A 225176-nucleotide genomic window follows, 5' to 3' on the forward strand; every position below is an offset into this window, starting at 1 on the left:
CGTGAAGGGAGCGAACGCCATCGACCCGTACGACGACCCGGACACGTTCGACGCGTAGACCAGGTGCTTGCCGTTGTACGTCACATTGGTGAAGTCCTTCAGCGCGGCCCACCCGTTCGCCGGCTGCGCCAGGGCGCCCGTGGACGACCACCGGTACGTCGACGGAAGGGCACACGAGCCGTCGGTCGGCGGGGTTCCGGTGAGGCCGGTCCACTTCTGGTTGCTGCCGCCGTTGCACGTACCGATCTGCACCGCCGTGCCGTTGGCCGTACCGGCGCCCGCGGCCTCCAGGCACAGCCCGGACTCGGTGCCGACGACCGTGCCGTCGGACTTCACCTGCCACTGCTGGTTCGCACCGCTGGAGCAGGTCCATATCTGCACCTTGGTACCGGAGGTGGTGGCGTGCCCCGGAACGTCCAAGCACTTGTTGCCGTACACGGTCAGCTGCTTGGCGTCCGTCAGCGTCCACTGCTGGTTCGTCCCGCCCCAGCAGTCGTAGAGCTGCAGGGCCGTGCCGTCGGTCTGGACACCACCCGCCACGTCGAGACACCGGTTGGAACCGACACCGCGCAGGGCGCCGCTGCTGGCCGCCTGCGCCGGGGTGGCGACGAGCAACGCCGCCAGCGCGGTCAGGGCCGCGAGCACCGCGGCGAGCGCCGCGGACGGATGCCTGCGGCTGAAACTTGCTGTGGGCATGGGGACTTCCTCAGCTCTGAGTAAGCGGTCGTCTTGGCGCGCGCATGACATTCGGCGTGTTCGAAATGTCGAACAACGGCCGCAATGTCGGCCATTTGAAGAATTAGGGAAGCGGTGAACGACGTCAATACTTCTCGCACGAGTCGCTGCCGTTTCCGAATGTTTCGCCGGACCGCCGCGTCCAAGGTCAGCCGCAGGGACGGGCGGGCCGAGTCCGATCCGCCCTGGGCCCGCTGCCTGGCCGGTGTTGTCGTCAGTTCGGGGCGGTCGGGCCGCGGTAAGGGAGGGTGTGGCTGTAGACGACGCTGGTGGTGGTACTGCCGAAGCCGGCGAGTTCGTCCATGAGGGTCTCCAGGTGTTCCATGGAGGTCGCGGCCACCTTCAGGGTGTAGCAGTCGTCGCCGGTGGTGCGCACGCACTCCAGGATCTCGCGGCGTTCGGCGAGGAGGCCGCGCAGCGGTTCGTGGCGGTTGCCCGGATATTTGAGGCGGACGACGGCGAGGACGGGGTAGCCGACCTTGGCCAGGTCGATCTCGGCGCGGTAGCCCGTGATGACGCCCGACGCCTCCAGATTGCGGACGCGTTCGGTGGTGGCCGACGGGCTGAGGTTCACTCGGCGGCCCAGCTCGCTGAAGGAGATGCGGGCCTCCCGTTGCAGCTGTTCGATGATCGCCCAGTCGACGTGATCAAGATTCCCGGCCATGCGGCGAAAGTACCAACAAAATCACGGAGAAGCAGCGGCTATGCAGGGAGCTTTCGGTTCCGTGCGCCGTGATCACCGGGATAGCGTCGAACCATGCAACTCGGCGTCAACGTACCGAACTTCGGCCCGGGAACCGACCCCGGCGTCCTGCGTGAATGGGCGGGGCTCGCGGAGGGCCTCGGCTTCGGCGCCCTCATGGTGTCGGACCATGTGGCGGTCACCCCGGACGTGGCCGAGCGGTACCCGGAGCCGTTCTACGAGCCGTTCACCACCCTGTCGTGGCTGGCCGGACTCACCACCACGGTGCGGCTGGGCACGACCGTGCTCGTCCTGCCGTACCGGCACCCCCGGTTGGTGGCCCGCACGGCCGCCAACCTCCACCGACTGAGCGGCGGCCGCTTCGTCCTCGGGGTGGGCGTCGGCTGGGCCCGGCAGGAATACGCCGCGCTGGGCGTGCCGTTCACCGCGCGCGGCCGGCTGACGGACGAAAGTCTCGGCGTCCTCCGGGAGGCCAGGGACGCGGGGCGCCCGGAGGGCGACGTTCCCGTCTGGGTCGGCGGCCACAGCGAGGCGGCCCTGCGGCGCGCCGTGCGGTTCGGTGACGCCTGGCACCCGCTGCGGCTCACCCTCCCCCACATGCGCGCGGTCCTGCGGCGGCACGCGCTGCCGGGATTCGCGCCCCGCATCGCCTTGCGCGTCACCAGCGCACCGGTCGATGCCTCCGACCGGCTCGCCGGCGTCGGCACCCTCGAGCAGATCCTCGACGACCTCGACCAGTTGCGTCTGCTGGGCGCGGACACCGTCGTACTCGACCCCTACCACGGAGACCCGGAAGAGACCCGCCGGCCCGACGCGGCATGGCGGGCCCTCACCCTCGTGGCCACCCACTGGAGCACTCGATCATGATCACCCCGGCCGACGAGGCCCTTCTGCGGCGTGCCATCGGCATCGCCGCCCGCGCGGTCACCCTGGGCGACGCGCCGTACGGTTCCCTTCTGGCCGGACCGGACGGCACCGTGCTCGCGGCAGCCCACAATACGGTCCGGCGGGACGACGACATCACCGCCCACCCGGAACTGAAGCTGGCCCGCTGGGCGGCCCGCGAACTCGACCCGGACATGGCTGCCCGTACCACCCTGTACACCAGCTGCCAGCCCTGCGGCATGTGCGAGGGCGGCATCCTCCGCTCCGGCATCGGCCGGGTCGTCTACGCGCTGTCGACCGAGCAACTCGTCGCGCTCAACCCGCCGTCGGGCGCCTGGCCGACGGTGCCGCACGACGGTCCGGCCCTTCACGACGAGGCACGCGACCCCGTGGCGGCCTATTACCGGCCCACCCGTTGATCACCAGGCGGGGCTGTGCTCAGGCGCCGGGGATCCCCCAGGCCGTGGCGAGCCGGGACGGGTGGATGGTGCGGCTGTTGCCGTAGAACCGGCAGAACTTCATGATCAGGGGATCCCAGCGGTCGGCGTCGATGTGGCGGCGGCTGCCCGGCACCAGCAGGCTTTCCTCTACGTGGACCCGTACCACGCGTGCCTCCACGGCCACGAGGCCGGAGCCCTCCTCGCCGAACGGATGGACGCGGTCGACGACGGCCTCGAGCTGGACCGGGCACTGTGCCACCCGGGGCGGGCGCACCTTCTCGGAAGCCGTCCCGGTCAGTCCCGCCGCCTTGAACTTGTCGCGCTCGTACCGGTAGCCCTTGCGCAGTTTGTGGCCGGGCACGACCCGCGAACCGGTGAGCAGTGCCAGGCGGTCGACCGCGCCGGCGAGTTCGGACGAAGCGAGGTTCAGGACGCATTCACGGGTGCTGATCAGGTTCTTCGTGGTCTGCGAGGTCTCGTCCAGGCCCAGCATGCAGGACTGGTCCACCCACCAGGCGGAGGACATGGGCGCCAGATTCACCGAGCCGTCCTCGTCACACGTGCTCAGCAGGACCACGGGGGTGCCGAAGTAGAGCACTCTCGGTTCGACGGTCAGATGCATGGGGTTCCTCGCGGGGACGGTGGGACGTGTCGGCCACGGTGCCGGACGGGGCGCTTCTCCCGCTGGCGGGAATCGGACCTCGCATCCGTCGGGGCGGTGGATCAGGGCCGTGGCCCGGCCGTGGGTGGTCCGGTGCGGGTCGGCGGGGCGGGGGCTTGCGTGGTCGGGGGCTTCGTCAGCCACAGGCCGGTCAGCAGGGCGCCGGCCAAGGTGACGGCGCCGGCCGCGGTGAAGGCGGTGTCGAGGCCGGCTTCGAAGGACGCGCCGGCGGACTGCCTGGTGCGGACGACGGCTCCGAGCACGGCCACGCCGAGCAGCGCGCCGATCTGCCGGGCGGTGCTGCTGACGCCCGAGGCGAGACCGCCCTCCTGCGGGCTGACCGCCTGGATGGCGGCGCCGGTCAAGGGGGACATGGTCAGGGCGAAGCCGACGCCGGTGATCCCCAGCCGCCACCACACGTTCCCGTAACCGGTGTCCGCGTGTACGAAGCCCAGCGCCAGCAGCCCCAGTCCGGCCAGTACGAGGCCGGCGGTGACCACGGCGCGGAAGCCGTGCCGCGCGGCGAGCCGGCCCGCGTACGGGCTGACGATCACCATGGCGAGGGTGGCCGGGAGGGTCTGCAGACCGGCGCGCAGGATCGAACTGCCCTGGACGGTCACGAAGAACTGGGAGAAGAAGAACGACGAGCCCATGAGCGCGAAGCCCACCACGGTCATGGCCGTGTTGGACACGGTGAACAGTCGCTGCCGGAACAGCCGCAGGGGCAGCATCGGCGCCGGGACCCGGGCCTCGACGGCGACGAAGGCGGTGAGGATCAGCGCCGCCGCGGCGAAGCCGCCCAGGATCGCCGGGGAGGTCCACCCCCGGGCCCCGCCCTCGATGAGCCCGTAGGCCAGCGCCCCCACTCCCAGCACCGACAGGACCGTCCCGGGCACGTCGATCGCCGGCGCGTCCGGATTGCGGGATTCATCCAGGACCCGGAGGCCGGCCAGCAGCAGGGCCGCGCCGATGGGCACGTTCACCAGGAAGATCGCGGGCCAGCCGAACGCCTCCACCAGAACGCCGCCGGCCAAGGGTCCCGCGGCGAGGCCGATCCCGCTGAGCCCGGCCCACAGCCCGATCGCCTTGACGCGCTCGCGCGGCACGGGGTGCGCGGCGGCGATCAGGGCCAGCGAGGCGGGGCTCAGCGCCGCCGCCCCGATGCCCTGCGCCACCCGTCCGGCGATCAGCCAGCCGAGCGAGGAGGCGACGGAGCACAGGACGGACGCGGCGGTGAACACCGCGACTCCGGACAGGAACATCCGCTTGCGGCCGAAGCGGTCGGCGAAGACGCCTCCGGACAGCAGCAGCATGGCGACCAGCAGCACGTAGGCGTCGACGATCCACTGGAGGCCGCTCAGCTGGACCTGTAGTCGCCGCTGCATGTCGGGCAGGGCGGCGCCGACGATCGTGCTGTCGAGCAGCACCATGAACTGCCCCAGGCACGCCACCGCCAATAACGCCCCTTGTTTCGACCGGGTGTTCGCGCCCCCGCGCGATGCCGCCGCGGTCGTGCTCTCGTTCGGGGTCACCGTCGTTCCCTCCCTCTGACGCGGACCGGAACAAGATAGTTCGACAATCCCGAACTGTCGAATAGTGCATCATGGGACCATGCGTTCATTGCCCCAGCCTCCGCGCGAGTCGCTGACGCTCACGCCCGTCCTGCACGCGCTCGGTGATCCGGTGCGTCTGGAGTTGGTGCGGCGGGCGCAGGGCCGCCCCGAATCGACCTGTGCCGCGCTCGCCGACGGGCTGGACGTTCCGGCGTCGACGCTGTCCAACCACTGGCGGATCCTGCGCGAGGCGGGGCTGATCAGCATGACCGTCGACGGCCGGCACCGGCGGATCCGCGTGCGCGCCGACGACCTCGGCGCGCGCTTCCCGGGCCTGCTCGACCCGATCCTCCGCCACGCCGCGCCCGCGCCCGCGCCGGCGGCCGACGGGTCCCGGTGACCAAGGGCCGGGCCGGATGGCGGCCGGCTCGTCATCCCTTGCCCGGTCCACCAGCCGCCGCCCGTCCGTCAGCCGCCGCCCGGTCCGTCAACCGCCGCCCGGGGCCGAAGACGTCACACGAGCCCTCAGGCGCGGGGAAGCGTCAGCACCGAGTCCGTGTGAAGGGTCAGGCGCACCGGTGTGAACTCGGTGGCGTCCACCGGTGACCGGCCGGTGCCGGGATTGCGGGCGTAACGCGGATGGGCGCCCGCGCTGATCTGCCAGCGGATGCGGTGTCCGGCGGGGAATCGGTGGGCGGTGGCGCTCATCGCCACGGTGATCCGCGAGGGCGCGTCCCCGGTCGTCCGCAGGCGGCCCAGTCCGTCACAGACGTTGACGGAGCGGCCCCGCTCGTCCACGTCGCACAGGCGGGTGAAGACGTCGGCGTGCCCGGTGTCCGTGGAGACGCTCAGCCGCGCGGAGACCGGGCCCAGGATGTCCACCGGCTCGGTCAGCGGCGGACCGGTGAACGTCAGGACGTCGCCCCGGGCCTCCAGACCGCTGTTGTCCCGGGGACCGGCGGTACGGGAGAGCAGCGGGCCGCCGAGGGACGGGGTGGGGTCGGCCGGGTCGTAGCGGAACGTCGTCAGCGGTGCCGAGCCGGTCGGGGCCTGCCGGACGAGCTGCCCGCCGGGGGCGGGGTACCACGGGGTGGCGGTCGCGGCCGGCGGCCAGTCGTCGAGGTCCCGCCAGGCGTTCTCACCGCCGACATGCGCGCGCACGGTGGTGGGACGCAGGCCGGACGGGTCGGCGCACAGGTGGGCGCGCAGCCACGCGAGACTCTCCGCGAACACCTCGGGCCAACCCTGCTGGAGGGCGGAGGTGTGGGTCCAGGGGCCGACGAGCAGAGCGGTCTCGCATCCGGCCCGGCGCAGCCGGGCGTACTGCTCGAAGGTCTGGTCGGCCAGCGCGTCGTGCCATCCGGTGATCAGGGCCGTGGGCACGCGGAGCCGCTCCGCCGACCGGGCCGTCGAGGCACCGTGCCAGTAGGGGTCATCGGCGTCCGGGTGTGTCATCACGTCGTCCAGCCAGGGGACTTCGCCGAGGGCGGACACGTACGCCCCGCGCAGGGGCCGCGCGGTGGTGACGGCGCGCAGGCGGCGTTGCAGGCGCAGGGTCGCCTTCAGGAACCGTGCCATGCCCTGGTGCTGGTAGGTCATGCCCGCGCCGACGGCGAGGGCGTTCTCCAGGCGCAGCGCGCCGTCCGCGTAGAACAGGCCGTAGGGGTCGTGCAGCCCCACCTGCACCACCATGGCCTTGAGTTCCGGTGGCGGGTCCAGGGCGAGGGCCCACTGGACGTAGCCGAGGTAACTGGGGCCCACGGTCCCGAGGGTGCCGTTGAACCAGGGGCGCTCGCGCAGCCAGGCCACGGTGGCCTGCCCGTCGGCGGCCTCGTTGCGCCACAGGTCGAACGTGCCGCCCGAGCCGCCGGTGCCGCGGCAGCTCTGCAGGACCACGTGAAAGCCCTGTTCGGCGAAGAGCAGGCCGTACATGGGAGACCACGGCAGACCCCGGCCGTACGGGGAGCGGACCAGGAGGGTGGGGAAGTCGCCCTCGGCTCGCGGGAAGTAGTGGTCGGTGATCAGCGGGCTGCCGTCGGCGGCGGGCACCACCAGCCCCGGCTCCCATCCGACCTGGTGCCGTTTCGCGGGCAGGCCGCGCCAGGTCGCCCTCATCATCCTTGCGGACAGCGGCGGTCGGCCGGCGGGTGGCGTCCAGACCGATCCGGCCACGGCGTCGGGCGTGGGTGATGACATCGTTCCCCTCCTCAATTCCGTACGATGTACGAGAATAGAGGATGCTTGGATGGTCCTCACCCGAGCCCGCCTCGACGACCAGCGGAAAGGAACGCGAGACCGTGCCCCATGCCGGTGGGTCCGGCGCCCCGGGCGTCGACCCCGAACAGCTCTGGCTGCGTCCCACCGAGCCCCGCAAGGGGCGCAGGCCCTCCTTCAGCCGTGCGGCGATCACCGCGGCGGCCGTCGCCCTCGCGGACGCCGAAGGGCTCGACGCGGTCACCATGCGGCGGGTGGCGGCCGAGATCGGGGCCGGCGTCATGTCGCTCTACACCTACGCCCCCGACAAGGAGACGCTGCTGGAGCTGATGGTCGACCACGTCAGCGGCGAACTGACGGTCACGGACCCGCCCACCGGCGACTGGCGCGCCGACCTGAAGGCCATCGCCCACCTCCAGCGCGCCCACATGCTGCGTCACCCCTGGCTGCCCGCCGCCCTGGTCACCCGGCGCGTGCCGGGCCCCAACACGCTGGCCTTCCTGGAACACGCGCTCGCCGTCCTGCGGCCCACCGGGCTGGACGGCGCGGCGAAGCTGGAGATCTTCGCCCAGCTCACCGCGTTCGTGGCCGGGCACGTCGGGCACGAGATCGCCCAGGCCGCGGTCTCACGCTCCCCGGACAGGGCCGCGGCCGAGGCCCGCTATCTCGCCGCCGTCGCCGCCGACGGCCGCCACCCGGAGCTCGCCGAGGCCCTCGCCGCCCCCGGGCTCCCCCTCACCCCCGAAGCCACCTTCAGCCGGTTCCTGGGCCGCCTGATCGACGGCCTCGACATCACTCAGTGACGGCGGGCCGGTCCGTCCTTGCCCCGCAGGCCCCGGCAAGGACGGACCGGCCCAGGAAACGAGGTCGGGTGCCGCCTACGAGGGACCGGCCCAGGGAACGAGGCCGGGTGCCGCCTACGAGGGACCGGCCCACGGCAATGAGGTCATGTACCGCTTCCGAGGGACCCGCGCGCCTCCGAGATCCCGCGCGACGGCCTCACCAGCTCCCCGGCCCGCCCTGCGGATCGTCCGTCAGGGCCAGGCGGGCGGTGATGCGCTTGCCGACCGGCTCCCGCGCGACCTCGAAGCCCTGGCAGAGGGCCATGACGATCTCCAGGCCGTGCTGACCCACCCGGCCCACGTCGGCGGCACGGGCCACCGGCAGCACGGGATCGGAGTCCCACACCTGGACCTCCACCAGGTCGCCCGCGATCCGCAGATCCATCACGATCGGGCCGGCGGCGTACTTCTGCGCGTTGGTGACCAGCTCGCTCACCACCAACTGCGTCACCTCCACAGCCCGCCGGGAGACCGCGACACCGTGCTCGGAGCGCACCCGGTCCAGGAACCCGGCAGCCGCGTGCCGGGCCCTCGCGATGGACGGCCCCTGCCCGTCCAGGGCCACCGCGACGCTCAGGACAGCGTCGTCCGAGTGGGCCGCCGTGCCGCCCTCACCCACCAAGGTCCGTACCATCCCCGTACCGCCTCCGCTACGTCAGTCTCCGGCCACGGATACCCCCGATCGGGCCGGACAAGCCAGGGCGACCGGATTGTCGGCCACGCCACACGGCGGCGCCCCGTACGACGGCTGGACGGCGCAGGACGTCACCGCCGGCTCACGTTGGGTTGCCGCGTACCGGGGCAGACGGGACAGGAAACCGTCGGCGGCTGGAGGAGAAACCATGACGGACGACTCATCCATGAGGGCTGTCGGGTGGGCGCGCTCGTTGCCGGTCAGCGCGGGAGTGAAGGAGGCCAGGGACTGGACGCGTGCCCATGTGTCCGCGCTCGGCTGGGAGCGGACGGCACCGGCGCTGGTCGACTCGGTCGTGCTGGCCGTCTCGGAGCTGGTCACCAACGCCCACGTCCACGCGCACAGCGCCGCTCAGCTCATCCTCACCTGGGACGAACGGTGTCTGCACGTGACGGTGCACGACGCCTCGCCGCGACTGCCCGAGCAACGCCACACGGATCACCAAGCCCTCGGGGGACGCGGGCTGTTCCTGGTCGACGCCCTCGCCGACGACTGGCAGGTCCGCCGCTGCCCCCGCGGCAAGGACGTCACCGCCTGCTTCCAGCCGCCCCTGTCGGCGGACGGCGCACACGGGGGGTGAGGAGTGGGTGAGTACGCACGCCGGCGGCGGAGGGCGCGCAAGAGGGGTGAGTACGCACGCCGGCGGCGGAACCGGCACCCAGGAGGGCGGGCGCGCACGGCACCGCCTGGGCGGCCCGAGCGTGGTGGGCCTCGATCACGGCGGACGGGGACTCACCGGCATGGCCGGCGACGCGGGCGGGCAGGGCCTCGTCCCCGTACAGGGCGGTGCGGTCCTCGCCGGTACGGGCCTCGGTGATGCCGTCGGCGCAGAGCCAGGAGCAGGTCGCCGGGAGCGAGCACGGTGGTGGCGGCGGTGAAGCGCGCGGAGGGCAGGATGCCGACGAGGAGACCACCGGGGGCCGGCAGGAAACCGGCGGTGCCGTCGGCCCGCACGGTGAAGACCGGGGGACGGCCGCCGGAGGCCAGGTGGACGGCGACCCGCCCGGTGGCGGGGCCGGGCTCCAGCGTGCCGAAGACGGCAGTGCGGTGACGCGGCCGGCCGCTGCCCGCGCAGCGGCCGTGGAGCACCTTGCCGAGAAGCCGAAGCGTTCGCCGGCGGCGACTTCTACGGCGCCTTCCGCATCGGCGGGTCGATGGCCTCGGACGCGGAGGGATGGGGGCAGTGCCCGGTCGCGTCCGGCGTGACCGGCGTCGAGCCGAGGATCGCCTGGTGCACTGGCCCTCGGCCAGGGCGGGGACCGTCAGCCGCCGCATGTTCTGATCGCGGCCGAACCCATGGGCCGGCACGACCGGCCGCCCTTGCGGACTCCGGCGACGGTCACGCTGTTCCCGCGCACGATGTCCAGGGCCGCCAGTCTGCCAGGACGCGTCCGGTGGTCCCCCTCCCCGGCCCCGGGCCGGCCTCGGGTCCGGGAACCTGACGACGCGCTACTGGCTCGCGCCGCCGGCGGCGGTCATGGAGGCGGGCCTGCTGCCGGGTTCCCCTATGCGGTCGGTCTCGTCCCGGACGAGCAGGGAGAGCAGTGCGGCCACGGTCAGGCCCGCCTCCGCGGGATGGCGCAGGACCTTGTCCGGTTCGACGCGGTAGGTGTTGGTACGTCCTTCGCGGGTGTGCGAGAGGTAACCGTCCTGCTCGAGGTCGGAGATGATCCGCTGGACGGCACGCTCGGTGAGCCGGCAGTGGGCGGCGATGTCGCGGATCCGGATGTTCGGGTTGTCGGCGATGGCCGCCAGTACTCGCGCGTGGTTGGTGATGAAGGTCCAACCGGTGTGAGATCCAGGCACTGCAACCATGCGCGGCATTCTACTGACCTGGTTTGCCTGACAGCGAATGCATGACATACTTTTCGCGCTATCGGAAGCGTGTTCCCGGTAGAGGGAGACGCGGGAGGAGCCGAGGGTGTTTGTGGAAGAAGCGGTCCCGGACCGCCCCGACAGCGTCGGCGGGACACCGACCCGGATTCCCGATCAGGCCGCAGTCGTGCAGTACGCATGCCGTGACGCCTGGGTCGTCAGCGCGTGCGGGTCCTACGACCTGCACACGATCCCGCCTCTGGCGAAGGCCCTGGACACCGCGGCCAAGACGCACCAAAAGGTCGTCCTGGACGCCTCCGGCATCACCTTCGGGGACTCGACGCTGCTGAACCTGCTGATCCTGACCCACCACGAGACCGACTTTCGTGTGGCGGCGCCGGCGCGGCAGATCCGCAGGCTCCTGGAAATCACGGGGGCCGACACGTTCCTGAAGGTGCGGGCGACCGTGGAAGAGGCCGCTGCCTGTTCCTGACCGGTCGGGACGGGCGTAGGCCGGCGTGGTCACGGTGGGCCTGGTTGGTTCCGGGGCCGTGGCCTCCAACACCGTGCCGACGTCCTCGACGAGTTCGGGACCGGGGTCCTGGCAGGGGTCGAGGAGGATGTTCCGGTCGTGGACGCGGCGACCGGAGGCGGTGTCCCGCTTGCCGTACGCCCAGACGCGCCGCAGACGTAGCGCTCGTCCTCACAGCAGACGACGTCCACCACCTGTTCGGGGCCGGGCAGGAAAGACTGGGCAGTGCCTCGGTGTCGGGCTGCTGGAACAGGTCCACGGCCGACAGGAAGGAGCGCGCGGCCCGGACGACCGCCTCGCCGTCCGGGCAGATGTGGACGTTGTCCGATCGGGAGGAGCTGATCGGTTTCACGACCACGGAGCCGACGTCCTCGCGTTCGGCCCAGGCACGCAGGTCCTCGGGAGACGTCCGGCGATGAGTGGCACATCGGCCGCCCGGACGACGACCGCACCCGCCCCCGGAACCCGGGCGGCGCGCGGCGACCGGGGGACGTCGCCACGTGCCGGGGCGGAGCGGGCCGTCACATCCGGCCGCCCGCGCGGCGTCCCCGGCCGGGCGACACGCGGCCCGCTCCGGCGGCGGGCAAGACCTCGGCCGTCCATACGAGGCTCGCTCGCCGGTCGCGCCCAGGGCCCAGGGCCCAGGGCCCAGCCGAGGTTGCCGTCCATTGCCACGTGCGACACCAATGGCGACATGGAGCTGCCGCACCGGCAGAGCGAAGGGGTGTCCGACCGGATCCCGGCCGGGCACCCCCAGGATGGCGCACGCTCGAGCCGTCAGAGGAAGTGCCCACTGGCCAGATAGGGCGCCGGCTCCGCCATGCCCCGGAGCGCGAGATATCCCTCCTGCCCGATGTCGAGCCGGGCGGCCAGCCCCACGTCCACCGCCCAGTGGTTGGCGGTGGTGATGCAGTTGACCAGCGTGTCCCCGCGGGAGGCGGCCAGGGCTTCCCAGAGCAGATCCTGGGCGGTCCGCGGCTCCGCCGCGGCCAGCAGGACACCCCTCCCCTGCTCCTCGTCGATGTACACGTAACCGGGCCGGCCGGGATCGTCCGACACGACGAGACGCAACCGTCGGAGCATGCAGGCGTGGTCCGGGCCGTGGCCCGCCCCGCGGAGCCGCTCGTCGAGCCGGTCCATCCACTCGAAGTCGTCGGCCCGGCCCTCCCGGAGCCCGCTCACCGCCGGCAGCGTCGAGCGGTCGACGGTGCCCACCATGCGCATCTGCGGGTGGAGCGTGAAGCCGGCCAGCCGGTAACGGCGCGTGGCCGCGGGATGCACCGTGGACGAGAACAGTCCCGGCCGCCCGTCGGCGTGCGCCAGCGCGGCGTCCATGAGCCGTCTGCCGACCCCCTGCCCCTGATACCGGGTCAGCACCCCGTAGGTCGCCAGATACCAGACGTCGCCCCGGTTCTGCGACATGGCGAACCCGATGACGTCCCCGTCCTCGCCGACCGCGACCCAGCATCCGGCCGGATCGACCTGGAGGTAATACCTCATCCGCTCGATCCACTGCTTCGAAGCGGTTTCCGAACGGGGCTGGATCTCCGGTTCGCACACTCTTCTGCTGCGCCGGTCGGCCTCGAAGAAGAGTGCGGCGGAGGCACGCTCCGCCGACGGAAGATCTTCCTCGCGCGCCGGCCTCACCTGCGCCGATTCCCTTTTCACAGCCTACCGACCACCTCGACGGCCTCCTGCCTCTCCATACGTACCGACTGGGCGCCGGCAGCCGCTGCCGGCCGTCCCCACGACCCGTCAGGACCGGCGCCGGGCGAGCGAAAAGGCACTGCCCCGAGCGCCGCGGTCAGGCCCGTAGCCCGTCCAGTGCCGTATCGATCGCCGCCAGGGCCGCCGTCCTGTCGAGCCCCGCCCGCGATACGAGCGAAAGGCCCTGGACGATGTAGAGCAAGAGCTGCGCCTGGGCCTCGGGCGAGGACGCGTCCGTGACCTCTCCGGCGGCCTGTGCGCGGCGGAGTGCGCCGGCGACGATGTCGGTGAACCGGCGGTACGAGCGGGTGACGACCTCCGTTGCGTCGCCGTCCTGGGGGACGAGTTCGGCGGTCGTGTTGCCGACGAGGCAGCCCTGCGGCACACCCATGTCGGAGATCAGTTCGTCCAGCCGCACGGGGTGGGTCAGGATTTCGCGCAGGGCGGGCAGGAGCGGGCTGGTGTCGAGAGCGGCGGTCAGGTGCCGCTCGTACACCTCCCAGTAGAGCCTGACGGCTTCGAGGTAGAAGCGGCGCTTGTCGCCGAACGTGCCGTAGAGGCTGCCGCGCTCCACGCCCAGCGCGTCGACCAGGTCCTGGATCGATGTCGCCCCGTATCCCCGGGACCAGAACAGTTCGAGTGCGCGCTCCAGCGTCCGTTCCTTGTCGAACTCGCGGGGGCGTCCGGTTCGTGCCATGCGGTCGATACTACGACTTCTTGACTGGCCGTTCAAGAAGTCGTAGCTTCCCCCTGCGGCACTTCTTGAACGGCCGCACAAAAGTCGGGCGGCGCAGCAGTCGGCCGACACAGAAGCCGGACGGCAGACAGGCCGGACGGGCACAGAAGCCGGCCGGCCACCGGTCGGCACGAAGGGTGGGGCCATGGAATTCGCGGGCAAGAGGGCACTCGTCACCGGATCCGGCGCGCTCGGCGGACTCGGGCACGCGACGGCGAAAGTGCTGGCCGAGGGCGGCGCCGACCTGATCCTGACCGGCACCGATCCGCGGCGCGGCGCCCAGGTCGTGGCAGACCTCGGCGCGGCCGCCGGTACGGTGCGTTTCGTCGCCGCCGATCTGTCCGACGCGGCGGACGCGCGGCACCTGGCCGAGGACGCCGGAGCCGTCGACATCCTGATCAACAACGCGAGCGCCATGACGTTCTCCCCGACCACCGGGCAGGACCTGGCGGGCTACGACGCCGCCTTCGCGGTCAATGTGCGTGCCCCGTTCCTGCTCACCGCCCTGCTCGCGGAGAAGATGGCCGCGCGCGGCGGCGGCAGCATCGTCAACGTCAGCTCCACCGCGGCCGGCCTCGGCATGCCGGGCATGGCCGTCTACGGCGCCACCAAAGCGGCGCTCGAATCACTGACCCGCACCTGGGCGGCGGAATTCGCCGAGTGGAACGTGCGCGTCAACGCCGTCGCCCCCGGCCCGATGCGCACCTCGAAGGTGGTCGCGGCGATGGGCCCGGACATGGGCGGCATGGGCCTGACCACCGCGCTCAAGCGCACCTCCGACCCGGCCGAGGTGGCCCACGTGATCGCCTTCCTCGCCGGTGACCGGGCCAGTTACATGACCGGCGCGATCGTGGCCGCCGACGGTGGCCGCACCGCGATCTGAGAAGGGGACGGAACCATGGATCGTCTGGCGGGAAAGCACGCACTGATCACAGGGGGAACGAGCGGCATCGGCCTGGCCACGGCCCGCGAATTCCTCGCCGAGGGAGCGACCGTCGCCATCACCGGCCGGTCGCGGGAAAGACTGGACGAGGCGGCACGGCACTTGGACGGCCCGCTGCTGACCATCGCGAGTGACGCCGGCGACGTACCCGGCCAGGCGGCGCTCGCGGCACGGCTCCAAGAGGAGTGGCCGAAGCTCGACATCCTGATGAGCAACGCCGCCGACATCACCCATCTCCCGATCGAGGCATGGACCGAGGAGGCGTTCGACAGACTCGTCACGACCAATCTCAAGTCGCCGTTCTTCCTGATCAGGGACCTGCTGCCGCTCTTCTCGCAGCAATCCTCGGTCATCCTCGTCGGCTCGGTCTCCGCGTACATCGGACACGAGAACGCGACGGTCTACGGCGCGGCCAAGGCGGGCCTGCTCTCCTACACCCGCGGCCTGACCTACGAACTGAGGGACCGGGGCATCCGCGTCAACGGACTGAGCCCGGGCCCGACGATCACCAACGCCTTCGCACCCCTGGGCCCCGAGCGCCGGGCCGCCCTCTACGAGGAACTCCGGCAGACCGTACCCCTCCACCGCCTGGGAACCGCCACCGAGTTGGCGAAGGCGGCGGTCTATCTCGCCTCCGACGAATCCGCCTACACCGCGGGGACCGTGCTGCGCGTCGACGGGGGCATCGGGCAGCTCGCGTACTAGCGGTCCTCCGGAGCCGGCCGGGCGTCCTCCCTGAGCGCGCCCGCGAGGCCGTTCCACCGCGCGCCGCGCGGCCACGACCCACTTTCTTGAACAAGCGATCCAGATAAGTTACGGTGGGATCATGGCAAGGACCCGGGAGTTCGACACCGAAGCGGCGGTGAGCCGCGCCATGGAACTGTTCTGGACGCGCGGCTACGAGGCGACCTCGGTACGCGATCTCACCCAGCACCTGGGCATCGGACAGGGATCCCTGTACGCGGCGTTCGGCGACAAGGACGGCCTGTACCGGGCCGCGCTGGAGCACTACCGCACCACCCTCGCGGCGGCCGCCCTGCGCAGCCTGGAGCAGGAGGCGGACGCCCGCGCGGCGATCCGTACGCTGCTGACGGAGCGGATCCGCATCGCCGTCGAGCACGGCGGCCAGGGCTGCCTGGCCGTCAACGCCGTCTGCGAGCGGCTGCCCCAGGACGCGGCGACCCGGCGCACCGTGCGCGACATGCAGGACGCGGCCCGGGAGGCGCTCACCGAGGTGCTGCGGGCCGCGATGGAGCGGGGCGAGATCGCTGCGCGGCACGACCCGCACACGGTCGCCGCGTTCCTGGTCACCTTCCTCAACGGGCTACTGGTCTCCTCGAAGATCACACCGGACGCGCCCGCCCTGGAACCCCTCGTGGAGCTGGCACTGACCACGCTCGACTGAGCGGCCGGCGCCCTCGGCGGGGTTTCCCATACCCCGAATCTGTAACACCCGATCAAGAAAATGGACACCCGTCCCGCCCTGCCGACGGCGCCGCACCTACCGCACCCACCGATCCATCCGAGACAGAAAGCAGCACGTCATGATGTACGACCACGCCGCAACACCCCTGCGCACCGGCCGTGCCGCCGTCAACGGAACGAGCCTGCACTACCGGACCGCCGGAACCGGCCCCGCCGTGGTACTGCTGCACGGCGTGCCCAAGACCGGCTACCACTGGCGCCACCTCGTCCCGAAGCTGACGCCCCACCACACCGTCGTCGTACCCGACCTGCGCGGTCTCGGCGACTCCGCCCGCCCCGCGGACGGCTACGACTCCGCGACGATGAGCGACGACATCGCCGAGCTGATGGCCCGCCTCGGACACGAGACCTACGCCGTGATCGGCGAGGACTGGGGTGCGGTGATCGGCTACCAGCTCGCCGCCCGGCACCGCGACCACACCACCGCCCTGGTCTTCGCCGAGGCCCTGCTCCCCGGCTTCGGCTTCGAGGACCACACCGCCCTCACCCCCGGGAACGTCTCCAGCGGCATGCACCTGTGGCACCTGGGCTTCTACTTCCAGCCCGACGTCCCCGAGATGCTGATCGCCGGACACGAACGTGAACTGATCACCTACATGATCAAGAACGAGCGCAGCCACCCCGACACCGCCACCCCCGACGCGATCGAGGAGTACGTGCGCTGCTACTCCATGCCCGGCGGCATCCGCGCGATGCTCGCCGTCTACCGGGCGATGCTCACCGACGCCGAACAGAACCGGCAGGCCGCACGGCGGAAGCTGGACATCCCGGTCCTGGCCCTCGGCGGCTCCGCCTTCATCGGCGAGCGCAACGAGTCCCAGGCACGGCACGTGGCCCACCACGTCACCGGACACGTCTTCGACGCGGGCCACGACCTCGCGGAGGAAGTACCCGACGAGATGGCCGACGTCATCCTGCCGTTCCTCACCGCGCACCGGTAGCCGACGTCTTTCATGGTGTGGCCAGGTGGAGCAGGACCGGTGTCCGGCCGGAGGTGAGATATCCCCGGCCGGGTGGTGCGGTGAAGTACTGGTCCGGCTCCAGCGTGATGCCGTGCGCCACGGCGGCGGGGCGTCCGGCCGGTGTGAGCAGGAGTCGGTGTCCCGTTGCCACGACGGTGTTGATCAGGCGGGCCAGAGGGCTGGGGAAACCGGTGAGGACCGGTGTCGCGTCGGCGCTGAGGACGAGCGCGTGGCGTCCGCGTGCTGAGGGCCGGGCGATGTCGTCGAGCAGGGTGGGCGCGTCGGTGAAGCCCTGCTGGGTGGGCAGCACCGCGACCTGGTCCGCGTCGTCGACGATCAAGGCGTAGGGGCCGTCACCGAACGCCTCGGCGGCCTCGCGGAGGTCGGTGTCCTTGTGCGAGATGCCCGTGAGGACACGCACTCCGGGGTCGTCGGGGAGCAGGGCGGGCAGCGGAGACCGGGGTGAGGCGAGGGCGAGGACGCCGATGCCCGCTCGGCGCAGGGAGTGGGCGAGCGCGGCGGTGGCGGTGGTGCGGCCGGAGCCGGGTGGGCCGGAGAACAGCAGCAGGTGGGCGCCTTCGATGAGGTCGATGCCGACCGTGCTGTGGCCGGTGCCTCCGATGCCGAGGGGGATCCAGGTCGGCGAGGGCGGGGACTCGGGCAGGCGCAGTTCGTCGAGCGTGATCCGGGCGGGCAAGGAGGGGAAGGGACGCGGCAGGCGGGCGGGGTCGATGCCGGTGAACCGGGACGGCAGGTCGGCGGGGAGGGGACCGGACCGGCAGATCTGCACGTGGTGCCCGGTGGCGGCGTCGATCGCCCGGCCTGGCAGGACGGGCGGGCTGGTCTTCCGGGAGGACAGGTGCGTCCGCCGGGTCTCCTCCTTGGGGAAGGGAAGCAGCAGGCGGCGGGTGTAGTAGGTGGGGAGTTTGTGGCTGAGCATGTCGTGGCCGCCGAGCGGGACGACGTGCACACCGAGGGGTGCTCCGGCGGCGACGATGCCGCGGAGCGTGGTCGGCAGTGAGGTCTCGGTGAAGGTGGGGTCGCCGTGGTCCTCGAAGTGCTCCCAGCCGTCGATGACGACCACGATGTACGGCTGTCGCTCCGTCTGCCGGCGGAGGCTGTCGGAGCGTCGTTGGACCTCCTCGTCGAGCCAGGTGATCAGGCGTCTGACGCGGTCGGGCTCGGCGGGCGAGAACACGCCGCCGCAGTGCGGCAGTCCGGCGTAGTCGGCCAGTCCCGCCGGGTGCCGCTCGATGATGTAGAGATGAGCCTGGTCGGGGCGGAACCGGGTGGCAAGGCCGGTGACGAGAGTGCGGGCGAAGGTGGTCCGGCCGGACTGGGGACCACCGGCGACCATGAGCCGGTCCGTGCCGGCCAGATCGAGGAACAACGCGGGCTGCGCCTGCTCCGCCGGCTCGTCCACCAGGCCGAACGGTACGGCTGTCGGGGGCGGCGGCGCGGACTGACGGCCGGCGAGTTCCTCCGTCGTGAGGTCCGCGGGCAGCGGGGGCAGCAGGGGACGGAACGGCGCGGCCAGTCCTTCCCGCCGGGCCGCCTCCTCGATGGCGGCGACGGCCAGCAGCTGGTCGGTGGGGGCATCGCCGTGGGTCAGGTGCTCGGCAGGCCGGGGCGCCCCGGCCTGGTGCCACCTCAGGGTGCGTACGGTGACGGGCCGGGCCGCCCCGGACGGCGGCGGGGAGCCCAGGTACCCGGACTGGAAGGCCTGCGGGACGCGTGTCTCGGCGGTCGTGCACAGGATCAGGCCGCGTCCGCGCAGCGAGCCGGGGATCGACGCGGCGTCGGGCACGCCGAGGACCTCGGTGCTGTCGGCGGGCTCGTTCTGCCGCAGGCTGATGCGCAGCGAGATGTTGTTCTTCAGCTCGGGCGACAGCTTGCCCTGCAGGGACTGGGTGGCCAGCACGAGGTGCATGCCGAGGGAACGTCCCTTGGCGGCGACGTTGACCAGTTCCTTCAGGAAGTCGGGTGAGGTCTCCAGGACGCGGGCGAACTCGTCGAAGACCATCACCAGGCGCGGCAGCGGCGGCAGGGAGGGGTTGGTGCGGCGCCTCCTCCAGTACGTGTCGATCTCCCCGTCGTACCGTGCCAGCAGGGACTCGCGGCGGCTGACCTCGGCGCGTACGGAGGCCAGGACGCGGGCCGCCGCGGCGGAGTCGAAGACGTCTGCCGGACTCTCGCCGGTGGACCGGATGAGGGAGACCACGTGGGGGCAGTGCTGGAAGGGCAGGAAGGCGCTGCCGCCCTTGAAGTCCACCAGGACGAGGTTGAGTTCGTCGGGCCGGTTGGCGAGCAGCAGCGAGGTGACGAGGGTCTGCAGCAGGATGCTCTTGCCCGCTCCGGTGGCCCCGCCGAGCATGGTGTGCGGGCCCTGATCGGCCAGGTCCACCGTCACCTGGCCGCCGGCGTCCGAGCCGAGGACCACCCGTGTGCGCGGTCCCTCCCCGCGCCCCCACAGGGTGAGGACGTCGTCGGCCGTCGGTGTCCCGATGCCCAGCAGATCGAGGAAGCGGACGTGGCCGGGCATCGCGTTGCCCGCCGAGCCGCTGCTCAGCCGGTCCCTCATCGGCGCGAGCGCCCGGGCGAGCGGCTCGGCGGCGGCCGCGTCGAGCGTGTGGGGCGTGGTGACCGTGACGGTGGCTTCCTCGGGCCTGCTGGTGAGCCGGAGCGTTCCCCCGGTCACCTCGCACAGTCCCCGGCACTCGTTCATCCCGTACTGGTCGACGCAGATCACGAAGACACCGACCGACGGACCGTCCCGCAGCACCTCGTCCATGCCGGGCAGTTCCCGCAGCGCCAGCGCGCCGTCCAGGACGACCACCACCTCGTCGTCGAACCGGGCTCGCGAGTCGCCGCGCTGTTCGCGACGGGCGACGACGAGCTGTCGCAGTTCCTTCACCCGGGCGGCGCGCGTCGTGTGCGTGTTGCCGATGGCGCACGCGATGTCCGCCGCCGGCCCGGCGTCCACGTGTGGCAGCCACCGTGTCCACGCCAGCCCGTCGTGCCCGTCCGCCGCGATCACCACGAGGCGCAGATCGTTCGGTCCGCGCAGGGTGGCCAGCTGCGTCACCAGCCAGCCCGCCACGGCCTCCACCTCCCGGCGGGCGCCGACCAGCCCGAGTACACCGGTGTCCCGCAGGTCCACCGTGATCGGCGCGTTGCGCAGCACCGGTTGGTCGAAGCCCTCCCACGGTTCCCCCCGCAGCTGGAGGTTGTCCGCCGCCCGGTCGGCCGTGCCCACGCGCAGCAGGAGTCCGTGCGGCGAGTCCGCCCGGCGCGACCACAGGCCCGGCCGGGCGCCCATGGCCATGTCCGCGATCTTGGCCGGCCCGGGCGAGAGGAGCACGCGGACGCGGCGCTCCTCCGCGACGTGCGCGTCGATCTTCTCCTGGGCGGCCTGTCTGGCCGCGGCGCGTTCGGCCTCGCGGCTCTTGCGCTGTTTCTCCTGGCTCCTGTCCATGATCCACGACCCGATGAGGCTCAGGAACGCGAAAAGGAAGAGGATCTGCCGGTGCGTCACCAGGCCGAGGACGAAGGTGCCGGCCGCCGCCACCATCGCCATGGTCGAGGCGGTCGAGTTCCCCGTCTCGGCCTGCCGCACCGGCAGCGTCACGTCCGTGCGGGGCAGCGCCGGTGCCGGGGTGAACGCCGGGTCGAAGTCCAGGCGGCCGTCCGCGCCGCGCGTGGTGCGCCGGGCTCCGGCCGCGAGAGGCGTCCAGCGCAGTTCGTCGGAGCCCACCTGAAGGGTCTGCTCCGGGGCGAGTACCGACCGGCCGTCGATCCTGCGGCCGTCGACGAACGTCCCGTTGGTCGAACCCTGGTCCACGACGACGACCGCACCGTCCGGTGAGACCTCCAGCCGGGCGTGTTCACGGCGCGAGACATCCGGATCCCGCAGGCACACGGCCGCCGCGGAGTTCCTCGCCAGCGTGTGGCTCCCCGGCCCCAGCGCCACGGTCACTCCGGTGTCCGGCCCGGCCGTCACCCGCAGCACACCGACGCCGTCGCCCGAGGCGGCGCGGAACGCCGGCCCCGGCGCGCCCACGCTGATCACCGCTCCCGGCATCAGCGGACTGTCGGCCAGGGTGGCTCCGGGACGCAGCCGGACCGACCCGACGAAGCACCGCCTGCCGCCGACGGCCACCGGTAACGCCGCGAGCAGCGAGGCCACACTGCTGTCCGGCCCGGCCACCACCTCCACGTCCTGCCGCGTGGCCGCGTCGGCGTCCTGAACGGTCAATCGGAGAATCATGCTTCCGCTCCAGCCGGGGGGCGTCGTGGGCGTGCGCGTTACATGAGTGGTGCGCGGTGCGGCCTCACGAGCCGATCCCCGTGCTCCACAGCCACAGCTGCGTGCCGCTCCCGTAGGCGAGTGTCGTACCGTCCGCACTCAATGCGACCGCGTTCGCCGTGTAGCCGATGTCGTAGTTCAGGGAGAGCTTCGCCGCCGTGTCTCCGGAATCGGTGCGCCACACGCGTACCGTGTGGTCGTCGCTGCAAGTGGCGAACAGACGGCGCCCGGCCCCTCCCCAAGCAGCGCCGGTGATCTGATCGGAGTGGCCGTACAAGGACCGCACGTACGCGCCAGAACCGTCCCGCACTGTCCCGCTTGATCCCGAGAAGCTGACCCAACGCCCGACGTCCTTGCCCGCCTTGCTCACGCTCCTGCCCGTACGCACGTCCCAGTGGTGCACGGTGAACGTGTCGTCCATGACACTGACGGTCCGGCCGTCGGAGCTGAAGACGGCCGCGGAGATATCGGACGGGTCCCCCTCGGCCGTCAGGGTGGCGGTTCTCCGGCCCGTACGGGCGTTCCAGAGCACGATGGACTGTTCGTCGGTCACACCGGCGAGGGTCTGGTTGTCGGGACTGAACGTCAGCCACACCGCGGAGACGTCCTCGCCCATGGTCAAGGTCCGCCGCGCCTGGTGCGTGGACATGTCCCACACCTTGACGGTGTCGTCGTCGGAGGCGCTGGCCAGCAGCGTGCCGGAGGGGTTGAACCGGAGCGCGTTGATGTCCTCTTCGTGGCCGCGGAGAGTGGCGACGGCCTTGTGGGTGGTCAGGTCCCAGAGAGTGATGGCGTCGTGGGAGGTACCGCTCGCCAGGGTCCGCCCGTCAGGGCTGAACTCGATCCCGCCGCCCCAGTCGTCCTCGGTGAGTCGGGTGACGTCGGGGTCGTGGTGGAAGACGTAGGTGCTCACGAGGATTCCCGCCATGAGGAGGACCAGCAGCGGCGGACCGATGCGTCGTGTGCCGTGGGACCGGCTGTCCTCGGGGGTCGGTTCCGCCGGGAATCTGACGGTCACCTCGCGCGGCGCGGCGGCGCGGAAGGCCGCTTCCACCTCCTCGGTCCGCGCAGGGATCACACCGAGCGTCTGGACGAAGGGGCTTCCCCCCTTCAAACGGGCGAAGCCGCGGAACGGCGGCTTGCTTCGGACGTCGGCCGGTGTATGTGCCGCCATGCGCAGGTGAACGGTCGTTCTCCGGCCCTTGCGGACGACAACGACTTCGTCGATGTGTGCCCACTCCACCCGGCATGCGTTCGTCGCTCCGGACGAGCCGCCCTTTCGGCGGCTGAGGATGACACTTCCCGGGCCGAGGGTTACCTGCTCCCACCGGGCGGAACCGATCACCGCGAACGACGCCAGCATGACGGCAAAGGGAGCGAGGGTGGAGATTGTCGTGACAGCAGAATTGAGTTGCCAGATGTCGGAGAGCCTGAAGGCCAGGAAGTAGGCCAGCACCAGCGCTCCGCCCGCGCACAGCGCGTTGACGATCAGGATGCGCGGCACCGGGGTGAGCGGGTAGCTCGTGGGCCCGGTGGCCGCGGGATCGTCATCCGGGTCGCCCGTACCCGCTCTGGATCTTCGCGGGGTCCCGGGGGCTCTCCCCAGAGTGGTGGGCCGGTCCTCCCATCCGGCCCTGGCGCCCGTGGTGGTCCGCGACGAGGTGTTCCGCCTCGGGGGTGCGGGTTCACGGGTGGCACCGGGGTCCGGTGTCACGGCCGGGTCCGGTGTCACGGCCGGGTCCGGTGCCGGTGCCTGTGCCGATGCCTGTGCTGGAGCCCGAGTCGTGGCCGGAGCCGGAGCGTTGGCCGGAGCCGGGGTCGTGGCCGGATCCGATGCAGGTGCCGGTGCCGGTGCCGGTGCCGGCATCGTCGTCGGGTTCGTGGCGGCCCGGAGGCCCGCGGCCGCCTGCTGACCGCTCATCCGCCGTTCCGGTTCCCGCTGGAGCAGTCCGTTGATCACGGGGGCGATCAGAGGCCGGTCGTCCAGCGAAGGCGGATCGTCGAACAGGATCGCGTGGATGGTCGCCGCGGTGGACTCCCTCTCGAACGGGCTCCGCCCCGTAACCGCATGACACAACGTCACTCCGAGCGCCCACAGGTCGCCCGCCGGGGACGGCGGCTCGCCCTCGAACAGCTCCGGTGCGATGTGCCCGGTGGAGCCGGCGACCCCATGCCTGGTCAGACGGGTGTCGTCGACCGCGTGGGCGATGCCGAAGTCGACCAGCTTCACCTCGTCACCCGGCAGCACCAGGATGTTGCTGGGCTTGACGTCCCGGTGCACCAGACCGATGGCGTGGGCCGCGTGCAGCGCCTCCAGCACCCGGGCACCTATGGCGGCGACCCGTTGTTCGGACAGGGCGCCGTGCTGACGGAGGATGTCCGCGAGGGACGGCGCCCGCACCCATTCCATGACGATGTAAACGGCGTCGTCCTCGGCCGTGGCCGGCACGACGTCGTGGATGGACACCACCCCGGGATGATTGATCCGCCCCGCGGTCCGGGCCTCGCGCAGCGCCCGCTCGCCGAAGACCGTACGCTCCCCCGCCGACAGGCCGTGCGGGGCGCGGAGTTCCTTGACCGCTACGCCACGGCCGATCAGTTCGTCGGTGGCCTGCCAGACGACGCCCATGCCGCCTCGGCCGAGGACGCGCGTGAGCCGGTAGCGCCCGGCGACCAGTCTGTGCCCCGTGGGTAAGGAGTCCGTCCCCGTCACGTCCCCGCTCCTGTTGCAATCGCCTGTCGAACGACGCCTCGTACCGCTAGTCTGACAAGAGATCGGTCAGCCGGCACAGGCATTCGCACAGAGGTCTCACGGGGGAGATCCGAGCCGATGACGGAAAAGTTTGCCTGCGACCCACAGGAAGCGGACGCGGTCGCACGTGCGTTGAGCCGGACGGGCTCGGACATCCAGTTGTCGCTGAACCAGTTCCTGAGCGGACTGAGGACCGAAGGGGTCGGACAGCCGGTCGCCGAGGCCCTCCTCGAGTTCCTCCACGCCGCGACCACCACCCGGACCCACCTGATCGAGTCGGTCGGTACGGCCGCCGGGCTGTTCGGGGGCCTGTCGGAGGGCACGCTCGACCTCGACCAGTTGCTGGCCGCCCGAGCCACGCAGACGTGAAGGGATCACCGATGACGGACGTGAGTGTCGGCTACGACGGCGTGCAGCAAGCGGCGACGCAACTGCTCAACGGCCACACGGACATGACCGAGAAGCTCCAGTCCCTCAAGAGCATGGTCGACCAGCTCGTGGGCGGGGAGTTCCGCACCCAACTGGCCTCACCCAAGTTCCAGGAGTCGTACCAGCAGTGGACGACCGGCGCCCAGAACATGATCCAGGGCCTGGAAGGCATGGCCGGCTTCCTGAACGACGTCGTCCGCGGACACCAGGAACTCGACCAGCGACTGGCCGGCGGCGCGGGTCACTGACCACAAGGGGGCCGGGACGACCATGGCGGACGCGGACTGGGGCGTCCTGGACCTGACCGACGACCCCGTCCCCGGCGATCCCGCGGAGGTCCAGACCCTGGCACGGCGATTACTGCGCGAGGCGGAGTACGCGCGACAGCAGGCCGACCGCCTCCAGAAGATCGCCGCTAACCACGCCGACCTGCGGATGGAAGGCGACTACGCGGAACGGTTCCGCACCGTCCTCACCCAACTCCCGGAACTCGCAACCGATTTAGGGCCGGCCCATGAGAGCTGCGGCAAGGCGCTCGCCACCTACGCCGACTCCCTGGAGCAGGCCAAGCTCGAGTCGCGGATCGCACTGAGCCGGGGCATCGAGGCAGATGCCCAGTACCGGGCCGCGTTACAGCGCTTCTGCTCGGTGGTGCCGGTCCCCTTCACCGGAAACGGCATCGGGCGCGGCCTGAACGGCCAGAGCGCCGCCTCGCTCAGCCAGTACCAGCCACTCGAGGTCCGTCAATGGGCCGTCGAGATCGGCGAGTACGCGGGACGGGCCGAGACCGAGCGCCAGAACGCGGCAGAGCTGGCCCGCCAAGCGGCCCGGACCGCAGCCGTGGCGCAGAAGCAGTGCGCGGCGGCCATACGCGCCGCCATCCCTTCCGAGCACTCGGGAACCGGCACCCGCTCGGCTCGAGGCGAAGAGGCCGGAGCCGAGACCGTTGGGCAAGCGCGTGACGCGGGGACCGGTGGCTCCGGTGGCAGCGGCAGCGGCAGCGGCAGCGGCAGCGGCAAGAACGGTCCGAAGGGATCGGCCGAGCTCGACACTCCGCGCGGCAATGAACCGTTGCCGGAGATGACGCCGGCCGAAAGGAAAGCCCACTGGAATCACCTGAAAGAGGTGGAACAGCGGAACCCCGAGGAATTCGACCGACTACAGCGCGATCCGGACAAGAACGGCGGAATTTCCGAGCCGTCGAAGGACGAAGCCCGCGTTGTGCTGGACCTGCGGGAGCAGGGGCGGCTGCCCGACGACATCCAGCGCCCCTCTTTGAGGGACAGTGGGGATTTCGCATCACCGCTCACCGGCCGGCACTACGACATCAAGGGTGTCCACTCCGACTGGCCACCGTTCAACAATGTACGGGACAAGTCCCAGCCCTTCCGCGGAGCATACGATCCGGCGAACAACGCACGGTGGGTCAGCAAGCTCGCCGAGCAGATCAGAACAAAGAATCGCACTGTTATCCTGGACGTCAGGAATGCCGACCAGGCAGCGATCGACGACCTCAAATCCATCGTCAAGAGGAACGGCTGGGAAGACCATGTCATCTGGTACCCGTAAGGCGTGGGCGCCGGCTCGAATGCCTGCGGATCGTACTGCCGCTCAGCGTCTGCGGGAGTGGGCCGACGCCCAAGAAGGCGGACTGGACGCCGTGGGTCTCGACCTCAGTGGGGCCGACCTCTCCCATGGCGATTTCTCCGAATCCTGGTTCACGGACGCGAAGCTGACCAAGGCGAAGCTGGTGGCCGCCGAACTGTACCGTTCGGACGCCCAGGGTGCCGATTTCTCCGAAGCCGACCTGACGGGAGCATCCCTGGTCCGCGTGACCCTCGACGACGCGATCCTGCGAAACGCGAGGCTCGACGGCGCGAATCTCGTCAAGGCGTCGCTCTATGACGTCGACGCGTTCGGCGCGAGTTGCAGAGGAACCCTGTTCCAGGGCTCTTCGCTCCTGGGCGTCGACCTCCGTTCCGCCGATCTGAGCGAAGCCGTCTTCGACGAGAACTCATTTCAGGTGAAGCTGGACGAGAACACGAAATTCGAGGGTGCTACGGGATCCGTGTTCGGACCTGTGGTGGTCGTGGGAGAAGACGCTTCCGCTTCCCGGCAGCTGGCAGGATCCGAGTTGCAGAAGTGGATCAAGGATCGTGGCGGGGAGATCCGGGTCGTGAGCGCCGTCAAAGAAAACCGACCTGACCGTCGTTCCCCTTGAATTCCGCCGCACCACGTTCAGCACCCGAACACCGTCCTAGTCCGACACCGTTCCCCCTGGATCGCCGTGCCACTCGGCGTCCAACGCCTCGGGAAGCGGATTGACGCTCTCGTCCATCTCCCAGCGCATCGTCCGAACTCTAGAACCCCATGGGATCCCGGTGGGGAGTCGCCGTCGGGTCGCTCGACCACACCAGGCGCAGCTCCACGGAGCTCGGCGGGGCCGCCTCCTCGATCAGACGCGCCGCCCAGGCGTTCCAGTACACGTACGTGCGGTTCTCGGGCAGCCGGAACGCAGGGACATCCACCGGCACCCGGTCCTCGTGGAATACCGCCTGCCGGATCTTCCCGGTCAGCTCGGGCGCGGAGGACCGGGCCTCGTCCAGGCAGTCGGCGACGGTCGTGGGGACATAGGCCGTGCACGTACCGGCGGGCAGCCCGGGAACGTTCACCGGAATGAAATGCCCGGTCCCGGCGAACCGGTCGCGCACGGCCTTCAAGAGAGTGGCGCCCAGGATCGGGGCCGCCGGGTTCGCGGTAGGGAACTCGGACAGCGTCCCCGAAGGATCCCCCTGCAAGGAACCCGGGAGCTCCGCGGGCAGCGGTGTGGCTTGCTCATCCAGTTCCCAGCGCATGATCTCGTCGCTCTCCAGCAGCGCGCCCCGGAAGTCGTCGTGAAAGCGCGGCACGAGGCGGTACACCTCGATGGGAGCGGTCATCGGGTCAGTCATGGTGCCGTCCAATACGCCGTCGAATCAGGAGCGCCATTGCGGAGCGAGCCCGATCGACAGGCCCACCGACCCGGCCATGACGGCCAGTTCGGCCTCGGCCTTGGTCTTCATCCAGAAAATGATCTCGGCGAGGGCGTCACACGCGTCCGCGAACAACCGGGCCCCCTCGAACTGATCGGCGAAGTCCCGCATGGCATCCGCCATCTCGCGGTAGTCGTCCTCGTCGACGTTCGGGAAGTTGATGCCTATGAAACCCAGGACCTCGTCCAGCCGGCCCAGGATCGTGTGACCCACCCTCGCCCAACCCCCACCAAGCACAGCGGTTCACTCAGCACGCCAATACGAACAATGACGCGAGTGTGTGAACGTCAGTTCCTGAACTGGTGAGGGTACCGCCCGGCGCCAACGAGGACCGTTGGTCAGGCTCTTCGAACGGTCCGCACCCGCGGCCGGGCCGGCAGCGGCCGGCCACGGGTGACTTCTCCGCCCACCGGAACGAGGGCATGCGAGCCGAACCCCGCCTCCGGGCTGTCGGCCCTTTCGCTCATGTCGTCGCGTCCACGGCCCGGTCGTCCAGCGGGTCGGGCAGGGGCAGCAGGATGCGGAAGGTGCAGCCCTGGCCGGGGGCGGTGTCGAGGGTGAGGCGGCCGGCGTGCGCGGTGACGAGGGCGTGGGCGATGGCGAGGCCGAGGCCGGAACCGCCGGTGGCACGGGTGCGGGAGTCGTCGGTGCGGTAGAAGCGGTCGAAGACGTGGGCACGTTCGGTGGCGGTGAGGCCGGGGCCCTGGTCGGCGACCTCCAGGACCGCGTGCCGGCCGACGGTGCCGACGCCGATACGGATGGGGGTGCCGGGAGGGGTGTGGGTGACGGCGTTGCCGATGAGGTTGGTGACGACCTGTCGGAGTCGGGCCTCGTCGGCGTGTGCCGGAGCGGTGGCGGGCTTTCCGCCGCCGGGTCCGGTCAGGGTCACCGGGCGCGTGGCGTCCAGGGCCTGGACGTCATGGAGGGCGTCGGCGGCGAGGGTGCGCAGGTCCATGGGGGCGAGGTCGAGGGCGAAAGCCGGCTCTCGGTTGGTACCCGGGCCCTCGGTGTCCTCGTCCAGGCGGGCGAGGAGGAACATCTCCTCGACGAGGCGGGTGAGGCGTGCGGATTCCTCGGCGATGCGGCTCATCGTCTGGTCGACGTCCTCGCGGGTGGGCATGGCGCCCATGCGGTACAGGTCGGTGTAACCCTTGATGCCGACGAGCGGTGTCCGCAGTTCGTGGCTGGCGTCGGCGAAGAAGCGCCGGGTTCTCGCCTCGGCCTCCGCGCGGGCCCGGAAGGCCGTGTCGATGCGGCCGAGCATCTGGTTGAGGCAGGCGGTCAGGCGTCCCACCTCGGTGTGCGGGGCGGCCAGTTCCGGAACGCGGTGGGAGTAGTCGCCGGCGGTGATCGCCGTCGCGGTCTCCTCGATCCGGGTCAGGGGGCGCAGTCCGGAGCGTACGGCGAACCAGCCGGCGACGCCCAGGACCGCGAGCAGCGCCGCGCCTGCCGTCAGGGAGAGGTTGCGGGTCTTGGTGACGGTCCGGTGCACCTCTTCGAGGGAGGTGGCCACGACGACGCTGCCGTGGAGCGCGGAGCCGTCCGGTGGGAAGACCTGCGCGGGCTGGGTCAGGGCGATGACCCGCCAGTCGTGCTCGCCGTCGCGCGCGGGGACGGTGAAGGGACGGCCCCGGTGGGCGAGGACGGTGGCACGGTCGAGGCGGGGCAGCTCGGGGCCGCCGCCCGGGGGTGCGGTGCTGGCGTCGAAGGTCCTGCGGGTGGCGCCGGTGTCGGCCACGTACGTGACGGTCGTGTCGCCGAGCACGCTGAGGGCGCGCACGCTCGGCGGGGTGCCGGCGCCGGACGGCGGTGCCAGCCGGGCGGCGATCTGTCCGGTCAGGACGAGCCGGTCGTCGACCCGGTCCTGGAGGTAGCCGCGCAGGGCCGTGGTGACGAGCAGTCCCGTGCCGAGGAGACCGACGGCGACCAGCGCGACGGACAGGCACAGCAGACGGGTGCGCAGCGACATCCGGCCGAGCCACGCCCCGGGCGGAGGGAAGCGGCTCACGGCCGGGGCTCGCGGATGACGTAGCCGACGCCGCGGACGGTGTGGATGAGTTTGGGCCCGTCGGTGTCGACCTTGCGGCGCAGGTAGCTGATGTAGGTGTCGACGATGCTGGGGTCGCCGCCGAAGTCGTACTCCCACACGCTGTCCAGGATCTGGCTCTTCGACATGGTGCGTCCGGCGTTGGCGACCAGGAAGTGCAGGAGGCGGAACTCGGTCGGGGACAGCCGTACGGTCCGCCCCGCCCGGGTGACGTGGTGGCTGTCGGGTTCGAGCTGCAGATCGCCGACGGTGAGGCGGGCCGGTGACTCGCCCCGGGTGCGGCGCAGTACGGCGTGGATGCGGGCGATCAGCTCCTCCAGGTCGAAGGGTTTGGTGACGTAGTCGTCGCCGCCGAGACGCAGTCCGTGCAGCCGGTCCTGCCGGTCCTCGCGTGCGGTGACGAAGAGGACCGGCACGTCGCCACCCCGGCCGGGCAGCGGCGAGCGGGGCTGGGCGCGCAGCCGGCGGATCACCTCGAAGCCGTCCATGTCCGGGAGCATGACGTCCAGGAGGACCAGGTCGGGGGCGTGCCGTGCGGCCAGGTCGAGGGCTTCCCGGCCGGTGGCGGCTGCGTCGACGTCGAACCCGGCGTAGCGCAGCGCGGTGCGCAGCAGCTCCCTGACGGTGGGTTCGTCGTCGACGACGAGCAGGTGGTCCGGGCGGCCCGTGGTGCGCGGGGGAGGTGTCAGTGCCGCCATGGTCGTGGTTCGCCGCCTTTCCCCGATGCCACGGGTGCCGCTTCGCGCGGATGTCGCTCAACGCTCTTCTCAGGAGATCACATGGCCTCAGGGGACCGGGTCCGACGTGAGGGCGCGGCGCGTGGACGCGGTACCGGACGCTCCCGCGGGCGTTCGCGGCGCCGTGCCCGTCGGCCCTGGAGGCGGCTCCCGCCGTACGCGGCGAGGGCGGCCGCGACGAACGCGGTGAGCGCGGACAGCCGGGGGCTCGTGTCGAGACCGGCGCGCAGGCCGCCCATCTCGCTTCCCATGAGGCTGACGCCGATGCGCAGTGAGCCGCGCGCGAGGTAGGGGAGCACGAACGTCGCGGCACCGACCGCGATGCCCATGCGCAGGGCGGTGTCGGCGTGGCGGCCCAGGAGGGCGTCGGCGTCCTCCCGCACGGTGCGGGCCGGGGTGCGGGCGGCGGCGACGTATCCGGCGAGCAGCAGCAGGAGCAGGGTGAGCAGCAGTCCGAGCACCCACAGCGGTACGTCGGCGCCCGCCCAGTGTCCGAGGTCCACCACACGGTCCCGGTCGGCCGCGCCGTCCTGCTCCCCCGCGCCGAGCATGCCGGCCATCCCTCCGCCCTCGGGCCGCAGCCGCCGCACCCCCGCCTCCCAAGAGGTGCCCGCCCCCGTGGTGAGCAGCGCGGCGATCAGGTTGGGACCGGCGAGCAGCAGTGCGCCCGCGGCCTCTGCCGCCCGCTCCCGGCCGGTCAGCGCCGCGGCCGCGGCGAGTACGGCGACGGCCAGGACGGCGCAGCACAGCACGGCCGCGGTCCCCGTCAGAGCGGACAGGACGGCGTGCCACTTCAGCCGCGGCCCGCCGAGGGCGACGGGGCGGGGCAGCGTCGTACGGCGGGCGGCAAGGCAGCCGACCGCGAGGACGGCGACCGCTCCCAGGCAGCCGAGGAACGCGGTGGTGACGACATCGGTCCGGAAGTCGACCGAGGACAGGCCCGAGGCGAGTCCACCGCCTGCCCCGGCGCCGAACCGGCCGGATCCGGCCCGTTCACCGATCCTGTCCTTGACGTTCTCCGGCAGCCGGGCCGTGCCCCGCGCCAGGACGGCGCACACCGGGAGGGCCACCGCCGTGATCGCCAGTGCGCCGCCGCACCGCGCCCACAGCATCGCGGGGGTGGGCCGTGCCCGGCGGCGCAGCGGCCGGAAGAACCCGGCCGCCAGGACGGCCGTGCCCAGGAAGGTCAGCGTCAGGGGAGTCAGCGCCACCTCGCCGGCCAGCCCGAGACTCAGGCCGCCGCCCCCGCCGAACAGTCCGCCGAGGCTTCCCTCGGCGGACTCGGCGGGCCCGGCGGCCGACTCCAGGGTGACGCCGCCGCCGACGGCGAGACTCACCAGCACCGGCACCAGCCGGGCAACCGGTGCCACGGCGCCGGCGCCGAGGAGGACGAGGGCCGCCCAGGCGGTGGCGCCCATGGTGAGGAGGGCGGCCACGGCGGCGAGGGCGCCTGCGAGAGCGTGACGCCACACGGGGAGGGAGGGGCGGGACGGCGGTGCGGACATGAGCGGACTCCTCGGAGCGGGACAAGGGACTCAGGTGCCGGAGACATGGCCCGCGGTCGCACCGACGGGGCCGGCGTCGCCCGCCCCGGCCGTGCCCTGGCGCGAGCTGTCCAGCCGCTCCCCCTCCACATCGAGGTCGGGTACGAGCCGGTCCAGCCAGCGAGGAAGGCTCCAGGCCCGCCGGGACGAGCGTCATACGGACGACGAACGCGTCGAAGAAGACGGCGACGGCGAGCCCGAACCCGATGGTCTTGAGGATCTGCTCCTCGGAGCCCAGGAAGGCGGCGAACACCGAGACCATGATCACCGCGGCGGCGGTCACCACCCGTGCGCTGTGCTCGAACCCGCTGACCACACACTCCTTCGGTGACTGCCCGTGCACGTACGCCTCGCGCATCCGGGTCACCAGGAAGACCTCGTAGTCCATGGCAAGGCCGAAGACGACACCCACCATGAAGATCGGCATGATCGACACCACGGGCCCCGGCTCCGTGACGCCGAAGACGGATCCCAGCCATCCCCACTGGAAGACCGCGACCACCGCGCCCAGCCCGGCCAGCACCGACAGCAGGAAGCCGAGTGCGGCCTTGAGCGGGACGAGCAGGGAGCGGAAGACGGCGATGAGCAGCACGAACGCCAGACCGACCACGAGGGCCAGGTACGGGATCAGCGCGTCCGACAGCTTCTGCGAGACGTCGACGTTCATCGCGGTCGTGCCGGTGACGAGCACCCTGGCGCCGGTGTCCCGGGCGAGCGCCGGTTCGCGCAGCGCGTGCACGAGGTCGGCGGTCCGCGTGCTGCTCGGGGACGCCGCCGGTACGACGCTCAGTACGGCGGTGCCACCGGAGGCGTTCAGCCGGGGCTGTCCCACGGCGGTGACGTCCTCGCGGCCGCCTGTCCGCCTGGCGACGCTCTTCGCGGCCTGTTCGGCGCTGCCGTCGCCGTCGGCCTGGACGACCACGGTGAGCGGGCCGTTGAAGCCCGGTCCGAAGCCCTCGGCGATCATGTCGTAGGCCCGGCGCTGGGTCGTCGAGACGGGCTTGCTGTCGTCGCCGGGCAGGCCCATCTCCAGGGACGCCGCCGGGAGCGCGACCACGCCGAGCAGCACGACGCCGCCGAGCAGCACGGCGACCGGGCGCCGGGTGACGAACCGGGCCCAGCGCACGCCTGTTCCCGGTCGCTGCCGGGCCTTCCGTCGTGGACGGGCTGGCCCGATCCGGCGTCCGCAGAGCCCGAGCAGGGCGGGTATCAGGGTGATGGCGATGAGCACCGAGATGACGACCGTGCCGGCCGCGGCGAGGCCCATCTGGGTCAGCAGCGGGATGCCGACCACGGACAGGCCGGCGAGGGCGATGACCACGGTGAGCCCGGCGAACACCACCGCCGAGCCCGCGGTGCCCACCGCGTGCCCGGCCGCCTCCTCACGGCCGCGTCCGCGCGCGAGTTCGGCCCGGTAGCGGGAGACCACGAACAGGGCGTAGTCGATGCCCACGGCCAGTCCGATCATCACGGCGAGGCTGGTCGTCGTGGAGCCGAGGCCCAGCGGTCCGGCCAGCACCCGGATGACCAGCGCGCCGAACCCGACGCCGAGTACGGCCGTCAGCAGCGGCAGTCCGGCCGCGAGCAGCGAGCCGAATGTGAGGACGAGCACCACGGCGGCCACCGCGAGCCCCACGGCCTCCGAGGAGTGACCCGCGGCCTTGACCTCGACGGCGTTGCCGCCCGCCTCCACGGACAGCTCCGGCGAGGCGGCCCGCTCCACGGTGTCCCGCAGCGCGGTGCGGGAGCCGTCTTCGAGCTTCGAGGCGGACACCTCGTAGGACACCTGGGCGTAGGCGGTGGAGCCGTCCTTGCTCACGGACCGGGCGGTGAAGGGGTCGGTGACGCGCGCGACCTGCGGATCGTCCCCGAGGGCGCGGACCGTCTCCCCGATGGCCCGGCGCGCCTGCGGGTCGGTGACCTTGCCGTCCTCGGCCCGGAACACGACCCGGGCGGTCGCTCCGTCCGCCTTCAGTTCGGGGAAGTCCCGCTCCAGCAGGTCGTACGCCTGCTGCGCCTCGGTGCCGGGCATGGAGAAGTCGTTCGGCGGCGCGGCGGGGGCGCGTCCGGCCAGCACCCCCGCCCCCACGAGCAGTACCACCCACAGCAATGCGACCGGCCACCGCCTCCGGAAGGAGAACCGGCCCAGCCTGCAGAGGTATGTCGCCACGGAAAGGGCTCCCAGTCGGATCGGGCTTGCAGAAGTTCCGCCGCTGACGCTGTCAGCCCTCTCTGACCGGCCCCGGAGAGATCCTGGGAGTTTCCTGGGAGTCCCGGCCGCCACCACAGGGCCATAACAGACATAACCACCATCAGTGCGGCCCGGTTCACAGGAAGCTCCCGGACGGGGTCAGCCCAGGCCGGCGAGGTACGCGCCGATCCTCAGGAACGCCCGGGCGAACGGGACGACCGGCACGGACGGCGAGATGACCTGGGAGCCGAAGTGGACGACGACGAGGTCAAGTCCGGGTGAGACGAACAGCCGCTGGCCGTGGATGCCGCTGGCCATGTAGGAGCCGTGCGGGTCGTTCGGGATCCACCACAGGTCGTGGTACGACAGCGTGGCCGGCTCGGTCGGCGGTGCGGCGGGGAAGCGGACGCGGCGGGGATAGCCGTCGGGAACGGCGGCGGTGATGGACGTGACCACCTCCTCCGGCACGACCTGGCGGCTGCCGACCGCCCCGCCGCAGCGCAGCATCTCCCCCAGGCGGGCCACGTCACGGGCCGTGGCGCTGAAGCCGCCGCAGGCCGCCTCGACACCTTCGCCGTCGAGGATGTAGTAGGCGTCCTCCTCCGCGCCGATCCGGGACCAGATCAGTTCGCCGAGCAGGGCGGAGGTGCTCAGGCCGGTGACGCGGCGCAGGACTTCGGCGAGTGCCTCGACGTTGCCGTTCTCGTAGCGGAACTCCGTTCCCGGTGCCCCGGTGGCGCGGGCGGTCAGGAGGTGCTCGCGGATGGTGCCGGGGCCGCTGTAGCCGAACGGGCGCAGCCGGGGCGCTATGACGGCATGGTAACGCTGCGCCTCGATGGCCTTGTCGTAGGGCCGGCCGGCATAGCTGACCTGGGTGCCCATGTGCAGCAGGTCCTCGACGCAGGCCTCGCCGAAGGCGGTGCCGGCGAGTTCGGGGACGTAGGCGTCCGTCCGGGCCGAGCGGTCCAGGAGCCCCTCGTGCGCCAGCATCGCCGCGAAGAGGCCGAGGTAGGACTTGGCCGCCGACGCGTTGAAGTGCGGGACGTGGGGCGCTCCGCCGTGCGGGTACGCCTCGTGGACGACCACGCCTCGGTGCAGGACGAGGAAGGCGTCGGTCTGCGCCGTCGCGAACAGGTCCGGCAGGGTGGCCGTCGTACCGCCGAGGCCCAGGTCGAGCGTGTCAAGGCCGGCGGGCTCGGCGGGGAGGGTCCGGGCGGGGCCGGGGCCGCGCCACACTCGGCGGCTCGGGGAGAGTTCGCGGCCGGCCGAGGTGAAACGGCGGATCCAGCCGGGGTCGGTGTAGCCGCGGTCCACAGCAGGTCACCCAGCCGGGCGTCCGTGTCGGTCATCTCAACTCCGTTGACGCAGAGGTCTTGAACGATGGCGCCGTTAACGTACAACCTGTTCGATAACTACGACAGCGCACGGTGCCCGCCTCCCCCGTCTTCGGGCGCCGTCCGAGCTGGAGATCCCCGCTCTCGCACCGGGGGTGCCACCTCCACTCCCTCCCGAGCCGCAGGAGCGCCCATGGCCGAACCGTCCTCGTCCGCACCATCCCGCCGGGACGCCGCGGCGGCCTCACCGCGCGCCGGGGAACCGGACCGGCGGCACGCATGGCTGATCGCCGCGATGATCGTGACGTTCATGCTGGTCAACTACGCCGACAAGTCCGTCCTGGGGCTGGCGGCCGTGCCGATCATGGACGAGCTCGGCATCAGCAACAGCACCTACGGCATGGTCTCCAGTTCGTTCTCGCTGCTGTTCAGCCTCTCCGGGCTGGCCGTCGGCTTCGTCTCCGCCCGGGTCTCCAGCCGTGTGCTGCTGTTCGGCATGGCCGCCGTGTGGGCGGTGGCCCAGTTGCCGGTGCTGTTCGTGGCGTCGGTGCCGGCACTGGTCGCCGGGCGCGTGCTGCTCGGCGCGGCCGAGGGACCGGCGGCTTCGATGTCGATGCACGCGCTGTACAAGTGGTTCCCGGCGGACCGGCGGGGGCTGCCCTCGGCCCTGCAGATCGGAGGCGCGGCGCTCGGCACGATGGTGGCCGCGCCGGCCGTGACCGGCCTGATCAGCGCCTTCGGCTGGCGGTCCGCATTCCTGGCCCTGGCCGTACTGAGCCTGGTGTGGGCGCTGGCCTGGTGGCGGGCGGGGCACGACGGCCCGTACGGCGAGACGGGGAGGGCGACCGCCGAGGCGAGCGGGCGGCGGCTGCCGTACCGGCGCCTGCTGCTGAACGGAACGGTGCTGGGCAGCATCGCCGGGGCGTTCGGCGGGTCCTGGGCCCTGGCGCTGAGCCACGCCTGGCTGCCCGCGTACCTGCGCACGCAGCTCGACATGACGCCGGGCACGGCGGCCACACTGATCAGCGCGGTCTCGGCGTTCAGCCTCGTGCTGCTGCTCTCGGTGCCGCAGCTGCTGGACGCGCTGCACCGCCGGGGCCTGTCGGACCGGTGGTCGCACGGCATCCCGCAGGGGATCGCGGTGGCGGTGGCGGCGCTGGCCATGACCGCGCTGCCGTTCGTCGACGCCCGGGGTCCCCATCTCGCGCTGCTGACCGTGGCGTTCGGGGGTCAGGCCATCGTCTTCCCGCTGCACTACATGACCACCTCGGCCGTCGTCCCTCCGCTCCAGCGGGGCGCGGTGTTCGGCATCGTCGCGGCGTCCGGGACCCTGCCGGGACTGTTGGCCCCGTATCTGACCGGGCTCCTGCTGGACTCCGCGCCCTCGCAGACCGCCGGGTACACCCACGCTTTCCTGCTCTCCGGCGGGATGATGCTGGTGTGCGGGCTGGTCTCACTCGTCACGGTCCGGCCGGACCGTGACGCACGACGGCTGGACCCGGACGGGGGGCGGCCGGAAGGGGACGCACGACGGCCGGGCCCGAGCGCGAGGCGGCCGGTCCGGAGCGCGCAACGGCCGGACGACGACGCGCACGACGCGTAAGCGGCTGATCGGGGCACGGGACGGCCCGTCCGCCCCGGACATCCGGCCCCGGCCCCGGCCGCGTGACGCCCGTCCCGCCGCTCAGGTCGGCGGTTCGAAGCCGCTGGCCCAGTAGCGCCCGCGCATCGCCAGGTTGAGCAGCATCCGTACGACCTCCTCGGCGGGCAGGGACGGTGCGTCCTGTTCGACCCACCAGCGCAGCACCGCGAGCTGCTCCCCCACCCACACCCGGGCGAGCAGCTCCGGATCGATGCGCGGCTTGACGGCGTTGCGCTCCGCGCGCGCCCTGAATTCCTCCGCGGTGGCGCGCGCGCAGGCGTCGACGAACATCCGCAGCGGTTTGCCGTCTCCCTCGCCGCGCAGCACGATCCGGTACAGATCGCGTTCCTCGCGCGCGTGCCGCAGCATCTCCAAGACGGGCTTGCCGGTGAAGCCGACCGCGCTGTCGGCGACGGCCGGGGCCAGCCGCTCGCCAAGTTCCGTCAGCAAGTCGGCCGTCACCCGGGCGAACAGGTCCTCCTTGTCCCGGAAGTGGGCGTAGAAGGTCGCCCGGGCCACGTCCGCGCGCTCGGTGATGTCCTCCACGGTCAGCGCGGTGAAGCCACGTTCCAGGACGAGTTCCACCAGGGCCGACCCCAGCGCGCGCCTCGACCGTCTGGTCCGTCTGTCCTCGGCCATGGAGCCCTCCTCGATCCTCGCGCCTCGGTGCGCGCCCAGTGTAGGAGAGCCTTGACACGCGAACAGTTACTGAACAGTCTGTATGACATTGGTCAGTCAGTGCGGCACTGGAAGGCCACTGACTGTCGTCGTCTCCCGACACACGCCCCGGAGAGGTCTTCATGAACCTCGGCATCTACTTGTCCCGCAGCGCCCGTTACTGGCCCGACGCACCGGCGCTCGTCTGCGGGGACCGCTCCTGGACCTTCACCGAACTCGACCGCGCGACCGACCGCCTGGCTTCCGCCCTGGCCGCCCGCGGCCTGCGCCCCGGTGACGCCGTAGCCTCGCTCGCGTGGAACCGCGGCGAGCTGGTGGAGGTCGAATTCGCTCTGTACAAGGCGGGATTGACGCGGGCGCCGGTCAACGCCCGCCTCGGGCGCGGCGAGATCGAGCACATCCTGCGCTACGCCCCCGTCCGCGCCCTGGTCTTCGACGCGGCCCATCGCGAGGACGCCCTCGCCGCCATCACCTCAGCCGGCACCGGCTGCCTGCCCGTCCCGCTGGACACGGGAGTCGAGGACGGTGTCCCGTACGACGCCCTGCTGGCCGAGGGCGCGGAGGCTCCGTTCCGCGTCGAGGTCGACGGGTCACAGCCCTGCGTACTGAACTTCACCTCCGGCTCCACCGGGGCGCTGAAGGCAGCGGTGCAGACGGCCGGCAACCGCCTGGCCAACATGCGCAAGCTGCTGATGGCCGACGAGTCCCGCCCGCGGCCCGGCACCCGCTACCTGGCCTGCGGCCCCATCACCCACGCCACCGGGATGGGCCTGCTGGCGGGAGTGTTCGGCGGCTCCACGACGTACGTCCTGCCCGCTTGGAGCCCCGTGGGCTTCCTGGAGACGGTGGAGAGGGAGCGCATCACCGCCACCTTCCTGGTGCCCGCCATGGTGAACATGCTCCTCGCCCACCCCGGCGCCGACCGCTACGACCTGTCCTCCCTGAGGAGCGTGCGCGTCGGCGGCGCACCCATCTCACCTCAACGGTTGCGCGACGCGGTGGAGTTCTTCGGCCCGGTCGTCGCCCAGGGCTACGGTCTCGGCGAGACCACCAGCGTGGTCGCGGCCCTGAGCAGCGAGGAGATCGCCCGCGCGGTGAAGGAGGACCCGGAACTGCTCCAGTCCTGCGGACGTGCCGCCTACGACACCGAGATACGCGTCGTGGACGAGGCGGGACGGGAGCTGGGGCCCCGCGAGGTCGGGGAGGTCATCGTGCGCGGGCCCGACTGCGTGCGCGAATACTGGAAGGAGCCCGTCCTGTCCGCGGAGACCTTCCGTGACGGCTGGGTGCACACGGGAGACCTCGCGTGGATGCGGGAGGACGGTTATCTGTTCCTGGTCGACCGCAAGAAGGACATGATCATCTCGGGCGGCTTCAACATCTACTGCACCGAGGTGGAGACCGCGCTCTACGAACACCCCGCCGTCCAGGAGGTGTGTGTCGTCGGTGTTCCCGACGAGCGGTGGGGCGAGGCCGTGAAGGCGGTCGTCGTACGCCGCCCGGACACGACCGTCACCGCCGAGGACCTGATCGCCTTCTGCGCCGACCGCCTCGACCGCCTCAAGAAGCCGCGCTCCGTCGACTTCGTCACCGAGCTCCCCCACAACCGCAACGGCAAGCTCGATCGCAAGGCGGTACGCGAGCCGTTCTGGGCGGACACCGTCCGCCGCGTCAACTGACCTTCCTCACCAAGGACTTACCGGTGACCTTTTCCCTGCGCCCCACCTACGCCGACGCACGAACCGCCGAACTGGTGGACCGTCTGCGCGACTACCTCGACGGCGAACTCGCCGACCACGAACGCGAGCACGGCATCACCCCGGCCACCCGCCTCACCCGCGCCGACCTCGAACCGGTCTGGCGCCGCAGCCGCGAACTCGGTTTCTACGGCATCCATCTGCCCGAGGAATACGGCGGCCAGAACCTCGGCTACTCCCAACTCGCCGCGCTGAAAGAGGAAGTCGGCGCGAGCGGGCGCGTCCTCGCGCACAGTGTGCTCGGCGACATGGGCGGTCCCCTGCGGGCCGGCGACATCCTCCGGCACGCCACCGCGCACCAGCTGGAGACGTACCTGCTCCCCCTCATCCGGGGCGAGCGGGCCTGCTGCTTCTCCCTCACGGAGACCGACGCCGGCTCCGACGTCCGCTCCATGCGCACCGTCGCCGTACGCGACGGCGACGGTTACCGGCTGACCGGACACAAGGTCTTCTCCTCCTCCGGCCCCTTCGCCGACTTCGCGATCGTGGTGGCCCGCATGGCCGGCACCGGCGAACACGAGGGCGACAAACCGGAGTTCTCCGCCTTTCTCGTGGACCTGGACAGCCCCGGCTGCCGGGTCGAGGACGGGGCGACACCGATGTCCGGCGAGCACATCGAGAGCGACATCGTCCTGGAGGACTGCCACGTTCCCGCCGCCAACCTCCTGGGCGAGGAGGGCAACGGCATGCGCATCGCGCTCGGCAGGGTCACCACCAACCGCCTGCTGCACTGCCCGACCGTGCTCGGCGCCACCCGCCGCGCCCTCCAGCTGGCCCTGGACCGCACCCGCACCCGGCAGGTCTCCGGCAAGCCCCTGCTCATGCTCCAGGCCATCCAGCACAAGGTCGCCGACATGGCCACCGACTTCTACGCCGCCCGCTCCATGACGTACGCCGCGCTGGCGGCGCTGGACGAGGGGCGCGAGGTGCCTGCGGAGGCGTTCATGTGCAAGCTGTTCGTCGCCGAGTCCGCCTTCCGCATCCTCGACGAGGCCGTACAGATCCACGGCAAGGAGGGCCTGACCCAGGGCAACGAGATCGAGTACCTCTTCCGCAAGATCCGCATGTTCCGGGTCCTCACCGGCACGTCCGAGATCCAGCGCAACGGCATCGCAAAACTCTTGGCCTTCCAGCACTGACCTCAGGCGGTCGTCCTGACCGGACAGGAGCTGTGGGGCCAAGACCTTGATCATGGTGTTGGCCCAGCGCATCTGCCGCGAGGCCGCCGGACGGGAGGCGGAGGCCGGGCGAGGAGTCCGTCATGCCCGACCGGCCGCCTGTGTCTCCGCTTCGTGCTTGAGGTTGTTGACCCAGTTGCGCAAGGAGTCGTCGAGCGCGGACTGCAGGGCTGCCTGATCGGCGAGGACGGGGGCGCCCGTCCAGGACTCCTCGGTGTGGACGAGGACGCCGTTCCTGGTCTGGGTGAAGGTCCATACGTGGACGGCGGTGATGCCCTGGGCCGGGCCGCCCCAGGCCAGGCGCTTGCCGTAGTCGGCCTGCTGGACGGTGGAGGTGATGTCCAGGCCCTCGGTGCTCCAGCGGAAGACCGAGCCTGGGCGCAGGCGACCGGGAGTGTCCTTGACCACGACGTCCACGTCCGGCTGCCACGACGGCCAGTTCGCTACGTCGGTCTGGACCTTCCAGACCGTGTGGAGCGGCGCGTGGATCAGGACGCTGTCACGAGTGATCACCGGCGCGCTCTCGTCGATGTGCACATCGGCGGTGTGCCGGGGGGTGGCGGTGGTCCTGGCGAGGCCCTCGCCGGTGAGGGCGGCGGCGGTGCCGGTAGTCGCAAGGAGGAGCGTAGTGGTCAGGATGGCGGACTTGGCCGCAGTGGTGACGCGCATGAGGCTGGCCTTAGGAAGGGGTTCGAAGAACCGTTGTGGAGAGGGGGGACAGGGCGGAGGGTTCGAGGGACGACGCGAGCGGAGGCCTCGGGCAGCCGGCGTAGTCGTCAGCCGGTCCGCTCGGCGCGCGCCTTGAGCGCCGAGAGCCACGCGGTCAGGGACTCGTGGAGGGCTTGGCCGAGCTCGTCGGCGGCGGTCTCGACGACGGCACCGCTCCAGGACTCCTCGGTGCGGACCGTGACCCGGCTTCCCGTCCGCTCGAAGGTCCACACGTGGACGCCCTCGATTCCGTTGGCCGGGCCGCCCCACACGATCCGCTCTCCGGGAACGACCTCTTGGACGGTCGACATGATGTCAAGGCCGTGGGTCTTCCATCGGAACGAGTTGCCGGGCAGCAGCGGACCGTCCAGCTTCGCCTCGTCCACGTCCGCGTTCCACTCCGCCCAGGAGTCGACGTCGGCGTGCAGAGCCCACACCCTCTCAAGCGGCGCGTCGATCACGGTCGACAGACGGACGACGACAGGGGCATCCTCATCAATGGAGAACATTTAGACATATCCCTTCGAATGGTTCACCGCGACGGTGTGACGCGGTGTGCGGGCGGTCGGTGGTGTACCGGTCATCGGATGCGGGCGTCGACCGCGGAAGCCGGCGTCGTGGTGGGAATCGAGGTCGAGGCCCGGGGGCGGCGCCGGATGAGCAGGACGCCGACCAGGGCGGTCGCGGTCAGTACGGCGGCGGAGACGCCGAAGGCGACGCGATAGCCCGCGGTCAGCGCCTCCGGAAGCGTCTGGTGAACCGACGCGTGACTCGTGACGGAGCCGGCGAGAGTGGCGAGGACCGCGAGACCGATCGCACCGCCGACCTGGCGGGAGGTGTTGACCAGGCCGCCGGCCAGACCGGCGTCCTCCTTGGCGACACCCTCGACGGACAGGGCGGTCAGCTGGACGAAGGCGATGCTCAGTCCCAGGCCCACCAGGACGCTCGGGCCGAGGATGTCCACGGTATAGCTGCCGTGTGCGCTGATGCGTGACAGCCAGAGCAGCCCCGCGGCCTCGGACAGCAGAGCGGCGGAGACGGTCGCGGTCGCCCCGATACGGCGCGCGACACGTGGCGCCAGCGTCGAGCCCAGCATGTTGGACGCGGCGAGGGGAAGTTGCCCGAGACCGGTCATCAGCGGACTGGAGCCGAGGACCTGCTGCTGGTAGAGCGGCAGGAAGAAAAACAGGGCGATCCACACCGAGCCCAACAGTGCCATCAGGACATTGCCGGTGGTGACACGACCGGTGCGGAACAGCCGGAGCGGCAGCAGCGGGTGGGGATGGTGAAGCTCGATCAGAACGAACGCGAGCGTGAGCGTCGCGGCCAGGCCGAGGGACCCCAGGACCGCACGGTCCGTCCAGCCGGAGCCGCGTGCGGTCGTCAGCCCCCACACCAGCGCGGTCAGGGCCAGTGTCACGGCGGCGGTGCCCGGCAGGTCGAACTCGCCGGTGCCCGGACCGGACGTCTGCCGCGGGACGCACACCGCTGCCGCGGCCAGCACCACGAACGCTCCGATCCCGACGGCGTAGAAGATCCACGGCCAGCCCCACGCCTGTGTCAGGGCGCCGCCCAGAAGGACGCCGGCCGCTCCGCCGGCGCCCGAGACCGCGCCCCACACCCCCAGGGCCCTGCCACGGCCCGGGCCGGGGGGGAACAGGTCCATCACCAGGGCAAGGGCCGAGGGAGCGATGGCCGCGGCGCCTGTTCCCTGCGCGACGCGAGCGGCGATCAGTACGGCTGGCGAGCCCGCCAGTCCCGCCGCCACCGAGGCCGCGCCGAACAGTGCGACCCCTGCGAGCAGGACGCGACGCCTCCCCAGCAGGTCCGCCACGCGGCCGCCGGCCAGCAGCAGCGCCCCGAAGGCCAAGCCGTAGGCGTTGACCACCCACGTCGTGCCATTGTCCGGCAGGCCCAGGCCGGACCGGATCTGCGGCAGCGCCACGTTCACGATCGAGGTGGCCAGCATGACGGTGAACTGGGCTGCCGCCAAGGCCGCGAGAGCGGCGACCGGGCCGGTTGCGGACCTTGATGACTTGGACATGGTGACTCCGTGTGTGGTTGACCACTCAGCGAGCAGGGGCGGGCAGGGAGGGGCGCCCCGGCGTGCCGGGTCAGTCGCGGTCGGCTATCCAGGAGCCGTGGATACCGGCTACGACCCGGCGCGGCAGGTGAACGGTCGCCACCGGGCCGCGCAGGACGTCCGAGGCGTCCAGGACCAGCAGGCTGGAGGCGTCGGCGTGCAGATCACTGACCACCGTCAGCAGGTATCCGTCGTCCTCGGCCGTGCCGCCCCCGGCCGGTACGAAGACCGCCTCGCTGGGGAGCCGACCGTCGCCGACGTGCCGGACCTGCCGGCCACCGGTGGCCCTGTCGTACTTGACCACCCCGAAATTGCCGACGCCTCGCTCGTCGGGGAACGAGATCGCGTACTGGAAGCGGTGCTCGCGGCCCATGACGTCCTCGTTGATCGTGGGGAACTCCACCACCAGGTCGTCCACGATCCGCTCGCGCACGGTTCCCGCCGCCAGGTCGACCACCCACTGGCGGTTGTACGAGCGGGAGTTGGGGACAGCCCCCCTGTCCGGGGATCCGACCCACCAATTCCAGGAAGTGCGGAACCCCTCCCGGTCCACGGTCGGGCCCTCGAGGACGATCCTGCCCTGGGTGTCCTCATAGGCGTTGGCGGCGTGCAGCATCGATCCCGGCTCGATGTCGAACCAGCGGATCGCCGCCGCGCCGCCCCGCCCACGGGGCATCACGCCGATCCGGGCGGGCTGTTCGTCCTTCCAGGCGTACGGGATGCCGGACGTCTCCGTGTGGTCGAAGGTCACCGTTCCCTCGACGAAGACGACGTACCGCTCGGTGATGGCGAAGTCGTGCTTGAGGGCCGTCGTGGCACCCGGCACCTCCTCGCTGTGCACCAACTCGCCCTTCTCCGAGGAGACGTGGTAGGTCAGATAAGGCGGGAACGGGGACGAACTGAAGAAGTGCAGCTCTCCCGAGACCGGGTCGTGCTTGGGGTGGGCCGTCATGACGTTGGTGAGCTTGCCGTCGAAGTCGTAGGCCCCCACGGTCGCCAGCTCGTCGGTCAGCTCGAAGGGGAGGTTCGACTCGCACAGGGCCAGCAGTCTTCCGGCGTGCTCGATGACGTGCGTACCCGCGGTGCTCGCCGTCAGGTCGGGACCGTTCTCGGTCATGTACGGCGCGCCCTCCAGCGCCGGCGTCCGCACCCAGCGGTTGCGGTACCACTCCGCCCGGCCGTCCCGCAGGCGGATGCCGTGCACCATGCCGCTGCCCTTGAACCAGTGGGTGGGAGTGACACCGGGCTTGGGGTTGTGGCCGTTGCGGACCAGACGGCCGGACAGCTCCGGCGGCAGCTGCCCCTCGACCACGAGGTCGTAGGCGGTGATCTCGTCCACGTGCGGGGTGTAGTGCCCCGAGAGGTACGGCTTCATGAAGGTTCCTTCTGTTCCTGAAGCGTTGTGACGAACGCCAGGGGAAGACACCGCGCGGCGGTCACGCAGGCATGTTCCGGCTGGGACAAGGGGAGTCAGCGGCATCCGGCGGTGCACCGGGCCGCGTTCGTCTTGGCTGGTTCCATGATGTGGCCCGGGTCCGCTCGAGATCGTGCCCGGACCAGTGCTCACTGGTGCTCACTGGTGCTCATCACCGTGAAGGTGGCGGCGGCGTCCCGGGGCCGGTCGGGCGGTTCACGACTGTCGGCGGCGGCTGAGTACGTCGCCGAGGTGAACGCCCGGACGGCTGATGCGCGCCGTCGACGGCGGTCGTGTACGGCTTCGCCGGGTCCCACCGGTCGGCGGCCTTGTGCCGGATCTTGCGGGCAGGGCGGAGTCGGATCGGCTCAGGGCGAGGTCCTCGCGCGGCGCGAGCCGTCCGCGGACTGCTACGAGGGCGGCGGCCCAGCGCCTGGGCCACGCCTCGTCCGTCACCCCGAGCACGCGAGGCATTGGTCGTGTCGTGCCCGCTCAGCCCGCCGGCACGGCGTCCGCCGGGTTCGTGTGCCAGTTGGTCACCACGGGCTTGTCCACGACGGTGTTCCCCACCGGCAGCGAGACGGGGTTGGGGTCACCGTCGCTGACGGACACGATGACCGTGCTGTACTCGGTGCCGTTGTCGTCGTTCGTGGTCTTGGGGTTGACGCCGGCGTAGACGGTGGTGCCGCCGCTGAGGGTGATCTCGCTTCCCGCGGACTGCTCCGCGGGATGAGCCTGCGTGCCCCCGGAGCCGAAGGCGACGACCGGCAGCCCCGCGGGCAGCACGCAGGTGATACCGGGCTTCGCGCTGACACTGATCTGGATGTAACCGCCCGCCTGGGTCATCGACTTGGCCGACCAGCGCAGGTCGTTGGACCCGCAGCCCTGGCCGTAGCCGGTCTTGTCGGCGGCGGCGCCGTCGTCGGACGTCCGGCCCGCGCCGGTGCTCGCCTTCGTGCCGCCGCCGCTGTGGGTGGCACCGGCCGTGGCCCCGGTCGACCCGCTCTTCCGGCCACCGCCCGAAGCGGCCGTCTCGGTGGCGTCGGCCACCGGCTGGGGGGTGGGCGTTGCCGCCGAAGTGGCGGTGGTCTTGGCCGTGGCGTCGGCGGTGGTGCCGGAGCCCTCCTGGCAGGCCGTCAGGAGCAGTCCGGCACCGAGTGCGACGGAAGCGGCGAAGGCGGCGCGGAAGCGGTGGTTCATGAGGTGTCCTCTCGGTCGGCGGGCGCTGGGCGGCGCCCTTGCGTGATTGCCTCGTCCGATCAGCACGACGGACGGTCCACCGGATCAGTTCGATGCAGTGGCACGTTCGCGACGGCTCCGGCACACGGCTGTGACAGAACCCGCCGGATACGGACGCGTTGTCACCGGTCGCCTCGGCGCACCCCGCCCAGAGACACCATGCAGAACAGTTACTTCACGCGTCCAAACTCATGCCTTTGTCAGCAACTTGTGCCGATTCTCGGCAAGAAAGCCATGCCAAGACACCTCCTTGACAGGTGTCACTGTCGCGGTGAAGCTGTCGCTCCGACCGATGAGGAGGCACCGTGCACGATCACGACGAGTACCTGTACTTCCTTCGCCGCGCCTTCGACGGGATGCTCGGCGTGCTGGAAGAATTGGGTGACGACCTCGGCAACACCGCGCCGCCCCTGCCCGGCGCCAACTCCCCCTACGCCATCGCGTTCCACTGCGTCGGTATGGCCGAGTACTGGCTGGGTCACGTGGTCGCGGGACGTCACGTCGACCGCGACCGGCCCGCCGAGTTCGCGGCGAAGGGGGACGCACAAAGCCTGCGGAGGGAGGTCGACGCGCTCTTCGCGCGTCTGGAGGCGGACCTTCGCACCACGCCACCGTCCGCATCGCCGCGCAACGCGCCTCCGGCCGAGTTCGAGGGTCCGGACCGTCCCCTGAGCGTGCGGGGCGTCCGCTTCCACGTGCTGGAGGAACTGGCCCAGCACCACGGGCAGGTGCAGATCACCCGCGATCTCCTGCGGGCGGAGGAGCCCGCGTGAACGCCGCACTGGCCCGGGACGTTCCCGGCTTCGACGATCTCGGCCTCGACTGGCTGCGGGCCCGCGGCAGCGTGAAGTGGCACCGCCCGGAGCGGGACGTCCTGCCCGCGTGGGTGGCCGACATGGACTTCCCCACCCCGACGCCGGTGGTGGACGCGCTGCGCGCGGCCGTTGACGGCCGCGATCTCGGGTATCCGGACTGGCCGGACGGCAGCCCGCTGCGCACGGCCTTCGCCAAGCGGATGGCCGAGCGGTTCGGGTGGGCCGCGTCGGCGCACCGCGTGCGCGAACAGACCGACCTCATCCAGTGCCTGCAACTCGTCCTCCACCTCGCCACGTCGGACGGCGACGCGGTGGCGGTGCAGACTCCCAACTACCCTCCGTTCCTCGCGACGTTGCGGACGATGAACCGGCGTGCCGTACCCATCCCGATGCGGGACACGGACGACGGCTGGCGCATGGACTTCGCCGCCCTGGACACCGCGGTGAAGCGGTCCGGCTGCAAGGCATTCGTCCTGGTCAACCCGCACAACCCCACCGGCAGGGTCCTGACGCGCGAGGAACTCGGCGAGATCGCCGCCGTCGCGCGACGGCACGATCTGCTCGTGGTCAGCGACGAGATCCACGCCGAGCTGGCCCACGCCCCCCACCGGCACATCCCTTTCGCGAGCCTGTCGGATGACGCCGCCCGCCGCACGGTGACCCTGACCTCCGCGACCAAGGCGTTCAACCTGGCGGCCATCCGCTGTGCCGTGACGCACTACGGCCCGGACCGCCTGATCGCGCTGCGCGACGCGCAGCCGCCCGACCTGTACGGCACCGTCTCACCGCTCGGTGTCACAGCCACCCTGGCCGCGTGGGAGCAGGGCGACGCCTGGCAGCGTGATCTGCTGGCCGTGCTGGACCGCAATCGCCGGCGCGTCCACGCGGTGCTGCGCGACCGGCTCCCGCTGCTCCGCCACCACCTGCCCGAGGCCACCTACCTGGCGTGGCTGGACACCCGGCCGCTCGGTCCGGCCGAACCGCCGGTGGAGAAGGTGCTCAGGGACGGCCGGGTCCTGCTCGACGGCGGAACGCCCTTCGGCCCAGGCGCCGACGGGTTCCTGCGACTGAACTTCGCCACCTCTCGGCAGGTGCTGGAGGAGATCCTGGACCGGGTCGCCAGGGTGCTGGGCGGGCAGGAGGGGTGACGACGATGCCGGAGAGCGACTGGCACCATGAGGGTGTGGATGACTTCGTCTTCGTCAGCGGGCGGCTGTCCCTGGACCTCGCGGGCACCTTGCTGTGGCGGCGGAGCCGGCGCATCGAGCTGCTCCGTTCCCCCGACGACCTACGGCGCTGGATCCGGCAGGCGGGCCTGCTCGACGCTCCCGGCCCGCTGGACCCCCGCGCCCTGTCCCGGACGTGCCGGCTCAGAGAAGCCGTGTACGCGCTGGTGCGCGCGTGGCCGCCGGCACCGGCCGCGGACGACGAGGTCCGGGAAGCGCTCGCCGAGGTGAACGAGGCGGCCCGGTTGCCACTGCCGAGGCACCAGCTCGACGAGGGCGGCCGGCTGACCCGTACCGGGGGCGTCGACGAGGTGCTCGGCGCGGTGGCCCGGGACGCCGTGGGTCTGCTCGGCGGTTCCGACTTCGCTCGCGTACGGGAGTGCCTCAACGAGGACTGCACCCGGCTCTTCGTGGACCTGTCCCGGTCCGCGAACCGGCGCTGGTGCGGCATGGCCGAGTGCGGGAACCGGCACAAGGTGGCCAACTACCGCAAGCGGCGGCAACAGGCGGTCCGCTGACCTTTTCCGGCCGCTCGTGGGCACCTCACCGGGGAAGCACGGTGGTCTCGCTCCGGCCGGACGACCGTCACCGACCGGCTCTTCCGCCGAGTTCCCAGTGCCACAGCACCTCGCAGAGCCGCTTGTACCCTTCGGCCAGGTGGCGGCGGTACGTGCTGTACGGCAGCCCGAGCCGTGCCGCGGCCGCTTCCTGGGTGGTCGCCGCCTTGCGCAGGTAAGTGGCGGCCAGAGCCCGGTGCTGCCTGCCCGACCGGGCATCCCGCTGCACCTCCCCCACCGCGCTCACCAAAGTCTGCCGCAGGGCTTCGGCCGGGTCCGGCTGTGCCGCCCAGCCGAACCGGGCGCTCAGCCGGCTGGAGAAGAGGGCGCTGCCGCGCAGGACGTCGGACCGGTGGAGATCCCGCAACGCCTGCCGTACGGCCGCGTCGAACTCCGCCTTCGTCAGGGGCTTGGCCGGCGCCCCCTGCGCCTCTGGTGCGGCGGGGACCTCGGTGAGCGCCCCCGGCTGCGTCCGGTCGAACCAGATCTCCAAGGGCGTCACCCGCCAGTCACAGGCGAAGGTGGTGAAGGTACGGCCCCGCTCCCACGGTGTACGGAACATCTCCTCGTGACCGAGGTGGTCCATCAACGGGCCCCACAACCGCGCGTCCGGCGAGGTGATGAACGACCAGGCGAGGCCGCGGGACCGGATCCAGTCACCGCAGATGCGCAGTTGCATCAGGTGACCGACGCTCGATATCTCTCCGTAGGCTCCCGGGTAGATCATGAACCGGCTGATCCGCAGGTGCTGATCGGGCAGCAGCGGCCCCCGCTGCGCCACACCGGCCCACATGTGTGCGACGACCGGGTCCAGGCTGCCTCCCACCTGTGGATCGGTCAGCCGCAGCCACAACATGAAGGCGAGGAGTTCGCCCGTCTGGGCGCTGCGGTACATACGGAAGGCTTCGGGCTGCTCCTGGAGCCAGAAGCGGACGATGTCCGCGGAGTGAGGGCCTTCCGTCTCCAGGGTCATGCGGACCGCCTGCTCGTGGTCCTCCGGCCGCAGGGCGTCCTCGTAGGCGTCCCCCTCCCGGTCGATCTTCTTGAAATACGGCTCCATCGGCCCGTACCGCTTGAGGTAGGTGAGCGCGCGGATCGCGGTCATCGCCTCCGGCTCGGAGGCGGTCCTGGCCCGCTGGAGCAGATGGTGCCCGGTGCGCACGTGCATGCGTTCGTAGCTGTCCGGGTCCCGCCAGCGGAAGTCCTGGTCCAGGGCCTCGCTCACCAGCTCGTGCAGGAACAGACCCTGACGTCCGTACTCGGCGAACGGCAGCGTCCGGAGCCAGGCGAACATCTCGGCCGCCCGGTCCTCCCCGAGCACGGCGCCCAACAGGGGCTCGGTCGTGGTGAGCGCGTGGGCGGCGGTCTCCAGGGCGAGCCGGTGGTCACGCGAGGGCAGCTCTCCCACGAGCGCGGACAGCAGCTCGGCGATCACGTCGGGGCCGGGGGCCCACCGCGCGCTGCCCACGGTACCGTTCTGTGCCACCGAGGCGGCCAGGCTCAGCGCGAGCGGATGACCGTCCGCGAACGCCAGGATGGCCTCCCGCCGTTCCGGAGCCACGTCACGCCGCTCCAGCAGTGCGGTGGCCGTGGGCCGGTCCAGTTTCCCGAGCGGAAGCACCTCCAGCAGCTCGCTCCAGGCCAGGTCGCACAGCCACTCGGCGCTCGGCGGACGCCGTCCCGCCACGACCACGACGGCGTCCTCGCGCAGACCGGGCAGGAAACGGTCCCGCAGCCAGCCCTCCAGTCCCTGGCAACGCTCGAACCCGTCGATGAACAGCACGACCTCTGGACCTGTGACGGCGTCGGTCGTCTCGGCCAGGAAACCGGCCGGGGACGGGGTCACCCGGTGACCGTCCACCCAGACGATCCGGCGGCCGGACCGGCGTGCCTCGTCCTCGAACCGGCGCAGCAGCGTCGACTTGCCCACCCCGCCCGGCCCGTGGACGTACAGGACCGGACCCACGCCGTGGGCACCTTCCAGCGCGGCGCGGAAACGGTCCAGTTCCCCGGACCGTCCCACGAACGTCCTGTTCCGCGCGGTCCGCAGGCGGTTCGCCAGGCTTCCAGGGGCAGTTGTCACCTACACATTTTAGAGACACCGGGTCCGCTCACGGTGATTCGCCGGTCTCATGACGGGCATAGCCGTTCCGCCACGCCCATGCGGCGATCTCCACGCGGTTGCGGGTCGCCAACTTGGCCTGGATGTTGGTCAGGTGCGTCTTCACGGTGCCCACGGTGATGCGAAGCGTCCCGGCGATCTCGGCGTTGGTCAGCCCTTGGGCCACCAGGCGAACCACATCCAGCTCGCGTGGTGAGAGGTCTGTTCCCCCGTCCGGCGCGGGAAGCGTCCGCATCATCCGCTCCAGCAGACGGACGGTGATGGAAGGGCTGATGAGCGAGTCGCCGGCCGCCGCCGCGCGTACCGCCTCGACCAGGAGCCGCGGGCCGGCGTCCTTGAGGATGAAGCCGCAGGCTCCGGACCGCAGGGCCCGGGTGACGTACTCGTCGTCGTCGAAGGTGGTCACCATGACGACTCTCGGCACATGACGCGCCCCGGGCGGGGTCAGGGCCCGCAGGGCGTCGAGTCCGTCGAGGCGGGGCATGCGGATGTCCATGAGGACGACGTCGGGGCGGTGGCGCGCGGCCAGGGCGACGGCCCGCACGCCGTCCTCGGCCTCGGCCACCACGGTGATGTCGTCCTCCACGGAAAGGATCATGGCCATACCGGTGCGGACGATGGCCTGGTCGTCCACGATCATGGTGCGGATCACGCGGCCTCCGCCCGGGGCAGCGGGGGAAGCAACGGCAGACGCGCGCGGACCTGCCAGGTGCCGTCGCTCCCGGTACCGGCGCGCAGACTGCCTCCCGCGCTGGTCACCCTCTCCTTCAGGCCCGTGAGACCGTAGCCGGGCGGGGCCGTGGGCGGGGCCGCTCCGTCGTTGTCGACGAAGACGGCGACGTGCCGACGGCCTGCCTGTACCCGCACGGTCGCCGTGCGGCAGGCGGGAGCGTGCTTGCGGATGTTGGTCAGGGCTTCCATCACCACCCGGTGGACGATGACGGCCACGTCCGCCGGAAGCCGCTCGGTGGGCCCGTCCTCGACGAGTCGCACGGACACACCGGTGGTCCCGAAGTTGGCCACCAGGGTGCGCACGGCGGCCATGCCTCCGTGCGGGGCGAGCGGGGCTCCGGGGTCGTCCGCCCGGAGCGCGCCGACCATGCGGCGCAGGGACACGAGTGCCTCCGCGCCGGTGTCCTCGATGCGCCGCAGGGCGGCCGGCACGAGGTCGGGCCGCTTGCCGGCGATGGCTCCGGCCCCCTGGGCCTGGACCACGATGCCCGTCACGTGGTGGGCGACGTAGTCGTGGAGGTCCCGGGCCAGCCGCACACGTTGTTCGAGGCGGACGCGGTACTCCCGTTGCCGCCGGTCGGCCGCGACGAGCCGGGCGGTCACCGCGGCGCCCGCCACGGCCACGGCGATCAGAGTCAAGACGAAGGCGACGACGACGCTGCCCTCGCGGACCTCCACCGCGAGGGGGCGCGACACCACCGCGGTGATCAACGCCACCGTGCCCACCGCCGCGGGGGCGGCCGCACCGCGCCGGGCCGTGAACGCCAGGACGATCAGCAGCGCGACCGGTTCGAAGGCGCCGTACGCCGTCGACGCGCCGGGACCCGCGCGCAGGTGCACCGCCGTGGTGAAGGCCAGCGACGCCACGGCGGCTGCCAGCCCCGACCAGGCCATGACCCGAGTTCTCACGCCACGCCGCGTGATGAGGGGCAGGGCGACCACGACGGCTGCCGCCGTCATCGCCGACAGACCCAGCAACGGACCGGTGACCGGCTGACGGAAGGTCCCCCATCGCAGGTCCAGCCGCGCGGCGGCCACCGCGAGAAGGAGCAGGGCGGGCCACCGCAGTGCGGCCGCACCGCGCGGAAGGGCCGACGGCAGGGGGCGATCGAAGGGCATGCGGTGAAGGGTAGGACAGCCGGCTCGTCCCGCCCTCTGCCGAAAGTCGTAGCGATCGTCCGGAAGACCTGTCCTTCGCCGGATCCGCGCAGTGACCGTGTCCGGGAGGGTTGCCGCCGATACCCCGTCGGAACCGGAGCAGCCGATCCATGAACGTGAACCTGACCATCGAAGCGACATACGTCCTGGTCCCCGCCCTCGCCGTCTTCCTCGGTGTGGCCGCCGTCCGCCACCGCCGTGCGCGGCCGGGCTGGACGGGCCGGCACGTGGTGCTGCGCACCACCGCGTGCCTCTACGCCATGGCCGTGCTGTCGATCACGGTCTTCCCCCTGGAGGTCACCTGGGGCAGGTACGCCAACCAGATGCCGTGGACGAACCAGATCAACTACGTGCCCCTGATCACCGCCGACGTGACCGCGGTGCCCAACGTCCTGATGTTCGTGCCGCTGGGCGTCCTGCTGCCACTCCTCACGCGTGTGAACAGCACGGCCCGGGCCATCGGGGTGAGCGCGTCGGCGAGCCTGGGCATCGAGACGGCGCAGCTGCTGTCGTACGTGCTCTTCCACAACGGTCGCGCCGTCGACGTCAACGACCTGCTCGCCAACACCCTGGGCGGGCTGTTCGGCTACCTCCTGGTGCGCCTCGCCCTCGGCATGCCGTCGGTTCGCGAGCTGCTGCACGGCCACGCCCTGCCCCGGTCGGCCGTGGGCCGGCCGGCCGGGACGGCGGCCGTGTGCCAGGTGAGGTGACGGAGCACGCGCCGACGGGCCGGCACCGCCGGTGAACCCCGCCCGGCTCGTCACCGTTGTGGGGGACGGAGCGCCGGCGGCGGGTGGACCGTCGTGGGCCCGGACATCGGGCGTACGCCGAACGGGACAGGCACCGTCCCCGCCCGGCCAGGGACGCTCCCCCATCGACCACACGACTCGGAGGCGCCATGACGCACTTCACCGGCCGCCCGCTGCCCGTGCACCGGACCCTCGCGGCGATCACCGCGGCCGGGGCCACGCTGCTGTCCGCCGCAGCCGCCCCCTCCGCGTTCGCCGCGTCCACGGCGGACGGCCCCAACTACGTCGCGCTCGGCGACTCCTACGCCTCCGGCGCCGGGCTGCCCAGCGTCACGGACGCCGAGTGCGACCGCACCACCGCCGGTTACGCCGCCGTCGTCTCCCGCACGTCGGCGGGCAAGGGCCGTACCTTCAAGAACGTCACCTGCACCGGAGCCACCACGGCCGCCCTGTGGAACACGCAGGGCTCCAAGCCCCCGCAGTTGAACGCCCTCACCCCCAACACCAAGCTCGTCACACTGACGTTGGGCGGAAACGACGTCGGCTTCACCAACGTGCTCACCACCTGCGCGCTCGTGGCCTCCTCGGGCCCGGCCGGAAGCCCGTGCGAGAAGTACTTCACGGCCGGCGGCAGGGACGTGCTCGGTGAACGCATCAACACGGTCGAAGGCCGGGTCCGCGACGCCCTCACCGACATCAGGCGGCGCAGCCCCGACGCCAAGGTGATCGTGGTCGGCTACCCGGCCCTCTTCCCCGACAGCGGCGTCGGATGCGCCGGGGTTCCCTTCGCCAAGGGTGATTTCGTCTTCCTGCGCGACGTCACGAAGAAGCTCAACAGGGCGTTGCAGCGCCGGGCCACGGCCGGTGACAGGGCCGTGCGGTTCGCCGACACCTACGCGGTCACCGTTGGGCACGACATGTGCCAACCGCGCGACAGACGGTGGATCGAGTCCTTGAACCCGGGCGAGGACACCCTGGCGGCCCACCCCAACTCGGTCGGCCAGTTCGCGCTGGCGGCAGCCGCGTACGAGGCGATCCTCAAGCCGTAGCGCGCCCCGGCCTTGCCGTCGGCGGCCCCTCGCCGACGGGACGCCTGTCGTCCTCAGCGGCAGACGGCGAAAATCACCAGACCGCGTTCCGAGAGGTCCGCCGAGGCGAACGCCGACTCCGCCTCGGTGCCCGCTCAGCGGCCCTCTCCCGTTCCGCCCCGCGGCGTCGCCAACGCCTGCGCCCTGGTGGCGTCCACGCGCAGGGCCCGGCGGCGCGCGGGGCTCAGTTCACCGAGCACCGCGTACCGGAGCACTCCTGCCGGAAAGCCGTAGCTCTGGCCGTCGTACGGGGAGTCCGCCCCGGACCAGGCGAGCAGCCGTACCGAGACCGCCTGGTCGGCCAGTCTCAACACCTCTTCGAGCGGCATCCGGGACAGCCGGGCCACCAGGCGCATGTCCGGCCGGTCACCGATCACCGCCGCCCGCTCGACGACCTGCCGCGCGGCAGGCGGCAGTTCGGCGAGCCGGGCCCTGACGATGCCGCGGACGGCCGGCGGCACGGGGGCCCAGGGCCAGTCGGCGTGCAGTGCCGGCCCGAGGTGCCGGACATGCGTGAGCACCTGGCGCAGCAGGAAGGGATTCCCGCCGCTCAGTTCGTGCAGTCGGTGTGCGGCGTCCGTGGGCACGGGGCCGCTCGTGGTCGCGGACAGGACGCAGCGCACCGCGGCCTCCGTCAGAGGAGGGAGCGGCATCACGTCGGCACCCCGTCCCGCCAGTTCGGCCAGGAACCCTTCGGTGGCGGGCCCAGGCTCGTCCGTCACGGTGAACACCACCGCGAGCGGCGCCTCGGGCAGCTCCCGCGCGTAGGCGAGCAGCAGGTCCCGTACGTCGTTCGAGGCGAGGTGGACGTCCTCGACGACACACAGCATGGGCCTCGCGACGCCGACGTTCTCGGCGAGCTCTCCCAACCGATCACCGAGCTGCCACAGTTGTCGGTGGGAGAACCGAGAGCCTGCACAACCGTGTTCGGCACACCGGATCCGCAGCACCTGCCAGCCGGCGCCGGAAGCCTGCCGTGCCGCCTCCTCGGCCAGTCGGGTCTTGCCCGCTCCCGGCTCCCCGGACACCACGGCCCAGCCGGCGCGGCCGGTGGCGGCCTTCCGCAACAGCTCGGACAGCCGGGCGAGTTCGCGTTCCCGGCCCGGCAGGTGCGGCCGGGCGTCGGCCGACCGTTCCGAAGACACGCCGTGTGTGCCGAGCCGAGCATGACGAAACGGCGGGCGCAGTGACACCGAGTCGTGCCGCAGAACGGCCATCTGCGTCTCACGCAGACCGGGCCCCGGATCGAGCCCCAGGTCACGGGCCAGAAGGGCACGCACCTCTGCATAGCGGCGCAGCGCCTCGGCGGGCCGGTCCGCGAAATACAGGGCTCGCATGAGCACGACCCAGGATGCCTCGCGCAGGGGATCCCGTTCGACGAGCCGTTCCGCGCTCGTGATCGCCTCGTTGATCCGGCCTTCCTGGAGCAGCAGATCGGCTCGCAGTTCCTCGGCCGACAGCTTCAGGGCCTGGAGCCGTCCGCTCTCACCCTCCACGAAGTGGTGGTCGCGGGCGTCGACGAGCGGAGTCCCCCGCCACATGGCCAACCCGTGCTCGACCTCCTGAAGGGCCTCACCGGCGCGGCCTGTGTCCGCCAGCGCCTGTGCCTGCCGCACGGACCGTTCGAAACGCACAGAGTCCAGTAGCTCGGGCGGGAAGGCCAGGGCGTATCCGGTGGGGGTGGTGCGGAGCACTTGAGGCTGCTTTCGCCGCCCACGGCCGGGTTCCAGAGCGGCGCGCAGTCTGCTGATGTGCGCGTGGACGGAGGAAACGGCGCTGGGCGGAGGACGGCCGTTCCAGAGATCGTCACAGAGACGTTCGACTCCGACGGTGCGACCGTTCTCCAGAAGCAGCCTCAGGAGCAGGGCACGCCGCTTGGGCGGTCCCAGACCGATCACCTCGCTGTTCCGCCGCACTTCCAGAGGACCCAGCAAACGAAATTCCACGGCGACACCTCTCTCGCATCGGTGTCACCCTCACCCGCTCATGTGCTCACTCGACAGTCCGAACGCTGCTCATCACCGGCTCGGCACTGCTCACCGCCGTATCGCTTCCGTTCATCCGGGGCCCGGTCACCCCACCGGCTCTCCGACCGGCCTACAGCGCCTGTGCCCTTTCTACGAGGAGTGGCCACCGCCGGTTCATCCCGCAGTAACCGAACCGGATGGCCAAGCCCATCGTCGCAAGCGGGGAGGCGGGCGGACGGCCGCACACAGGGCCTGCCCGTACGCGGTGACACTCCGGCAAGAGGACGACAAGACCCCGGCAAGGAGACCCGCCGACGCTGGCGCTGCCACCGGCGAAGGACGCGGTGGGAGTCAGTGGGGAGAGGGCATGGGGGCCACCAGCGTCGAATCGGAGTGCGAGCGCTTCATCCGCGTGATCTACGACGAGCACGGCGACGCGCTCAGACGCTTCGCGGCAAGGCTGCTGGGCGAAGACTGGATCAAGGCGGAGGACATCCTCCAGGAGGCCGCGATCCGCGCCTGGCGGCACACCGGCCTGCTGGCGCGACAGGGGAAGGACGGGGTCCGGCCGTGGCTGTTCACCGTCGTGCGCAACCTGGTGACCGACGAGCATCGGGCGCGCCTCGTCCGTCCTGTCAGCGCCTGCACCGTCGACGAACTCGTCATCCCGGTCGACGACGGCATCGAACGGGCCCTCACGCGTCACGTCGTGCGCGACACCTTGAACGACCTGACACCTCAGCAACGGCAGATCCTGCACCACACGTATTTCCATGGCCGCAGCGTCGCCGAGACGGCACAGGTACTCGGAATCGCCCAGGGAACCGTCAAATCACGTACCTATTACGCGTTGCGGGCACTCAAGTCGGCCCTGCACAACCGCGGTGTCCGGTTCTGAGACGCCTGAACCTCCCCGCGTGTGACCCGCCGGCGCCGGCCTCCTGCCGAGCCGGCTCAGTCCTTCCGCGGCGCCGTGATCGTGCGCGCGACGTCGCGGGCGCGGTCGGACCACGGCGTGGGCAGCAAGGTGCTCTGGTCGAGGCGGACGGCGGTGCGGGTGCCGTGCGCGTACGTCGTCCCTCCGTCGGCGGAGCAGACCCGGTAACCGGCCGTGGCCGAAGTGGTGCCGAGACGGTCGATCCACAGGTCGACGGCGTAGGTCCCGGGCGCGGACAGGGGGGCGTCGTAGGTGATGGTGAAGGCCTTGACGACGTTGAACGCGTCGTTCTCCAGACCGTTCGAGCCGCCGAACCCCTGCGCGTACCAGAATGCCGTCCAGGCACGCTCGACCAACACCTGGTAGCGGCTGTTGTGCAGCAGCCTCATGGCGTCGAGCTCGTCGAAATGGACCTCGACCGGAACGAGCACTCCGGCGGCGGGCGTGGCGACAGAACTCACAATGATCCTCCAACAGCGTGTACGAGGCGGTGCCTGTGTCATCCCGGACAACGGTGAACCAGGACATGCCGTTCACCGAAGCGGTCGCGAGAACGGCAGGCGCTCCCTGGATGAACCGACCGCGCCGGCTCGCCGTTGAAGGCGGTGAGCAACCCGGAAAGGAAATCAGTCACCGTGCAAAAGAAGCTCAGCGCTCTGCTGGGAACCGCTCTGGCCGGCGCGGCTCTCTCCACCGTGCTGGCGGCGACGCCCGCGCACGCGGAACAGCAGTACACCCTGCAGAACGTCGCCAGCGGCCGGTGCCTGTCCGGACAGGCCGACCGCACCGTCCGCCAGGGCCCGTGCGACGCCAACGCCAAGTGGATGCCGGTCTACCGCCACAGCAGCCATATGGAGGACGCCCCCATGCTGGTGAACGTGGCCACGGGCATGTGCCTGGACCAGAACACCGACGTGGCCTACAAGGAGGTCTACCTGTCCCCGTGCAGCGCTGAGGACTACGGCCAGCTCATGGGGCTGTACTCTCACGGCGGCAACCGGAACGTCGTCGCCCCCGTCGAGAGCGAGATGCGGCTCACCGGCTGGAACACCGGTTCGGTGAGCTTCGACACCATCCTCGACTCCCGCCGTGAGAAGCAGCTCTGGGCAACCATCTGACGGCTGTCTCGTCCACGCCGGAGCGAGTCCGGGTCCGACCCATCGAGGAAGTCCAGGGTGCTGATCGAGATATGCGCGGCCGTCGCGCTGCTGCTGTTCGTCATCGGTGTCATCGTCGACGCGAGGCGCTTCGCGAACGCCGTACTGCTCGGCGTCTTCCTCACCCTGACAGCGGTGGCCCACGGCCGGAAGCTCCTGGTCGTCCACCACGCTCTGGACGACACCTGGCTGGCCGGCCCTGCCCTGGAAGGGCTGGCCGTGCTGCTGGTCTGCTGCCTCCTGATCGGCAACGGGGTGCGGATGGTACGCAAGGAGGGCAGTCGCCCGGGCAACCTTTTGACACTCCTCGCGGGTCTCGGGCTCCTGTCGCTCCTGCTGCTGACGGTGGTGGCGTACGTGGCCGAGCTGCGCCTCGTGGCCGCCGCGGTCGTCATCGCGGCGCTCATCACCGCGTACTTCGTCTGCCTCTACATGTGTTTCGGCGTGTACGGGTACGTCTACAGCCGCCTGCCCGCCCCGTCCGGCCTCGACTACATCATCGTCCTCGGGTCGGGGCTGGTCGGCGGTGACCGGGTGCCGCCCTTGCTCGCGGGCAGACTGGACCGGGCGTACGCGGTCTTCCAGGCCCAGCTGGCGGGGGAAGCCCTCATGGACGAGCGCGGCACCGGCTACCGCTGCGCGATCGTGGCCAACGACTTCCACGCCTTCCGGACCGCGATCATCGCCCGGAGCATGGGCATCGACGCCCACGTCCTGGGCTCCCCCACGGCCTCCTACTTCCGGCCCAGCGCGACCATGCGGGAGTTCGCCGCCGTCGTCCTGCATCACCGGTGGACGCACCTCACGGTCTGTCTGTTCCTGGCCCTCGCCTGCCGGCTGATCCTCCTGTAACGGCACCGAGGCCGTTGACCGGAAGGCCGCCACCGCACCGGACCTCACACGCCCATGACACGTGTCAGGCGCTCCCCTCCTCGTCGATGACGGCAGGGACGGCATACGCGACGCCCCGCGTGTGAGGCACGTCACTGGAAGTCGGAGCGGGGAGCAGACAGCTCATAGAGGTGAGCATTGACATGCGTGCCCGACTACGGGCTGGGGAGCCGGCCGCGTTCGCCGAGTTGTTCGACAGTTACGCCCGTGGCGTGTACAACCACGCTTTCCGTCTGACCGCAGACTGGTCGACGGCCGAGGACGTCATGGCCACCACGTTCATGGAGGCATGGCGGCTCCGAGACAGGATCGACGCCGAGGGCGGCTCGCTGCGGCCATGGCTGCTCGGCATCGCCACCAACACCGCACGCAACCAAATTCGCAGCAATCGGGGATACCGCCGGGCCGCGGTGGCCACGGCGGCGGCCGTACTGCCCGTTCCGGACCACGCCGACGAGGTCACGAACCAGATCGACGACCAGCGCAGGCTGGCGGCGACCCTTCGGGCGCTCGGGGCGTTGCGCAGGACGGAACGTGAGGTCGTCGCGCTCTGTCTGGGGGAAGGGCTCGATTACGAGGCGGCGGCGAAGGCGCTGGGGATCCCGGTGGGCACAGTCGCTTCCCGGCTGTCCCGGGCCCGCAGGAAACTCCGCACTCTCGCGAAGACCGAGCTCGAACAGCACGACGATGCCGCGGTGGCCGGCCCGCCAGTGGTCAGCGGCCGCGTTCCGCGTGCGCCGCGGACGAGAAGCACGGACGGATCCGAGAAAGTTCGAGGCAGACGGGAAGCCGGGGCGGCCGGCCGACAGATACCAGGTGACCGCATGAACACTGTCCGGCCCGCACAGGAAGGAAACCGATGAGCGCGAACACGCCCCGGCAGAGGCCGGGCGCTTGGGAGGAAGCCGCCGCACAGCTGCTGTCCCGCACTGCGCGTGACCTGCCAACGGGCCGCCACGAGTACCACAAGGAGCTTCTGATGGCAGGAATCGAGCAGGCACAGCGCACGCAGCAGGTCCCTCCCGGCACCGCGAAGGCGCGCGGGCTGCAGCTGCTCCGCCCGGCGATCGCTCTGCCCGCCCTGGCCGCCACCGTGGCCGCGGCCGTCATCGCCGGGACGGCGCTGACCGGTGGCAACGGGGACGGACCCGCCCGGCTCGCCACCGGTCCGGCCCTGACCACCCAGATCGGCACCGCCAGCCCCGACGGGGTGAGCCGCCTGCTCGACCAGGTCACCCTGGTCGCGGCCCAGGAGGAGCACCCGACCCTCAAAGCGGGCCAGTACGTGTACATCGAGTCCAAGACGGCCGACACGTTCGTGAAGACCGTGGACGACAAGAGCAGCCTCGCCAGTCACGCACTGCACAAGCGCCAGGTGTGGTACTCGCCGGACGGAACCAAGGGCTGGCTGATCGACCCCGCCGTCAACGACAGTCCCGAAGGGGAGACCCTCAGTCTCCCCGACGAGCAGGGCAACATCCCCGTCGCCGGCCTGAACCATCCGTCGTACGACTACCTGGCCAGTCTGCCCGCCGACCCCGACGCGCTCCTCGCCAAGATCTACAAGGAGACCAAGGGGCACGGCAACTCACCGGCCCAGGAGGCGTTCGCCACGATCGGTGACCTGCTCGGCGAGAGCTACCCGCCGCCCGCGCTGACCAAGGCGCTGTTCAAGGCCGCCGCGAAGATCCCCGGCGTCGTCACCGTGAACGAGGCCGTCGACGCGGTCGGCCGGCACGGCGTGGCGGTCGCCCGGCTGGACGAGAAGAGCGGCCAGCGAGAGGAATGGATCTTCGACAAGAACACGCACGTCTTCCTGGGCAAGCGAACCGTCCAGGTGAGCAAGGCCAGCGGTCCGGAAGCACTCATCAAGCCCGGAACCGTCCTGTTCACCAGCGCCGTCACGCAGCGAGCCATAGTCAACGACATCAAGCAGGTGCCCGCGCAAGGGAGCTGACACACCCGCGGAGCTGCCTCAGGGGCCACCCTGGGGCAGCTCCCCGCGTTCCCTTGGCTGATCGGACACCGCCGTCGTCGACGGCGACCTGATCACCGACAACGACACTCCTCTGGCGGGTGTGCTTTCCTTTTCGTTCCTCGTGATCAAATAGACCAAAGGCCATGAAATGCGGACTAGTTACGACCGATGAGTAACCGCTTTACACGGTGTATGGTGCACGCGTCGGTGCGCCGACCGGCGGGTGAGCGTGCCCCCGCGTTCAGCAAGGCGTCGTCGTGCGGAGAGACGGCGACGGTAGGAGGAGTCCCACGTGACCGGCAGTGTTCCCAACGACATTGCGGGCCGCCTTCAGCGCGGACGCGACCGGATGTTCACCGGGCGAGCAGCGGAACTGGCCGTTTTCCGCGCCGCTCTGACCGGGGACGAAGGGGCGCCGGCGGTGCTCTTCGTGCACGGCCCCGGGGGTATCGGCAAGTCGATGCTGCTGCGGCGGTTCGCGGCCGAGGCGCGGGCGATGGGCCGGCCCGTGCTGGACATCGACGGCCGCACGGTTCAGCCGACGCCGGAGGCGTTCGAAAGGGAGGCCGGGGCGGCTTTCGCCGAGGACGGCACGGTCCTGATCATCGATACCTTCGAACGCTGTCAGGGGCTGGAGGGATGGCTGAGGGAGAAATTCCTCCCCAGACTGCCCCATGGCGGAGTGGCGGTGATCGCCGGGCGGCAGGCACCGGAGGCGGAGTGGACCTCCGACCCCGGGTGGGCCGACCTGCTGTACCGCATGGCACTGCGCAATCTCTCACCCGACGAGGCCACCGCCCTGCTGCACGCCTGGAGAGTTCCCCGGCACAGCCAGGCCCCGCTACTGGCCTTCACCGGCGGACATCCGCTCGCCCTGGCCCTGGCAGCCGCGGTGGCGGTCCGGGAACCCGCCCGCGCCACCCAATGGAAACCCAGCATGGACGTCGTCGCGACACTGCTGTCCCGGCTGGTCGGCGAGGTGCCCTCCCCGTTGCACCGCCGGGCCCTGGAGGTGTGCGCGCGCGTTCACATGACCACCGAGACACTGCTCCGGGTCGTCCTCGGCGACGACGCCACGGTCATGTTCGCCTGGCTGCGCGAACTGCCTTTCATCGAGTCGACGCAGGACGGCCTCTTCCCGCACGACGTCGTCCGGCAGGCGCTGGAGGAGGATCTGCGCTGGCGCGATCCGGACGGCTACGCCGAACTGCACGGGCGGCTCGGCCGCCACCTGTTCGAGCAGATTCGCACCTCACCGGCGACCGGGACGCTGTCCGCGGTGCGCTCCTTCCTCTTCCTGTACCGCGACGACCGGTACATGTCCGACTTCAACAGCTGGCGGGAAGCGGGCGAGGTCCGGCTGACCGCGTGCGAGGCGGACGACCGTGACAGGATCCGATCGCTGGCGAGCGACGTCGAGGGCGAGGAATCGGCCGCCCTGGCGGGGGCGTGGCTGGAACGCGGGCCGGAAGCGTTCCGGGTCTGCCGCACCACGCGTGAGAACAAGGCGGTCGGCTTCTCCGCCTGGTTGCAACTCACCGAAGCCCCACAGGCGTTCCACGACCCCGTGGCCGAGGCGGCCTGGAACCACGCGCGCGCCACCCAGCCCCTCCGTGAGGGCGAGCACATAGCGGTGGCCCGCTTCTCCGTGACGTCGCCGGAGTACCCGAAGATCTCCCCCGTCGAGAACCTCCACCAGTGGCGGACGCTGGCCGAGGCCGCGAGAACCGAGGGCCGGGTCGCTTGGATGTACGTCGTCGTGCGGGCGGGCACGTTCTGGACGCCGTACATGGTCAGCCTCGGTCTGCATCCCATCGCGGAGCGGCCACGGGTGGGTGCCCTGACCTACACGCTGTTCGCCATCGACTGGCGGGTCCAGCCGGTGTGGGCCTGGGCCGAGGAGAAGACCCGGCTGATGCTGTCCCACGTCCGGGACGGGAGCCGCGCCGTTCAGGCGGACGGCGAGCAGGCACGGCGGGGAACGGAGTTCACCGTGCTGTCCCGCCCCGAGTTCGACGCCGCGCTGCGCGACGCGCTCCGCGGCTTCTTCCGCCCGCGGGAGTGGTCCGCGAACCCGCTCACACGCAGCAGACTGACGGCGGGCACCAACCGCACATTGCCGCAGATCCTGACGGACGCGGTCGAGGCACTGCGTACGGAAGCGGGCGGGGAGAAGTACTACAAGGCGGTGTCACGGACGTACCTCACCAAGGGAATGCCCACCCAGCAGTCGGTCGCCGAACGGCTCGGTCTGCCGTTCAGTACGTACCGCAGACACCTGGCGGGAGGCATTGCCCGGGTGTGTGACGCGCTGTGGCGGCAGGAGATATACGGGGACCCGGCACCGGCCGACCGGCCGCACCCCGCGGTCTGAGACCCGCGCGATCACCCACCCTGTGCGGCTGGTGGTCCCATGGGCCGGCTCGCCGCTGATTCCGTCAGGCCCGTGGCGACGAGGAGCAGTTGCGCGAGGCGCTCGCGAGCCCGGTCCGCATCACCGTCGAGGGCCAGCTGCGCGGTCACCGCGTCGTACGCCTCCAGGACCGAGCGGATGGCCTCCTCCCGGCAGCCGGGGGAAAGAGGCGCGCCGCAGGGTACGGTCAGTGTGTCCAGGACGGTCTCGGCCAACTCCCGGCGCACGGCACGGTGCACTCGCGCCGCCGCCGGCCGACGGGCCGCGTACGCCCGGACATCGGTCTCGAACAGCAGCCGGTCCGGCTCCGACAGCAGCACCCTGGACAGCTGTTCGGTGAGCGGGGACCTGTCGCGCGAGCCGGGCGCCGCCGTACACGCATGGGGAAGAACCGTGGCGACGCGACGGCGCAGCTCGGCCGCTCGCTCCTCGTACAGCGCCAGGAACAGCTCGTCCACACTCTCGAAGTTGGAGTAGAAGGCACCCCGGCTGAAACCGGCCTCGGCGCAGATCTCCGCGATCGACACCCTTCCGTAGCCGTTCACCGCGAACACCTGGAAAGCCGCCGTCAGCAGCCGGGCCCGGGTCCGTCGCCGCCGACGCCCGGGACCGGGTCCCGACGTCAACCGGCACCTACCGCGGCCAGCAGCTTCGAGCGCGACGGCCCGGGTGCCCACGGCCGCTCGGCCGGCCGACCGAGAGCGAGGACCCGTTCCACCAGCCTCGGATCGCCGAACGCCTCCGCCGGTGTGGCCAGCAGGGCGGCCGTGGCGGCAACCGCCCGCAAGACGTCCGGATCACGCAGCTTCACGGTCTCCAGCGTCCTCCTGAAGTGCCAGTCGGAGTCCACGGGTGCCGAGGCCGCGGGAGACCGGCGCGTCAGCCGGTCCACCTCGGCCAGCCGGTGCCGGTCCCACACACCGAGGTGCCGGCGCGCCCGCCCCAGAACCTCTTCGGTGGCCTCGCTGAAGCGGACAGCGAGCTTGTGCGGATCGTCGGCATCCTGGGTGCGGAGCCGGGAACGCAACAGCGCGGCATGCAGCAGCCCTGAGGAGATACCCACACCGAACAGCGGATTGGTAGTGGCCCAGGCGTCGCCGACGCTCACGATTCCCGTGGCCACGGGCTTCCCGTTCACGACGAGGCGGCGATGCCGCCCCTCCATGCCCGACATGGCGACGACCCCGGTGACAGGCCGTCCCTCTCCGGCCCAGTGAGACTCGGCGGGGAACAGGCGCAGCACCGCGTCCCACGTCTGCTCGCGATGCAGCGCTCGCAGGGCCCGGTCCTGGCCGGAGACGAAGAACGACACCGACCGGACGCCGGCGTCACCGGCGCAGGAGACGGTGGAGACACTCTCATAGTGAGTGGTGGGCCACGGCGGCACGTGCGACTCCGTCCCGGGTGCGGCGCGGAAGTAGCGGGTGTACGCGAGGAAGCCGTACTCGTCCCGCTCCACCACGGGACCCGGTGCGCCCAGCTCACGCAACATGCGTCCCACCGGCGAATTGCGGCCCGCCGCGTCCACGACGAGGTCGGCGAACACGGCCTCCCCGTCCGCCGTGACGGCTCCCACCACATGCGGCTGCCGCGGCACCCGCTCACGCCCTGCCAGCAGTGCCCTGACAGCGGTACGCCGACGCACGGTCACACCGGCTGTCCGGCCGGCAACGCTGTCAAGGGCGGCCTCGAAGAGGGGACGGCGGACGTCCATCATCGTGAAGCGCTCGTCTCCCGGCCGGGGCTCGTCCAGAATGCCGGAGCGAAGGGCACCGTCCAGCAGGTTGCCCTGCCGCAGCCCCATCCCGGTCAGCTCGTCCAGAACCTCGGGAACCTCCGTCCGCAGGGTGCGGAACACCGCGGGCAGCAAGAGGTGCGGGTGACGGAACTGGCTGACTCCGGGACGCCGCCACGACTCCCAGGCGGCCTCGGCACCGCCCGGCGGCGGCCCGGCATCCCGTTCCAGCACGGTCACACGGTTCCCGTCCCGGGCCAGCATCACTGCCAGGGCGAGTCCCGTCGGGCCCGCTCCGATCACCAGCACGTGCATCGTTTCCACCTCTCCCAGTTCGACGGCGGGCTCATGATGTGGTGAAGCGGTGCTCACCTGGCAGATCGGTCGACTGGTGATTCCATGGCCGTCCTTTGCTCATCGAACTCCCGACAGGCGTGAGCCGTTGAGGGGGTGAAAACCCGTTTCGCCGTCCCGGCAGGGCGAAAGCAGCGGTTCCGGATTCCGTCCGGCCATCCCACGACGGTTGCGTCTGCGCAGGTCAGACGCCCTTTCGCGTTCCAGCCGTCCCGGATTCCCGGCAGACATGGCGAGTGGGGCAAGGACTGCCCCAGGCTGATCACGGCGCAACCGCCGAGCCACTCGCCTCGCAGCGACCGGGTTCCGGCGCCGCGTCCGGCCCACCCGGCGACGACCGCCGCAAGCAGCCGTCCGGACCTCACCCGGCACCCGCGAACGGATGCCCGACCATCACGGGAAGAGATCATGAACACCCAGCAGACGTCTGTCCTGACCACCGAGCACGTCGGCTCCACGATCCCCGGGCCCACCACACCGCGCGCTGCCGCGAGCACCGATCAGTTCGTACGCGAGCTGTACGCCGAGCACGGGACGGCCCTGCTGGCCTACGCGGCCCGCGGCCTGGGAAACGACCTGCACCGCGCCCAGGACCTGGTGCAGGAAACCGCCGTAAGGGCCTGGCGCCACGGCCCCACGCTCACCCTCTCCGCGGACGGCATCCGCCCCTGGCTGTTCCGGGTCCTGCGCAACCTGGTGATCGACGAGCACCGGGCACGAGCCGCGCGCCCCGACGTTCTCCACGAACTGGACGACACCGTCGTGCCGGTCGGCGACGGCGCGGACCGTGCCCTGACCGCCCAGGTGGTACGGGAAGCACTGCGGGATCTGACCGCGCGGCAGCGCGAGATCCTGCACCACACGTACTTCCGCGGTCTCAGCGTGAACCAGGTGTCGGAACTCCTGGGCATTCCACCGGGCACGGCGAAGTCGCGCACCTTCTACGCGATGCGCGCGCTCCAACGCGCCCTGGCCGCCCGCGGCGTCCTCGGCTGAGCGGCGCGTACCCCACGCCGGTGCCTCTCACGAAGCCAGGGCGACAGTGACGGCGACCGGAAGAAGCAGTACCTGTGAAACCCGCACGGGTGACTCGCCGCCCACACGCACCGAACCCGCCTGGGCGTGTGTCCGTTGAATGGAATGACGCGCACCGTCCACACCCCCGAGGACGGTGCGCGTCGGGGGTCCCGGCAGACGCCCTGGCCCACCGACTACGTACACGAGGGTTCGGAGAAGAACAGAGTGAAGATCTCGCGCATAGCCCGGGTACGCCGCGTCGCGACCGCCGCGCTGCTCACCCTGGGCGCCGCTCTCGGCCTGGCCACCCCATCAGCTCAGGCCGTCGAGGGTGGGACGACCATCGCCGCCATGTGGGGCACCGGGATGGCCCAGGTGTGGGAGGCGACACCCGACGGGCCGGCCTACCGCTGCAGCGGCAGCGTCGTCGGCCCCATCAAGGTTCTCACAGCCGCCCACTGCTTCAGGTCGGGTGTGCCCTACGACCACTACTTCGTCGTGGTCGGGCACACCCTCAAGGGCGAGGGCACGCGGATCAGGATCGGCAACGTCAACACGCACAGGGACTTGGCCGTCGCGAGCCTCAAATCCGATCTGAGCAGTGACCCCCATGTCCATCACATCAGCGTCAACACGAACGTGGAACCCGCCCCGGGCCAGTACGCCACCGTGCAGGGGTGGGGGAGGACGTGCCTGACCTGCACCGGCTCACAGTTGCTGAAGGAGGCTCGGGTCAGGATCATCGATCAGGGCTACGACCTGGCCGGCGGTCCGGCCTATCAGGTCTACAACTCGCTGAAGAACGGAATCCTGCGCGAGGGTGACTCGGGCGGCGCCATGATCTTCCAGGGCCGGCAGTACGGCGTCGTCTCCTCCGACGGCGGCCCCAGCGACCCCGCTCACGCCTACATCTCCATGTTCGACCAAAGCGCGGAGCGGTTCCTGAAGGACATGCACGTACCGGTCAACACCACTTGGTGACTTTCCGTCCGGGGCCTCACCTCGTGGACACCGGGTGTGGGCGTCTCCCGGCACCGAATGGGCATTCTTACGCCCCCTGGCCGTATCACAGTGATGGACGCTGGACGCTGCCCGACGAAGCGCTCACAGAACCTTCCTGAGCGCGCGAACGCCTCCGCCCTGTCCTTGTGGGGACAGGGCGGAGGCGTGTTCACGCGCCGAGGGTGGCCTTATGCCCATGGCGCACATCACGCACACCCATCAAAACCGCAGGTCAAGCACCCTTTGCGACCGGTTCAAGGATCGCGACACACTCCACATGATGCGTCATCGGAAACAGATCGAACGCCCGCAGCGTCCGTACCCGGTAGCCGCCCTCGCGGAAGTACCCCAGGTCCCGGGCCAGCGCAGCGGGATCGCAGGCCACGTAGGCGATGCGGCGGGCGCCGAGGGTGGAGAGGTGGGTGACCGTCTTGCGGCCGGCGCCCGCCCTCGGGGGGTCGAGGACGATGAGGTCGACCTCGGTGATGCCGGTGCGCGGCAGGACCGACTCGACCTTGCCCTGCTCGATACGGACCCGCGGGAAGTCGGCCAGGTTGTGCCGCGCGTCCTCCACCGCCCGCTTGCCCGACTCGATGCCGAGAACCGCGCCCTGCTCGCCGAGACGGTCGGCGAGGGCGCCGGCGAAGAGGCCGACACCGCAGTACAGGTCCAGGGCCATGTCACCCTTGCGCGGCAGCAGGCCCTGCATCACCGCCGTGACCAGCGTGTCCGCCGCCTTCGGGTGGACCTGCCAGAAACCGCCGCCGCCGACCCGGTACGTACGGTCGTCCGCGCGCTCGCGTACGAAGGGCCGGCCGTGGACGCGGTGCACGCCACCGGACTTCTCGTCCACCCGCAGGACCGACACCGGCCGGTCCAGCTCGACCAGCGGCAGGCGGGCGCCGGGGCGCGGGGTGAGGACCACCTGGCGGTCCTGGGAGCCGGTCGCCGCGATCGCCTCGACCGACTCCATGCCGGTCCAGTCCCGCTTCTCGATGCCCAGCTCGCTCACGCCCGCCGCCGCGATCATGCAGTGGTCGATCGGCTCGACCTCGTGCGAGCGGTGGCGGCGCAGGCCCGCCTTGCCCGTGGCGGCGTCCACCGCGTACTGCACCCGCGTGCGCCACTGCGGCACCTGGCCGGCGGGCAGCTTGTCGCCCTCGGCCGGGACCACCGTGCCGTCCCAGCCCGCCTCCTCCGGGGTGAGGCCGGCCAGCCGCTGGAGCTGCTCGGCGATCACGTCGGCCTTGAGGCGGCGCTGGGCGCCGGGCTTGGCGTGCTGCCAGTCGCAGCCGCCGCAGCGGCCGGGGCCCGCGAAGGGGCAGGGAGCCTCGATGCGGTCCTTGGACGGCTCCAGGATCCGTACGGCGTCCGCGCGCAGGAAACGCGCGCCCTCCTCGCCCTCGGTCACCCGGGCGACCACCCGCTCGCCGGGCAGCGCGTGCCGGACGAACAGCACCTGGCCCTCGGACGTGCGGGCGATGCAGTGGCCGCCGTGGGCGACGGGGCCGACCTCGACCTCGTACTCCTCACCCACCAGAGACACCGGAGACTTGGTCGGTTCTGCCTGCATGGTGAGGTGACTCCAGATCGAAGAGAAGAGAGACAAAGAAGGACGGGGGCGGTCGGCCGACGGTCGACAGCCCACCAGTCTACGGCCTTCCCGTCCCCCTCGGTCCCGGCCGGATATCCCGCCGGTCCCCTCCCTCAGTCCTTCCCCGACGGTTCCTTGGGCCGTTCCACGGCCGGGCCCCGGCGGACCGCGCCCGGGGCGTTCCACTCCTGGCGCTTGCGGGCGCGGGCCCGGGCGGCCTCGGAGGAGGCGAGCTGGTAGGGGACGGAGGTGACCATGACGCCGGGTGTGAAGAGCAGGCGGCCCTTCAGGCGCAGGGCGCTCTGGTTGTGCAGCAGGTGCTCGTACCAGTGGCCGACCACGTACTCGGGGATGATCACGGAGATCGCGTCGCGCGGAGACTCCTTGCGCAGGCTCTTGACGTACTCGATCACCGGGCGGGTGATCTCCCGGTACGGCGAGTCCAGCACCTTCAGCGGTACGTCGATCCCGCGCCGCTCCCACTCCTCGCGCAGTGCCCTGGTCTCGGCCGGGTCGACGTTGACGGTCAGCGCCTCCAGGGTGTCCGAGCGCATCAGCTTGGCGTAGGCGAGGGCGCGCAGCGTGGGCCGGTGGATCTTGGAGATGAGGACGACGGAGTGGACCCGGGAGGGGCGGACCATGTCGTCGCTCGGGCCCTCGGGCGCGGCGATCTCCTCGGCGACCCGGTCGTAGTGCTTCCGGATCGCGGTCATCGTCGCGTAGAAGATGCACATGCCGAGCAGGGCCACCCAGGCGCCGTGCGTGAACTTGGTGACCAGCACGACCACCAGCACCAGGCCGGTGAAGAAGGCGCCGAACGCGTTGATCGCGCGGGAGCGGATCATGTGGCTGCGCTTGGCCGGGTCCTTCTCGGCGGCGAGGTGCCGGTTCCAGTGCCGGACCATGCCGGTCTGGCTGAGCGTGAAGGACACGAACACGCCGACGATGTACAGCTGGATCAGACGGGTGGAGTCGGCGCCGTAGATGAACACCAGCAGCGTGGCCGCGCCGGCGAGCAGCACGATGCCGTTGGAGAAGGCGAGCCGGTCGCCACGGGTGTGCAGCTGGCGCGGCAGGTAGCGGTCCTGGGCGAGGATCGAGCCGAGCAGCGGGAAGCCGTTGTACGCCGTGTTGGCGGCCAGGAACAGCACCAGCGCGGTGGCGGCGGCGAGCAGGATGAACAGGAAGCTGCCCTTGCCGAAGACCGCCTCGGCGACCTGGGAGATGACCGGGTTCTGGACGTAGTCGGGGCCGACCGGGATGCCGTGGTGCAGCAGGTCGGTGGCCGGGGTCTCGGCCATGCGGACCTTCGTCGTCATCGCGAGGGCGATGATGCCGCAGAACATGGTGACGGCGAGCAGGCCCATCATCGCGAGCGTGGTGGCCGCGTTCTTCGACTTGGGCTTGCGGAAGGCCGGGACGCCGTTGGAGATCGCCTCGACGCCGGTGAGGGCCGCACAGCCGGAGGAGAAGGCGCGCAGCAGCAGGAAGATCAGCGCGAAGCCGGCGAGGCCCTGGTGCTCGGCCTTGATGTGGTAGTCGGCCGTGGGGGCGCGCATGGTGTCGCCGAGGACCAGGCCCCGGAAGGCGCCCCAGAGGATCATGATGAAGACGCCGCCGACGAAGACGTACGTCGGGATCGCGAAGAGCTTGCCGGACTCCTTCACGCCGCGCAGGTTCATCAGCGTCAGAAGCACGATCACGGCGACCGCGCAGAGCACCTTGTGCTCGACGACGAAGGGGACCGCGGAGCCGAGGTTCTCGATGCCGGAGGAGATGGATACGGCGACGGTCAGGACGTAGTCAACGAGCAGGGCGCTGGCCACGGTGAGCCCGGCCTGGGGGCCGAGGTTGGTGGTGGCGACCTCGTAGTCGCCGCCGCCGCTCGGATAGGCGTGCACGTTCTGCCGGTAGGAGGCGACCACGGTGAACATCAGCACGACGACCGCGACGGCGATCCAGGGGCTGAAGTGGTACGCCGACACGCCCGCGATGGACAGGACCAGCAGGACCTCCCCCGGCGCGTAGGCGACGGAGGACAGCGGGTCGGAGGCGAAGACGGGGAGTGCGATGCGCTTCGGCAGGAGGGTCTCACCCAGCCGGTCACTGCGCAGTGCGCGCCCGATCAGGATCCGTTTGGGCACGTCGGTCAGTTTGGACACGAGAGAGGATCGTAAGCCTTCGTACGGGCACCCGCCCACCCGGCGGGCGGTATCTGCCTCACGAGTGAAATCGGGGGCGTGCGGAACTTCGGAATCCGTGGTGGCGTATGCCCGCCGTGCCCTGGGGGCAAACGCCGCCTGTCGTCGCCCCCGGGGGGTCGCCCGCGCGTGCCCGTGGGGCTGTTCGGGGCACCGTCCGTCCCGTGCGGCCTCGGAATCCAGACCTCGCGGGCGTGCTCAGGATCACTCGCCGTGTCACTCGCCGGCGGTTCGCCCGGTGACGGGAAGGGGGGTGCGGGGCGCGTGGCGCCCGTGTGTAGCTTTGGGCGTCTGTCTGAGACCCTGATGCTTGAGCAGTAACTTTTGGACACCGGAAGGACGGTCGTGCACATCGTCATCATGGGCTGCGGAAGAGTGGGTTCCGCTCTTGCCCAGACCCTGGAGCAACAGGGCCACACGGTCGCCGTGATCGACCAGGACCCCACCGCCTTCCGCCGGCTGGGCCCGGGCTTCGGGGGCCGCCGGGTCACCGGCGTCGGCTTCGACCAGGACACCCTGCGCGAGGCGGGCATCGAGGAGGCCGGCGCCTTCGCCGCGGTCTCCAGCGGTGACAACTCCAACATCATCTCCGCGCGCGTGGCCCGCGAGATGTTCGGCGTGGAGAACGTGGCGGCCCGTATCTACGACCCCCGGCGCGCCGAGGTCTACCAGCGGCTGGGCATCCCCACCGTGGCCACGGTCCGCTGGACCGCCGACCAGATGCTGCGCCGGCTGCTGCCCTCGGGCGCCGAGCCGCTGTGGCGCGACCCCACCGGCGGGGTGCAGCTCGCCGAGGTGCACGCCTCCCCGAAGTGGGTCGGCCACAAGATCAGCAAGCTCCAGGAGGAGACGGGCGTCCGGGTGGCGTTCCTGACCCGGCTGGGCGAGGCGGTCCTGCCCACCTCCCAGACGGTGCTGCAGGAGGGCGACCTCGTGCACGTGATGATGCGGACGGACGACGTGGACAAGGTCGAGGCGGCGTTCGCCAGTGGCCCGGAAGAGGAGGGCGGTCACTGATGAGGGTCGCCATTGCCGGGGCCGGCGCGGTCGGCCGCTCGATCGCGGGCGAGCTGCTGGAGAACGGCCACGAGGTCCTGCTGATCGACAAGGCGCCGACCGCCATCTCGGTCGAGCGCGTCCCGCAGGCGGAGTGGCTGCTCGCCGACGCCTGTGAGATCACCTCCCTGGACGAGGCGGCGCTCCAGCGCTGCAACGTCGTGATCGCCGCGACCGGCGACGACAAGGTGAACCTGGTCGTCTCGCTGCTGGCGAAGACCGAGTACGGCGTCCCGCGCGTCGTCGCCCGGGTGAACAACCCCAAGAACGAGTGGCTGTTCAACGAGGCCTGGGGCGTGGACGTGGCCGTCTCCACCCCGCGGCTGATGTCCGCCCTGGTCGAGGAGGCGGTGAGCGTCGGCGACCTGGTCCGGCTGCTGCGCTTCAGCCACGGCGACGCCAACCTGGTGGAGCTGACCCTGCCCGAGGAGTCGGCCCTGGCCGGCACCCAGGTGGGGGACGTGGAGTGGCCGCAGGACACCTCCCTGGTCACGATCATCCGCGGTACGCGGGTGCTGACCCCCTCCAAGGAGGACTCCCTGGAGCCGGGCGACGAGCTGCTGTTCGTGGCCGCCCAGGCCCGGGAGGAGCAGCTGGAGGAACTGCTGTCGGTGCGGCGCGAGAGCTGAGCCCGGGTATACGGAAGGGCGCCCTTGGTGACAAGGGCGCCCTTCGTCGTCGTACGACGGCTGCTCACGCCTCCCGGCGGTGCCGTCCCCCGTCGGGCTCACCGGTCTCCGCGGCCAGGGCGGCGGCCTTGCGCTCCTTCTCGGCCTTCTGCGCCTCCTCCTGCGCCTCCATCTCCGCGAACACGTCGATGGGCGCGGGTGCCTTCGCCAGGAAGACCCAGGTCAGCCAGACCGCGAGCAGGAACGGCGGGATCTTCAGGGCGACCAGGACCCAGCCGAGCTGGGTGGTGTCGGCCCACCAGTACAGCGGGAAGAGGATCGCGCACTTGGCGAGCAGGATCAGGCCCCAGGCCCAGCTCGCCTTGGTGTACGCCTTCTTGCGGCCCGGGTTGCGGGTGCGCCAGGACAGGTTCTCCTTGAAGACCGGGCCCAGGATGAGGCCGATCAGGGGCACCCCGGCGAGGGCGGTGACGATGTACGCCACGGCCAGGCCGAGCGTGTAGAGCATGCCGGGGAGGTAGAAGTCCTTGGCGTTGCCGGTGAACATCGCGAAGACGACACCGAAGGCCACGCCGAAGACACCGCTGAAGGCGTGCTTGACCGTGTCCCGCATGGCCAGCCGGACCACGACCAGCACCAGGGAGACCGCCAGCGCGGCGATCGCGGACAGGTGCAGGTCCTTGTTGACCGTGAAGATCGCGACGAAGAGCAGGCCCGGCACGACCGTCTCGACCATGCCGCGGACCCCGCCGAAGGCCTCGAAGAGCGCCGCCTCGGTCACCGCGCGGGCGTCTTGGGGCTGAGTCTGGTCGGTGTCTTCGGTCGGCTTGTCGAGGGACGTCACCGGCTACTCCCGTCCGAGGGGTCGCAGTTCGTATTTCGGGTTGAACAGCACCCGGCGGCCCCGGCTCATCGAGATCCGGCCCGATGCGATCAGCTTGCGCCCCGGTTCGATCCCGACGATGGAGCGCCTGCCGAGCCACACGACGTCCAGGGCGGCGGAGCCGTCGAAGAGTTCGGCCTCCAGGGCCGGGACTCCGGCGCGCGGGCGCAGGGTGACCGTGCGCAAGGTACCAGTTACGGTGACGATCTGCCGGTCGTGGCAGTCGCCTATCTTGGTGCAGCCTGCCGTCTCGGCGTCTTCGCGCAGCTCCTCGGACTCCAGGTCCTCCTGCGACGAGGAGAGCCGGTCGAGCATGCGCCGGAACCGGCCGGCCGGCTTTTCGGAACGAGGAACAGCAGTCATATGTGAAGCGTACCGGGGCCGCAGGCAGGGCCGACAGGGCGCCGAGAGCGCCCGCCGGCTCACTTCTCGAACCGGTATCCCATCCCCGGTTCCGTGATGAAGTGCCTCGGGTGCGACGGGTCGGCCTCGAGCTTGCGCCGCAGCTGGGCCATGTACACCCGCAGGTAGTTGGTCTCGGTGCCGTACGACGGTCCCCACACCTCCTGCAGCAGCTGCTTCTGGCCGACGAGGCGGCCGGTGTTGCGCACCAGCACCTCCAGCAGGTGCCACTCGGTCGGGGTGAGCCGGACGTCCTTGCCGTCGCGGTGGACCTTCTTCGCGGCGAGGTCGACGGTGAAGCCCTCGGTCTCCACGGTCGTCAGGTCGTCCTCGCCCGGCCCGGCCGGCTCGGCCCGGCGCACCGCGGCCCGCAGCCGGGCCAGCAGCTCGTCCATGCCGAACGGCTTGGTCACGTAGTCGTCGGCGCCCGCGTCCAGCGCCTCCACCTTCTCGTCGGAGGAGTGCCGGGCGGACAGCACCAGGATCGGCACCCGGGTCCAGCCGCGCAGGCCCCGGATCACCTCCACACCGTCCATGTCGGGCAGGCCGAGGTCGAGGACGACCACGTCGGGGTGGCGGGAGGCGGCGAGTTCGAGGGCGGTCCTGCCGTCGGGGGCCGCGTCCACCTGGTACGCGCGTGCCTTGAGGTTGATCACGAGGGCGCGCACGATCTGCGGCTCGTCGTCGACCACGAGCACCCGGGTCATATGGTGTGCCTTTCCGGTTCGGTACGGAACTCCCCGGCGGGGAGCGGCTCGGGGCGCGGTCCCGCCGCGCACAGGCTCAGCACCATGGTGAGCCCGCCGCCCGGCGTGTCCTCCGCGGTGAGGGTGCCGCCCATGGCCTCGGCGAAGCCCCGGGCGACCGCGAGGCCGAGCCCGACGCCGGCGCCGCGCGGAGCGTCCCCGTAGCGCTGGAAGGGCTCGAAGATCCGCTCCTTGGCCTCGTCCGGCACGCCCGGCCCGCGGTCCACCACGCGCACCTCGACCCGGTCGGCGATGGCGCTCGCGGCCACCAGGACGCGCCGCCCGGGCGGACTGTACTTGACGGCGTTCTCCACCAGGTTGGCCACCGACCGCTCCAGCAGCCCGGGGTCCACGGCGACCATCGGCAGTGTCTCGGGCACGTCCAGGTCGACGCTGTCCTCGGGCACGCCGCCCAGGGCCATCGGCACGACCTCGTCCACGTCGATCTCGCGGATCAGCGGCGTGACCGTGCCGGTCTGGAGGCGGGACATGTCGAGGAGGTTGCCCACGAGGTGGTCGAGCCGGTCGGCGCCCTCCTCGATGCCCTTCAGCAGCTCGGCCCGGTCCTCCTCGGACCAGGCCACGTCGTCGGAGCGCAGGGAGGACACGGCGGCCTTGATGCCGGCCAGCGGGGTGCGCAGATCGTGGCTGACGGCGGCCAGCAGGGCGGTGCGGATGCGGTTGCCCTCGGCGAGCGCGCGGGCCTGGTCGGCCTCCTCCTGGAGGCGCCGGCGCTCCAGGACCACGGCGGCCTGGGCGGCGAAGGCGGCCAGCACCCGGCGGTCGGCGGCGGGCAGCACCCGGCCGGTGAGCGCGAGCGCCATGTGGTCGCCCACGGGCATGTCCACGTCGGCGTCCTCCGGGCGCTCCAGCGGCGGCCCGAAGCCGGCCCGGCCCGCGCAGGTCCAGGGCGCCACGTCGCTCTCCCGCTCCAGCAGCGCGGCGGACTCCATGGCGAAGGTCTCGCGGACCCGTTCCAGCAGCTCCTCCAGGCTGGTCTCGCCGCGCAGCACGTTGCCGGCGAGGAAGGAGAGGATCTCCGACTCGGCGCGCAGCCGGGCCGCCTGGTCGGTGCGCCGGGCGGCGAGGTCCACCACCGAGGCGACCGACATGCCGACCCCGAAGAAGATCGCGATGGCGACGATGTTCTTGGGGTCGGCGACGGTCAGCCGGTGCAGCGGCGGGGTGTAGAAGTAGTTCAGCAGCAGCGAGCCGAAGGCCGCCGAGGCCAGCGCGGGCAGCAGGCCGCCGAGCAGGGCCGCGGCGACGGTGACGGCCAGGAACAGCAGCATGTCGTTGGCGAGGCCGAGGCCGGCGGTGTTCAGGCCGAGCGCGAGGACGACGGGGCCGGCCAGTCCGACCGCCCAGCCCCACCGGATCCGGGCCCGCCCGAGCCGGCCGCCGCGGGCCACGGGCAGTCCCCGGCCCTTGGCGACCTCCTCGTGGGTCACGATGTGCACATCCAGGTCGGGACCGGAGTCCCGGGCGACCGTGGCGCCGACGCCGGGCCCGAAGACGTACTGCCAGGCCTTGCGGCGCGAGGAGCCCAGCACGATCTGGGTGGCGTTCACCCCGCGCGCGAAGTCGAGCAGCGCGGGCGGTATGTCGTCGCCGACCACATGGTGGAACGTTCCGCCGAGGTCCTCCACGAGCGTGCGCTGGACGGCCAGCTCCTTCGGGGAGGCCGAGGTCAGCCCGTCGCTGCGGGCGATGTAGACGGCCATGACCTCACCGCCGGCGCCCTTCTCGGCGAGCCGGGCGGCCCGGCGGATGAGGGTGCGTCCCTCGGGGCCGCCGGTCAGGCCCACCACGATCCGCTCCCGGGAGCCCCATATCGCCGAGACCCGGTGTTCGCTGCGGTACTCGTTCAGGTACTCGTCGACCCGGTCGGCCACCCACAGCAGCGCCAGTTCGCGCAGGGCGGTCAGATTGCCGGGCCGGAAGTAGTTGGACAGGGCCGCGTCGACCTTGTCCGGCGCGTATATGTTGCCGTGCGCCATGCGGCGGCGCAGCGCCTGCGGGGACATGTCGACCAGCTCGATCTGGTCGGCCCGGCGGACGACCTCGTCGGGGACGGTCTCGCGCTGGCGCACGCCGGTGATCGACTCCACGACATCGCCGAGTGATTCCAGGTGCTGGATGTTGACGGTGGAGACGACGTCGATACCGGCGGCCAGCAGCTCCTCCACGTCCTGCCAGCGCTTGGCGTTGCGGGAGCCGGGGACGTTGGTGTGGGCCAGCTCGTCCACGAGGGCGACGACGGGGGCCCGGCGCAGCACCGCGTCCACGTCCATCTCCTCGAAGACGGCGCCCCGGTACTCCAGCCTCCTGCGCGGCACCTGCTCCAGGCCGTGCAGCAGGACCTCGGTGCGTGGCCTGCCGTGGTGTTCCACGAACGCGACCACGCAGTCCGTGCCCCGCTCGGTACGGCGGTGACCCTCGGCGAGCATGGCGTAGGTCTTGCCCACGCCCGGTGCCGCACCGAGGTAGATCCGAAGCGTGCCGCGTCCCATGCCCACATTGTCTTTCCGTGCCCGAAGTCTGCGCAGCGTCGACCTTACGGCCGCCCGGCGGGGTGATCCGGCCCGGAGGGACGAGCGGGGGGCAACTTTGACGCAACCCTGACGAGAAGGGGCGCGGGGAACTGCGCGAGCAACCACGACGAACCGGCACCCGGCAACGGACAGGCACCCCAACGGCGAGCCCCCGCAAAAACGGGCCGCACCTCAAAGGCACGGCCCGTGTATCCCGGCTGAAGCCGTCAGCGGACTTCCGTGATCTCCGGGCCCCGCTGCAACTGCCCCATCCCGCCGGAGAAGCGCGAGCCCTCCTCCTGCTGGACACCCTCGGGCACCATCTGCGCGTCGTTCGGCAGCTTCAGGACGATCGGGTCGCGCGGAGCCATCGGACCCTCGCCGCGCACCACGACGGTGTCGCGGAAGATCTGCTCCAGCAGCCCGGCGGCCTCCGGCTGCACCGCGCCCTGCCCCGAGATCACACCACGCAGGAACCAGCGCGGGCCGTCCACGCCGACGAACCGGACGACCTGGAAACCGCCGGTGCCGTCGGGCAGCTGCACCGGTACCCGGGCGCGCAGCTCCCAGCCGAGCGGGCCCTCGACCTCGTCGACGATGCCACCCTGCTGGGTGATGCCGGACGCGATCTCCTCGCGTACCTCGCCCCAGATGCCCTCGCGCTTGGGCGCGGCGAACGCCTGGAGCTGGATGGCGCTGTCGCGCAGCACGACGGTGGCGGCGACGATGGCGTCCCCGGCCACCTCGACCCGCAGCTCCATGCCGTCGACGCCCGGCACGAACAGCCCGCCGAGGTCCACGCGGCCCTCGGCCGGGTCGCGCACCTCGCTGCTGTCCCACGGCCCGTCGGGCCGGGGCCCGGGCTCCAGCCGGAGGCGCTCGCGTCCGGCCTCCTCCTCGTCCGCCTCGGTGTCGACGCTGTCGACGACCTGCTCGGCCTCGCCGGCCGCGTCCTCGGCGGCACCCTTCTTCTTGCGACGTCCGAACACGTCACTGTCCTTCCCGGTCGGATACGACCGAAGCGTATCGATTCCCACCCGTCGGACCGCCTACGGCGGCCTGACCGCTTGTGCCGCTGTCGCCGCCCACCGCGGCATGGCCGCCGGTGGACCCGAAGCCCCCCTCGGCCCGCGCCGAGCCGGGAAGTTCCGCGACCTCCTGGAAGCGGACCCTCTCGACCTGCTGGACGACCAGTTGGGCAATCCGGTCGAAGCGCTCGAACCGCACGCTCTCGCGCGGGTCGAGATTCACCACGATCACCTTGATCTCCCCACGGTACCCGGCATCAACCGTCCCCGGGGCATTCACGAGGGCGACACCGCAGCGGGCGGCGAGGCCGGACCGCGGGTGCACGAACGCCGCGTACCCCTCCGGGAGGGCGATCGACACTCCCGTGGGCAGCACGGCACGCTCGCCGGGCGCCAGCTCGCAGGGCTCGGTGGTGCGCAGATCGGCCCCGGCGTCACCCGGGTGTTCGTACGCCGGGAGCGGGACGTCGGGGTCCACCCGGCGGATCAGCACGTCGAGGGGGCTACGGCTCACGGGTTCACCTCGAAGGCGCGGGTGCGCCGGATCTGGTCCGGGTCGTTCATGGCGGCCTGGATCTCCTCCCGGCGGCCGTGGTCGATGAAGTGGTCCACCTTGACCTCGATGAAGAGGGCGTCGGCGCGGACGGCGACCGGGCCGTCCGGGCCGCCGACGCGTCCGGTGGCGGTGGAGTAGATCTTGCGTCCGGCGACGGCGGTGACCTCGGCCGCCAGGAACAGCGTGGCGCCCACGGGCACGGGCCGGACGAAGTCCGTCTCCAGCCGTCCGGTCACGGCGATGGTGCGCAGCAGCCAGTTCAGCGAGCCGAGGGTCTCGTCCAGGGCCGCGGCGAGCACTCCGCCGTGGGCGAGCCCCGGGGCGCCCTGATGGGCGGGGCGCACGGTGAACTCGGCGGTCAGCGACACGCCCTCGCCGGCCCGGACCTGAAGGTGCAGTCCGTGCGGCTGGCCGGGGCCGCAGCCGAAACAGTGTTCGTAATGGGCACCGAGGAGCTCCCCGGGCGCGGGCGCGTCGGGGTGCCGTATGGGCTTGCCCGCGTCGGCGGGAGGCTGAAGAGCTGCGGAACTACCACTCACAGCCGCAGACCTTACCCGCGCATCCACCCTGTACGGATCCCATGCCAAGCTAGGTTTCATGCAGCTCTCCGCCACCCCCTACGAAGAACGTCTCACGGCTCCCCGCTCGTGGTGGGTGATCAGCCTCCTGGTGGGCGTCTCGCTCGCCCTGATCCTGCTGCCGTTCGGCACCCTGCCCCTGCTCGGCGGCCTGGTCGGCGGTACGGCCGCGGCGGCCGTGGTGGCCAGCGCCTACGGTTCCCCGCGCATCCGGGTCGTGGGGGACTCGCTGATCGCGGGCGAGGCCAGGCTGCCGGTGTCGGCGCTGGGCGCGACGGAGATCCTGGACGCCGAGGAGGCCCGCGCCTGGCGGACGTACAAGGCGGACACCCGCGCCTTCCTGCTGCTGCGCGCCTACATCCCGACGGCGCTGCGCGTGGAGGTCACCGACCCCGAGGACCCGACGCCGTACCTGTACCTGTCGACGCGGGAGCCGCGGAAGCTCGCCGCGGCGATCAACGCGGCACGGAAGGCGCACGCCTAGGACACCCGGCCGACGCCCGGTCAGGGCTCTTCGGGAAGCTCGGGCAGTTCCAGCGGTCTCTCCGGCTTCTCCAGTGGTGGCAGCTCCGGCAGCTCGTCCCAGGGCACCCCCGTCTTGCGCAGGTCCGCCCGGACGCGGTCGGCGAGCTTTCTGGTCTCCCGGCGGTTCACCACCGCCCCGACCGCGGCCCCGACCAGGAACGGCGCCAGGTTGGGCAGGTTGCGGACCATCCGCTTCATGATCCGCTGGCGCAGTTCGCGCTTCATCCGGCCGCCGAGGGCCGTGTCGTACGTCGACGGCTTCGTCACGTCGATGCCGCGCTCCCCCGACCAGGAGGACAGATACGCGGCGGTACGGTCCTTGAGGCCGCCGGGCGGGCGGGCGCCGTAGACCTCGTGCAGTTCGGCGATCAGCTTCAGCTCGATCGCGGCGACCCCGGTGATCTCCGCGGCCAGTTCGGTCGGCATGGCCGGGGGTACCGGCAGCATCGCCGCCGCCCCGATTCCGGCACCGACCGTGGAGGTGCCGGCCGCCGCGCCCTTCACCAGCTTGTCGGCCAGCTCCTCGGGGCCGAGGCCGGGGAACTGGCGGCGCAGGGTCGCGAGGTCGCGTACGGGGATACGCGGGGCGATGTCGATGACGCGGTCCGCGAGGTGGGCTAGGCCCGCACGGGCCCGGCTGCCGCCCCTGCGGGCGCCTTCCCGGGCCAGGTCCCGGGCCTTGTCGCGGATCACCGTCGCCCGGCGCCGGGCGACGGGCGCGGGGTGCCGGTGCGGCGCCGGGGGGCCGTCCCGGTCCTCCGCCGGTCCGAGCGAGGCTCCCGCGCCGGGTGAGCCCCGCTCGTCGTCACGCGCGCCGTGCGGGCCGTCGAGCGGCCCTTGGTCCGCTTTCCCCAGGGGGAAGCGGCGCTTCCGGGGAGGGGTCGAGCCAGACATGGCCGACCCGTCCTCAGTCGCAGTCGCGGCAGATCGGCTGACCGTTCTTCTCCCGGGCCAGCTGGCTGCGGTGGTGCACCAGGAAGCAGCTCATGCAGGTGAACTCGTCCTGCTGCTTGGGCAGGACCCGGACGGCCAGTTCCTCGTTCGAAAGGTCCGCGCCGGGCAGTTCCAGGCCCTCTGCGGCCTCGAACTCGTCGACGTCCACCGCCGAGGTGGACTTGTCGTTCCTCCGGGCCTTCAGCTCTTCAAGACTGTCCGAGTCGACGTCGTCGTCGGTCTTGCGTGGAGTGTCGTAATCGGTTGCCATATCGCTCTCCCCCTCTGGGTGTCTGCGGTGTTCTCCAGCGCACGTAACGCGTGAGAGGCCGGACTTGTGCCCGACCTGAAGCGGAGATTTTGCCTCACATCAAGGTCTGTTACTCAATCGACACCCAATCCGACCCCTCAGGAGTGATCGGCTTGGATGGCGGTGAGGACCGTACACGGTCCCAATGTCGCACCTCAAAGGCGCCCCTCCGTGTACTTCCCGTGATCAACGCCCTTGAAAACCAGGACATTCCCGGCTTTCCAGCCCGCTTCATGATCACTCTCCGTGCATGGCCGGAAATCCGTCCATGTGACTGATCACACAGAGAAGCGTCCGTTCGGCGGCTGGAAAATTCCGCGTAGAGCGAACACGACCCGCGTGTGTCCTTCCGTGTCACATGGGCAGAGTGACACGCATCTCCAGGCCGCCGCCCTCCCGGGGACGGGCGTGGATGTGGCCGCCGTGCGCCCGGGCCACGGACCGGACGATGGACAGGCCGAGGCCCACACCCTTGTCGCTGCCCGTGCGCTCGGTGCGCAGCCGGCGGAACGGCTCGAAGAGGTTGTCGATCTCGTACGCCGGCACCACCGGCCCGGTGTTGGAGACCGTCAGCACCGCCTGCCCGTGCTCGACCTCGGTGTTCACCTCGACCCAGCCCTTGTCGGGCACGTTGTAGCGCACCGCGTTCTGCACGAGGTTCAGCGCGATCCGCTCCAGCAGGACGCCGTTGCCCTGGACCACCGCCGGTTTGCGCTCGCCCCGGATGGTCACGCCCTTGGCCTCCGCCTCGGCGTGCACCTGGTCGATGGCCTGCGTGGCGACCTCGGCCAGGTCGACCGGTTTGCGCTCCACGATCTGGTTGTCGCTGCGGGCCAGCAGCAGCAGCCCCTCGACCAGCTGCTCGCTGCGCTCGTTGGTGGCCAGCAGCGTCTTGCCGAGCTGCTGGAGCTCCACCGGCGCGTTCGGGTCCGACAGGTGCACTTCGAGGAGCGTGCGGTTGATCGCGAGCGGGGTGCGCAGCTCGTGCGAGGCGTTCCCGACGAAGCGCTGCTGCGCCGTGAAGGCCCGCTGGAGCCGCTCCAGCATGTCGTCGAAGGTGTCCGCCAGCTCCTTCAGCTCGTCGTCGGGCCCGTCCAGCTCGATGCGGCGGGACAGGTCCGAGCCGGCCACCTGGCGGGCGGTGCGGGTGATCCGGCCGAGCGGGGACAGCACCCGGCCGGCCATCGCGTACCCGAAGGCGAAGGCGATCACGGCCAGCCCCAGCAGGGCCAGCAGGGACCGGCTGAGCAGGTTGTCCAGGGCCGCCTGGCGCTGCTGGTCGACGCAGTGGGCGATCGCCTCGTTGAAGTCCGACAGCGGCAGGCTGGCGGTGTTGATCGCGGTGATCGCGGGACAGTTGTCGCTGGCGACCCGGATCGACGTACCGCTCACGATCTTGAACAGCGGCTGGTTGCCAGTGCTGATCGCCTGCGCGGCCAGCAGATAGATGATCGACAGCAGCAGGATGCCGGCGATCAGGAACATGCCGCCGTACAGCAGCGTCAGCCGTATGCGGATCGTGGGCCGCAGCCACGGGAAGGGCGGCTGCGGCCTCCTGGGGTCCCAGGTGGGCTTCGGCGGCGCCTGGGGCGGCGCGGGTGTCGCGGCCACCGGGATCAGATCCGGTAGCCGGAGCCGGGGACGGTGACGATGACCGGCGGCTCGCCCAACTTGCGGCGCAGGGTCATCACCGTCACCCGCACCACGTTGGTGAACGGGTCGGTGTTCTCGTCCCAGGCCTTCTCCAGCAGCTGCTCCGCCGAGACGACCGCGCCCTCGCTGCGCATCAGCACCTCCAGCACCGCGAACTCCTTGGGAGCCAGCTGGACCTCCTTGCCGTCGCGGAAGACCTCGCGGCGGTTGGGGTCGAGCTTGATGCCGGCGCGCTCCAGGACCGGCGGCAGGGGCACGCTGGTACGGCGGCCGAGGGCCCGCACGCGCGCGATCAGCTCGCTGAACGCGAACGGCTTGGGCAGATAGTCGTCGGCGCCGATCTCCAGGCCCTCGACACGGTCGCTGACGTCACCGGAGGCGGTGAGCATCAGCACGCGCGTGGGCATGCCCAGCTCCACGATCCTGCGGCAGACGTCGTCGCCGTGCACGAGCGGGAGGTCGCGGTCGAGGACGACCACGTCGTAGTCGTTGACGCCGATGCGCTCCAGGGCGGCCGCACCGTCGTACACGACGTCGACGGCCATGGCCTCCCGGCGCAGTCCGGTGGCCACCGCATCGGCGAGCAGTTGCTCGTCCTCGACGACGAGTACGCGCACGTCGCTTGTCCTTCCTGTGTCCACCCGCGTGGCGCGCCGCGGGCGCGTGCGGGCAGGGGTGTGCGTTGGGGTGTGAGCCCCATCCTGCCCTTTTCGGCCATAAGTCGGCTGTAAGGCGGCTCTCGGGACCGCAGAGACAGGGGTTGCGGGGCGGGAATACGAGAATTTCTCCCGGGGTTAGGTTTCCCCGGAGGGGAGCGGGGGGAGGACGGCTTTACACCCCGCGATCACGCTCTGCATGTGCCGCAGCACCATGCGGCACTCCGCCTTCCGCTTCCGCAGAGCGGGCGTGGGTGTCCGGCACCGTCGCCGCCCGGCCGGGCAGCGCTGGGCACCCGCGAGAGCCGTGATCGCCCCTTCCATACGGCACACCCCCGTGCCACCGACCCACGACCCAGGACGAGGGGGCGCAGCATGGACGCTTTCACCTCAGGACTTCTGCAGCGCATAAGGGCGACCGAGTCCGACCTTTCGCGGGCTCGTGACGAGGGCGACGACTTCCTTGTCGAAGTGGAGCAGGCGGAACTCGACGACCTGCGACGCCTCGCCGCCGAACACGGTGTGGAGGTCGGCGCGTCACGCGTCTGATCGACCCGAGCGCGACGAGGGACCCCGGCGAATCCAGCGCCGGGGTCCCTTCGCGTGCGGCCGCCGGCGGGCCGGGCCCCGATCAAGTCGATCGGGCCGAATCCCGGACCGGGTCGATCGGGCCCAGTCCCGGACCGGGTCGATCGGGCCAAGCCTCGGACCGGATCGGGCCAAGTCTCCGCCCCGGTCAGTCGTGCCAGGCCCCGAAGTCCTCCAGCAGCCGCTGGAGCGGTTCGAAGACGCCCGGGGCACCCGCGACCGTCAGTTCCCGTGAGGGCCGCTCTCCGGGCCGTCCGCCGGTCAGCGCGCCGGCCTCCCGGGCGATGAGGTCCCCGGCCGCGAAGTCCCACGGGTGCAGGCCCCGCTCGTAGTACCCGTCGAGCCGGCCGCAGGCCACGTCGCACAGGTCGACCGCCGCCGAGCCGCCGCGCCGGATGTCCCGCACCAGCGGGATCAGCCGGGCGGCCAGTCCGGCCTGGTGGGCGCGGACCTCGGCGACGTAGTTGAAACCGGTGGAGACCAGCGCCTGGTCCAGCGGGGGCGCGGGCCGGCAGGCGAGCGCCCGCTCGCCCTCCCACGCGCCCGTGGCCCACGCGCCGCCGCCGCGCACCGCGTGGTACGTCTCGCCGCGCATCGGCGCCGCGACGACCCCGACGACGGTCTCCCCGTCCTGCTCGGCGGCGATGGACACCGCCCAGGTCGGCAGCCCGTACAGATAGTTCACCGTGCCGTCCAGCGGGTCGATCACCCAGCGGACGCCGCTCGTGCCCTCGGCCGAGGCCCCCTCCTCGCCGAGGAAGCCGTCGTCGGGGCGCCGGCCGGAGATCAGATCGGTGATCAGCTTCTCGGCCGCGATGTCCATCTCGGTGACGACGTCCACGTTGCTGGACTTCGTCCTGGCCACGGCCAGGTCGCTCGGGCGGCCGTCGCGCAGCAGTTCGCCGGCCCGGCGGGCGGCCTCGCGGGCCAGTGCCAGCAGGTCCTGGTGCAGGGGGTCGGTCACGGCTCTCCTCACGCGTAGGGGCTGTCGGCGCCCGCGGCGGCGGGGCGCGGGGCACGGGCCGGGCAGCAGCCGACCGGGCAGACGTCGTGGCTGGGGCCGAGGGCGCCCAGGGCGCAGGGGGTGACCTCCCGGCCGCGCTCCACGGCGGCCCGCTCCAGGATCAGCTCGCGGACGGCGGCGGCGAATCGCGGGTCGGCGCCCACGGTCGCCGAGCGGCGCACCGGCAGGCCCAGCTCCTCGGCCTTGGCCTTCGCCTCGGTGTCGAGGTCGTACAGGACCTCCATGTGGTCGGAGACGAAGCCGATGGGGGCCATGACGACGGCCGGGACGCCGGCCGCGTGCCGTTCCTCGAGGTGGTCGCAGATGTCGGGCTCCAGCCACGGGATGTGCGGGGCGCCGGAGCGGGACTGGTAGACGAGCTGCCAGGGGTGGTCGACGCCGGTGCGCTCGCGGACGGCGTCGGCGATCAGCCGGGCCACGTCCAGGTGCTGCGCCACGTAGGCGCCGCCGTCGCCGTGGGACTCGGCGGGGCCCGAGGTGTCGGCGGCGGCGGTCGGGATGGAGTGGGTGGTGAAGGCGATGTGGGCCCCCGCGCGGACGTCCTCGGGCAGGTCGGCCAGGGCGCGCAGCACGCCGTCGATCATGGGCTCGACGAAGCCGGGGTGGTTGAAGTAGTGCCGCAGCTTGTCCACGGCCGGCGCTTGCACGCCCTCGGCCTGGAGGGTGGCCAGCGCGTCGGCGAGGTTCTCGCGGTACTGGCGGCAGCCCGAGTAGGAGGCGTAGGCGCTGGTGGCCAGGACCAGGATGCGGCGGTGGCCGTCGGCGGCCATCTCCCGCAGGGTGTCGGTCAGATACGGCGCCCAGTTGCGGTTGCCCCAGTAGACGGGCAGGTCCAGACCGTGTGCGGCGAAGTCCTCGCGCAGGGCTTGGAGCAGGGCGCGGTTCTGGTCGTTGATGGGGCTGACCCCGCCGAAGAGGAAGTAGTGCTGCCCCACTTCCTTGAGGCGTTCCTTGGGGATGCCGCGCCCGCGCGTGACGTTCTCCAGGAACGGGACCACGTCGTCCGGGCCTTCGGGGCCGCCGAAGGAGAGCAGGAGCAGGGCGTCGTACGGGGTGGCATCGAGCGCGTCTGGCATGGGTCGATCCTGCCACCCGGCACTGACAGCGGGGAAACAGCGGTGCGGGGAGTCGGGTTCGGGAGCATTGGTCGCCTTTTGTCCGCACGACTACCGACTTTTTGTCCGCACGGCCCATATTGGCGCATTCCGGGCCGTCGGCACGGGTTCACTTAGGTTGCCCTTACTTGTAATCTGTACCGGCACTATTCGCGCCTTACCGAACCGCTTCCGGAGACCCCGTGCCCAGCCCCTACAGAGCCTTGTTCGCCGCACCCGGCAGCAGGGCCTTCTCCGCCGCCGGATTCCTCGGCCGGATGCCGCTGTCGATGATGGGCGTCGGCGTGGTCACGATGGTCTCCCAGGTCACCGGGCGCTACGGCCTCGCGGGCGCCCTGTCGGCCACCCTCGCGCTGTCCGCCGCCGCCATCGGCCCGCGCGTCTCCCGGCTGGTGGACCGCCACGGACAGCGCCGCGTGCTGCGCCCGGCGACCCTGGTGGCCCTGACCGCGGCGGCCGGACTACTGCTCGCCGTCCGGCTCCGGTGGCCGGACTGGGTGCTGTTCGTCTGCGCCGCCGGGACCGGCTCGGTGCCGAGCCTGGGCGCGATGATCCGGGCCCGCTGGGCCGCGCTGTACCGGGGCACGCCCCAGCTCCACACCGCGTACTCCTTCGAGTCGGTGGTGGACGAGGTCTGCTTCATCTTCGGGCCGATCGTCTCCATCGGCCTGTCCACGGCCTGGTTCCCGGAGGCGGGCCCGCTGCTGGCCGCCTGTTTCCTCGCGGCCGGCGTCTTCTGGCTGACCGCCCAGCAGGCCACCGAACCGGTGCCGCACCCGGACGAGCGGCACGGCGGCGGCAGCGCGCTGCGCTCGGTGGGGCTGCGGGTGCTGGTGGCCACCTTCGTCGCGACCGGATCGATCTTCGGCGCGGTGGACGTGGTCACCGTCGCCTTCGCCGACGAGCGCGGCCACAAGGGCGCCGCGAGCCTCGTCCTCGCGCTGTACGCGGCCGGTTCCTGCGTGGCCGGCGTGGTCTTCGGGCTGATGCGCTTCGGCGGGGCGCCGGAACGCCGCTGGCTGCTGGGCGTGGCGGCGATGGCCGTGAGTATGATCCCCCTCCTACTGGTCGGAAACCTGCCGCTTCTGGCCGTGGCGCTGTTCGTTGCGGGGCTGTCCATCGCGCCGACGATGATCACGACGATGTCCCTCATCGAGGAGCACGTACCTCGCGCGCGGCTCACCGAGGGCATGACCTGGGTGAGCACCGGCCTGGCGGTCGGTGTCGCGCTCGGCTCGTCCGCGGCCGGCTGGGCGATCGACGCGGCCGGGGCGCGGGCCGGGTACGGGGTTCCGGCCGTGTCCGGGGCCGTCGCGGTCGTGGTCGGTTTCCTCGGGTACCGCCGGCTGCGCAGGCCGGCGGCGGGGCGGGGAGGCACCGTTGAGCAGCACAGCGAGCGGGACGTACGGAACCTGGCGTAACTGGGGCGGCAACGTCACCGCGCGGCCCGTCAGGCAGGTCGCGCCGGCGTCGGTGGAGGAACTGGCCGCGGCGGTGCGCCGGGCCCGGGAGGACGGCCTGAAGGTGAAGGCGGTCGGCACCGGGCACTCCTTCACCTCGATCGCCGCCACCGACGGTGTCCTGATCCGCCCTCAACTGTTGACGGGTGTACGCACCATTGACCGGCAAGCCATGACGGTCACGGTGGAGGCGGGCACCCCGCTCAAGAGACTCAATGCCGCCCTCGCGCGCGAGGGTCTGTCGCTCACCAATATGGGCGACATCATGGAGCAGACCGTCTCCGGAGCCACCAGCACCGGCACCCACGGCACGGGCCGCACCTCCGGCTCCATCGCCGCCCAGATCAAGGGGCTGGAACTCGTCACGGCCGACGGATCCGTCCTCACCTGCTCCGAGCGCGAGAACCCCGAGGTTTTCGCCGCCGCCCGGATCGGCCTCGGCGCGCTGGGCGTCGTCACCGCGATCACGTTCGCCGTCGAGCCCCTCTTCCTGCTCACGGCGCGCGAGGAACCGATGCCGCTGGAGCGGGTCCTGTCGGAGTTCGACCAGCTGTGGGCGGAGAACGAGCACTTCGAGTTCTACTGGTTCCCGCACACCGGGAACACCACCACCAAGCGCAACAACCGCAGCGCGGGTCCCCGGCGGCCGGTGGGACAGGCGGCCGCCTGGTTCGAGGACGAGTTCCTGTCCAACGGCGTGTTCCAGGTGGCCCAGTGGGCCGGCCGGGCCGCGCCGGCCGCCGTCCCGGCCATCGCCCGGATCTCCAGCAGGGCCCTGTCCGCGCGGACGTACACCGATATCCCCTACAAGGTGTTCACCTCGCCGCGCCGGGTGCGCTTCGTGGAGATGGAGTACGCCGTCCCGCGCGCCGCCGTGGTGGAGACCCTGCGCGAGCTGCGGACCATGGTCGACCGCTCGGGGCTGCGGATCAGCTTCCCGGTGGAGGTGCGCACCGCCCCGGCCGACGACATCACCCTGTCCACCGCCTCCGGCCGGGACAGCGCCTACATCGCCGTGCACATGTTCCGGGGCACGCCGTACCAGGCGTACTTCACGGCCGCCGAGCGCATCTTCACCGCGCACGAGGGGCGGCCGCACTGGGGAAAGGTGCACACCCGGGACGCCGAGTACTTCTCCCGGGTGTATCCGCGTTTCGGCGAGTTCACGGCGTTGCGGAACCGTCTCGACCCGGACCGGCTGTTCCAGAACGACTATCTGCGGAGGGTCCTGGGGGCGTAGGCGCCGTGGCGGACGCACCGGGCGCGCTGGGTGTGGGGCTCGGGGTGGCGGGGGCCGACGGGGTGGCCGGGGTGCCGCTCGGGGTCCCGCCGGAGCCGTCACCCGGCTCGCCGCCCGGGGAGCCGCCGGGCGTCGGGGACACGCTGCGGGACGTGTCACCGCCGTCCGCTGGGGTGCGCCGGGGGGAGGGCGTGTCCGACGGGGCCGGCGTGTGGTCGGAGCGGGCGCCGGAGGAGTTCCGGCCGGTGACGGCGTCGCTCACGGTCGTGCCCTTGCCGCCGCTGAAGCTGTTGCCGGAGATCAGTTCGTACGCCGTGATACCGGCCATCGTGACGCCGAAGACGAGGGCGGCGGCGACCAGCGGGCGGCGCCAGCTCTTCACCCGCGCGCGGTAGACGGTGCCCTCGGTGAACTCCCCCGGGGCCGGCACCGTCCGCTCCCGGGGCCGGGCCGCCACCACCGCCTTCTCCCTCAGCTGTTCCCCGGTCCGCTTGAAGAAGTGCTGGAGGACCGTTCCGCCGCAGGTGGCGAGGACGCTGACCACACCGGCGCCGAGGATCGTGCCGTACACCCCGAAATACGAAGCCAGTTTGGCCGCCACGACCGCCGCCAGGGCGCCGCCCGCCACCTGGGGGACGTTCAGATCGATCCGCTTGCGCCCCGTATCGGGTGTCTCACGCATACCCGGAACTTGCCTTCCTTTCCCGTACTTGATCGACATTGACCGACCGACTGCACGAGAAGGGGACGTATGGACGAAACCATTAGTTCCGTTTCTGGCGATTGCGTGAAGTTCACCACGTCATGATCGACAAAACCGGTTGCGAACGGCCAAGTCGTACCCCTTGCGAGAAGTTGGCCAGCGCGCCAATCCACGCACGTGGCCCGAATGGAGTACTGTTGCGAGCCCTGGGTCCGGTCTCCCACCAGGAGGTCCGCGGCCCCGCTGGATCACCGGGAGGGGACTAGTTGCACAGGGTGACAGAGTTGGTCACTTAGCGTGGCGAACAGGTAACCGTGCCATAACGGCGGTCCCGGGCCCGCGCCCGACACGCCGGGCAACTCGGCAAGGTTGTGGCAGGCTGCACCCGGGCAGGCCACACTCGACTAGCGGAAGCAGCGACGCACGTGACGTCGGCAGGCACCACCCGGGAGGTCCCCATGCCCGAACTGCGTGTCGTGGCCGTCTCGAATGACGGCACACGGCTGGTGCTGAAGGCTGCCGACTCCACGGAGTACACACTTCCGATCGACGAACGGCTGCGCGCCGCCGTGCGCGGCGACCGGCCGCGTCTCGGCCAGATCGAGATCGAGGTCGAGAGTCATCTGCGCCCGCGGGACATCCAGGCCCGGATACGAGCCGGGGCCACCGCGGAAGAGGTCGCACAGCTCGCCGGCATCCCCGTCGACCGGGTGCGTCGCTTCGAGGGGCCCGTGCTGGCCGAGCGCGCCTTCATGGCCGAGCGCGCCCGCAAGACCCCCGTCCGCCGCCCCGGCGAGAACTCCGGCCCGCTGCTCGGCGAGGCCGTGCAGGAACGGCTGCTGCTGCGCGGCGCCGACAAGGACACCGTGCAGTGGGACTCCTGGCGCCGCGACGACGGCACCTGGGAGGTGCTCCTCGTCTACCGGGTCGCGGGCGAACCGCACTCGGCGAGCTGGACGTACGACCCGCCCCGGCGGCTCGTCCAGGCCGTCGACGACGAGGCGCGCTCGCTGATCGGTGAGTCCGACGACCTCGCCGCGCCCGAGCCGAGCTTCCCGTTCGTCCCCCGGATCGCCCGGCTGCCCCGCGAACGCTCGATGGACCGTGCGCTCGAACGGGTGGACCGGGAGCGGCCCGGCCTGTCCGCGCAACCGCCGGAGCCGGCCGAGGAGAGCACGGGCGAGCGCGACTCGCTGACCAGCCTGCTGGAGGCCGTGCCGAGCTTCCGGGGCGACCTCGTCGTCCCGGAGCGCCCGTCGGACTCCACGGAGGAGCCCGGCGACGAACCCGCCGCCGAGGAGCCGCCGGCGCCCGCCGCCTCGGCCGGCTCCGCCTACGCGGACGTCCTCATGCCACGCTCCGTCGGCAGCCACCGTGACCGGCTCGTCGGCGCGACCGACCGCCAGGCCGAGGCCGACGGCGTCCGCCCCGGCCGCCGCGCCGCCGTGCCGAGCTGGGACGAGATCGTGTTCGGCACCCGCCGCAAGAAGCAGGAGTAGGCAGCCGACGCAGTCGGAAAAAGAGGGGCACGCGTGCGTGCCCCTCTTTTCGCCGGTTTCCGGCCCTGGCGCTACCGCGGGTCCGCCCCCACCGCCACCGGACGCGACGGGTCCGAGGACCACTCCGACCAGGAGCCGACGTACAGGGCCGCCGGGATGCCCGCCACCGCCAGCGCGAGCACCTCGTGGGCGCCGGAGACGCCCGAACCGCAGTACACGCCCACCTCGGTGTCCCCGGACACCCCCAGGGCCTTGAAGCGGTCCCTCAGCTCCGCCGCGGGCAGGAAACGGCCGTCGGGACCCACGTTCTCCGTCGTGGGCGCCGACACCGCGCCCGGGATGTGCCCGCCGACCCGGTCGACCGGCTCCACCTCACCGCGGTACCGCTCCCCCGCGCGGGCGTCCAGCAGCACACCCGTGCGGGCCAGCCCGGCGGCCCCGTCCGCGTCCAGCAGCCCCCCGGCCGCCGGCGCCGGCGTGAAGTCGCCCTCGGCCGGGACCGGCACCTCGGTGGACAGCTCACCCCGCCAGGACGGCAACCCGCCGTCGAGGACCCGCACGTCCGGGTGACCCGTCCAGCGCAGCAGCCACCACGCGCGCGCCGCCGCCCAGCCCTGCCCGCCGTCGTACACGACGACCCGCCGGCCGGCCGACACGCCCGCGCGGCGCATCGCGGCACCGAACTCCGCGAGGTCGGGCAGCGGATGCCGGCCCGCCGCGCCCGGCGCCCCGGCCAGCTCCCGGTCCAGGTCGACGAAGACCGCGCCCGGGATGTGTCCGGCCGCGTACTCGGCCCGGCCGTCGAAGGCGGGCGCGCCGGCCGCCTTGGCCAGACTCAGCTGCCAGCGCACGTCCAGCAGGACGGGCGGATTGCCGCCGGTGAGCGCGGGCAGGAGTTCGGATGCGGTGATGATGGCTGTCATGGGGTCCATCCATACGCCAGGGGTGGCCGCGGCGTCCAGGTCCGGCTACTCTGCTCGGCCGGACAGGCTCGATCACGGTCCGTACGGGATCGAGCACATGGTGTACCACTGACGGACACCGTCGGCCATCGCGGATGCGGCGGAAGGCGGCGGATCGGGCATCCTCTCGTAGGTACGGCGAGCGGCGCGGTACGGCCCCGCGGCACCCGGAGGATGCGGGGACCGGCACGGGCGTGCGCGCCGACGGCGCGGACACCCTTCCGGGGAGCGGAAGCGACACGGCCACCGCGAGGGGCCGGGGAGAGAGTGATCGATGACCGAGGCACGGGAGCCGGCCGGTCCGCACGCGCGGCGCCTGCCCGGCACACCCTGCTGGGTGAGCCTGATGGTGCACGGGCTGGACGCCACCGAGGAGTTCTACGGCGAGCTGTTCGGCTGGGAGTTCCGGCCCGGCCCGCAGCAGCTCGGCCCGTATGTGCGGGCGCTGCTCGACGGGCGGGAGGTGGCGGGCGTGGGCCGGCTGCCGACGGACCGCCGGCTGCCGGTCGCCTGGACCCCGTACCTCGCCTCGGACGACGCGGACCGGACCGCCGACACGGTACGGCTGTGCGGCGGCACGGTGGCCGTCGGCCCGCTGGACGCCGCCGAGGCCGGGCGGATGGCGATCGCCGCCGATCCCTCCGGGGCGGTGTTCGGGATCTGGGAGGGCGTCGCGCACCCCGGCACGGCCCTGACCGGCGTGCCGGGCACCCCCGTGTGGAACGAACTGCTCACCTTCGAGACGGAAAGCGTCACGAAGTTCTACAAAAGCGTTTTTCCGTACGAGGAGGAGCCGGTGGTCTCCGCCGGTGACGACTGTCTGACCCTGCGTCTGGACGGCCGTCCGGTGGCCGGGCTGCACGGCGTGGGCCACGGCCTGCCCCCGGACCGGGGACCGCACTGGCGGACGTACTTCGAGGTCGCCGACCTCGACGCGACGCTGCGCCGGGTGGCGGAGCTGGGCGGCCGGGTCCTCGCACCGGCGTACGACGGGCCGCACGGACGGGTGGCGACGGTGGCGGACCCGGAGGGCGCCGAGTTCTCGGTGATCCAGGGTCCGCACTGAGCCCTCAAGGGGGCCGGTGATCCAGCGGCCGGGCCGAGCCCTCAGGAGGGCGAGACGGGCAGTACGTCCGGGGACAGGGCCGCCGCGCGGGCCGTCGCGGCGGTCATCCGGCGCCGGTGGTGCCGACGGCACAGCACCTCGTAGCCGACCTCGCCCGCGGACTGGTTGACGTCGCCGACGACCACCTGGGCGCCCTCGACCACCATCTCGCCGTCTATCGTGCGGGCGTTGTGCGTGGCCCGGGCACCGCACCAGCACAGCGCCTCGACCTGGAGCACCTCGATCCGGTCGGCCAGCTCCACCAGCCGCTGCGAGCCGGGGAACAGCTTGGAGCGGAAGTCGGTGGTGATGCCGAAGGCGAAGACGTCCAGGCCGAGATCGTCCACCACGCGCGCGAGCTGGTCGATCTGCTCGGGCGCCAGGAACTGCGCCTCGTCCGCGATCACATAGTCGGCCCGGCCGCCCTGGGTGAGGTGGTCCACGAGGTACGCGTACAGGTCCTTGCCGTCCTCGGCCTCCACCGCCTCGGTGACCAGGCCCAGCCGGGAGGACAGCTTGCCCTCGCCCGCGCGGTCGTTCCGGGTGAAGATCACGCCCGCCAGGCCGCGCGCGGACCGGTTGTGCTCGATCTGCAGAGCCAGCGTCGACTTCCCGCAGTCCATCGTTCCGGAGAAGAACACCAGCTCGGGCATGAGGGGTTGAGCACCTTTCGGCGAAATCGGTGAAAAGGGAGGGGGGAAGGTCAGGTCAGGAACGTACTTCGAGCAGCGGAACGAGCTGTTCCGCCGGGGTCATCGAGCCGTGGTTGCCGACCAGCGCCGACTCCTTGGGCTCCCGCTCGGAGGCGATGATCAGCACGTCGTCGTGCGCGGCGGCGATCACGTCCCCGATCCGCGGGTACACGCGCTCGTCGCATTCACCGGGCCGCCCGAACCAGCCGGCCGCGATCGCCTCGTCCCGCGAGGCCACCCAGAACTGCTCGCCGAGCACCTCGCGCCACACGGCCAGCACGTCGTTCTCGGCGCCCGGCACCGCGTACACGTGCCGGGCCCGGCCCTCGCCGCCCAGCAGCGCGACACCGGCCCGCAGCTCCCAGTCCTCGTCGAAGTCGATGCGGTGCCGCTCGTCGAACGGCACGTCGACCATGCCGTGGTCGGCGGTGACGTACAGGGCGCTGCGCGGGGGCAGCTGCTCGGCCAGCCGCTGGGCGAGCCGGTCGACGTACATCAGCTGGCCGCGCCAGGTGTCGGAGGCGATGCCGTAGCGGTGCCCGGAGCCGTCCAGTTCGGCGTAGTACGTGTACACCAGCGAGCGGTCGCCGGCGGCCAGTTGCTCGGCCGCGAGGTCCATGCGCTCCTCGCCGGTGAGCCGCCCGTGGAAGGTGCCGCCGCTGAGCGCGACCTTGGTGAGCGGGGTGTGCTCGAAGGCGGGCGAGGTCACCTGGGCGGTGTGCACCCCGGCCTGGTGGGCCAGCTGGAAGACGGTGGGGTACGGCTGCCAGGCGCCCGGTTCGGTGTACGGCTGCCAGCGGAGCTGGTTCATCAGCTCGCCGGTGGCCGGGTTGCGCACGGCGTATCCGGGCAGACCGTGGGCACCGGGCGGCAGGCCGGTGCCGACGGAGGCGAGGGAGGTCGCGGTGGTCGCCGGGTAGCCAGCGGTGAGCGGGCGGCCGGTGCCGCCGCGGGAGCTGCCGAGCAGCGAGGTCAGGAAGGGGGCCTCGTCCGGGTGGGCGGCGAGCTGCTCCCAGCCCAGGCCGTCGACGAGGAAGACGCAGACCCGGTCGGCGGGGGTCAGTTCGCCGATCGTGGCGGTCGGGCCGGGGACGCCGAGGCCGGCGGCCAGGGTGGGCAGCAGGTCGGCGAGGGAGCCGCTGCCGTACTCGGGCAGCGGCGCGGTGTCCAGGGCGAGGGGCTCCGGGTGGTCCCAGGCGGAGAGCTGGGACATCAGCGGGTGAGGTCCGCGGTCGCCTCCGAGATGGCCTGCGCGAAGGCGAGCGCCTGGCGCACCGTCTCCGGGCCGTCCCCGGCCTCGCTGACACGCAGGCTGAGGTCGTCCGCCGTGGAGCTGCCCGTGTAGCCGTGGTCGGCGTCGCAGTTGGGGTCGCCGCAGGCGGCGGGCTCCAGGTCGATGCGGTTGACCGCGCCCCAGCCGATGGTCAGCACCACCTCGCGGGGCAGCGTGCCCGGCGTGTACTGCTCGGGGTTGGCGACGACCCGGCTGACCACGACCGACGAGATCCGGTCGAGCTTCACGGACTCGGTGGAGGTGGTGGCGTACGGCGTCGGGGAGGTGCTGTCGGCGGCCTGCTCGTCGGTGTGGCTGACGATGAAGCGGTTGCCGGTGAGGACCAGCACGGTGACGTGCCGGCGGACCTCGTTCTGGTCGAACGTCGTCTCCTGGTGGACCAGGTACGACCGGACGGGCTCGCCGCCCACAGCGGCCTCCACCGCCTCGGCCACGAGGGCCGGGTAGTAGCCGCTGCGCTCGATCGCCGCGCGCAGCCCCTGGGTCGTCGTACTGGTCTTGGCCATGGCGTCCATCCTAATCCGTGGGCAGGGGCACTCCGGGCCAGTCGGACGGACCGGGGGCGGGTGTGGCCGGAGGGTTGCGGACGGCGGCGGGGCCGCTCAGTAGGCCGGCATCGTGCGCGGGCCGAGGTCGTCCCGGGCGGGCGGGGGCGCGAGCCGTACCGTGGCGCCGAGGACGCTCACGCCGTGCGGGGCGACGACGACCGGCTCCAGGGTGACCGCGACCACCTCCGGGTGGTCGTCGACCAGCCGGGACACCCGCAGCAGCAGCTCCTCCAGGGCGGGGGTGTCCACGGGTGTGGAGCCGCGCCAGCCGAACAGCAGCGGCGCGGTGCGTATGGAGCGCACCAGCGAGGTGGCCTCCCGGTCCGTGACGGGGATGAGCCGGTGGGCCATGTCCCCGAGCAGCTGGGAGGCGGCGCCGGCCAGGCCGAAGGACAGCACGGCCCCGGCCGCCGGGTCGATCACCGCGCGGACGACGGTGTCCACGCCCCGGGGCGCCATCGCCTGCACCACCGGCCGCAGCTCCTGCGGCGGCCCGAACAGCTCGGTCAACTCGGCGTACGCCCGCAGCAGTTGTTCCTCGTCCGCGAGGTCCAGCCGGACCCCGCCCAGGTCGGCGCGGTGCCTGAGGTGCGGGGCGGTCGCCTTGAGGGCCACCGGGTAGCCGAGCGCGCGGGCGGCGTCCACGGCGGCGTCCGGGCCGGGCGCGGGCAGGGCCCGGCGCACGGGGATGCCGTACCGGCCGAGCAGCTCGCAGGTCTGCTCGGCGGAGATCGTGAGCCCTTCGCCTCGGGCGAGCAGCTCGCCGATCAGCCGGGCGGCCCCCTTCTCGTCGATGTCGTCGAACTCCGGCACCTTTCCCGGATCGGCCGCCTCCCGCCGCCACCGCGCGTACCTCACGGCTTCGGCGAGCGCCCGCACCGCGCGTTCGGCGGCGGGGTAGGCGGGGATGAGACGGGGGCCGGTCCGGGGGGTTGCGGGGGCTGCCGGGGGCACTGGTCGTGCCGGTGGTGCGGGGGTTGCCGGGGGCTGGGGGGTTTCGGTGGCAGGAGTCGACGGAGTGGCGGACGCTCGTCCAGCTGTCTCGGCGGCCGGTCGTTCCGCTCGCGCACCCGGCGCGCCTTCCGCACGGCGGGCCGGACGGGCGTCGGCCTCCGCGCCTGGCGTCTTGTCGGCGGCCCCCGGTGCGCCCGGCGCCCCCGGTGCCGTGCTCGTCGCGGCCGAGAGTGCCTGTGCCAGCCCGCCCAGCTCGACATGGACCACCAGCACCGGCTTGCCCGGCACCGCCGCCGCGGCCGACCGCAGTGCCTCCGCCAGTTCCGCGTCCCCGGGCGACCCTTCCCCGATCGCGGGGATCGCCGTGACGACGACGGCGTCGTTCGTGTCGTCGGCCAGCGCGTCGGCCAGCGCCCGGTGGAAGTCCTCCGCCGTCGCCCCGGTGGTCAGGTCCACGGGCCGGGCCGGCCGCAGCCCCTCCGCCACACACCGGTCGTACGTCAGCACGCCGAGGGACTCGGAGTTGCCGAGGATGGCCACGCGCGGTCCCGCGGGCAGCGGCTGGCGGGCGAGCAGCAGCCCCGCGTCGACCAGCTCGGTGATGGTGTCGACCCGGATCACCCCGGCCTGCCGCAGCAGCGCGGACACCGTCGCGTACGGCAGCCGGGTGGCGCGTACCGCGTGCCCCTGCGGGGCGGTGCCGGTGCCCTGCACGACGACCAGCGGCTTGGCCGCGGCGGTGCGCCGGGCGAGCCGGGTGAACTTGCGGGGGTTGCCGATGGACTCCAGGTACATGAGGACGACGTCGGTGTCCGGGTCGTCGTACCAGTACTGCAGGACGTCGTTGCCGGAGACGTCGGCGCGGTTGCCGGCGGACACGAACGTGGAGACGCCCGTGACGCCGGTCACCCCTCCCCCGCGCCGGTGCAGCCGGGACAGCAGGGCGATGCCGATGGCGCCGGACTGGGCGAAGAGCCCGATGCGGCCGGGGCGGGGCGGCTCGGGGGCGAGCGAGGCGTTCAGCCGGACGTCGTCGGCGGTGTTGATGATCCCGAAGGCGTTGGGGCCGATGAGCCGCATGCCGTGGGCGCGGGCGGCCCGGACCAGCGCGCGCTGCCGTTCGCGCCCCTCGGGGCCGCTCTCGGCGTACCCGGCGGACAGGACGACCAGCCCCTGGACGCCGTGCTCGCCGCACTCGGCGACCACGGCGGGCACCTGCTCGGCCGGTACGGCGACGACGGCCAGGTCCACGTGCCCGTCGATGTCGCGCACCGAGCGGTGCGCGGGCACCCCGTCGATCTCCTTGAGGTCCTCGGGGAACGCCTTGTTCACGGCGTGCAGCGGGCCCGCGTAGCCGGCCTCGCGGATGTTGCCGAGGATGCTGCGGCCCACCCCGCCGGATGCGCGGCCGACGCCGACGACCGCGACCGAGCCGGGCGCGAGGAGCCGCCTTACCGAGCGGGCCTCGGCGCGCTGTTCCCGGGCGTGCTGCACGGCCATGGAGCGGTCGGTGGGTTCGAGGTCCAGCTCCAGGCGTACGACGCCGTCCTCGAAGCTGCGCTTCTGGGTGTAGCCGGCGTCCGTGAACACCTTGATCATCTTGGTGTTGGCGGGGAGCACCTCGGCGGCGAAGCGGCGGATGCCGCGCTCGCGCGCGACGGCCGCGATGTGCTCCAGGAGGGCGGAGGCGACCCCGCGGCCCTGGTGGGCGTCCTGGACCAGGAAGGCGACCTCGGCCTCGTCGGCGGGCGCGGAGGCGGGCAGGCCGTCGGTGCCGATGCGGTCGTAGCGTACGGTGGCGATGAACTCGCCGCCGATGGTGGCCGCGAGTCCCACCCGGTCCACGAAGTCGTGGTGCGTGAAGCGGTGGACGTCCTTGGCGGACAGGCGTGGGTACGGCGCGAAGAAGCGGTAGTACTTCGACTCGTCCGAGACCTGCTCGTAGAAACTGACCAGGCGGTCGGCGTCATCGACGGTGATGGGCCTGATGCGCGCGGTACCGCCGTCGCGCAGCACCACGTCCGCCTCCCAGTGGGCGGGGTAGTGGTGCCGGTCCTGCCGGTCCGCCGAGGTGTGCATGGGCCCCAGCGTAAGGGTCGCGTACGACAACGGCGCGAGGCAGTCTATGGGGGCGACGCCGGACCGAGGCCGCGGTCCGGGGTCGCGCCGGAGCGGTCCCCGCGGGCACGCTCCGGGCACGCTTCACGATATGGGAGACTGGTCTAGACAACCCTGAGTACTGAAGGGCAGCAACACATGGCTGAGCGCCGCGTCAACGTCGGCTGGGCCGAGGGCCTCCACGCCCGCCCCGCTTCTCTCTTCGTCCGAGCCGCCACGGCCACAGGCGTCCCGGTGACGATCGCCAAGGCCGGGGGCAACCCCGTCAACGCGGCCTCGATGCTGGCCGTCCTGGGTCTGGGCGCCCAGGGTGGCGAGGAGATCGTCCTCGCCTCCGACGCCGAGGGCGCCGACGCCGCCCTGGACCGTCTGGCCAAGCTGGTCTCCGAGGGCCTGGAGGAGCTGCCCGAGACCGTCTGAGCACGACCGGGAGGCCGCGCCGTCCGCACCGGGCGGCGCGGCTTCCGCGTTTTCAGCGCCACTTCTGCCGGGGCGCCTACGACATTCCGGCCGGCCGAATTCTCGAGGACGGTCCCGTCGACCGCGCCCACCCGGACCTCCGCGACCGTGAATTTCCGGCACCGTAAAAGGGCAGCCCGCGAAAAGGGCAGCGGAAAACACCGCCGTCGAATAACCCTTCTTTGTATACGGTGCCCGTGTTAATGCCGCAGGCCCGACATGTTTACGGCATGTTGCGAAGTCCTCACACGCTCCCCGGCGCCGGAAAAGCGCAGCCGGTGCGCGCCGGCCGCGCGCTCGGCGTGCAGTGCCGTCAGCGCCCGCGCGCGTTCACCGTCCCCGCGCGCCACCGCGTCCACGATCGCGCCGTGCTCCACCCAGGACTCCACCGGACTCACCGGTGGCTCCACCGCGTACATCCAGGCGACCTTGTGCCGCAGCTGGGTCAGCATCGAGGTCAGCGACGGGCTGCCGCAGGCCTGGGCGAGCGTCTCGTGGAACCAGCCGCCGAGCGAGCGCAGGTCCTCGCTGTTGCCCTTCCTGGCCCGCTCCTGGCCCAGCCGGACCAGGCCGCGCAGCACCTTCAGATGGGCCTCCGTGCGCCGCTGGGCGGCCCGCGCGGCGCCCAGCGGCTCCAGCAGCGTCCGCATCTCCAGCACGTCGGCGGCCTCCTGCTCGGTCGGCTCGGCCACACACGCGCCCGCGTGCCGGCGCGTCACCACGAAGCCCTCGGCCTCCAGCGTGCGCAGCGCCTCGCGGACGGGGACGCGCGAGACACCGTAGCGGCGGGCCAGGACTTCCTCGGTGAGCCGGCTGCCGCGCTCGTAGACACCCGCGACGATGTCGTCCCGGACAGCGGTGCACACCGAGTGCGCCGGAATACGCATGACCGACCTCCGCCTTAATCCCCGTGAAACGCCGACGCTGGACGCGTTTCCCGTGACTCTATTCCAGCGGGCCGGAATTTCCGACGGCGGGTGGTAATCCATGGATATTTTTTGGACAACGAGTCCGGCGGAGGGCGTGAAAAACGGCGAAAGCCCCGGCTCGGTGAGCCGGGGCCGCCGGAAACGCGCGGGGCGTCAGATGTGCACGCCGTGCCCGCGGAGGTAGGCGACGGGGTCGATGTCCGAGCCGTAGTCGGGCGTCGTGCGCGCCTCGAAGTGGAGGTGCGGGCCGGTGACGTTGCCCGTGGCGCCGGACAGACCGATCTGCTGGCCCGGCTCGACCTGCTGGCCCACCGTGACGCCGATGGAGGACAGGTGCCCGTACTGCGTGTACATGCCGTCGGCCATCCGGATCACCACCTGGTTGCCGTAGGCGCCGCCCCAGCCGGTGGCGACGACCGTGCCGGCGCCCACCGAGTGCACCGTGGTGCCGCTGGCCGCGTGGAAGTCGATGCCGGTGTGCGAGCCGGAGGACCACAGGGAGCTGGAGGCCTGGTAGGCGGTGGAGACGTAGGAGTGCGCGATGGGGGCGACGAAGGTGTTCAGCCGGCGGCGCTCGGCCTCGCGCGCGGCGCGGACCCGCTCCTCCTCGGCCCGCTCGGCGGCGGCCTTCGCCGCGGCCTCCTCGGCCGCCTTGCGGTCGGCGGCCTGCTGCTGGGCGGTGGCCTGCGCGTCGATCTGCTCGGCGACGTCCTCGGTGGCGGCGATGACCGGCGTGAGGCCGGTCTGGTCCACGGGGTTGTCGGCGGCGAGCGCCGGGGAGGCGGCGAGGGTGCCGATGACACCGGTGGTGGTCAGGGCCGCGACGCCGGCCGCCTGAGCGGTGGTGCGCTTGACCCGGCCGGGCTTGCGGTGCTTCCCGGTGGCGCACATGAACGCCATGAAGTGGCTGGTCCTTTCCTTCCCTCTCGCCTACCGGGTTAGCTGACGGGTTCGGAGCAGGAAGGTCTCCTACGGACCCCCTCGCTCGCGCGCGGGCGCCCGATTCACCCCAGGGACGGTGGGTCCCCGGCTCCCCTGGCTCGCGCCGTACGGGGACTCGGCGATGGCTGTCCGGTGCCGCGGGTGCGGCGCACTGCCTGACGAACAGCCCGGATGACGCTACGGCGGCCCGCTTTCGATCCTCAAACGGATCCGGTGTTTTGTAGCGCATCCCACAGGTCAGACAGGCAACCTCCGCCCCAAAACGGGCATCTGAGGGACCGAGTGGAACAGCGTGGGGCCCTGACGGCTTACGGGCCGTCAGGGCCCCACGCGCGCGCGTGTATGTGCCGGGCCGCTACTCGGCCGGCACCACGGTCACCTCACCGATGCCGAGCGCCTCGACCGGCGCCTTGATCTGGGAGGCGTCGCCGACGAGCACGGTCACCAGGCGGTCCACCGGGAAGGCGTTCACGACGGCCGCGGTGGCCTCCACGGTGCCCGTGGCGGCCAGCTGCCGGTACAGCGTCGCCTGGAAGTCGTCGGGCAGGTGCTGCTCGACCTGGTCGGCCAGCGTGCTCGCGACGGCCGCCGCGGTCTCGTACTTCAGCGGCGCCACACCGACGAGGTTCTGCACGGCGACGTCCCGCTCGGCGTCGGTCAGGCCCTCCGCCGCGACGGTGCGCAGCACCTTCCACAGGTCGTCCAGCGCCGGGCCGGTGTTCGGCGTGTCCACGGAGCCGCTGATGGCGAGCATGGCCGCGCCCGTGCCGTCCGGCGCGGACCTGAGGACCTGCCCGAAGGAGCGCACGCCGTAGGTGTAGCCCTTCTCCTCGCGCAGGACGCGGTCCAGGCGGGAGGTGAGGGTGCCGCCGAGGCAGTAGGTGCCGAGCACCTGGGCGGGCCACACGCGGTCGTGCCGGTCGGGGCCGACCCGGCCGATGAGCAACTGCGTCTGGACGGCGCCGGGCCGGTCCACGATCACCACGCGCCCGGTGTCGTCGGCGGTCACCGGCGGCACCGGCCGCGGCTCGCCCGGGGTGCCGGTCCAGGCGCCCAGGGTGTCGCCGAGCAGCGCGTCCAGGTCGGTGCCGGTCAGGTCGCCGACGACGACCAGGGTGGCCGTGGCGGGCCGCACATGGCGGTCGTAGAAGGCGCGTACGGCCGCCGCGTCGATCTTCTCGACGGTCTCCTCGGTGCCCTGGCGCGGCCGGGACATGCGCGAGGCCGCCGGGAACAGCTCCTTGGAGAGCTCCTTGGCGGCCCGGCGGGAGGGGTTGGCCAGCTCGTGCGGGATCTCGTCCAGGCGGTTGCGGACGAGGCGCTCGACCTCGCTCGGGGCGAAGGCGGGCGCGCGCAGCGCGTCGGCGAGCAGGCCGAGGCCCTTGGCCAGGCGGGAGACCGGGACCTCCAGGCTGAGCCGGACGCCGGGGTGGTCGGCGTGCGCGTCCAGGGTGGCGCCCGCGCGCTCCAGCTCGGCGGCGAACTCCTCGGCGGAGTGCTGGTCGGTGCCCTCGGAGAAGGCCCGCGCCATGATGGTGGCGACGCCGTCCAGGCCGGCCGGCTCGGCGTCCAGGGGCGCGTCCAGCAGCACCTCGACGGCGACGACCTGCTGGCCGGGGCGGTGGCAGCGCAGCACGGTCAGGCCGTTGTCGAGCGCGGTGCGCTCGGGGGCCGGGAACGCCCAGGGCTTGGCCTCACCGGGCTGCGGCTGGGGGTGGAACTCCATGGTGGCGAGCTCGGTCACTTGGCCGTCTCCTCGTTCTCGGTCTCGTCGCGGCCCGCCTCTACGGTCGCTTCCTGCTCCGGGTCCTCCGGGACGTCGGCGTCGGGGGCGGCCTCCGGGGACTTCGGTTCGTAGACCAGGACCGCGCGGTTGTCGGGCCGCAGGCGGGCCGCCGCGACCTCCCGGACCTCCTCCGGGGTCACCTCCAGGACGCGCTGGACGGCGGTCAGGGCGAGCTGCGGGTCGCCGAACAGGACGGCGTACCGGCACAGTTCGTCGGCGCGGCCGGCGACCGTGCCGAGCCGGTCCAGCCACTCGCGCTCCAGCTGGGCCTGGGCGCGCTCCATCTCCTCGGGGGTGGGCCCCTCCTCCGCGAACCGGGCCAGCTCCTCGTCGATGGCGGTCTCGATCACCGGCACCTCGACGTCACCGGAGGTCTTCACGTCCAGCCAGCCCATGGAGGGCGCGCCGGCCAGACGCAGCAGGCCGAAGCCGGCGGCGACGGCCGTACGGTCGCGGCGCACCAGGCGGTTGTACAGGCGGGAGGACTCGCCGCCGCCGAGGATGGTCAGCGCGAGGTCGGCCGCGTCGCACGCGCGCGTGCCGTCGTGCGGGAGGCGGTAGGCGGCCATCAGGGCGCGCGCGGGGACCTCCTCCACGACGACCTCGCGCTTCTGCTCGCCGATGACCTCCGGCAGGGAGCCGTCGCGGGGCGCGGGCTTGCCGTCGTGGGACGGGATGGAGCCGAAGTACTTCTCGATCCAGGCGAGGGTCTGCTCGGGGTCGATGTCGCCGACCACGGAGAGCACCGCGTTGTTCGGCGCGTAGTAGGTGCGGAAGAACTGGCGGGCGTCCTCCAGGGTGGCCGCGTCCAGGTCCGCCATGGAACCGATCGGCGTGTGGTGGTACGGGTGGCCCTCCGGGTAGGAGAGGGCGGTCAGCTTCTCGAAGGCGGTGCCGTAGGGCACGTTGTCGTACCGCTGGCGGCGCTCGTTCTTGACGACGTCCCGCTGGTTCTCCATGGACTCCTCGTCCAGGGCGGCCAGCAGCGAGCCCATGCGGTCCGCCTCCAGCCACAGGGCCAGCTCCAGCTGGTGGGCGGGCATGGTCTCGAAGTAGTTGGTGCGCTCGAAGCTCGTGGTGCCGTTCAGCGAGCCTCCCGCGCCCTGCACCAGTTCGAAGTGGCCGTTGCCCTTGACCTGCGCGGAGCCCTGGAACATCAGGTGCTCGAAGAGGTGGGCGAGGCCGGTACGCCCCTTGACTTCGTGGCGGGAGCCGACGTCGTACCAGAGGCAGACCGCCGCCACCGGGGTCAGGTGGTCCTCGGAGAGCACCACGCGCAGACCGTTGGCCAGGCGGTGCTCGGTCGCTGCCAGGCCCCCGGAGCCTGCCTCGGCTGTGGTCGTGTGACCCATGGGCATGTACGTCCCTTCGCGAGCGGAGGCGGTTGATGGAAACCGCGGTTGTGCTGCCGTTCCTGCCACTGTATGCAAAGCGTGCGGGGCCTTCGCGAAGTTCCCGCGGACGTACGCCGACAGCGGATCGCGTACGCTGCGTCGGACCCCTTCCCGGACGGTTGCCCGACGCTGGGGGTGCCCCCACTACCCGGTGCCGGCCCGGGCCGCCCGGACCGGGCCGTGCACGGGTTGTCAGTGCCTCGGTCCACAATGGTCGGCGTCAGATCCGTCAAACGCTTCAGCACCAAGCGCCCCGTAGGCGAGCGACCAGATCAGAAGGAGCCAGGCAGCGATGGCCCGCCGCAGCACGAAGACCCCGCCGCCCGACGATTCGTTCGAGGAGAGGATCCTCGACATCGACGTCGTGGACGAGATGCGTGGCTCCTACCTCGAGTACGCGTACTCGGTCATCTACTCGCGCGCCCTGCCGGACGCCCGTGACGGCCTGAAACCGGTGCACCGCCGGATCGTGTACCAGATGAACGAGATGGGCCTGCGCCCCGAACGCGGCTATGTGAAGTGCGCGCGGGTCGTCGGCGAGGTCATGGGCAAGCTGCACCCGCACGGCGACGCGTCGATCTACGACGCGCTGGTGCGCATGGCGCAGCCCTTCTCCATGCGCGTGCCGCTCGTCGACGGCCACGGCAACTTCGGTTCGCTGGGCAACGACGACCCGCCGGCCGCCATGCGGTACACCGAGTGCCGGATGGCCGAGGCGACGGGCCTGATGACCGAGTCGATCGACGAGGACACGGTCGACTTCGCGCCGAACTACGACGGCCAGGAGCAGGAGCCGGTGGCCCTGCCCGCCGCCTTCCCGAACCTGCTGGTCAACGGCGCCTCGGGCATCGCGGTCGGCATGGCGACGAACATGCCGCCGCACAACCTGCGCGAGGTGATCGCCGCCGCCCGCCATCTGATCCGGCACCCGAACGCCGACCTGGACGCGCTGATGAAGCACGTCCCGGGCCCCGACCTGCCCACCGGCGGACGGATCGTCGGCCTGGACGGCATCCGGGACGCGTACGCGACCGGCCGCGGCACCTTCAAGATCCGCGCGACGGTCTCCATCGAGAACGTCACCGCCCGCCGCAAGGGCCTGGTGGTCACGGAACTGCCGTTCACGGTCGGCCCCGAGAAGGTCATCGCGAAGATCAAGGACCTGGTCAACGCGAAGAAGGTCCAGGGCATCGCCGACGTCAAGGACCTCACCGACCGCGAGCACGGCCTGCGTCTGGTCATCGAGATCAAGAACGGCTTCGTGCCGGAGGCGATCCTGGAGCAGCTGTACAAGCTGACCCCGATGGAGGAGTCCTTCGGCATCAACAACGTCGCCCTGGTCGACGGCCAGCCGCTCACCCTCGGCCTGAAGGAGCTGCTGGAGGTCTACCTGGACCACCGCTTCGACGTGGTCCGGCGGCGCAGCGAGTTCCGCCGCGGCAAGAAGCGCGACCGGCTGCACCTGGTCGAGGGCCTGCTGACCGCGCTGGTCGACATCGACGAGGTCATCCGGATCATCCGGTCCAGCGACAACTCGGCGCAGGCCAAGGAGCGCCTGATCGAGCGCTTCTCGCTGAGCGAGGTGCAGACGCAGTACATCCTCGACACGCCGCTGCGCCGGCTCACCCGGTACGACCGGATCGAGCTGGAGGCGGAGAAGGACAAGCTCACCGCGGAGATCGAGGAGCTGACCCGGATCCTGGAGTCGGACGCGGAGCTGCGCAAGCTGGTCTCGGCCGAACTGGCCGCCGTGGCGAAGAAGTTCGGCACCGACCGGCGCACGGTCCTGCTGGAGTCCGCCGCCACTCCGGTCGCCGTGCCGCTCCAGGTGGCCGACGACCCGTGCCGGGTGCTGCTGTCCTCGACCGGGCTGCTGGCCCGTACGGCGACCGACGCGCCGCTTCCGCGGGCGGCGGGCGGCAAGCGGGTCAAGCACGACGTGATCGTCTCGGCCGTGCGGACGACCGCGCGCGGGGTGATCGGCGCGGTGACCTCGGCGGGCCGGCTGCTGCGGATCAACGTGGTCGATCTGCCGCAGCTGCCCGAGCCGACGACCGCGCCGAACCTCTCGGGCGGCGCCCCGCTGGCGGAGTTCGTGTCCCTGGAGGACGACGAGACGGTGGTCTGCCTGACCACGCTGGACGAGTCGTCGCCGGGTCTGGCGCTCGGCACCGAGCAGGGTGTCGTCAAGCGGGTGGTGCCCGACTATCCGTCCAACAAGGACGAGTTGGAGGTCATCACGCTCAAGGAGGGGGACCGGATCGTCGGCGCGGTGGAGCTGCGCACCGGCGAGGAGGACCTGGTGTTCATCACGGACGACGCGCAACTGCTGCGCTTCCAGGCCTCCATCGTCCGCCCGCAGGGCCGTCCGGCGGGCGGCATGACGGGCATCAAGCTCGCCGAGGGCGCGAAGGTGATCTCCTTCACGGCGGTCGACCCGGCCGCCGACGCGGTGGTGTTCACGGTGGCGGGCTCGCGCGGCACGCTGGACGACTCGGTGCAGACGACGGCCAAGCTGACCCCGTTCGACCAGTACCCGCGCAAGGGCCGGGCCACCGGCGGGGTGCGCTGCCAGCGGTTCCTGAAGGGCGAGGACTGCCTGTCGTTTGCCTGGGCGGGCCCGGCGCCGGCACTGGCGGCGCAGAAGAACGGCACCCCGGCGGAGCTGCCGGAGCCGGACCCGCGCCGGGACGGCTCGGGCACCTCGCTGCCGAAGACGGTGGCGGTGGTGGCGGGGCCGGTGCTGTAACCGGGCCACCGGGCGGGCCCCCGGGGCTCGCCCGGTGGCCCTAGGCGGGCGGTTCCTCCACGTCGGCGTCCGCCTCGTCCGGTCCCTGTACGTAGCGCAGGACGCCCCACATGCCGTGCTCGTCGGCGTGCGGGGCGTCGTTCCCGCACGCCTCCAGTTCCTTGCGGAGCGTGTCCGCGTCGATGCCGGAGCCGATCAGCACGAGCTGGGTGAGGCGTTCGTCGCCGGGCGCCCAGGGTTCCGGGTAGAAGCGCAGGAACCGGCCGACGGCGTGCACGGCGTAGCGGTTGACGGTGTCGTACGGCCCGAAGTCGACGTAGCCCTTGATCCGGTACAGCCCCTCGGGCCGGCTGTCCAGGAACCGCATGAGCCGCCGGGGTTCCAGGGGGACGGCGGAGGTGAAGGACAGGCTGTCGTAGCCGGTGTGCAGGTGCCCGGCGTGGTCCGGGTCGTCGTGGTCGTGCAGGTCGTCGAAGGACAGCTGGCCGACGCGCTCCTCGGTGGGCCGGCAGTCGAAGAGGAACTCGGGGTCGATCCGGCCGTAGGTAGCGGGGACGACGGCCGCGCGGTCGGTGAGCGAGCGGACGAGCCCCAGGATCCGGTCCGCGTCGCCGGCGCGGTCGAGCTTGTTGACGACGACCAGGTCCGCGAGGGCGAGGTGCCGGTCGATCTCGGGGTGCTTCGCGCGGGTGTCGTCGAACTCGGCGGCGTCCACGACCTCGACCAGACCGCCGTAGACGATGCCCGGGTGCTCGCTGGCGAGGACCATGCGCACGAGTTCCCGTGGTTCGGCCAGTCCGCTCGCCTCGATGACGATCACATCGATGCCGGCGGTGGGCGCGGCGAGCCGGTCCAGGTAGAGATCGAGTTCACTGGCATCCACGGCGCAGCACAGGCAGCCGTTGCCGAGTGAGACGGTCGAGTCGCCGAGGGCGCCGGCGACGGCCATGGCGTCGATCTCGATGGCGCCGAAGTCGTTGACGATGGCCCCGATGCGGCTGCCTCCGCTGCGGTGCAGCAGGTGGTTGAGGAGCGTGGTCTTCCCGGAGCCCAGGAAACCGGCGAGTACGACGACCGGGATCTGCTGCGGGCTGCCGCCGCTTGCCAAGCTGTTCCCCAACGGGCGACCTCTCAGACGTACCAGTGCGCACCGGCTCGCGCCCGGTGCGCGGACGGGCAGGGACGGAGGGTCCAGGATACGAGCGACCCGGAACCGGCCCCGTCGCCCGCGCGTACCCGGATTGATCCGACGATCAATACGGGATCAAGGTGCGGTCAATGTTGCCTGCATCAATACGCGGCATCAACATGTGCAGAGGCCGCTACGGTGACCCCCATGCGCGATCACGACACCGCTCCCCACCGCCCCGGGCGCCGGCTGACCACCAAGGAGACCGCCGAGCTGCTCGGTGTGAAGCCCGAGACGGTCTACGCGTATGTGAGCCGCGGCCTGCTCAGCAGCAGACGCGAGCCCGGCGGCCGGGTCAGCACCTTCGAGGCCGGGGAGGTCGAGGCGCTCGCCCGCCGCAACCGCCGGGAGGCCGCCGGAAGTCCGGGCACCGGCGGTGAACTGTCCGTCCGCACCCGCATCACGCTGATCGAGCAGGACCGGTACTACTACCGCGGCGTCGACGCGGTCGAGCTGGCCGCCCGCCACTCCTACGAGGAGGTCGCGGAGTGGCTGTGGACCGGCCGGCCCGCGCCGGGGGCGACGTTCACCGCGCCCGAGGCCACCGTCATGGTCGCCCGCCGCGCGGTGGACGCGCTGTCCGAGCACGCCTCCGCCGTCGACCGGCTGCGGGTGGCGGCGATCGCCGCGGCGGCCGAGGACCCGCTGCGCTTCGACCTGTCCGAGGAGGCAGTGCTGCACACGGCGCGCACCCTCATCCCCACCCTCGTCGCCGCGCTGCCGCAGGTCCGGTACGACCACAAGGACGACGGTCCGCTGGCCCACCGCCTGTGGGGCCGGCTGACCGGCCACCCGGCCGACGAGGCCTCCCTGCGCGTGCTGGACACGGCGCTGGCCCTGCTGGCCGACCACGACCTGGCCGCGTCCACGCTCGCGGTCCGGGTCGCCGCCTCGGCCCGGGCGCACGCGTACGCGGCGGTCTCGGCCGGGCTCGGCGTGCTGGAGGGCCCGCTGCACGGCGCGGCCGGCGGTCTGGCGCACCGGATGCTCCTGGACGTGCTCGACCAGGGCACGGCGGTCCCGGTGATCGCCGAAGAGCTGCGCGCGGGCCGCCGCGTCCCCGGTCTCGGCCACCGGCTGTACACCGGCGAGGACCCCCGCGCGCGGGTGCTGTTCGAGCTGCTGGAGCGCATCCCGCGCGCGGAGTCCGCGCTGCTCGCGGCCCGTGACATCGTCGCCACCACCGCCCGGCACACCCCGCTGCACGCCAATGTCGACCTGGCCCTCGCGGTGTTCACCGTGTCCTGCGGCATGCCGGTCACGGCCGCCGAGACGATCTTCGCCGTCGCGCGGACCGCGGGCTGGATCGCGCACGCCCTGGAGGAGTACGGCGAGCGCCCGCTGCGCATGCGCCCCAGCGGGCACTACGTCGGCCCGCGCCCGCCCCGGCCCCTCCCGGAGTAGGGCACGGCGGGCCCGCAAGTCACCGCCGGGGAAGTCAGGTTAGGCTCACCTCTGTGAGTAGGTGTGCGACCGTCTCCCGCGTGCTCGACGAGCCGGTTTCCGGTACGGCTGCCACGGCGACGACGTGGCTGCTGCTGGAACAGCCGGGCCCCTGGGGTGCCAGGGCTCTGACGTCCAGCCATCTCGACCCCGCGCTGGGCCGTGCGCTGGAGGCCGCCGCCGACGGAACCGGCGTGCGGATCGCGCTGATCCGCCGTCCCGGGCGCCACGCCGACCCCGGGCCGCCCCCGGTGCGGCAGGTGTACGCCGCGCACACCGTTCCCGGGCGGGTGTGGCTGCACGGTGCCACCACCGTCGAGCCGCGGCGCCTGCTCGACCTGGACTTCGCCGCGCTGGGGGCGGGCGACCACCGGTCCTTCGGCACGGTGCTCGGCGGGCGGCCCCATCGGGGTGACCCGCTGGCCCTCGTGTGCACCAACGGCAAGCGTGACCGCTGCTGCGCCCTCCTGGGCCGCCCCCTCGCCGCGGAGCTGGTCGCGTCGGGGGTACGCGGCGTCTGGGAAGTCACCCATCTGGGTGGACATCGGTTCGCGCCCACGGTGCTCGTCCTGCCGTACGGCTATGCCTACGGCCGCGCCGGGGCCCACACCGTGAAGGAGGCCCTGCACGGCGCCCAGGAGGGGCGTGTGCTGGTCGAGGGGTGCCGGGGGTGCTCCGCGTGGGAGCGGCCCGGCCAGGCGGCGGAGCTGGCCGTGCGGACGGCCGCGGACGAGTACCGGGCGGGAGTGCTGAGCGTCGTACGGACCGAGGGCACGGCTCCGCGCTGGGAGGTCACCGTCGCCCACACCGACGGCCGCCGGTGGCGGGTCACCGTGGCACAGGGCGCGGCGCTGCCGCCCCGCCCGGAGAGCTGCGGCGCGGAGATGCTCGGCACGCCCGCGCGGATGGACGTGGTCGAGGTGCGCGAGCTGCGGCCGTCGGCGCTGGCGAGCTGACCCGGCCCGCGCCCCGTCAATGTTGATCAACAGCTGATCAAGAGAACCACACCACACCCGCTGGGGGCTTCCGGCCGCCCCACGTACCGTCATGGGTATGCGCTCCACTCCCCCCGTACGCCGTCTGCGCCTCGGTCTGCCCCGGCGGATGTTCTCCCAGGTGCTGCTGATGCAGGTGGCGATCGCCGCGGGAGTCGCGGTGCTCGCGACCGGGCTTTTCCTGGCACCGCTGAGCAAACAGCTGGACCAGGAGGCGATGCGGCGGGCGCTGGCCATCGCCGAGACCACCGCGCAGGACCCGCAGATCGCCGAGGGCGTCCGGACCACCGCCCCGAGCGGGAACGGCCCCGTGCAGCGGGAGGCCGAGCGGATCAGGCGGGCCACGCACGCCGAGTACATCGTGGTGCTGGACCGCGACTGGGTGCGCTGGTCGCATCCCACGCCCTCGGAAATCGGCCGGCGCGTCTCCACCGACCCGTCCGACGCCCTGGCCGGCAAGGAGGTCATGGAGATCGACCAGGGCACCCTGGGCCGCTCGGCGCGCGGCAAGGTGCCGCTGTACGACGCCGGCCACCACGTCGTCGGCGCGGTCTCGGTCGGCATCGCCTACGACAGTGTGCGGGCGCGGCTGATCAGCGCCATCCCGGGACTCTTCGCGTACGCCGGCGGTGCCCTGGCGGTGGGCGCGCTGGCCGCCTGGCTGATCTCCCGGCGGGTCCAGCGGCAGACCCGGGACCTGGCCTTCTCCGACATCTCCGCGCTGCTCGCCGAGCGTGAGGCGATGCTGCACGGCATCCGGGAGGGGGTGGTGGCGCTGGACCGGGGCGGCCGTGTCCGCCTGCTCAACGACGAGGCACGACGGCTGCTGGGGATCGGCGACGAGGCCCTCGGGCGGACCCCGGACGAGGCCCTCGGCGCGGGCCGTACGACGGATGTGCTGGCCGGCCGGGTCACCGGCACCGACCTGCTCACCGTGTGCGGCCAGCGCGTCCTGGTCGCCAACCGCACGCCCACCGGCGACGGCGGTGCCGTGGCCACCCTGCGCGACCGCACGGAGCTGGAGCAGCTGGGGCGGGAACTGGACTCCACGCGCGGGCTGATCGACGCGCTGCGCGCCCAGGACCACGAACACGCCAACCGCATGCACACCCTGCTGGGGCTGCTGGAGCTGGAGATGTACGACGACGCCGTGGAGTTCGTCGGCGAGGTGGTCGGGGACCACCGGGCCACCGCCGAGCAGGTCACGGAGCGGATCCAGGACCCGCTGCTGGCCGCGCTCCTGGTCGGCAAGGCGACCGTGGCGGCCGAGCGCGGGGTCGCGCTGTGGGTGTCGGAGCGCACCCGGCTCCCGGACCGGCTGATCGATCCTCGGGGGCTGGTCACGGTGGTGGGCAACCTCGTGGACAACGCCCTCGACGCCGTCGCGGCCACCCCGCACGCGCGCGTGGAGGTCGAATTGCGCGCCGAGGGCCGTACGGTCGTCCTGGGGGTACGCGACACGGGACCCGGAGTGCCGGAGGACCGACGCGAGCTGATCTTCACGGAGGGCTGGTCCACCAAGAAGCCGCCCGCGCACGGCAAGCGGGGCATCGGGCTGTCCCTGGTCCGGCGGCTCGCCGAGCGGCAGGGCGGGAGCGCGACCGTGGGCCCGGCGGCCGGCGGCGGCGCGGAGTTCACCGTGGTGCTGCCCGAGGCATTGACCGAGCCCGAACCGGTGCCCGTGGGCTCCGAGCAGTCCGTGGGGACGTCCCTGGTCACCGCCGCCGTCACCGTCGCCGAGGAGGAGGCGTGATGATCGAGGTCCTGGTCGTGGACGACGACACCCGTGTGGCCCGCGTCAACGCCGCCTACGTCGAGAAGGTGCCCGGTTTCCATGTGGCCGGCGAGGCGCACAGTGCGGCCGAGGCGCTGCGTCGGGTGGAGAGCCTGCCGCGGCTCGATCTGGTCCTGATGGATCACTACCTGCCGGACGACACCGGTCTCGCGGTGGTCCGGGAGATGCGTCGGCGCGGCCACCAGGCCGACGTGATCATGGTGACGGCGGCACGGGACGTGTCGACCGTGCAGGCCGCCATGCGGCAAGGGGCGCTGCAGTACCTGGTGAAACCATTCGCCTTCGCGGGGCTGCGGGCCAAGCTGGAGGCGTACGCCGAGCTGCGGCGCACCCTGGACGGCGGCGGCGAGGCGGAGCAGGCCGAGGTGGACCGGATCTTCGGCGCGCTGTCCGCCCCGTCGGAACCCGAGTTGCCGAAGGGACACTCCCCCACGACGGCCGAGCTGGTGCGCCAGGCCTTGCTGAGCGCCGAACGCCCGCTCTCCGCGCAGGAGATCGCCGAGCGGACGGGGGTGAGCCGGCAGACCGCCCAGCGGTATCTGAAGCTGCTGGAGCGCACCGGCCGGGCCCGGCTGACCCTCAAGTACGGCGACGCGGGCCGCCCGGAACACCGCTATGTGTGGGCGACCCACGTCTGAGCACGCGGCTGTACAGGGACTTGTAGCCCTGCGAGTAGTCGGCGGGCGGGCCGCCCGGTCCCGCGCAGCCTCGCAGCCTCGCATGCGGGCAGAGGCCCAGGTGAGGTCGTGCTGAGGAGGAGCATGCGAGGAGGACGGTGAGGGGAGCTGGTCACCGGGTGGGCGGCTGCGCCAGCCCCTTGCTGTAGGCGTACCGCACGGCCTGCGCCCGGTCCTTGAGGCCCGCCTTGGCGAAGAGGTTGTTGATGTGGGTCTTCACGGTCGCGGTCGACACATGCAGTCTGCGAGCGATCTGCTGGTTGCTGAGCCCCTCGGCGATCAGCACCAGGACCTCGGCCTCCCGCGTGGTCAGCCCGTCGGGCGCCTCGCCCGCCGCTGGTGCGGGTTCGGGCTCCGGTTGCGACAGCCGCTCCAGCAGCCGCCTCTGGACGCTCGGCGACAGCCCCGCGTCGCCCGACAGCACGCTGTGCACGGCACGCACGATCTCGTCACCGTCCGCGTCCTTGGTCAGATAGCCCCGGGCACCGGCACGCAACGCGGGGAACAGCGACTCGTCGTCCGAGAAGGTGGTGAGCACCACGACCTGGGTCCCGGGGTACCGCGCCCGGATCCGCCGGGTGGCCTCCACTCCGTCGCAGCGCGGCATCCTCAGATCCATCAGGACGACGTCCGGCGCGAGTTCACCGACCAGCCGCACGGCCTCCTCGCCGTCGCCCGCGGCGCCCACGACCTCCACACCGGGCAGCAGTCCCAGCAGCATCACGATGCCCTCACGGACCACGGTCTGATCGTCGGCGACGACCACCCGCGCGATCTTCTCCTGCCCCTCCGTCCCTGTCATACGGGCACCTTCAGCGTCACCACGAACCCTTCTTCGTCCGGTCCCGCGTCCAGCGAACCGCCGAGCAGTTCGGCGCGCTCACGCATGCCCAGCAGACCGTACCCGCCTCCGGATCCGTCGAGTTCGCTCGGCCGCCCGCCCGAATCCCGGACGTTCAGCGTGACTTCGTGTTCGCTGTAGTCGAGCCGGACATCCACTCTGGCGCCATGGGCGTGCTTGCGGACGTTCGTCAGCGCCTCCTGTGCCACCCGCCGCACGGCCTGGGACGCCTCGGCCGGCAGGGGTCTGCGTTCACCCGTGACGGTGACCTCGGTGCCGTCGGCCGTGCGGGCGAGTTCGGTCAGGAAGTTTTCCAGCGGGGTCAGCTCGCCGCGCAGCGCGGACAGCGCCTGCCGGGTCTCGGCGAGCCCGTCCCGGGCCATCCCCCGGGCGGCCACCACGCGCTCCAGGATCCGTTCCCGGTCCGCGCCGTTCTCGATCAGCAACCGGGCCGCCTCCAGGTGCACTAGCTGCGCCGACAGGCTGTGTGCCAGCACGTCGTGGATCTCCCGTGCGATACGGGCCCGCTCGGCGAGCGCGGCGGACTCGGCCTCGGCCGCGCGGGCGGCACGCTCCTGGGCGAGCAGCCGCTGCGCATTGCCCCGGGCTTCCGCGTCCAGCCGCAGGACGTACCCGGCGAGGGCCAGGCCCGCCACGGTGGCGGCCGTGGTCAGCCAGGCGTCATCGGTGAACGCGGAGTATGAGGCCAGCGCCGCCGACGCGGCGGGTACTCCCACTCCGAGCGGCAGCCGTTCCAGCGCGCTGACTCCGCAGCCGCACCAGATGACGAGGGCCGGCCCTCCGAATCCCGTCGCCTCGGCAGTGGCCGCGATACCGAGGAGCACACCCATGAGCGCGAGAGACGGCACCAGCCGGTGCTCGTAGGTCATCCGGAAGAAGGCCCAGGAGACGAGTGCGGCGAGCGCCACTCCCGCCCCTGCCGCGAGCGCTCCCCAGGGGCCGACATGCCGCTGGCTGAAGGCGGCCCACAGCAGCATGGACAGCACCAGCAGGCGGACCGTCCAGGCGAGCAGCCGCCGGGGCCGGCTGATGCCCATGGGGCCGAGCGCTTCGCGGGACGGCCAGCGCGTCCAGGCGTTCTCTGTCACACGCGCTCCTTCCAGGCCGACGGGTTGTCGCCACCGTATGCCGGGGCGGGGCGCCTCGCCGGACCGGAGGACTGGGCCCGCCAGGCCAGGATCCCGCCGCGGACCAGCAGCGTGCCGGCGAGGCCGAGCATCAGCGCGGAACCGTCCTGGCGCAGACCGAGTGCGGCGGCGAGGGCGGAGACACCGGCCCGCAGGGCTATGCCCGCGGTCCATACGGCGATGCTCGCCTTGGTGCTCTCGGCCCACACCGTGCCGTCCGGCGCCGTCCAGAGCCGGGTGGTCCGGCCCCAGCCGATGCCGGTGGCCAGGCCGATGACGAGTTCGGCCGTGAGCAGGGCGGCGGATTCCCCGCGGTGGTGAGCGTCGAGTATGCCGGGTTCGCGCAGCGCGACCACGATGAGGACCACGGGCAGCAGCCACCAGCGCCGGTCCGTGTCGATCGCGCGGGCACGGAACTGCCTGGCGATCACGACGGCGACGACGGCCACGATCGCCAGCGCGTTGACGAGCCCGGACATCTGAAGCCTCCGTGAGCGAGAAGGTGAGCCGGAGCGAGCGCTCCCGACGCCTTCAAAGCTACGGAAATTCGCAGGTCAGCTGATCGGCCCCGGGGTGGATCACGGGTGGAACCCCGGAGCGGCCCGCCTCCACCCACGGGTGGAGAAACGCTCCGGGTCACAGGGGTGGGGAGGGTCGGGGATCGGGTCAGGAATAGAGGCGCAGGGCAGGGAGGGACGGGGCGGGCAACAGAGCGGAAGCAAGCGGGGGCCCTGCGGCGCGGTGCGCTGGGGTGGCGGTGCGTACGCGCGGCGTGCGGTGGGCGGGGTGCGGTGACCAGGTGGGCACGGCCAGGGCGGAAGGGGCGCCGCCGGGGCGGAAGCCGACGGCGACGCTCGACGACCGTGTGCTGCGGGGCTGGGCGCTCGACGGGCGGAGTCCGCCGACGCGGAACTCGCCGGTCGGTCTCCGGCGCGCCGCCCCCGCCCCTGCCCCTGCGTTCCCAGGCGACCCCCAGCCACTACCGGCCACAGTCCCGCCCACCACTCCGGCCGACCGGACACCGACACCGGCCGGCCAGCCGCTTCCGTCCCGCCGGCCGAGCCGCTTCCATCCTCGGCCCAGCCACTCCCCCCATCGGCCGGTGCCAGGCGCGGCGGCTACGCGTCGATGCGGGACCGGTCCAGCGTCGCCGCCGAGCTGGAGATGAACTCCTTGCGGGGAGCCACGTCATTGCCCATCAGCAGGTCGAAGACCTGTTCGGCGGCCTCCAGGTCGGAGAGGTTGATGCGGCGCAGGGTGCGGTGGCGCGGGTCCATCGTGGTCTCGGCCAGCTGGTCGGCGTCCATCTCCCCCAGGCCCTTGTAGCGCTGGATGGTGTCCTTGTACCGGATGCCCTTGCTCTGGAACTCCATGAGCTTGTCGCGCAGCTCGCGGTCGGAGTACGTGTAGACGTACTTCTCCTGGCCCTTCTTCGGCTGGATCAGCTCGATGCGGTGCAGCGGCGGCACGGCGGCGAAGACCCGGCCGGCCTCGACCATGGGCCGCATATAACGCTGGAAGAGCGTGAGCAGCAGGCAGCGGATGTGCGAGCCGTCCACATCGGCGTCGGTCATCATGATGATCTTGCCGTACCGGGCCTGGTCGATGTCGAAGGTGCGGCCGGAGCCCGCTCCTATGACCTGGATGATCGCCCCGCACTCGGCGTTCTTGAGCATGTCGGTCACCGACGACCGCTGCACGTTCAGGATCTTGCCGCGGATCGGCAGCAGTGCCTGGAACTCGGAGTTCCGCGCCAGCTTCGCCGTGCCGAGCGCGGAGTCGCCCTCGACGATGAACAGCTCGCTGCGGTCGACGTCGTCGCTGCGGCAGTCGGCGAGCTTGGCCGGCAGGGACGAGGACTCCAGGGCGGTCTTCCGGCGCTGGGCGTCCTTGTGCTGGCGGGCCGCGACCCGGGTGCGGGCGGCGGCGACCACCTTCTCCATGACGACCCGGGCCTGGGCGGCGGCGTCACGCTTGGTCGCCGTCAGGAATGCCTTCAGCTCGCTGCTGACCACGTTGTTCACGATGCGGCGGGCCGCCGAGGTACCGAGGACCTCCTTGGTCTGTCCCTCGAACTGCGGCTCGGCCAGGCGGACCGTGACGACGGCGGTGAGGCCCTCCAGGGCGTCGTCCTTGACGATGTTGTCCTCGGCCACGCGCAGCAGCTTCTTGGCGCGCAGCACGTCGTTCATCGTCTGGGTGAGGGCCTGTTCGAAGCCGGTGACGTGGGTGCCTCCCTTGGGGGTGGCGATGATGTTGACGAACGACCTGACCGTCGTGTCGTAGCCGGTCCCCCAGCGCAGCGCGATGTCGACGCCGAGTTCGCGAGTGACCTCGGTCGGGGTCATCTGGCCGTGTTCGTCCAGGACCGGGACGGTCTCCTTGAAGGTGCCCTTGCCCGAGAAGCGGAGGACGTCGCAGATCGCCCTGTCGTTCGCCAGGTACTCGCAGAACTCGCTGATGCCGCCGTCGAAGCGGAAGGACTCCTCCCCCTTGCTGCCGCCCTCGCCCAGGCCGAACTCGTCGCGGACGACGATGGTCAGGCCGGGGACCAGGAACGCGGTCTGCCGGGCGCGCTGGTGGAGGGTCTCCAGGGAGAGCTTGGCGTCCTTGAGGAAGATCTGGCGGTCGGCCCAGTAGCGCACGCGGGTGCCGGTGCGCGTCTTGGGGATCTTCTTGGTCTTGCGCAGGCCGCTCTTGGCCTCGAACTTCGCCTCGGCACCGTCGGCCGCGAAGGCACCGGGCACGCCCCGCCGGAAGCTGATGGCGTGCGTGTGCCCACCGCGGTCCACTTCGACGTCGAGGCGGGCGGAGAGCGCGTTGACCACGGAGGCGCCGACGCCGTGCAGACCGCCGGAGGCCGCGTAGGAGCCGCCGCCGAACTTGCCGCCCGCGTGCAGCTTGGTCATGACGACCTCGACGCCGGACAGGCCGGTCCGCGGCTCGACGTCCACGGGAATGCCGCGGCCGTTGTCCCGCACCTCCACGGAGCCGTCGTCGTGCAGGATCACCTCGATGCGGTCGCAGACACCCGCGAGGGCCTCGTCCACCGAGTTGTCGATGATCTCCCACAGGCAGTGCATGAGACCACGGCTGTCGGTCGAGCCGATGTACATGCCGGGGCGCTTGCGCACGGCTTCCAGGCCCTCAAGGACGAGCAGGTGCCGCGCGGTGTAGTTGGAACCGTCGCGGTCTGCTCCTGCCAGCAGCGCTGTGGACGGCACGGACGTCTCGGCGGTCACGCGGTTCGCTCCTCGCTGAATTTCAGATGGCCCCCTTCTGGGTAAGGGGGCGGCTTCGGTCGCCGCTCAGAGGGTACCGAGCCCTGGTAGAGCCGGTGTAACGCCACCCTCGTCGGCACCTCACACTAGTCCAGCCTCGCATGCTTGTTCGATCCCTCGATGGAGTGAAGCACATATCACGTTCCCTTTGGGGCATGAACCATTTAGGCTCCGGGCACGTCCTCATGAACAACCGGCAACCCAGCCGGGAGGACGAGACCGCAAGAGAGCGCGAACCCGTACGCATACAAGACACGCAATACGGCACATTCGCCGCCAACGGGCAGCAGACGACCGTCCCCGGAAAAAATTTTCGCGGAAAGGCCACGAGCGGGAACGTTTTCGGGCTGGTTGGATGTTGACCCTGGTACGACAGCTCGTCGAGCTAGAGAAGAGGCGACGTGACTACTGTTCTGACCCCCGCGAGCCCGCTGACGGCCGCCGATCGCTGCGACCGCTGCGGCGCCCAGGCATACCTGCGCGTCGTCCTGCTCAGCGGCGGAGAACTGCTCTTCTGCGCCCACCACGGTCGCAAGTTCGAGCCGGAACTCAAGAAGATCGCCGCTGAGATACAGGACGAGACCGAGCGACTGACGTCCGTTCCGGGCACCGTTTCCGAAGAAGAGCGCTGAATCTCGCACACACGACGAGCCAGCCCCGGCGCAGGCCGGTGATCGGGCGGCCGCTCCCCACCAGGAGCGGCCGCCCGTGCTCATACCCGCTCAAACGCGCTACGAGCCGCTGAGGAGCGGTTTCCGGGCCCCTGTGGCGGGCTCCAGCGCTCGTACGACCTCGGAGACGCGCGTGTAGACGCCGGGGTGGTCCGGGCGCCCGCAGCCGCTCCCCCACGACACGAGGCCGATCAGCCGTCCCGCGGCCACCAGCGGGCCTCCGCTGTCCCCCTGGCAGCCGTCCGGCCCTCCGGCGACCTCCCCAGCGCACAGCATGGTGGCGGCCCGGTAGGCGCCCTCGGGGCCGCCCGGGTAGGCCTTGGCGCACACGTCATCGGAGAGCACGCGTACGCGCGCGGCCCGCAGCCGCCGCGCATAGGCTCCCTCGCCGGTCGTGTCGCCCCATCCGGACACCAGTGCCTCCGTACCGGGCCGGTAGGCCGGGTCGCCCGCGCGGGCCATGGTGATGACCGCGCTCTGCGGCAGCGGCCGGGCGAGCAGGACGACCGCGAAGTCCCCGGAGTTGGTCGTGAGATCGAACCGGGGGTTGAGCCGGATCTCCCGTACGGCGATCTCCTCGCCCTCCGTCGACAGCAGGTCGGTGCGGCCCGCGATGACCTTGAGGTCACGCACCCGGTTCGGTGGCACCCCGAGGGCTTCCTCGCTCAGGCAGTGGGCCGCTGTGAGCACCGTGGTCCGCCCGATGGCCACAGCGCCGCAAAACTGCCCCGCCCGCGCTCCGCCGAACAGGTCACGGCTGGCCAGTGCGACCGTCCACGGGGCCTCGGAGACGTCTATCGGGAAACCCCCCACGACCACGCCGCCGGCGGCTGCGGGGACCGCGCCCATCAGCGGCATCGCGGCCATGGCGGCCGCCAGTGCCAGCGGCCGGACCAGTGCCCGGGCAAGGGAACGACGCATGCATGCTCCTCACTCTCAGGTCTTCCTGGGGGACCCAGAGTGATCCACCGAGCGGGATCGCGCAGCACGAAGGCCCGGCTCCCACGAGGGGAGCCGGGCCTTCGCCGTCGTACTGTGCGACCTGGTCGAGCTGTCGCGACCTAGTCCAGGTAGTCGCGCAGCACCTGGGAACGCGACGGGTGGCGCAGCTTCGACATGGTCTTGGACTCGATCTGACGGATGCGCTCACGCGTCACGCCGTAGACCTTGCCGATCTCGTCGAGGGTCTTCGGCTGGCCGTCGGTGAGGCCGAAGCGCATGGAGACGACGCCGGCCTCGCGCTCGGACAGGGTGTCGAGCACTGAGTGCAGCTGCTCCTGCAGGAGCGTGAAGCTGACCGCGTCGGCGGGCACGACGGCCTCGGAGTCCTCGATGAGGTCACCGAACTCGCTGTCGCCGTCCTCGCCCAGCGGGGTGTGCAGCGAGATGGGCTCGCGGCCGTACTTCTGGACCTCGATGACCTTCTCCGGGGTCATGTCGAGTTCCTTGGCCAGCTCCTCCGGGGTGGGCTCGCGACCCAGGTCCTGGAGCATCTGGCGCTGCACGCGCGCGAGCTTGTTGATGACCTCGACCATGTGCACCGGGATACGGATGGTGCGGGCCTGGTCGGCCATGGCGCGGGTGATCGCCTGACGGATCCACCAGGTGGCGTACGTGGAGAACTTGTAGCCCTTGGTGTAGTCGAACTTCTCGACCGCGCGGATCAGACCGAGGTTGCCCTCCTGGATGAGGTCCAGGAAGAGCATGCCGCGGCCGGTGTAGCGCTTGGCCAGGGAGACCACCAGACGGAGGTTGGCCTCCAGGAGGTGATTCTTGGCGCGGCGGCCGTCCTCGGCGATGATCTCCAGCTCGCGCTTGAGCTTCGGGGCGAGCTTGTCGGAGTTGGCCAGCTTGTCCTCGGCGAAGAGACCCGCCTCGATGCGCTTGGCCAGCTCGACCTCCTGCTCGGCGTTGAGCAGGGGGACCTTGCCGATCTGCTTCAGGTAGTCCTTGACCGGGTCGGCGGTGGCGCCGGCCGCGGCGACCTGCTGCGCGGGCGCGTCGTCCTCGTCCTCGTCGGACAGGACGAAGCCCGCGTTCTCGGTGCCCTCGGGCTCGTCGGCGACCTTGGTGTCCTCGAGGACCTCTTCGTCGAGAAGCTCGACGTCGTCCTTCTTGGCGGTGGTCTTCTTGGCGGCCGTCTTCTTGGCGACGGTCTTCTTGGCGGTCGCCTTCTTGGCGGCCGTGGCCTTCTTGGCGGCGGCCTTCTTGGCGGTTGCGGCTTCCTCGGCGGAATCGGCTGCGGCCGCGGCGGTGGGTGCCGCGGGGGCGGCCGTGGTGGCGGTGGCCTTCCTGGTGGTCACCGTCTTCGCCGCGACCGTCCTGGTGGCGGTGCGCTTGGCCGGGCTCTTCGCTGCGACGCTCTTGCGGGTGCGCTTGGGCTCTGCGGCACTGACCATCAGCGTCACACCCTCTTCCTCAAGAATCTGGTTGAGGCTGCGCAGTACGTTCTTCCACTGAGTGGCCGGAATCTGGTCAGCTTCGAAGGCCCGACGCACATCGTCGCCGGCGATCTGCCCCTCAGCCTTTCCCCGCTCAATGAGCGCCATGACAGAGACGGACTCGGCGATCTCCGGCGGGAGCGTACGGGATGTGCTGGCCGACACGAACAACCTCTCGGAACGTTGGAAAACGGCTTCCGGCACCGTCCACTGCGGACAGGAGCCGACCACCGGCCTGGGGATGGGCCGACGGCGCGGGCGGGGGCCGGGAAGATGCACAGCGCCATGCACGGCGTCCGTATTCCCTCCTCGGCTATCACCTCTTAGGTCATCGCGCTGTCTCCACGAGCGTTACGCCCATTCTGCGTGGCCCGAGTCACACCCCGTAAGTGGTCAAAAGCGGTCAGACATGTGCATACGCGATCACCAGTAGCCGCCAACCCGGCCGCCCCCGTACCGCCGGGGGCTGCCGCGTCGCCGGACTCCGCCGGACTCCAGAAGGTCCGGCGAGGTCCGGCGGCGGCCGGTACCCGGGCCCGGCGCCGCCGCGAGCACTACTGGGACGTCACACACCGGCGACCGCACCACGTCCCTCGCGGGTCAGTGCTCGCGCGGGGCGGGCACCACGCGCTCCACCTCCGGGTGGACCGTCAGCAGCTGACGCATGGCCGTCTCCGCCGCCGTGCCGTCGCCGGTGCCGAGGGCGTCGACGATCCGCGCGTGCTGGGCGAGGGACGTCTCGTTAGGGCGGTCACAGGCGGTGACCGGGCCGCCGGAGACCTGAAGCGCCGCCGAGACGATGCCGGAGAGGTGCTCCAGCATGCGGTTGCCCGCGATCTGGATCAGCATCGAGTGGAACTCGGTGTCCGCGCGCGCGTAGGTGAGCGCGTCGCCCTGCGCCATGGCGTGGCTCATGATCTCGACCATGTCGCACAGGCGCTGCTGCACCTCCTCGCGCCCGTGTCCGGCGGCGAGGCGGGCGGCCAGCGGCTCGATCGTCCAGCGCAGCTCGCTGAGCTCCCGGCGCTGGTCGTCGCGCTGCGGCCCGAAGGCCCGCCACTCGATGATGTCCGGGTCGAGGAGGTTCCAGTCGCTGACGGGGCGTACCCGCGTGCCGACGTTGGGGCGGGCGCTGACCAGGCCCTTGGCCTCCAGGACACGGAGCGACTCGCGGACGACGGTGCGGGAGACCTCGAAGCGCTGGCCGATCTCCTCCGGAACCAGCGGTCGGTCCGCACCCAGATCGCCGGAGACGATCATCTGTCCGAGCTGCTGGACGAGTTGGCCGTGCAGCCCGCGTCCGCGGCTGGCCGCGGCCCGCCGGCTGACCCGGCCCAGCTCGGGTTCCCCGCCGTCCCAGGCGGGTGTGCCGACGCGGTCGGCCACCGGGCCTTCCGCGTAGGGGTAGCGGTCGAGTTCGCCCGGGCCGGCCAGACCTGAGTCTGTGGAGCGGGCGGCGGTCATCATGGTGTGCGCAAGGGTACTCACGGATCCTTTGTCGGCGCCGCCTCCAACTCCCTTGAGGTCTTTGGTGAAAAGCACACGAAAGGGTGATCGCTCACCCCGTCGCAATTGACGCCTTATCGGAAAGAAATGGGCTTTCCGCGGGGAGTTGTGGGCAAGGCAGGACCGGAAGTGAACGAAGGGCGGTCAGCGCAGCCGGGTCCGCAGCGCCGTGTGCAGATACGCGCAGAGGAGACCCGCGAGCGACAACGCCAGTGCGCCGCCCACCGGTTGGGCGACCACCCGCGCGGCGGCGAGCAGGTACCGCTCCCCTCCGAAGGGCCACTGCAGCAGAAAGACCTCCCGCATCCGCACCGGGAAGTCCGCCGCCATGCGCACGGCCGGGCCCTGGAGCGCCTTGTGGACGAGGGGTACGACCAGGACGGGTACGGCGAGGACCGCGGCCAGTCCGGCCGTGGTGGACCGGAACACGCCGGCCGCCAGCACCCCCGCCCAGGAACAGCCGACGACCAGGCCGAACCAACTCGCGGTCAGCGACAGCCAGTCCGCGGGAACTTCCGTCAGCTCCCGTCCGTAGACGAGGTAGAGCACCTCGGCGTCGCAGCCCAGGGTGAGGAAGGCGAGCAGCCCCGCGGTGGCTCCGGAGACGAGCAGTTTCGCGGTGAGCAGCCCCAGCCGGCGGGGGACGGTGCCGCGGTCGGCCGCCAGGGCGGGATGGCGGAACTCGTCCCCGAAGGCCAGCGCGCCGAGCAGTCCCGATCCGAGCGCCGCGGGCGGCAGCGGCAGTTCCCGCGGCCAGGCCGCGAACAGCCGCGCCTGCGGGGTGTGCCCGGTCCTGGCGAGGAGTACGGCGGTGAGCGCGGACACGACGAGTACGGCGCCGCAGGTGAGGAAGCCGGTGCCGATGCCGGCGGCGCGCCGGATCTCGTAGCGGAGGGGACGCAGGGGGCTCGGGGCGGGGCGGACGGCGATGGGGGGTGGGAGAGGCGAGATCACGGCGGCGGCGCGGTCACCGTGGGAACGGCCGGCGTGGCCGTCCCGCCCCTTCCGGGCGCCGGGGTTCCTGGCCCCCGGGAGGAGGCGAGTGCCGGGGCCGGTCGGCGCGGGGGCGGGCGTGCCGTCGGTCTGCGGTCCGGAGGACGACGTGACCGCGCCGGGCCCGTTCTCCGGGCCGGCCGCCGAACCGGCGGAGCGGCCATCGCCGCTCCCCTCCCCGGTGACGCCCGTGGCCTCGGTCCGCGAGCGGCCGTCGTTGCCGCCGTTCCGGGCGCCGGCCCCTGTGTCGGCGGGCCGGCGCGGCTGCCGCGCGGCTCTTTCCCGCGCCTCGCCGACCGTGCCGTTCGCACCGGAGGCGGTGACAGTGGGCGCCGTGCCGTCGGCCGGGAACGCCGCGGCGGCCGGGGCCGCATCGCGCGGTGAGGCGCTGGGGGCGGTCACGGGGCGGGCCGGTTGGGTTCGCTGAGCGGCGCCGTGGGGCCGCCCGCTGTCGGCGCTCCCCGCCCGCCGCGAGGCCGAACGGCCGGACCCCCACCGCCCTTCGGTGTTCGGGGGCGAGTCGGCCACCGCTGGTTCCGTGCCCGGCGTCGGCGGTACGGCCGGGGTGCGCTTGCGTTGTCCGGCCGGGTACCCGGACGCCGTGGCGTTCCCTGTCGAGAGGCCCTGCGCCGGTGTGTGCGGCTCCGGCGTGGGCCGGTCCGGGGCCGTCGAGCGGAGTTGGGCCGCCGCCCGGTCAGATGAGGCGGTGCGCGGCTCCGCCACCGGCTCCGCGGAGCGTGGTTCCGCCGCCGCGAGGCCGGCCTTCGCGCTCTCCCGTGGGCCGGACTGCCTCGCGTGTCGCGGCTCCGCCGACACGTCGCGCGCGCCGCGCGCCGGGGCTTCGGGTGCACCGCTCAATCCGACGGGGCGGCCGTCGAGGGCGGGTTCCGGCGCCGTGCGGCCGCGTTCGTCCAACACTCGGCCGGCCGGAGCGGATTTCCGCTCCCCGTAGGAGATGCCGGTCGCCGCCGGGTCCTGCTCCGGCCTGGCCCTCCGGCCGGCAGGCGGTGAGTCCGGTACGGGCGGCCGCGGTTCGGCGGGGCGCGCGCCGTCGTCGCCCCCGGCTCCGGCGCCCGGTCCCATGTCACCCACCTCTTCGGCGAGTTGGTGGACGAGGATGCCGTGGCGGAAGGCGATCTCGCCGACGTCGGCGGTCGTGCTGCCGTACACCGACAGGCGGTTGCCGCCCTCCCGTACGACTTCGACGGAGCGGCGGGCGGTGCGGGCGTCCCTGGTCAGCAGGGCCGCGAGGCGTGCCGCATGGGGACTGCGGACGGCCACTCGCCGACGCAGCCGGGTGCGGGCGAACACCCGTGCCTCCTGGTCGGCGACGAGTCTGCCGCCGTCGAGGGTGACGACCCGGTCGGCGGTGCGCGCCGCCTCCTTGGGCTCCGCCGTGGTGAACAGCACCGTGCCGCCCTGGTCGGCATGGGCCCGCAACATGCCGTGCAGCCACTGGGCCTCCCGGGCGGAGAGGCCGTCGGCGGGTTCGTCCAGGACGAGCGTGTGCGGGTCGGGCAGCAGGGCACAGGCGAGACCGAGTCTGCGGTCCATGCCGCGCGACAGTGTCCTGAGTCGTTCCTCGCGGAGGCTGACGAGACCGACCACTTCGAGCACCTCGTCGGCTCGCCGCGCGGGAACTCCCGACGCCGCGCACAGCATGCGCAGATGACCGCGGACCGAGCGGGCGGGATGGCCTGGCACATCGCCGAGGAGTACGCCGACTTCTCGCGCCGGATGGGCGATCCGGTGCAGGGGGCGGCCTCTGAAGTAGGTGATGCCGCGCCCTTGTTGCAGCTCGAGCATGAGTCTGAGCGTCGTCGTCTTCCCCGCGCCGGCGCGTCCGAGGAGCGCGGTGACTTGCCCGGCACGCGCCTCGAAGGAGACATCGTCGACGGCGGGCGGATGCGCCTTGCGGGGATTGCTGGTCAGTCCGAAGGCCTCGATCACCTGATGCAAGATAGCGCGACATGTCTGGTTTTTCGGGTATAAGGCGATTTGCGGAAAGGCGCGTGCGACCTGCCTCCTCCCCTTTCCGCCGTTCGATGGAGCCCGTACTCGACACGCAGAGCCCGGCGGGCAGCGGCCAGACCGGTAACGGCCGGCGGGCAACCGGCAGACCGGTAACGGGCAGATCAACGGCAAGCAGACCGGTAGCCGGTACGGGTCAGACGATCACCGTGCCGCTTTTCCGTGTCTCAGACCTCGGGGCGCAGCATCGGCGGGTTGAGCAGCGTGGCGCCGCCGGCGCGGAAGAGCTGGGCCGGACGTCCGCCCTGGCGCGTGGTCGTCCCTCCGGTGGGGACGAGGAATCCGGGGGTGCCGGTCACCTTGCGGTGGAAGTTGCGCGGGTCGAGCGTGACGCCCCACACCGCCTCGTACACCCGGCGAAGCTCGCCGACCGTGAACTCGGGCGGGCAGAAGGCGGTGGCCAGCGACGAGTACTCGATCTTGGAACGGGCGCGCTCCACTCCGTCCGCGAGGATCCGGGCGTGGTCGAAGGCGAGCGGTGCCACGGGTTCGCCGTCACGGCCGTACCCGCCCTGCTGGAGCAGTTCCTCGACCGGGGCCCAGCGCGCGTTGCTCGCGTCGCCGCCGGCGCGCGGTGCGGGCAGGTCGGGTGCGAGCGCGAGGTGCGCGACACTGACCACGCGCATACGCGGGTCCCGCTCGGGGTCGCCGTAGGTGGCGAGCTGCTCCAGGTGGGCTCCGTTGTCCTGGGCCGGGGCGGCGGGGTCGTGGGCGCAAAGACCGGTCTCCTCGGCCAGTTCGCGCGCCGCCGCCTGGGTCAGGTCCTCGTCGGCCCGTACAAAGCCTCCGGGCAGTGCCCAGCGTCCCTGGAAGGGGGGCTCCCCCCTGCGTACCGCCAGCGCGCACAGGGCATGGCGGCGCACGGTCAGCACGACCAGGTCCACGGTGACGGCGAAGGGCGGAAAGGCTGACGGGTCGTAGGGCATGCCGCGATCATAGTCGTCTTCCTGACGATAAACACTCCCTCGGCCGCCGCAGCGGTGGCTGTCCCGCCTCCTTCCGGTGCGGCGCGCGAAGCCGCGTTTCCTTCACCGGCCGGTGGCTCGCGCGCGGTCGTCTGCCTCGCCCCGCACAGCTCCGAGCAGGGCCGGGCCACCGACCGGCGCCGAGCAGGCCCCTGTCGGACAGGCCGGCGCCGAGCAGGCCGGGGCAGGGGAAGTGGACGACTGCGGTCAGGCGGGGCACGGGGCGGCCGTCCGTCGCCAGGGCGGGGGCCGGGTGTCCGCCGATGCGGCTCTCCACCCAGACGTCGGCGCGGAAAGCAGCCGTGGCGGCGGGCTGCCGCTGGCCCCCGTGACCAGCGGGCTGTCCCTCATGACCGGCGGAGTGTCCTCATCACCGACGGCCTGCCCGAGTCGCAGCCGCAGTGCGGCACCCGGCCGGTGCGCCTCCCCTGGCCGGCGTGACCAGGGGACTCTCCGGAAGCCGCTCCCGGCACCGCACCGGGAACCGCCGGACCGGCGGGCATGGCCCGGTTCGGTGTCCACGGCCGTCGCGGCCAGGGAGGCTCCCGTCCGGGCACGGACCGGCGGGGGCTCATTCATCGCCCTCGGTCCACGGGCCTCCGCCCTCCGACGGCGCACCGCCGGTCGCGGTGTCGCCGGGGCCGGTGGTACGCGTGCGCCTGGTGCTCGTTTCCCGAAGTCCTGGCCGGGCGGCTCCGGGCGCGGTCGACCGGGGGCGGGAGCCGGCCGGCCTGCGTCGGTCGGCCTTGGTCCGGGCCGTGGGACGGTGGTCGTCGCCGTCCGCGCTCCGCGTGCGGCGCCTGCGCTGCCCGCCCGGCCGGGGCCCTGGAGCCGGGCCGTCCGCCGGGGTCCGGGGTGCAGGGACCACGCTCTGCGTGCTCTCGGCGGGCGCCTGCCGCGGTGCCGGGCCCGGTTGCCGCACCGCTGTGGGCTGGATGTCCTGCGTTTTCTGTGTGTCCTGGGCGCGCAGGCAGCGGCGGACCGCTTCCGGGTCGAGTCCTTCGTTGCACGCCTGATGCAGCAGGCGGGCGAAGAGGTAGTCGGGATCCGCGCCCAGTGCCATGGCCAGTGCCTCGCGCGCCTCCAGTTCGTCGCCCGTGGACCAGGCGACCCAGCCCGCCAGGGTCAGCGGTGCGGCGGCGTGCTCGCTGTAGGGGCCGACGCAGCGGCGGGCCAGGGCGCGCCAGAGCCGCAGGGCCGGGCCCGCGACGTCCCCTTCCATCCAGGCGGCGGCCCGGTCGCGGGTCGTGCGGTCCTGCAGTCCGAGGATGAGGGTCGCCGCCTCGTCGGCATCGAGGAGGCCGTCGTCGCGGACGTCCGCCGGATGGGTGCCGGAGACCGGTGCCGCCGTGGCGAAGCGGCGGATGATCCGCTCGGCGAGGACGAGCGTCTCCTGCGCCACCTCCTCACGGGTCGTCTCGTCCAGGATGCGGGGCACCAGGCTCATGCCCGCCGCGTCGAGGGCGATCTCCTGTTCCAGCGCCGCGGCGGACTCCCAGGGTTGCAACCTGGCGCGCAGTTCCTTCAGTGTGCCGCGCACCTGGAGGCCGGCGTAGGTGGCCGCCGCGGCGAGTACGGAGGTGCCGGGCAGGCCCATCGGGGAGCCGTCCTCGGGGCAGCAGCCCTTGCCCTTGACCGGGCAGCAGTACGACCAGAAACGCCCGTCCGAGACGCACAGGGCCTCGACGACGGGCACGTCCAGGCTTCCGCACTCGGTGCGCATCAGCTGGGCGAGCCTCGTCAGCCGTTGCTTGACCTCCCGGCCGGTCTCGCCGGGGCCCGGTTCCTGGCAGACGTAGGCCACCATGCCCTCGGGCCGGGCGCCACGCCGCTCGCTGCCGGTCACCAGCCCGCGGGCCAGCTGCCGGGCGGCGGCCTCCCAGTCCTCCTCGTTCGCCGGGATGCCGAGCCGGGCCCGGCCCCCGAACCTGCCGCAGCCTCCCCGGTCGTGCAGGGCGACGAGCACCATGCTGTCCTCGGGGCGGTAGCCGAGCAGGTAGGGGAGGGCGTCGGCCAGTTCGGCGGGGGTGCGCAGGGTGACCTGCGTGGTGTGGTCGGCCGGTCCGGCCGACGGGTCGTGCCCGGAGATGTCGTCGTTTCCGAAGGGTCCGGCGGTTTCGCTGTGATTCGTCATGCGCCGACGATCTCGCGGATTCCAAGATTCCGCTTAGGGGCCTGTGGATAACTCGGATCAGGGACACGACAGGTCATCCGGTGGTCCTGGTTGTCCACAGACTCGGCCCGGGCCCGCCCGGTTGTCGGTGCGGTCCTGTTGTATGGAACGCATGGAACACACGAGCAACGCGGATCTCCGGGCAGAGGCCGATGCCGTTCTCGCCCGGCTCGTCGGGGACGCGACGGGCGCCGCCCGGCTGCGCGAGGACCAGTGGCGGGCGATCGAGGCGCTGGTCGCCGACCGGCGCCGGGCCCTGGTCGTACAGCGCACGGGCTGGGGCAAGTCCGCGGTGTACTTCGTCGCGACCTCGCTGCTGCGAGCCACAGGAAGCGGACCCACGGTGATCGTCTCGCCGTTGCTCGCGCTCATGCGTAACCAGGTGGAGGCCGCGGGCCGGGCCGGTATCCACGCCCGGACCATCAACTCGGCCAACACCGAGGAGTGGGACGCCGTCCAGGCCGAGATCGCGGCGGGCGAGGTCGATGTGCTGCTGGTGTCGCCGGAGCGGCTGAACAACCCCGACTTCCGCGACCAGGTCCTGCCCAAGCTGTCCGCCGCGACCGGTCTGCTCGTGGTGGACGAGGCCCACTGCATCTCCGACTGGGGCCATGACTTCCGCCCCGACTACCGGCGGCTGCGCACCATGCTCGGCGACCTGCCGTCCGGCGTCCCGGTGCTGGCCACCACCGCCACGGCCAACGCCCGGGTGACCGCCGACGTCGCCGAGCAGCTCGGCACGGGCGGCACGATGGACGCGCTGGTGCTGCGCGGACCGCTGGACCGGGAGAGCCTGAGCCTCGGTGTGCTGCGGCTGCCGGATGCCGCGCACCGGATGGCCTGGCTCGCCGACCATCTCGACGACCTGCCGGGCTCCGGCATCGTCTACACCCTCACCGTCGCCGCCGCCGAGGAGGTCACCGCCTTCCTGCGGCAGCGCGGGCACACCGTCGCCTCCTACACGGGCAAGACGGAGAACGCCGACCGGCAGCAGGCGGAGGAGGACCTGCTCGCCAACCGCGTCAAGGCCCTGGTGGCCACCTCGGCGCTCGGGATGGGCTTCGACAAGCCGGATCTCGGTTTCGTCGTCCATCTCGGCTCGCCCTCCTCCCCCATCGCCTACTACCAGCAGGTCGGCAGGGCCGGCCGCGGCGTCGCCCACGCCGAGGTGCTGCTGCTGCCGGGCAAGGAGGACGAGGCGATCTGGGAGTACTTCTCCTCGCTGGCCTTTCCCTCCGAAGATCTGGTCCGGCGCACCCTCGACGTGCTCGCCCGGGCGGACGGCCCCCTGTCCCTGCCCGCCCTGGAACCGCTGGTGGAGCTGCGCCGTTCCCGCCTGGAGACCATGCTGAAGGTCCTCGACGTGGACGGGGCGGTGCGACGGGTCAAGGGCGGCTGGACGGCCACCGGACAGCCCTGGTCGTACGACGCGGAGCGCTACGCGTGGGTGGCCCGGCAGCGCGCGGCCGAGCAGCAGGCGATGCGCGAGTACGCCGCCACGACCGAGTGCCGGATGGAATTCCTCCAGCGTCAGCTGGACGACGAGGGCGCCAGACCATGTGGCCGCTGCGACAACTGCGCGGGGCCGCGCTTCACCTCCGACCTGTCCCCGGCGGCTCTGGACGCCGCGCGGAGCGACCTGGGCCGCGCCGGGGTGGAGGTGGAGCCCCGGCGCATGTGGCCGACCGGGCTCCCGGCCATCGGCATCAATCTCAAGGGCCGTATCCCGGCGGGGGAACAGGCCGCGCAGGGGAGGGCTCTGGGACGGCTGTCGGACATCGGCTGGGGCAACCGGCTGCGTCCCCTGTTCGCACCGCAGGCACCCGACGCGGCGGTGCCGGACGATGTGGCGCAGGCCGTGGTCGGCGTGCTGGCCGACTGGGCCCGTGGTCCCGGCGGCTGGGCCTCCGGTGCGTCCGACGCCCCGGCCCGGCCGGTGGGCGTGGTCACCATGGCCTCGCGCAGCCGGCCCCAACTGATCCACTCCCTGGGCGCCCGCATCGCCGGGGTCGGCAGGCTGCCCCTGCTCGGCTCGGTGGAATACGCGGGGGACACGCCCCGGATGTCCCGCAGCAACAGCGCACAGCGACTGAAAGCGCTCGACGGGGCGTTGACGGTGCCACCCGCCCTGGCGTCGGCACTCGCCGCGGCCGACGGCCCGGTCCTCCTGGTCGACGACTTCACGGAGACGGGCTGGACCCTGGCCATGGCAGCGCGTCTGCTGCGCAAGTCCGGGGCGCGTGGCGTATTGCCACTGGTTCTCGCGGTCCAGGGGTGAGTGCGGCGTCGCCGCTGTTCCGGGCTGCCGCACGGCCGTTCGCGGCGGCCCGCCGGCCGGGACCGCGGAGGGCGCAGGCGTCGATGGTCCACCCTTTGGGTAGGAGGGATATAAGCCACGCACTAGCAGATAACACTCGGCGGCGCCAATTGCTCGTTGCCGCAACCAAGTTCGACAGGAAGAATTGAGGTCCGCTACCCGCACGACTCACCCGTGATCCGGTTGGGCTCCGCTGCGGCGCGCGCTCCCCCGAATCCGACCTCGCCCGCAGTGTGGGCGCGTAGCCGAAGGGAGGAACGTGACCTTCGGATTCGCATCGTCCTCGGCGGCCTCGTTGTCGACGCCGGCGTCCGACGCCTCCGCCAGTCGCCTGCTCGAGCCCGCGGAGTGGGCCGCCGCCGGAATCCCTTTGCTGCGCAACCCTCGTGAGGTCGTCAGCGGTCTGCACTCCCGCCACCACCCGAAGCCGCTCACGGCGGTCGTGGCGGTGCTCGACCCGGACGAGCGGTTGCGGGCGAGCGCCTCGTTCACGCGCCGTGCGACGCCGGCCGACGGCTGGATGTTCCGCAACGCGCTGCTGGCCCAGTTGCGCCGGGTGATTCCGCACGACCTGCGCCGCCGTACCCCTGTGCGCACGGCCGTCCTGCTCTACTGCCGTGAGGGCGACGCGCGTTGGACCGAGGAGGACGGCGCCTGGATGTGGGGACTGCGCGATGCCTGCACCCTGCACGGGCTGCGCTGCGGCGCGTACATCACGCTGACCCGCGACGGCTGGCAGGTGCTCGGCGAGGGGCGCGGGGGGCGCCGGCCGAACGCGCACTCGGCCCCGGAGCCGTTCGCCACGTCGGAAGCCCCGCCGCTCGCACCACGCACCGGCGGCCCGGTCTCCGAGGTGCTGAGCCGGGCGGCGGCTCGCTGACCGGCGCGCCACGGGCGGTACGAGGGTTCGCGCGACCGGCCGGAGGCTCCTACGGTGCATCCGGCCCGCGTGCGACGGACGGCCGGGCCCAACCGGTGTGCGCGCAGAGCGGTCCGGAGGAGCACCGGCAAACTCGCCTCCCGGACCCCGAGGAGAGCCCTGGGTGACCTGCGGGGTCTGCCCCTGGTACGTCGGTGACCTGCGGGGACCGCCTCCTGGTACGCCCCGGAGACAGCCGTGGGCGGTGTGGGCCACACCCGTGGGCGCGTGTCCGGCCCGGCAGGCGTCGCCACCCGTCACCGGGCGGCCCGGATCACTCCCCCGGGCCCGACGTCGGCCGACGCTCCCGGGCCTTCCCAGGGGGACGGACCGGGCGGCGTCGTGGCCGCGGACCGTGGTCCGGGCACGCCAAAAGCCGCACCGTGCGGATGCCGCCGGAGCGGCTCCTTCGGCCCCTCGGTGTCCCGAGGCACCGACGCGGCTCAGACGCCGGCGCCCAGCACCGAGTTGATCTGCTGCGGGTCGCCGCAGACGATCAGCAGGGCACCGGCACGGGAGTGGGCCAGCGGGAGGGCGGTGGCAGCGGCGGAGGCGGGGCCTCCGTTGACGGCCACGACGACCACCGGGCGGGTGGCGGCGCGGGAGGCGACGGCGGCATCCGCGTAGAAGACGTCGTCACCGGAGTCGTGCTGCGCCCAGTAGGACGCTTCGCCGAAGGACAGTTCGTGTTCGGCCCACGGGTGCTGGGCACCGGTGGTGAGCACGAGCACGTCGCCGGGGGCGCGGCCGGAGTCCAGGAGCAGGTCCACCGCCTCCTCGGCGGCGTCGAGCGCACCCTCGGCCGAAGCCGGGATCAACTGGATCTGCGGGCTCGCCGCGGCGGCGGGAGCGGCCGGTCCGGAAGGACCGGGCATGGCCGGAGCCGCGTCTCGCGGTGTGCGCTGCGCCGGCGGCGTGGGCCGCAGAGGGCCGGGACGACCGGGGCGGGACGGAGCCGCGGGGCGGGGGCCGGGTACGGGGCGGGGGGTCGGCGCGGTGCGGCCGCTGGCCGGCGTGGCGCGGGGACCCTGGGCACTCTCGTGAATCTGAGGCTCCTCGGGAATGAGAGGCATGAGCTGATTTTTATCAAACGTTGGTGCGGCGCGGATGACCGGGTGGCACATCAGTGCGATCGGAACCGTCAGAAATCGAAGCCGAGCTGACCCTCAATTTCCGGAACGCTTCCGTCCGCCCAGTTGCGGACCTTCTTGAGGTGCCGCCACTGAGGCAACGCATCAAGATACGCCCACGACAAACGGTGGTGCGGGGTGGGCCCCCGCTCCGCCAGAGCGGCCTTGTGCACGGGCGACGGATACCCGGCGTTGTCCGCAAATCCGAAGTCTGCATGGTCGACACCCAGTTCGGCCATCATTTTGTCGCGCTGAACCTTGGCGATCACCGACGCCGCCGCCACGGCCACACACGACTGATCGCCCTTGATCACCGTGCGGACCTTCCAGGGAGCGCCGAGGTAGTCGTGCTTCCCGTCGAGGATCACGGCGTCGGGGCGGACCGGCAGGGCATCCAGGGCACGGACCGCGGCCAGCCGCAGCGCGGCCGTCATCCCCAGGTCGTCGATCTCCTCGGGGGAAGCATGCCCCAGCGCGTAGGCCGTCACCCATGACCGCAGGATCTCGGCGAGTTCCGTGCGGCGCTTGAGCGTGAGCAGCTTGGAGTCGGTCAGGCCCTCGGGCGGGCGGCGCAGTCCGGTGATCGCCGCGCAGACCGTGACGGGACCGGCCCAGGCGCCGCGCCCCACCTCGTCGACACCGGCAATGACCTTCGCTCCGGTCGTGGCGCGCAGGGAGCGCTCGACGGTGTGGGTAGGTGGTTCGTACGGCATGGCGCCCTTAGCGTACGCCGCCGGGACGGACGCGCGACACCCCGGTCGCCCGGGGGACGCGAAGGGCGCCGGAAGGGGGCTTCAGGCACCGTAGGGCCGCAGCAGCGGAAGCATCAGCTGGTCGACCATCCCTTCGAGATCCTGGTCGTTCCATTCACTGGCGCACATCTTGGACCGGTACATCATCATGGCCGGGATGGCGTCGAAGACATAGGCGTTGGCCGCGTCCTCCCTGACCTCCCCCCGCTCTATTCCACGGACGATGACCTCGCGCACCAGCTTGACGGTCGGCTCGACCACACTTCCGAGGATCACCCCCTCGAAGCGCTCCGCCTGCACTTGATCGCATTCGTGAATGACCGAGCGCAGAGCGGCGCCGGGCCGCGAGTACATGATCTGCCGCACCTGCCGGCACAGGGTGAGCAGGTCCTCGCGCACGCTGCCCAGGTCCGGGGCCCGCTCCACGCGGGGCAGTCCGGTCACCAGGGCGTCCGCGACCAGATCCTCCTTGGAGGGCCAGCGGCGGTAGACCGCCGCCTTGCCGGTGTGGGCGCCGGCCGCGACGCCTTCCATGGTCAGCCCCTTCCAGCCGACCGTGCTGAGCTGCTCCAGAGCGGCGTCGAGGATCGCCCGCTCCAGTACCGCACCGCGCCGGCGGGGGGAAGCCGTTCCGGCGGCCGCGGCAGTACAGCGCGAGGTAACCATCTGTGTTTCTCCTGCATGCGAGGTGAGCGGTGATTCCGGGGCAGTGACGCCGCGCTGCTGCAACGGGGGACGCGGGCGCGACGCGCGCTTAAGTGAACGCTTGCGTTCACTGTCGGGGACTCACTACGGTGGGCGCGACAGTGAACGCGAGCGTTCACTAACGCCTGTATGGGGGACCCATAGTGACGACCTCTCAGCTTCTCACGGACGATCAGAAAACGGGCGCGGCCCGCCGGGGAGGGCACCCCGGCATCGCACTCACCGTCATCGCGGCCAGCCAGCTCATGGTGGTACTCGACGCGACGATTGTGAATATCGCGCTCCCGCACATTCAAGAAGCGCTCAGCTTCAGCACGACCGATCTGACATGGGTGGTCAGCGCCTACACGCTCACCTTCGGCGGACTGCTGCTGCTCGGTGCGCGGGCCGGTGACATCCTCGGCCGCCGCCGGGTGTTCATGACCGGCATCCTGCTGTTCACCTTCGCCTCGCTGCTGGGCGGTCTGGCCCAGGAACCCTGGCAGCTGCTGGCCGCGCGAGCCCTCCAGGGTGTGGGCGGCGCGATAGCGTCCCCCACGGCGCTGGCGCTGATAACGACCACCTTCCCCGAAGGCCCGGAACGCAACCGGGCCTTCGGTGTTTTCGCCGCCGTGTCCGCGGGCGGCGGTGCCATCGGCCTGCTGGCGGGCGGCATGCTCACCGACTGGCTCGACTGGCGGTGGGTGCTGTTCGTCAACGTGCCGATCGGCGTGCTGATCGCGGCGCTCGCGCCGCTGTACATCAACGAGTCCGAGCGTCATCCGGGCCGCTTCGACCTCGCCGGCGCGCTCACCTCCACGGTCGGCATGGCCTCGCTGGTGTACGGGTTCATCCGCGCCGCGGAGGACGGCTGGCGGGACGGGCTCACGATCGGGTCCTTCGCCGCTTCCGTGGTGCTGCTGCTCGCCTTCGTCTTCATCGAGGCGCGGGCGAAGGAGCCGATCACCCCGCTGCGGATGTTCGCGGACCGGAACCGCTGGGGCACCTACGTGATCATGCTGAGCCTGGCCGCGGCGATGTTCGGCATGTTCTTCTACATCGTGCTGTTCGTACAGAACGTGCTCGGTTACAGCGCCATCAGGGCCGGTATCGCGTTCCTTCCCGTGACGGCCGCGATCGCGATCGGCGCGGGGTTGTCGCAGCGCTTCCTTCCGGTGCTCGGCCCCAAGCCGTTCATGATGGCCGGCGCCGCGCTGGTGGCGGTCGGGCTGGGCTGGCAGACCTTCATCGAGCCCGACAGCACCTATGCGGGCGGGGTGCTGGGGCCGATGCTGGTGTTCGGCTTCGGTATGGGCCTGACCTTCGTGACGGCCACCGTCACCGCCGTGGCCGGTGTGGCCCCGCACGAGGCGGGCGCTGCTTCCGGGCTGCTCAACGCCATGCAGCAGGTCGGCGGTTCGCTCGGGCTGTCCATCCTGACGACCGTCTTCGGGTCGGCCGCCACCGACGAGGGGAAGAAGCAGCTGCCCCGGTTCCTCGCCGGCGCCTCGCCGGAGCAGAAGGCGGAGTTCGCCAAGACGCACCAGATGCCCGCGCCGTGGGGGAACGAGGTGCTCGCCCACGGCATTTCCACGGCCTTCATCCCGGCCGCCGCGATGGCCGTGCTCGCCTTCGTCACCGCCTGGCTGGTGCTGAGGGTCCGCAAGAGCGACCTCGACTCCCTCGCGGGCACGGCGGGCCCGCACCTGGGCTGATCCGGGACGCGCCGCGCGGTGCCGCGGCCGGCCGGACCCCTGCCGGGCACCAGACGGCCCTCGCGGAGATCCGGCCGGCCGCACCACGCCCGGCAGAGCACGCGCAAAGGCCAGGAGCAGGGCCCGGAGCACGACGGAAAGCAGCGCCTGAGCCGCTCCCCCGCCCCGCTCCGGCGGCACCGCCGGCAGCACCCGCGCACCGAATGACATCTCTCCTCCCCTCCGTCCCCTCGCGCCCGCGGCCCCGCCCGACACCCGCCCCGGACACGGCGGGCGACGGATACCGGGACAACGAGCGATGGTCACGGAGAGTTCCCACCGGAAACGGAGAGTTTCGATGTGCGGCGGCGGACAGCCTGTATCACGTGTCGAGGTGCCTGGCAGCCAGGCTCACATGACGACGCTGCCGGGCCGGCCAGGCACACGTGGCGACGCTGCCGGACCCGCCGGGCTCACGTCGCGACGCCGACGGTCAGGCGCCCGTGGGCACCCAGTCCGGCAGGGCCTCGGTGCGCTCGACCCACTCGGCGGGCGGTGCCCCCGCCTTGCCCGCGGCGAGCACCCCGCCCACGATCGCGCAGGTGGTGTCTACGTCCCCGCCGACCTGGGCGGTGGTCCAGAACGCCGACGTGAATTCGCCGAGGGACCGTGCGGCGGACCAGAGGGCGAAGGGGACGGTGTCATGGGCGGTCGTACGGCGTCCGCAGCCCAGGACGGCCGCCACGGTGACCGCGTCGTCGTAGTCGAGCATGTCCCGGGCCCGGCGCAGCCCCTGGCCGACCGCGCTCTTCGGTACGAGCGCGATGACACCGTCGAGCAGGGCCTCGGGGGCGGGCGGGCCGTCCGGGGAGCCGGCGAAGGCCGCCGCGGCGGCCACGGCCATGGCGCCGACCACGGCCTCCCGGTGCTGGTGGGTGGTGTAGGCCGAGATCTCCGCCTGGTGGGTCGCCTGCTCCGGATCGTCCGCGTACCACGCGCCCAGGGGTGCGATCCGCATCGCCGCGCCGTTGCCCCAGGACCCCTGGCCGTTGAAGAGCCCGGCGGCCAGCCGGCGCCAGTCCTCACCCTCCCGGACCAGGCGCAGCAGCCGGTTGACCGCGGGGCCGTAGCCCCGGTCGAAGTCGTGGTGCTCGGCGAAGGAGCGGGCGAGCGCGTCCTGGTCGATGCGCTGGTGGGCGGCGAGGACGGCGACCACCGAGCAGGCCATCTCGGTGTCGTCCGTCCACTGCCAGGGGCCCGCGGGCAGCTCCCGGCGCTTGAGCAGGGGATAGTGCGCGGGGACGAAGAACTGGGAGCCCAGCGCGTCCCCCACGGCCAGTCCGCGCAGGCTCGTCAGGGCGCGCTCCAGGCGCCCGGGGGAAGAGGAGTCAGCGGTCATCGCCCTGCCACTTTATCCGGTGACCCACTGCGGCACCGGCTCGCGCCAGCGTTCGAAGGGCCGGTCGAGTGTGTACTTGCCGTCCTCTCCGAGAACGAGCATCCGCATCTCCGCGTTCCCCGGATTGGCCAGCGACTCGAATTCCGCCACCGTCCAGTGGAACCAGCGCATGCAGAACAGCCGCATGGCGAGCCCGTGGGTCACCAGGAGGACGTTCGGAGGGTGGTCGGGGGCCTCGAAGCTGCGGAACAGGCTCTCCAGGAAGCCGCCGACCCGGTCGTACACGTCCGCGCCGGACTCGCCCTGCGGGAACCGGAAGAAGAAGTGCCCGTACGCGTCCCGGTACGCCTTCTGCAGGCGTACGTCGTCGCGGTCCTGCCAGTTGCCCCAGTCCTGCTCGCGCAGCCGGGGCTCCTCCCGGACGCGTATCAGGCCGGGGTCGAGGTGGAAGGCGCGGAGCGTCTCGTGGGTACGGCGGTACGGGGAGACGTACACGCTGACCCGCTCCCGGCCGAACAGCTCGCGGAGCCGTTCGCCGGTCTCCTCCGCCTGCCGCCGGCCGCGCTCGGTCAGCGCGAGGGCGTGGTCGGGTTCGCGCTCGTACACGGAGTCGTCGACGTTGCCCGTTGACTCGCCGTGCCGGACAAGGACGATGCGCCGTGGTCGTGCCATGACGAAACCCTAGAGCGTACGGCGGCGCGTCGAGCACTCGTACGGGCTCCATACGGCGTAGGTCACATGAATCCGGCGTCCCGGGCCGCTGCCCGCTCCACCGCCGGGCCGCGTTTGCTTTTCAAACCATCACGCGCCTCGGACGCACACGCGTCTCAGACCGTCCAGGACGGCTCCAGGTCCACGATGTCGCCGGAGAGCGCCGCGATGTCCGCCTCGGTCTGGGCGCGCAGGGCGAGGCGCTCCACGCGCTCGGTGCGGTACTTGCCGTGCTCGGCCGCCGAGCGCCACATCGACAGGACCAGGAACTCGTGCCCGGGCGCCTCGGCGAACATGCCGCGGATCATGCCGGGCGAGCCGGCCATGGCGGGGTTCCAGACCTTCTCCTGCATGAGCGTGAAGTGCTCCACGCGCTCCTCGCGGACCGTGCACAGGGCCACCCGGATCAGATCGGCGTCGGTGAAGCGCGGCTCGAATCCGGTCTTCACATCGAAGCGGTACTCGAACAGCTTGACCTGGGCGTCCTTGAAGGTGCCGGACTGGGCGGCGGCCAGCCGGTCGTGGGAGCGGGCCATGAAGGAGTCGTAGAAGGCACGGCTCTCCCAGAAGGCGAAGAGGTGCGCCACCCCCGGCCGCTGCCGGCTCCAGCCCCCGCCCTGCCCCCGGAATCCCGGCTCCCCGGGAAGCCCCGCCCATTTCCGCTGCCCCCGCTCGAAACCCCGGCGGTCCACCACGGTGCAGCGAATCCACTTGACCAGCACCGCGCCATCGTACGGCCACCGGGCGTGGCGTCGGTCACGTCTTTGCGGAGATCGCCCGCGCGTGCGCGCCCCGGTACATGGCACGATGGACAACAAACCCCGGCCGCAGGAAAGTTGGGGTCGAGTCACAGCGGAAGGGGGAAGCCTGGGTGACCGGCTTCAGCAAGGGAATCCGCAAGGTCGAGGTCGCGCTCAAGTGGGACCCCAGTCCGGCGGGTCACTCACCGACCGATCTCGACATCATCGCCGCGACCTTCGTCTCCGGTGACGCGTACGGGGATCCGGCCTATCTGGTGCACTTCGACAGCCGCTCACCGGACGGCACGATCACCCTCAACCGTGACAGCACGGACGGCAAGGGGTTCGGCTGGGACGAGGTCATGACGCTCGAACTGGACCGTCTCGACGGCCGGTACGCGCGCGTGGTGGTGGGCGCCGCCATCCAGCAGCGGTACGGGCGCAAGACGTTCGCCGACGTGCTGAGTCCCGCCCTGCGCATCCGTGAGGGCTACACCGTGCTCGCCGAGGACGACTTCGGCTCGGTGGCCGGGGCGACGGCCGCCGCGCTCGCCGAGTTCGTCCGGGACGACTCCGGTGAGTGGACCTTCCACCCCGGACTGCACGGCTTCGACGGGGACCCGGCGACGTTCACCCGGGTCATGGGCCGGGCGCACCGGCCCTGACGTTCTCATCGCACCACGTGTAAGGGGCGCCGGCCATTGGCCGGCGCCCCTTACCTCACGAACGGCGTGTCATCAGCTGCAGCCGCTGGTCGAGCCGCAGCCCTCGCAGATGTAGCAGGAGCCGGCCCGCTGCATCTTCGTACCGCAGGAGAAGCACAGCGGGGCGTCGGCCTGGATGCCCAGCTGCATCTCCACCAGCTCGGCGCTGGTGTGGGCCTGCTTCGGGGCGGGCTTGGCCGCCTCGGACTCGGCCTTCGGCGTGGCGACCGCCTTCAGCTCCTGGGCGCGCGGCGCCGACTGGGCCAGGCCCTCGACGTCCACCTCGTCGTCGTCGATGGACTGCTCGTAGGAGCCGGTCTCCAGGTGCCGCTGGCGCTCCTCGGCGGAGTGGATGCCGAGCGCGGAGCGGGTCTCGAAGGGCAGGAAGTCCAGCGCCAGGCGGCGGAAGATGTAGTCGACGATCGACTGCGCCATCCGCACGTCCGGGTCGTCCGTCATGCCGGCCGGCTCGAAGCGCATGTTGGTGAACTTCGAGACGTACGTCTCCAGGGGCACGCCGTACTGGAGGCCGACGGAGACGGCGATGGAGAAGGCGTCCATCATGCCCGCGAGGGTGGAGCCCTGCTTGGACATCTTCAGGAAGACCTCGCCCAGGCCGTCGTCCGGGTAGGAGTTGGCCGTCATGTAACCCTCGGCGCCGCCGACGGTGAAGGACGTGGTGATGCCGGGACGTCCCTTCGGGAGGCGCTTGCGGACCGGACGGTACTCGACGACCTTCTCGACCTTGGGCTCGGCGGCCGCGGGCTCCTCGGTCTTCTTCTCGTCCGCCGAGTCCTTCTTCTTGGCGGAGAGCGGCTGGCCGACCTTGCAGTTGTCGCGGTAGATCGCGAGCGCCTTGACGCCCAGCTTCCAGGCCTCGAAGTAGATCTCCTCGACCTCCTCGACGGTCGCCGTCTCCGGCATGTTGACCGTCTTGGAGATGGCGCCGGAGATCCACGGCTGGATCGCGGCCATCATGCGGACGTGGCCCATCGGGGAGATGGCGCGCTCGCCCATGGCGCAGTCGAAGACCTCGTAGTGCTCCTGCTTGAGGCCGGGGGCGTCGATCACATTGCCGTGCTCGGCGATGTGGGCGACGATCGCCTCGATCTGCTCCTCCTGGTAGCCCAGGCGGCGCAGGGCCTGCGGGACGGTGCCGTTGACGATCTGCATCGAGCCGCCGCCGACGAGCTTCTTGAACTTCACCAGCGCGAGGTCGGGCTCGACACCGGTGGTGTCGCAGGACATCGCGAGACCGATGGTGCCGGTCGGCGCGAGGACGGACGCCTGGGAGTTGCGGAAACCGTTCTTCTCGCCGAGCCGCAGCACGTCCTGCCAGGCCTCCGTGGCGGCGGCCCAGACCGGGGTGTCCAGGTCGTCCATGCGCACGGCGGTGGCGTTGGCGTCGGAGTGCTGCTTCATGACGCGCTTGTGGGCGTCGGCGTTGCGGGCGTAGCCGTCGTAGGTGCCGACGACCTCGGCCAGCTCGGCGGAGCGGCGGTAGGCCGTACCCGTCATCAGGGAGGTGATGGCGCCGGCGAGGGCGCGGCCGCCGTCGGAGTCGTAGGCGTGGCCGGTGGCCATCAGCAGGGCGCCGAGGTTGGCGTAGCCGATGCCGAGCTGGCGGAAGGCGCGGGTGTTCTCGCCGATCTTCTGGGTCGGGAAGTCCGCGAAGCAGATCGAGATGTCCATCGCGGTGATGACCAGCTCGACGACCTTCTGGAAGCGCTCGGTCTCGAAGGACTGGTTGCCCTTGCCGTCGTCCTTCAGGAACTTCATCAGGTTCAGCGAGGCCAGGTTGCAGGACGTGTTGTCCAGGTGCATGTACTCGCTGCACGGGTTCGACGCGGTGATCCGGCCGGACTCGGGGCAGGTATGCCAGTTGTTGATCGTGTCGTCGTACTGGATGCCCGGGTCGGCGCAGGCCCAGGCGGCCTCGGCGATCTTGCGGAAGAGCGCCTTGGCGTCGACCTCCTCGATGACCTCACCGGTCATACGGGCACGCAGGCCGAACTTGTCACCCTCCTCGACCGCCTTCATGAACTCGTCGTTCACGCGGACCGAGTTGTTGGCGTTCTGGTACTGGACGGACGTGATGTCGTCGCCGCCCAGGTCCATGTCGAAGCCCGCGTCGCGCAGGACGCGGATCTTCTCCTCTTCCTTGACCTTGGTCTCGATGAAGTCCTCGATGTCGGGGTGGTCGACGTCGAGCACGACCATCTTGGCGGCGCGGCGGGTGGCACCGCCGGACTTGATGGTGCCGGCCGAGGCGTCGGCGCCGCGCATGAAGGAGACCGGGCCGGAGGCGTTGCCACCGGAGGAGAGCAGTTCCTTGGAGGAACGGATCCGGGAGAGGTTCAGGCCGGCGCCGGAACCGCCCTTGAAGATCATGCCCTCTTCCTTGTACCAGTCGAGGATCGACTCCATGGAGTCGTCGACGGACAGGATGAAGCAGGCAGAGACCTGCTGGGGCTGCTTGGTGCCGACGTTGAACCAGACGGGGCTGTTGAAGCTGAAGATCTGGTGCAGGAGGGCGTACGCCAGCTCGTGCTCGAAGATCTCGGCGTCGGCGGGCGAAGCGAAGTACTTGTGGTCCTCACCGGCCTTCCGGTACGTCTTCACGATGCGGTCGATCAGCTGCCTGAGGCTGGTCTCGCGCTGCGGGGTGCCGACGGCACCACGGAAGTACTTGCTGGTGACGATGTTGACCGCGTTCACCGACCAGAAGTCGGGGAACTCGACGCCACGCTGCTCGAAGTTGACCGAGCCGTCGCGCCAGTTGGTCATGACGACGTCACGGCGCTCCCACGTCACCTCGTCGTACGGGTGCACGCCGGGGGTGGTGTGGATGCGCTCGATGCGCAGTCCCTTGGTGCCCTTGGCTCCCTTGGCGCGGGAACCTCGTGCCGGACCGCTCGCCGTCTCTGTCATGCCGCCTCCCTACGGGCGAAAACGCCCTGAAATGCCCCCGTTGTTCCCGTGGGCACATGGTTCTGTCTTGCGTCGCGGGCGTCCTCAGCCGCCGCCCGTGACAGGTCTTCGTTCGCCGCCGTACGGCCGGAACCCGGTTCTCCGTCCGGATCCCGGTCCGCCGGTCAGTCGGCGGCGTGCGCGGGCTCGGGAACCTGCGTGGTCCCGGCCGGCCCGCGATGGTCTTCCTGGCTCCCCGCGCCGGCGTCTTCTTCGTCCGCGGCGGGGCGCGTCGCCTCCCTCAGCTCCGCGATGGCGGCCTCGAAGTCATCGAGCGAGTCGAACGCCCGGTAGACGGAGGCGAACCGCAGATAGGCGACGAGGTCCAGCTCCTGCAAGGGGCCGAGTATGGCCAGTCCCACGTCGTGGGTGGTCAGCTCGGCACTTCCGGTCGCGCGCACCGCCTCCTCGACCCGCTGCCCGAGCTGGGCGAGCGCGTCCTCGGTGACCGGCCGTCCCTGGCACGCCTTGCGCACGCCGTTGATGACCTTGGTACGGCTGAACGGTTCGGTGACTCCGGACCGCTTCACCACCATGAGCGAGCACGTCTCCACGGTCGTGAAACGACGGGAGCAGTCAGGGCACTGGCGGCGCCTGCGGATGGACGTGCCGTCGTCGGTCGTACGGCTGTCGACCACGCGGCTGTCGGGGTGCCTGCAGAAGGGGCAGTGCATGTTCTCCAACCCTCCTCACAGCAGACTCGTCAGCCTCGCTGGACACACAGGCCTCGCGAAGCAGCCCTAAGCATAGGCGATCGGAGAACCGTCTCCGACCGGGGGGACCACAACTTGTGGGCTGCTGTAGCCATCCAACCACTACATGTGGGGATTGGCTCATTCACCAAGGCAGACACGCGTGTCGCGCCGGAACGGCGCCCCGGAGGCCGGCGGCGACCTGCGGGGACACGCGGGCGCGCGGCCGCGCCACGCGCGCTCGCGGGGATACGGTGGGCGCCGCGGGGAGCACACACGGCACTCCCCGCACGGAAAGGGCCCCGGATACCGGAGCGCGATATTCCGGATGGCAGACTGGGGACGCCGCTCACGAGGCGAGCGACTCCAGCGGTGAAGAGTACAACAATGGGCGCTTTTGTCCGTCGAGTGTCGCGCCAGCTATACACCCGGCCACCTGATCACGTCAGGTGAAACGCACTTTTTCACTCGAACGTGTGTTTGGCGCAACCTTTCGAAAGCAACTACCGTTGTGCAGCAGGGAGACCATCGAGAGGGGCCGCCGTGACCACCACCGCAGACAGTGCCACCATCACCGCCCAGGACCGCTCCCAGGGCCGAGTCGAGCCGGTACACGCGATGAACGAAGCCACGAATCCCGAGGGAAACAAGCGCTCCCTGCCGGGCCGACCTCCAGGCATCCGGGCGGACAGCTCCGGACTCACCGACCGGCAGCGCCGGGTGATCGAGGTCATCAGGGACTCCGTGCAGAGGCGCGGTTACCCGCCGTCGATGCGGGAGATCGGCCAGGCCGTCGGCCTCTCCAGCACGTCGTCCGTCGCCCACCAGCTGATGGCACTGGAGCGCAAGGGCTTCCTGCGCCGCGACCCCCACCGCCCGCGCGCCTACGAGGTCCGCGGATCGGACCAGGCGGTCACCGTGCAGCCCACGGACACCGCCGGCAAGCCCGCCGCGTCGTACGTCCCGCTCGTCGGCCGCATCGCCGCCGGCGGCCCCATCCTCGCGGAGGAGTCCGTCGAGGACGTCTTCCCGCTCCCCCGCCAGCTCGTCGGTGACGGCGAACTCTTCGTCCTGAAGGTCGTCGGCGACTCCATGATCGAGGCCGCGATCTGCGACGGCGACTGGGTCACCGTACGCCGTCAGCCGGTCGCCGAGAACGGCGACATCGTGGCCGCCATGCTCGACGGCGAGGCCACCGTCAAGCGCTTCAAGCGCGAGGACGGCCACGTCTGGCTCCTCCCCCACAACGCGGCCTACGAGCCGATCCCCGGCGACGACGCGACCATCCTGGGCAAGGTCGTCGCCGTACTGCGGCGCGTCTGACCGCCGCGGACACCGAGCCCCACCCGGCTCACTCCCTGACCGGGCCCCGGAACCCCTGCGCCGGTTCCGGGGCCCTGCCCGTCCCCGAGGCCGTCGCCGGGCGCCGCCTGCCATGAGGTGGCCGCGGACCGGCCGCCCCGGTCACTTCCCCTCGGTCTCCTTCGCCACCGCGTCGATCGCCGCGAGCGACTTGCGGACCTGGTTACGGTCCGTGGTGTACCAGAAGTCCGGCAGTGACGCCTTGAGGAAACCGCCGTAGCGGGCCGTCGCCAGCCGCTGGTCCAGTACGGCGACCACGCCCCGGTCCCCGGAGGCGCGGACGAGTCGGCCGGCGCCCTGTGCCATGAGCAACGCCGCGTGGGTGGCGGCGACCGCCATGAAGCCGTTGCCGCCCGCGTCCTCGACCGCCTTCTGGCGCGCGCTCATCAGCGGGTCGTCGGGGCGCGGGAACGGGATCTTGTCCATGACCACCAGCTGACAGCTGGGGCCCGGGACGTCTACGCCCTGCCAGAGCGACAGCGTGCCGAAGAGACAGGTCTTCGGGTCGGCGGCGAAGTTCTTGATCAGCTCGCCGAGCGTCTCCTCGCCCTGGAGCAGGATCGGGAACTCGGGGATCCGGGAGCGCAGCTCCTCCGCCGCGAGCTGGGCGGCCCGCATGGACGAGAACAGGCCGAGGGTGCGCCCGCCGGCCGCCTGGATCAGCTCGGTCAGCTCGTCCAGCATGTCGGCGCGCTCACCGTCACGCGCGGGGCGCGCCAGGTGTCTGGCGACGTACAGGATGCCCTGCTTGCGGTAGTCGAAGGGCGAGCCGACGTCGATGCCCTTCCACTGCGGCAGGTCCTCGCCCTGCGTGCCCTCCGGGCCGAGTCCCAGCGAGGCGCCGACGCCGTTGAAGTCGCCGCCCAGCTTGAGCGTCGCCGAGGTGAGGACGACGGACCGGTCGGCGAAGAGCTTCTCCCTGAGCAGTCCGGAGACCGACATGGGGGCGACCCGCAGGGAGGCGCCGAACCGGTCGTGCCGCTCGTACCAGACGACGTCCCACTCCGAGCCGTTCAGGACCCGTTCCGCCACGTCGTGGACCGTCTCCACGGAGGCCAGCGCCTGCTTGCGGACCGCGTCCTCGTCCTGGACGGACTTGTCGCGGGTCGTGCCGAGGGCGGAGATCACCGTGCGGGCGGCGTCCCGCAGCTGCATCAGGGCGTAGCCGAGGTCCTCCGGGATCTCCTCCAGGCGGCCGGGAAGAGCGAGTTCCATGAGCCGCTCGAAGCCCTCGGCGGCGGTCTGGAGCTGGTCGGCGGCCTTCTCGTTGACGAGCTTGGCGGCGCGGCGCACGGCGCGGTTGACCTGGCCGGGGGTGAGTTCGCCGGTGGCGACGCCGGTGACGCGGGAGACCAGTTCGTGTGCCTCGTCCACGATCAGTACCTCGTGCTGCGGCAGCACCGGGGCGCCCTCGATGGCGTCGATGGCCAGCAGGGCGTGGTTGGTGACCACGACCTCGGCGAGCTTCGCCCGCTCACGGGCCATCTCCGCGAAGCACTCCGCGCCGTACGCGCACTTCGACGCGCCCAGGCACTCCCGGGAGGACACCGACACCTGGGCCCAGGCGCGGTCCGAGACGCCGGGGGTGAGGTCGTCCCGGTCACCGTTCTCGGTCTCGTCCGCCCAGTCCCGCAGCCGCAGCAGGTCCTGGCCCAGTTTGCTGGTGGGCGCGGCGGCCTCGAACTGGTCGAACAGGCCCTCTTCCTCGTCCTGTGGCATGCCCTCGTGCAGGCGGTGCAGGCACAGGTAGTTCGACCGGCCCTTGAGCATGGCGAACTCCGGACGGCGGCGCAGCAGCGGGTGCAGGGCGTCGACCGTGCGCGGCAGGTCCCGCTCCACCAGCTGGCGTTGCAGGGCGAGCGTGGCCGTCGCGACCACCACTCTCTCTCCGTGCGCGAGCGCGGGCACGAGATAGCCCAGCGACTTACCGGTACCGGTGCCGGCCTGGACCAGCAGGTGGGATCCGTCGTCGATCGCCTCGGCGACCGCTTCGGCCATGGTCACCTGGCCGGGGCGCTCCGTGCCGCCGACGGCGGCGACGGCGGCATGCAGGAGTTCGGAGAGGGAGGGCTTCGTCATAGCCTGACCACCCTACGGCCCCGCACTGACAAACGGGGGGCGGCGACGGGGACGGGGGGCGGGATCACGGCCGGGGCTCCAGGGTGGATGGGGGTCGGGTCGGCTGAGGGGCGAGCGCGCGAACACACGGCGCTACAGCGCGTCGCGCAGGACCCGCTCCCGGATCATGAGGGCGGCCCGCTTGCCGGGCAGGTCGATCTCGGCGGCGAACCGGAAGCCCGCGCTCAGGAACGCGGCGACGGAGGGGGTGTTGCGAAGATCGGGTTCCGCGACCACCCGTGCGCAAGCGGGGCGCCGGTCGAGGATCAGGTCGGCCACGGCTCCCAGCAGGGCGGAGCCCACTCCTCTTCCCCGGTCCGCCGCGTCGCCGATGAGGAGATGGATGCCGGTGTCGTGCGGACGGGCCGGATAGCTGCGGGCCAGTGGATCGAGGTCCGCCCGGTAGATCTCCCAGTAGCTCATCGGGGTGCCGTCGAGTACGCCGAGGCACGGTACGCAGCGCCCGTCGCCGTGCAGGTGGGCCCGTAGATGATCCTCCGTGCGGTGCGGGGGTCCGGCGAGTTCCCAGAATTCGGCGACGGCCGGGTCGTTCATCCAGCGGTGGACGAGCGGCAGGTCCTGGTCGACGCGTACGGGCACCAGCCGGAAGGAGCCGACGGGGGTGGGGACCGCGCCCCATGTGGCGATCCGGCCGAGGAGGCAGTTCGTCGCCCCGGCGCGGAGGGCGAGGAACTCGGCGGGCAGCCGCAGATCCAGGGTGTCCTCGCTGCCCGGGTCGTCGTCCTCCGCCGCGAACGGGCCGAACGGGGAGTGCCGGGGACCCGTCGTACCGGGCCGTGGGTCGGCGCTGTCCGGGTGGGCTGGGGCGGGACCGGGTCCGGCGGTCAGGTCGGTCGGGGGCACGGTGCTCTCCTCTCGGGAGACGAGGCGGGTCATGGGGCGAGGTGGGTGGGGCGCGTACGCCGCTCAGGGATGGAGGGGGTTGGCGATGGTGACGTACACGGACTGGGTGTCGACCGGGCCGGCGAGTTCGTCGAGGCCGTGCAGCCGGGTCAGCAGGTTGGCCTTGCAGCGCAGCACGGGTGAGTCGAGCAGGCGGCCGGGCAGAGAGCCGCGCAGCGGGGCGGGACCCGAGGCCAGGGTGGTGAGGAAGCGGCGGAAGGCCGCGAGGAGCAGGCGTTCGTCGGCGAGGCGCTGGGAGCCGAAGGCGCCGATCAGGCCGAACACGTTGTTGACGGCGAGGTAGTAGGCGAGGCGTTCGTCGGCGACGTCGTCCGGGACGAAGGTGTCGCTGCGGTCGCCGATGCCGGGCAGCCGTGCGGCCAGTTCGGTCCGCCGTGACTCGCGGAAGTAGTAGCCCTGGTTGTCACGGTAGCGGCCGCCGATGGGCCAGCCGTCGCCGTCCAGCAGGACCAGCGTGTTCTGCTGGTGGGCCTCGAGGGCGATGCCGGCCTCGCCGTCCAGCCAGAGGACGGGGCGGACGACGTGCTCCAGGTAGCGCAGGAACCACTCCGCCGCCACGGCGCCGACGGGCCGGCCGGTACGGGCCGTGAGCCGCGCGAGGAGATGGGCCAGGCGTGACCGAACCGGCCAAGGTCCGGGCCGTTCCGGGGTGTTGGGAGACGGTACGGCGAGGGGGCGGGGGGACACGAGTCCGGCGACGCAGCCGACGTCGTCGGCCGGGGTGAACGGGTTGTGCCGGATCACCACGTCGAGTCCCGGCACAGGCGAGCCGTCCGGGTCGTCCACGGCGAGCCAGGCGGGGTCGCGGACGATGTCGAAGCCCGGGTGGGCCGAGTGCCACTGACCGGCGAGGCCGGTGCGCAGCAGCCGGTGCACCTCGACTCCTCGGTGGAGTTCCTTGCGCAGGTTCTCGCGGCGGGAGTTGGTGATGCGCAGGGCCAGCGAGAGCTTGAGCATCGCGGGGGCGCCTGAGCGGTGCACGGTCCGTACGGAGGAGGTGGGGTGCCAGGGAGTGCCGAGGGGCCCGAGGTCACGGAGCAGCCCGGAGTCGAGCAGTGCGGCGACGGCCGGGCGGTGCCGTACCTCGCGTGCCTGCCAGGGGTGCAGGGGCAGTGGTGTGTAGCCGTCGGGCAGCGGCAGGCCGGTTCCGGCGAGGCCGCGGACGAGCCGGCCGGCGGGCACGGGCCGGCCGCGCTCGGTCCAGGCCGAGTCGGTCGCGAGGAGACAGGGGGCGACCGCGAGCCAGTGCAGCGGGAAGGAGCCGTGCGACTCCGGTGAGTACCGGCCGGACTCGGCCTCGGTCAGACCCTCCCGGCTCTTGGGGGCCGGATGCAGCGGGTGTCCGAGGAGGAGGGCCTGTTCGGCGCTGAGGAAGAGGTCGGGGGTGTCCGCGGGGTGTGCGCGCCGGTACCGGATGAACTCGGCGGTGCGGCGCACGGAGTCGGCGACGCGGGCCGCGAGATCGCCGGCGTCCGCGGGTGGGGTGGGGGAGGCGGGGGCGCCGCCGCAACCAGGGCCGACGTTGGCGGTGCCCCCGCCTCCCGCGCGGGGGCCGGGTGGGGTGGGGGCCTCCCTGGCCAGGAGTGCCGCGAGGGTCACGGCGTCGACGGGTGGCGCGGTGCCGGGTGCGGAGGCGAGGCGGGGCGGGTCGAAGCGGTGCCAGCCGGTCGGGGACCAGTACCGCACCGGTGCGATGAGGGCGGTGCCGCTGGCGGGCAGCGCAAGGGTGAGGCTCGCGGTGGCGGGGGCGGTGAGGCCGGTCTCGCGGACCCAGCACCGCAGGAGGTTCTCGACGGCGGCGGCCTCGGCCGCGGTGTGCGGGTCGGGGTCGTCCAGCGGGTCGGGGCCGGGCGGTGGCAGTCGGCTGGTGTCCGCCGCCCGCCGCTTCTGCTGGGGGACGGAGTCGGTGAGCGGTACGGCGGGGGGCGGGGTGCCGGTATCTCCCTGGTCGTCGGGGGCGCCGGAGCGGCCGTCGGGGTGGGGAGTGGCGTTCATGACGGCTCCTCTGGGGCTGGGGTGCGGGTGCGGCGGGCTGGTGCGGTCGGCGCCCGGCTCGTTGCCGGGCGGGCGGGACGGTGTGCGGCACGGCTGTGGGGTGTGGCCGACGGCGGTGTCGGCCCGGGTGCCCGCAAGGGGGGCGGAGCCGGTGGCCGGGTGCGGCGCGCGCGGTCTTCAGCCGGCGTGCCGGTCGGCGCCGGGGTGTCGTCGCCGGTCGGGACCGCGGGTCTCGTGGTCGCGGGCCGCCGCCGTGATCGCGTCGGTCAGGCGGTCGAGTACGGCCTCCGCCTGTTCGTCGCTGATCGTGAGCGGCGGAAGCAGCCGGACCACAGACGCGTGCCTGCCGCCCAGTTCGACGATCAGTCCGCGCCGGAGGCACTCGCGCTGGACCGCGGCGGCGAGTCCGGGCGCGGGCGGGTACGGCGTGCGGGCGGCGGGTGCCATGGGCCTACCGGGGGCCGTGGGAGCCGTACGGGCGTCGGGTACTCCGCGGCTCCCTGGGAGAGCGCCCGGACCACCGCCGGACCCGGGCAGGACACCGGCACCACCAAGGCCGTCCGGACCACCGCCGGACCCGGGCAGGACACCGGCACCACCAGGGCCGCCCGGACCACCGCTCTCGCACTCCGGCGCCCCCGGCTCACGCCGCTCCGGATCCGGGGTCACCAGTTCGATGCCGATCATCAGCCCGCGGCCCCGTACGTCCCCGACACACGCGTGCTCACGGCCGAAGTCCGCGAGCCGGGTCAGCATGCGGGAGCCGAGGGTGGCGGCGCGTTCGGCGAGGGCGTTCTCGCGGACGTAGGCGAGGGTGGCGGTGCCCGCGGCCATGGCGAGCTGATTGCCGCGGAAGGTCCCGGCGTGGGCCCCGGGTTGCCAGGTGTCGAGGTCGTCGCGGTAGACGACCACGGCCAGCGGGAGACTGCCGCCGATGGCCTTGGACAGGACCATGACGTCGGGGGTGACGCCGCTGTGGTCGACGGCCCAGAAGGCGCCCGTGCGGCCGACCCCGGTCTGGATCTCGTCGGCGATCAGCGGGATGGAGCGGTCCGCCGTGAGCCGGCGCATACGGCGCAGCCAGTCGTCCGGCGCGGGGATCACTCCGCCCTCGCCCTGGACGGGTTCGAGGATCATCCCGGCGGGCAGCGGCACACCGGACTTGGGGTCGTCGAGGAGGGACTCGGCCCAGCGGGCGGCGAGTTCGGCGCCGGCCGGGCCGCCGATGCCGAACGGGCAGCGATAGTCCTGCGGGTAGGGCAGGCGGGCCGCCTGGACGTCGGGGGCGCCGCCCGAGACGGCCAGGGCGCCGGCGGTCATGCCGTGGTAGGCGCCGGCGAAGGCGAGGACGCCGGACCGGCCGGTCGCGGCCCGGACCAGTTTGAGGGCGGCCTCGACGGCGTCGGTGCCGGCCGGCCCGCAGAACTGGACGCGGGCGCGGTCGGCGAGGCCGGGCGGGAGGGTGCGGAACAGCTCGGTGACGAAGGCGTCCTTGACCGGGGTCGCGAGGTCGAGGACGGAGAGCGGGGCGCCCGAGTCCAGGACCCCGCGGATCGCCTCGAGCACGACCGGGTGGTTGTGGCCGAGGGCGAGGGTGCCGGCGCCGGAGAGGCAGTCCAGGTAACGGCGGCCGTCGGCGCCCTCGATGGTGAGTCCCCGGGCCCGGACGGGAACGATGGGCAGGGCACGGGCGTAGGTGCGCGCCGAGGACTCGCGCGCCGACTGGCGTCTGAGGATCCCCTCGTGCGGGCCCCGTGTTTCACCGGATGTGGCTCCGGCCATCGACTCCGTTACGGCCACGGCGCGCTGTCCTCCTGGCTGGTCAAGGGCGAGTCGGTGCTCGGGGACCGGAGCGTGACGGCCGGTTCCACCGGCTACAACCGCCGACCGTTCGGCCGGTTACGGGGTGGCCCGGAGATCCTTGACCGGAAGGTGAGGTCAGGCTTGCCGTAGCCCTTCCGGGAAGCGGGCGGACGGCAGGCGGCACCGGTGGGCGCGGTGGAGCACCCGGGCGCGGTGCGGCCCTGTTCAGGCAGCCTGTGACGCAACCGTTGCCGTCCCGGCAGAACTCCCCCACAGCGACCGCATAGTGTGTGATGCCGTTCCCAGAAGGTCGCGGAACCGGCGTGAACCGTCCATGGGTTCGCCGCCGGCGCCGGGGCCGAAGCGCCGAGTTCCTTTCACAGCAGGGGGAGTCAAGACCATGCGATCCATACGGCCGTCGTTCACCGCTCGGCGAGGAAGGGGCGGTCGCCGCACCTCGGCCTCGCTGACGGCGGTCGCCCTCGTCTCGGCGCTGGCGCTGACCGCCACCGCCTGTGACAGCGGCGGTGCCGACGACGGCAACCCGGGCGCCACCGCGAGCGCGGCGGGCTCCAGGGACGGAAAGATCCGTATCCCCGACGACCTCAAGCGCAGGCTGAAGGAACACGGGATCGACATCGACAAGTGGAAGAACGGCGCCTGGAAGGACTGGAACAAGGACGACTGGCTGCGCGAGGCCAACGACTTCATCAACCCGGTCATCAGCGGTCTGTGGGACCCGGACCGGATGCGGGAGGCCGAGGAGCCGGACCAGGGCGTCGACGACAACGACATCTCCGGTGACCAGGGGGTGACGGACCCGACGCCGCAGCCGGTGAGGGCGCGGGCAGTCGACGCGCCGTACCACGCCAACGCGGCCACGTCGGGCAAGCTGCTCTTCGACTCGCCCGAGGGCACCATGGTGTGCTCGGCGACGGTCGTGCAGGACCCGGCGCACCCGGGCAAGTCGAACCTGGTCTGGACGGCCGGTCACTGTGTGCACGCCGGCAAGAAGGGCGGCTGGTACCGCAACCTCGCCTTCGTGCCGTCGTACAACGACCAGGCGCTGTCGGCGGACGCGCTGCAGAACGCGAGCCGGTCCCAGGTCGCGCCGTACGGCGTGTGGTGGGCCGACGCGGCGAAGACCTCGCAGCAGTGGATCAGCGAGGGCGGCAAGACGGGCGGTGCCGGTGCCGCGTACGACTTCGCCGTCATCCATGTGACGCCGGAGCAGGGCGGTGACGGCAAGTCGCTGGAGGAGACGGTCGGCGGGGCGCTGCCGGTGGACTTCGACGCGCCGGCCGTGGCGAACGCGGGCAGCGTAACGGCGTCCGGTTACCCGGCGGCGGCGCCGTACGACGGCGGGCTGCTGTACCAGTGCCAGGACAAGCCGGGCCGGCTCTCCCTCGAGCGGTCCGACCCGACGATGTACCGGATCGGCTGCACGATGACCGGTGGTTCGTCCGGCGGCGGCTGGGTGGAGACCGGCGCCGACGGCCGGCCCAAGCTGGTGTCCAACACGTCCATCGGCCCGGTGAACGCGGGCTGGCTGGCCGGTCCCCGGCTGGGCGAGGTGGCCAAGAGCGTGTACGAGTCGGTGAGCGAGCAGTTCGCCGGACGGTGAGCGTGACACCGCGTCGAGCGTGACGAGGGCCCGTCACCCCGGGTGGGGTGACGGGCCCTCACAGTGCCCGGGTCCTCGTACGGCCGTGGATCCCTCGTACGTGGGTCAGGCGGAGACCGGCGTGTACGGCGCCAGGTCCGCCGCCAGTTCCTCGTGCACCCGGACCTTGAGCAGGGTGCCCTCCGCGGTGTGCTCCTCGGAGAGGACCTCGCCCTCGGCGTGCGCACGGGCGACCAGCTTGCCGTGGGTGTACGGCACCAGCGCCACGACCTCGACCGCGGGGCGGGGCAGCTCGTCGTCGATCAGGGCGAGCAGCTCCGCGATGCCCTGGCCGGTGCGCGCCGAGACGGCGATCGAGCGCTTCTCGACCCGCAGCAGCCGCTGGAGCACCAGCGGGTCGGCCGCGTCCGCCTTGTTGATCACGACGATCTCGGGCACGTCGGTGGCGCCGACGTCCCGGATCACCTCGCGCACGGCGGCGAGCTGCTCCTCCGGGGTCGGGTGCGAGCCGTCCACCACGTGCAGGATCAGGTCGGAGTCGCCGACCTCCTCCATGGTGGAGCGGAACGCCTCGACCAGGTGGTGCGGCAGGTGCCGGACGAAGCCGACGGTGTCGGCCAGCGTGTACAGCCGGCCGCCCGGGGTCTCGGCCCGGCGGACGGTCGGGTCCAGGGTCGCGAACAGGGCGTTCTCGACCAGGACACCGGCGCCCGTGAGGCGGTTGAGCAGGGAGGACTTGCCGGCGTTGGTGTAGCCCGCGATGGCCACGGACGGCACCTTGTTGCGCCGGCGCTCCTGGCGCTTGACCTCGCGGCCGGTCTTCATGTCCGCGATCTCCCGGCGCATCTTCGCCATCTTCTCGCGGATCCGGCGCCGGTCCGTCTCGATCTTGGTCTCACCGGGGCCACGCGTGGCGAGGCCGCCGCGACCGCCGCCCATCTGCCGGGACAGCGACTGACCCCAGCCGCGCAGTCGCGGCAGCATGTACTGCATCTGCGCGAGCGCGACCTGCGCCTTGCCCTCGCGGGACTTGGCGTGCTGGGCGAAGATGTCCAGGATCAGGGCCGTACGGTCGATGACCTTGACCTTGACCACGTCCTCCAGCTGGATCAGCTGGCCCGGGCTCAGCTCACCGTCGCAGATGACGGTGTCGGCGCCCGTTTCGAGGACGATGTCACGCAGCTCGGCGGCCTTGCCGGAGCCGATGTAGGTGGCCGCGTCGGGCTTGTCGCGGCGCTGGATGACGCCGTCGAGCACGAGCGCGCCCGCGGTCTCCGCGAGGGCGGCCAGCTCCGCGAGGGAGTTCTCGGCGTCCTGCGCGGTGCCGGTGGTCCACACGCCGACGAGCACGACCCGCTCCAGACGGAGCTGGCGGTACTCGACCTCGGTGACGTCCTCCAGCTCGGTGGACAGGCCCACCACGCGGCGCAGGGCCGCGCGCTCGGAGCGGTCGAACTGGTCGCCGTCCCGCTCTCCGTCGATCTCGTGGCTCCAGGCGACGTCCTCTTCCATCAGGGCATCGGCCCGAAGACCCTCGGGATAGGCGTGCGCGAGGCGCTTGGTGTCCTGGGAAGGGGAAGAAGAGGAGGTCATTGGATCCTTACGTCGATGGGATTGCCGTTGCGGCGTCGGTACGGCGGTCTTACCCCGCCGCTCGCCTTGTTCAACGTACGGGTACCCCGGGAGATTCCCGTGTCCCGTACGTGCGCCGACCCGTAGATGGTCGCACGGGACGACACGTCTCGTCACCGGGTTATCGCCTCAGGTGAGGCTCGGCCGCCTTGGGTGCCGCGGTCGGCTTCCAGTCCGGGTGGCCGGGCATCGGCGGGGTCTTCTCGCCGTACAGCCAGGGCCGCAGGAAGCCGTCGAGGTCGCGGCCGGCGACGGCCGAGGCCAGCCGGACGAAGTCGGCGGTGCCGGCGGTGGCGTCGCGGTGCCGCTGGACCCAGAGCCTCTCCAGCCGCTCGAAGGCCGGCCGGCCGATCTCCTGCCGCAGGGCGTAGAGGATGAGGGCGGCGCCGTCGTAGACGTTGGGCCGGAACAGGTCGATCTTCTGGCCGGGCGCGGGCGGCTTGGGCCGGGCGGGCGGGCCGCCGGCCGCGCGCCAGCGGTCGGAGGCTCCGTACGCGTCCCTCATCCGCGTCTCCAGCGGTCGCTTCGCGGTCTCCTCGCTGTACAGCGCCTCGTACCAGGTGGCGTGTCCCTCGTTCAGCCAGACGTCGGACCAGGCGCGCGGGGTGACGCTGTCGCCGAACCACTGGTGGGACAGCTCGTGCACCATGATCGATTCCAGGTACCACTCGGGGTAGCCGGGCTCGGTGAACAGGCTCTTCTCGAAGAGGGAGAGGGTCTGGGTCTCCAGCTCGAAGCCCGTGGACGCCTGTGCCATGAGCACGCCATAGGTTTCGAAGGGATACCGGCCGACCTTGCCCTCCATCCAGGCGATCTGGTCCGGCGTCTTCGCCAGCCACGGTTCGAGGGCCTCGCGGGCGGTGGCGGGGACGACGTCGCGCAGGGGCAGCCCGTGCGGCCCCTCGTGGCGGACCACGGCGGAGCGGCCGATGGAGACCTGGGCGAGTTCGGTGGCCATGGGGTGCCGGTTGCGGTAGGTCCAGGTGGTGGTGTCACCGTGCCGTGCGGCTCCGGTGGGCAGGCCGTTGGCGACGACCGTGTAGGCGTTGGGCGCGGTGATCCGGAAGGCGAACATCGCCTTGTCGGACGGGTGGTCGTTGCACGGGAACACCAGGTGGGCGGCGTCGGCCTGGTTGGCCATGGCGAGACCGTCGGCGGTGCGCACCCAGCCGCCCTGCTGGTCCTTGCCGTAGACGGGGTCGCTGGTGTGCCGCACGGTGATCCGGAACCAGCGGCCCTCGGCCGGCGGGTGGCGCGGGGTGACGACCAGGTCCTCGCCGGCGCTGGTGAACCCGGCCGGGAGTCCGTCGACCTCGACCGAGTGCACGGTGCCGTGGGTGAAGTCGAGGTTGACGCGCTCCAGGTCGGCGGTGGCCCTGGCGTCGATGGTGGTCACGGCCTCCAGCGGCTTGTCCTGGGCGGTGTAGGTGAAGTCCAGGGCGTACGAGGCGACGTCGTAGCCGGGGTTGCCCAGGTACGGGTAGAGCCGGTCGCCCACCCCGAGGGGCTCGGCCGGGGCCGCGGCGGCGACGAGGCAGAGCGAGACGGCGGAGGCGAGCAGGGCCGCCTTGCGGTACCGGGGCCTTCCGGGCCGGGCGCGGCGGAGGGCGGTGCCGGGCTCGCCCGGGGGAGGGAGGCGGTACGGGGAGGGCTCCGGCCGTGTCGGGAGGGGGTGCTGGGAGGTTTCCGGGTCGGGCTGAGACCGGGAGTGAAGGCGGAGGCGGGGGGTGAGCGGCATGGACCACCGCTACCAGGGCGGGCCCCCCGCACGGCGGCGACGCGCGTCCGGCCCACTCGAACGGGTAGGCCGGACGCCGTCGTCAGGGGGTGGTGCGGCGGGTGGGCGGAGGGCTGTGGTCAGGGGCGGCGCGATGGATGAGCCGGGGGTCGTGGGCAGGGGGCAGTGCGACGGATGGGCAGGGCCGTGGTCAGGGGGTGGTGCGATGGGTGGGCCGGGGGGCCTGGGCAGGGGGCAGCGCGACGGATGGGCAGGGGGTCGTGGGCGGGGGACAGTGCGGCGGATGGGCCGGACCCGTCGTCAGGCGGCGGCACACCACCTGGGCCGGACGCCACCGTCCGGGCCCGGAGACCGGAGGTAGGCCGGGCTGCCGTCATCAGAGCCGAAAAGCAGGAGATGCGGGCCTGACCGGCGCCGGCAGGACCAGGAACGGGAGGCAGGCCGGGTGGTCGTCGGCGAAGCCGTGCGGCGACGGATGCGGGTCTGACCGGCGCCGGCAGGGGAAGCGGCGGGGCGGCCGGAGGCCGGAGCGGTGGCGTCAGGTGGCCGGGGCCTGGTGCTGGGCCCGGCCCACGTCGTACACCCCCGGTACGTCCCGCATGGCCCGCATCAGGGCCGGGAGGCGGGAGGCGTCGGGGAGCTGGAGGGTGTAGGTGTGGCGCACCCGCTGCTGGCTGGGCGGTTCGACGGTGGCGGAGACGATCTCGGCGCCCGCGAGGGCGATGGCCTCGGTGAGGTCGGCGAGCAGATGGGGGCGGCCGAACGATTCAGCGACCAGGGTGACCCGGCACTCGGAGGTGTCCCCCCAGCGCACGCCGATCTCCGCGCGCCCCAGGCCCTTCATGTGCGCCACCGCCGCGCACTCCACGCGATGTACGGTCACCACTCCCCCGCGCACCGCGAACCCGGTGATCTCGTCCGGCGGTACGGGCGTACAGCACCCGGCGAGCCGTACGGCGGCGCCGGGCCGGTCCGCGAGGACGTCGGCGCGCCGGGGGCGCGGGGCGTCCGCGGGGGCGGCGGCCGTGGCCTCGCCGTCGCGGGCCGAAGTTGCACGCGCTGCGGCGGCGGCGCGGTCGTCCGGTTCGGTCGCGCCGGCGTCGTCGTCCGGGTCGGTGCCGCCGCCGGGGTGGGTGGCCAGCCAGCGCTGGATGGCGATGCGGGCGGCCGGTGTGTGGGCGTGGTCCAGCCATTCGCGGGACGGCTCGGAGGCGGGGTCCTGACCCATCAGGAGCTGGACGGTGTCGCCGTCGCGCAGGACCGTGCTGAGGGTGGCGAGCCGGCCGTTGACACGGGCGCCGATACAGGCGTGCGCGTCCTCGCCGTACTGCGCGTAGGCGGCGTCCACGCAGGTGGCGCCCTCGGGCAGGCCGAGCGTGCCGCCGTCGGGGCGGAAGACGGTGATCTCGCGGTCCTGCGCGAGGTCCTCGCGCAGGGTGGACCAGAAGGTGTCGGGGTCGGGGGCGGCCCGCTGCCACTCGAGGAGGCGGGACAGCCAGCCGGGACGGGTGGGGTCGACGCGCTCGCCCTCGGCGGGGGACGCCTCGTTGGCCGGGGCGCCGGACTCGGGGGCGGGCGCGTACGGGTTGCCGAGGGCCACGACACCGGCCTCGGCGACCTTGTGCATCTGGTGGGTGCGGATGAGGACCTCGACCATCTGCCCGTCGGGGCGGGCGACCGCGGTGTGCAGGGACTGGTAGAGGTTGAACTTCGGTACGGCGATGAAGTCCTTGAACTCCGAGACCACCGGCGTCATGCAGGTGTGCAGTTCGCCGAGGACGGCGTAGCAGTCCGCGTCCTCGTTCACCAGCACCAGCAGGCGGCCGAAGTCGGTGCCGCGCAGCCGGCCGCGCTTGCGGGCCACCCGGTGGACGGAGACGAAGTGCCGGGGGCGGATGAGGACCTCGGCCGGGATGTCGGCCTCGCGCAGCACCCCGCGCGCCTCCTCGGCGACCTCGGCGAGCGGGTCGCCGGGGCGGGCGGCGTTCTCGGCGATCAGCTCGCGGGTGCGGGCGTACTCCTCGGGGTGGAGGACGGCGAAGACCAGGTCCTCCAGCTCGGTCTTGAGGGCCTGCACGCCGAGGCGCTCGGCGAGCGGGATGAGGACGTCACGGGTGACCTTGGCGATCCGGGCCTGTTTCTCGGGGCGCATCACGCCGAGGGTGCGCATGTTGTGCAGGCGGTCGGCGAGTTTGATCGACATCACGCGCACGTCGTTGCCGGTGGCGACGAGCATCTTGCGGAAGGTCTCCGGTTCGGCGGCGGCTCCGTAGTCGACCTTCTCCAGTTTCGTGACGCCGTCGACCAGGTAACGCACCTCCTCGCCGAACTGCTCCCGCACCTGTTCGAGCGTCACGTCGGTGTCCTCGACGGTGTCGTGCAGCAGGGAGGCCGTCAGGGTCGTGGTCTCCGCGCCGAGTTCGGCGAGGATCAGGGTCACGGCGAGCGGGTGCGTGATGTACGGCTCGCCGCTCTTGCGCGTCTGGCCGCGGTGCGAGGACTCGGCCAGGACGTAGGCGCGGCGCAGGGGTTCGATGTCGGCGTCGGGGTGGTGGGCGCGGTGCGCCTCCACGACGTGGCCGATCGCGTCGGGCAGTTTGTCGCGGGTGGCGGAGCCGAGCAGCGCGGCGCGGCCGAGCCGGCGCAGGTCGATCCGGGGCCGGGCCTTTCTGCGTGGCGTCGCGGGTGCCGCGGACGCGGTGAGCGCCTGCGGCACCGGGGGCGCCACCGGACCAGCGGTCGCAGGGTTCGTGGCCTCCGCACTCATGGGCACCTCCGGCTCGTGGACCGGCGGACGGAGTCCCGGGGCACACGCGGCTCAGGGTTGGCGGCATTCCCCCGTCCGTGCCGGTGCTTGATGCTACCGAGCCCGCCACGCCCGACCGACCGCCTCCGGCCGAGCGTGAAACGGATCACCCATTCGAGCGATGAAATCGAGGTTTAGGTTTTCGGTCAGCCGAACGTCTGGGCCAGCCATTCGGCGTCGATCTCGCCCTCGGCGACGATCACGGCGGGTCCGGTCATCTCGATCTCGCCGTCCGGCCGCTCGGTGACGACCAGGCGTCCGCCGGGCACGTCGACGGTGTACGTGGCCGGGGTGCCGGTGACGGCCGGGTCGGCGCCGTCCCTGCGGGCGGTGGCCACGGCGACGGCGCACGCGCCCGTGCCGCACGAGCGGGTCTCGCCGGAGCCGCGCTCGTGCACGCGCATGGCGACGTGACGGGGGCCCCGGTCGACGACGAACTCGACGTTCACGCCGTCCGGGTAGGCGCTCGCCGGGCTGACCGGCGGCGCGGTGTACAGCTCGCCGGCGTGCGCCAGGTCGGCCACGAAGGCCACCGCGTGCGGGTTGCCCATGTTGACGTTGCGCGCGGGCCAGCTGCGCTCGCCGACGGTCACCGTGACGTCCCCTTCGGGGAGGCGGGCGCGGCCCATGCCGATCGTGATGTCACCGTTCTTCGCGATGTGGACGCTCTTCACGCCCGCGCGCGTGGCGATCGCCAGGTCGCCCTCGGTCACATGTCCGGCGCGCTGGAGGTAGCGCGCGAACACACGGCTGCCGTTGCCGCACATCTCGGCGATCGAGCCGTCGCCGTTGCGGTAGTCCATGAACCACTCGGCCTCGCCGGCCATCGCCCGGGCCTCCGGGTGCGCCGCGGACCGTACGACGCGCAGCACACCGTCGCCTCCGATGCCCGCCCGGCGGTCGCACAGCGCGGCCACGGCGGCCGGGGACAGGTCGAGGGCGTTCTCCGGGTCCGGGACGATCACGAAGTCGTTCTCCGTGCCGTGACCCTTGAGGAAGGCGATCCGTGTGCTCATTCCTCGATCGTACGGGAGGGCACCGACAGCGGGCCGGTGCAGGCCGGGCGGCTCAGCGGAGCCTCGCGACCCGCCAGACGGCGAGGACGACCACCAGGGCCACCAGGAGGACGTAGCCGAGGACGACCCGCCAGTCCGGGCGGCGGCCCGAGCCGCGCGGGGGCAGGCCCGGCCAGGTGTAGCCGACCCGGCGGGCGGCCATCATGCCCCAGCCCGCGGCGCAGGAGCAGATCAGCAGGCCGAGCATGGCGATGACCGCGCCGCTGTCGCCGAAGTCGAAGGCGAGCGGGAAGGCGAACATCAGGGAGCCGACGGCGCCGAGGCCCACGATGGGTGCCAGCTGCCAGATGCGCAGCCGGCGCTGCGGGCGCAATTCGACCTCGACCTCCGGGCCGTCCGGGTACATCTCCTCGGGCGCCGGTCCGTCGGCGGTGACGCCGCCCTGGGTGTCGTCGGGGCCGTCGTCGACGAGACGGTCGTCGGTCAGGGGGTCGGCGGCCAGGGGGTCCGCCGCCAGGGGATCGGCGGCAAGACGGTCGACGGCGAGGGGGTCACCGGGAAGGAGATCACCGGTAACGGGGTCTGTCGCCAGGGGGTTTCCGGCCGGGTGGTCGTCCGCCGGGGCGTGGCCGGGCGGGCCGCTGTGCGGACGGTCGGCGTGGGGCCCGTCCGCGCAGGAGCCGTTCGGCCGGGGGCGGTACTCGTGCGGGTGGTCCGCGCCCGGGCCGGGGTCGTCACTCTCCGTGGTGACGGGCTCGGTGCTTTGTGCGGTGTCGCGAGGGCCGGCCTCCATCGCCACGCGCCCTCCCAACTAGGCTCCACTTGGTCGATCGAAGCTCGATGATGGCACGGCGCCGCAGGCCGCGATGACCGGCGGCGCATCCCGATGCCATGACGTGATCAGGCTGTAACCGGTCGTTCGACCAACGCCAGGGCCTGCTGCGGAAGTTCCCCGCGGTCCGCGGCGGCCCCACTCAGCCAGTGCACCCGGGGATCCCGCCTGAACCACGCATCCTGGCGGCGCGCGAAGCGCTTGGTGGCACGCACGGTCTCGGCCCGCGCTTCCGCTTCGGTGCACTCCCCGGCCAGCGCCGCGAGGACCTGCTGGTAGCCGAGCGCGCGCGAGGCCGTGCGCCCCTCGCGCAGGCCCTGCGCCTCCAGTGCGCGCACCTCGTCCACGAGGCCCGCCTCCCACATCCGGTCGACGCGCCGCGCGATCCGGTCGTCCAGTTCCGGACGGGCAACGTCGACGCCGATCTGGACGGTGTCGTACACCGAGTCGTGGCCCGGCAGATTGGCCGTGAAGGGCTGGCCGGTGATCTCGATCACCTCCAGCGCGCGGACGATCCGGCGGCCGTTGCTCGGCAGGATCGCGCGGCCGGCCTCGGGGTCGGCGGCGGCCAGCCGGGCATGCAGGGCGCCCGGGCCGCGCAGTGCCAGCTCCTCCTCCAGCCGGGCCCGGACCTCCGGGTCGGTGCCGGGGAACTCCAGGTTGTCGACGGCTCCCCGGACGTAGAGGCCGGAGCCGCCGACCAGGATGGGCCAGCGGCCCTCGGCGAGCAGTGCGTCGATCCGCGCGCGGGCCAGTTTCTGGTACTCGGCGACCGAGGCGGCGACCGTCACGTCCCAGATGTCCAGCAGGTGGTGCGGGACGCCGCCGCGCTCCTCGGGCGTCAGCTTGGCGGTACCGATGTCCATCCCCCGGTACAGCTGCATGGAGTCGGCGTTGACGACCTCGCCGCCGAGTTGCTGGGCCAGGAAGACACCGAGATCGGACTTTCCGGCCGCGGTGGGTCCTACGACGGCGATGACGCGGGGGGCGACGGGTGCACTGCTCACCGCACCAGTCTCGCAAACGTCCGGGAGACGCCTCGAAGGAGTCGGCACCGGGCGAGGTGGGTAGGTACGGGGCGACGCGACGAATCGCCCGTACGAGTACCGTATGGAGTGAATACGGGCATATTCGCCCGGTTTCCCTGCACGGTTTCCCGGCAGGCGGACGGCGCGGTCGGCGAGGACGTCCGCGGGCAACCCCCGCGAGGGAAGGTGGACCATGGGTCTGATGGACAACATGAAGGCCAAGCTGGGCCCGGCCAAGGACAAGGTGTCGGACCTGGCCCGGCAGCATGGGGACAAGGTCCAGCACGGGATCGACAAGGCCGCCAAGGCCGTCGACGAGCGGACCAAGGGCAAGTACAGCGACAAGATCCAGGCGGGCACGGGCAAGGCCAAGGAGGCCATGGACCGCCTCGCGCACAAGAGCGGCCCTACGGCGACACCGCCGCCCCCGGACCCGACGACCCCGACCCGCCCGGAGGGACCGCCACCGACTTCATGAGGAAGTTCAGGACCAGGTAGCGACCAGGTACCCCACTCCGTACGGCGCGTCCTCGTACAGCAGTGCGCCGGTGAGGTGCGCTTCGTGCGCCGCGCCGGCGAGGATCTGCCAGGGGGCGCGGCCCGCTGCCTTCAGTTCACGGGCGAGCGCGGGGTCCAGCGCCCGCAGGGCCGCCAGGTCGGCGGTTCCGAGCGCCCGTGCGGCCTCGGCGTCGAAGGGTGCCGCGCGCTCGTCCAGGTAGCCGGGCGCCTTGAGGGTGCGGCAGGCGCTGGCGTCGCCCATCACCAGCAGCGCCACCCGGCCGGCCCGGCCGGCCAGCTCCCGGCCCGTCTCGGCGCACCGCTCGGGCTCCAGCGTGTCGGCGACGCCGAGCCCCTCGACGGGGGCGTCCGCCCAGCCGGTCCGCTCCAGCAGCCAGGCGCCGACGGCCAGTGAGGCCGGCAGCTCGCGCTCCGGGGCGGCGCCGGTGGCGGTGCCCAGACGTACGTCCACGTCGACCCCGAACCCGCGGAACGTACCCGGGGTGCCCTGCGGGAACGGGCCGCGCCCGCCCGGCTCGGCGGCACCGACGACCACCAGCAGGTCGGGGCGGGCGGCGGCGAGCACGCCGAGCGCGTCCGAGCAGGCCGCGCGGGCGGCGTCCAGTTCTGGCGCGGCACCCGCGGCGACCTCGGGCACGAGCAGCGGAGGGCAGGGGCAGACTGCGGCGGCGACAAGCATGGTCGGCAGGTTAACTCCCCGCGCGGACCGGCCGGGCGCCGCCCTCGGTCACCGAGGATGTACGGCCCGGATGCCCGGACACCCGTAGGGCCTCGAACGGCCGGTAGCCGTACGACTCCGGGCGCGCGGAGACCCGTATAGCTCCGGACGCCCGGGCCCCCGTACGGCCCTTGCGTCGGCGGGCGTCAGTCGCAGCCGCAGCCGCTGGCCGCCGCCACCGGGAGCGGCTCGGGCACGCCGATCTTCGGCAGGCCCAGCATCACGCCCGCCGGCTTGGCGCTCTCCGCCGCGTTGCGCTTCTCCCAGGCGTCGCCCGCGCGCGTACGGCGCACGGCGAGTACGGGGCCCTCGGCGAGGAGGTGGTGCGGGGCGGCGTAGGTGACCTCGACGGTGACGACGTCGCCGGGGCGGACCTCCTGGTCGGGCTTGGTGAAATGGACCAGGCGGTTGTCGGGGGCGCGGCCGGAGAGGCGGTGGGTGGCGCCGTCCTTGCGGCCCTCGCCCTCGGCGACCATCAGCTCCAGCGTGCGGCCGACCTGCTTCTTGTTCTCCTCCCAGGAGATCTCCTCCTGAAGGGCGACCAGCCGCTCGTAGCGCGCCTGGACGACCTCCTTGGGGATCTGGTTCTCCATGGTCGCGGCGGGGGTGCCGGGGCGCTTGGAGTACTGGAAGGTGAACGCCTGGGCGAACCGGGCCTCGCGGACGACGTGCAGCGTCTGCTCGAAGTCCTCCTCGGTCTCGCCGGGGAAGCCCACGATGATGTCGGTGGTGATCGCGGCGTGCGGGATGGCGGCCCGCACCTTCTCGATGATCCCCAGGTACCGCTCCTGGCGGTAGGAGCGGCGCATCGCCTTCAGGACCGTGTCCGAGCCGGACTGGAGCGGCATGTGCAGCTGGGGCATGACGTTCGGGGTCTCGGCCATGGCCGCGATCACGTCGTCCGTGAAGTCGCGAGGGTGCGGGGAGGTGAAGCGGACCCGCTCCAGGCCCTCGATCTTCCCGCAGGCGCGCAGCAGCTTGCTGAAGGCCTCGCGGTCGCCGATGTCGGAGCCGTAGGCGTTGACGTTCTGGCCGAGCAGCGTGATCTCCGAGACGCCCTCGCCGACCAGGGTCTCGATCTCGGCGAGGATGTCGCCGGGACGGCGGTCCTTCTCCTTGCCGCGCAGCGCCGGGACGATGCAGAAGGTGCACGTGTTGTTGCAGCCGACGGAGATCGACACCCAGGCCGCGTAGGCACTCTCGCGGCGGGTCGGCAGCGTGGAGGGGAACGCCTCCAGGGACTCGGCGATCTCCACCTGCGCCTCCTCCTGGACGCGGGCGCGCTCCAGCAGGACGGGCAGCTTGCCGATGTTGTGCGTGCCGAAGACGACGTCCACCCAGGGCGCCTTCTTCACGATGGTGTCGCGGTCCTTCTGCGCGAGGCAGCCGCCGACCGCGATCTGCATGCCGGGGCGCGAGGCCTTCCTCGGCGCGAGCCGGCCGAGGTTGCCGTAGAGCCGGTTGTCGGCGTTCTCCCGGACCGCGCAGGTGTTGAAGACGACGACGTCGGCGTCCCCGTCCGCGCCCTCGGGGGCCCGCACGTATCCGGCCTCTTCGAGCAGCCCGGCCAATCGCTCGGAGTCGTGGACGTTCATCTGGCACCCGTAGGTGCGGATCTCGTAACTCTTGGGGGCGGGAACGTCCACTGCCGGGCTCCGGTCGCTGCTGCTGGTCATGCGTTCCAGGGTAGGCGGTCCAGGGCGGCCGGTGTCCCGGGAGTTCCCAGGTGGCACGGCCGCCCGGCACGGCGGACAGGGACGATGACACACCCGCTCCCGTCCCCTGTGACGGCAGTCACAGAGGTTTACCGCGGGCACGTCCGTAAAGGCCGCGAGAGCAGGAGACGTTTTCCGCCAAAGGGCGTCCGAAAGCCCGGGCGGGCGTGTGCAAAAGGGCGGACGACCTGCTTAGGTGGGTCGGCAGCTTGCCCCCGGGACACGGCCCGTGTCCGTACCGGCAAAGCCTTCCCGGGGGGCACACCGGACCACTTCACCGACGAGGAGGTCTCCGAGCGAGTGAGACGCCCAAGCGAGTCCGCCGTCGCCCCCGACGCGTCAGGGACGGGGAGCCGCCGCAGCCGTTCCGGCCGGTGAGAAACAGCGAACGGGGGTGACGTCAGGTGAGGAGAACGAGCGAGTACGCGGCGCTGCAGCGCAGGTGTGCCGCGATTCTGCGGGACCTCGGGGTGGACCGGTCGCTCACCCTCGAGGAGCTCCGCGCGCGGGTGGAGGAGATGAGAGGCCGTCCGCTCGTGCTCCGGGAGCTGCCCGAGCAGGCGGCGGCCACCGGGGCGTGCGGGCTGTGGCTGGGCACCGAGGACGCCGACTACGTGTTCTACGAGACCAGGACGGCTCCCCTGCACCAGGAGCACATCATCCTGCACGAGATCGGCCATGTGCTGTGCGATCACCACCGGAGCTTCACGGACGACGGTGAACAGCCGGCCGGCCGGTTCCCGGAGGTTCCCACGCCCGGTCTCGTCAGGCGGCTGATGGCCAGAACCAGTTACACGACCACCGAGGAACAAGAAGCCGAGATGATCGCCAGCCTCATCCAGAGCGCCGGGAAGACCGGCCGGGTGACGGGCCCCCTGGGACGCCTCGGCGCGTTCCTGGGGGTGACCGCCGATGCCGGTGAGTGAGCTGGCGGCCCGGGTCGGACTCGCCGGCGTCGTCGCCCTGTGGTGCGCCCTCGCCTGGCGGGCACGCCCGGCGCTGCGCGAGCCGCGACTGCGGGGGCTCTGGATCACCGTGCTGACGGCGACCACCGCCATCACGCTCTTCCAGCGAGGGGTCGTCACCGCGCTCACGTCCGCCGGCATCGACGTCCACGCGGTGTCGCTGGTGCGCAATCTGGTCGGGGTCCTCAGCGCGGGACTGGTCCTGCTCTTCGTGGTGGACTGCCGGCGCTCCCCGCGGCTGCGCCGCTCGGTGGTGGCGGGGCTGACGGCGGCCCTGGCGGCGCTGCTCGTGATGGATCTGCAAGGGGCCGGTCAGCCCATCGGGACGGCGGCCGCGCAGCGGCCCGCTTCCGCGACGACCGCCTACTGGCTGATCCTCAGCGTCGCCCACCTGCTCGGCGACGCCGTCGCCCTGGTGGTGTGCTGGAGCTACAGCCGGCGCACGACGGAACGCGACCTGGTGTGGTCGCTGCGGCTGTTCGCGGTGGGCAGCGTCCTCGCCCTGGTCTTCTGGTGCGGTTACCTCTGCCACCTCTACGGCCTCGCGCCGGCCGTGCTGCCCTGGCTGTCCATGGTGATGGGGGCGCACGGCCTCCTGCGGGCGGCGTCGCTGCTGGTGCCCACCGCCACCGCGCTGGCCCGGTCGGCCGCCGCGCTGCGGACCTCCTGGCGGCTGTGGCCGCTGTGGCGGGACCTGGTGACGGCGGTCCCCCACGTGGCGCTCGCCAGGCCCCGGCGCAGCCGGCTCCAGGAGGTGCTCCGGCCGCGCTACCCACCGGTGCTCCAGGCGCACCGGCAGACCATCGAGACGTACGACGCGCTGCTGACGCTCCAGCAGTACGTGCGGCCGGACGCCTACGAGCAGGCGCACCGGCACGCCCGGCGGGCCGGGGTGCCGGAGGACCGCCTCGCCTGCGCGGCGCTGGCCGGCGCCGTGGGCCAGGCCCGCCGTGCCGTGCTCGTCGGCGTGCCACCGTCCGACCCGCACCCGCTGCCCGGGGTGACGCACGGCAGCTCCCAGACCCTGCTGGGAATCGCCCGCATGTGGCCCACCATGACCGACGCGCTGCCCTGCCACACACAGCCCGCACCGGCCACCGGCCACGCCGAACCGCGCTGACGGGGTGACAGCCGGCGGGACCGGCGGTGGCGGTGGCGGAAGTCGGCGGGCGCTGAGCAGCCGGCGGTGGCGGCGGTCGACGGGAGCTGAGCAGCCGGCGGTGGCGGTGGTCGACGGGAGCACGCGGGCGGCGGACTCGGTGGGACCACTCGGGCGGTGGCGGAAGCGGGGGCACGTCGACGGCGGCAGATCTCGACGGACCTACGCGGGCGGTGACGGCGCGGAACCGATGCTGACGACAGCCGAACTCGGCGGGAGCACGCGGGCGGTGACGGAAGCCGAGGGCACGTTGACGGCGGAGAAAATCGCCGGAACTACGCCGGCGATGGCGGAGCAGGACCGACGCTGACGGCAGCGGGACTCGGCCGGACCGGGGTGCCGACGGGCGGACCCGGCCGGACCGCGGGCCCGCCGCCTGGACCCGGCCGAACCTCGCTGACGGCGACGGCGGAACCCGGCGGAACCACTGTGGCGGAGGCGGAACCCGGCCGGACCGCGGGCCCGCCGCCCGGACCTGGCCGACCCGGGGTGCCGCCGCCCCGACCCTGCCGAACCGCAGCCCCCAGGCCGGCCGCACCGTGCCGGCGTCGGCCGTCTTCGGGGGCGCCGGGCTCAGTCGAGGGTGGTGCCGCGTGGCGTGATCCGGTAGTCGAACCCGAGCGTCCCGGGGTCGAGGGCCGTAGCCCCGCCGTCCACGGTGAGCACCGCTCCGTTGACGTAGGAGGCCGCCGGGGACAGCAGCCAGGCGATCGCCTCCGCGACCTCGCGGGGCTCGCCGGGGCGGCCCTGGGGCAGCAGCCTGGTCGCCTCCGCGTAGGCGTCCTCCATGCCTCCGGGCAGCCGCTCCTCCTCCGCGAAGCGGGCCATGCGCCGGTCGGCCATCTCGGTGCGCACCCATCCCGGGCACACGGTGTTGGCCCGTACGCCCTGCCGTCCGTAGTCCACCGCGACGGAACGGCACAGCTGGAGCAGGGCCGCCTTGGAGGTGGCGTACGGGGCGTTGCTCGTGCCGTTGCGCAGCGCGGACACCGAGGCGACGGCGACCACCGCGCCCTTGGACTCCAGCAGGTGCGGGATCGCCGCGCGCAGCAGGAGCAGCGGGCCGGTGAGGTTGGTGCGCATCACGTCGTCCCAGTCGCGCAGCGACATGTCGCCGACGGCTCCGCCGCGCCCGATGCCCGCGTTCAGCACGACTCCGTCGAGCCGTCCGTGCGCGTCCAGAGCGGCCCGGACGAGTCCCTCGACCGCGTCGGGGTCCCCGATGTCCGACGGGTGCGCCAGCGCGCCGGTCTCCTTCGCGAGGCGCTCCAGGGGCTCGGTCCGCCGGCCGGAGACCACCACGTGGTGCCCGGCCTCGCCGAGCAGCCGGGCCGTGGCCTGTCCGATGCCCGAGCCTCCGCCGGTCACGATGACAACCCTCTTGTCCTCCACCAGTTCCGGCCCCTTCCACCAAGATCGACGAGTTCGCCCAGCGGGTCCGAGCTTAGGGCCCGGTGATCTTGGGGTGACGACTTCCGGCCAGCGCCCCGGGAGCGGCGGGACACCCTCTCCGCGCGGCCGGTTCCGGGTACCGGCGCCGGTACCCGGCCGGTGCCCCGGCGTCGCGGGCGACTGCCCGGATCCGGTGCGGGTACGGCCCCGCGAACGTGCGGCGACCAGCCGGACGCCGGGTCCGACGACCGGGCCGGCCCTCCGCCGTACACCGCCTCCGGCGGCCCAGCGGCCCTCCGCGGAGACCGGCCGCGGTCCCGGCCCATCTCCGGCCCGGGGATTGCCCGTGTCATCACCGAACCAGCGAGTTCACGCCGAGTTGGTGGTCCGGACCGCCGGGCGTGCGCGGCGGCGCCGGACGCGCCGTCGTGCTCCTGGGCAGCGGTCGACGCCGTCGGATGCCTTCCTGGCGGTGGGCGCCAACCGGTCGTCGTCGGAAGAAGCCGTGTGCGCGATGCCCCGCGAATCGTAAGATCGGGGATCTCGTGGGGGGAGGTGGTCAATGGGCAGGCGGCGCCCTGACACGCCGACGCTGGAGGAGGTGGCCGCCCACGCAGGAGTGGGCCGGGGCACGGTCTCCCGCGTCGTCAACAACGCGGCGGGGGTGCGGGAATCGACGCGCCAGGCCGTGCAGCAAGCCATCGCCGAACTGGGGTACGTGCCCAATCTCGCGGCCCGGTCCCTGGCCGGCCGGCGTGCCGACGCGGTCGCGCTGGTCGTGACGGAGCCGGACTGGCGGCTGTTCGCGGAGCCCTTCTTCTCGGAGATCGTCGGCTCGCTCGGCGACGCGCTGGCCGACACCGGGATGCAGCTGCTGCTGACGATGGTCCGCTCGGACACCGAACGCAAGCGCTTCCTGGAGTACGCGCGCGGCGGCCGGGTCGACGGCGCGCTGCTGGTGTCGGTGCGCGCCGACGACACCCTGCCGGACATGCTCGCCGAGGCCCGGCTGCCGACCGTCATGCTGGGCCGCCGCTCGGGCGACGAGCACGTCAGCTACGTCGACGCGGACAACGCCGGCGGCGCCCGCAGCGCGGTCACCCATCTGCTGGCCACGGGCCACAAGGCGATCGCGACGATCACCGGGCCGCGGGACATGTACGTCGCCCAGTCCCGGCTGCGCGGCTACCGCCAAGCGCTCGCCGCGGCCGGGCTGGGCACCGACGAGTCCTGGATCGCCGAGGGCGACTTCACCGAGGAGAGCGGCCGGCGCGCCATGGCCCGGCTGCTCGAGCGGCACCCGGACATCGACGCGGTGCTCGCGGCGTCGGACACCACGGCGGCCGGCGCGCTGCGGGAACTGCGGGCGACGGGGCGCCGGGTGCCGGAGGACGTCGCCGTCATCGGTTTCGACGACTTCCCGCTGGCCGAACAGACCGTGCCGCGCCTGACCACGGTCCGCCAGCCGCTGGCGGAGATCGGCCGGGCGATGGTCCGTCTCCTGCTGGAGGAACTGGAGGAACCGGCCGTGGCCTGGCGCCATGTCATCCTCCGCACCGAGCTGATACGACGCGACTCGGCCTGACGCCGACGCCGGGCGGGCCGGCTGGACAGGGCCGTTACGGCGGCTCCACGCCGGTTCGCCCGGGATCTACGGCACGAAGTCCGCCAGAACGCCCCCCGTCCACGCCCGGAAACCCCCGCCCCCCCCCGCAACCGGTCGGCACCCCCGCTTTCGGGAGCGCTCCCAGAAGTCGCCGCCCATCGAAACTATCGACACCCCCACCTCACCTGCGCCTTCGAAACCTCTTCGACACATTGCCGCGCGACACCTTGTCAGGGACATGAACTCTCCCTACAGTCCCTGCCCAACGGAGGTAATGGGAGCGCTCCCATCTGCGCGGGAGCGCTCCCGCATCCGACCGTCCCCGAGAGGACCCGCATGCGACCGTCAACGCACCCCGTCCGTGGAGCGAGTGGTCTGGTCGGCGCGCTGCTCGCCGCGCTCGCCGCACTGGCGGCCCTGCTCACCACGGCCCCGGCGGCCCGGGCCGACACCGCGATCTGCGACCAGTACGGCTCGACGACGATCCAGGGCCGCTACGTCGTCCAGAACAACCGCTGGGGCACCAGCGAGACCCAGTGCATCAACGTCACGGACAGCGGCTTCCGGATCACCCAGGCCGACGGCTCGGTCCCGACGAACGGCGCCCCGAAGTCGTACCCGTCCGTCTTCTACGGCTGCCACTACACCAACTGCTCGCCCGGAACCAGCCTTCCGGCCCAGCTCGGCACCATCTCCAGCGCGCCCACCAGCATCTCGTACTCCTATGTGAGCAACGCGGTGTACGACGCGGCGTACGACATCTGGCTCGACCCGACGCCCCGTACCGACGGCGTCAACCGGACCGAGATCATGGTCTGGTTCAATAAGGTGGGCTCGATCCAGCCCGTGGGCTCGCAGGTCGGCACCGCCACCGTGGCCGGGCGCCAGTGGCAGGTGTGGTCCGGCAACAACGGCTCCAACGACGTGCTGTCCTTCGTCGCCCCGTCGGCGATCACCAGCTGGAGCTTCGACGTCATGGACTTCGCCCGGCAGGCCGTCGCCCGCGGGCTGGCGCAGAACAGCTGGTACCTGACGAGCGTGCAGGCCGGCTTCGAGCCCTGGCAGAACGGTGCCGGGCTCGCCGTGAACTCGTTCTCCTCCACGGTCAACACCGGCGGCAGCGGCCCGGGTGGCCCCGGGACCCCCGCCGCCTGCGAGGTGACGTACGCGACGAGCGTCTGGGCCGGCGGCTTCACGGCCGACGTCACCGTCGCCAACACCTCCGCGACCCCGGTCGACGGCTGGCGGCTCGCCTTCACCCTGCCCTCCGGACAGCGCGTCACCAGCGCCTGGAACGCCACGGTCACACCGTCCTCCGGCGCGGTCACGGCCACGAACCTGGCCCACAACGGGCAGATCGCGGCCGGCGGCCGGGTGACCTTCGGCTTCCAGGGCGCCTACAGCGGCACCTTCGCCAAGCCCGCCGGGTTCAGCCTCAACGGAACCGCCTGCACCACCGCGTGACGCCCGCCCCCGCGTCCCGTCCCCCACGCACCCACCCCGAGGAGCGCACATGAGACACCCACCGGACGGCACCCTCCCGGGGCGTACCGCCCGTCCGATCCAACGGAAGGAGAGAATCGTGGCCCGACGCGGCAGGCTCCTGTCGGTCGTGGCGGCCTTGTCGACCCTGCTGGCCGCGCTCGGCCTGGCCCTGCTGGGTCAGGGCAGCGCCAAGGCGCACGGGGTGGCGATGCTGCCCGGCTCCCGTACCTATCTGTGTTACCTGGACGGCCACACGGGGACCGGCGGGATGAACCCGACCAACCCCGCCTGCAAGGACGCGGTGGCCAAGAGCGGGGCGACCTCGCTGTACAACTGGTTCGCCGTGCTCGACTCCAACGCCGGTGGCCGCGGCGCCGGTTACGTCCCGGACGGCACCCTGTGCAGCGCCGGCGACCGGTCGCCGTACGACTTCTCCGCGTACAACGCCGCCCGCTCGGACTGGCCACGCACCCACCTGACCAGCGGGGCGACGATCCAGGCGCAGTACAGCAACTGGGCGGCGCACCCGGGCAGCTTCCGGGTCTACCTCACCAAGCCCGGCTGGTCGCCGACCAGTCAGCTGCGCTGGGCCGACCTCGACCTGATCCAGACGGTCACCAACCCGCCCCAGCAGGGCTCGGTCGGCACCGACGGCGGCCACTACTACTGGGACATGCAGCTGCCCGCCGGGCGCTCCGGTGACGCCCTGCTGTTCATCCAGTGGGTCCGCTCGGACAGCCAGGAGAACTTCTTCTCCTGCTCCGACGTCGTCTTCGACGGCGGCCACGGCGAGGTGACGGGCATCGGCGGCTCCGGCACCACGCCCACCCCGACGCCCACTCCCACCCCGACCCCGACGCCCACCCCGACCCCGACGGATCCGCACACCGGTTCCTGCATGGCCACCTACTCCGTGGTCAGCGCGTGGAACGGCGGCTTCCAGGCGTCCGTCGAGGTCATGAACCACGGCACCACTCCGCTCGACGGCTGGGCCGTGTCCTGGAAACCGGGCACCGGCACCAAGATCAACAGCCTGTGGAACGGTACGCAGACCACCGCGGCCGACGGCACGGTGACGGTCCGCAACGCGGACCACAACCGGGTCGTCGCGGCCGACGGCAGTACCACGTTCGGCTTCACCGCCACCTCCACCGGCAACAACCTGCCCGCCGGATCGATCGGTTGCGTCACGGCACAGAGCACCTCCTGAGGACGTGCGCCAAGCGCCGCCTCCCCGGCCCGCACCCGGGGAGGCGGCGCTTTTACGTGTACGGCCGCGTTGTGGCGCCAACTCGCCTATGGGTACCGGCCGTCCTGGTCCGGTCAGCCGGATGGGGACATTGACAAGGCGGGCGCGCACCCCGAAGCATTGCTGGGCACGTCTACGGCACCTCAAAAGTTCCGGGCGGCACACGCGGCCCGTCGTCAAGGCAGGTACCGATGACCACGAACCAGCTGTTCGCGCTCTTTTGCGACCTCGCCCTCATCATCGTGCTCGCCCGGATACTGGGCGCCGTGGCACAGCGTTTCTCCCAGCCCGCCGTCATCGGCGAGGTGCTCGCGGGAATTCTGCTCGGCCCCACTCTCCTGGGCCATTCCGTGCCGGAATTCCTGTTTCCCCCCGGGGTACGGCCGATGCTCACCGCGCTCGCCGATGTGGGCATGGCCGTGTTCATGTTCATCGTGGGTCTGGAACTGGACCGGAAGATCCTGCGCGGCACCGGACGACTGGCCGTCACCGTGGCGGTCTCCTGCATTGTGCTGCCGTTCGGACTCGGCACGCTGCTCGCGCTGATGCTGGCCGACGACCACGCCCAGGGGAACCGGCTGGGTTTCGTGCTCTTCATGGGCACGGCGATGTCGGTGACCGCCTTCCCGGTGCTGGCACGGATCCTCACGGACCGGAAGATGCAGCACACCCCGATCGGCGGGCTGGCGCTGGCCTGCGCCGCGATCGGTGACGTGCTCGCCTGGTGCATGCTCGCCGCCGTGGTGGCCCTGGTCGGCGGAGGGGGCGGCGACCAGTGGCTCCTGCTGCTGCTCGTGCCGTACGCCGGCGTGATGGTGTGGGTGGTGCGTCCGCTGCTGCGCCGGCTGGTCGGCGCGGGCGGCTCCCGGCTGACCCCGGCGGTGCTGACGGTCGTCCTCGCGGGGCTGCTCGTCTCGGGGGCGGTCACCGAGCGGATCGGCCTGCATTTCATTTTCGGCGCTTTCCTTTTCGGCGTGGTGATGCCGAAGGAATCCACCGAGCGGCTGCGCGCGGACATCATCGACCGGATCGGCGATGTGAGCGGCCAGTTGTTGCAACCGGTCTTCTTCATCATCGTGGGCCTGAAAGTCGACCTGTCGGACCTGGGCGGGTCCGGCTGGCTGGACTTCGCGCTCATTCTGCTCGTCGCGGTCACCGGGAAATTCGTCGGCGCGTTCCTGAGCGCCCGGGCCTTCCGCGTCACGGCGCGCCAGTCGGCGGTGCTCGCCACGCTCATGAACACCAGGGGCCTCACCGAACTGATCATTCTGACCGCCGGTCTGCAACTGGGCGTGCTGGACGAGCGCTTGTACTCGCTGATGGTCGTGATGGCGGTCGTGACGACGGCGATGGCCGGTCCGCTGCTCGCCGTTCTGCGGCCGCGTGCCCTGGCCGACCAGGACCCCGTCCTCCCCGTGCGCGACGCCCAGTCGCCGGCCGCCAAGCGCTGAGCCCCCGCACCCCGCCGCTCCCCCAGGGGCCGCTCCCCTCACCACCCCGGATCCGCCCCGTAGGCGCCCAGTTCGGTCCGCATCTCGCGCCGTGTCCGCCGTAGCCGGCCCCACAGCGCGTCGATGTCCTCCCGTACGGCCTCGGGCGAGTCCCCGGCGCGCGGGACACCGTCGTCCAGGCGCCGGACCATGCCGTACACCGCCCCCAGGTCGTGGCTGAGGTCGGCCACGAGCTCGAGCACCCGCTCCGGCAGCCGCATCTGGGCCTCGGCGTACACGTCCCGGTACTGGTCGCGTGCCCGGGTGAGCCGCTGCCGTACGATCCGCAGTTCCTCCTCCCGGCCCAGCGCGTGCACCTGGTCGGTGAGCGCGGCCAGGTACTGCCGGGCGGAGGCGTTGAGGGCGACGGAGCAGGCGCGCAGTTCCTGGGCGTGCCGGCGCCGCTCCCGTACCTGCTCGACGCGGTCCAGTTCGCGCCGCCGGCCGCGGTCGGCGGCGCGCTGGGTCAGCAGCGCGGACAACAGCGTCCCGACGACTCCTACGACCGCGACCACGGGCGCGGTCGCTTCCCCGAGGTCCACCCCGCCTCCACACCGTAGTTCCGCCATGTTCAGGTAAGCACCGGTGTCCGGCCCGGTGAACGGCCGGCCCGGACCTCGCCCGGTGTTCGCCCCGCCACCGACCGGGCCGGACGGCCGCACCGGCCGGCCCTGGAGCCGTCCGGGTCCGTGCCCCCGCTCTGCCCTACGGCGCCCGGAAACCGGGTGGAGCTTCCCGCTCCGCCCTGCCTACAGTCGCGGGATGACCACACGAACCTTCCGCATCACCGTCCGCGGCGCCTTCGACGGCCTCACCGAAGCCCAGCGCGCCGCCCTCCTCGCCGGCGCCGCCGAACACGACGTCCTGCGCGCCGCGTTCACGCCCGAGGGAACGCTCACCTACGACATCGCCGCCCGGCCCGCCTTCGTCTTCCGCTTCTCCGCCACGGGCGAGAAGGAGGAGGACATCCTGGGGGCGACCGAACGGGCCGAGGAGACGGCCACGTCCTGGCTCACCGAGCGCGGCTACGGCTACAAGCACCTGCGGGCCACCGCCGAGGACCTCTCCCAGGCCCCCTTGGGCAAGCGACAGCGCCGCGCCGCCCGGGCGACCGGCTCCTGAAGCGCGGGCATAAACTTGAGCAGTCAAGGAGTCGGCAAGGGAAGGCGGACGCGATGAGCGAGGATGCGCTGGACGCGGCGCTGCGGCTGGTACGGGCCCAGACGGCGCTGGTACGGCGCTTCGACGCGCGGCTCGGCGGGCTGCACGGCGTCAGCCTCGCCGACTTCACGCTGCTGCTCCGGCTGGCACAGGCGCCCGGCGCCCGGATGCGCCGGGTCGACCTGGCCGAGGCGCTGGGGCTGACCGCCTCCGGGGTCACGCGCGGACTCGCTCCGCTGGAGCGGATCGGGCTGGTGACCCGGGAGCCGGACGCCCGGGACGCGCGTGTGGCGTACGCGGCGCTGACCAGGACGGGCCGGCGGCGGCTGACGGAGATGCTGGCCACGGCCCGGGAGACGGCCGCCGAGATCTTCGCCGCCCCGGACTGGTCCCCGGCGGACCTCGCCCGCCTCACGTCCCTGCTGACCCGCCTGGGCGGCACGGGCTTGAAGGGGGCCTGACCCGCGCCGACGGGACGCGCCCTGCCCGGCGGACGTACGCCGGGCGGGGTCGCTGAACCACCCGGCCCCGGCCGGCGTGCGCCGACGGGGGCACCGGACCACCCGGCCCGGCGGGCACGCGCCGGCGGGATACCGAACCCCCGCTCCGGCCGGCGTGCGTCGGCGGGACACCGGCCCACCCCGGTCGACGCTCCCCGCAACCCGCTGGCGCACGTCGACGGGACACCGGCCTACCTGGTCCAGCGCTCCCTCGTCCCCGCAGGCGCACACCGGCGGGGACGCTGAACCACCGGCTCGGGCGACGTGGGCCGACCGACCGCAAACCGCCCAGTCCGGCAGGCATACGCCGACAGGGACGCTGAACCACCCAGCCCCGGCAGGCATACGCCCACCGACCACTGAACCGTCCAGCCCCGCGGGCACGCGCCGGCGGGATACCGAACCCCCACCCCGGTCGACGCTCCCCGCAACCCGCCGGCGTACGTCGACGGGACACCGGCCCACCTGGTCCGGCGCTCCCTCGCCCCGCAGGCGCACACCGGCGGAAAACCGGCGCGCCCGGCCCGGTGCCTCGTAACCGGCCGCGCGCGTCAGGCGCCGTCGCCACCCGGTATCCACCCCTGGCGGCGCAGTACGGCGGAGACGTCCGGGGCGCGGTAGTGCTCGCCCTTGAGGACCTTGCCGTCGGCCCGGCGGGCGACCTGTCCGTCCGGGCCGAGCTTGCTCATGTTGGCGCGGTGGATCTCGGCGATCACCTCGTCGAGGTCGATGCCGTGCACCAGGGCCGTGCCGTAGGCCACGTACACCACGTCGGCCAGCTCGTGCGCGAGCCGGTCCAGCGGGCCCCGGACCGCGACCTCGGCGACCTCCTCGGCCTCCTCGGCGAGCAGTTCGCCCCGGTGGGCGGCCAGGCCGGGGTCCACCTCCGTCGGGGTGTCGCGGACGTCGAGGCCGAAGGCGCGGTGGAACTCGTGGACGAGACGGGCGGGCGAAGTGCTCATGCGGCGACTCTAACGGGCGGCACCGACAACGCCCCCCGGCGGCGGTCGCTGTGGCACCGGCCCTGGTCACCGCCGTGGCCCTGCTGGCAGGATCGCCGCATGTCCAAGACGTTCCCCCGGGTCGGCAGGCGCGCGGCGCTGCGCGGCGCGGCCGTCGGTGTCGTGGCCCTCGGGCTGCTGTTGTGGTGGCTGCTGCCGCTCGGCGAGAAGCCGCCGAGCGGGACGATCGTGTTCAGCACCGGTACGCCCCGCGGGGTGTACCAGGAGTACGGCGAGCGGCTGCGCACCGAGATGGGCAAGGACATGCCGGGGCTGACGGTGAAGCTGCTGAACAGCGCCGGTTCCCAGGAGAACGTGGAGCGGGTGGCGTCCGGGCGGGCTGACTTCACCATCGCGGCGGCCGACGCGGTGGCGGCGTACGGACTGCGGCAGGGCAAGGGGGCCGGGCGGCTGCGCGGGGTGGCCCGGCTCTACGACGACTACGTGCAGCTCATCGTGGCCCCGGGCTCGGACATCAGCGATGTCGCGGACCTGCGGCACAAGCGGGTGGCGATCGGACTGCCGGATTCGGGGGTGCGGCTGATAGCCGAGCGGGTGCTCCGGGCCGCCGGGATCGATCCGCGCAAGGACATCACCCCGGCCGGGGACGGCATCGACACCGGGCCGGCGCGGCTGCGGGAGGGGAAGATCGACGCCTTCTTCTGGTCCGGCGGCCTGCCCACGAAGGGGCTGGCCCCGTTGGCGCAGAAGGGCGCCTTCCGGTTCGTGCCGATCAACGACGACCTGGTCGCCCGGCTGCACGGCCAGGGCGAGTGGGCGCGCTACTACCGGTCCACGAAGATCCCCGAGTCGGCCTACCCGAACGTGCAGCGGGGGGCCGAGGTGCCGACGATCGCCGTGTCCAACGTGCTGATGACCCGTACGGACGTCGATCCCCGGCTGACCGAGTGGGTGACCCGCACGGTGATCAAGAGCCGGGACGGCATCGGCGCCCATGTCCACTCCGCCCAGCTGGTCGACCTGCGCACCGCCATCTACACCGGCCCGCTGCCGCTCCAGGAGGGCGCCCGGCGCTACTACCGCTCGGTGAAGCCCTGACGGACGACCGGCGTGCGCGGTACCGGGTGGGTTCGCCGTGCGCCGTGCGCCTAGCGCGCGCCCGGAGTCGGTTCGGTGGTCGGCGGGTGCCGTGGCACGCTGACGGTGACCCGTAGTCCGCGCGGCTCGTGGTGGGCGAAGTCGACCGAGCCGCCGCCCGCCGCGAGCAGGGCGCGGGTGATGGACAGGCCCAGGCCCGAGCCCTTGACGTTCTGGTGCCGGCCGCTGCGCCAGAACCGGTCGCCCACGCGCGCGAGTTCCTCGTCGGTGAGGCCGGGCCCGGTGTCCGTGACGACGACCGTGGTGGTGTCGCCGTCGGCGGAGACGGCGACCTCGACCGTGCCGTCCTCGGGGGTGAACTTCACGGCGTTGTCGATCACCGCGTCCAGGGCGCTGGACAGGGCGATCGGGTCGGCCCAGGCGGTGACGGGCGGGCAGTCGCCGGTCAGGCTCACTCCCTTGGCGCGGGCGGCCGGCGCCCAGGCGGCCACCCGTTCCCCGGCCAGCGCGCCGATGTCGGTCAGCCCCAGGTCGGCCTCGGCGTGCTCGGCCAGCGCCAGGTCGAGCAGATCGTCCAGGACCTGCGCGAGGCGCTTTCCCTCGGTACGGACCGAGGCGATCTCCGCGTTGCCCTCGGGGAGTTCGAGGGCGAGCAGTTCGATGCGCAGCAGCAGCGCCGCGAGCGGGTTGCGCAACTGGTGCGAGGCGTCGGCGACGAAGGCGCGCTGCTGCTCCAGCACCGCCTCGACGTTGTCCGCCATCTCGTTGAACGAGCGGGCCAGCCTTCTGAGTTCCGGCGGCCCGCCGGCCACCGCGACCCGGGATTTGAGCCGCCCGGTGGCGATGTCGTGCGTGGTGGCGTCCAGGACCCTGACCGGCTTGAGCACCCAGCCGGTGAGCCGGAGCGCGGCGCCGACGGCGAGCAGCATGGCCGCGATCTCCCCGGCGCCGATGACCAGCCAGCCGCGCAGGATCCGGGAACGCAGCTGCTCGGTGGGCGAGTCGGTGACCACGACGGCGACGACGTCCCCGTCCCGGATCACCGGTGAGGCGACGACGAGCCGGCTGTGCTGCCAGGGCCAGGCCTGCGGCGGGTCGTGGCTGCGCCGGCTGAGCAGTGCCTCGTCGAACGCCCGGCGTATCTCACCCGCGCGCGGGACGAACCAGTCGCCGGGCGCGTTGGCCATCGCCTCCGTACCGTTGCGGTAGAAGACGCCCGCGCGTATGCCGTAGACGTCGTAGTAGCTCTCCAGTTCGCTGCGCAGACTCGCCCGGCGCTCGTCCGTGGTGGTGCGCCGCGATCCGCCGGGCCCGTCGGTGACGAACTGGGCGAGCGCGGCGAACCGGGCCGCGTCGTCCATCCGGTCCACGACGACCCGTTGCTGCTGGGCGGCGGCCAGACTGCCGGCGAGCGGGATGCCGAGCGCGAGCAGGACGGCCGCCAGCAGCACGATGAGCAGCGGGAGGAGGCGTGTGCGCACCCGTCCCCGCTAGGCGGCCGGGGCGACGAGCCGGTAGCCGACGCCGCGTACGGTCTCGATCAGCGCGGGCTGGCGCAGTTTGGCGCGCAGGGAGGCGACGTGCACCTCCAGGGTGCGGCCGGTGCCCTCCCAACTGGTGCGCCAGACCTCGCTGATGATCTGCTCCCGCCGGAAGACCACGCCGGGCCGCTGCGCGAGCAGGGCGAGCAGATCGAACTCCTTGCGGGTCAGCTGGATCACCGCGCCGTCCACGCTGACCTGCCGGGTGGGCAGTTCGATCCGGACGGGGCCGAGCAGCAGGGCGCTCTCGCCGCCGGTGACGGGGTCCTCCTGGACGGTGCGGCGGCTGACGGCGTGGATCCGGGCGAGCAGTTCCCCGGTGTCGTACGGCTTGACCACGTAGTCGTCGGCGCCCAGGTTGAGGCCGTGGATGCGGGAGCGCACGTCGGCGCGGGCGGTGACCATGATCACCGGGGTGCTGGTGCGCTTGCGGATCTTGCCGCAGACCTCGTAGCCGTCCTGGTCGGGCAGGCCGAGGTCGAGCAGCACGACGCCGAAGCCGTTGCCCTCGGGGACGAGCGCCTGGAGGGCCTCCTCGCCGCTGCGCGCGTGGGTCACCTGGAAGCCGTGGCGCCCGAGGACGGCGGACAGGGCCGCGGCGACGTGGTTGTCGTCCTCGACGAGCAGCAGTCTCATTCCGGCCCCCTCCGGTTCAGCGGTCGTACGGTCTCGGTTTCCGTCGGTCTTGTAGATCACTGGCACGCGCGCGTGCACCATGGCAGTGACGCCGATGGAGGAGGACGGAGTCAAGGGGCTTCGGGTTGCCCGTCTCTTCCGTTATCCGGCCGATACGCGCGCGGACCCCAAGTGCTACGACACGTGTCCGATTGCTACCGGATCGTGATGCTCAGATCTCCCTCAGATGTGATGACGCAGGTCACAGGCTCTCACTACTGTCCTCGGAAACCCGAGGAGGACGGAGCCTGAGAGCGATGACCAAAGTAACGGTGGCCAAGGAAGACGTGGCCACGTCCGACGAACTGGTCGTCCTGAAGAGCGTCAACAAGCACTTCGGCGCGTTGCACGTGCTCCAGGACATCGACCTGACGATCGCCCGCGGCGAGGTCGTCGTGGTCATCGGGCCCTCCGGGTCCGGTAAGTCGACGCTGTGCCGCACCATCAACCGCCTGGAGACGATCGACTCGGGCACGATCACGATCGACGGCAAGCCCCTGCCGCACGAGGGCCGGGAGCTGGCCAGGCTGCGGGCGGACGTCGGGATGGTGTTCCAGTCGTTCAACCTGTTCGCGCACAAGACCGTGCTCGAGAACGTGATGCTCGGTCAGGTCAAGGTGCGCAAGGCGGACAAGAAGAAGGCCGAGGAGAAGGCCCGGTCGCTGCTGGACCGGGTCGGTGTGGGCACCCAGGCCGACAAGTACCCCGCCCAGCTGTCGGGCGGCCAGCAGCAGCGGGTCGCGATCGCGCGGGCGCTGGCGATGGACCCGAAGGTCATGCTGTTCGACGAGCCGACCTCCGCGCTCGACCCCGAGATGATCAACGAGGTCCTGGAGGTCATGCAGCAGCTGGCACGCGAGGGCATGACGATGATCGTCGTCACGCACGAGATGGGCTTCGCGCGGTCGGCCGCGAACCGGGTCGTCTTCATGGCGGACGGGCGGATCGTTGAACAATCCTCGCCCGACCAGTTCTTCAGCAACCCGCGCAGCGACCGGGCCAAGGACTTCCTGTCCAAGATCCTGCACCACTGACCGGCACGGCCCCCGCCGCCCGCGCCTCAGGGACTCGTTCCTCACCACTCAGAAGGATGTTCACGATGAAGCTCCGCAAGGTCACCGCCGCCTCGGCCGTCCTCCTCGCCCTGTCCGTGGCCGCCACCGCGTGCGGCGGCGGCAAGGACGACAAGGGTTCCGGCGGTGGCAAGACGATCACCATCGGCATCAAGTACGACCAGCCGGGCATCGGCCAGAAGACGCCGCAGGGTTACTCGGGTCTCGACGTCGACGTGGCCACCTATGTCGCCGGGAAGCTCGGCTACAAGGAGGACCAGATCGAGTGGAAGGAGTCGAAGAGCGCCGACCGCGAGACCATGCTCCAGCGCGGTGACGTCGACTTCATCGTCGCCTCCTACTCGATCACCCCGGAGCGCCAGAAGCTGGTCGACTTCGCCGGCCCGTACCTGCTGGCCCACCAGGACGTGCTGGTCCGCGCGGACGACACCTCCATCAAGTCGGCGCAGGACCTGAACAAGGCGCGGCTGTGTTCGGTCACCGGCTCGACCTCGGCGCAGAACGTCAAGGAGAAGCTGGCCCCCAAGGCGCAGCTCCAGAAGTACCCGACGTACTCCGCGTGCCTGACCGGTCTGCAGAACAAGGCGATCGACGCCCTGACCACGGACGACTCGATCCTCGCCGGCTACGCCTCGCAGTCCCAGTTCAAGGGCAAGTTCAAGCTCGGCGGCCTGAAGATGACGAACGAGAACTACGGCATCGGCGTCAAGAAGGGCAGCGACCTCAAGGACAAGATCAACAAGGCCCTCGAGTCGATGGTTTCCGACGGTTCCTGGCAGAAGGCCGTGGACAAGAACCTCGGCCCGGCCGGCTACAAGAACGAGCCCGCCCCGAAGATCGGCGACATCAAGAGCTGAGGCAACGCCCGGCGGGTGCGCCGTCCGTGAGGGCGGCGCACCCGGGCATCCCTACACGCGGAAGCGCGGGAGAACGTGTTCGACTTTCTTGACGACTACGACGTACTGGGCGCCTTCTGGACGACGGTGCAGCTGACCTTGCTGTCCGCCGTGGGCTCCCTGATCTGGGGCACCCTGCTGGCCGCCATGCGGGTGGGCCCGGTGCCGTTGATGCGCGGCTTCGGCACCGCCTACGTGAACATCGTGCGGAACATCCCGCTCACGGTGATCATCCTGTTCTCCTCGCTCGGCCTGCACGACACCCTGGGCATCAGCCTGGGTGCCGGCGACATCGTCGACAAGGCCAACTTCCGGCTGGCCGTCCTCGGACTGATCGTCTACACGTCGGCCTTCGTGTGCGAGGCGATCCGGTCCGGCATCAACACGGTGCCGGTCGGCCAGGCGGAGGCCGCGCGCGCCATCGGCCTGAACTTCACCCAGGTGCTGTTCCTGGTCGTGCTGCCGCAGGCGTTCCGCGCGGCCGTCGGCCCGCTGGCCAACGTACTCATCGCGTTGACGAAGAACACGACAGTGGCGGCGGCGATCGGCGTCGCCGAGGCGGCACTGCTGATGAAGGACATGGTCGAGAAGGAGGCGCAGCTGCTGCTGATCTCCGCGATCATCGCCTTCGGCTTCTGCTGCCTGACCCTACCGACCGGCCTGATCCTCGGCTGGGTGGGCAAGAAGGTGGCGGTGAAGCGATGACTTCGGTCCTGTACGACGCCCAGGGGCCGCGCGCCAAGCGGCGCAACATCCTCTACACGGTGGTCTTCCTCGCCGCGCTCGCGGCCCTCGTGTGGTGGGTGTACTCCGCCCTGGACGAGAAGAACCAGCTGGACTGGGCGCTGTGGAAGCCCTATCTCGGCGGCGGTACCGAGGCGTACTCGACGTACATATGGCCCGGTCTGCAGAACACGCTGGAGGCGGCGGCGCTGTCGATGCTCCTCGCGCTGCCCCTGGGTGCCGTCCTCGGCATAGCGCGGCTGTCGGACCACGTCTGGGTGCGGGTGCCGGCGGCGGTCGTGGTGGAGTTCTTCCGCGCGATCCCCGTCCTGGTCCTGATGATCTTCGGTCTGGCGCTCTTCGCCCAGTACACCGACGTGAGCTCGGACGACCGTCCGTTCTACGCGGTCGTCACCGGCCTGGTGCTGTACAACGCGTCCGTCCTCGCCGAGATCGTCCGCGCGGGCATCCTCTCGCTGCCGAAGGGCCAGTCCGAGGCGGCCATGGCGATCGGCCTGCGCAAGGGACAGGTGATGCGGACCATCCTGCTGCCGCAGGCGGTCACCGCGATGCTCCCCGCGATCGTCAGCCAGCTGGTGGTCATCGTGAAGGACACCGCGCTCGGCGGTGCCGTCCTCACCTTCCCGGAACTGCTCGCCTCCGCGAACACGATGAGCGCCTACTACGGCGCCAACACCATCGCCTCCTTCACGATCGTCGCCGTGATCTACCTGATCATCAACTTCTCGCTGACCACCTTCGCGAGCTGGCTGGAGGGCCGGCTGCGGCGGCGCAAGAAGTCGACCGGCGCGGTGCTGAGCGTCGACGACACGGCCGGCATCCCCGGCCACGCGGGCACCGGAACCTCGGCCTGACGGCCGGTCAGACCCGAACGCACCACTCGGGGGCAGCGGCATGATCGCCACTGCCCCCGGTCGCTTGACGCGAACTCTGCCAATGGGTTGCATACGTTTTGTGATCGTGCACCCCGCTCCTCCTTCCTGTTCACTTGTCTCCGTCAGGGCATCGTCACGGGCAGGGGGCGTCGCACCATGGACCCGGTGATCATCATCGGAGCGGGACCCGTCGGCCTCACGCTCGCCCTGCTGCTGACCCGTCAGAACGTGCCCGTCGTCGTCCTGGACGAGGGTCCCGGCAAGGACGAGCCCCGCCCGGCGCGCACCGTCGTCCTGCGCGAGGACACGGCCGCCCTGCTGGAACGGCTGACCGGGCTGGCGCTCGACGAGCACGGTGTGCGCTGGGCCGGATGGCGGTCCGTCAGGCGCAAGCAGGTGATGACCGAGATCGCCTTCGCCGAGGACGATCCCGCCGCCCCCCTGCACATCGCCCAGCACATCGTGACGAACGCCCTGCGCGCGGCCCTCGCCGGCGAGCCGCTGGCCGAGGTGGCCACCGACAGCCGCCTGGACGCCGTAGAACAGGAGCGGACCGGCGTCACCGCGCACACCCGCGCCCCGAAGGCGGCCTGGTGGCGCGGCAGTTACCTGGTCGGCTGCGACGGCCCCCGCTCGACCGTGCGCAAGCTCCAGGACATCCGCTTCCCCGGCCGCACGGCGGTGGAACGGCACGCGGTGGCCGCACTGCGGACGGAACTTCCGTGGGACGGCCATGCGTTGCTCCACCGGATGCCGCCGTGGAAGTCGTCCGGACCCTCGGCCGGGGAGGTGACCGCCCGTCCCCTCCCGGACGGCGCCTGGCGCCTGGACTGGCTGCTGCCGCCGGGCAAGGACCTGGTCACGCCCGAGGTCGTGCTCACCCGCATCCGCGAGACCCTCACGGGCTGGACGGGCAGTGACGCACCGGCGTACGACCTGCTCGACACCGGTGTCCACACCGTGCACCACCGGCTGGCCCGCCGGTGGCGCGCCGGCCGGGTCTTCCTCGCGGGGGACGCGGCGCATCTGCTCGGCGCGTTCGGCACCCAGGGGCTCGACGAGGGCCTGCGGGACGCCGACAACCTCGCCTGGAAGCTGGCCACGGCCTGGCACCACGGCCCCCGCGAGGCCCTGCTGGACAGCTACCAGACCGAGCGGCGCGCGGTGGTCGCCGCCCGGCTGCGCGCCGCCGACCAGGCGCTGCCGGTACTGCGCGGCGGCGGACTGCGCGGCATCGTCCCGGGCGCGGCCCGCGGGCAGGACGCGCAGTTCACCGACGGCCACCTGGGACGCGGTGCGCTGGGCACGCCCGGCGACCACGCCGGCTCGCCGCTCACGCCCCCGCGCCTGGAGGCGGCGATCCCCGTCGGCACCCCGCCCGGCGCCCAGGTGACCGACGTGCGGGTCACGGCGGAGGACGGCTCCTTCGTCCGGCTGCGGGACCGGCTCGGCCGCGGCGCGCTGCTGGTCGTACTGATCGCGCCGGGTACGGGGGTGTGGGACCGCAAGCACTGGGTGTCCGCCGGCGTGATGCCCCGGCTCGCGGCGGCCGTGACCGCGCTGCCGCACCCCGCCGAGCTGCTGGTCGCCGAGAGCTACCCGGGCGCCCCGGCGCACAGCGTGCTGCTGGTACGCCCCGACGGCCACCTGGTCACCGCGCTGAGCGGGGTCCGCCCGGCCGACCTGTACACGGCGGCGGAGGCCACGTTGGGGGGCTCGGCACCGGAGACGGAACCGGTGGCGGAGGAGGCGCGGGAGCAGGAGCAGGCGCAGGAGCGGGAAGAGCAGCCGATGAGTGAGCGGGCGGCGACGGCGGAAGCGGGCTCGGGCCTGCGCTGACGCTCAGCGCGGGGCGGGCCGGGAGAGATCCGGCTCCGGGCCCGACTCCGCGCGGGGAACGCCCCGTGGAAGCCGGGGGCTCCGGGTTCGGGGGCGCCGGGCGCCGCAGGAGAGGCGTCGTCCTTTCCTGGGCGCGCCGGGCACGGAGCGGAAGACGCCCACTCCCACGCGCGCCGCGCACCGCGTAGAAGACGCTCGCTCCCGCACGCGCGGGGTCCTCGCGGCAGACCCCCGTCCCCACAGGCGCCGGACGCCGGCATCGAGGCCCCCGATCCATCCGCCGGGGCGGACGCCCGCTCGTCGGGGCGGCCTGACGGCACTTCGTGCACGGGTCCCGCGCCGGACGCCGACACCAAGGCTTTCGCATTCCGGCCCGCGGCGGGCGCGCGAACGAAGGCCCCCAAGCCTGCCCCGGCGAGCGCGGACGAAGGCCCCCGAACCCGGGCCGCGCCGGCGCGAACCAAGCTGCCCGGCCCCGACCGCGCCAGCGCGAACCAAGCTGCCCGGTCCCCAGACGCGCCAAGCGCGGACCAAGGTCCTCAAGCCCCACCCGCGCCCGGCGCTGCGCGGGTGGCGTTCGCCTCCGGCCTGCGCCGATTCCGCGCTCCCGGTCTCCGTCCACGGGGTGACACCCGGTTGACCGGGGTGGGCCGGCATGCTGTACTCCCGATCGTGACCGACACCTACGTGCGCCTGTGGCGGAGGGTCCACATGGACCTCGTCCGCTACGCGGGCTGCGTGTGTCGTCCGTCCTGCTGAATTCGCCTCTCTTCCTCACCGGGCGCCGTCGCGCGCCCGTTTTCCGCGAACTTCCAGGACGGTGCCCGTGTCTGTCCCCTCCTCCCTGCCCTCTTCTGTGTCCACCGCCGCCACGCCGCCCACGCAGGCGGACCTCCTCGACTTCGTCCGGCGTACGGCAGCCGACGCCGAGCTGATCGCCTCCCTCCCGCTCGACCCGGAGGGCCGCACCTGGGTACGGCTCAAGGGGCCCGGCGGCAGCGAGGCCTGGCTGATCGGCTGGCCGCCCGGCACCGGCACCGGCTGGCACGACCACGCCGACTCGGTCGGCGCCTTCCTCACCGCCTCGGGCGAGCTGACCGAGAACTCCCTCGCCGCCCGGCTGCCCACCGACGGCTGGAAGACCCTGGAACTCACCGACGGCGTGGACCGCGTACGCCGGCTGCCCGCCGGACAGGGCCGCGCCTTCGGCCGCCACCATGTGCACGAGGTCCTCAACGAGTCCACGGAGCGACACGCGATCTCCGTCCACGCCTACTACCCACCGCTCCCCCACATCCGTCGTTACAGTCGCAGCGGCCAGGTCCTGCGCCTGGAGCAGGTCGAACGCCCGGAGGACTGGCAGTGAGCGACACCGGCGAGCATCTGACGGCGACCGGAACGGCAGGCGAACGGCCGCCCGGCATCGACGAGGTCCTGCAGCGGGTCCGCGCGGGTTACCGGCGCATCGAGGCGCGGGAGGCGCACGAGGCGGCTCTCGCCGGTGACGCGCTGCTGGTCGACATCCGGTACGCGGCCCTGCGCGAACGGGACGGGCTCATCCCGGGTGCCGTCGTGGTCGAGCGCAACGAGCTGGAGTGGCGCCTCGACCCCCAGGGCAGCCACCGTCTGCCCGAGGCCACCGGACACGACCTGCGCGTCGTGGTGATCTGCAACGAGGGGTACGCCTCCAGCCTCGCCGCCGCCTCCCTCCACCAGCTGGGCCTGCACCGGGCTACGGACCTGGTGGGCGGTTTCCAGGCGTGGCGGACGGAGGGCCTGCCGGTGGAGCCGGCGACGGCCTGAGGGCAGCGACAGGCGCCGCGGACGTGAGTACGCGGCGCGGTCGCCGGTGCGGACATGGATACGCGGCGCGGTCGCCGGTGCGGACATCGGTACGCGCCGCGTTCACCGGTACGCGCCGCGGTCGCCGGTGTCACTCCTTCGCCGTGGCGACCGTCACCGCCCGCACCCGCAGCGCCATGCGTCCCGGCACGGCGCCGGCCACCAGCGCGAGAACGCCGGCGAACCCGACCACGCCGACGTACAGCAGCGGGGTGACCGTGGGCGCGGCCCGGCCCGTCATGCCGAGGCTGAACGCGGTGAGCACGGCGAGGGCGATCCCGCTGCCGAGGGCGGTGGCGAGGAACAGCACGGACAGCGTCTCGGTGCGCAGCATGCGCAGGACCTGCCGCCGGGTCGCGCCGGCGAGGCGGAGCAGCGCGAACTCCCGTACCCGCTCGGCGACCGACATGGCGAGCGTGTTGCCGACGGCGATGGCGGTGAAGGCCAGCACCAGCCCCATGGCGAGGTAGTTGACCTCGGCGTTCGTCTGCTCCCGGTCGGCCTGGAGGGCATCGGCGGCGGCCGGTGAGAGGACCCGCACGCCCGGGAACTCACGCAGGGTGGCCGCCAGTTCTCCCTGTGTGCGTCTCGTGCCGACGAGGACGGAGGAGGCGAGCGGGTTGTCGACGTGGCGGGCGACGAGGTCGTGGTCGAAGGTGAGGTCGCCGAAGCCGAGCCCCTTGGCGTAGACGGCGGCGACGGTGAGCGTGGCGGGCGTGCCGTCGCCGAGCGTGACCTTCAGGGTGCCGCCCGGCGTCAGATGCTGCTGGTCGGCGGCCACTTCGCTGACGGCGACGGTGCCGGGGCCGAGCCGGCCGAGGGAGCCGGCGGTGACCTCGGGGTCCCAGGTGCGGGTCAGGCCCGCTGGGGTGACGCCCTGCGCGGGGTACTTGTCCAGGCCGACGCGGACGGTGGTGCGGACCACCTCGGTGACCGTGTCGTGCCGCGCACGCAGCCGCTCGGCGGCCTCGCCGGGGACGCCCGGCCCCTGGGCGGCCACGACCCAGTCGGCCCGGACGCCTTCGCGGACCTGGGTACGGGCGGCGTCCCCCAGCGTGGCCTGGACGAACAGAACGGTGCAGGTCATGCCGACGAGCAGGGTCAGAGGCGTGACGACGGAGGCCATGCGGGCGGCGTTCCCGCGCAGGTTGGCGGTGGCGAGCCGGCCGCCGTGCCCGGTGAGCCGGAGCGGGCCGGCGAGCAGCAGCACGGCGGCCCTGACCAGGAGCGGACCGAGCAGGGCCACGGAGGTGGACAGGACGACGACGGCGAGGAAGGTCACGGGAGTGGAGGCGGGCTCGGTGCGCAGGGAGGCGAGGACGACGACGAGGACGACTCCGCCGGCCAGGAGCAGCAGCCCGGCGGCGATCCGGCCGAGGGCGGGCCGGGCGCGCTCGGTCCTGGCCTCGGCCAGGGCCTCGGCCGGGCGGATCCGGGCGATCCTGTGACCGGCGATCCGGGCCGCCGCCCAGGCGGCGAGCAGGGTCGCGGCGAACGCCACGAGCGGCGGGAAGACACCGACGGCCGGTTCGAGCGTGTCGGGTACGGCGCCCAGCGCCACGAACCGGGAGTACAGCCACCCGCCCAGCGGCAGCCCGAGCAGTGCGCCGGCCGCGCCCGCCGCCGCGCCGACGATCAGCGCCTCCCGGCCGAGCAGCCCACGGATCTGTCCGGAGGTCGCGGCGATGGCCCGGAGCAGGGCGAGTTCGCGGTGGCGCTGCTGGACGGTGAGCGCGAAGGTGCCGACGACCACGAGCACCGCGACCAGCAGCGAGGTGCCGCCCATCGCCCCGCCCATGCTGATCAGCCGGGTGCGGGCGGCGGCCGCGTCCAGGAACTCGACGGGCCCGCGGGCGTCGCCGGTGCCGACCCGGGCCGTGGTGCCGTGCAGCGCCCGCGCCACGGCCCGGCGCACCCGCTCGGGGTCCGCCCCCTTGTCCGGCAGCACGCCGAACGCGGTGACCTGTCCGGGGTGCGCGGCCAGCCGGCGGGCCTCGGCGGCGGTGAAGAACAGGGAGGTCTGGTGGCGCACGGGGGTGGCCGGGGTGGCGATTCCGGTGATCCGGTAGCTCCGCGGGGCCCGCGTGGACTGCACGGTGAGCCGGTCGCCGGGCCGGAGCCGGGCCCGTGCGGCGAGATCGGCGTCGATGACGAGGTCACCGGAGGCCGTGGGCGCGCGGCCCGTGGTCAGCCGGTACGGGGTGAGCGCGGCGGAGTCCCAGGCATGGCCGTAGCCGGGACGGCCGCCGGTACCGGCCGGGGTCGACGGCTGGGCGAGGAAGGTGAGCTCGGGGACGACCCGGGCCACGCCGGGGACGCGGACGAGCCTGTCGCGCAGTTGCCCGGGCAGCCAGGCGCGCTCGGCGAGGGGCTTCGCCTTGTGCTTGACCTTGGTCTTGCCGTGCTTGTGCTTGACGGTGGTCCGGTGCACCTGCTGGTCGGCGCTGACCACGACGGGGGCGGCGGCATAGCGCTCGGTACGGATGGTGCCCCGCAGGCCGGTGTCGAGGAGGGTGCCGCACGCGGTGATCAGGGCCGCCGCGCACATCAGGGCGAGGAAGGCGCCGAGAAAACCGGCCTTCCGGGCCCGGACGGTCCGCAGGGCGTATCGCAGCATCATGGGGACGGGCTCTCTTCTGTTGTACGCGCGCACGCGGCGGTCGCGTGCGCGGGGCGCGCGTAACAGAGTCGCCGGTCAGGGGGTGGAAGAGCACTGCGGCGACCTGGCGTCCCGGCAGGGGGCACCCCACCCTCGGCGAGCTGGGGTTAGCCCCACCCCCACGCCCACCCCGGCACCAGCAGCCACGTCGGCTGAACGCTGAGCGCCCGGTCCGTCCCCTGGCTCAGAAGTTCCCGTCCCCGAGGAACTCGGTGTCCTCGCCCTCTTCCTCCAGCGCCTGGCGGACGACGCGGAGGGCCATGCCCTCGGGATAGCCCTTGCGGGCGAGCATGCCCGCGAGGCGGCGGAGCCGCTTGTCACGGTCAAGGCCACGGGTGGCCCGCAGCTTGCGCGCGACGAGTTCCCGGGCGGTCGCCTCCTCCTGCTCGGAGTCGAGCTGGGCGACGGCGTCCTCGATCAGCGCCGAGTCGACGCCCTTGGTCCGCAGTTCCCGGGCGAGGGCGCGGCGGGCGAGTCCCCGCCCGTGGTGCCGGGACTCCACCCAGGCGTCCGCGAAGGCGCCGTCGTCGATGAGCCCGACCTCCTCGAACCGGTCCAGCACCTCCTGGGCGACGTCCTCGGGGATCTCCCGTTTGCGCAGGGCGTCCGCGAGCTGCTTGCGGGTGCGCGGGGTCCCGGTGAGCAGGCGCAGGCAGATCGCCCGGGCCCGCTCAGCCGGGTCCCCTGAAGACTCCCCCCGCTCGTCCCTCGCCGAGGAGGGGGAGCCTTCGTCCGCACCGGGCGCGTCCCCGAAACCGCGCCGCCGGCCACGCCCGCGGCCCCCGCCCCGCGCGCCACCGGTTACCCCGGGGCCCCGGCCACGGGGTGAACCGCCCCCGTACGGCTCACCACCCGCGTCGCCTGCGTCCGGGCCACCGTCGCCCCCGTACCCGCCGGTGCCGTCGAAGGGACCGGATCTTCCGTAGGCGTCGGGGCCCTCGTCCTCCCGCCGCCCTCGGTACCGCTCGCGTCCCCCGGGCCCGCCACGCTCGCCGTACTCGCCGTAGTCGCCGTCCAGGTGTCCGTCGTCACCGTCCGAGGCGGAGTCCGGGCAGCCCCCGGTGCCCCTCCCCCGTGGGGCACCGGGGAGGGCGTACTCGTACTCGGCCCAGTCGGTTCGGCGCGTCACGGGTCAGCTCTTGGCCGCGGCGGCCTTGGGCTTGGTGGCCTTGGCGGCTGCCGGGACGGCTGCGGACTTGGCGGCGTCTCCCGCCGCGGTGGTGACCGCCGCGTCGGCGCCCGGCTCGGCGGCGGGCTCCTCCGGCCGGACTCCCACGCCCAGCTTCTCCTTGATCTTCTTCTCGATCTCGTTGGCCAGGTCGGGGTTGTCCTTGAGGAAGTTGCGCGCGTTCTCCTTGCCCTGGCCGAGCTGGTCGCCCTCGTACGTGTACCAGGCGCCGGCCTTGCGCACGAAGCCGTGCTCCACGCCCATGTCGATCAGGCCGCCCTCGCGGCTGATGCCCTGGCCGTAGAGGATGTCGAACTCGGCCTGCTTGAAGGGCGGCGCGACCTTGTTCTTGACGACCTTGCAGCGGGTGCGGTTGCCGACCGCCTCCGTGCCGTCCTTCAGGGTCTCGATGCGGCGGATGTCGATGCGCACCGAGGCGTAGAACTTCAGCGCCCGGCCACCGGTCGTGGTCTCGGGGGAGCCGAACATCACGCCGATCTTCTCGCGGAGCTGGTTGATGAAGATCGCGGTGGTCTTGGACTGGTTGAGCGCGCTGGTGATCTTCCGCAGCGCCTGGCTCATCAGACGGGCCTGCAGACCGACGTGGCTGTCGCCCATCTCGCCCTCGATCTCCGCGCGCGGGACGAGCGCGGCGACCGAGTCGATGACGATGAGGTCGAGGGCGCCGGAGCGGACCAGCATGTCCACGATCTCCAGCGCCTGCTCGCCGTTGTCCGGCTGGGAGAGGATCAGGTTGTCGATGTCGACGCCGAGCTTGCGCGCGTACTCGGGGTCGAGGGCGTGCTCGGCGTCCACGAAGGCGACCTGGCCGCCTGCCTTCTGCGCGTTCGCCACGGCGTGCAGGGTCAGGGTCGTCTTGCCGGAGGACTCCGGTCCGTAGATCTCCACGACACGGCCGCGCGGCAGGCCACCCACGCCGAGGGCGACGTCGAGCGCGGTCGAGCCGGTCGGGATGACCTCGATGGGCTCCTTCGACCGCTCGCCCATGCGCATGACCGCGCCCTTGCCGAATTGCCGTTCAATCTGCGCGAGCGCGGCGTCGAGCGCCTTCTCGCGGTCGGTTCCTGCCATGGGTTCCACCCGGTTTGCTTGAGTCGATCGCTTCACGTCAAAGACGCTAACGCCTGCCACTGACAATGCGCCCCGACGCAGGCCCGGCCTGTGGATAACCAGGGGACATTTCCCGGAATATCGGGGCAAAGACCCCAACCAACAGCCTCGCCTGAGACCCCATAAGAATGGATGTTCGATTTTTGTGTCAAGCGGACCCGGACCGTCCCGGCTCAGGGCCACAGCGCCGGCGCGAAGCACGCCGGCACACCGCAGAGTGCGAGCCGGACCGCCCCGAGACCACGGTCCCCGAGCCCCGAGCAAGCCCGCCACCTCAAGCCCGCCACGGCGTCCGCCGGCAGCATGAGAAACAGGAGACCCTACGGCTGTTCCCGCCCGCCGGGGCGGCGGCCGGACCACAGGTCTCGTGCGCGTGTGAGCGCGCCGGGACCGGACGGTGTCCTGCTGCGGTGCCCGTGCACCCGGGGGTCGTCCGTGACGGCGTACCGCTTCACGTACGCCCCGAGGAACGCCTGGAGGGTGGCCACCGCCGGGATGGCGATCAGCGCGCCGACCGCGCCCAGCAGCGCGGTCCCGGCGATGACCGAGCCGAAGGCGACCGCCGGGTGGATGTCGACGGTCTTGGCGGTCAGTTTGGGCTGGAGCATGTAGTTCTCGAACTGCTGGTAGATCACGACGAAGCCCAGGACCCACACCGCGTACCAGGGGTCGACGGTGAACGCGATCAGCATCGGCAGCGCGCCCGCGAGGTAGGTCCCGATGGTGGGGATGAACTGGGAGACCAGGCCCACCCAGACCCCGAGCACGGGCGCGTACGGCACGCCCATGACCTCCAGCAGGATGTAGTGCGCGATCCCGGAGATGAGCGCCATGAGACCGCGCGAGTAGAGGTAGCCGCCCGTCTTGTCGACGGCGATCTCCCAGGCGCGCAGCACCTCGGCCTGGCGCGCGGGCGGCAGGACGGAGCACAGGGATCGCCGCAGCCGGGGGCCGTCCGCGGCGAAGTAGAACGAGAACAGGCCGACCGTGAGCAGCTGGAAGAGCCCGCCGAGCACCTGGGCGGACACGTCGAGGACGCCGGCCGCGCTGTTCTGCACGTATTTGCGCAGCCAGTCGGAGTGGAGCAGACCCTCCTGGATGTCCACCCGCTTGAGTTCGGTGTGGAAGGTCTGGTTGGTCCAGTTGATCAGCGAGTCGAGGTACTCCGGGAAGCCCTCGATCATCTTGATGATCTGGCCGGCCAGCATCGAGCCGAGCAGGGTGACGAACCCGGCTATGACGATGGTCAGCCCGAAGAAGACCAGGAAGGTGGCGAGCCCCCTGCGCATGCCACGGGCCGCCATCCGGCTCACCGCCGGCTCGACCGCGAGGGCCAGGAAGAACGCGATCAATATGTTGATCAACAGTCCCGTCAGCTGGTGGAAGGCCCAGCTGCCCAACTGGAACGCGGCGATCAGCGCGAGCGCGAGCACCATGGCGCGGGGCAGCCAGCGCGGCATCCGTCCGCCCGGCGCGACGGCGCCGTCGAGCGGGGGCCGGCCGGGCGGGATCGTCGCGGCCGGTGCTGCCTGCCGGACGGACGGCTCGCCGTCCTCGGCGGTGGGTGCCAGGAATTCCTCGTCAGTGGGTGCCACTCGCCCAGTCTCACCCACACCACCGACAACCGGGGCCCGTGCGCGGTCCTCGCGACGGATCGGAACCGTACTGTCGATTTTCCGACCGACATCAGCAACAAATCAGGCGGTCCGGCGTCTGTGGCACACCCGGAGTCCCGGGCGGCCCGTCAGCGCCTCTCGCCCGGCACGTCCATGACCGCGCAGACCACGCGCCACACGTCCTTGGCCGCCCAGCCCGCGTCCAGCGCCTCGTTCACCGTGCGTCCGCCCAGTTCGGACATCACGTGATCGCGCGCGAAGGTTTCGGCGTACCCCGGACCGAAGTGTTCCGCCATTCGCTGCCAGAAGACCGTCAACCGCATGACTCCAGTATCCCGCCCCCGGGGGTGGGCCTGCCCCGGAGCGCCTGCCAAGGCCGCTTCGCGCCCTACGGTCTGACCCATGGCAGATTCAGGAGTCTCCCCACTCCCCTCCACGCCCCCGGCGCGCTCCCCGCTCTTCCGCGCCGAACAGTTCATGTGGCTCACCGCGCGCGTGCTGGAGCAGCGTCTCTTCGCCTACCACTTCCTGCACGGCTGCCCGGACGCCGTGGAAACGGCGCTGGACGCCTACCGCAACGAGGACGGCGGGTACGGGCACGCGCTGGAGCCCGATCTGCGCGGGCCCGTCAGCCAGCCGTTGCACACCGCGCGCGCCCTGCGCGTGCTGGACGCCGTCGGGCGGTGCGGCGGGCAGCGGGTGGAGCGCGTGTGCCGTTATCTGACCTCCGTCTCCACCCCGGACGGCGCCCTGCCGGCGGTCCATCCCGGCCAGCGCGGGTATCCGACGGCGCCGTTCCTCACGGTCGTCGACAACCCGCCCAGCGAGCTGCTGTCCACCGGCCCGGTGGTCGGGCTGCTGCACCGCAACGAGGTGTGGCACGCCTGGCTGTTCCGGGCCACCGACTACTGCTGGCAGGCGGTGGAGACCCTGGAGAAGTCCCACCCCTACGAGGTCCAGGCGGCCGTGGCCTTCCTGGACTCCGCTCCCGATCGTCCGCGCGCCCAGGCCGCCGCCGACCGGCTGGGCCGCCTGGTGCGGGAGCAGCGGCTCGCGGCGCTGGACCCGGACCGTCCCGACGCGTTCCCGGTCGCCGCCGGCTACGCCCCCGGGGAGCACCACTTCCCGCACGACTTCGCCCGGAGCCCGGACTCGCTCGCGCGCGCGTGGTTCACGGACGACGAGATGGCGCGCTCCCTGGACCACCTGGCCGCCGGGCAGCAGGAGGACGGGGGCTGGCCCGTCACCTGGCGGCACTGGGCTCCGGCGCCCACGCTGGAGGCCCGCCCCGCGGTGACGATCGAGGCCCTGCGCACCCTGCGGGCCTACGGCCGCTTCGTGGGCTGAGCCACCGGCCCCGGGCCCTGCCCCGCCCCGCCCCGACGGGCAGGGCCCGGGGCCGGCTCACCCGCCGATGGCCCGCAGCCCCGCCGTCACCACCACGGCCGCCGCCACGACCAGCAGGAACGGCGCGCGCAGCAGCAGTGCCACGGCCGCGGCGCCGAGCCCCGCGGCCCGGGCGTCCAGCATGAGGGCGTGCCCGTCGGCGAACGTCTGCTGGGCCGTGAGCGCGGCGAGCAGGGCGACCGGCAGCAGGGCGGCCAGCCGCCGCACGTACGGCCGCTCGACGGCGTGCGCGGGGACGAGCAGTCCGGCGAGCTTGACGGCGTAACAGCCGACGGCGGTCCCGATGATCGCGATCCAGATGTTCACCGGCCCTCCTCCGCGCCGCTCGTCCCGCCCATGTCCTTCGGTGCGCGCCGGCCGTCCGGTCCCGGCGGGCCGTCCGGCGCGTCCCCGTCGGCACGGCCGCCGCGCCGGGACTCGGCGACGAGGGCGAGCGGCGCCGCCAGTGCCGCCACCAGCACCGGCACACCGGCCGGCAGCACCGGCAGCAGACCGAGGCCCAGCAGGACCGCGAGGCCCGCCACGGCGCGCTCGGTGGCCGTCTTCAGCATCGGCGCGAGCAGGGCCAGGAACACCGCGGGTCCCGCCGCGTCCAGGCCCCACGCGCGCGTGTCGCCGATCGCCTCGGCCCCCAGCGCGCCGAGCAGGGTGGTGAGGTTCCACAGCGCGTACAGGCTGAGCCCGGTGACCGTGAAGCCGATCCGGGCGGCCCGCCGGGTCGGCTGCGCCAGGGTCACCGCCGTGGTCTCGTCGATCACCCACTGGGCGGCCAGCGGCCGTACCGCGCGCGGGAGGGCGAGCAACTGCGACAGCCGCAGCCCGTAGAAGGCGTTGCGCACGCCCAGGAAGAAGGCGCCGGCCGCGGCCGTGAACGGGTTGCCGCCGGCGGCCAGCGCCCCGACGAGGGCGAACTGCGAGGCGCCGGTGAACACCAGGAGGCTGAGCGTGCAGGTTTGGAGCAGCCCGAGTCCGCTGCCGGCCGAGGTCACCCCGAAGGCGAATCCGGACAGGCCCACCGCGACGCCGACCCCCAGGGCGTCCCGTACGACGGCCGCGTCCGGCTTCTTCATGCCGTCGGCTGTCTGGTCCGTGAGTGCTATGTGCTGTGTCACGTCCGGGACGGTACGGACGACGGCCGATCGGCGTCTTGTACGTTCTTGCGCTCGCCCGGCAGGCGCCCCCGCCCGCCCGGGTTCGCGTGTTCCCGCTGGTACGCGCCCGGGGGCACGCCGACGATCCGGGTGAAGTGCCGGTTGAGGTGGGGCTGGTCGGTGAAGCCGACGGCGACGGCCGCCTCGGCGGGGGCCGTCCCCGCGTCCAGCAGCAGCCGGGCGCGGCGCACACGGGCGTCGGTCAGCCAGGTGTGCGGCGGCATGCCGTAGGCGTCGCGGAACGCCCGCAGCAGGGCGAACGGGCTGGTCCCCAGGTCCCGGGCCAGCCGCTCCAGGGTCGGCGGCCGGGCCATCCGCTCTTCCAGCACCGCACGCGCGCGCGTGGCGATCAGCGCGCCGGCCGTCCGGGTCCGCCGCTCGGGCAGCGCACCGCCGTTCAGCCGCAGCAGCCTGGTCACGGCGACCCGCAGGAGCGTGTCGGCGGCCAGCGCGTTGCCCTCGTCGGTGGCGCGCAGCACCTGGTGGACCAGACGGGCGGCGTAGGGATCGTCGAGGACCGGGCTGACGAAGCCGGGCGTGCCCCGCAGGGTGGTGGTCTCGGCGGCGATCTCGGCGACCACGTCGGGCGAGGGGTACAGCGCGCCGTACCGCCAGCCTTCGGGCACCCCCGCCCGGCCGGTGTGCGGGGTGTCCGGGTTGACCAGCGCGAGCGCGCCCGCGCCCGCGGAGACGTCCGAGCCACGGTGGTGGAAGACCTCGACGCCGTCGGCTATGGCCGCGATCACGAAGTTCTCGTGGGTGTGCCGGATGAAGTTCTTGCGGATGTAGCGGGCCCGCAGCAGGTCGACTCCGGGCAGCTCCGGGTACCGCCAGTGCCGTGCCCGCTCGCTTGAACCCGCCATACGCCCATTGTCCCGCCCGGCCCGCCACCCCACCGGTCCCACCCCGTCCCACCGGCCCTGCCCGCCCCACCGCGCCGAACCCCGCCGTCCGACGCCCGATCCTGGCCGGCACGCCCCCGGCCCTGGCTCGTACGACGCCCGGCCCCGCCCGGCCCGACCGCCGCAGGCCCCTGATCGGCCCCCATGCCCCGCACACCACCCTCTCCCCACGCCACCCCACTCTCCCCTCCGCCCCGTTTGCCCAGGTCAGGCTGATTGTCAGTGGGTGGGTGCACGATGGACGCATGGTCAGCTCCGCACACCGAGCCCTGGACGGCTTCTCCCCCGCGACCCGCGGCTGGTTCACGGGGGCCTTCTCCGCGCCCACCGCCGCCCAGGCGGGCGCGTGGCAGGCCATCCGTGAGGGTTCGGACGTGCTGGTGGTCGCCCCGACCGGCTCGGGCAAGACGCTGGCCGCGTTCCTCGCCGCCCTGGACCAGCTGGCGTCGACGCCGCCCCCGGCCGACCCCAAGAAGCGCTGCCGGGTGTTGTACGTGTCCCCGCTGAAGGCCCTGGCCGTCGACGTGGAGCGCAATCTGCGCAGCCCGCTGACCGGCATCCGCCAGGAGTCGGTGCGGGTGGGCCTGCCCGAGCCGGAGGTCAGGGTCGGCATCCGCTCCGGCGACACCCCGGCCGCCGAGCGCCGCGCCCTGTCCACCCGCCCGCCGGACATCCTGATCACCACCCCCGAGTCGCTGTTCCTGATGCTGACCTCGGCCACGCGCGACGCGCTCACGGGCGTGGAGACGGTGATCCTGGACGAGGTGCACGCGGTGGCGGGCACCAAGCGCGGCGCGCATCTCGCGCTCTCCCTGGAGCGGCTGGACGAGCTGCTGCCCAAGCCCGCCCGCCGGATCGGCCTGTCGGCGACCGTGCGCCCGGTGGACGAGGTGGCCCGGTATCTGTCGCCGCGCCGCAAGGTGGAGATCGTCCAGCCGGAGTCCGGGAAGGAGTTCGACCTCTCCGTGGTCGTCCCGGTCGAGGACATGGGCGAGCTGGGGGGCGCCCCGGCCGCCGACGCCGGCGAGGGCGGGGAGCGGCCGTCGATCTGGCCGCATGTGGAGGAGCGGATCGCCGACCTGGTGCAGGCCCACCGGTCCACGATCGTCTTCGCCAACTCCCGCCGCCTGGCGGAGCGGCTGTGCAACCGGCTCAACGAGATCGCGTACGAACGGGCGACCGGCAAGCCCCTGGGCGAGCATCACGCCCCCGCCCAGCTGATGGGCGGCTCGGGCGCGGCCCAGGGCGCGCCGCCGGTGATCGCCCGCGCGCACCACGGCTCGGTCTCCAAGGAGCAGCGCGCCCTGGTCGAGGAGGACCTGAAGGCCGGCCGGCTGCCCGCGGTGGTGGCCACCTCCAGCCTGGAACTGGGCATCGACATGGGTGCCGTCGACCTCGTGGTGCAGGTCGAGTCCCCGCCGTCGGTCGCCTCCGGTCTCCAGCGGGTGGGCCGCGCGGGCCACCAGGTCGGTGCCGTCTCGACCGGTGTCGTCTTCCCGAAGTACCGGGGCGACCTGGTCCAGGCGGCCGTGGTCACCGAGCGGATGCGCTCGGGCGCCATCGAGTCGCTGAAGGTGCCCGCGAACCCGCTGGACGTGCTCGCGCAGCAACTGGTGGCCATGACGGCGCTGGACACCTGGCAGTTCGACGACCTGCTGGCCGTGGTCCGCCGCGCGGCCCCGTTCGCCTCGCTGCCGGAGTCGGCGTTCACGACGGTGCTGGACATGCTCGCGGGCCGCTATCCGTCCGACGCGTTCGCGGAGCTGCGCCCGCGCGTGGTGTGGGACCGGGTGGCCGGCACGGTCACCGGCCGCCCCGGCGCCCAGCGCCTGGCCGTCACCTCCGGCGGCACGATCCCGGACCGCGGTCTGTTCGGGGTGTTCCTCGCCGGTTCCGACCCGAAGAAGGGCGGCGGCCGGGTCGGCGAGCTGGACGAGGAGATGGTCTACGAGTCCCGGGTGGGCGATGTCTTCACGCTGGGCACGAGTTCCTGGCGGATCGAGGACATCACGCGCGACCGGGTCCTGGTCTCGCCCGCGCCGGGCGTGCCGGGCCGGCTGCCCTTCTGGAAGGGCGACCAGCTGGGCCGCCCCCTGGAGCTGGGCCGCGCGGTCGGCGCGTTCCTGCGCGAGGTCGGCTCGCTGCCCCGGGACGACGCGCGGCTGCGGCTGCTGGCGGCCGGCCTGGACGCGTGGGCGGCGGACAACGTGCTGTCGTACCTGAGCGAACAGCGCGAGGCCTGCGGTCACGTCCCCGACGACCGCACGATCGTCGTGGAGCGGTTCCGCGACGAGCTGGGTGACTGGCGGGTCGTCGTGCACTCGCCCTTCGGGGCCCAGGTCCACGCCCCCTGGGCGCTCGCCCTCGGCGCCCGTCTGTCCGAGCGGTACGGCATGGACGCGCAGGTCATGCACGCCGACGACGGCATCGTGCTGCGGCTGCCCGACGCCGATCTGCTGGGCCTGGACCTGCTCGACCAGGAACCGGCGAAGGCGGGCACCGCCTACGACAGCGAGCAGGCCCCGGTCGGCGCGGCGGACGTCGCCTTCGACAAGGGCGAGGTCGACCAGATCGTCACCGACCAGGTCGGCGGCTCGGCGCTGTTCGCCGCCCGGTTCCGGGAGTGCGCCGCCCGCGCGCTGCTGCTGCCGCGCCGCAACCCCGGCAAGCGCACCCCGCTGTGGCAGCAGCGCCAGCGCGCCGCCCAGCTGCTCCAGGTGGCGAGCGAGTTCGGCTCGTTCCCGATCGTCCTGGAGGCCGTCCGCGAATGTCTCCAGGACGTCTTCGACGTGCCCGGACTGGTCGAGCTGATGGGCGACATCGAGTCCCGCAAGGTGCGCCTGGTCGAGGTCACCACCCCCGAGCCGTCCCCGTTCGCCCGCTCCCTGCTCTTCGGGTACGTCGCCCAGTTCCTGTACGAGGGCGACTCCCCGCTGGCCGAGCGCCGCGCCGCCGCGCTGTCCCTGGACTCGCGGCTGCTGGCCGAGCTGCTGGGCCAGGCGGAACTGCGCGAGCTGCTCGACGCCGACGTGCTGACCGAGCTGGAGCGGGAGCTGCAGTGGCTCACCGAGGACCGCCGGGTCAAGGACGTCGAGGGCGTCGCCGACGTGCTGCGGCTGCTCGGCCCGCTGACCGACGCGGAGCTGGTGGCGCGGGGCGCGGACCCGGAGTGGGCGCGGGAGCTGGCCGGGGCGCGCCGGGCCATCAAGGTGCGGATCGCGGGCGCCGACCACTGGGCGGCCGTGGAGGACGCGGGCCGGCTGCGCGACGCGCTCGGCACGGCGCTGCCGGTCGGTGTCCCGGAAGCGTTCACCGAGCCGGTCAAGGACCCGCTGGGTGACCTCCTCGCGCGCTATGCCCGTACACACGGCCCGTTCACCTCGGCCACCGCGGCGGCCCGGTTCGGGCTCGGCGTCGCGGTCACCGAGGGCGCGCTGCAGCGGCTGGCCGCGGCCGGCCGGGTCGTCCAGGGCGAGTTCCATCCGGCCGGCATCGGCCAGGAGTGGTGCGACGCGGCCGTACTGCGCCGGTTGCGCCGCCGCTCGCTGGCGGCCCTGCGGCACGAGCTGGAGCCGGTGCCGCCCGCCGCGCTCGCCCAGTTCCTGCCGCAGTGGCAGCACATCGGCAGGGGCCACGAGCTGCGCGGGGTCGACGGCCTGGTGCGGGCCATCGAGCAGATGCAGGGCGCCTCCGTGCCCGCCTCCGCGCTGGAGAAGCTGGTCCTCCCCTCCCGCGTGGCGGGTTACACGCCCGCGATGCTCGACGAGCTGACCGCCGCGGGCGAGGTGGTGTGGGCCGGTGCGGGCGCCCTGCCCGGCAAGGACGGCTGGGTCTCCCTGTATCTGGCGGACGCGGCCCCGCTGCTGCTCCCGGCACCGCACCCGCTGGAGCCGACCGCGCTCCACCAGTCCGTGCTGGACGCCCTCTCCGGCGGGTACGGCCTGTTCTTCCGGCAGATCGCCGACCAGGTCCGCGCCACCACCCACCCGGAGGTCACCGATCCCCAGCTGGCCGACGCCCTGTGGGATCTCGCCTGGTCCGGCCGGCTCACCAACGACACCCTCGCCCCGATGCGTGCCCTGCTGGGCTCCGGCCGTACGGCGGGCTCGACCGCGCACCGCGCCAAGCGCGCCGTACCGCGCGGGCGCTACGGCTCCCTGACGGCCGCCGCGCGCACCGCCTCCCGCACCGGCCCGCCGACCGTCGCGGGCCGCTGGTCGCTGCTGCCGGCGGCCGAGCCGGACGCCACCGTGCGCGCGCACGCGCTGGCCCGTACGCTCCTGGACCGGCACGGCGTGGTCACCCGGGGCGCGGTCGCCGCGGAGGGCGTGGAGGGCGGCTTCTCCGCGGTGTACCGGGTGCTGTCGGTGTTCGAGGAGAGCGGCCAGGCCCGGCGCGGTTATGTGGTGGAGGGGTTGGGCGCGGCCCAGTTCGCGATGGACGGCGCGGTGGACCGCCTGCGCGCGGTGGCGAACGCCCGCGAGCGCACCGAGGGCCTGCCCGCCCCGGCCGGCCGGAACGGCTTCGACACCCCGGGCACGGCGAACGGCTTCGGTACGACGGGAACCGCGAACGGCTTCGGCCGCCCGGACCCGGCGACCGGCTTCCCAGGCACCGCGAACGGCTTCGCCGGGCAGGGCTTCCCGGACCCGTTCGACGGACCCCAGGGAGCCCCGGGTGCCCGGGGCTCCGGCGGGACCCACCGCTCCGACGGCGGCCCGCACGACCACGCCACCGCCCCCGGCCCCTTCGACGCGGCCGACGGCGGCTTCACCCACCCCGGACTGGACGGCGACTTCACCTGGCCGCCGGACGACCACACCGGCGCCGACGGCGACCCGTTCGCCTCCCCCGGCTACGGCGGCCCCCGCGGCGGCGGCCCCGCCCACGGCCCGGGCAGCTCCCCCGGCCCGGCCCCGCACCGCGCCCGCGGCGGCTACGGCCACGGCCGTACGGGCACCGCTCCCGGCTCCCGCGCCGTGGTCCTCGCCGCGGCCGACCCCGCGAACGCCTACGGCTCCGCGCTGCCCTGGCCGGAGCCGCCGGCCGGCGCCGGGCACAAGCCGGGCCGGAAGGCGGGTGCGCTGGTGGTGCTGGTGGACGGCGAGCTGACGCTCTACATGGAGCGCGGCGGCAAGACGCTGCTGGCATGGCCCGCCGCCCCGGACACCGCCGCGACGGACGACCCCCGCCTGCGCGCGGCCGCCGAGGCACTGGCCACGGCGGCCCGCGCGGGCTCGGTCGGCACGGTCACCGTGGAGCGGATCAACGGCGCCCAGGCCCTGACGTCCCCCGTAGGCGCCCTCCTGGAGACGGCCGGGTTCGTGGCGACACCGCGCGGCCTGCGCCTGAGACCGTGAGGCCGCCCCGGCCCCCACGACGGCACCCGCACGCCCTGACACCACGTGGCAGGCTTGAGGCATGCCCGAAGGTGACACGGTCTGGCAGGCCGCGCGGCGGCTGCACGAGGCCCTCGCGGGCCAGGTGCTGACCCGCAGCGACTTCCGTGTGCCCAAGTACGCGACGGTCGACCTGGCCGGCCGCGCGGTGCTGAACACCATCCCGCGCGGCAAGCACCTGCTGACCCGCTTCGAGGACGGCCTGACCCTGCACACCCATCTGCGGATGGAGGGCACGTGGAAGGTGTACGACCCGGGCGAGCGCTGGCGGGGCGGGCCGGCCCACCAGATCCGCGCCGTCCTGTCCACCGCCGACCGCGCGGCCGTCGGCTACCGCCTCCAGGTCCTGGAGCTGCTGCGCACGGCCGACGAGGAGCGGGTCGTCGGCCACCTCGGCCCCGACCTGCTCGGCCCGGACTGGGACCCCGAGCGCGCCCTGGCCAACCTCCTGGCGGACCCCGCCCGGCCGCTCGGCGAGGCCCTGCTGGACCAGCGCAATCTGGCCGGGATCGGCAACATCTACAAGAGCGAGCTGTGCTTCCTGCTCGGCGTGACCCCGTGGCTGCCCGTCGGCGCGCTCCCCGACGACCGCGCCGAGAAGCTGCCCGTCCTGGCCAAGCGGCTGCTGGAGGCGAACCGCGACCGCCCGGTCCGGCAGACCACCGGCGTGCACCGGCACGACCTGTTCGTCTACGGCCGCGCGCCCCGGCCCTGCCTGCGCTGTCACACCTCCGTCCGGGTGGCCGACCAGGGCGACGGTTCCCAGGAACGCCCCACCTACTGGTGCCCCACCTGCCAGCCGGGTCCCGCCCCGGCACCCGGCTCCCCGCAGCGCTGGCGGGAGAAGTACCCCCGCCGCCCTCGCACCCCCTGAGCCGCACACCCTGAGCGGCCCGAACAATTGACGACCCGCCAGAACTGCTCGTACCGACCCCGTCACGGCCCCGAGCGCGTACGACCTCACCGGACGCACCGCCTTCGTCACCGGAGCCGGCAGCGGCATCGGCCGGGCCTGTGCCGTGCTGCGCGCCGAGGCGGGCGCGAGAGTGCACCGCGTGGACCGGAACGCGGACGGCCTGGGCGGCACCGCCGCGCCGATCGAGGACCACGACGGCACGGCCGGCTCCACGTCGTCTCCGGACCGGGTGCTGAACGTCGATTTCAAGGGCGTGCTGTACGCCTTCCAGGAGGCGGCGCGGCTGATGTTCGCCCACGGCACCCGAGGCAGCATCGTCACCATGGCCTCCGGCGCGGTCGACACCGGCGGCGCCGGGCTGCTCCGCTACGGCGCGGCCAAGGCGGCCGTGGTCCAGCCGACCAGGACGCCGGCCACCGGGCTGGGCCCGCACGGCGTCCGGGTCGACGCGGTCGCCCCGGGCCGAATCCGCACCCCCATGACCGCCCGCCCGGCCCGTGCGGCCCAGGCGCACAGCGAGGCCGTGATGACCCGCATGACACCGCTGGGCCGGGTCGGCGAGCCCGACGACGTGGCGCACGCGGTGCTGTACCTGGCCTCGGACGCTTCGGCATTCACGACGGGTCGGACACTCCGCCCGAACGGGGGTGTGACGATGCCCTGGTGACGTCCCCGGCCCGCCAGGCGGCCTGCCAGCGTCCCGCCGGCACGGCCCCGGTCGCGCGCGCCTTGGGCACGCAGTGCACGGGCAGCAGGCTCAGCCCCCAGCCGCCGGCCGCGACGGCCGCTTCCAGCACGCCCGAGCCCTCCCCCGCGGCCAGCCGCAGCACGGCCCACCACCACAGGGCCCCGAGCCCGAGCGCGACCCCCCACCGCACTATGCGTCCTGCCATGCCCGCCATCACCTCCAGCCGGACGCTAGACCGTCGCCCGCCCCGCGCGGGAGGCGCACCACGGGCTCACCGATGCACCACCGGACCACTCGGCACCGGGGAACCGCGCGATGCCCGGGCCGCCCCCGCTACGCGTTCTCCGCCTGGAACATCCAGTGGTGCTTCTCCAGGTCCGCGGTGATCGCGATGAGGAGGTCCTGGGAGACCGGGTCGGGCGCCTCGGTCGCGGTCACCCGTTCCCGCATCCGGGTGATCACCGAGCCCAGCGCGTCCACCATGGCCGAGACCGCGTCCGTGTCCTTGATCCAGCCGGCCGGAGCCGTCTTGATGCCGCTGCCGGAGGCCACCGTGGCGGCGCGGCCGTCGGGCGGTACGCCCAGCGCCGACGCCCGCTCGGCGACCGTGTCGGAGTGGGCGCGGGCGGAGGCGACGACCTCGTCCAGCTGGAGGTGGATGGAGCGGAACCTGGGGCCGACGATGTTCCAGTGGATCTGCTTACTGGTCAGCGCGAGGTCCACCAGGTCCATCAGGGCGCCCTGGAGCGCCTCGGACACGACCTTCAGGTCCGCGTCGGCCAACGGGCTCTTCACGACGTACATCCGCTTCCTCCGGTGCTCGGGCGCCGTCACGTCCCTCCCACGATGACCGCACGACCCAACCCCGGCAAACGGGATCTACCGGGAGAAAAGCCACCATGGGCAGACAAGAGGCCCCGGCCGGGCTGTCCGGAGGGATCCGGAACGGCCCGGCCGGGGCCTCGTTCGTTCAGGGGTTGTCAGGCCGCGCGCGCGGACCTCAGGCCGCGACCACGTCCGCGGGCGCCTTGATGGTCACCCGTTCCGGTGGCACACCGGTCACCGACACGGATCCCAGCATCGGCCGGACCGGCGTGGGCACAGGCTCGGTGGCGCGGGCGGACTGGGCCAGTTCGGCGAGCGCCAGCTCGTCGCTCACTTCCCGCATGAGTTCCGACATCCGTACGTCCAGCGCGTCGCAGATGGCGGCGAGCAGCTCGGAGGAAGCCTCCTTCTGCCCCCGCTCCACCTCGGAGAGATAGCCGAGTGAGACTCGGGCGGACGAGGAGACTTCGCGCAGAGTACGGCCCTGGCGTTGGCGCTGCCGACGCAGCACGTCACCCAGCAGGCGACGGAGCAGAATCATCGGTGGCTCCCTCCTCGGACCGCGTAGCCGCATCCTTCTCGCCCCACCGTACCGCCTCGCGCCGCGGCCGTGCGGGGAGCGATGTCGTGTTCACTCAGGGCTGCAAACATCAAAACCCCCCGTTCCGTTCCGTATCCTGTGCCCGCTCATTCCCAGTCTGTTCGCCCGCAAGCTGCTCCAGGAGCACTGCGAGTACGCTCCGTACACTCTCCATACGAATTTCCGCACGGCCGCCGTTCAACCGCAGCGCCCGGACTTTTCCGCCACCGGCAGAACCGGACCGGCCGGTGAGAGGTCCGTACACGGCCACGAAGACCGTCCCGACAGGCTTGCCGTCCTGCGGATCGGGGCCCGCCACTCCGGTGGTCGCGATGCCCCAGTCGGCACCGAGAAGCGCCCGGACTCCGGCCGCCATCTGCCCCGCGACCTGCGGATCCACCGCACCTCGCTGGGCCAGCAGGGAGCCGTCGACGCCGAGCAGTCCGTGCTTGAGCTCGGTGGCGTAGGCGGTGACCGAGCCCCGGAACACCCGGGACGCCCCGGGTACCCCGGTGATCTCCGCCGCCACCAGGCCACCGGTCAGCGACTCGGCGACGGCAAGGGTCTCGCCCCTCACGGTCAGTAGTCGCACCAGTTCGGTGGCCTGGGAGCTCACGCGTCCTTCTCCTCCAACGCCGCCGCGCGCTCGGCGATTCCCCGCCGGCGCAGCACAATGGCTTGTCTTACGTAGTCGAGGCCCGTCAGGACCGTGAGGACGACCGCCGCGGCCATCACCCAGTACCGCAGGGTGGCCAGCCATCCCGTCAGCGCGAGGACGTACATGCCCACGGCCACGCCCTGGGTGAGGGTCTTCAGCTTGCCGCCGCGGCTGGCGGGGATCACGCCATAGCGAATGACCAGAAAACGCAGCAGGGTGATGCCGAGTTCCCGGCCGAGGATGACGGCCGTCACCCACCAGGGCAGGTCGCCCAGGGCCGACAGACAGATGAGCGCCGCCCCCATGATCGCCTTGTCGGCGATGGGGTCGGCGATCTTCCCGAAGTCGGTGACCAGGTTGTACGTCCGCGCCAGATGCCCGTCGAACAGGTCGGTGATCATGGCGATGGCGAAGGCGGCCCAGGCCAGCGAGCGCCAGGCCGGGTCGTAGCCGCCGTCCGCGAGCATCAGCGCCACGAAGCCGGGCACCAGCAGCAGCCGCAGCATGGTCAGCAGATTGGCGACGTTCCAGACACTGGCCTGGTTGACGGCCGCAGCCGTGATCTTGCCGCCACGGGCGGCCCTGCCGCCCTCGTCGGCGGGACCTGAAGCAGAACCGGAGACCTCGGACCGGGCGCCGTCGGCAGCGGCGGCGGTGCCCCGGGCGCGGTGCGCGCCGGAGGAGCCGCCCGCGGCGGATGCCGGGACTCCGGTCATCTGCCCGCCTCCTCACTACACGCGAGCGAGCCGGCCAGCGGCTCGGCCACCAGGTCGACACCTTCCGTACCGACCACCTTCGCCTCGACCATACGTCCGACGCTCAGGCCCTCGCCGCTCGTGAGCAGCACCTGGCCGTCGGTCTCCGGCGCCTGGTGCGCGGCACGGCCGTAGACGCCCTCCTCCTCGTCCACCGACTCCACCAGGACCCGCACGGTCTCGCCGACGCGCTCCTCGGCGCGCTGCGAGACCAGCTCCTCGGCCAGCCGGGAGATGTGGGCCAGGCGCTCGGCGACGACGTCCTCATCCAGCTTGGTGTCGTACGTCGCCGCTTCCGTGCCCTCCTCGTCGGAGTAGCCGAACACGCCGATGGCGTCCAGCCGGGCGCCGTTCAGGAAGCGCTCCAGTTCGGCCAGGTCCGACTCCGTCTCGCCGGGGAAGCCGACGATGAAGTTGGAGCGCACGCCGGCCTCGGGCGCCTTGCTCCGGATGGTGTCCAGCAGTTCCAGGAACCGGTCGGTGTCACCGAAGCGGCGCATGGCACGCAGCACGTTCGGCGCGGAGTGCTGGAAGGACAGGTCGAAGTACGGGGCGACCTTGGGCGTCGAGGTCAGGACGTCGATCAGGCCGGGGCGCATCTCGGCCGGCTGGAGGTAGCTCACCCGGACCCGCTCGATACCGTCCACCGCGGCCAGCTCCGGCAGCAGGGACTCCAGCAGGCGGATGTCGCCCAGGTCCTTGCCGTAGGAGGTGTTGTTCTCGGAGACCAGCATGATCTCCTTCACGCCCTGCTCGGCCAGCCAGCGGGTCTCGTTCAGGACGTCGCTGGGGCGGCGGGAGATGAAGGAGCCGCGGAAGGACGGGATGGCGCAGAAGGAGCAGCGCCGGTCGCAGCCCGAGGCGACCTTGACCGAGGCGACCGGGGAGCCGTCCAGGCGGCGGCGCAGCGGCGCGCGGGGCCCGGAGGCGGGGGCGACGCCCTCCGGCAGGTCGGCCGGGGCGTGGCCGGGCAGCGCGACGGACGCGGCCGATTCCTGTCGCTCGGCCGGGCTGATCGGCAGCAGCTTGCGCCGGTCGCGCGGGGTGTGGGAGGCGTGGATGCCGCCGGACAGGATGGTCTGCAGGCGGTCGGAGATGTCCGTGTAGTCGTCGAAGCCGAGCACGCCGTCGGCCTCGGGCAGCGCCTCGGCCAGCTCCTTGCCGTACCGCTCGGCCATACAGCCCACCGCCACGACGGCCTGGGTTCTCCCGTGGCCCTTGAGATCGTTGGCCTCCAGCAGGGCGTCGACGGAGTCCTTCTTCGCGGCCTCCACGAAGCCACAGGTGTTGACCACGGCGACGTCGGCGTCCGCGGCGTCGTCCACGAGCTGCCAGCCGTCCGCCTCCAAACGGCCTGCGAGCTCCTCGGAATCCACCTCGTTACGAGCGCAGCCGAGAGTGACGAGTGCGACGGTACGGCGTTCAGGCATGTGCTCAAGACTACTTTGTCTCACCGACAGCCCTCGTCGACGGGGTTGGCCGGGCCCGGCCGACTCCGTCACATCCCGCAGGGCGGCGGCCCGTCAGCCCGCCACGGGGTCGCCCTTGGTGTAGGTCAGGCGCTCCACCGCGCCGGGCCGGAAGGTGTCCTCGATCTTCTTGCCGTTGACGTACAGCTCGATCGCGCCCGCGTCGCCGAGGATGAGGTTGATCTTGGAGTTGTCCTGGAAGGTCTTCGACTGGCCCTTCTTCAGCAGCCCGTCGAAAAGCATCCGGCCGTTGTGGTCCTTGGCGGAGATCCAGCTGCGTCCGTTGGGCGCGCTGACCTGGACGGTCACCTTGTCCTGGGGGGCGGCGGCGATGGCGCTGTCGGAGGGCTCGCCGGTCGGCTGGGCCGGCTTGTCCTTCTTCGGCGGGACGGAGGCGCTCGTACCGGCGCTGGACGGGCTGCCCTCGGCGACCTGGGACTTGGAGTCGCCGGAGGAGGAGCCGCCCTTGAACGCGGTGAACCCGACGAACCCGATCACGACGACGATGGCGGCGACCATCGCCGCCGTCCAGTTCGGGCCGCGCCGCTCGGGCCGGATCCGCTCCGCCTCGAACAGCGGCGCGGCGGGGGTGGGCGCGGGACGGCCGCCGTGCTCGGCGTCGTACCGGGCGATCAGCGGCTCGGGGTCGAGGTGGACCGCCCTGGCCAGCGTGCGGATGTGCCCACGGGCGTACACGTCGCCGCCGCAGGGGGCGAAGTCGTCCGCCTCGATGGCGCGCACGATGGCGATACGGACCCGAGTGGCGGTGCTGACGTCGTCCACGGTCAGCCCGGCCGCGATCCGCGCCTGCTTCAGGGCGCGGCCCACGGAAGGTCGGGCTTCCTGGGACTCGTCTCGGAACGGACGCTCGTCTTCAGGGGAGTTGCCGAGGGACACGGGGGCGCCTTTCGAGCGTGTAGCCACCTGTGCTGGAAGCTCAGTCTAGGGGGGTGACGAAAGGGTGGGGCAACCGGACGGTATGACTTTGTACGCCAACGGATTGGCACGACATGCCGATGGTCGGACAAGCAGGTACCCCTGGGCGAGGCCCTTACCTGACCTTTCGCTCAACTGGACGTACGACAAACCCAAACGGTTGCCCCATGCCCCCTAACGGGTGGGTCACGGCCGCTCGGCCACCCGGCGCAACCGGGCTGGACCGAACGGACCTTCGCGTCACCCCTCGGTCTCCCCGCGGATCATCGCGAGCACACCGTCCAGCTCGTCCGGCTTCACCAGGACGTCCCGCGCCTTGGAGCCCTCGCTCGGTCCGACGATGTTGCGGGACTCCATGAGGTCCATCAGCCGCCCCGCCTTGGCGAAGCCGACGCGCAGCTTGCGCTGGAGCATGGACGTCGACCCGAACTGGGTGGAGACGACCAGCTCGGCGGCCTGGCACAGCAGGTCGAGGTCGTCGCCGATGTCCTCGTCGATCTCCTTCTTCTGCTTGGAGCCCACGGTGACGTCGTCCCGGAAGACGGGCGCCATCTGCTCCTTGCAGTGCCGGACGACGTCCGCGACCTCCTCCTCGGTCACGAACGCGCCCTGCATACGGGTCGGCTTGTTCGCGCCCATCGGCAGGAACAGGCCGTCGCCCTTGCCGATCAGCTTCTCGGCGCCCGGCTGGTCGAGGATGACCCGCGAGTCGGCCAGCGAGGAGGTGGCGAACGCCAGCCGGGAGGGCACGTTGGCCTTGATCAGACCGGTGACCACGTCGACCGACGGGCGCTGGGTGGCGAGCACCAGGTGGATGCCGGCCGCGCGCGCGAGCTGCGTGATGCGCACGATGGCGTCCTCGACGTCACGCGGGGCGACCATCATCAGGTCGGCCAGCTCGTCCACGATCACCAGCAGGTACGGGTACGGCTGGAGCTCGCGCTCGCTGCCCGGCGGCGGCTCGACCTTTCCCTCGCGCACCGCGCGGTTGAAGTCGTCGATGTGCCGGTAGCCGTAGGCGGCCAGGTCGTCATACCTGAGGTCCATCTCGCGGACCACCCACTGCAGCGCCTCGGCGGCCCGCTTGGGGTTGGTGATGATCGGCGTGATCAGGTGCGGGATGCCCTCGTAGGCGGTCAGCTCCACGCGCTTGGGGTCGACCAGGATCATCCGGACGTCCTCCGGGGTCGCCCGCATCATCACCGAGGTGATCAGGCAGTTGATGCAGGACGACTTGCCGGAGCCGGTGGCGCCGGCGACCAGCATGTGCGGCATCTTCGCCAGCGAGTGCATGACGTACCCGCCCTCGACGTCCTTGCCGAAGGCGACCAGCATCGGGTCGTCGTCCTCGGCGGACTCCGCGAGGCGCAGCACGTCGCCGAGGTTGACCATCTCCCGGTCGGTGTTGGGGATCTCGATGCCCACCGCGGACTTGCCGGGGATGGGGCTGATGATCCGCACGTCCGGGCTGGCCACCGCGTAGGCGATGTTCTTGGTCAGCGCGGTGATCCGCTCGACCTTCACGGCGGGGCCCAGCTCCACCTCGTAGCGGGTGACCGTCGGGCCGCGGGTGAAGCCGGTGACGGCCGCGTCGACCTTGAACTCGGTGAAGACCTGGGTGAGCGAGGCGACGACCGCGTCGTTGGCGGCGCTGCGCGCCTTGCCGGGGCCGCCCCGCCGTAGCAGGTCCAGGGAGGGCAGCGCGTAGGTGATGTCCCCGGACAGCTGGAGCTGCTCCGCGCGCGCGGGCAGGTCACGGGGGGCCTCGGGAGCCTTCTTGGTCAGGTCGGGTACGGCCTTGGTGAGGTCGGGTACGGCCGCGGGCTCGGGCTTCTCCCGCTTCGGGCGGGCGGCGGGCACCGGCGCCGGCGCGGGTACGGAGGCGGGGGCGGCCACCGGGGTGGTGTCCTCGCGCTCGCCCGCGCTCACCCCCTGGGTGAGGTCGGCGACCAGCGGGGAGGGCGGCATGCCGTGCAGCACGGCGCCGTCCAGCGCGGCGGCGGCCGCCGCGGCGACGTCCACGGCGTCCGGGTGCCGCTGCGGATCCGGCTGGGGCACGGCGGAACGCCTGGGGCGCCCGCGGCGCTGCGCCAGGGCGGCGGCCTCCGCGCCCTCGGGGTCGTACGCCCGGGGCGCGCCGGAGCGCCTGCGCGGGCGCGCGGGCGCCGCCTCCCGCCACTGCTCCTCGTAGGCCTCCTCCTCGGCGGCGGCGAACCGGTCCGCCTCGTGGTCGTGCAGCACGCCCAGCACCACGCCGAGCCGCCGCAACCGCTGCGGGATGGCGTTGACCGGGGTCGCGGTCACCACCAGCAGCCCGAAGATCGTCAGCAGCACCAGCAGGGGTACGGCGAGCACCTCGGTCATGGCGTACGTCAGCGGGGTGGCCGCCGCCCAGCCGATGAGGCCGCCGGCGTCCCTTATGCCCTGCATGCCGGCGCTGCGCGCGGGCGAGCCGCAGGCGACGTGGACCTGGCCGAGCACGCCGACGACGAGCGCGGACAGGCCGATCACGATCCGTCCGTTGGCCTCCGGCTTCTCCGGGTGCCGGATGAACCGTACGGCGATCACCGCGAGCAGTATCGGCACCAGCAGGTCGAGCCGGCCGAAGGCGCCGGTGACCAGGATCTCCACCAGGTCGCCGACGGGCCCGCGCAGGTCCGCCCAGGTGCCCGCCGCGACGATCAGCGCGATGCCGAGCAGCAGCAGCGCGACGCCGTCCTTGCGATGGGCCGGGTCGAGGTTCTTCGCGCCCTGCCCTATGCCCCGGAAGACGGCGCCAACGGCGTGCGCGAGGCCCAGCCAGAGGGCGCGCACCACCCGGTAGATGCCCCCGGTGGGGCTGGGCACCGGCTTCGGCGGCGGGGACTTCTTCGCCACGGCCTTCTTGGCGGGCGCCTTCTTGGCCGGGACCTTCTTCGCGGCGGCCTTCTTCGCCGGAGCCTTCGCGGGAGCAGCGGCCTTCTTGGCGGGCTGCTTCTTGGCTGCGGAGGGACGTGAGGCCATGGGTGTGAGGTTACCGGGGGAGACGACGGCGGACACGTGTGCCCACAGCTTCACCCGTTCGTGTCGTGCCTGCCGGGGAGCGAAATTGACGCACACTCATCCGCATCCGCGGAACGGCCTCGGTCAGTTCTGCGACGGCACCGAGGCACCGCTGCCGCCCGTGCCCGGCTCCAGCGCGTCCAGGGCACGGCGCAACCCGGTGAGTTTGCGCTCCAGATGGGCCGCCGTCGCCACCGCCGCCGCGTCCGCGGAGTCGTCGTCCAGCTGTTTGGACAGCGCCTCCGCCTGCTCCTCGACGGCCGCGAGCCGCGCGGACAGCTCGGCGAGCAGCCCGGCCGACTCCTTGCCGGCCACCCCGCCCTTGCCGCCGCCCTCCAACTGCAGCCGCAGCAGCGCCGCCTGCTCCCGCAGCTGGCAGTTCTTCATGTACAGCTCGACGAAGACCGAGACCTTCGCGCGCAGCACCCACGGGTCGAACGGCTTGGAGATGTAGTCCACCGCGCCCGCCGCGTAGCCCCGGAAGGTGTGGTGCGGGCCGTGGTTGATGGCCGTGAGGAAGATGATCGGGATGTCTCGCGTCCGCTCCCGCCGCTTGATGTGCGCGGCCGTCTCGAAACCGTCCATGCCCGGCATCTGGACATCCAGCAGGATGACCGCGAAATCGTCCGTGAGCAGTGCCTTGAGCGCTTCCTCCCCGGACGATGCCCGCACCAGTGTCTGATCGAGCGCCGAGAGGATCGCCTCCAGCGCCAGCAGATTCTCCGGCCGGTCATCGACCAGGAGGATCTTGGCCTTCTGCACCATGGCCCGCCCTCCTCGCCCCGGCGGTACACCGGGCGCCGCCCCAGGGGACGACTCCCTTTCGCCGCCCGTCCTTGTGCCGGTCATCGTAGCCGCACCCCGCCTGTCGCCACACCCTGTCACCGCGATGTCACTGTGCACGTACCGGAAACGCGGCGGGATCCCGAATGGTTCCCGGAATCCGGGATTCCCGCGTGTCCCCGGCCCCCATCATGCAGCAACTCCCCGCACGCCCCGCGGGATCCCCCGCCCTTCCGGGCGCGCCCCGCCGGGCCGCACCGCCCGCCTCACTCCGGCCGCATCCACTGGTTCATCACCGACAGCAGATGATCGGGGTCGACGGGCTTGGTGACGTAGTCGGAGGCGCCCGACTGAATCGCCTTCTCCCGGTCGCCCTTCATCGCCTTCGCGGTGAGCGCGATGATCGGCAGACCCGCGAACTGCGGCATCCGCCGGATCGCCGTGGTCGTCGCGTACCCGTCCATCTCGGGCATCATGATGTCCATCAGCACCACCGCCACATCGTCGTGCTGCTCCAGGACCTCGATGCCCTCCCGGCCGTTCTCGGCGTACAGCACCGACAGCCCGTGCTGCTCCAGGACGCTGGTGAGCGCGAACACGTTGCGGATGTCGTCGTCGACGATCAGCACCTTCTCGCCGCCGAACCGCACCGTGGGCGGCGCGGGCTGCTCCTGCTCCGGAACGGCCGTCCACTGCTCGGCCCGCCGCGTCTCCTCGGACAAGGAGCGCCGCCGGCGCCGGAAGAGCGCGGCGGGGCCGTTCTGCGTCTCCTGGTACGACTTCACCTCGGCCGGCGTCTCGATCTCCACCGCGGACAGCTCCGAGGACAGGTGCGCCTCGGAGGCCACCAGGTCGCCGGCCTCCAGCGCGGGCGCGGACTGCTGGTAGCCCTGCGGGGGCAGTTCGCTCATGTGCAGCGGCAGGTACAGCGTGAACGTCGAGCCGCGCCCGGGCTCGCTCTGCGCGTGGATCTCACCGCCGAGCAACTGCGCGATCTCCCGCGAGATCGACAGCCCGAGGCCGGTGCCGCCGTACTTGCGGCTGGTGGTGCCGTCCGCCTGCTTGAACGCCTCGAAGATCACCCGCATCTTGCTGGCCGCGATGCCGATACCGGTGTCTGTCACCGAGAACGCGATCAGCTCGCCGCCCGGATCGGCCAGCGAACCGGCCTCCAGCAACTGCTCCCGGATGGAGTCCGGCACATCCGCGCCGGCCGGCCGGATCACCAGCTCCACCGAACCGGAGTCGGTGAACTTCACCGCGTTGGACAGCAGGTTGCGCAACACCTGCAACAACCGCTGCTCGTCGGTGTGCAGGGTCGCCGGCAGCTCCGGGGAGACCCGTACGGACAGGTCCAGGCCCTTCTCCGCGGTCAGCGGCCGGAAGGTGGCCTCCACGTAGTCCACGAGCTGGACGAGCGCGATCCGGGTCGGGGAGACGTCCATCTTGCCCGCCTCGACCTTCGACAGGTCCAGGATGTCGTTGATCAGCTGGAGCAGGTCGGAACCCGCGCCGTGGATGGTCTCGGCGAACTCCACCTGCTTGGGCGAGAGATTGCCCTCGGCGTTGTCCGCGAGCAGCTTCGCCAGGATCAGCAGCGAGTTGAGCGGGGTGCGCAGCTCGTGCGACATGTTGGCGAGGAACTCGCTCTTGTAGCGCATCGACACCGCGAGCTGCTCGGCGCGCTCCTCCAGGACCTGCCGGGCCTCCTCGATCTCGGTGTTCTTCACCTCGATGTCCCGGTTCTGCCGGGCCAGCAGCTCGGCCTTCTCCTCCAGTTCGGCGTTGGAGGCCTGCAGCGCCTTCTGCCGGTTCTCCAGCTCGGCCGACCGCTCCCGCAGCTGCTCGGTCAGCTCCTGCGACTGCTTGAGCAGCTTCTCGGTCTTGGTGTTGACCGAGATGGTGTTGACGCTGGTCGCGATCATCTCGGCGATCTGGTTGAGGAAGTCCCTCTGGATCTGCGTGAACGGCGTGAAGGACGCCAGCTCGATCACGCCGAGCACCTTGCCCTCGAACAGCACCGGCAACACGATCACCTGCGCGGGCGGGGCCTCGCCGAGCCCGGAGGAGATCTTCAGATAGCCGCTGGGCGCCTTGTCCACCAGGATCGTGCGCTTCTCCTGGGCGGCCGTGCCGATCAGCGCCTCACCGGGCCGGAACGACGTCGGCATGGAGCCCATCGAGTAGCCGTACGAGCCCAGCATCCGCAGCTCGTAGTCGTCCTCGCCGTTGCCGACGCCCTTGCCCTCCATCAGCGGCATCGCCAGGAAGAACGCGCCGTGCTGCGCGGACACCACCGGCGTCAGCTCGCTCATGATCAGCGAGGCCACGTCCTCCAGGTCCCGGCGGCCCTGCATGAGGGAGGAGATACGGGCCAGGTTGCCCTTGAGCCAGTCCTGCTCCTTGTTGGCGATCGTGGTGTCGCGCAGGTTGGCGATCATCTTGTTGATGTAGTCCTGCAACTCCTGGATCTCGCCGGCCGCGTCCACGTCGATCTTCAGGTTCAGGTCGCCCCGGGTCACCGCGGTCGCCACGCGCGCGATGGCCCGCACCTGCCGGGTCAGGTTCTCGGCCATCTCGTTCACGGACTCGGTCAGGTCGCGCCAGGTGCCGTCCACGTCACGCACGCGTGCCTGGCCGCCCAGCTGTCCCTCCGTGCCCACCTCGCGGGCCACGCGCGTGACCTCCTCGGCGAAACTGGACAGCTGGTCGACCATCGTGTTGATCGTCGTCTTCAGCTCGAGGATCTCGCCCCGGGCGTCAATGTCGATCTTCTTCGTCAAGTCACCCTTGGCGATGGCCGTGGTGACCATGGCGATGTTGCGCACCTGACCGGTCAGGTTGGACGCCATCTGGTTCACCGACTCGGTGAGGTCCTTCCAGGTGCCGGCCACGCCCGGGACATGCGCCTGACCGCCGAGGATGCCGTCCGTGCCCACCTCACGGGCCACCTTGGTGACCTGGTCGGCGAACGAACTCAGCGTCTTGACCATCGTGTTGATGGTGTCGGCGAGCTGCGCCACCTCGCCGCGCGCCTCGATCGTCACCTGCCGCGTCAGATCGCCGTTGGCGACGGCCGCGGCCACCTGCGAGATGTTGCGCACCTGCATGGTCAGGTTGTTGGCCATCAGGTTGACGTTGTTGCTGAGGTCCTTCCAGATGCCCGTGACCCCCGGCACGTGCGCCTGGCCGCCCAGGATGCCCTCGGTGCCCACCTCGCGGGCCACCCGGGTCACCTGCTCGGCGAAGCTCGAGAGTTGATCAACCATGGTGTTGACCGTCGTGACGAGCTCGAGGATCTCGCCCTTCGCGTCAACAGTGATCTTCTTCGACAGATCACCCTTCGCGACCGCCGTCGTGACCTCGGCGATGTTGCGCACCTGGATCGTCAGGTTGTTCGCCATGAAGTTCACGGACTGCGTGAGGTCCTTCCAGGTGCCGGAGACCCCCTGCACCTCGGCCTGCCCGCCGAGGATGCCCTCCGTACCCACCTCACGGGCCACCCGGGTGACCTGGTCGGCGAACGACGACAGCTGGTCCACCATCGTGTTCAGCGTGTTCTTCAGCTCCAGGATCTCCCCGCGCGCGTCCACGGTGATCTTCTGGGAGAGGTCACCGCGCGCCACGGCGGTGGCGACCTGCGCGATGTTGCGCACCTGGGCCGTCAGGTTGCCCGCCATGCCGTTCACGGAGTCGGTCAGGTCCCGCCACACACCGGCGACACCGGGCACCTGCGCCTGACCGCCGAGCCGCCCCTCGGTACCCACGTCCCGCGCGACGCGGGTCACCTGGTCGGCGAAGGCGGACAGCTGGTCCACCATCGTGTTGATCGTGTTCTTCAGCTCGAGGATCTCGCCGCGCGCGTCCACGTCGATCTTCTGCGACAGATCACCGCGCGCCACCGCCGTCGTCACCTGGGCGATCTGCCGCACCTGCGACGTCAGGTTGCCGGCCATGAAGTTGACGGAGTCCGTCAACTCCTTCCACGTACCCGAGACGCCGTCCACCCGGGCCTGACCGCCCAGCCGGCCCTCCGTACCCACGTCCCGGGCCATCCGCGTGACCTGGTCGGCGAAGCTCGACAGCTGGTCCACCATGGTGTTCACGGTGTTCTTCAGCTGGAGCATCTCACCCGAGACGTCCACGGTGACCTTCTGCGACAGATCACCGTTCGCCACCGCCGTCGTCACCTGGGCGATGTTGCGCACCTGACCGGTCAGGTTGCGGAACGCGGTGTTGACGGAGTCCGTCAGGTCCTTCCACGTACCCGCCGCGCCCGGCACCTGCGCCTGGCCGCCCAGCTCACCCTCGACACCGACCTCCCGCGCGACCCGCGTCACCTCGGCACCGAACGCCGACAGCTGGTCCACCATGCCGTTGACGGTGTTCTTCAGCTCCAGCATCTCGCCGGCCACGTCCACGGTGACCTTCTGCGACAGATCACCGTTGGCCACCGCCGTCGTCACCGTCGCGATGTCCCGCACCTGCGTCGTCAGGTTCCGGAACACCGTGTTGACGGAGTCCGTCAGGTCCTTCCACGTACCGGCCGCGCCCGGCACGTTCGCCTGACCGCCGAGCCGCCCCTCCGCGCCGACCTCGTTCGCCACCCGGGTGACCTCGTCCGCGAAGATCCGCAGCGTCTCGGTCATCTGGTTGATCGTCTCGGCGAGCCGCGCCACCTCGCCCCGCGCCGGAACCGTCACCTTCTGCGACAGATCACCGCTGGCGACGGCCGTCGTCACCTGCGAGATCCCCCGCACCTGCGCGGTCAGGTTGCCCGCCATCGTGTTGACGGAGTCGGTCAGCTCCTTCCACACGCCGGCCACCCCGGGCACCTGCGCCCGGCCGCCCAGGATGCCCTCGGTGCCCACCTCCCGGGCCACCCGCGTGACTTCGGAGGAGAAGGCCGAAAGCTGGTCCACCATCGTGTTGACGGTGTTCTTCAGCTCCAGCATCTCGCCCGCGACATGCACGGTCACCTTGCGGGACAGATCACCCTTGGCCACCGCCGTGGTCACCAGGGCGATGTCCCGCACCTGGGCGGTCAGCCGGTCCGCCATCGTGTTGACGGACTCGGTGAGGTCCTTCCACGAACCCGACATCCCGCGCACCCGGGCCTGCCCGCCGAGCTTGCCCTCGGTGCCGACCTCGCTGGCCACGCGCGTGACCTCGTCCGTGAACGTCGACAGCTGGTCCACCAGGTTGTTGACGGTCCGGCCGACCTTCAGGAACTCCCCGCGCAGCGGATGCCCCGTACCGCCGTCCGGCGCCTGCGTCCGCAGCTCCATGCGCGGCGACAGGTCCCCCTCGGCGACCGCCGTCAGCACCCGGCTGACCTCCGAGACCGGCCAGACCAGGTCGTCCACCAGCGCGTTGGAGTGCTCGATGGCGGTGGCCCAGGAGCCCTCGCAGGCGCCCGTCTCCAGCCGTTCCGTGAGTTTTCCCTCACGCCCCACCATGCGCCGCACCCGGGACAGCTCACCGGTGAGGTGCAGATTCCGGTCGGCCACCTCGTTGAAGACGGCCGCGATCTCCGACATCACGCCGTCCCCGGAGACCGTCAGCCGCTTGCGGAAGTTCCCGTCCCGCATCGCCACGAGGGCCGCCAGCAGCCGGTTCAGGGCGGCCGTGTCCACCGTCGTGGTGCCGCCGCTCCTGCCCAGGGACGGTCCGTCTTTCGCGCGCGTCTTCGTGCCTCGCGTCGCCGCGCCAGACTCCACTGTGTCCCTCCCGGAGGGGTAGACCGTTACTGCTGTGCTCGGCCGCTTCGGCCCGGCGTGCCGGTCACCGGCATACCGATCGCGTCCGCGTACCGGTTGCTTCCGCTTATGTCCGCCGGACGGGATCCGGCCACACCAGGGGCTGCTGCCCGCCGTGCGCCCGGCACACGCGGCCCGGAACGACCTTCATCAGAAGCTTGCCCAGTGTTTCACCCCGGCCGAACCCGGCCATAACAGTTCGGCAGCTTCGCACATCGTCCGCACACCCTGGGGGCGTAAACACCGAAGACCGGCATCCGCTCGGACCGCGAAGGTAAGTAACCTTGCATGCGGCTGTCCAGCCGCACCGGTCCGACCGGCCTGGGCGGTGGCACGAGTACGAGCGGGCATCGGAGGGGCGGCCGGACATCATGACCACCGGACTGATCCCCGGGGAACAGACCCCGGAGCCACAGCCGACGGGCGAGCCGATGCCGCAGCAGCGGCGCGAGCCGCCCGGCGAGACAGCCCTGCATGCCGACAACCGGCCGAGGAGTTCTGTGATCACCGCGCGTGCGGCCGCCAGTTTCGAACCCGTCGGGCGCTCCGTCGCGACCGCCCGGTCCTTCGTCCGCGACACCCTCCAGGGCTGGGGATTCGCCGACATCGTGGACGACGCGGTCGTCCTGACCAGCGAGCTGGTCACCAACGCCGTCGTCCACGCCGGCACGCACGCGGACGTGCTGTGCCTGCGCACCGAGGACGGAGCGCGCATCGAGGTCTCCGACCGCTACCCGGAGCGCGAGGTCCCCCTCCAGAGCTCCGCCGTCTCCATGGGCAGCCCGGACCGCGAGGGCGGCCGGGGCCTCCAGCTCTGCGCAGCCCTGGCCACCCGCTGGGGCGTCGACTACACCCCCACCCACAAGAACGTCTGGTTCCAGCTCGACCTGCCCGAGCGCCCGGTCGGCACCCGCGCCGCCGGGCCCGCCCTGCCCGCCGACCTGCTGCCGCTGGCCGACGGCCGGGTCCGCGTCGCCGTCCTCCAGATCGACCGCAAGGGCGGCATCAGCGCCTGGAACGAGGACGCCGAGGAGCTGTTCGGCTACCCGGCCTCCGACGTCATCGGCAAACCCCTCACCGACCTGGCGGCCTGGCCGCACACCCCGGGCACCGGCACCGGCATCGCCGAGGCGCTCCAGCTCTCCCGCTGGGAGGGCACCTACGGCATCCGCCGCGCCGACGGCCGCGTGGCCCAGGTGTACGCCTCCCATCTGCGGGTCCGTGACACCGGCGGCGAACCGTCGACCGTGTGCCTGCTGGTCCGCGACCACGAACGCGCCGTCCTGCAGTCGCCGTCCCGCGTCCCGGCCGGCGACCAGACCCCCTCCTCCGACGGGCAGAGCACCGACCCCTTCGAGGTGTTCATCGGCTCCCCCGCCCCGGACGATCTCGACGGACTGCTCCAGCGCACCGTGGAACGCGCCCGTGACATGCTCGACGGCGACTCCGCGTTCCTGCTGCTGGCCACCGACGACGAGACGGAGCTGGAGGTCCGCGCCTCCACCGGACTGCCCTCCGCCCGCCAGCGCTTCGCGCGCGTGCCGGTCGAGGCGGGCCCCGGCCGCTACGGCTCCGCCCGCATGCCCGCCGTCCACGACGACCTGGCCGCCGTCCCCGGGGCCGTACCGCTGCTCGCCGGCACCGGCATGCGCTCGGTCGTCACCGTCCCGCTGAAGGTCGAGGGCCGCCTCACCGGCTCCCTGGGCGTCGCCGCCGAGGCGCCCGGCCGGTACACCAACGAGGAGGCGCTGCGCCTGCAGTTCGCCGCCGACCGGATCGCCCTGGCCGTGGAGTCGGCCCGCCTCGGCGAGCTGGAACGGCTGCGCCGGGGCTCGCTGAGCTTCCTGGTGGAGGCTTCCGACCTGCTGGCCGGCACCCTGGACCGGGACCAGACGCTGGCCCTGATGGCCCAGATGACCGTCCCGACCCTGGCCACCTGGTGTGCGGTGTACACGATCGCCGACCAGGCGTCCGAACCGTATCTGTCCTACGTCCTGCACGAGGACGAGGAACTCATCGACGGCATCAAGTCGTTGCTGTCGAAGGTCCCGCCGCCGGACCCGGTGCCGACCCCCGGCGCCCGGGTCTGGACGGCCCCGGGCGAGGTCGCCCACCAGGCGGCCCTGCGCAGCTCCATGCGGAGCCTGGGCCTGGCGGGCGGGCCCACGCACCGGGTCGCCTCCGGTATCGGCCCGACGCTGGCGACGGCGTCCGCGGTCGGCGGGGAGACGGTGGTCCTGCCGCTGGTGGCCCGCAACCGCGTCATCGGCATGCTGACCCTCGGCAAGCCCACCGACGAGCACTTCCGCCAGGAGATCCTGGAGCTCGCCGAGGATCTGAGCCGCCGGGCCGCACTCGCCCTGGACAACGCCCGCCTGTACTCGGAGCGCACGGCCATCAGCCAGTCCCTCCAGCGCAGCCTGCTCCCGCCGGGCCTGCCGCAGATCGACGGCGTCGAGGTCGAGGTCATCTACCGCGCGGCGGGCGAGGGCAACGAGGTCGGCGGCGACTTCTACGACGTCTTCCCGATCGGCAACGGCGCGTACGGCTTCGCCATCGGCGACGTCTGCGGTACGGGCCCCAACGCGGCGGCGGTCACCGGCCTGGCCCGGCATGCCCTGCGCCTGCTGGCCCGCGAGGGCCTGTCCGGCCCGGCGGTGTTGCAGCGCCTGAACTCCGCGATCCTCGACGAGGGGGACCGCAGCCGCTTCCTGACGCTTCTCTACGGCGAGTTGCGGACGCGGGCGGACGGCAGCGCCGAGCTGAAGGTGGTCTGCGCCGGCCATCCGCTGCCGCTGCGCCTGCGTCAGGACGGCACGGTGACGGCCGCGGCCGAACCGCAGCCGCTGCTGGGCGTCATCGAGGACCTGGAGCTGTACGAGGAGACGGTCACCCTCGACCCGGGGGACGTGCTGCTCTGCGTCACGGACGGGGTCACCGAACGCCGTGAGGGCTCGCGCATGCTGGGCGACGACGGCCTCGCCGATGTCCTCACCACGTGCACGGGTCTGACGGCGGGTGCGGTCGCGGCGCGCATCATGCGCGCGGTCGAGCGGTTCGCCTCGGACGCCCCGTCCGACGACATGGCGATTCTGGCGATGCGCGTGCCGGGCATTCACCAGGAGGCGTGAGGAAGCACGAAAAAGGCCCCACCCGGAAGGGTGGGGCCTTTTTGGCTGAGCCCCCAAACGGAATCGAACCGTTGACCTTCTCCTTACCATGGAGACGCTCTGCCGACTGAGCTATAGGGGCCTGTCGTTTTCGAGGTTTCCCTCGCGGCGACAAAGAAACTGTACCCCGAACAGGCCTTGGTTCCCAAATTCGTTCGGGACCGCTTCAGAAGGCGGGCTGAAGCAGGCCGCCAAGGGCGTTGCAGGCGGCGGCCGTCCGCTGCATGTCGCGTTTGGTGAGCGCGGCGTCCACGGGCAGCGCGAGCGTCTCGTCGGCGGCCCGCTCGGTCTCCGGCAGCGACACGCACCGGCGGAAGGCCGGCAGCCGGTGCACGGGCGTCTTCACCGGCACCCTGCACTCCACTCCCCTGACCCGCAGGGCCCGCGCGAACGCGTCCCGGTCCGGCCGGCCGTTGCCCGGTACCCGCACGACGTACTGCTGATAGGTGTGCCCGTCCCCGCCGTCCGGCGTGCGTACGCCCTTGAGTTTGGCGTCGAGATAGGCAGCCCGCTGCCGGCGCCGGGCTATCTCGTCGTACGGCGCCTCGGACTCGCCCCGCTCCAGCACCAGCAGCCCGTGCCGCTGCCCGAGTTCGCGCAACCGCCCGACGTCGGCCCGCCGTCCGAAGCGGTGCACGACAACGACGGCCGCGGTGCGGGGAGTTACGGCCGCCTCGACCGCGCCCGGGGCGAGGCAGTAGGTCGCCGGGTCTATGTCGGCGAACACCGGGAGCGCGCCCGCCAGGACCACGGCCTCGGCGACCTCGACGTTCCCGAAGGCCGGTACGACGACCTCGTCACCGACTCCGACTCCGGCGGCCCTGAGCAGCGCTGCGGTTCCCATGCCGGGGATGCTGCGCTCGGAACGTGAACGACACGTTACGCACAGCAAAAAAAGGCCGGACCCTGAACCGAAGTTCAGGATCCGACCTTTCTCAAAAATTGTTCGGCGGCGTCCTACTCTCCCACAGGGTCCCCCCTGCAGTACCATCGGCGCTGTGAGGCTTAGCTTCCGGGTTCGGAATGTAACCGGGCGTTTCCCTCACGCTATGACCACCGAAACACTATGAAACAATCAACCAGACCGCCATGACAGCGGGGCTGTTCGTGGTTTCAGAACCAACACAGTGGACGCGAGCAACTGAGGACAAGCCCTCGGCCTATTAGTACCGGTCACCTCCACACGTTACCGTGCTTC

The 225176-nt window shown here is 72.0% G+C and carries 182 protein-coding genes, 1 tRNA gene, 1 rRNA gene, 5 pseudogenes and 1 riboswitch; of the genes and pseudogenes, 74 read left to right on the forward strand and 115 right to left on the reverse strand.

Translation table 11 applies throughout. The features are described 5' to 3' along the window. Positions 1-696: non-reducing end alpha-L-arabinofuranosidase family hydrolase (locus tag IE251_RS29070; RefSeq protein WP_189755973.1), on the reverse strand; the 696-nt coding region annotated here is incomplete at its 3' end. Positions 697-949: 253 nt separating this feature from the next. Further along, positions 950-1399: an Lrp/AsnC family transcriptional regulator gene (locus IE251_RS29075; RefSeq protein WP_189755974.1), complete on the reverse strand. Its 450-nt coding sequence runs from the start codon at positions 1397-1399 to the stop codon at positions 950-952. Positions 1400-1492: 93 nt separating this feature from the next. On the opposite strand from IE251_RS29075, the gene IE251_RS29080 reads away from it, so the two are divergent. Beyond that, positions 1493-2305, forward strand: a complete 813-nt coding sequence (locus IE251_RS29080; protein WP_189755975.1) for an LLM class flavin-dependent oxidoreductase — start codon at positions 1493-1495, stop codon at positions 2303-2305. After that, positions 2302-2742 (forward strand): nucleoside deaminase, encoded by a 441-nt coding sequence (locus tag IE251_RS29085; protein WP_189755976.1) that lies wholly within the window; start codon positions 2302-2304, stop codon positions 2740-2742. The genes IE251_RS29080 and IE251_RS29085 overlap by 4 nt, the downstream gene beginning before the upstream one ends. A gap of 19 nt (positions 2743-2761) precedes the next feature. On the opposite strand, the gene IE251_RS29090 is transcribed toward IE251_RS29085, so the two are convergent. Both IE251_RS29090 and IE251_RS29095 read right to left on the reverse strand, forming a co-directional pair. Continuing rightward, positions 2762-3385: a flavin reductase family protein gene (locus tag IE251_RS29090; protein ID WP_189755977.1), complete on the reverse strand. Its 624-nt coding sequence runs from the start codon at positions 3383-3385 to the stop codon at positions 2762-2764. A gap of 101 nt (positions 3386-3486) precedes the next feature. After that, complete coding sequence (locus IE251_RS29095) at positions 3487-4854, reverse strand: DHA2 family efflux MFS transporter permease subunit (RefSeq protein ID WP_229897002.1); 1368 nt, start codon at positions 4852-4854, stop codon at positions 3487-3489. 181 nt (positions 4855-5035) lie between these two features. On the opposite strand from IE251_RS29095, the gene IE251_RS29100 reads away from it, so the two are divergent. Further along, a complete protein-coding gene (locus IE251_RS29100) occupies positions 5036-5377 on the forward strand; it encodes an ArsR/SmtB family transcription factor (protein WP_189755978.1) in 342 nt (113 codons plus the stop codon). Positions 5378-5502: 125 nt separating this feature from the next. On the opposite strand, the gene IE251_RS29105 is transcribed toward IE251_RS29100, so the two are convergent. Next, positions 5503-7173 (reverse strand): CocE/NonD family hydrolase, encoded by a 1671-nt coding sequence (locus IE251_RS29105; RefSeq protein WP_189755979.1) that lies wholly within the window; start codon positions 7171-7173, stop codon positions 5503-5505. Positions 7174-7274: 101 nt separating this feature from the next. On the opposite strand from IE251_RS29105, the gene IE251_RS29110 reads away from it, so the two are divergent. After that, the gene (locus tag IE251_RS29110) at positions 7275-7994 is read left to right on the forward strand and encodes a TetR/AcrR family transcriptional regulator C-terminal domain-containing protein (RefSeq protein WP_229896991.1); all 720 of its coding nucleotides are present in this window, start codon (positions 7275-7277) and stop codon (positions 7992-7994) included. A gap of 196 nt (positions 7995-8190) precedes the next feature. Here the strand turns inward: IE251_RS29110 and IE251_RS29115 are convergent, their stop codons facing one another. Next, positions 8191-8667 (reverse strand): ATP-binding protein, encoded by a 477-nt coding sequence (locus tag IE251_RS29115; RefSeq protein ID WP_189755981.1) that lies wholly within the window; start codon positions 8665-8667, stop codon positions 8191-8193. Between the two features lie 208 nt (positions 8668-8875). Between IE251_RS29115 and IE251_RS29120 the strand changes: the two genes are divergently transcribed. Beyond that, positions 8876-9307 carry an ATP-binding protein gene (locus IE251_RS29120; protein WP_189755982.1) on the forward strand — a complete coding sequence of 144 codons (432 nt, stop codon included), beginning with the start codon at positions 8876-8878 and terminating at the stop codon, positions 9305-9307. A gap of 127 nt (positions 9308-9434) precedes the next feature. Here the strand turns inward: IE251_RS29120 and IE251_RS41300 are convergent. The 3 genes and pseudogenes from IE251_RS41300 to IE251_RS29130 form a co-directional block, all read right to left on the reverse strand. After that, positions 9435-9834, reverse strand: a pseudogene (locus IE251_RS41300) (PP2C family protein-serine/threonine phosphatase); the annotation flags it as partial. Between the two features lie 135 nt (positions 9835-9969). Continuing rightward, positions 9970-10094: pseudogene (locus tag IE251_RS41930) on the reverse strand (alpha/beta fold hydrolase); the annotation flags it as partial. An 82-nt stretch (positions 10095-10176) separates the two neighbouring features. Then, complete coding sequence (locus IE251_RS29130) at positions 10177-10542, reverse strand: helix-turn-helix transcriptional regulator (protein WP_189755983.1); 366 nt, start codon at positions 10540-10542, stop codon at positions 10177-10179. A gap of 112 nt (positions 10543-10654) precedes the next feature. On the opposite strand from IE251_RS29130, the gene IE251_RS29135 reads away from it, so the two are divergent. Continuing rightward, entirely contained in the window at positions 10655-11035 is a 381-nt protein-coding gene (locus IE251_RS29135) for an STAS domain-containing protein (protein WP_229897003.1), read from the forward strand. An 816-nt stretch (positions 11036-11851) separates the two neighbouring features. On the opposite strand, the gene IE251_RS29140 is transcribed toward IE251_RS29135, so the two are convergent. Then, positions 11852-12742 (reverse strand): GNAT family N-acetyltransferase, encoded by an 891-nt coding sequence (locus IE251_RS29140; RefSeq protein ID WP_350966620.1) that lies wholly within the window; start codon positions 12740-12742, stop codon positions 11852-11854. Between the two features lie 136 nt (positions 12743-12878). After that, positions 12879-13478 (reverse strand): TetR/AcrR family transcriptional regulator, encoded by a 600-nt coding sequence (locus tag IE251_RS29145; RefSeq protein ID WP_189755986.1) that lies wholly within the window; start codon positions 13476-13478, stop codon positions 12879-12881. A gap of 184 nt (positions 13479-13662) precedes the next feature. Between IE251_RS29145 and IE251_RS29150 the strand changes: the two genes are divergently transcribed. From IE251_RS29150 to IE251_RS29165, 4 genes are all read left to right on the forward strand, one after another. Continuing rightward, positions 13663-14400 carry an SDR family NAD(P)-dependent oxidoreductase gene (locus IE251_RS29150; protein WP_189755987.1) on the forward strand — a complete coding sequence of 246 codons (738 nt, stop codon included), beginning with the start codon at positions 13663-13665 and terminating at the stop codon, positions 14398-14400. A 15-nt stretch (positions 14401-14415) separates the two neighbouring features. Next, on the forward strand, positions 14416-15165 hold the full coding sequence (locus IE251_RS29155; protein ID WP_189755988.1) for an SDR family oxidoreductase: 750 nt from the start codon (positions 14416-14418) through the stop codon (positions 15163-15165). 121 nt (positions 15166-15286) lie between these two features. After that, complete coding sequence (locus tag IE251_RS29160; RefSeq protein ID WP_189755989.1) at positions 15287-15865, forward strand: TetR/AcrR family transcriptional regulator; 579 nt, start codon at positions 15287-15289, stop codon at positions 15863-15865. A gap of 139 nt (positions 15866-16004) precedes the next feature. Continuing rightward, the gene (locus tag IE251_RS29165) at positions 16005-16886 is read left to right on the forward strand and encodes an alpha/beta fold hydrolase (protein ID WP_189755990.1); all 882 of its coding nucleotides are present in this window, start codon (positions 16005-16007) and stop codon (positions 16884-16886) included. A gap of 10 nt (positions 16887-16896) precedes the next feature. Here IE251_RS29165 and IE251_RS29170 read toward each other — a convergent pair whose 3' ends face one another. Together IE251_RS29170 and IE251_RS29175 are read right to left on the reverse strand one after the other, a co-directional pair. Further along, complete coding sequence (locus IE251_RS29170) at positions 16897-21162, reverse strand: FtsK/SpoIIIE domain-containing protein (RefSeq protein WP_200692460.1); 4266 nt, start codon at positions 21160-21162, stop codon at positions 16897-16899. A 76-nt stretch (positions 21163-21238) separates the two neighbouring features. Next, positions 21239-23926 carry a WD40 repeat domain-containing serine/threonine protein kinase gene (locus tag IE251_RS29175; RefSeq protein ID WP_189755992.1) on the reverse strand — a complete coding sequence of 896 codons (2688 nt, stop codon included), beginning with the start codon at positions 23924-23926 and terminating at the stop codon, positions 21239-21241. Positions 23927-24043: 117 nt separating this feature from the next. On the opposite strand from IE251_RS29175, the gene IE251_RS29180 reads away from it, so the two are divergent. The 4 genes from IE251_RS29180 to IE251_RS29195 all read left to right on the forward strand — a co-directional run bounded on the left by IE251_RS29180 (position 24044) and on the right by IE251_RS29195 (position 26615). Then, complete coding sequence (locus tag IE251_RS29180) at positions 24044-24334, forward strand: hypothetical protein (RefSeq protein WP_189755993.1); 291 nt, start codon at positions 24044-24046, stop codon at positions 24332-24334. A gap of 11 nt (positions 24335-24345) precedes the next feature. Continuing rightward, positions 24346-24642: a WXG100 family type VII secretion target gene (locus tag IE251_RS29185; RefSeq protein WP_189755994.1), complete on the forward strand. Its 297-nt coding sequence runs from the start codon at positions 24346-24348 to the stop codon at positions 24640-24642. Positions 24643-24664: 22 nt separating this feature from the next. Then, complete coding sequence (locus tag IE251_RS29190; protein ID WP_189755995.1) at positions 24665-25963, forward strand: hypothetical protein; 1299 nt, start codon at positions 24665-24667, stop codon at positions 25961-25963. Between the two features lie 91 nt (positions 25964-26054). Beyond that, complete coding sequence (locus IE251_RS29195) at positions 26055-26615, forward strand: pentapeptide repeat-containing protein (protein WP_229896993.1); 561 nt, start codon at positions 26055-26057, stop codon at positions 26613-26615. Between the two features lie 139 nt (positions 26616-26754). Here IE251_RS29195 and IE251_RS29200 read toward each other — a convergent pair whose 3' ends face one another. The 7 genes and pseudogenes from IE251_RS29200 to IE251_RS29230 form a co-directional block, all read right to left on the reverse strand. After that, positions 26755-27333 carry a hypothetical protein gene (locus tag IE251_RS29200; RefSeq protein ID WP_189755997.1) on the reverse strand — a complete coding sequence of 193 codons (579 nt, stop codon included), beginning with the start codon at positions 27331-27333 and terminating at the stop codon, positions 26755-26757. A 54-nt stretch (positions 27334-27387) separates the two neighbouring features. Next, a pseudogene (locus IE251_RS29205) lies at positions 27388-27639 on the reverse strand (hypothetical protein); the annotation flags it as partial. 250 nt (positions 27640-27889) lie between these two features. Beyond that, positions 27890-29434 (reverse strand): sensor histidine kinase, encoded by a 1545-nt coding sequence (locus IE251_RS29210; RefSeq protein WP_373302066.1) that lies wholly within the window; start codon positions 29432-29434, stop codon positions 27890-27892. Continuing rightward, a complete protein-coding gene (locus IE251_RS29215; protein ID WP_189755998.1) occupies positions 29431-30171 on the reverse strand; it encodes a response regulator transcription factor in 741 nt (246 codons plus the stop codon). Before IE251_RS29215 ends, IE251_RS29210 begins: the two co-directional genes overlap by 4 nt. Positions 30172-30248: 77 nt before the next feature. After that, complete coding sequence (locus IE251_RS29220; protein WP_189755999.1) at positions 30249-31715, reverse strand: streptophobe family protein; 1467 nt, start codon at positions 31713-31715, stop codon at positions 30249-30251. Positions 31716-31745: 30 nt separating this feature from the next. Continuing rightward, positions 31746-33924: pseudogene (locus IE251_RS29225) on the reverse strand (MMPL family transporter). A 180-nt stretch (positions 33925-34104) separates the two neighbouring features. After that, positions 34105-35259 carry a serine hydrolase domain-containing protein gene (locus IE251_RS29230; RefSeq protein WP_229896994.1) on the reverse strand — a complete coding sequence of 385 codons (1155 nt, stop codon included), beginning with the start codon at positions 35257-35259 and terminating at the stop codon, positions 34105-34107. Positions 35260-35472: 213 nt separating this feature from the next. Between IE251_RS29230 and IE251_RS29235 the strand changes: the two genes are divergently transcribed. After that, positions 35473-36882 (forward strand): MFS transporter, encoded by a 1410-nt coding sequence (locus IE251_RS29235; RefSeq protein ID WP_189756000.1) that lies wholly within the window; start codon positions 35473-35475, stop codon positions 36880-36882. Positions 36883-36963: 81 nt separating this feature from the next. Here the strand turns inward: IE251_RS29235 and IE251_RS29240 are convergent, their stop codons facing one another. Beyond that, entirely contained in the window at positions 36964-37560 is a 597-nt protein-coding gene (locus IE251_RS29240; RefSeq protein ID WP_189756001.1) for a TetR/AcrR family transcriptional regulator, read from the reverse strand. 161 nt (positions 37561-37721) lie between these two features. On the opposite strand from IE251_RS29240, the gene IE251_RS29245 reads away from it, so the two are divergent. Then, positions 37722-39278 (forward strand): class I adenylate-forming enzyme family protein, encoded by a 1557-nt coding sequence (locus tag IE251_RS29245; protein ID WP_189756002.1) that lies wholly within the window; start codon positions 37722-37724, stop codon positions 39276-39278. Positions 39279-39301: 23 nt separating this feature from the next. Further along, positions 39302-40495 (forward strand): acyl-CoA dehydrogenase family protein, encoded by a 1194-nt coding sequence (locus IE251_RS29250; protein WP_189756003.1) that lies wholly within the window; start codon positions 39302-39304, stop codon positions 40493-40495. 120 nt (positions 40496-40615) lie between these two features. Here IE251_RS29250 and IE251_RS29255 read toward each other — a convergent pair whose 3' ends face one another. The 5 genes from IE251_RS29255 to IE251_RS29275 form a co-directional block, all read right to left on the reverse strand. Continuing rightward, the gene (locus tag IE251_RS29255) at positions 40616-41203 is read right to left on the reverse strand and encodes an SRPBCC family protein (RefSeq protein WP_189756004.1); all 588 of its coding nucleotides are present in this window, start codon (positions 41201-41203) and stop codon (positions 40616-40618) included. Between the two features lie 107 nt (positions 41204-41310). Beyond that, positions 41311-41751: an SRPBCC family protein gene (locus tag IE251_RS29260; protein WP_189756005.1), complete on the reverse strand. Its 441-nt coding sequence runs from the start codon at positions 41749-41751 to the stop codon at positions 41311-41313. A gap of 71 nt (positions 41752-41822) precedes the next feature. Next, on the reverse strand, positions 41823-43286 hold the full coding sequence (locus IE251_RS29265) for an MFS transporter (protein WP_189756006.1): 1464 nt from the start codon (positions 43284-43286) through the stop codon (positions 41823-41825). A 70-nt stretch (positions 43287-43356) separates the two neighbouring features. Next, positions 43357-44700: a carotenoid oxygenase family protein gene (locus IE251_RS29270; RefSeq protein WP_189756007.1), complete on the reverse strand. Its 1344-nt coding sequence runs from the start codon at positions 44698-44700 to the stop codon at positions 43357-43359. A 531-nt stretch (positions 44701-45231) separates the two neighbouring features. Beyond that, positions 45232-45939, reverse strand: a complete 708-nt coding sequence (locus IE251_RS29275) for a DUF4232 domain-containing protein (RefSeq protein ID WP_189756008.1) — start codon at positions 45937-45939, stop codon at positions 45232-45234. A gap of 344 nt (positions 45940-46283) precedes the next feature. On the opposite strand from IE251_RS29275, the gene IE251_RS29280 reads away from it, so the two are divergent. The 3 genes from IE251_RS29280 to IE251_RS29290 are packed head-to-tail and all read left to right on the forward strand — an operon-like array spanning position 46284 to position 48537. Continuing rightward, entirely contained in the window at positions 46284-46751 is a 468-nt protein-coding gene (locus tag IE251_RS29280) for a DinB family protein (protein ID WP_189756009.1), read from the forward strand. After that, positions 46748-47941, forward strand: a complete 1194-nt coding sequence (locus IE251_RS29285) for a MalY/PatB family protein (RefSeq protein WP_189756010.1) — start codon at positions 46748-46750, stop codon at positions 47939-47941. Before IE251_RS29280 ends, IE251_RS29285 begins: the two co-directional genes overlap by 4 nt. Positions 47942-47976: 35 nt before the next feature. After that, on the forward strand, positions 47977-48537 hold the full coding sequence (locus tag IE251_RS29290) for a CGNR zinc finger domain-containing protein (protein WP_189756011.1): 561 nt from the start codon (positions 47977-47979) through the stop codon (positions 48535-48537). A 67-nt stretch (positions 48538-48604) separates the two neighbouring features. Here IE251_RS29290 and IE251_RS29295 read toward each other — a convergent pair whose 3' ends face one another. The 3 genes from IE251_RS29295 to IE251_RS29305 are packed head-to-tail and all read right to left on the reverse strand — an operon-like array spanning position 48605 to position 52549. Beyond that, on the reverse strand, positions 48605-50659 hold the full coding sequence (locus IE251_RS29295) for an AAA family ATPase (protein WP_189756012.1): 2055 nt from the start codon (positions 50657-50659) through the stop codon (positions 48605-48607). Between the two features lie 28 nt (positions 50660-50687). After that, complete coding sequence (locus IE251_RS29300) at positions 50688-51338, reverse strand: response regulator (protein WP_189756127.1); 651 nt, start codon at positions 51336-51338, stop codon at positions 50688-50690. An 8-nt stretch (positions 51339-51346) separates the two neighbouring features. Then, complete coding sequence (locus IE251_RS29305) at positions 51347-52549, reverse strand: sensor histidine kinase (protein WP_189756013.1); 1203 nt, start codon at positions 52547-52549, stop codon at positions 51347-51349. A 149-nt stretch (positions 52550-52698) separates the two neighbouring features. Here IE251_RS29305 and IE251_RS29310 point away from each other — a divergent pair, with 149 nt between their 5' ends. Both IE251_RS29310 and IE251_RS29315 read left to right on the forward strand, forming a co-directional pair. Then, positions 52699-53298, forward strand: coding sequence for a VanZ family protein (locus IE251_RS29310; RefSeq protein ID WP_189756014.1), 600 nt, complete (start codon positions 52699-52701; stop codon positions 53296-53298). Positions 53299-53486: 188 nt separating this feature from the next. Next, positions 53487-54386, forward strand: coding sequence for an SGNH/GDSL hydrolase family protein (locus IE251_RS29315; RefSeq protein WP_189756015.1), 900 nt, complete (start codon positions 53487-53489; stop codon positions 54384-54386). Between the two features lie 134 nt (positions 54387-54520). On the opposite strand, the gene IE251_RS29320 is transcribed toward IE251_RS29315, so the two are convergent. After that, the gene (locus IE251_RS29320; RefSeq protein WP_189756016.1) at positions 54521-56371 is read right to left on the reverse strand and encodes an ATP-binding protein; all 1851 of its coding nucleotides are present in this window, start codon (positions 56369-56371) and stop codon (positions 54521-54523) included. Positions 56372-56759: 388 nt separating this feature from the next. On the opposite strand from IE251_RS29320, the gene IE251_RS29325 reads away from it, so the two are divergent. Then, complete coding sequence (locus IE251_RS29325; RefSeq protein ID WP_189756017.1) at positions 56760-57290, forward strand: sigma-70 family RNA polymerase sigma factor; 531 nt, start codon at positions 56760-56762, stop codon at positions 57288-57290. Positions 57291-57346: 56 nt separating this feature from the next. Here the strand turns inward: IE251_RS29325 and IE251_RS29330 are convergent, their stop codons facing one another. Continuing rightward, positions 57347-57790 (reverse strand): acyl-CoA thioesterase, encoded by a 444-nt coding sequence (locus IE251_RS29330; protein WP_229896996.1) that lies wholly within the window; start codon positions 57788-57790, stop codon positions 57347-57349. A gap of 174 nt (positions 57791-57964) precedes the next feature. Here IE251_RS29330 and IE251_RS29335 point away from each other — a divergent pair, with 174 nt between their 5' ends. The 5 genes from IE251_RS29335 (at position 57965) to IE251_RS29355 (ending at position 63729) form a co-directional block, all read left to right on the forward strand. After that, positions 57965-58447 (forward strand): RICIN domain-containing protein, encoded by a 483-nt coding sequence (locus tag IE251_RS29335; RefSeq protein ID WP_189756019.1) that lies wholly within the window; start codon positions 57965-57967, stop codon positions 58445-58447. Positions 58448-58504: 57 nt separating this feature from the next. Next, positions 58505-59338, forward strand: coding sequence for a YdcF family protein (locus IE251_RS29340; protein ID WP_189756020.1), 834 nt, complete (start codon positions 58505-58507; stop codon positions 59336-59338). A gap of 182 nt (positions 59339-59520) precedes the next feature. Then, positions 59521-60240 (forward strand): RNA polymerase sigma factor, encoded by a 720-nt coding sequence (locus IE251_RS29345; RefSeq protein WP_189756128.1) that lies wholly within the window; start codon positions 59521-59523, stop codon positions 60238-60240. Next, positions 60237-61334, forward strand: a complete 1098-nt coding sequence (locus IE251_RS29350; protein ID WP_189756021.1) for a CU044_5270 family protein — start codon at positions 60237-60239, stop codon at positions 61332-61334. The genes IE251_RS29345 and IE251_RS29350 overlap by 4 nt, the downstream gene beginning before the upstream one ends. Before the next feature lie 313 nt (positions 61335-61647). Then, entirely contained in the window at positions 61648-63729 is a 2082-nt protein-coding gene (locus IE251_RS29355; RefSeq protein WP_189756022.1) for an ATP-binding protein, read from the forward strand. Between the two features lie 11 nt (positions 63730-63740). Here IE251_RS29355 and IE251_RS29360 read toward each other — a convergent pair whose 3' ends face one another. Beyond that, a complete protein-coding gene (locus IE251_RS29360; protein WP_373302068.1) occupies positions 63741-64322 on the reverse strand; it encodes a TetR/AcrR family transcriptional regulator in 582 nt (193 codons plus the stop codon). 68 nt (positions 64323-64390) lie between these two features. After that, on the reverse strand, positions 64391-65818 hold the full coding sequence (locus IE251_RS29365) for an NAD(P)/FAD-dependent oxidoreductase (RefSeq protein WP_189756024.1): 1428 nt from the start codon (positions 65816-65818) through the stop codon (positions 64391-64393). A gap of 447 nt (positions 65819-66265) precedes the next feature. On the opposite strand from IE251_RS29365, the gene IE251_RS29370 reads away from it, so the two are divergent. Both IE251_RS29370 and IE251_RS29375 read left to right on the forward strand, forming a co-directional pair. After that, complete coding sequence (locus IE251_RS29370; protein WP_189756025.1) at positions 66266-66853, forward strand: sigma-70 family RNA polymerase sigma factor; 588 nt, start codon at positions 66266-66268, stop codon at positions 66851-66853. Between the two features lie 144 nt (positions 66854-66997). After that, positions 66998-67855, forward strand: coding sequence for a trypsin-like serine protease (locus IE251_RS29375; RefSeq protein ID WP_189756026.1), 858 nt, complete (start codon positions 66998-67000; stop codon positions 67853-67855). Positions 67856-68108: 253 nt separating this feature from the next. On the opposite strand, the gene IE251_RS29380 is transcribed toward IE251_RS29375, so the two are convergent. Both IE251_RS29380 and IE251_RS29385 read right to left on the reverse strand, forming a co-directional pair. Next, complete coding sequence (locus IE251_RS29380; RefSeq protein ID WP_189756027.1) at positions 68109-69449, reverse strand: class I SAM-dependent RNA methyltransferase; 1341 nt, start codon at positions 69447-69449, stop codon at positions 68109-68111. A 134-nt stretch (positions 69450-69583) separates the two neighbouring features. After that, positions 69584-71632: an APC family permease gene (locus IE251_RS29385; protein WP_189756028.1), complete on the reverse strand. Its 2049-nt coding sequence runs from the start codon at positions 71630-71632 to the stop codon at positions 69584-69586. A gap of 384 nt (positions 71633-72016) precedes the next feature. On the opposite strand from IE251_RS29385, the gene IE251_RS29390 reads away from it, so the two are divergent. Together IE251_RS29390 and IE251_RS29395 are read left to right on the forward strand one after the other, a co-directional pair. Continuing rightward, positions 72017-72688, forward strand: a complete 672-nt coding sequence (locus IE251_RS29390) for a potassium channel family protein (protein ID WP_030777359.1) — start codon at positions 72017-72019, stop codon at positions 72686-72688. Next, positions 72688-73356, forward strand: coding sequence for a potassium channel family protein (locus IE251_RS29395; protein ID WP_030609167.1), 669 nt, complete (start codon positions 72688-72690; stop codon positions 73354-73356). The genes IE251_RS29390 and IE251_RS29395 overlap by 1 nt, the downstream gene beginning before the upstream one ends. Positions 73357-73420: 64 nt before the next feature. Here IE251_RS29395 and IE251_RS29400 read toward each other — a convergent pair whose 3' ends face one another. The 7 genes from IE251_RS29400 to IE251_RS29430 form a co-directional block, all read right to left on the reverse strand. Next, positions 73421-74200, reverse strand: a complete 780-nt coding sequence (locus IE251_RS29400; RefSeq protein ID WP_189756029.1) for a DUF3159 domain-containing protein — start codon at positions 74198-74200, stop codon at positions 73421-73423. Between the two features lie 3 nt (positions 74201-74203). Continuing rightward, entirely contained in the window at positions 74204-74602 is a 399-nt protein-coding gene (locus tag IE251_RS29405; protein WP_078629620.1) for an OB-fold nucleic acid binding domain-containing protein, read from the reverse strand. A gap of 59 nt (positions 74603-74661) precedes the next feature. Further along, on the reverse strand, positions 74662-75348 hold the full coding sequence (locus IE251_RS29410) for a response regulator (RefSeq protein ID WP_189756030.1): 687 nt from the start codon (positions 75346-75348) through the stop codon (positions 74662-74664). Further along, positions 75345-77900, reverse strand: coding sequence for an ATP-binding protein (locus tag IE251_RS29415; protein WP_189756031.1), 2556 nt, complete (start codon positions 77898-77900; stop codon positions 75345-75347). The genes IE251_RS29410 and IE251_RS29415 overlap by 4 nt, the downstream gene beginning before the upstream one ends. A gap of 248 nt (positions 77901-78148) precedes the next feature. Then, positions 78149-78910 (reverse strand): DUF3710 domain-containing protein, encoded by a 762-nt coding sequence (locus IE251_RS29420; RefSeq protein WP_030785285.1) that lies wholly within the window; start codon positions 78908-78910, stop codon positions 78149-78151. 1 nt (position 78911) lies between these two features. Further along, positions 78912-79463, reverse strand: coding sequence for a dUTP diphosphatase (gene dut, locus IE251_RS29425; protein ID WP_030609154.1), 552 nt, complete (start codon positions 79461-79463; stop codon positions 78912-78914). Next, positions 79460-80044: a PaaI family thioesterase gene (locus IE251_RS29430; RefSeq protein WP_189756032.1), complete on the reverse strand. Its 585-nt coding sequence runs from the start codon at positions 80042-80044 to the stop codon at positions 79460-79462. The genes dut and IE251_RS29430 overlap by 4 nt, the downstream gene beginning before the upstream one ends. A gap of 58 nt (positions 80045-80102) precedes the next feature. Here IE251_RS29430 and IE251_RS29435 point away from each other — a divergent pair, with 58 nt between their 5' ends. Then, positions 80103-80567, forward strand: a complete 465-nt coding sequence (locus IE251_RS29435) for a DUF3093 domain-containing protein (RefSeq protein WP_189756033.1) — start codon at positions 80103-80105, stop codon at positions 80565-80567. Between the two features lie 20 nt (positions 80568-80587). Here the strand turns inward: IE251_RS29435 and IE251_RS29440 are convergent, their stop codons facing one another. From IE251_RS29440 to IE251_RS29455, 4 genes are all read right to left on the reverse strand, one after another. After that, complete coding sequence (locus tag IE251_RS29440; protein WP_189756034.1) at positions 80588-81502, reverse strand: hypothetical protein; 915 nt, start codon at positions 81500-81502, stop codon at positions 80588-80590. 13 nt (positions 81503-81515) lie between these two features. Beyond that, a complete protein-coding gene (locus tag IE251_RS29445; protein ID WP_005481602.1) occupies positions 81516-81812 on the reverse strand; it encodes a DUF4193 domain-containing protein in 297 nt (98 codons plus the stop codon). A 393-nt stretch (positions 81813-82205) separates the two neighbouring features. Continuing rightward, the gene (locus IE251_RS29450; RefSeq protein WP_189756035.1) at positions 82206-83462 is read right to left on the reverse strand and encodes a sensor histidine kinase; all 1257 of its coding nucleotides are present in this window, start codon (positions 83460-83462) and stop codon (positions 82206-82208) included. Between the two features lie 5 nt (positions 83463-83467). Beyond that, positions 83468-84121 (reverse strand): response regulator transcription factor, encoded by a 654-nt coding sequence (locus IE251_RS29455; RefSeq protein WP_007387794.1) that lies wholly within the window; start codon positions 84119-84121, stop codon positions 83468-83470. Between the two features lie 414 nt (positions 84122-84535). Between IE251_RS29455 and IE251_RS29460 the strand changes: the two genes are divergently transcribed. After that, on the forward strand, positions 84536-84709 hold the full coding sequence (locus tag IE251_RS29460) for a hypothetical protein (protein ID WP_167345744.1): 174 nt from the start codon (positions 84536-84538) through the stop codon (positions 84707-84709). Positions 84710-84896: 187 nt separating this feature from the next. On the opposite strand, the gene IE251_RS29465 is transcribed toward IE251_RS29460, so the two are convergent. Then, positions 84897-85712 carry an inositol monophosphatase family protein gene (locus IE251_RS29465; protein ID WP_189756036.1) on the reverse strand — a complete coding sequence of 272 codons (816 nt, stop codon included), beginning with the start codon at positions 85710-85712 and terminating at the stop codon, positions 84897-84899. Positions 85713-85720: 8 nt separating this feature from the next. Further along, positions 85721-86848, reverse strand: coding sequence for a ferrochelatase (locus IE251_RS29470; protein WP_189756037.1), 1128 nt, complete (start codon positions 86846-86848; stop codon positions 85721-85723). Between the two features lie 221 nt (positions 86849-87069). On the opposite strand from IE251_RS29470, the gene IE251_RS29475 reads away from it, so the two are divergent. Both IE251_RS29475 and IE251_RS29480 read left to right on the forward strand, forming a co-directional pair. Then, a complete protein-coding gene (locus tag IE251_RS29475) occupies positions 87070-88308 on the forward strand; it encodes an MFS transporter (RefSeq protein ID WP_189756038.1) in 1239 nt (412 codons plus the stop codon). Continuing rightward, positions 88268-89587, forward strand: a complete 1320-nt coding sequence (locus tag IE251_RS29480) for a D-arabinono-1,4-lactone oxidase (RefSeq protein ID WP_189756039.1) — start codon at positions 88268-88270, stop codon at positions 89585-89587. Before IE251_RS29475 ends, IE251_RS29480 begins: the two co-directional genes overlap by 41 nt. Here IE251_RS29480 and IE251_RS29485 read toward each other — a convergent pair. Then, positions 89511-90269: a hypothetical protein gene (locus IE251_RS29485; RefSeq protein WP_189756040.1), complete on the reverse strand. Its 759-nt coding sequence runs from the start codon at positions 90267-90269 to the stop codon at positions 89511-89513. The two genes, IE251_RS29480 and IE251_RS29485, sit on opposite strands and share 77 nt — an antisense overlap. Before the next feature lie 479 nt (positions 90270-90748). Between IE251_RS29485 and sepH the strand changes: the two genes are divergently transcribed. Beyond that, a complete protein-coding gene (gene sepH, locus IE251_RS29490) occupies positions 90749-91789 on the forward strand; it encodes a septation protein SepH (RefSeq protein ID WP_189756041.1) in 1041 nt (346 codons plus the stop codon). 71 nt (positions 91790-91860) lie between these two features. Here the strand turns inward: sepH and IE251_RS29495 are convergent, their stop codons facing one another. Then, positions 91861-92712 carry a sulfurtransferase gene (locus tag IE251_RS29495; protein ID WP_189756042.1) on the reverse strand — a complete coding sequence of 284 codons (852 nt, stop codon included), beginning with the start codon at positions 92710-92712 and terminating at the stop codon, positions 91861-91863. Positions 92713-93025: 313 nt separating this feature from the next. On the opposite strand from IE251_RS29495, the gene IE251_RS29500 reads away from it, so the two are divergent. Further along, on the forward strand, positions 93026-93817 hold the full coding sequence (locus IE251_RS29500; protein WP_189756043.1) for a VOC family protein: 792 nt from the start codon (positions 93026-93028) through the stop codon (positions 93815-93817). Positions 93818-93858: 41 nt separating this feature from the next. Here the strand turns inward: IE251_RS29500 and IE251_RS29505 are convergent, their stop codons facing one another. From IE251_RS29505 to IE251_RS29520, 4 genes are all read right to left on the reverse strand, one after another. After that, positions 93859-94509: a thymidine kinase gene (locus tag IE251_RS29505; RefSeq protein ID WP_189756044.1), complete on the reverse strand. Its 651-nt coding sequence runs from the start codon at positions 94507-94509 to the stop codon at positions 93859-93861. A 55-nt stretch (positions 94510-94564) separates the two neighbouring features. Further along, positions 94565-95761, reverse strand: a complete 1197-nt coding sequence (locus IE251_RS29510; protein ID WP_189756045.1) for an alkaline phosphatase family protein — start codon at positions 95759-95761, stop codon at positions 94565-94567. Beyond that, on the reverse strand, positions 95761-96348 hold the full coding sequence (locus IE251_RS29515) for a DUF5998 family protein (protein ID WP_223283776.1): 588 nt from the start codon (positions 96346-96348) through the stop codon (positions 95761-95763). Before IE251_RS29515 ends, IE251_RS29510 begins: the two co-directional genes overlap by 1 nt. 96 nt (positions 96349-96444) lie before the next feature. Beyond that, on the reverse strand, positions 96445-99423 hold the full coding sequence (locus tag IE251_RS29520; protein WP_189756046.1) for a bifunctional acetate--CoA ligase family protein/GNAT family N-acetyltransferase: 2979 nt from the start codon (positions 99421-99423) through the stop codon (positions 96445-96447). Positions 99424-99600: 177 nt separating this feature from the next. On the opposite strand from IE251_RS29520, the gene IE251_RS29525 reads away from it, so the two are divergent. Further along, on the forward strand, positions 99601-99882 hold the full coding sequence (locus IE251_RS29525; protein WP_030609104.1) for an HPr family phosphocarrier protein: 282 nt from the start codon (positions 99601-99603) through the stop codon (positions 99880-99882). A 239-nt stretch (positions 99883-100121) separates the two neighbouring features. Here the strand turns inward: IE251_RS29525 and IE251_RS29530 are convergent, their stop codons facing one another. The 4 genes from IE251_RS29530 to IE251_RS29545 form a co-directional block, all read right to left on the reverse strand. Beyond that, positions 100122-100808, reverse strand: coding sequence for a GntR family transcriptional regulator (locus IE251_RS29530; protein WP_189756047.1), 687 nt, complete (start codon positions 100806-100808; stop codon positions 100122-100124). Between the two features lie 195 nt (positions 100809-101003). Beyond that, positions 101004-101750, reverse strand: a complete 747-nt coding sequence (locus IE251_RS29535) for a M23 family metallopeptidase (RefSeq protein WP_189756048.1) — start codon at positions 101748-101750, stop codon at positions 101004-101006. A 12-nt stretch (positions 101751-101762) separates the two neighbouring features. Next, positions 101763-101923, reverse strand: a riboswitch (cyclic di-AMP (ydaO/yuaA leader). Between the two features lie 224 nt (positions 101924-102147). Next, positions 102148-103536, reverse strand: a complete 1389-nt coding sequence (locus tag IE251_RS29540; protein WP_189756049.1) for a M16 family metallopeptidase — start codon at positions 103534-103536, stop codon at positions 102148-102150. Beyond that, complete coding sequence (locus tag IE251_RS29545) at positions 103533-104936, reverse strand: M16 family metallopeptidase (protein WP_189756050.1); 1404 nt, start codon at positions 104934-104936, stop codon at positions 103533-103535. Before IE251_RS29545 ends, IE251_RS29540 begins: the two co-directional genes overlap by 4 nt. 328 nt (positions 104937-105264) lie before the next feature. Between IE251_RS29545 and IE251_RS29550 the strand changes: the two genes are divergently transcribed. Next, positions 105265-107721 carry a DNA gyrase/topoisomerase IV subunit A gene (locus IE251_RS29550; protein WP_189756051.1) on the forward strand — a complete coding sequence of 819 codons (2457 nt, stop codon included), beginning with the start codon at positions 105265-105267 and terminating at the stop codon, positions 107719-107721. 40 nt (positions 107722-107761) lie between these two features. On the opposite strand, the gene IE251_RS29555 is transcribed toward IE251_RS29550, so the two are convergent. Further along, a complete protein-coding gene (locus tag IE251_RS29555; RefSeq protein ID WP_189756052.1) occupies positions 107762-108841 on the reverse strand; it encodes a CobW family GTP-binding protein in 1080 nt (359 codons plus the stop codon). 216 nt (positions 108842-109057) lie between these two features. Between IE251_RS29555 and IE251_RS29560 the strand changes: the two genes are divergently transcribed. The 4 genes from IE251_RS29560 to IE251_RS29575 all read left to right on the forward strand — a co-directional run bounded on the left by IE251_RS29560 (position 109058) and on the right by IE251_RS29575 (position 113781). Beyond that, positions 109058-110314 carry a citrate synthase gene (locus IE251_RS29560; protein WP_189756053.1) on the forward strand — a complete coding sequence of 419 codons (1257 nt, stop codon included), beginning with the start codon at positions 109058-109060 and terminating at the stop codon, positions 110312-110314. Between the two features lie 53 nt (positions 110315-110367). Next, a complete protein-coding gene (locus IE251_RS29565) occupies positions 110368-111309 on the forward strand; it encodes a ferredoxin family protein (protein WP_189756054.1) in 942 nt (313 codons plus the stop codon). Positions 111310-111406: 97 nt separating this feature from the next. Further along, positions 111407-113101 (forward strand): ATP-binding protein, encoded by a 1695-nt coding sequence (locus IE251_RS29570; RefSeq protein WP_189756055.1) that lies wholly within the window; start codon positions 111407-111409, stop codon positions 113099-113101. Then, positions 113101-113781 carry a response regulator gene (locus IE251_RS29575; protein WP_189756129.1) on the forward strand — a complete coding sequence of 227 codons (681 nt, stop codon included), beginning with the start codon at positions 113101-113103 and terminating at the stop codon, positions 113779-113781. The genes IE251_RS29570 and IE251_RS29575 overlap by 1 nt, the downstream gene beginning before the upstream one ends. 151 nt (positions 113782-113932) lie before the next feature. Here IE251_RS29575 and IE251_RS29580 read toward each other — a convergent pair whose 3' ends face one another. The 4 genes from IE251_RS29580 to IE251_RS29595 all read right to left on the reverse strand — a co-directional run bounded on the left by IE251_RS29580 (position 113933) and on the right by IE251_RS29595 (position 119051). After that, positions 113933-114622, reverse strand: coding sequence for a response regulator transcription factor (locus tag IE251_RS29580; protein ID WP_189756056.1), 690 nt, complete (start codon positions 114620-114622; stop codon positions 113933-113935). Next, complete coding sequence (locus IE251_RS29585; RefSeq protein ID WP_189756057.1) at positions 114619-115770, reverse strand: sensor histidine kinase; 1152 nt, start codon at positions 115768-115770, stop codon at positions 114619-114621. Before IE251_RS29585 ends, IE251_RS29580 begins: the two co-directional genes overlap by 4 nt. Next, complete coding sequence (locus IE251_RS29590; RefSeq protein WP_189756058.1) at positions 115767-116288, reverse strand: DUF1453 family protein; 522 nt, start codon at positions 116286-116288, stop codon at positions 115767-115769. The genes IE251_RS29585 and IE251_RS29590 overlap by 4 nt, the downstream gene beginning before the upstream one ends. A 639-nt stretch (positions 116289-116927) precedes the next feature. Then, positions 116928-119051, reverse strand: coding sequence for a DNA gyrase/topoisomerase IV subunit B (locus IE251_RS29595; protein WP_189756059.1), 2124 nt, complete (start codon positions 119049-119051; stop codon positions 116928-116930). 440 nt (positions 119052-119491) lie between these two features. Between IE251_RS29595 and IE251_RS29600 the strand changes: the two genes are divergently transcribed. Next, complete coding sequence (locus tag IE251_RS29600; protein ID WP_189756060.1) at positions 119492-119722, forward strand: DUF7455 domain-containing protein; 231 nt, start codon at positions 119492-119494, stop codon at positions 119720-119722. A 99-nt stretch (positions 119723-119821) separates the two neighbouring features. Here the strand turns inward: IE251_RS29600 and IE251_RS29605 are convergent, their stop codons facing one another. The 6 genes from IE251_RS29605 to IE251_RS29630 form a co-directional block, all read right to left on the reverse strand. After that, on the reverse strand, positions 119822-120682 hold the full coding sequence (locus tag IE251_RS29605; protein ID WP_189756061.1) for a serine protease: 861 nt from the start codon (positions 120680-120682) through the stop codon (positions 119822-119824). A gap of 140 nt (positions 120683-120822) precedes the next feature. Next, positions 120823-122367: an RNA polymerase sigma factor gene (locus IE251_RS29610; RefSeq protein ID WP_189756062.1), complete on the reverse strand. Its 1545-nt coding sequence runs from the start codon at positions 122365-122367 to the stop codon at positions 120823-120825. Between the two features lie 435 nt (positions 122368-122802). Further along, on the reverse strand, positions 122803-123690 hold the full coding sequence (locus IE251_RS29615; protein ID WP_189756063.1) for a FadR/GntR family transcriptional regulator: 888 nt from the start codon (positions 123688-123690) through the stop codon (positions 122803-122805). Positions 123691-123852: 162 nt separating this feature from the next. Then, positions 123853-126651 carry an ABC transporter ATP-binding protein gene (locus IE251_RS29620; protein WP_189756064.1) on the reverse strand — a complete coding sequence of 933 codons (2799 nt, stop codon included), beginning with the start codon at positions 126649-126651 and terminating at the stop codon, positions 123853-123855. Positions 126652-126899: 248 nt separating this feature from the next. Next, on the reverse strand, positions 126900-127658 hold the full coding sequence (locus IE251_RS29625) for an NUDIX hydrolase (protein WP_189756065.1): 759 nt from the start codon (positions 127656-127658) through the stop codon (positions 126900-126902). 610 nt (positions 127659-128268) lie between these two features. Then, complete coding sequence (locus IE251_RS29630; protein ID WP_189756066.1) at positions 128269-129831, reverse strand: DUF4192 domain-containing protein; 1563 nt, start codon at positions 129829-129831, stop codon at positions 128269-128271. 151 nt (positions 129832-129982) lie between these two features. Between IE251_RS29630 and IE251_RS29635 the strand changes: the two genes are divergently transcribed. Next, a complete protein-coding gene (locus tag IE251_RS29635; protein ID WP_189756067.1) occupies positions 129983-132148 on the forward strand; it encodes a RecQ family ATP-dependent DNA helicase in 2166 nt (721 codons plus the stop codon). Between the two features lie 298 nt (positions 132149-132446). Further along, positions 132447-133067, forward strand: coding sequence for a hypothetical protein (locus IE251_RS29640; protein WP_189756068.1), 621 nt, complete (start codon positions 132447-132449; stop codon positions 133065-133067). A 482-nt stretch (positions 133068-133549) separates the two neighbouring features. Here IE251_RS29640 and IE251_RS29645 read toward each other — a convergent pair whose 3' ends face one another. The 3 genes from IE251_RS29645 to IE251_RS29655 form a co-directional block, all read right to left on the reverse strand. After that, positions 133550-134179: a hypothetical protein gene (locus IE251_RS29645; protein ID WP_189756069.1), complete on the reverse strand. Its 630-nt coding sequence runs from the start codon at positions 134177-134179 to the stop codon at positions 133550-133552. A gap of 68 nt (positions 134180-134247) precedes the next feature. After that, entirely contained in the window at positions 134248-134949 is a 702-nt protein-coding gene (gene rnhB, locus IE251_RS29650; RefSeq protein WP_189756070.1) for a ribonuclease HII, read from the reverse strand. Positions 134950-135030: 81 nt separating this feature from the next. After that, positions 135031-135654 carry a TetR/AcrR family transcriptional regulator gene (locus IE251_RS29655; RefSeq protein ID WP_189756071.1) on the reverse strand — a complete coding sequence of 208 codons (624 nt, stop codon included), beginning with the start codon at positions 135652-135654 and terminating at the stop codon, positions 135031-135033. 182 nt (positions 135655-135836) lie between these two features. Here IE251_RS29655 and IE251_RS29660 point away from each other — a divergent pair, with 182 nt between their 5' ends. Then, positions 135837-137387, forward strand: coding sequence for an MFS transporter (locus IE251_RS29660; RefSeq protein ID WP_189756072.1), 1551 nt, complete (start codon positions 135837-135839; stop codon positions 137385-137387). A gap of 472 nt (positions 137388-137859) precedes the next feature. Here the strand turns inward: IE251_RS29660 and IE251_RS29665 are convergent, their stop codons facing one another. From IE251_RS29665 to IE251_RS29675, 3 genes are all read right to left on the reverse strand, one after another. Then, on the reverse strand, positions 137860-138765 hold the full coding sequence (locus tag IE251_RS29665; RefSeq protein WP_189756073.1) for an ADP-ribosylglycohydrolase family protein: 906 nt from the start codon (positions 138763-138765) through the stop codon (positions 137860-137862). A 12-nt stretch (positions 138766-138777) separates the two neighbouring features. Then, positions 138778-139437 carry a histidine phosphatase family protein gene (locus IE251_RS29670; protein WP_030785422.1) on the reverse strand — a complete coding sequence of 220 codons (660 nt, stop codon included), beginning with the start codon at positions 139435-139437 and terminating at the stop codon, positions 138778-138780. Between the two features lie 155 nt (positions 139438-139592). Continuing rightward, positions 139593-140198 carry a YdbC family protein gene (locus IE251_RS29675; protein ID WP_189756074.1) on the reverse strand — a complete coding sequence of 202 codons (606 nt, stop codon included), beginning with the start codon at positions 140196-140198 and terminating at the stop codon, positions 139593-139595. A 149-nt stretch (positions 140199-140347) separates the two neighbouring features. Here IE251_RS29675 and IE251_RS29680 point away from each other — a divergent pair, with 149 nt between their 5' ends. Then, complete coding sequence (locus IE251_RS29680; protein WP_189756075.1) at positions 140348-140881, forward strand: TerD family protein; 534 nt, start codon at positions 140348-140350, stop codon at positions 140879-140881. Positions 140882-140953: 72 nt separating this feature from the next. Here IE251_RS29680 and IE251_RS29685 read toward each other — a convergent pair whose 3' ends face one another. Beyond that, positions 140954-143851, reverse strand: a complete 2898-nt coding sequence (locus tag IE251_RS29685) for a vitamin B12-dependent ribonucleotide reductase (RefSeq protein ID WP_189756076.1) — start codon at positions 143849-143851, stop codon at positions 140954-140956. Positions 143852-144015: 164 nt separating this feature from the next. Beyond that, complete coding sequence (gene nrdR, locus IE251_RS29690; protein ID WP_189756077.1) at positions 144016-144564, reverse strand: transcriptional regulator NrdR; 549 nt, start codon at positions 144562-144564, stop codon at positions 144016-144018. Between the two features lie 561 nt (positions 144565-145125). Here nrdR and lexA point away from each other — a divergent pair. Next, the gene (gene lexA, locus IE251_RS29695; RefSeq protein WP_181793687.1) at positions 145126-145905 is read left to right on the forward strand and encodes a transcriptional repressor LexA; all 780 of its coding nucleotides are present in this window, start codon (positions 145126-145128) and stop codon (positions 145903-145905) included. A gap of 141 nt (positions 145906-146046) precedes the next feature. Here the strand turns inward: lexA and IE251_RS29700 are convergent, their stop codons facing one another. The 4 genes from IE251_RS29700 to IE251_RS29715 form a co-directional block, all read right to left on the reverse strand. Beyond that, entirely contained in the window at positions 146047-148023 is a 1977-nt protein-coding gene (locus IE251_RS29700; protein WP_189756078.1) for an ATP-dependent DNA helicase, read from the reverse strand. Positions 148024-148155: 132 nt separating this feature from the next. Further along, a complete protein-coding gene (locus IE251_RS29705) occupies positions 148156-148926 on the reverse strand; it encodes a GNAT family N-acetyltransferase (protein ID WP_229896998.1) in 771 nt (256 codons plus the stop codon). A gap of 63 nt (positions 148927-148989) precedes the next feature. Further along, the gene (locus tag IE251_RS29710; RefSeq protein ID WP_189756080.1) at positions 148990-150981 is read right to left on the reverse strand and encodes an IucA/IucC family protein; all 1992 of its coding nucleotides are present in this window, start codon (positions 150979-150981) and stop codon (positions 148990-148992) included. Between the two features lie 177 nt (positions 150982-151158). Beyond that, positions 151159-152763, reverse strand: coding sequence for a diaminobutyrate--2-oxoglutarate transaminase family protein (locus IE251_RS29715; protein WP_189756081.1), 1605 nt, complete (start codon positions 152761-152763; stop codon positions 151159-151161). Positions 152764-153184: 421 nt separating this feature from the next. Between IE251_RS29715 and IE251_RS29720 the strand changes: the two genes are divergently transcribed. Continuing rightward, entirely contained in the window at positions 153185-154408 is a 1224-nt protein-coding gene (locus IE251_RS29720) for a trypsin-like serine peptidase (protein WP_189756082.1), read from the forward strand. Between the two features lie 105 nt (positions 154409-154513). Here the strand turns inward: IE251_RS29720 and hflX are convergent, their stop codons facing one another. From hflX to miaA, 6 genes are all read right to left on the reverse strand, one after another. Then, positions 154514-156001 carry a GTPase HflX gene (gene hflX, locus IE251_RS29725; protein WP_189756083.1) on the reverse strand — a complete coding sequence of 496 codons (1488 nt, stop codon included), beginning with the start codon at positions 155999-156001 and terminating at the stop codon, positions 154514-154516. Between the two features lie 160 nt (positions 156002-156161). Then, the gene (locus tag IE251_RS29730; RefSeq protein ID WP_189756084.1) at positions 156162-157778 is read right to left on the reverse strand and encodes a M1 family metallopeptidase; all 1617 of its coding nucleotides are present in this window, start codon (positions 157776-157778) and stop codon (positions 156162-156164) included. A gap of 538 nt (positions 157779-158316) precedes the next feature. Next, a complete protein-coding gene (locus IE251_RS29735; protein WP_189756085.1) occupies positions 158317-160545 on the reverse strand; it encodes a RelA/SpoT family protein in 2229 nt (742 codons plus the stop codon). Positions 160546-160730: 185 nt separating this feature from the next. Continuing rightward, positions 160731-161600: a diaminopimelate epimerase gene (gene dapF, locus IE251_RS29740; RefSeq protein ID WP_189756086.1), complete on the reverse strand. Its 870-nt coding sequence runs from the start codon at positions 161598-161600 to the stop codon at positions 160731-160733. 52 nt (positions 161601-161652) lie between these two features. Further along, the gene (locus tag IE251_RS41305) at positions 161653-162102 is read right to left on the reverse strand and encodes a hypothetical protein (RefSeq protein WP_434095158.1); all 450 of its coding nucleotides are present in this window, start codon (positions 162100-162102) and stop codon (positions 161653-161655) included. 398 nt (positions 162103-162500) lie between these two features. Then, on the reverse strand, positions 162501-163439 hold the full coding sequence (gene miaA / locus IE251_RS29750) for a tRNA (adenosine(37)-N6)-dimethylallyltransferase MiaA (RefSeq protein ID WP_189756087.1): 939 nt from the start codon (positions 163437-163439) through the stop codon (positions 162501-162503). 214 nt (positions 163440-163653) lie between these two features. On the opposite strand from miaA, the gene IE251_RS29755 reads away from it, so the two are divergent. Further along, positions 163654-163938: an antitoxin gene (locus IE251_RS29755; protein ID WP_189756088.1), complete on the forward strand. Its 285-nt coding sequence runs from the start codon at positions 163654-163656 to the stop codon at positions 163936-163938. A 6-nt stretch (positions 163939-163944) separates the two neighbouring features. Here the strand turns inward: IE251_RS29755 and IE251_RS29760 are convergent, their stop codons facing one another. Both IE251_RS29760 and miaB read right to left on the reverse strand, forming a co-directional pair. After that, positions 163945-164658 (reverse strand): class III extradiol dioxygenase subunit B-like domain-containing protein, encoded by a 714-nt coding sequence (locus IE251_RS29760; RefSeq protein WP_189756089.1) that lies wholly within the window; start codon positions 164656-164658, stop codon positions 163945-163947. 185 nt (positions 164659-164843) lie between these two features. Then, the gene (gene miaB, locus IE251_RS29765) at positions 164844-166373 is read right to left on the reverse strand and encodes a tRNA (N6-isopentenyl adenosine(37)-C2)-methylthiotransferase MiaB (RefSeq protein ID WP_189756090.1); all 1530 of its coding nucleotides are present in this window, start codon (positions 166371-166373) and stop codon (positions 164844-164846) included. A gap of 443 nt (positions 166374-166816) precedes the next feature. Here miaB and IE251_RS29770 point away from each other — a divergent pair, with 443 nt between their 5' ends. Both IE251_RS29770 and IE251_RS29775 read left to right on the forward strand, forming a co-directional pair. Then, positions 166817-167338 carry a regulator component gene (locus tag IE251_RS29770; protein WP_189756091.1) on the forward strand — a complete coding sequence of 174 codons (522 nt, stop codon included), beginning with the start codon at positions 166817-166819 and terminating at the stop codon, positions 167336-167338. Further along, positions 167325-168497 carry an MAB_1171c family putative transporter gene (locus IE251_RS29775; RefSeq protein WP_229896999.1) on the forward strand — a complete coding sequence of 391 codons (1173 nt, stop codon included), beginning with the start codon at positions 167325-167327 and terminating at the stop codon, positions 168495-168497. Before IE251_RS29770 ends, IE251_RS29775 begins: the two co-directional genes overlap by 14 nt. Positions 168498-169109: 612 nt before the next feature. On the opposite strand, the gene IE251_RS29780 is transcribed toward IE251_RS29775, so the two are convergent. After that, complete coding sequence (locus tag IE251_RS29780; protein WP_189756092.1) at positions 169110-169928, reverse strand: SDR family NAD(P)-dependent oxidoreductase; 819 nt, start codon at positions 169926-169928, stop codon at positions 169110-169112. Positions 169929-170490: 562 nt separating this feature from the next. Between IE251_RS29780 and IE251_RS29785 the strand changes: the two genes are divergently transcribed. The 4 genes from IE251_RS29785 to IE251_RS29800 all read left to right on the forward strand — a co-directional run bounded on the left by IE251_RS29785 (position 170491) and on the right by IE251_RS29800 (position 175719). Continuing rightward, positions 170491-171513: a LacI family DNA-binding transcriptional regulator gene (locus IE251_RS29785; protein WP_189756093.1), complete on the forward strand. Its 1023-nt coding sequence runs from the start codon at positions 170491-170493 to the stop codon at positions 171511-171513. Positions 171514-171870: 357 nt separating this feature from the next. Then, entirely contained in the window at positions 171871-172998 is a 1128-nt protein-coding gene (locus IE251_RS29790; protein WP_189756094.1) for a glycoside hydrolase family 12 protein, read from the forward strand. Between the two features lie 118 nt (positions 172999-173116). Further along, complete coding sequence (locus IE251_RS29795) at positions 173117-174229, forward strand: lytic polysaccharide monooxygenase auxiliary activity family 9 protein (protein ID WP_189756095.1); 1113 nt, start codon at positions 173117-173119, stop codon at positions 174227-174229. A gap of 230 nt (positions 174230-174459) precedes the next feature. After that, the gene (locus IE251_RS29800) at positions 174460-175719 is read left to right on the forward strand and encodes a cation:proton antiporter domain-containing protein (RefSeq protein ID WP_189756096.1); all 1260 of its coding nucleotides are present in this window, start codon (positions 174460-174462) and stop codon (positions 175717-175719) included. A gap of 38 nt (positions 175720-175757) precedes the next feature. Here IE251_RS29800 and IE251_RS29805 read toward each other — a convergent pair whose 3' ends face one another. Then, the gene (locus tag IE251_RS29805; protein ID WP_229897000.1) at positions 175758-176300 is read right to left on the reverse strand and encodes a hypothetical protein; all 543 of its coding nucleotides are present in this window, start codon (positions 176298-176300) and stop codon (positions 175758-175760) included. A 220-nt stretch (positions 176301-176520) separates the two neighbouring features. Between IE251_RS29805 and IE251_RS29810 the strand changes: the two genes are divergently transcribed. Continuing rightward, complete coding sequence (locus IE251_RS29810; RefSeq protein WP_189756097.1) at positions 176521-176880, forward strand: DUF6204 family protein; 360 nt, start codon at positions 176521-176523, stop codon at positions 176878-176880. A gap of 53 nt (positions 176881-176933) precedes the next feature. Then, positions 176934-177380, forward strand: coding sequence for a MarR family winged helix-turn-helix transcriptional regulator (locus IE251_RS29815; RefSeq protein ID WP_189756098.1), 447 nt, complete (start codon positions 176934-176936; stop codon positions 177378-177380). A 590-nt stretch (positions 177381-177970) separates the two neighbouring features. On the opposite strand, the gene IE251_RS29820 is transcribed toward IE251_RS29815, so the two are convergent. Next, the gene (locus IE251_RS29820; protein WP_189756099.1) at positions 177971-178381 is read right to left on the reverse strand and encodes a pyrophosphohydrolase domain-containing protein; all 411 of its coding nucleotides are present in this window, start codon (positions 178379-178381) and stop codon (positions 177971-177973) included. A gap of 99 nt (positions 178382-178480) precedes the next feature. On the opposite strand from IE251_RS29820, the gene IE251_RS29825 reads away from it, so the two are divergent. Next, complete coding sequence (locus IE251_RS29825) at positions 178481-179479, forward strand: TAXI family TRAP transporter solute-binding subunit (RefSeq protein WP_189756100.1); 999 nt, start codon at positions 178481-178483, stop codon at positions 179477-179479. Positions 179480-179529: 50 nt separating this feature from the next. On the opposite strand, the gene IE251_RS29830 is transcribed toward IE251_RS29825, so the two are convergent. Beyond that, a complete protein-coding gene (locus IE251_RS29830; RefSeq protein WP_189756101.1) occupies positions 179530-180960 on the reverse strand; it encodes a sensor histidine kinase in 1431 nt (476 codons plus the stop codon). Positions 180961-180969: 9 nt separating this feature from the next. Then, complete coding sequence (locus IE251_RS29835; RefSeq protein WP_030785519.1) at positions 180970-181656, reverse strand: response regulator transcription factor; 687 nt, start codon at positions 181654-181656, stop codon at positions 180970-180972. 296 nt (positions 181657-181952) lie between these two features. On the opposite strand from IE251_RS29835, the gene IE251_RS29840 reads away from it, so the two are divergent. From IE251_RS29840 to IE251_RS29870, 8 genes are all read left to right on the forward strand, one after another. Next, positions 181953-182729 (forward strand): amino acid ABC transporter ATP-binding protein, encoded by a 777-nt coding sequence (locus IE251_RS29840; RefSeq protein ID WP_030785522.1) that lies wholly within the window; start codon positions 181953-181955, stop codon positions 182727-182729. Positions 182730-182794: 65 nt separating this feature from the next. Then, entirely contained in the window at positions 182795-183625 is an 831-nt protein-coding gene (locus IE251_RS29845; RefSeq protein ID WP_189756102.1) for a glutamate ABC transporter substrate-binding protein, read from the forward strand. Positions 183626-183700: 75 nt separating this feature from the next. After that, entirely contained in the window at positions 183701-184369 is a 669-nt protein-coding gene (locus IE251_RS29850) for an amino acid ABC transporter permease (protein ID WP_189756103.1), read from the forward strand. Next, positions 184366-185262 carry an amino acid ABC transporter permease gene (locus IE251_RS29855; RefSeq protein ID WP_189756104.1) on the forward strand — a complete coding sequence of 299 codons (897 nt, stop codon included), beginning with the start codon at positions 184366-184368 and terminating at the stop codon, positions 185260-185262. The genes IE251_RS29850 and IE251_RS29855 overlap by 4 nt, the downstream gene beginning before the upstream one ends. Positions 185263-185439: 177 nt before the next feature. After that, positions 185440-187122, forward strand: a complete 1683-nt coding sequence (locus IE251_RS29860) for an FAD-dependent monooxygenase (RefSeq protein ID WP_189756105.1) — start codon at positions 185440-185442, stop codon at positions 187120-187122. 687 nt (positions 187123-187809) lie between these two features. Continuing rightward, a complete protein-coding gene (locus tag IE251_RS42200) occupies positions 187810-187881 on the forward strand; it encodes a putative leader peptide (protein ID WP_309544753.1) in 72 nt (23 codons plus the stop codon). 67 nt (positions 187882-187948) lie between these two features. Continuing rightward, the gene (locus IE251_RS29865; protein ID WP_189756106.1) at positions 187949-188488 is read left to right on the forward strand and encodes a cupin domain-containing protein; all 540 of its coding nucleotides are present in this window, start codon (positions 187949-187951) and stop codon (positions 188486-188488) included. Beyond that, positions 188485-188925 (forward strand): rhodanese-like domain-containing protein, encoded by a 441-nt coding sequence (locus IE251_RS29870; protein ID WP_229897001.1) that lies wholly within the window; start codon positions 188485-188487, stop codon positions 188923-188925. The genes IE251_RS29865 and IE251_RS29870 overlap by 4 nt, the downstream gene beginning before the upstream one ends. A gap of 130 nt (positions 188926-189055) precedes the next feature. Here IE251_RS29870 and IE251_RS29875 read toward each other — a convergent pair whose 3' ends face one another. The 5 genes from IE251_RS29875 to IE251_RS29895 all read right to left on the reverse strand — a co-directional run bounded on the left by IE251_RS29875 (position 189056) and on the right by IE251_RS29895 (position 195861). After that, positions 189056-191584 (reverse strand): ABC transporter permease, encoded by a 2529-nt coding sequence (locus tag IE251_RS29875; RefSeq protein ID WP_189756107.1) that lies wholly within the window; start codon positions 191582-191584, stop codon positions 189056-189058. Positions 191585-191807: 223 nt separating this feature from the next. Continuing rightward, on the reverse strand, positions 191808-192752 hold the full coding sequence (gene recX / locus IE251_RS29880; protein ID WP_189756108.1) for a recombination regulator RecX: 945 nt from the start codon (positions 192750-192752) through the stop codon (positions 191808-191810). 3 nt (positions 192753-192755) lie between these two features. Then, entirely contained in the window at positions 192756-193883 is a 1128-nt protein-coding gene (gene recA / locus IE251_RS29885; RefSeq protein ID WP_189756109.1) for a recombinase RecA, read from the reverse strand. Between the two features lie 359 nt (positions 193884-194242). Then, positions 194243-195382 carry an AI-2E family transporter gene (locus tag IE251_RS29890; RefSeq protein WP_373302069.1) on the reverse strand — a complete coding sequence of 380 codons (1140 nt, stop codon included), beginning with the start codon at positions 195380-195382 and terminating at the stop codon, positions 194243-194245. Between the two features lie 284 nt (positions 195383-195666). Continuing rightward, on the reverse strand, positions 195667-195861 hold the full coding sequence (locus IE251_RS29895; protein WP_145487455.1) for a DUF3046 domain-containing protein: 195 nt from the start codon (positions 195859-195861) through the stop codon (positions 195667-195669). A 79-nt stretch (positions 195862-195940) separates the two neighbouring features. Between IE251_RS29895 and IE251_RS29900 the strand changes: the two genes are divergently transcribed. Next, positions 195941-196885 (forward strand): hypothetical protein, encoded by a 945-nt coding sequence (locus tag IE251_RS29900; RefSeq protein ID WP_189756110.1) that lies wholly within the window; start codon positions 195941-195943, stop codon positions 196883-196885. Positions 196886-196942: 57 nt separating this feature from the next. Here IE251_RS29900 and IE251_RS29905 read toward each other — a convergent pair whose 3' ends face one another. From IE251_RS29905 to IE251_RS29915, 3 genes are read right to left on the reverse strand one after another with little or no spacing between them, the layout of a single operon-like run. After that, entirely contained in the window at positions 196943-197251 is a 309-nt protein-coding gene (locus IE251_RS29905; RefSeq protein WP_189756111.1) for an AzlD domain-containing protein, read from the reverse strand. Next, the gene (locus IE251_RS29910) at positions 197248-198057 is read right to left on the reverse strand and encodes an AzlC family ABC transporter permease (RefSeq protein ID WP_189756112.1); all 810 of its coding nucleotides are present in this window, start codon (positions 198055-198057) and stop codon (positions 197248-197250) included. Before IE251_RS29910 ends, IE251_RS29905 begins: the two co-directional genes overlap by 4 nt. After that, positions 198054-198959: an AraC family transcriptional regulator gene (locus IE251_RS29915; RefSeq protein ID WP_189756113.1), complete on the reverse strand. Its 906-nt coding sequence runs from the start codon at positions 198957-198959 to the stop codon at positions 198054-198056. The genes IE251_RS29910 and IE251_RS29915 overlap by 4 nt, the downstream gene beginning before the upstream one ends. A 284-nt stretch (positions 198960-199243) precedes the next feature. Between IE251_RS29915 and IE251_RS29920 the strand changes: the two genes are divergently transcribed. The 3 genes and pseudogenes from IE251_RS29920 to IE251_RS29930 all read left to right on the forward strand — a co-directional run. Continuing rightward, positions 199244-204358 (forward strand): ATP-dependent helicase, encoded by a 5115-nt coding sequence (locus tag IE251_RS29920; RefSeq protein WP_189756114.1) that lies wholly within the window; start codon positions 199244-199246, stop codon positions 204356-204358. Positions 204359-204419: 61 nt separating this feature from the next. Further along, on the forward strand, positions 204420-205271 hold the full coding sequence (locus IE251_RS29925) for an Fpg/Nei family DNA glycosylase (RefSeq protein WP_189756115.1): 852 nt from the start codon (positions 204420-204422) through the stop codon (positions 205269-205271). A gap of 64 nt (positions 205272-205335) precedes the next feature. Next, positions 205336-205980, forward strand: a pseudogene (locus tag IE251_RS29930) (SDR family NAD(P)-dependent oxidoreductase); the annotation flags it as partial. Here the strand turns inward: IE251_RS29930 and IE251_RS29935 are convergent. From IE251_RS29935 to IE251_RS29980, 10 genes are all read right to left on the reverse strand, one after another. Beyond that, positions 205928-206206 (reverse strand): hypothetical protein, encoded by a 279-nt coding sequence (locus tag IE251_RS29935; RefSeq protein ID WP_189756116.1) that lies wholly within the window; start codon positions 206204-206206, stop codon positions 205928-205930. The pseudogene IE251_RS29930 and the gene IE251_RS29935 sit on opposite strands and share 53 nt — an antisense overlap. A 128-nt stretch (positions 206207-206334) precedes the next feature. Continuing rightward, positions 206335-206805: a Dps family protein gene (locus tag IE251_RS29940; protein ID WP_189756117.1), complete on the reverse strand. Its 471-nt coding sequence runs from the start codon at positions 206803-206805 to the stop codon at positions 206335-206337. Positions 206806-207001: 196 nt separating this feature from the next. Next, positions 207002-207367, reverse strand: coding sequence for a helix-turn-helix domain-containing protein (locus IE251_RS29945; protein ID WP_030608842.1), 366 nt, complete (start codon positions 207365-207367; stop codon positions 207002-207004). Between the two features lie 109 nt (positions 207368-207476). Next, complete coding sequence (locus tag IE251_RS29950) at positions 207477-208022, reverse strand: CinA family protein (RefSeq protein ID WP_189756118.1); 546 nt, start codon at positions 208020-208022, stop codon at positions 207477-207479. After that, a complete protein-coding gene (gene pgsA, locus IE251_RS29955) occupies positions 208019-208780 on the reverse strand; it encodes a CDP-diacylglycerol--glycerol-3-phosphate 3-phosphatidyltransferase (RefSeq protein WP_189756119.1) in 762 nt (253 codons plus the stop codon). Before pgsA ends, IE251_RS29950 begins: the two co-directional genes overlap by 4 nt. Continuing rightward, positions 208777-210249 carry a 30S ribosomal protein S12 methylthiotransferase RimO gene (rimO, locus tag IE251_RS29960; protein ID WP_189756120.1) on the reverse strand — a complete coding sequence of 491 codons (1473 nt, stop codon included), beginning with the start codon at positions 210247-210249 and terminating at the stop codon, positions 208777-208779. Before rimO ends, pgsA begins: the two co-directional genes overlap by 4 nt. A gap of 93 nt (positions 210250-210342) precedes the next feature. Next, entirely contained in the window at positions 210343-211185 is an 843-nt protein-coding gene (locus tag IE251_RS29965; protein ID WP_189756121.1) for a helix-turn-helix domain-containing protein, read from the reverse strand. A gap of 279 nt (positions 211186-211464) precedes the next feature. Then, positions 211465-214227 (reverse strand): DNA translocase FtsK, encoded by a 2763-nt coding sequence (locus tag IE251_RS29970; protein ID WP_189756122.1) that lies wholly within the window; start codon positions 214225-214227, stop codon positions 211465-211467. A gap of 123 nt (positions 214228-214350) precedes the next feature. Further along, entirely contained in the window at positions 214351-215031 is a 681-nt protein-coding gene (locus IE251_RS29975) for a response regulator (protein WP_030785604.1), read from the reverse strand. A 284-nt stretch (positions 215032-215315) separates the two neighbouring features. After that, positions 215316-220769 carry a HAMP domain-containing protein gene (locus IE251_RS29980; RefSeq protein WP_189756123.1) on the reverse strand — a complete coding sequence of 1818 codons (5454 nt, stop codon included), beginning with the start codon at positions 220767-220769 and terminating at the stop codon, positions 215316-215318. Positions 220770-221179: 410 nt separating this feature from the next. On the opposite strand from IE251_RS29980, the gene IE251_RS29985 reads away from it, so the two are divergent. Then, entirely contained in the window at positions 221180-223939 is a 2760-nt protein-coding gene (locus IE251_RS29985) for a SpoIIE family protein phosphatase (RefSeq protein WP_189756124.1), read from the forward strand. A 48-nt stretch (positions 223940-223987) separates the two neighbouring features. On the opposite strand, the gene IE251_RS29990 is transcribed toward IE251_RS29985, so the two are convergent. From IE251_RS29990 to rrf, 3 genes are all read right to left on the reverse strand, one after another. Beyond that, positions 223988-224060, reverse strand: a tRNA-Thr gene (locus IE251_RS29990). A gap of 84 nt (positions 224061-224144) precedes the next feature. Further along, the gene (locus IE251_RS29995; RefSeq protein WP_189756136.1) at positions 224145-224807 is read right to left on the reverse strand and encodes a DegT/DnrJ/EryC1/StrS family aminotransferase; all 663 of its coding nucleotides are present in this window, start codon (positions 224805-224807) and stop codon (positions 224145-224147) included. A 115-nt stretch (positions 224808-224922) separates the two neighbouring features. Further along, a 5S ribosomal RNA gene (gene rrf / locus IE251_RS30000) occupies positions 224923-225039 on the reverse strand. Positions 225040-225176: the final 137 nt, after the last annotated feature.

It is taken from the genome of Streptomyces eurythermus (assembly GCF_014649115.1).
Taxonomy (GTDB): domain Bacteria; phylum Actinomycetota; class Actinomycetes; order Streptomycetales; family Streptomycetaceae; genus Streptomyces; species Streptomyces eurythermus.

Bases quoted from the DNA above. Each gene is read 5' to 3' on its own strand.
- IE251_RS29075 (WP_189755974.1), bottom strand. From the start codon at position 1,399: ATGGCCGGGAATCTTGATCACGTCGACTGGGCGATCATCGAACAGCTG.
- IE251_RS29080 (WP_189755975.1), top strand. From the start codon at position 1,493: ATGCAACTCGGCGTCAACGTACCGAACTTCGGCCCGGGAACCGACCCC.
- IE251_RS29085 (WP_189755976.1), top strand. From the start codon at position 2,302: ATGATCACCCCGGCCGACGAGGCCCTTCTGCGGCGTGCCATCGGCATC.
- IE251_RS29090 (WP_189755977.1), bottom strand. From the start codon at position 3,385: ATGCATCTGACCGTCGAACCGAGAGTGCTCTACTTCGGCACCCCCGTG.
- IE251_RS29095 (WP_229897002.1), bottom strand. From the start codon at position 4,854: ATGGTGCTGCTCGACAGCACGATCGTCGGCGCCGCCCTGCCCGACATG.
- IE251_RS29100 (WP_189755978.1), top strand. From the start codon at position 5,036: ATGCGTTCATTGCCCCAGCCTCCGCGCGAGTCGCTGACGCTCACGCCC.
- IE251_RS29105 (WP_189755979.1), bottom strand. From the start codon at position 7,173: ATGTCATCACCCACGCCCGACGCCGTGGCCGGATCGGTCTGGACGCCA.
- IE251_RS29115 (WP_189755981.1), bottom strand. From the start codon at position 8,667: ATGGTACGGACCTTGGTGGGTGAGGGCGGCACGGCGGCCCACTCGGAC.
- IE251_RS29120 (WP_189755982.1), top strand. From the start codon at position 8,876: ATGACGGACGACTCATCCATGAGGGCTGTCGGGTGGGCGCGCTCGTTG.
- IE251_RS29130 (WP_189755983.1), bottom strand. From the start codon at position 10,542: ATGGTTGCAGTGCCTGGATCTCACACCGGTTGGACCTTCATCACCAAC.
- IE251_RS29145 (WP_189755986.1), bottom strand. From the start codon at position 13,478: ATGGCACGAACCGGACGCCCCCGCGAGTTCGACAAGGAACGGACGCTG.
- IE251_RS29150 (WP_189755987.1), top strand. From the start codon at position 13,663: ATGGAATTCGCGGGCAAGAGGGCACTCGTCACCGGATCCGGCGCGCTC.
- IE251_RS29155 (WP_189755988.1), top strand. From the start codon at position 14,416: ATGGATCGTCTGGCGGGAAAGCACGCACTGATCACAGGGGGAACGAGC.
- IE251_RS29160 (WP_189755989.1), top strand. From the start codon at position 15,287: ATGGCAAGGACCCGGGAGTTCGACACCGAAGCGGCGGTGAGCCGCGCC.
- IE251_RS29165 (WP_189755990.1), top strand. From the start codon at position 16,005: ATGATGTACGACCACGCCGCAACACCCCTGCGCACCGGCCGTGCCGCC.
- IE251_RS29180 (WP_189755993.1), top strand. From the start codon at position 24,044: ATGACGGAAAAGTTTGCCTGCGACCCACAGGAAGCGGACGCGGTCGCA.
- IE251_RS29185 (WP_189755994.1), top strand. From the start codon at position 24,346: ATGACGGACGTGAGTGTCGGCTACGACGGCGTGCAGCAAGCGGCGACG.
- IE251_RS29190 (WP_189755995.1), top strand. From the start codon at position 24,665: ATGGCGGACGCGGACTGGGGCGTCCTGGACCTGACCGACGACCCCGTC.
- IE251_RS29200 (WP_189755997.1), bottom strand. From the start codon at position 27,333: ATGACCGCTCCCATCGAGGTGTACCGCCTCGTGCCGCGCTTTCACGAC.
- IE251_RS29215 (WP_189755998.1), bottom strand. From the start codon at position 30,171: ATGGCGGCACTGACACCTCCCCCGCGCACCACGGGCCGCCCGGACCAC.
- IE251_RS29220 (WP_189755999.1), bottom strand. From the start codon at position 31,715: ATGTCCGCACCGCCGTCCCGCCCCTCCCTCCCCGTGTGGCGTCACGCT.
- IE251_RS29235 (WP_189756000.1), top strand. From the start codon at position 35,473: ATGGCCGAACCGTCCTCGTCCGCACCATCCCGCCGGGACGCCGCGGCG.
- IE251_RS29240 (WP_189756001.1), bottom strand. From the start codon at position 37,560: ATGGCCGAGGACAGACGGACCAGACGGTCGAGGCGCGCGCTGGGGTCG.
- IE251_RS29245 (WP_189756002.1), top strand. From the start codon at position 37,722: ATGAACCTCGGCATCTACTTGTCCCGCAGCGCCCGTTACTGGCCCGAC.
- IE251_RS29255 (WP_189756004.1), bottom strand. From the start codon at position 41,203: ATGCGCGTCACCACTGCGGCCAAGTCCGCCATCCTGACCACTACGCTC.
- IE251_RS29260 (WP_189756005.1), bottom strand. From the start codon at position 41,751: ATGTTCTCCATTGATGAGGATGCCCCTGTCGTCGTCCGTCTGTCGACC.
- IE251_RS29265 (WP_189756006.1), bottom strand. From the start codon at position 43,286: ATGTCCAAGTCATCAAGGTCCGCAACCGGCCCGGTCGCCGCTCTCGCG.
- IE251_RS29270 (WP_189756007.1), bottom strand. From the start codon at position 44,700: ATGAAGCCGTACCTCTCGGGGCACTACACCCCGCACGTGGACGAGATC.
- IE251_RS29275 (WP_189756008.1), bottom strand. From the start codon at position 45,939: ATGAACCACCGCTTCCGCGCCGCCTTCGCCGCTTCCGTCGCACTCGGT.
- IE251_RS29300 (WP_189756127.1), bottom strand. From the start codon at position 51,338: ATGATCGTGGACGACCAGGCCATCGTCCGCACCGGTATGGCCATGATC.
- IE251_RS29305 (WP_189756013.1), bottom strand. From the start codon at position 52,549: ATGCCCTTCGATCGCCCCCTGCCGTCGGCCCTTCCGCGCGGTGCGGCC.
- IE251_RS29310 (WP_189756014.1), top strand. From the start codon at position 52,699: ATGAACGTGAACCTGACCATCGAAGCGACATACGTCCTGGTCCCCGCC.
- IE251_RS29315 (WP_189756015.1), top strand. From the start codon at position 53,487: ATGACGCACTTCACCGGCCGCCCGCTGCCCGTGCACCGGACCCTCGCG.
- IE251_RS29325 (WP_189756017.1), top strand. From the start codon at position 56,760: ATGGGGGCCACCAGCGTCGAATCGGAGTGCGAGCGCTTCATCCGCGTG.
- IE251_RS29345 (WP_189756128.1), top strand. From the start codon at position 59,521: ATGCGTGCCCGACTACGGGCTGGGGAGCCGGCCGCGTTCGCCGAGTTG.
- IE251_RS29350 (WP_189756021.1), top strand. From the start codon at position 60,237: ATGAGCGCGAACACGCCCCGGCAGAGGCCGGGCGCTTGGGAGGAAGCC.
- IE251_RS29365 (WP_189756024.1), bottom strand. From the start codon at position 65,818: ATGCACGTGCTGGTGATCGGAGCGGGCCCGACGGGACTCGCCCTGGCA.
- IE251_RS29370 (WP_189756025.1), top strand. From the start codon at position 66,266: ATGAACACCCAGCAGACGTCTGTCCTGACCACCGAGCACGTCGGCTCC.
- IE251_RS29375 (WP_189756026.1), top strand. From the start codon at position 66,998: ATGACGCGCACCGTCCACACCCCCGAGGACGGTGCGCGTCGGGGGTCC.
- IE251_RS29380 (WP_189756027.1), bottom strand. From the start codon at position 69,449: ATGCAGGCAGAACCGACCAAGTCTCCGGTGTCTCTGGTGGGTGAGGAG.
- IE251_RS29395 (WP_030609167.1), top strand. From the start codon at position 72,688: ATGAGGGTCGCCATTGCCGGGGCCGGCGCGGTCGGCCGCTCGATCGCG.
- IE251_RS29405 (WP_078629620.1), bottom strand. From the start codon at position 74,602: ATGACTGCTGTTCCTCGTTCCGAAAAGCCGGCCGGCCGGTTCCGGCGC.
- IE251_RS29410 (WP_189756030.1), bottom strand. From the start codon at position 75,348: ATGACCCGGGTGCTCGTGGTCGACGACGAGCCGCAGATCGTGCGCGCC.
- IE251_RS29415 (WP_189756031.1), bottom strand. From the start codon at position 77,900: ATGGGACGCGGCACGCTTCGGATCTACCTCGGTGCGGCACCGGGCGTG.
- IE251_RS29435 (WP_189756033.1), top strand. From the start codon at position 80,103: ATGCAGCTCTCCGCCACCCCCTACGAAGAACGTCTCACGGCTCCCCGC.
- IE251_RS29440 (WP_189756034.1), bottom strand. From the start codon at position 81,502: ATGTCTGGCTCGACCCCTCCCCGGAAGCGCCGCTTCCCCCTGGGGAAA.
- IE251_RS29445 (WP_005481602.1), bottom strand. From the start codon at position 81,812: ATGGCAACCGATTACGACACTCCACGCAAGACCGACGACGACGTCGAC.
- IE251_RS29460 (WP_167345744.1), top strand. From the start codon at position 84,536: ATGGACGCTTTCACCTCAGGACTTCTGCAGCGCATAAGGGCGACCGAG.
- IE251_RS29470 (WP_189756037.1), bottom strand. From the start codon at position 86,848: ATGCCAGACGCGCTCGATGCCACCCCGTACGACGCCCTGCTCCTGCTC.
- IE251_RS29485 (WP_189756040.1), bottom strand. From the start codon at position 90,269: ATGCGTGAGACACCCGATACGGGGCGCAAGCGGATCGATCTGAACGTC.
- sepH (WP_189756041.1), top strand. From the start codon at position 90,749: ATGCCCGAACTGCGTGTCGTGGCCGTCTCGAATGACGGCACACGGCTG.
- IE251_RS29495 (WP_189756042.1), bottom strand. From the start codon at position 92,712: ATGACAGCCATCATCACCGCATCCGAACTCCTGCCCGCGCTCACCGGC.
- IE251_RS29500 (WP_189756043.1), top strand. From the start codon at position 93,026: ATGACCGAGGCACGGGAGCCGGCCGGTCCGCACGCGCGGCGCCTGCCC.
- IE251_RS29505 (WP_189756044.1), bottom strand. From the start codon at position 94,509: ATGCCCGAGCTGGTGTTCTTCTCCGGAACGATGGACTGCGGGAAGTCG.
- IE251_RS29510 (WP_189756045.1), bottom strand. From the start codon at position 95,761: ATGTCCCAGCTCTCCGCCTGGGACCACCCGGAGCCCCTCGCCCTGGAC.
- IE251_RS29515 (WP_223283776.1), bottom strand. From the start codon at position 96,348: ATGGCCAAGACCAGTACGACGACCCAGGGGCTGCGCGCGGCGATCGAG.
- IE251_RS29520 (WP_189756046.1), bottom strand. From the start codon at position 99,423: ATGCACACCTCGGCGGACCGGCAGGACCGGCACCACTACCCCGCCCAC.
- IE251_RS29525 (WP_030609104.1), top strand. From the start codon at position 99,601: ATGGCTGAGCGCCGCGTCAACGTCGGCTGGGCCGAGGGCCTCCACGCC.
- IE251_RS29530 (WP_189756047.1), bottom strand. From the start codon at position 100,808: ATGCGTATTCCGGCGCACTCGGTGTGCACCGCTGTCCGGGACGACATC.
- IE251_RS29535 (WP_189756048.1), bottom strand. From the start codon at position 101,750: ATGGCGTTCATGTGCGCCACCGGGAAGCACCGCAAGCCCGGCCGGGTC.
- IE251_RS29545 (WP_189756050.1), bottom strand. From the start codon at position 104,936: ATGCCCATGGGTCACACGACCACAGCCGAGGCAGGCTCCGGGGGCCTG.
- IE251_RS29550 (WP_189756051.1), top strand. From the start codon at position 105,265: ATGGCCCGCCGCAGCACGAAGACCCCGCCGCCCGACGATTCGTTCGAG.
- IE251_RS29560 (WP_189756053.1), top strand. From the start codon at position 109,058: ATGCGCGATCACGACACCGCTCCCCACCGCCCCGGGCGCCGGCTGACC.
- IE251_RS29570 (WP_189756055.1), top strand. From the start codon at position 111,407: ATGCGCTCCACTCCCCCCGTACGCCGTCTGCGCCTCGGTCTGCCCCGG.
- IE251_RS29575 (WP_189756129.1), top strand. From the start codon at position 113,101: ATGATCGAGGTCCTGGTCGTGGACGACGACACCCGTGTGGCCCGCGTC.
- IE251_RS29580 (WP_189756056.1), bottom strand. From the start codon at position 114,622: ATGACAGGGACGGAGGGGCAGGAGAAGATCGCGCGGGTGGTCGTCGCC.
- IE251_RS29590 (WP_189756058.1), bottom strand. From the start codon at position 116,288: ATGTCCGGGCTCGTCAACGCGCTGGCGATCGTGGCCGTCGTCGCCGTC.
- IE251_RS29605 (WP_189756061.1), bottom strand. From the start codon at position 120,682: ATGCGTCGTTCCCTTGCCCGGGCACTGGTCCGGCCGCTGGCACTGGCG.
- IE251_RS29625 (WP_189756065.1), bottom strand. From the start codon at position 127,658: ATGCCCTACGACCCGTCAGCCTTTCCGCCCTTCGCCGTCACCGTGGAC.
- IE251_RS29630 (WP_189756066.1), bottom strand. From the start codon at position 129,831: ATGACGAATCACAGCGAAACCGCCGGACCCTTCGGAAACGACGACATC.
- IE251_RS29635 (WP_189756067.1), top strand. From the start codon at position 129,983: ATGGAACACACGAGCAACGCGGATCTCCGGGCAGAGGCCGATGCCGTT.
- IE251_RS29645 (WP_189756069.1), bottom strand. From the start codon at position 134,179: ATGCCTCTCATTCCCGAGGAGCCTCAGATTCACGAGAGTGCCCAGGGT.
- rnhB (WP_189756070.1), bottom strand. From the start codon at position 134,949: ATGCCGTACGAACCACCTACCCACACCGTCGAGCGCTCCCTGCGCGCC.
- IE251_RS29655 (WP_189756071.1), bottom strand. From the start codon at position 135,654: ATGGTTACCTCGCGCTGTACTGCCGCGGCCGCCGGAACGGCTTCCCCC.
- IE251_RS29665 (WP_189756073.1), bottom strand. From the start codon at position 138,765: ATGACCGCTGACTCCTCTTCCCCCGGGCGCCTGGAGCGCGCCCTGACG.
- IE251_RS29670 (WP_030785422.1), bottom strand. From the start codon at position 139,437: ATGGCACGACCACGGCGCATCGTCCTTGTCCGGCACGGCGAGTCAACG.
- IE251_RS29685 (WP_189756076.1), bottom strand. From the start codon at position 143,851: ATGACAGAGACGGCGAGCGGTCCGGCACGAGGTTCCCGCGCCAAGGGA.
- nrdR (WP_189756077.1), bottom strand. From the start codon at position 144,564: ATGCACTGCCCCTTCTGCAGGCACCCCGACAGCCGCGTGGTCGACAGC.
- IE251_RS29700 (WP_189756078.1), bottom strand. From the start codon at position 148,023: ATGACGAAGCCCTCCCTCTCCGAACTCCTGCATGCCGCCGTCGCCGCC.
- IE251_RS29710 (WP_189756080.1), bottom strand. From the start codon at position 150,981: ATGAACGCCACTCCCCACCCCGACGGCCGCTCCGGCGCCCCCGACGAC.
- IE251_RS29715 (WP_189756081.1), bottom strand. From the start codon at position 152,763: ATGGCCGGAGCCACATCCGGTGAAACACGGGGCCCGCACGAGGGGATC.
- IE251_RS29720 (WP_189756082.1), top strand. From the start codon at position 153,185: ATGCGATCCATACGGCCGTCGTTCACCGCTCGGCGAGGAAGGGGCGGT.
- hflX (WP_189756083.1), bottom strand. From the start codon at position 156,001: ATGACCTCCTCTTCTTCCCCTTCCCAGGACACCAAGCGCCTCGCGCAC.
- IE251_RS29730 (WP_189756084.1), bottom strand. From the start codon at position 157,778: ATGCCGCTCACCCCCCGCCTCCGCCTTCACTCCCGGTCTCAGCCCGAC.
- IE251_RS29735 (WP_189756085.1), bottom strand. From the start codon at position 160,545: ATGAGTGCGGAGGCCACGAACCCTGCGACCGCTGGTCCGGTGGCGCCC.
- dapF (WP_189756086.1), bottom strand. From the start codon at position 161,600: ATGAGCACACGGATCGCCTTCCTCAAGGGTCACGGCACGGAGAACGAC.
- IE251_RS29755 (WP_189756088.1), top strand. From the start codon at position 163,654: ATGGGTCTGATGGACAACATGAAGGCCAAGCTGGGCCCGGCCAAGGAC.
- IE251_RS29760 (WP_189756089.1), bottom strand. From the start codon at position 164,658: ATGCTTGTCGCCGCCGCAGTCTGCCCCTGCCCTCCGCTGCTCGTGCCC.
- miaB (WP_189756090.1), bottom strand. From the start codon at position 166,373: ATGACCAGCAGCAGCGACCGGAGCCCGGCAGTGGACGTTCCCGCCCCC.
- IE251_RS29775 (WP_229896999.1), top strand. From the start codon at position 167,325: ATGCCGGTGAGTGAGCTGGCGGCCCGGGTCGGACTCGCCGGCGTCGTC.
- IE251_RS29785 (WP_189756093.1), top strand. From the start codon at position 170,491: ATGGGCAGGCGGCGCCCTGACACGCCGACGCTGGAGGAGGTGGCCGCC.
- IE251_RS29790 (WP_189756094.1), top strand. From the start codon at position 171,871: ATGCGACCGTCAACGCACCCCGTCCGTGGAGCGAGTGGTCTGGTCGGC.
- IE251_RS29800 (WP_189756096.1), top strand. From the start codon at position 174,460: ATGACCACGAACCAGCTGTTCGCGCTCTTTTGCGACCTCGCCCTCATC.
- IE251_RS29810 (WP_189756097.1), top strand. From the start codon at position 176,521: ATGACCACACGAACCTTCCGCATCACCGTCCGCGGCGCCTTCGACGGC.
- IE251_RS29815 (WP_189756098.1), top strand. From the start codon at position 176,934: ATGAGCGAGGATGCGCTGGACGCGGCGCTGCGGCTGGTACGGGCCCAG.
- IE251_RS29820 (WP_189756099.1), bottom strand. From the start codon at position 178,381: ATGAGCACTTCGCCCGCCCGTCTCGTCCACGAGTTCCACCGCGCCTTC.
- IE251_RS29825 (WP_189756100.1), top strand. From the start codon at position 178,481: ATGTCCAAGACGTTCCCCCGGGTCGGCAGGCGCGCGGCGCTGCGCGGC.
- IE251_RS29835 (WP_030785519.1), bottom strand. From the start codon at position 181,656: ATGAGACTGCTGCTCGTCGAGGACGACAACCACGTCGCCGCGGCCCTG.
- IE251_RS29840 (WP_030785522.1), top strand. From the start codon at position 181,953: ATGACCAAAGTAACGGTGGCCAAGGAAGACGTGGCCACGTCCGACGAA.
- IE251_RS29845 (WP_189756102.1), top strand. From the start codon at position 182,795: ATGAAGCTCCGCAAGGTCACCGCCGCCTCGGCCGTCCTCCTCGCCCTG.
- IE251_RS29855 (WP_189756104.1), top strand. From the start codon at position 184,366: ATGACTTCGGTCCTGTACGACGCCCAGGGGCCGCGCGCCAAGCGGCGC.
- IE251_RS29860 (WP_189756105.1), top strand. From the start codon at position 185,440: ATGGACCCGGTGATCATCATCGGAGCGGGACCCGTCGGCCTCACGCTC.
- IE251_RS29875 (WP_189756107.1), bottom strand. From the start codon at position 191,584: ATGATGCTGCGATACGCCCTGCGGACCGTCCGGGCCCGGAAGGCCGGT.
- recA (WP_189756109.1), bottom strand. From the start codon at position 193,883: ATGGCAGGAACCGACCGCGAGAAGGCGCTCGACGCCGCGCTCGCGCAG.
- IE251_RS29890 (WP_373302069.1), bottom strand. From the start codon at position 195,382: ATGCCGCGCTGGCTGCCCCGCGCCATGGTGCTCGCGCTCGCGCTGATC.
- IE251_RS29895 (WP_145487455.1), bottom strand. From the start codon at position 195,861: ATGCGGTTGACGGTCTTCTGGCAGCGAATGGCGGAACACTTCGGTCCG.
- IE251_RS29900 (WP_189756110.1), top strand. From the start codon at position 195,941: ATGGCAGATTCAGGAGTCTCCCCACTCCCCTCCACGCCCCCGGCGCGC.
- IE251_RS29915 (WP_189756113.1), bottom strand. From the start codon at position 198,959: ATGGCGGGTTCAAGCGAGCGGGCACGGCACTGGCGGTACCCGGAGCTG.
- IE251_RS29920 (WP_189756114.1), top strand. From the start codon at position 199,244: ATGGTCAGCTCCGCACACCGAGCCCTGGACGGCTTCTCCCCCGCGACC.
- IE251_RS29925 (WP_189756115.1), top strand. From the start codon at position 204,420: ATGCCCGAAGGTGACACGGTCTGGCAGGCCGCGCGGCGGCTGCACGAG.
- IE251_RS29935 (WP_189756116.1), bottom strand. From the start codon at position 206,206: ATGGCAGGACGCATAGTGCGGTGGGGGGTCGCGCTCGGGCTCGGGGCC.
- IE251_RS29940 (WP_189756117.1), bottom strand. From the start codon at position 206,805: ATGTACGTCGTGAAGAGCCCGTTGGCCGACGCGGACCTGAAGGTCGTG.
- IE251_RS29945 (WP_030608842.1), bottom strand. From the start codon at position 207,367: ATGATTCTGCTCCGTCGCCTGCTGGGTGACGTGCTGCGTCGGCAGCGC.
- pgsA (WP_189756119.1), bottom strand. From the start codon at position 208,780: ATGACCGGAGTCCCGGCATCCGCCGCGGGCGGCTCCTCCGGCGCGCAC.
- rimO (WP_189756120.1), bottom strand. From the start codon at position 210,249: ATGCCTGAACGCCGTACCGTCGCACTCGTCACTCTCGGCTGCGCTCGT.
- IE251_RS29970 (WP_189756122.1), bottom strand. From the start codon at position 214,227: ATGGCCTCACGTCCCTCCGCAGCCAAGAAGCAGCCCGCCAAGAAGGCC.
- IE251_RS29975 (WP_030785604.1), bottom strand. From the start codon at position 215,031: ATGGTGCAGAAGGCCAAGATCCTCCTGGTCGATGACCGGCCGGAGAAT.
- IE251_RS29985 (WP_189756124.1), top strand. From the start codon at position 221,180: ATGACCACCGGACTGATCCCCGGGGAACAGACCCCGGAGCCACAGCCG.